At 69.3% G+C, this 230,686-nt stretch carries 172 protein-coding genes, 3 tRNA genes and 5 pseudogenes (2 of these 180 only partly in view); 78 read left to right on the forward strand and 102 right to left on the reverse strand.

The annotated features are described in order from the left end of the window. Positions 1-20: the 3' portion of a helix-turn-helix domain-containing protein gene (locus tag OHN74_RS12790; RefSeq protein ID WP_327694696.1), read on the forward strand. It extends 847 nt beyond the left edge of the window; the window shows 20 of its 867 coding nt (coding positions 848-867); the start codon falls outside the window, past its left edge; its stop codon occupies positions 18-20. 281 nt (positions 21-301) lie between these two features. Here OHN74_RS12790 and OHN74_RS12795 read toward each other — a convergent pair whose 3' ends face one another. From OHN74_RS12795 to hisD, 4 genes are all read right to left on the reverse strand, one after another. Next, positions 302-2,089 (reverse strand): thiamine pyrophosphate-binding protein, encoded by a 1,788-nt coding sequence (locus tag OHN74_RS12795; RefSeq protein WP_327694697.1) that lies wholly within the window; start codon positions 2,087-2,089, stop codon positions 302-304. 36 nt (positions 2,090-2,125) lie between these two features. Then, the gene (locus tag OHN74_RS12800; RefSeq protein WP_327694698.1) at positions 2,126-2,794 is read right to left on the reverse strand and encodes a ThuA domain-containing protein; all 669 of its coding nucleotides are present in this window, start codon (positions 2,792-2,794) and stop codon (positions 2,126-2,128) included. After that, positions 2,791-4,401, reverse strand: a complete 1,611-nt coding sequence (locus tag OHN74_RS12805; RefSeq protein WP_327694699.1) for an APC family permease — start codon at positions 4,399-4,401, stop codon at positions 2,791-2,793. Before OHN74_RS12805 ends, OHN74_RS12800 begins: the two co-directional genes overlap by 4 nt. A gap of 95 nt (positions 4,402-4,496) precedes the next feature. Next, positions 4,497-5,822: a histidinol dehydrogenase gene (gene hisD, locus OHN74_RS12810; RefSeq protein WP_327694700.1), complete on the reverse strand. Its 1,326-nt coding sequence runs from the start codon at positions 5,820-5,822 to the stop codon at positions 4,497-4,499. Between the two features lie 126 nt (positions 5,823-5,948). Between hisD and OHN74_RS12815 the strand changes: the two genes are divergently transcribed. Then, entirely contained in the window at positions 5,949-7,556 is a 1,608-nt protein-coding gene (locus OHN74_RS12815) for a PucR family transcriptional regulator (protein WP_327694701.1), read from the forward strand. Between the two features lie 20 nt (positions 7,557-7,576). On the opposite strand, the gene OHN74_RS12820 is transcribed toward OHN74_RS12815, so the two are convergent. Beyond that, a complete protein-coding gene (locus tag OHN74_RS12820; protein WP_327694702.1) occupies positions 7,577-9,160 on the reverse strand; it encodes a GMC family oxidoreductase in 1,584 nt (527 codons plus the stop codon). 172 nt (positions 9,161-9,332) lie between these two features. Here OHN74_RS12820 and OHN74_RS12825 point away from each other — a divergent pair, with 172 nt between their 5' ends. After that, positions 9,333-10,913: a GMC family oxidoreductase gene (locus tag OHN74_RS12825; protein ID WP_327694703.1), complete on the forward strand. Its 1,581-nt coding sequence runs from the start codon at positions 9,333-9,335 to the stop codon at positions 10,911-10,913. 15 nt (positions 10,914-10,928) lie between these two features. Here the strand turns inward: OHN74_RS12825 and OHN74_RS12830 are convergent, their stop codons facing one another. Next, on the reverse strand, positions 10,929-11,690 hold the full coding sequence (locus OHN74_RS12830) for a DeoR/GlpR family DNA-binding transcription regulator (protein ID WP_327694704.1): 762 nt from the start codon (positions 11,688-11,690) through the stop codon (positions 10,929-10,931). Between the two features lie 117 nt (positions 11,691-11,807). Between OHN74_RS12830 and OHN74_RS12835 the strand changes: the two genes are divergently transcribed. The 3 genes from OHN74_RS12835 to OHN74_RS12845 all read left to right on the forward strand — a co-directional run bounded on the left by OHN74_RS12835 (position 11,808) and on the right by OHN74_RS12845 (position 14,778). Next, positions 11,808-13,025 (forward strand): MFS transporter, encoded by a 1,218-nt coding sequence (locus tag OHN74_RS12835; protein ID WP_327700095.1) that lies wholly within the window; start codon positions 11,808-11,810, stop codon positions 13,023-13,025. A 103-nt stretch (positions 13,026-13,128) separates the two neighbouring features. Then, the gene (locus tag OHN74_RS12840) at positions 13,129-14,121 is read left to right on the forward strand and encodes an LLM class flavin-dependent oxidoreductase (protein ID WP_327694705.1); all 993 of its coding nucleotides are present in this window, start codon (positions 13,129-13,131) and stop codon (positions 14,119-14,121) included. A gap of 36 nt (positions 14,122-14,157) precedes the next feature. Beyond that, complete coding sequence (locus OHN74_RS12845; RefSeq protein ID WP_327694706.1) at positions 14,158-14,778, forward strand: HAD family hydrolase; 621 nt, start codon at positions 14,158-14,160, stop codon at positions 14,776-14,778. Positions 14,779-15,193: 415 nt separating this feature from the next. Here OHN74_RS12845 and OHN74_RS12850 read toward each other — a convergent pair whose 3' ends face one another. Continuing rightward, positions 15,194-15,730, reverse strand: a complete 537-nt coding sequence (locus OHN74_RS12850; RefSeq protein ID WP_327694707.1) for a HEAT repeat domain-containing protein — start codon at positions 15,728-15,730, stop codon at positions 15,194-15,196. Then, positions 15,709-23,298: a ricin-type beta-trefoil lectin domain protein gene (locus OHN74_RS12855; protein ID WP_443060382.1), complete on the reverse strand. Its 7,590-nt coding sequence runs from the start codon at positions 23,296-23,298 to the stop codon at positions 15,709-15,711. Before OHN74_RS12855 ends, OHN74_RS12850 begins: the two co-directional genes overlap by 22 nt. Positions 23,299-24,130: 832 nt before the next feature. Here OHN74_RS12855 and OHN74_RS12860 point away from each other — a divergent pair. Further along, positions 24,131-27,070: a hypothetical protein gene (locus OHN74_RS12860; RefSeq protein WP_327700097.1), complete on the forward strand. Its 2,940-nt coding sequence runs from the start codon at positions 24,131-24,133 to the stop codon at positions 27,068-27,070. An 83-nt stretch (positions 27,071-27,153) separates the two neighbouring features. On the opposite strand, the pseudogene OHN74_RS12865 reads toward OHN74_RS12860, so the two are convergent. Then, positions 27,154-27,276, reverse strand: a pseudogene (locus OHN74_RS12865) (aminobenzoate oxygenase); the annotation flags it as partial. A 14-nt stretch (positions 27,277-27,290) separates the two neighbouring features. Next, positions 27,291-27,667, reverse strand: a pseudogene (locus OHN74_RS42880) (IS982 family transposase); the annotation flags it as partial. On the opposite strand from OHN74_RS42880, the gene OHN74_RS12870 reads away from it, so the two are divergent. After that, complete coding sequence (locus tag OHN74_RS12870; RefSeq protein WP_327694708.1) at positions 27,557-28,075, forward strand: hypothetical protein; 519 nt, start codon at positions 27,557-27,559, stop codon at positions 28,073-28,075. The pseudogene OHN74_RS42880 and the gene OHN74_RS12870 sit on opposite strands and share 111 nt — an antisense overlap. An 8-nt stretch (positions 28,076-28,083) precedes the next feature. Here the strand turns inward: OHN74_RS12870 and OHN74_RS12875 are convergent. The 3 genes from OHN74_RS12875 to OHN74_RS12885 form a co-directional block, all read right to left on the reverse strand. Next, positions 28,084-28,157, reverse strand: a tRNA-Ile gene (locus OHN74_RS12875). A 167-nt stretch (positions 28,158-28,324) separates the two neighbouring features. Beyond that, positions 28,325-28,397 (reverse strand) — tRNA-Asn (locus OHN74_RS12880). A gap of 6 nt (positions 28,398-28,403) precedes the next feature. Then, positions 28,404-28,476 (reverse strand) — tRNA-Asn (locus OHN74_RS12885). Positions 28,477-28,697: 221 nt separating this feature from the next. Here OHN74_RS12885 and OHN74_RS12890 point away from each other — a divergent pair. The 4 genes from OHN74_RS12890 (at position 28,698) to OHN74_RS12905 (ending at position 34,422) form a co-directional block, all read left to right on the forward strand. Beyond that, positions 28,698-29,003 (forward strand): YtxH domain-containing protein, encoded by a 306-nt coding sequence (locus tag OHN74_RS12890; RefSeq protein ID WP_327694709.1) that lies wholly within the window; start codon positions 28,698-28,700, stop codon positions 29,001-29,003. A 141-nt stretch (positions 29,004-29,144) separates the two neighbouring features. Continuing rightward, positions 29,145-30,605, forward strand: coding sequence for an FGGY family carbohydrate kinase (locus OHN74_RS12895; RefSeq protein WP_327694710.1), 1,461 nt, complete (start codon positions 29,145-29,147; stop codon positions 30,603-30,605). A gap of 149 nt (positions 30,606-30,754) precedes the next feature. After that, the gene (locus OHN74_RS12900) at positions 30,755-32,488 is read left to right on the forward strand and encodes an ABC transporter ATP-binding protein (protein WP_327694711.1); all 1,734 of its coding nucleotides are present in this window, start codon (positions 30,755-30,757) and stop codon (positions 32,486-32,488) included. Next, complete coding sequence (locus tag OHN74_RS12905) at positions 32,488-34,422, forward strand: ABC transporter ATP-binding protein (RefSeq protein WP_327694712.1); 1,935 nt, start codon at positions 32,488-32,490, stop codon at positions 34,420-34,422. Before OHN74_RS12900 ends, OHN74_RS12905 begins: the two co-directional genes overlap by 1 nt. Before the next feature lie 84 nt (positions 34,423-34,506). On the opposite strand, the gene OHN74_RS12910 is transcribed toward OHN74_RS12905, so the two are convergent. After that, on the reverse strand, positions 34,507-35,913 hold the full coding sequence (locus OHN74_RS12910) for an RNA polymerase sigma factor (RefSeq protein WP_327694713.1): 1,407 nt from the start codon (positions 35,911-35,913) through the stop codon (positions 34,507-34,509). 165 nt (positions 35,914-36,078) lie between these two features. Between OHN74_RS12910 and OHN74_RS12915 the strand changes: the two genes are divergently transcribed. Continuing rightward, positions 36,079-36,735, forward strand: a complete 657-nt coding sequence (locus OHN74_RS12915) for a hypothetical protein (RefSeq protein WP_327694714.1) — start codon at positions 36,079-36,081, stop codon at positions 36,733-36,735. After that, positions 36,732-37,718 carry a nucleotidyl transferase AbiEii/AbiGii toxin family protein gene (locus OHN74_RS12920; RefSeq protein ID WP_327694715.1) on the forward strand — a complete coding sequence of 329 codons (987 nt, stop codon included), beginning with the start codon at positions 36,732-36,734 and terminating at the stop codon, positions 37,716-37,718. Before OHN74_RS12915 ends, OHN74_RS12920 begins: the two co-directional genes overlap by 4 nt. A gap of 22 nt (positions 37,719-37,740) precedes the next feature. Here the strand turns inward: OHN74_RS12920 and dnaG are convergent, their stop codons facing one another. The 4 genes from dnaG to OHN74_RS12940 all read right to left on the reverse strand — a co-directional run bounded on the left by dnaG (position 37,741) and on the right by OHN74_RS12940 (position 43,590). Then, the gene (gene dnaG, locus OHN74_RS12925; protein ID WP_327694716.1) at positions 37,741-39,654 is read right to left on the reverse strand and encodes a DNA primase; all 1,914 of its coding nucleotides are present in this window, start codon (positions 39,652-39,654) and stop codon (positions 37,741-37,743) included. 58 nt (positions 39,655-39,712) lie between these two features. Further along, entirely contained in the window at positions 39,713-40,978 is a 1,266-nt protein-coding gene (locus OHN74_RS12930) for an NAD(P)/FAD-dependent oxidoreductase (protein WP_327694717.1), read from the reverse strand. A 207-nt stretch (positions 40,979-41,185) separates the two neighbouring features. Beyond that, entirely contained in the window at positions 41,186-42,562 is a 1,377-nt protein-coding gene (locus OHN74_RS12935) for a deoxyguanosinetriphosphate triphosphohydrolase (RefSeq protein ID WP_327694718.1), read from the reverse strand. Between the two features lie 122 nt (positions 42,563-42,684). Next, on the reverse strand, positions 42,685-43,590 hold the full coding sequence (locus OHN74_RS12940; protein WP_327694719.1) for a sirohydrochlorin chelatase: 906 nt from the start codon (positions 43,588-43,590) through the stop codon (positions 42,685-42,687). A 221-nt stretch (positions 43,591-43,811) separates the two neighbouring features. Here OHN74_RS12940 and OHN74_RS12945 point away from each other — a divergent pair, with 221 nt between their 5' ends. Next, positions 43,812-44,594: a SanA/YdcF family protein gene (locus tag OHN74_RS12945; RefSeq protein WP_327694720.1), complete on the forward strand. Its 783-nt coding sequence runs from the start codon at positions 43,812-43,814 to the stop codon at positions 44,592-44,594. A gap of 45 nt (positions 44,595-44,639) precedes the next feature. Next, complete coding sequence (locus tag OHN74_RS12950; RefSeq protein ID WP_327694721.1) at positions 44,640-46,730, forward strand: molybdopterin oxidoreductase family protein; 2,091 nt, start codon at positions 44,640-44,642, stop codon at positions 46,728-46,730. A 25-nt stretch (positions 46,731-46,755) separates the two neighbouring features. Here OHN74_RS12950 and OHN74_RS12955 read toward each other — a convergent pair whose 3' ends face one another. After that, positions 46,756-47,946 (reverse strand): cytochrome P450, encoded by a 1,191-nt coding sequence (locus OHN74_RS12955; RefSeq protein ID WP_327694722.1) that lies wholly within the window; start codon positions 47,944-47,946, stop codon positions 46,756-46,758. A 231-nt stretch (positions 47,947-48,177) separates the two neighbouring features. On the opposite strand from OHN74_RS12955, the gene OHN74_RS12960 reads away from it, so the two are divergent. Further along, positions 48,178-49,121, forward strand: a protein-coding gene (locus OHN74_RS12960) for an IS5 family transposase (RefSeq protein WP_443060330.1) whose coding sequence is annotated in 2 segments (ribosomal slippage) — positions 48,178-48,606 and positions 48,609-49,121 — 942 coding nt in all. Because the reading frame shifts where the segments join, the coding sequence is not laid out codon by codon here. Here OHN74_RS12960 and OHN74_RS12965 read toward each other — a convergent pair. From OHN74_RS12965 to OHN74_RS12990, 6 genes are all read right to left on the reverse strand, one after another. Beyond that, a complete protein-coding gene (locus OHN74_RS12965) occupies positions 49,118-50,530 on the reverse strand; it encodes an alkaline phosphatase family protein (RefSeq protein WP_327694723.1) in 1,413 nt (470 codons plus the stop codon). The two genes, OHN74_RS12960 and OHN74_RS12965, sit on opposite strands and share 4 nt — an antisense overlap. Positions 50,531-50,550: 20 nt before the next feature. Continuing rightward, positions 50,551-51,717 (reverse strand): metabolite traffic protein EboE, encoded by a 1,167-nt coding sequence (gene eboE, locus OHN74_RS12970; RefSeq protein WP_327694724.1) that lies wholly within the window; start codon positions 51,715-51,717, stop codon positions 50,551-50,553. Between the two features lie 7 nt (positions 51,718-51,724). Beyond that, entirely contained in the window at positions 51,725-52,591 is an 867-nt protein-coding gene (locus OHN74_RS12975) for a TatD family hydrolase (RefSeq protein WP_327694725.1), read from the reverse strand. Between the two features lie 2 nt (positions 52,592-52,593). Beyond that, entirely contained in the window at positions 52,594-53,211 is a 618-nt protein-coding gene (locus OHN74_RS12980; protein WP_327694726.1) for an EboA domain-containing protein, read from the reverse strand. 140 nt (positions 53,212-53,351) lie between these two features. Continuing rightward, positions 53,352-54,200: a sugar phosphate isomerase/epimerase family protein gene (locus tag OHN74_RS12985; protein WP_327694727.1), complete on the reverse strand. Its 849-nt coding sequence runs from the start codon at positions 54,198-54,200 to the stop codon at positions 53,352-53,354. Positions 54,201-54,273: 73 nt separating this feature from the next. After that, the gene (locus OHN74_RS12990) at positions 54,274-55,203 is read right to left on the reverse strand and encodes an SCO3242 family prenyltransferase (RefSeq protein ID WP_327694728.1); all 930 of its coding nucleotides are present in this window, start codon (positions 55,201-55,203) and stop codon (positions 54,274-54,276) included. Between the two features lie 368 nt (positions 55,204-55,571). Between OHN74_RS12990 and OHN74_RS12995 the strand changes: the two genes are divergently transcribed. Both OHN74_RS12995 and OHN74_RS13000 read left to right on the forward strand, forming a co-directional pair. Then, positions 55,572-57,194 (forward strand): M4 family metallopeptidase, encoded by a 1,623-nt coding sequence (locus OHN74_RS12995; protein ID WP_327694729.1) that lies wholly within the window; start codon positions 55,572-55,574, stop codon positions 57,192-57,194. Positions 57,195-57,390: 196 nt separating this feature from the next. Beyond that, positions 57,391-58,188, forward strand: coding sequence for an SAM-dependent methyltransferase (locus OHN74_RS13000; RefSeq protein ID WP_327694730.1), 798 nt, complete (start codon positions 57,391-57,393; stop codon positions 58,186-58,188). 100 nt (positions 58,189-58,288) lie between these two features. Here the strand turns inward: OHN74_RS13000 and OHN74_RS13005 are convergent, their stop codons facing one another. Then, the gene (locus OHN74_RS13005) at positions 58,289-58,615 is read right to left on the reverse strand and encodes an antibiotic biosynthesis monooxygenase family protein (RefSeq protein ID WP_327694731.1); all 327 of its coding nucleotides are present in this window, start codon (positions 58,613-58,615) and stop codon (positions 58,289-58,291) included. Further along, entirely contained in the window at positions 58,612-59,097 is a 486-nt protein-coding gene (locus OHN74_RS13010) for an ATP-binding protein (RefSeq protein WP_327694732.1), read from the reverse strand. Before OHN74_RS13010 ends, OHN74_RS13005 begins: the two co-directional genes overlap by 4 nt. Here OHN74_RS13010 and OHN74_RS13015 point away from each other — a divergent pair. Both OHN74_RS13015 and OHN74_RS13020 read left to right on the forward strand, forming a co-directional pair. Then, positions 59,088-59,973: pseudogene (locus tag OHN74_RS13015) on the forward strand (helix-turn-helix domain-containing protein). The gene OHN74_RS13010 and the pseudogene OHN74_RS13015 overlap by 10 nt on opposite strands. Positions 59,974-59,976: 3 nt before the next feature. Then, positions 59,977-60,165 (forward strand): DUF397 domain-containing protein, encoded by a 189-nt coding sequence (locus OHN74_RS13020; RefSeq protein ID WP_327694733.1) that lies wholly within the window; start codon positions 59,977-59,979, stop codon positions 60,163-60,165. A 502-nt stretch (positions 60,166-60,667) separates the two neighbouring features. Here OHN74_RS13020 and OHN74_RS13025 read toward each other — a convergent pair. Both OHN74_RS13025 and OHN74_RS13030 read right to left on the reverse strand, forming a co-directional pair. Continuing rightward, positions 60,668-61,303, reverse strand: a complete 636-nt coding sequence (locus OHN74_RS13025) for a hypothetical protein (RefSeq protein ID WP_327694734.1) — start codon at positions 61,301-61,303, stop codon at positions 60,668-60,670. A gap of 188 nt (positions 61,304-61,491) precedes the next feature. Then, entirely contained in the window at positions 61,492-62,049 is a 558-nt protein-coding gene (locus tag OHN74_RS13030) for a hypothetical protein (protein ID WP_327694735.1), read from the reverse strand. Positions 62,050-62,179: 130 nt separating this feature from the next. On the opposite strand from OHN74_RS13030, the pseudogene OHN74_RS13035 reads away from it, so the two are divergent. Continuing rightward, positions 62,180-62,943: pseudogene (locus OHN74_RS13035) on the forward strand (transposase family protein). 78 nt (positions 62,944-63,021) lie between these two features. On the opposite strand, the gene OHN74_RS13040 reads toward OHN74_RS13035, so the two are convergent. The 8 genes from OHN74_RS13040 to OHN74_RS13075 form a co-directional block, all read right to left on the reverse strand. Then, positions 63,022-63,513: a hypothetical protein gene (locus OHN74_RS13040; protein ID WP_327694736.1), complete on the reverse strand. Its 492-nt coding sequence runs from the start codon at positions 63,511-63,513 to the stop codon at positions 63,022-63,024. Positions 63,514-64,001: 488 nt separating this feature from the next. Next, positions 64,002-64,400 (reverse strand): hypothetical protein, encoded by a 399-nt coding sequence (locus OHN74_RS13045; RefSeq protein WP_327694737.1) that lies wholly within the window; start codon positions 64,398-64,400, stop codon positions 64,002-64,004. Between the two features lie 66 nt (positions 64,401-64,466). Beyond that, on the reverse strand, positions 64,467-65,588 hold the full coding sequence (locus OHN74_RS13050; protein ID WP_327700098.1) for an SH3 domain-containing protein: 1,122 nt from the start codon (positions 65,586-65,588) through the stop codon (positions 64,467-64,469). Positions 65,589-65,643: 55 nt separating this feature from the next. Next, positions 65,644-66,096 carry a hypothetical protein gene (locus OHN74_RS13055; protein WP_327694738.1) on the reverse strand — a complete coding sequence of 151 codons (453 nt, stop codon included), beginning with the start codon at positions 66,094-66,096 and terminating at the stop codon, positions 65,644-65,646. A gap of 157 nt (positions 66,097-66,253) precedes the next feature. Continuing rightward, positions 66,254-67,177, reverse strand: a complete 924-nt coding sequence (locus OHN74_RS13060) for an ArsR/SmtB family transcription factor (RefSeq protein ID WP_327694739.1) — start codon at positions 67,175-67,177, stop codon at positions 66,254-66,256. A gap of 325 nt (positions 67,178-67,502) precedes the next feature. Then, complete coding sequence (locus OHN74_RS13065) at positions 67,503-67,814, reverse strand: hypothetical protein (RefSeq protein WP_327700099.1); 312 nt, start codon at positions 67,812-67,814, stop codon at positions 67,503-67,505. A gap of 220 nt (positions 67,815-68,034) precedes the next feature. Continuing rightward, a complete protein-coding gene (locus tag OHN74_RS13070; protein ID WP_327694740.1) occupies positions 68,035-68,343 on the reverse strand; it encodes a hypothetical protein in 309 nt (102 codons plus the stop codon). A 54-nt stretch (positions 68,344-68,397) separates the two neighbouring features. Then, the gene (locus tag OHN74_RS13075) at positions 68,398-69,009 is read right to left on the reverse strand and encodes an NADPH-dependent FMN reductase (RefSeq protein ID WP_327694741.1); all 612 of its coding nucleotides are present in this window, start codon (positions 69,007-69,009) and stop codon (positions 68,398-68,400) included. A 292-nt stretch (positions 69,010-69,301) separates the two neighbouring features. Between OHN74_RS13075 and OHN74_RS13080 the strand changes: the two genes are divergently transcribed. The 3 genes from OHN74_RS13080 to OHN74_RS13090 all read left to right on the forward strand — a co-directional run bounded on the left by OHN74_RS13080 (position 69,302) and on the right by OHN74_RS13090 (position 71,816). Next, positions 69,302-69,874 carry a hypothetical protein gene (locus OHN74_RS13080; RefSeq protein WP_327694742.1) on the forward strand — a complete coding sequence of 191 codons (573 nt, stop codon included), beginning with the start codon at positions 69,302-69,304 and terminating at the stop codon, positions 69,872-69,874. A gap of 99 nt (positions 69,875-69,973) precedes the next feature. Beyond that, positions 69,974-70,633 (forward strand): class F sortase, encoded by a 660-nt coding sequence (locus OHN74_RS13085; RefSeq protein WP_443060383.1) that lies wholly within the window; start codon positions 69,974-69,976, stop codon positions 70,631-70,633. Positions 70,634-70,757: 124 nt separating this feature from the next. After that, the gene (locus tag OHN74_RS13090) at positions 70,758-71,816 is read left to right on the forward strand and encodes a S1C family serine protease (protein WP_443060384.1); all 1,059 of its coding nucleotides are present in this window, start codon (positions 70,758-70,760) and stop codon (positions 71,814-71,816) included. A 64-nt stretch (positions 71,817-71,880) separates the two neighbouring features. On the opposite strand, the gene OHN74_RS13095 is transcribed toward OHN74_RS13090, so the two are convergent. Further along, positions 71,881-72,666, reverse strand: a complete 786-nt coding sequence (locus OHN74_RS13095) for a sulfite exporter TauE/SafE family protein (protein ID WP_327694745.1) — start codon at positions 72,664-72,666, stop codon at positions 71,881-71,883. 222 nt (positions 72,667-72,888) lie between these two features. Here OHN74_RS13095 and OHN74_RS13100 point away from each other — a divergent pair, with 222 nt between their 5' ends. The 3 genes from OHN74_RS13100 to nirD are packed head-to-tail and all read left to right on the forward strand — an operon-like array spanning position 72,889 to position 77,137. After that, positions 72,889-74,145, forward strand: a complete 1,257-nt coding sequence (locus OHN74_RS13100) for an NAD(P)/FAD-dependent oxidoreductase (RefSeq protein WP_327694746.1) — start codon at positions 72,889-72,891, stop codon at positions 74,143-74,145. Next, the gene (nirB, locus tag OHN74_RS13105; protein ID WP_327694747.1) at positions 74,145-76,763 is read left to right on the forward strand and encodes a nitrite reductase large subunit NirB; all 2,619 of its coding nucleotides are present in this window, start codon (positions 74,145-74,147) and stop codon (positions 76,761-76,763) included. Before OHN74_RS13100 ends, nirB begins: the two co-directional genes overlap by 1 nt. After that, on the forward strand, positions 76,760-77,137 hold the full coding sequence (nirD, locus tag OHN74_RS13110) for a nitrite reductase small subunit NirD (protein ID WP_327694748.1): 378 nt from the start codon (positions 76,760-76,762) through the stop codon (positions 77,135-77,137). The genes nirB and nirD overlap by 4 nt, the downstream gene beginning before the upstream one ends. A 67-nt stretch (positions 77,138-77,204) precedes the next feature. Here the strand turns inward: nirD and OHN74_RS13115 are convergent, their stop codons facing one another. From OHN74_RS13115 to OHN74_RS13125, 3 genes are all read right to left on the reverse strand, one after another. Next, on the reverse strand, positions 77,205-78,131 hold the full coding sequence (locus OHN74_RS13115; RefSeq protein ID WP_327694749.1) for an oxidoreductase: 927 nt from the start codon (positions 78,129-78,131) through the stop codon (positions 77,205-77,207). A 150-nt stretch (positions 78,132-78,281) separates the two neighbouring features. Then, positions 78,282-79,121, reverse strand: coding sequence for an SAM-dependent methyltransferase (locus tag OHN74_RS13120; RefSeq protein ID WP_327694750.1), 840 nt, complete (start codon positions 79,119-79,121; stop codon positions 78,282-78,284). A 149-nt stretch (positions 79,122-79,270) separates the two neighbouring features. Continuing rightward, positions 79,271-79,795, reverse strand: a complete 525-nt coding sequence (locus OHN74_RS13125) for a MarR family winged helix-turn-helix transcriptional regulator (RefSeq protein WP_327694751.1) — start codon at positions 79,793-79,795, stop codon at positions 79,271-79,273. A gap of 40 nt (positions 79,796-79,835) precedes the next feature. Between OHN74_RS13125 and OHN74_RS13130 the strand changes: the two genes are divergently transcribed. From OHN74_RS13130 to OHN74_RS13145, 4 genes are all read left to right on the forward strand, one after another. Next, positions 79,836-80,798: an EamA family transporter gene (locus OHN74_RS13130; protein WP_327694752.1), complete on the forward strand. Its 963-nt coding sequence runs from the start codon at positions 79,836-79,838 to the stop codon at positions 80,796-80,798. A 71-nt stretch (positions 80,799-80,869) separates the two neighbouring features. Further along, positions 80,870-82,030 (forward strand): alkaline phosphatase PhoX, encoded by a 1,161-nt coding sequence (locus OHN74_RS13135; protein WP_327700100.1) that lies wholly within the window; start codon positions 80,870-80,872, stop codon positions 82,028-82,030. A gap of 74 nt (positions 82,031-82,104) precedes the next feature. Further along, entirely contained in the window at positions 82,105-82,698 is a 594-nt protein-coding gene (locus OHN74_RS13140; protein ID WP_327694753.1) for a hypothetical protein, read from the forward strand. 511 nt (positions 82,699-83,209) lie between these two features. After that, positions 83,210-83,530 carry a hypothetical protein gene (locus tag OHN74_RS13145; protein WP_327694754.1) on the forward strand — a complete coding sequence of 107 codons (321 nt, stop codon included), beginning with the start codon at positions 83,210-83,212 and terminating at the stop codon, positions 83,528-83,530. A gap of 265 nt (positions 83,531-83,795) precedes the next feature. Here OHN74_RS13145 and ppdK read toward each other — a convergent pair whose 3' ends face one another. Next, the gene (gene ppdK / locus OHN74_RS13150) at positions 83,796-86,543 is read right to left on the reverse strand and encodes a pyruvate, phosphate dikinase (protein ID WP_327694755.1); all 2,748 of its coding nucleotides are present in this window, start codon (positions 86,541-86,543) and stop codon (positions 83,796-83,798) included. A 423-nt stretch (positions 86,544-86,966) separates the two neighbouring features. Next, the gene (locus tag OHN74_RS13155; protein WP_327694756.1) at positions 86,967-88,178 is read right to left on the reverse strand and encodes an ROK family protein; all 1,212 of its coding nucleotides are present in this window, start codon (positions 88,176-88,178) and stop codon (positions 86,967-86,969) included. A gap of 119 nt (positions 88,179-88,297) precedes the next feature. Between OHN74_RS13155 and OHN74_RS13160 the strand changes: the two genes are divergently transcribed. From OHN74_RS13160 to OHN74_RS13170, 3 genes are all read left to right on the forward strand, one after another. Beyond that, positions 88,298-89,764 (forward strand): MGH1-like glycoside hydrolase domain-containing protein, encoded by a 1,467-nt coding sequence (locus tag OHN74_RS13160; RefSeq protein ID WP_327694757.1) that lies wholly within the window; start codon positions 88,298-88,300, stop codon positions 89,762-89,764. Continuing rightward, positions 89,761-91,698: an amylo-alpha-1,6-glucosidase gene (locus OHN74_RS13165; RefSeq protein WP_327694758.1), complete on the forward strand. Its 1,938-nt coding sequence runs from the start codon at positions 89,761-89,763 to the stop codon at positions 91,696-91,698. Before OHN74_RS13160 ends, OHN74_RS13165 begins: the two co-directional genes overlap by 4 nt. Positions 91,699-91,952: 254 nt before the next feature. Continuing rightward, positions 91,953-93,851, forward strand: a complete 1,899-nt coding sequence (locus OHN74_RS13170; RefSeq protein ID WP_443060385.1) for a CDP-alcohol phosphatidyltransferase — start codon at positions 91,953-91,955, stop codon at positions 93,849-93,851. 14 nt (positions 93,852-93,865) lie between these two features. Here OHN74_RS13170 and OHN74_RS13175 read toward each other — a convergent pair whose 3' ends face one another. Continuing rightward, a complete protein-coding gene (locus tag OHN74_RS13175; RefSeq protein ID WP_327694760.1) occupies positions 93,866-94,393 on the reverse strand; it encodes a hypothetical protein in 528 nt (175 codons plus the stop codon). Positions 94,394-94,459: 66 nt separating this feature from the next. Next, positions 94,460-95,614 carry a tRNA dihydrouridine synthase DusB gene (dusB, locus tag OHN74_RS13180; RefSeq protein ID WP_327694761.1) on the reverse strand — a complete coding sequence of 385 codons (1,155 nt, stop codon included), beginning with the start codon at positions 95,612-95,614 and terminating at the stop codon, positions 94,460-94,462. Between the two features lie 65 nt (positions 95,615-95,679). On the opposite strand from dusB, the gene OHN74_RS13185 reads away from it, so the two are divergent. Continuing rightward, positions 95,680-97,209 (forward strand): MFS transporter, encoded by a 1,530-nt coding sequence (locus OHN74_RS13185; RefSeq protein WP_327694762.1) that lies wholly within the window; start codon positions 95,680-95,682, stop codon positions 97,207-97,209. Between the two features lie 130 nt (positions 97,210-97,339). Further along, the gene (locus OHN74_RS13190; protein WP_327694763.1) at positions 97,340-100,087 is read left to right on the forward strand and encodes a LuxR C-terminal-related transcriptional regulator; all 2,748 of its coding nucleotides are present in this window, start codon (positions 97,340-97,342) and stop codon (positions 100,085-100,087) included. Here OHN74_RS13190 and OHN74_RS13195 read toward each other — a convergent pair. Together OHN74_RS13195 and OHN74_RS13200 are read right to left on the reverse strand one after the other, a co-directional pair. Beyond that, positions 100,068-100,961 carry an MEDS domain-containing protein gene (locus OHN74_RS13195; RefSeq protein WP_327694764.1) on the reverse strand — a complete coding sequence of 298 codons (894 nt, stop codon included), beginning with the start codon at positions 100,959-100,961 and terminating at the stop codon, positions 100,068-100,070. The genes OHN74_RS13190 and OHN74_RS13195 overlap by 20 nt on opposite strands. A 260-nt stretch (positions 100,962-101,221) precedes the next feature. Beyond that, positions 101,222-102,130 carry a helix-turn-helix transcriptional regulator gene (locus OHN74_RS13200; protein WP_443060549.1) on the reverse strand — a complete coding sequence of 303 codons (909 nt, stop codon included), beginning with the start codon at positions 102,128-102,130 and terminating at the stop codon, positions 101,222-101,224. 116 nt (positions 102,131-102,246) lie between these two features. Between OHN74_RS13200 and OHN74_RS13205 the strand changes: the two genes are divergently transcribed. Next, complete coding sequence (locus tag OHN74_RS13205) at positions 102,247-103,680, forward strand: MFS transporter (protein WP_327694765.1); 1,434 nt, start codon at positions 102,247-102,249, stop codon at positions 103,678-103,680. Positions 103,681-103,881: 201 nt separating this feature from the next. Here the strand turns inward: OHN74_RS13205 and OHN74_RS13210 are convergent, their stop codons facing one another. Continuing rightward, positions 103,882-106,245: an ABC transporter permease gene (locus OHN74_RS13210; protein WP_327700102.1), complete on the reverse strand. Its 2,364-nt coding sequence runs from the start codon at positions 106,243-106,245 to the stop codon at positions 103,882-103,884. A 41-nt stretch (positions 106,246-106,286) separates the two neighbouring features. Next, complete coding sequence (locus tag OHN74_RS13215) at positions 106,287-106,979, reverse strand: ABC transporter ATP-binding protein (RefSeq protein WP_327694766.1); 693 nt, start codon at positions 106,977-106,979, stop codon at positions 106,287-106,289. Between the two features lie 281 nt (positions 106,980-107,260). Between OHN74_RS13215 and OHN74_RS13220 the strand changes: the two genes are divergently transcribed. From OHN74_RS13220 to OHN74_RS13230, 3 genes are all read left to right on the forward strand, one after another. After that, entirely contained in the window at positions 107,261-108,691 is a 1,431-nt protein-coding gene (locus OHN74_RS13220; protein ID WP_443060550.1) for a sensor histidine kinase, read from the forward strand. Further along, complete coding sequence (locus OHN74_RS13225; protein WP_327694768.1) at positions 108,688-109,383, forward strand: response regulator transcription factor; 696 nt, start codon at positions 108,688-108,690, stop codon at positions 109,381-109,383. Before OHN74_RS13220 ends, OHN74_RS13225 begins: the two co-directional genes overlap by 4 nt. A gap of 100 nt (positions 109,384-109,483) precedes the next feature. Next, a complete protein-coding gene (locus OHN74_RS13230; protein WP_327694769.1) occupies positions 109,484-109,690 on the forward strand; it encodes a hypothetical protein in 207 nt (68 codons plus the stop codon). 156 nt (positions 109,691-109,846) lie between these two features. Here the strand turns inward: OHN74_RS13230 and OHN74_RS13235 are convergent, their stop codons facing one another. Then, entirely contained in the window at positions 109,847-111,229 is a 1,383-nt protein-coding gene (locus OHN74_RS13235; RefSeq protein WP_327694770.1) for a glycine--tRNA ligase, read from the reverse strand. A 266-nt stretch (positions 111,230-111,495) separates the two neighbouring features. Between OHN74_RS13235 and OHN74_RS13240 the strand changes: the two genes are divergently transcribed. From OHN74_RS13240 to OHN74_RS13270, 7 genes are all read left to right on the forward strand, one after another. After that, the gene (locus tag OHN74_RS13240) at positions 111,496-112,455 is read left to right on the forward strand and encodes a metal ABC transporter solute-binding protein, Zn/Mn family (RefSeq protein WP_327694771.1); all 960 of its coding nucleotides are present in this window, start codon (positions 111,496-111,498) and stop codon (positions 112,453-112,455) included. A gap of 45 nt (positions 112,456-112,500) precedes the next feature. Continuing rightward, positions 112,501-113,268 carry a metal ABC transporter ATP-binding protein gene (locus tag OHN74_RS13245; RefSeq protein ID WP_327694772.1) on the forward strand — a complete coding sequence of 256 codons (768 nt, stop codon included), beginning with the start codon at positions 112,501-112,503 and terminating at the stop codon, positions 113,266-113,268. Beyond that, a complete protein-coding gene (locus tag OHN74_RS13250) occupies positions 113,268-114,170 on the forward strand; it encodes a metal ABC transporter permease (protein ID WP_327694773.1) in 903 nt (300 codons plus the stop codon). The genes OHN74_RS13245 and OHN74_RS13250 overlap by 1 nt, the downstream gene beginning before the upstream one ends. Before the next feature lie 59 nt (positions 114,171-114,229). Then, entirely contained in the window at positions 114,230-114,649 is a 420-nt protein-coding gene (locus OHN74_RS13255; RefSeq protein ID WP_327694774.1) for a Fur family transcriptional regulator, read from the forward strand. A gap of 94 nt (positions 114,650-114,743) precedes the next feature. Continuing rightward, positions 114,744-115,991, forward strand: coding sequence for an MFS transporter (locus OHN74_RS13260; protein ID WP_327694775.1), 1,248 nt, complete (start codon positions 114,744-114,746; stop codon positions 115,989-115,991). A 203-nt stretch (positions 115,992-116,194) separates the two neighbouring features. Further along, complete coding sequence (locus tag OHN74_RS13265) at positions 116,195-118,621, forward strand: M4 family metallopeptidase (RefSeq protein WP_327694776.1); 2,427 nt, start codon at positions 116,195-116,197, stop codon at positions 118,619-118,621. 201 nt (positions 118,622-118,822) lie between these two features. Continuing rightward, positions 118,823-120,067 carry a sensor histidine kinase gene (locus OHN74_RS13270; protein ID WP_327694777.1) on the forward strand — a complete coding sequence of 415 codons (1,245 nt, stop codon included), beginning with the start codon at positions 118,823-118,825 and terminating at the stop codon, positions 120,065-120,067. 70 nt (positions 120,068-120,137) lie between these two features. Here the strand turns inward: OHN74_RS13270 and OHN74_RS13275 are convergent, their stop codons facing one another. The 4 genes from OHN74_RS13275 to OHN74_RS13290 form a co-directional block, all read right to left on the reverse strand. After that, positions 120,138-120,986 (reverse strand): isoprenyl transferase, encoded by an 849-nt coding sequence (locus tag OHN74_RS13275; protein ID WP_327694778.1) that lies wholly within the window; start codon positions 120,984-120,986, stop codon positions 120,138-120,140. Between the two features lie 63 nt (positions 120,987-121,049). Then, complete coding sequence (gene recO, locus OHN74_RS13280) at positions 121,050-121,799, reverse strand: DNA repair protein RecO (RefSeq protein WP_327694779.1); 750 nt, start codon at positions 121,797-121,799, stop codon at positions 121,050-121,052. A 52-nt stretch (positions 121,800-121,851) separates the two neighbouring features. After that, a complete protein-coding gene (locus OHN74_RS13285; protein WP_327694780.1) occupies positions 121,852-122,103 on the reverse strand; it encodes a hypothetical protein in 252 nt (83 codons plus the stop codon). Beyond that, positions 122,100-122,327: a hypothetical protein gene (locus OHN74_RS13290; protein WP_327694781.1), complete on the reverse strand. Its 228-nt coding sequence runs from the start codon at positions 122,325-122,327 to the stop codon at positions 122,100-122,102. Before OHN74_RS13290 ends, OHN74_RS13285 begins: the two co-directional genes overlap by 4 nt. 120 nt (positions 122,328-122,447) lie before the next feature. Here OHN74_RS13290 and OHN74_RS13295 point away from each other — a divergent pair, with 120 nt between their 5' ends. Beyond that, on the forward strand, positions 122,448-123,293 hold the full coding sequence (locus OHN74_RS13295) for a helix-turn-helix domain-containing protein (RefSeq protein ID WP_327694782.1): 846 nt from the start codon (positions 122,448-122,450) through the stop codon (positions 123,291-123,293). Continuing rightward, the gene (locus OHN74_RS13300) at positions 123,275-123,544 is read left to right on the forward strand and encodes a DUF397 domain-containing protein (RefSeq protein ID WP_327694783.1); all 270 of its coding nucleotides are present in this window, start codon (positions 123,275-123,277) and stop codon (positions 123,542-123,544) included. The genes OHN74_RS13295 and OHN74_RS13300 overlap by 19 nt, the downstream gene beginning before the upstream one ends. 30 nt (positions 123,545-123,574) lie before the next feature. Here OHN74_RS13300 and OHN74_RS13305 read toward each other — a convergent pair whose 3' ends face one another. Both OHN74_RS13305 and OHN74_RS13310 read right to left on the reverse strand, forming a co-directional pair. Continuing rightward, on the reverse strand, positions 123,575-124,057 hold the full coding sequence (locus tag OHN74_RS13305) for a hypothetical protein (protein WP_327694784.1): 483 nt from the start codon (positions 124,055-124,057) through the stop codon (positions 123,575-123,577). A gap of 257 nt (positions 124,058-124,314) precedes the next feature. Beyond that, the gene (locus OHN74_RS13310; protein ID WP_443060551.1) at positions 124,315-126,537 is read right to left on the reverse strand and encodes a M4 family metallopeptidase; all 2,223 of its coding nucleotides are present in this window, start codon (positions 126,535-126,537) and stop codon (positions 124,315-124,317) included. Between the two features lie 609 nt (positions 126,538-127,146). Here OHN74_RS13310 and OHN74_RS13315 point away from each other — a divergent pair. Beyond that, positions 127,147-127,800 carry a DUF6215 domain-containing protein gene (locus tag OHN74_RS13315; protein WP_327694786.1) on the forward strand — a complete coding sequence of 218 codons (654 nt, stop codon included), beginning with the start codon at positions 127,147-127,149 and terminating at the stop codon, positions 127,798-127,800. A gap of 198 nt (positions 127,801-127,998) precedes the next feature. On the opposite strand, the gene OHN74_RS13320 is transcribed toward OHN74_RS13315, so the two are convergent. Next, entirely contained in the window at positions 127,999-130,125 is a 2,127-nt protein-coding gene (locus OHN74_RS13320; RefSeq protein WP_327694787.1) for an acyltransferase family protein, read from the reverse strand. A 334-nt stretch (positions 130,126-130,459) separates the two neighbouring features. Here OHN74_RS13320 and OHN74_RS13325 point away from each other — a divergent pair, with 334 nt between their 5' ends. From OHN74_RS13325 to OHN74_RS13335, 3 genes are all read left to right on the forward strand, one after another. Next, a complete protein-coding gene (locus OHN74_RS13325; protein ID WP_327694788.1) occupies positions 130,460-131,500 on the forward strand; it encodes a FecCD family ABC transporter permease in 1,041 nt (346 codons plus the stop codon). A 4-nt stretch (positions 131,501-131,504) separates the two neighbouring features. Next, positions 131,505-132,272, forward strand: coding sequence for an ABC transporter ATP-binding protein (locus OHN74_RS13330; RefSeq protein ID WP_327694789.1), 768 nt, complete (start codon positions 131,505-131,507; stop codon positions 132,270-132,272). A gap of 68 nt (positions 132,273-132,340) precedes the next feature. Continuing rightward, on the forward strand, positions 132,341-133,363 hold the full coding sequence (locus OHN74_RS13335; RefSeq protein ID WP_327694790.1) for an ABC transporter substrate-binding protein: 1,023 nt from the start codon (positions 132,341-132,343) through the stop codon (positions 133,361-133,363). Here the strand turns inward: OHN74_RS13335 and OHN74_RS13340 are convergent. Both OHN74_RS13340 and OHN74_RS13345 read right to left on the reverse strand, forming a co-directional pair. Further along, positions 133,324-134,004: a response regulator transcription factor gene (locus tag OHN74_RS13340; RefSeq protein ID WP_327694791.1), complete on the reverse strand. Its 681-nt coding sequence runs from the start codon at positions 134,002-134,004 to the stop codon at positions 133,324-133,326. The genes OHN74_RS13335 and OHN74_RS13340 overlap by 40 nt on opposite strands. Beyond that, a complete protein-coding gene (locus OHN74_RS13345) occupies positions 134,001-135,221 on the reverse strand; it encodes a sensor histidine kinase (RefSeq protein ID WP_327694792.1) in 1,221 nt (406 codons plus the stop codon). Before OHN74_RS13345 ends, OHN74_RS13340 begins: the two co-directional genes overlap by 4 nt. A gap of 132 nt (positions 135,222-135,353) precedes the next feature. Between OHN74_RS13345 and OHN74_RS13350 the strand changes: the two genes are divergently transcribed. Further along, positions 135,354-136,286, forward strand: a complete 933-nt coding sequence (locus OHN74_RS13350) for an ABC transporter ATP-binding protein (RefSeq protein WP_327694793.1) — start codon at positions 135,354-135,356, stop codon at positions 136,284-136,286. Further along, positions 136,283-137,185 carry an ABC transporter permease gene (locus OHN74_RS13355; RefSeq protein WP_327694794.1) on the forward strand — a complete coding sequence of 301 codons (903 nt, stop codon included), beginning with the start codon at positions 136,283-136,285 and terminating at the stop codon, positions 137,183-137,185. The genes OHN74_RS13350 and OHN74_RS13355 overlap by 4 nt, the downstream gene beginning before the upstream one ends. A 55-nt stretch (positions 137,186-137,240) precedes the next feature. Here the strand turns inward: OHN74_RS13355 and OHN74_RS13360 are convergent, their stop codons facing one another. Further along, positions 137,241-138,410, reverse strand: coding sequence for an abortive phage infection protein (locus OHN74_RS13360; protein ID WP_327694795.1), 1,170 nt, complete (start codon positions 138,408-138,410; stop codon positions 137,241-137,243). A gap of 134 nt (positions 138,411-138,544) precedes the next feature. Between OHN74_RS13360 and bla the strand changes: the two genes are divergently transcribed. Beyond that, positions 138,545-139,492, forward strand: a complete 948-nt coding sequence (bla, locus tag OHN74_RS13365) for a class A beta-lactamase (RefSeq protein ID WP_443060386.1) — start codon at positions 138,545-138,547, stop codon at positions 139,490-139,492. 33 nt (positions 139,493-139,525) lie between these two features. Here the strand turns inward: bla and OHN74_RS13370 are convergent, their stop codons facing one another. Beyond that, the gene (locus OHN74_RS13370) at positions 139,526-140,005 is read right to left on the reverse strand and encodes a protein-tyrosine phosphatase family protein (RefSeq protein WP_443060387.1); all 480 of its coding nucleotides are present in this window, start codon (positions 140,003-140,005) and stop codon (positions 139,526-139,528) included. Between the two features lie 79 nt (positions 140,006-140,084). Here OHN74_RS13370 and OHN74_RS13375 point away from each other — a divergent pair, with 79 nt between their 5' ends. Both OHN74_RS13375 and OHN74_RS13380 read left to right on the forward strand, forming a co-directional pair. After that, positions 140,085-140,633, forward strand: coding sequence for a SigE family RNA polymerase sigma factor (locus OHN74_RS13375; RefSeq protein ID WP_327694796.1), 549 nt, complete (start codon positions 140,085-140,087; stop codon positions 140,631-140,633). Between the two features lie 89 nt (positions 140,634-140,722). Continuing rightward, positions 140,723-141,661 (forward strand): hypothetical protein, encoded by a 939-nt coding sequence (locus OHN74_RS13380; RefSeq protein ID WP_327694797.1) that lies wholly within the window; start codon positions 140,723-140,725, stop codon positions 141,659-141,661. 81 nt (positions 141,662-141,742) lie between these two features. Here the strand turns inward: OHN74_RS13380 and OHN74_RS13385 are convergent, their stop codons facing one another. Beyond that, on the reverse strand, positions 141,743-142,474 hold the full coding sequence (locus OHN74_RS13385; RefSeq protein ID WP_327694798.1) for a FadR/GntR family transcriptional regulator: 732 nt from the start codon (positions 142,472-142,474) through the stop codon (positions 141,743-141,745). A gap of 278 nt (positions 142,475-142,752) precedes the next feature. On the opposite strand from OHN74_RS13385, the gene OHN74_RS13390 reads away from it, so the two are divergent. The 6 genes from OHN74_RS13390 to OHN74_RS42885 all read left to right on the forward strand — a co-directional run bounded on the left by OHN74_RS13390 (position 142,753) and on the right by OHN74_RS42885 (position 150,112). Further along, on the forward strand, positions 142,753-144,399 hold the full coding sequence (locus OHN74_RS13390) for an ABC transporter substrate-binding protein (RefSeq protein WP_327694799.1): 1,647 nt from the start codon (positions 142,753-142,755) through the stop codon (positions 144,397-144,399). A 68-nt stretch (positions 144,400-144,467) separates the two neighbouring features. Continuing rightward, positions 144,468-145,427 carry an ABC transporter permease gene (locus OHN74_RS13395; protein ID WP_327694800.1) on the forward strand — a complete coding sequence of 320 codons (960 nt, stop codon included), beginning with the start codon at positions 144,468-144,470 and terminating at the stop codon, positions 145,425-145,427. Between the two features lie 46 nt (positions 145,428-145,473). Then, on the forward strand, positions 145,474-147,456 hold the full coding sequence (locus OHN74_RS13400) for a dipeptide/oligopeptide/nickel ABC transporter permease/ATP-binding protein (protein WP_443060552.1): 1,983 nt from the start codon (positions 145,474-145,476) through the stop codon (positions 147,454-147,456). A 53-nt stretch (positions 147,457-147,509) separates the two neighbouring features. Continuing rightward, positions 147,510-148,595 (forward strand): ABC transporter ATP-binding protein, encoded by a 1,086-nt coding sequence (locus OHN74_RS13405; RefSeq protein WP_327694801.1) that lies wholly within the window; start codon positions 147,510-147,512, stop codon positions 148,593-148,595. Further along, on the forward strand, positions 148,595-149,530 hold the full coding sequence (locus OHN74_RS13410) for a dihydrodipicolinate synthase family protein (protein ID WP_327694802.1): 936 nt from the start codon (positions 148,595-148,597) through the stop codon (positions 149,528-149,530). The genes OHN74_RS13405 and OHN74_RS13410 overlap by 1 nt, the downstream gene beginning before the upstream one ends. Before the next feature lie 261 nt (positions 149,531-149,791). Next, a complete protein-coding gene (locus OHN74_RS42885; protein ID WP_443060388.1) occupies positions 149,792-150,112 on the forward strand; it encodes a hypothetical protein in 321 nt (106 codons plus the stop codon). A gap of 363 nt (positions 150,113-150,475) precedes the next feature. Here OHN74_RS42885 and OHN74_RS13420 read toward each other — a convergent pair whose 3' ends face one another. Both OHN74_RS13420 and OHN74_RS13425 read right to left on the reverse strand, forming a co-directional pair. Beyond that, positions 150,476-150,874 (reverse strand): Imm10 family immunity protein, encoded by a 399-nt coding sequence (locus OHN74_RS13420; protein ID WP_327694803.1) that lies wholly within the window; start codon positions 150,872-150,874, stop codon positions 150,476-150,478. Between the two features lie 3 nt (positions 150,875-150,877). Further along, the gene (locus OHN74_RS13425) at positions 150,878-159,067 is read right to left on the reverse strand and encodes a ricin-type beta-trefoil lectin domain protein (protein WP_327694804.1); all 8,190 of its coding nucleotides are present in this window, start codon (positions 159,065-159,067) and stop codon (positions 150,878-150,880) included. Between the two features lie 475 nt (positions 159,068-159,542). Here OHN74_RS13425 and OHN74_RS13430 point away from each other — a divergent pair, with 475 nt between their 5' ends. Further along, positions 159,543-163,133: a hypothetical protein gene (locus tag OHN74_RS13430; protein ID WP_327694805.1), complete on the forward strand. Its 3,591-nt coding sequence runs from the start codon at positions 159,543-159,545 to the stop codon at positions 163,131-163,133. Between the two features lie 56 nt (positions 163,134-163,189). Here the strand turns inward: OHN74_RS13430 and OHN74_RS13435 are convergent, their stop codons facing one another. The 6 genes from OHN74_RS13435 to leuA all read right to left on the reverse strand — a co-directional run bounded on the left by OHN74_RS13435 (position 163,190) and on the right by leuA (position 171,714). Then, positions 163,190-164,413 (reverse strand): sialidase family protein, encoded by a 1,224-nt coding sequence (locus OHN74_RS13435; protein WP_327694806.1) that lies wholly within the window; start codon positions 164,411-164,413, stop codon positions 163,190-163,192. Between the two features lie 232 nt (positions 164,414-164,645). Further along, a complete protein-coding gene (locus OHN74_RS13440; RefSeq protein ID WP_327694807.1) occupies positions 164,646-165,314 on the reverse strand; it encodes a response regulator transcription factor in 669 nt (222 codons plus the stop codon). Then, positions 165,311-166,603: a sensor histidine kinase gene (locus OHN74_RS13445; RefSeq protein WP_443060389.1), complete on the reverse strand. Its 1,293-nt coding sequence runs from the start codon at positions 166,601-166,603 to the stop codon at positions 165,311-165,313. Before OHN74_RS13445 ends, OHN74_RS13440 begins: the two co-directional genes overlap by 4 nt. Before the next feature lie 68 nt (positions 166,604-166,671). Next, on the reverse strand, positions 166,672-168,759 hold the full coding sequence (locus OHN74_RS13450) for an MMPL family transporter (protein WP_327694808.1): 2,088 nt from the start codon (positions 168,757-168,759) through the stop codon (positions 166,672-166,674). Between the two features lie 287 nt (positions 168,760-169,046). Further along, positions 169,047-169,763, reverse strand: coding sequence for a tellurite resistance TerB family protein (locus OHN74_RS13455; RefSeq protein WP_327694809.1), 717 nt, complete (start codon positions 169,761-169,763; stop codon positions 169,047-169,049). Between the two features lie 220 nt (positions 169,764-169,983). Continuing rightward, positions 169,984-171,714, reverse strand: coding sequence for a 2-isopropylmalate synthase (gene leuA / locus OHN74_RS13460; protein WP_327694810.1), 1,731 nt, complete (start codon positions 171,712-171,714; stop codon positions 169,984-169,986). A 381-nt stretch (positions 171,715-172,095) separates the two neighbouring features. Between leuA and OHN74_RS13465 the strand changes: the two genes are divergently transcribed. The 4 genes from OHN74_RS13465 to OHN74_RS13480 all read left to right on the forward strand — a co-directional run bounded on the left by OHN74_RS13465 (position 172,096) and on the right by OHN74_RS13480 (position 176,189). Next, a complete protein-coding gene (locus OHN74_RS13465) occupies positions 172,096-173,178 on the forward strand; it encodes a M4 family metallopeptidase (RefSeq protein WP_327694811.1) in 1,083 nt (360 codons plus the stop codon). A gap of 77 nt (positions 173,179-173,255) precedes the next feature. Beyond that, on the forward strand, positions 173,256-173,522 hold the full coding sequence (locus OHN74_RS13470; RefSeq protein WP_327694812.1) for a protealysin inhibitor emfourin: 267 nt from the start codon (positions 173,256-173,258) through the stop codon (positions 173,520-173,522). Between the two features lie 79 nt (positions 173,523-173,601). Beyond that, complete coding sequence (locus OHN74_RS13475) at positions 173,602-174,930, forward strand: GH1 family beta-glucosidase (RefSeq protein WP_443060390.1); 1,329 nt, start codon at positions 173,602-173,604, stop codon at positions 174,928-174,930. Between the two features lie 2 nt (positions 174,931-174,932). Beyond that, complete coding sequence (locus OHN74_RS13480; RefSeq protein WP_327694814.1) at positions 174,933-176,189, forward strand: MFS transporter; 1,257 nt, start codon at positions 174,933-174,935, stop codon at positions 176,187-176,189. A 373-nt stretch (positions 176,190-176,562) separates the two neighbouring features. Here OHN74_RS13480 and era read toward each other — a convergent pair whose 3' ends face one another. Then, the gene (era, locus tag OHN74_RS13485) at positions 176,563-177,546 is read right to left on the reverse strand and encodes a GTPase Era (protein ID WP_327694815.1); all 984 of its coding nucleotides are present in this window, start codon (positions 177,544-177,546) and stop codon (positions 176,563-176,565) included. A gap of 271 nt (positions 177,547-177,817) precedes the next feature. On the opposite strand from era, the gene OHN74_RS13490 reads away from it, so the two are divergent. The 4 genes and pseudogenes from OHN74_RS13490 to OHN74_RS13505 form a co-directional block, all read left to right on the forward strand. Next, positions 177,818-179,137 carry an ammonium transporter gene (locus OHN74_RS13490; protein ID WP_327700109.1) on the forward strand — a complete coding sequence of 440 codons (1,320 nt, stop codon included), beginning with the start codon at positions 177,818-177,820 and terminating at the stop codon, positions 179,135-179,137. Then, complete coding sequence (locus OHN74_RS13495; protein ID WP_327694816.1) at positions 179,134-179,472, forward strand: P-II family nitrogen regulator; 339 nt, start codon at positions 179,134-179,136, stop codon at positions 179,470-179,472. Before OHN74_RS13490 ends, OHN74_RS13495 begins: the two co-directional genes overlap by 4 nt. 15 nt (positions 179,473-179,487) lie before the next feature. Further along, entirely contained in the window at positions 179,488-179,880 is a 393-nt protein-coding gene (locus tag OHN74_RS13500) for a hypothetical protein (protein WP_327694817.1), read from the forward strand. 53 nt (positions 179,881-179,933) lie between these two features. Continuing rightward, positions 179,934-180,748: pseudogene (locus tag OHN74_RS13505) on the forward strand (IS5 family transposase); the annotation flags it as partial. Between the two features lie 20 nt (positions 180,749-180,768). Here OHN74_RS13505 and OHN74_RS13510 read toward each other — a convergent pair. From OHN74_RS13510 to OHN74_RS13565, 11 genes are all read right to left on the reverse strand, one after another. After that, entirely contained in the window at positions 180,769-182,961 is a 2,193-nt protein-coding gene (locus tag OHN74_RS13510; protein WP_327694818.1) for a recombinase family protein, read from the reverse strand. 418 nt (positions 182,962-183,379) lie between these two features. After that, positions 183,380-183,595: an e9imm peptide gene (locus tag OHN74_RS13520; RefSeq protein ID WP_198655582.1), complete on the reverse strand. Its 216-nt coding sequence runs from the start codon at positions 183,593-183,595 to the stop codon at positions 183,380-183,382. 69 nt (positions 183,596-183,664) lie between these two features. Then, positions 183,665-184,660, reverse strand: coding sequence for a WxL protein peptidoglycan domain-containing protein (locus OHN74_RS13525; protein WP_327694819.1), 996 nt, complete (start codon positions 184,658-184,660; stop codon positions 183,665-183,667). Between the two features lie 162 nt (positions 184,661-184,822). Then, a complete protein-coding gene (locus tag OHN74_RS13530) occupies positions 184,823-186,154 on the reverse strand; it encodes a beta-xylosidase (protein WP_327700110.1) in 1,332 nt (443 codons plus the stop codon). Positions 186,155-186,395: 241 nt separating this feature from the next. Beyond that, the gene (locus tag OHN74_RS13535; protein WP_327694820.1) at positions 186,396-186,890 is read right to left on the reverse strand and encodes a hypothetical protein; all 495 of its coding nucleotides are present in this window, start codon (positions 186,888-186,890) and stop codon (positions 186,396-186,398) included. 249 nt (positions 186,891-187,139) lie between these two features. Continuing rightward, entirely contained in the window at positions 187,140-187,499 is a 360-nt protein-coding gene (locus OHN74_RS13540; RefSeq protein ID WP_327694821.1) for a cytidine deaminase, read from the reverse strand. Positions 187,500-187,767: 268 nt separating this feature from the next. Further along, positions 187,768-188,127: an MmcQ/YjbR family DNA-binding protein gene (locus OHN74_RS13545; RefSeq protein ID WP_327694822.1), complete on the reverse strand. Its 360-nt coding sequence runs from the start codon at positions 188,125-188,127 to the stop codon at positions 187,768-187,770. Further along, positions 188,124-189,482 (reverse strand): hemolysin family protein, encoded by a 1,359-nt coding sequence (locus OHN74_RS13550; RefSeq protein WP_327694823.1) that lies wholly within the window; start codon positions 189,480-189,482, stop codon positions 188,124-188,126. The genes OHN74_RS13545 and OHN74_RS13550 overlap by 4 nt, the downstream gene beginning before the upstream one ends. After that, positions 189,479-189,979, reverse strand: a complete 501-nt coding sequence (ybeY, locus tag OHN74_RS13555; RefSeq protein ID WP_327694824.1) for an rRNA maturation RNase YbeY — start codon at positions 189,977-189,979, stop codon at positions 189,479-189,481. The genes OHN74_RS13550 and ybeY overlap by 4 nt, the downstream gene beginning before the upstream one ends. Before the next feature lie 13 nt (positions 189,980-189,992). Beyond that, complete coding sequence (locus OHN74_RS13560; RefSeq protein WP_327694825.1) at positions 189,993-192,140, reverse strand: PhoH family protein; 2,148 nt, start codon at positions 192,138-192,140, stop codon at positions 189,993-189,995. A gap of 171 nt (positions 192,141-192,311) precedes the next feature. After that, positions 192,312-193,439 (reverse strand): carbohydrate kinase family protein, encoded by a 1,128-nt coding sequence (locus tag OHN74_RS13565; RefSeq protein ID WP_327700111.1) that lies wholly within the window; start codon positions 193,437-193,439, stop codon positions 192,312-192,314. Between the two features lie 263 nt (positions 193,440-193,702). On the opposite strand from OHN74_RS13565, the gene OHN74_RS13570 reads away from it, so the two are divergent. Further along, on the forward strand, positions 193,703-194,902 hold the full coding sequence (locus OHN74_RS13570) for an MFS transporter (protein ID WP_327694826.1): 1,200 nt from the start codon (positions 193,703-193,705) through the stop codon (positions 194,900-194,902). A 42-nt stretch (positions 194,903-194,944) separates the two neighbouring features. Here the strand turns inward: OHN74_RS13570 and OHN74_RS13575 are convergent, their stop codons facing one another. The 12 genes from OHN74_RS13575 to hrcA all read right to left on the reverse strand — a co-directional run bounded on the left by OHN74_RS13575 (position 194,945) and on the right by hrcA (position 216,841). After that, positions 194,945-195,955 carry an adenosine deaminase gene (locus OHN74_RS13575; RefSeq protein ID WP_327694827.1) on the reverse strand — a complete coding sequence of 337 codons (1,011 nt, stop codon included), beginning with the start codon at positions 195,953-195,955 and terminating at the stop codon, positions 194,945-194,947. A 20-nt stretch (positions 195,956-195,975) separates the two neighbouring features. Continuing rightward, entirely contained in the window at positions 195,976-196,884 is a 909-nt protein-coding gene (locus OHN74_RS13580; protein WP_327694828.1) for a ribonuclease Z, read from the reverse strand. A gap of 41 nt (positions 196,885-196,925) precedes the next feature. Then, the gene (locus OHN74_RS13585) at positions 196,926-197,300 is read right to left on the reverse strand and encodes a histidine triad nucleotide-binding protein (RefSeq protein WP_327694829.1); all 375 of its coding nucleotides are present in this window, start codon (positions 197,298-197,300) and stop codon (positions 196,926-196,928) included. A 385-nt stretch (positions 197,301-197,685) separates the two neighbouring features. Then, entirely contained in the window at positions 197,686-197,946 is a 261-nt protein-coding gene (locus tag OHN74_RS13590) for a hypothetical protein (protein ID WP_327694830.1), read from the reverse strand. Continuing rightward, complete coding sequence (locus tag OHN74_RS13595; protein ID WP_327694831.1) at positions 197,946-204,539, reverse strand: RHS repeat-associated core domain-containing protein; 6,594 nt, start codon at positions 204,537-204,539, stop codon at positions 197,946-197,948. The genes OHN74_RS13590 and OHN74_RS13595 overlap by 1 nt, the downstream gene beginning before the upstream one ends. Before the next feature lie 128 nt (positions 204,540-204,667). After that, the gene (locus OHN74_RS13600; RefSeq protein WP_327694832.1) at positions 204,668-208,318 is read right to left on the reverse strand and encodes a LamG domain-containing protein; all 3,651 of its coding nucleotides are present in this window, start codon (positions 208,316-208,318) and stop codon (positions 204,668-204,670) included. A gap of 379 nt (positions 208,319-208,697) precedes the next feature. After that, on the reverse strand, positions 208,698-211,916 hold the full coding sequence (locus tag OHN74_RS13605) for a S41 family peptidase (protein WP_327694833.1): 3,219 nt from the start codon (positions 211,914-211,916) through the stop codon (positions 208,698-208,700). Between the two features lie 92 nt (positions 211,917-212,008). Next, the gene (locus tag OHN74_RS13610) at positions 212,009-212,593 is read right to left on the reverse strand and encodes a hypothetical protein (RefSeq protein WP_327694834.1); all 585 of its coding nucleotides are present in this window, start codon (positions 212,591-212,593) and stop codon (positions 212,009-212,011) included. Positions 212,594-212,742: 149 nt separating this feature from the next. Further along, a complete protein-coding gene (locus OHN74_RS13615) occupies positions 212,743-213,504 on the reverse strand; it encodes a 16S rRNA (uracil(1498)-N(3))-methyltransferase (RefSeq protein WP_327694835.1) in 762 nt (253 codons plus the stop codon). Further along, positions 213,501-214,580 carry a nitronate monooxygenase gene (locus OHN74_RS13620; RefSeq protein ID WP_327694836.1) on the reverse strand — a complete coding sequence of 360 codons (1,080 nt, stop codon included), beginning with the start codon at positions 214,578-214,580 and terminating at the stop codon, positions 213,501-213,503. Before OHN74_RS13620 ends, OHN74_RS13615 begins: the two co-directional genes overlap by 4 nt. Before the next feature lie 110 nt (positions 214,581-214,690). Then, on the reverse strand, positions 214,691-215,824 hold the full coding sequence (gene dnaJ, locus OHN74_RS13625) for a molecular chaperone DnaJ (protein ID WP_327694837.1): 1,134 nt from the start codon (positions 215,822-215,824) through the stop codon (positions 214,691-214,693). After that, positions 215,825-216,841: a heat-inducible transcriptional repressor HrcA gene (gene hrcA / locus OHN74_RS13630; protein ID WP_327694838.1), complete on the reverse strand. Its 1,017-nt coding sequence runs from the start codon at positions 216,839-216,841 to the stop codon at positions 215,825-215,827. Between the two features lie 277 nt (positions 216,842-217,118). On the opposite strand from hrcA, the gene OHN74_RS13635 reads away from it, so the two are divergent. Beyond that, the gene (locus tag OHN74_RS13635) at positions 217,119-217,907 is read left to right on the forward strand and encodes an MBL fold metallo-hydrolase (RefSeq protein ID WP_327694839.1); all 789 of its coding nucleotides are present in this window, start codon (positions 217,119-217,121) and stop codon (positions 217,905-217,907) included. A 31-nt stretch (positions 217,908-217,938) separates the two neighbouring features. After that, positions 217,939-218,796: a DUF3097 domain-containing protein gene (locus OHN74_RS13640; protein WP_327694840.1), complete on the forward strand. Its 858-nt coding sequence runs from the start codon at positions 217,939-217,941 to the stop codon at positions 218,794-218,796. Between the two features lie 13 nt (positions 218,797-218,809). Here the strand turns inward: OHN74_RS13640 and hemW are convergent, their stop codons facing one another. The 4 genes from hemW to lepA all read right to left on the reverse strand — a co-directional run bounded on the left by hemW (position 218,810) and on the right by lepA (position 226,777). Next, a complete protein-coding gene (gene hemW / locus OHN74_RS13645; protein ID WP_327694841.1) occupies positions 218,810-220,042 on the reverse strand; it encodes a radical SAM family heme chaperone HemW in 1,233 nt (410 codons plus the stop codon). A 75-nt stretch (positions 220,043-220,117) separates the two neighbouring features. Beyond that, complete coding sequence (locus tag OHN74_RS13650) at positions 220,118-222,199, reverse strand: SpoIIE family protein phosphatase (RefSeq protein ID WP_327694842.1); 2,082 nt, start codon at positions 222,197-222,199, stop codon at positions 220,118-220,120. Positions 222,200-222,772: 573 nt separating this feature from the next. Further along, positions 222,773-224,647: an AMP-dependent synthetase/ligase gene (locus OHN74_RS13655; protein ID WP_327694843.1), complete on the reverse strand. Its 1,875-nt coding sequence runs from the start codon at positions 224,645-224,647 to the stop codon at positions 222,773-222,775. A gap of 249 nt (positions 224,648-224,896) precedes the next feature. After that, positions 224,897-226,777, reverse strand: coding sequence for a translation elongation factor 4 (lepA, locus tag OHN74_RS13660; protein WP_327694844.1), 1,881 nt, complete (start codon positions 226,775-226,777; stop codon positions 224,897-224,899). 296 nt (positions 226,778-227,073) lie between these two features. Here lepA and rpsT point away from each other — a divergent pair, with 296 nt between their 5' ends. Continuing rightward, positions 227,074-227,340, forward strand: coding sequence for a 30S ribosomal protein S20 (gene rpsT / locus OHN74_RS13665; protein WP_327694845.1), 267 nt, complete (start codon positions 227,074-227,076; stop codon positions 227,338-227,340). A gap of 311 nt (positions 227,341-227,651) precedes the next feature. Here rpsT and holA read toward each other — a convergent pair whose 3' ends face one another. The 4 genes from holA to OHN74_RS13685 form a co-directional block, all read right to left on the reverse strand. Continuing rightward, on the reverse strand, positions 227,652-228,641 hold the full coding sequence (gene holA / locus OHN74_RS13670) for a DNA polymerase III subunit delta (RefSeq protein ID WP_327694846.1): 990 nt from the start codon (positions 228,639-228,641) through the stop codon (positions 227,652-227,654). 127 nt (positions 228,642-228,768) lie between these two features. After that, the gene (locus OHN74_RS13675) at positions 228,769-229,014 is read right to left on the reverse strand and encodes a hypothetical protein (RefSeq protein ID WP_327694847.1); all 246 of its coding nucleotides are present in this window, start codon (positions 229,012-229,014) and stop codon (positions 228,769-228,771) included. Positions 229,015-229,072: 58 nt separating this feature from the next. Continuing rightward, positions 229,073-229,918, reverse strand: coding sequence for an arylamine N-acetyltransferase family protein (locus OHN74_RS13680; RefSeq protein WP_327694848.1), 846 nt, complete (start codon positions 229,916-229,918; stop codon positions 229,073-229,075). 4 nt (positions 229,919-229,922) lie between these two features. After that, a protein-coding gene (locus OHN74_RS13685; protein ID WP_327700112.1) for a ComEC/Rec2 family competence protein crosses the window boundary here: on the reverse strand, positions 229,923-230,686 show its 3' portion. It continues 1,777 nt past the right edge of the window; only the last 764 of its 2,541 coding nucleotides appear in the window; its start codon lies beyond the right edge, outside the window; its stop codon occupies positions 229,923-229,925.

Genomic DNA, 230,686 nt, shown 5'->3' on the forward strand with positions numbered 1-230,686 from the left:
ACAAAACGCCCGGCAGATAGCGGTCACCCGGTGGTGGTCATCAGGTGACGCTTCGCCGACAAGATCTCGGTGCGGGCCACGATCTTCTCCTACATGGCCGACGGCCGGATCGTCGGCGAACGGGGCCGCCCCGGCCTCCCGCAAGAGGCCGGTCTCTGCTTCTCGATCCGGGCACGAACGCATCCGCGTCCGCCGACGGGACGATGGCCTACCCCGCATCCGTCGCGATGCAATTGCCGCTACCCGCGCGGACTGCGGATCAGCGCACCGTCCCCGAACCGAGCAACCAGCGGGCCGACCGTCAGAGGTGCTGCTCGGTGGCCCGGGTGCGGTGGTACTCCTCCTGTCGCTCGTCCGTGATGTACGCCGGGATCGGGAAGTCCCACCAGCCGGGGACCCAGGGGCCCGCGGCGTCGCGGTCCGTGGGGACCTCGATCAGCGCGGGGGCCCCGGACTGGACCGCCTTGCGCAGCGTCGGCTCCAGGGACGCGGCGTCGTTCACCTTCCACGACTCGATCCCGAAGGCCCGGCCCATGGCCGCGAAGTCGGGGCTGTACGGCGATCCGTCGGGGTGCGAGAACTCCGTGCCGATGTGCCGCGAGGTCTGCTTGCGCTGACCGCCGCGGATCGACATGTAGCCCGCGTTGTTCTGGACGACGAAGATCACCGGTGCGCCGGCGGTGACGCTCAGGGCGATCTCCTGGGAGGTCATCAGGAAGTCGCCGTCGCCGAGGACGCACACGACCGGGCTGTCCGGCCGGGCGAGCTTGGCGCCGACGGCGGCCGGGATCGCCCAGCCCATGGAGGAGAAGCCGCCGGAGGTGAGGTGGGTGCGCGGCGAGTAGACCGGGAAGGTCTGTTTGACCGCGCCCTGGGTGTTGCCCGAGCCGGCGACGATGATCGCGTCGCGCGGGAGCACGTTGCGCAGGGCGCCGAGCGGGCGCTGTGAGGTGAACGGGAAGCGGTCGCTGTCGCGGCGGCCGGCGAGCTTCTCCTCCCAGTCCTGCTTGAGCCGGGCGAGTTCGGCGAGGTACTCGGAGCGGTCGACGCCCTTGGCGGGGAGGGAGTCGACGATGGCTGCCACGGCGCGCTGCGCGTCCGCCACGATGCCCACTTCGGCGGGGTAGTTCTTGCCGATCTCGTGCGGGTCGATGTCGATGTGGATGAGCTTCGCGGGCGGGATCGAGAAGCTGATGCCCTTGGCGTAGCTGGAGGCGGACCAGTCGGTGAAGCGGCAGCCGACCGAGATGACGACGTCGGCGGAGCTCGCGATCGCATTGCCGGTCATCGTGCCGGTCTGGCCGACGCTGCCCGCGAACAGCTCGTGGTCCTCGGGGAAGGCGCTCTTGCCGTTCCAGGTGGTGACGACCGGGATCTGCCATTTCTCGGCGAGAGAGAGCACCTGGTCGGAGGCCTCGGACGTGATCGCCCCGCCGCCGACCACGATGACCGGCCGGGTCGCCGCGCGCAGCACGTCGACCGCGCGGTCCACGGCTTCCGGGTCGGGGTGCTGGCGGCCGACGGGGATGCGCCGCTCCAGGTCGTGGAGTTCGACGTTCGCGGCCTCGGCCTGTACGTCCATGGGGACTTCGAGGTGCACCGGGCCCGGGCGGCCGGTCAGCATGGAGTTGAAACAGCGGTGCAGGACGAAGGGAAGCTCCTCGACCCGGGTGACGACCCAGTGCCGCTTGCTGACGGCCTCGGCCACCTTGGGGAAGTCGTTCGCCGTGTAGCGGTCGAGTTCCTGGAGCAGTCCGTGGCCGCGCATGTGGGTCGGCGGGCCGCCCGTGACGACGAGAACACTGGTGGAGTCCGTGAACGCGGTGCCCATGCCGATGACGGTGTTGCTCGCGCCGGCGCCGATGGAGGTGACCGCGGCTTGCGGGCGGCCGGTGACACGGTAGTAGCCGTCGGCGAGGTGGACGGCGCTCTGCTCGTGGAAGGTCTGGATGAAGGGGATCCTGGACTCGTCGTCGAGGAAGGCGTCGGTCAGTGACCAGATTCCGTGGCCGGGGATGCCGGCGACGACGTCGACCCCGTAGTTGCGCAGGGTCCGCGCGACGATCTGGCCTCCGGTGAGGACGGGCATGGTGGGTTTCCGATCAGCTCGGGTCGGACGGTGGGATCAGGCGTGGTGGCGGGCGGCCCAGGCGAAGCCCTGGGTGCACAGGCGGGTGACGTCCGGGTTCTGGAGGTCGTCGAGGTCGTGTCCGACCGCGCTGTAGAAGACGCGGCCGCGGCCCCAGGTCCTGGTCCATGCCTGAGGGATCGTCTTTCCCTCCAGCCACGGCAGGTGTTCGCCGGTGAAGGTGGTCTCGGCCAGGACGTGGTTGTTGGGGTCGACGGACATGTAGTACTGCTCGGAGGCGACCCTGAAGTCCTTCACTCCGACGGTGATCGTGTGGTCGGTGTCCGTGATGGTGACGTCGTAGGGGTACTTCACACCTTCGCCGGCGGGGTGTTCGAGGAAGCTGCCGCCGATGAGCCAGTGGTACTTGAGGCTGGTGCGGAACGCGGCGGCGGCGCCGTGCCAGGCGGCGATCCCGGTGCCGTTCTCCACCGCCCGCAGCAGGTTCGACTCCTGGGCGGCGGTCAGCCCCTCGGACAGCAGGGCGTTGTTCCAGTTGAGGGCGATGAGGTCGTAGCCGGTGAGGTCGGCGTCGAGGGAGAAGATGTCGTTGGTCTCGTCGACGTCGAACCCGAGGTTCTTGAAGATCGGCAGGGCCCATTCCTCGGCCACCTGGTAGGGCTTGTGGCCCGGCCAGCCTCCGTAGAGATACAGAACGCGTGTCATGCGGGGTTCCCTCCGGTCGTGCTCTCAAGGGCCGGGGCGCGGCTGCGCAGGCGCTCGGCCACCTCCATGGCGTCGCCTTCCGGCGCGGTGGACTTGCGCTCCGGTTTCGCGGTCAACAGGTACACCAGGCCCACGGCCGAGACGACGAGGAACCCGATGAGTGCGATCCACCGGTCCACGAACGGGGTTCCGGAGTCACCGGTGGGCCAGGCGAGGAGAACCATCCCGAGCACGCCGTAGACCAGGGCCGCCACGTTGACGGCGAAGCCCCAGCGGCCGAGGCTCCAGGCTCCGGCGGGACGCCAGCCCTTCAGGCGCATCCGCAGCGCGGCCAGTACGACCATCATGAACGCCGCGTATCCGGCCAGCACCTGGAACGCCACGATCTTGGTGAGGGAGTCGGGCGAGTAGTAGACGAACACGAAGATCAGCAACGGCAGGACGTTCACGGCCAGCAGCGCGTTCATGGGGACGCGGTGCCTGCGGGTGATCTGCGAGAAGACGCGGGAGCCCGGGAACATGTCGTCGCGAGCGAAGGAGAAGACGATCCGGCTCGCGGCGGCCTGCTGGCTCATCACACCCGCGATGAAGGACGTGATGGTGACCGCGAGTACCAGCTTCGTGCCGACGATGCCCAGCGAGTTCTGCAGGATCGAGGGGATCGGGTTGGTGTCCTGGCCCGAGAGGATCGAGCCGAGGTCCGGAGCCGCGAGAGCGTACCCGACGAAGGCGAGGAGAGCGGCCAGTCCGCCGACGGCCACGGTCAGCTGCATGGCCCGCGGGATGCTGCGGGAGGGGTTGGGTACCTCCTCCGCGATCTCGCCGCACGCCTCGAAGCCGTAGAAGAGGAAGAGACCGACGAGCGAGGCGGCGATGAAGGCCATGAAGTAGCTGTCGTGGTTGGAGCTACTGGTCCGGAAGAAGATCGAGACCGGGTTGTGCCGCTCGAAGACCAGCAGGTAGAGGCCCACGAGAACGATACCGATCAGTTCCGCGGCGAGTCCGATCTTCGAGATCAGGGCCAGTGTCCTGGTGCCGAAGCAGTTGCAGATCACACAGACGACGGTCATGGCGATCGCGATCCACAGGCGCTGGGTCGGGGTGGAGCTGATGCCGGGCTCGTCGGCGGTGCCGGCGAAGAGGCTGGCCACGAAGTCCGAGCTGAAGAGCGCGGTGCTGGTGATGCCGATGGTGATGCAACAGATGTACGTCCACGCGTTGAACCAGGCGTAGCGCCCGTTCCACAGCCGTCTGACCCACTGGTAGAGCCCACCGGCGAGCGGGAACTGCGAGACGACCTCCCCGAAGACCAGCGCGACCAGGAACTGCCCGGCCCCGACGATCCCGATCCAGAAGACGGACGGTCCGCCGGCGGTCGCCAGACCGACCGCGAAGAGGGAGACGACGCCCACGAGGGGCGAGAGGTAGACGAAGCCCAGGGCGAAGTTCGCCCACAGGCTGACCTTTCTGTCGAACTTCTGCTCGTAGCCGAGTACGGCGAGCATCTCCGCGTCCGCGGCCGAGGAGGCGGGGCTCCCGGCCCCGCCCGACACGCCTACGGGGGTGGATGTGGGCGCCGCGTGCGCCTCGTTGTCGGTGGCTGACATATCGCTCTCCGTGGGTCGAGGGGGACGTGCTCCTTGTCGAAGGGCTGCCGGGCTGCTTCAGCGGGCCGGCATAAGTCGCGATCCGTCATCGCGGATCAGCTCTGCTCGAAGGTGTGGTCGGTCCAGTCCAGCGGGGCCGATCCGTAGCGCGCGGCGCGAACGTCGCCGGAGCGCGCGTGTCCCTCGAAGTTCTCGATGCGCGAGGCCCTGCCGCAGATCTCGCCGAGCCGGGCACTGGACCCGGCGTCCCTGATCTCCTGGTAGGTGACGGTCTTGAGGTACTTGCCGACCCAGAGACCGCCGGTGTAGCGGGCCGCGCCCAGGGTGGGCAGCACATGGTTGGTGCCGATGACCTTGTCGCCGTACGCGACGCACGTCTTGTCCCCGAGGAACAGGGCGCCGTAGTTGCGCATCCGGTGCAGGGCCTCGCGGGGCTCGGCGGTGAGGATCTGGACGTGCTCGCTGGCGTACTCGTCGGCGAGTGCGTAGGCGGCGTCCAGGGTAGGGACGACGATCACCTCGCCGTGGTCGCGCCAGGCACGGCCGGCGACCTCTCCGGTGGACAGGTCCGGCAGCAGCTTGTCCACCCAGGCGATGGTCTGCCGGCCCACCTCCTCGGAGGTCGTGACGAGGACGGCCGGGGAGTCGGGTCCGTGCTCGGCCTGGGACAGCAGGTCCGTCGCCACCACGAACGGGTCCGCGGTGCCGTCGGCGACGATCAACACCTCCGTCGGTCCGGCGAAGAGATCGATGCCGACCTCGCCGAAGAGCTGGCGCTTGGCCTCCGCCACGTAGGCGTTGCCGGGCCCCGCGAGCATGTCGACCGCGTCGATCGTCTCGGTGCCCAGCGCCAGGGCGGCCACGGCCTGGACCCCGCCCATGACGTAGATCTCGTCGGCCCCGGCCAGGTGCATCGCGGCGATGCTGACGGCCGGCGGGGCGCCCCGGTCCGGCGGGGTCGTGGCGGCGACCCGTCCGACACCGGCGACCTTGGCCGTCAGGACGGTCATGTGGGCCGACGCGGTGAGGGGATAGCGGCCACCGGGCACGTAGGCGCCGGCCGCGCCGATGGGGATGTTGCGCTGCCCCAGGAACACTCCGGGCAGCGTCTCCACCTCGAAGTCGGTGAGCGAGTCCCGCTGCGCCTGTGCGAAGCCGCGGACCTGCTTCTGGACGAAGCGCAGGTCGTCGAGGACGGTCTCGGGGACGGAGGAGACCACCGCGGCGATCCGGTCGGGACCGAGCCGGTAGGACTCCGGGCCCCAGTTGTCGAACTTCTGCGACCAGCGGCGCACGGCGGCGTCCCCGTTGGCCCGTACGTCGGCGATCACGTCCGCGACGGTCTCGACGATTTCCGGACGGCTGGTCCGTGCCGTCTTCACGGCGGCAGGAGCCTTGATGGTCTTGTGTTGAGCTGACACTCTGCACTCCTTGCAGGGGTCGTGCCTGCGGGCTTGCCCTGAAGTCTGGGGAAACGGGGGATGTGGCGACAGGCACAACGTGTGCAATATTGGCCGCCGGTCCTGCACACACCGAGGTCGTGGCTCATGGCAGAAGTCCTGACGGTTCGCACCGCGCTGGAGCTTGAGGTGTTCTCGCGCACCACCGTGCGGGTGTATGCCGGGGAGCGGAATCTGGACCGTCCCGTGCGCTGGGTGCACACCGGGGAGATCCCGGACATCCACCGCTTTCTCACGGGTCAGGAGATGCTGCTGACGGCCGGCCTCGGCATGGGCGGGACGGAGTTCGAGCAGCGTGCCTTCATCCGACGGCTCGCGGACGCCCACGCGGCCGTCCTCGTCATCGAACTGGCCGGGCGCGTGTTCGACTCCATGCCGGAGGCCGTGATCGAGGAGGCGGAGGCCGTCGGCCTGCCCCTGGTGGGGCTCGCCGACGAGATCCCGTTCGTCGAGACCTCTGCCCAGGTCCACGAGGTGCTGGTCGGGATGCGCGTCAAGCAGCTGATCGCCGAGGAGGCCACCAGTCAGGCGTTCATGGACCTGCTTCTGGCGGACGAGGACTACGTCGGCGTGGTCAGGGAGCTGGCCCGTCGCACCGGGCACCCCGTGGTACTGGAGGACGTCGCCCACCAGATGCTGGCGTACGGCGGCGCGACGCCGGAGGCCGACCGGGTCGTGGACGAGTGGAGCGCGCACTCCCGGGCGATCCACGAACGCCACCCCTCGCTCGCGACGCAGGACCCCGGGGTGCCCACCGCCCCGGCGGCCTCGTTCCGTGAGGTCGCGCCATGCGCCCGCCAGCCCGTGGTGCTCCGGGGCGAGTCATGGGGCTGGCTGCACCTCCTGCACGGCGGACAGCGGCCGAGCCCGCCCGAGCTGCGCACACTGGAGCGGGCCGCCGCGGCCATCGCGATCTCGCTGCTGAGCGAGCGGGAGAGCGGCGCCCGCGCCTCCCAGCGCCAGACGGCGCTGCTCAACCGGCTGTTGCTCGGCGACATCACGGGAGAGCGGTTCGTGATCCTCGGCCTGGCGCTCGGCCAAGACCTGCGCGGGCGGGACCTGATCGTCGTCACGGCTTGGGCGGGGGACGAGGAGCCCGTCAAGGACCACGTCCTCGCCCGGCTGTTGCAGGATGCCGGCTGGCCCGCCGTCGTGGGCGACACCGGGGACTTCGACGTGGCGGTCGTGGGCCTGCCCACCCGCACCGACGCGGGCCAGGTCCGGATCCTGTTGGCCGATCACGGGATACGGGCCGGCATCAGCCGGATCGTGGATCCGACGGCACTTCCGCTGGCGTTGCGCCAGAGCCGCAGCGCCGCGTCCGTCGCGGCGGCCGCCTCGACCACGGAAGTGCGTCACTTCGACGATCTGGGGGCTCTGCGCCTCCTCGTGGCACTGTCCGAAGGTCCCGAGCTCAGGCGTTACGTCGAGGACGAACTCGGTCCGCTTCTGGAGCACGACGCACTGGTGAAGAACCCGCTGCTGCCCACCCTGCGTACCTTCCTCGACTGCGGTGGCAACAAGGCGCGGGCGGCGGAGGAGCTCTTCATCCAGCGGCGCACCCTCTACCACCGCCTCGACAGGCTCTCCGAGATCCTCGGCCTCGATCTCACGCAGGTCAGCAACCAGCAGCGGCTGCAACTGGCCGTGCGGGGACATGACTTGCTGCGCAAGCCGACACTGCGGCGGACCTGACCGGCCCCGGTGTCCAATCGTCAGGCCTTCGTCGCCCTGGCCAGGGAGGGGGCGATACGCAGGGCGTTCGCCCCGATCGTCAGGGCCGGGTTGAGCGCCGCGGAGGACGGGAAGAACGACGAGTCGGCCAGCCAGAGGTTCTCGACGTCATGGCTGCGGCACAGGGGGTCGAGCACGCTCCGAGCCGGGTCGTGACCCGCCGGGGCCGTTCCGCACATGTGGGAGTTGGTCTCGATGCCCATGCGCTGGGTGAAGATCAGCGGATAGCCGGACCTGCGGACCGCCCGGGTCACCCGGCGCACGAGTTCGTGGTGGGGCGCGAGGTTGGTCGGGGTCCAGTCGATGAGGATGCGGTCACCGTCCACGCGTACCCGGTTGTCCCAGGAGGGGAGGTCCTCGGTCGTCAGGTAGATGTCGAGGCTTCTGGCCGCCATGAGCTTCAGGGCCCAGGTCGGCGCCCATGGACGCGCGGGCTTGAGCATGGGTGCCTGCAGCTTGCCCAGCATCTGGAGGTTCCCGAGCGGGAAGCGCGTTCCCGGTCCGGCTTCGTAGAAGTCGTTCAGGCCGAGCGTCTTCTGCCACTTGGTGGGGTTGGTCCGCAGGGGGTCGACCCCGACGAAGAAGGTGCTGTTGTGGACCATGTAGTTGCGGCCCAGCAGCCCTGAGGAGTTGGCGAGGCCCTGAGGGTGCGCGTCGTCGGCGGAACGCAGCAGCAGCGCGGCCGAGTTGACGGCGCCTCCGGCGAGGGCGAAGGACCTGGCGTTGATACGGACGGTACGGCCCGCGTGCCGTGCCTCGGCGGCGACGACCTTCCGGCCGTCGGGCGAGGTGATCAGGCGGGTGATCTCCGTACCCGTGAGGATCTTCACGCCGTCGCTCAGCGCGGGAAGGAGGAGCCGGTTCTCGGCGTCGGACTTCATACCGGTCTCGTCCGGACAGCCGTCGGCGGTCGTCACGGCGGCGCGATCGGCCTGCGTGCTGATGTTCAGGGCGTTCGGGGTGTGGAACGGGTGCAGGCCCTGCCTGCGCAGCGACCGGGAGAACCTCTCGATCTCCGGTTCGTGCTGGAGCGCCGGATACGGGTACGGCTTGGAGCGGGGCGGCTCGGTCGGGTCCTCACCGGCCTGCCCGTGCACCTGGAGCAACTCCTCCATGGCGGTGTAGAAGGGCTCCAGGTCCTCGTAACCGAAAGGCCAGGCGCGCGAGACGCCCTCCTGGTGTTCCACCTCGGTGAAGTCGCTGCGCCGGAAACGGGGCAGCATGGCGCCGTAGAAACGCGTGTTTCCACCGACCCAGTAATACACGCCGGGCGCGAACGGTTTACCGCTGCCGCCGTCGTACCAGTAGCCGGCGTTTTTGTACCTGCCCTTGATGTACATCTCGGTCGGCTGCGAGTTCTCGGGTTCGCGTGGGAGGAAATGGCCCCGTTCCACGACGAGTACGTCGAGACCGGAGTCCTTCAGCGCCCAGGCCAGCGAGGATCCGCCCATGCCGGAGCCGATGATCAGCACTTCGGTGCTGATCTCCTCGGCGGTGCCGGCTGAAACGAGGGCATCGGGCCGGAGCCCCGGGGGTGTGCTGTCATGACGGACCGGGTCGGACATGGGTCAGGGTCCCCTCTTTGCCGCGGCATTTCGAAGAGAGCCTAAGCAGTGGCCCGAATACAGCACATGCACGGAATGGGTAACGACCGCCGCCCGAGTTACTCACTTCGTGCATGTGCTGAGCATGCGTCGCGTCTCTAATCTCTCCCAGGAACCAGCTCTTGGAGGCGAAATGGACAGGGAAACGTACGACTACGTCGTCGTCGGCGCCGGATCGGCCGGCTGCGCGGTGGCGGCCCGGCTGTCCGAGGACCCGGATGTCACGGTCGCGCTGATCGAGGCGGGGCCGCCGGCCCGGGGCCGCCTCTTCGAGATCCCCGCACTGTTCTCGCAGCAGCTCAAGACCACGTTCGACTGGGACTTCGAGACGGAACCCGAGCCGCGCCTGGGAGGCCGCCGCGCCTATCTGCCCCGCGGCCGGGTGATCGGCGGCACCAGCTCGATGAACACGATGCTGTACGTCCGAGGGCACCGCTACGACTACGACACGTGGGAGCGGCTCGGCAATCCGGGCTGGGGGTACGACGACGTTTTGCCGTTCTTCAAGAAGTCCGAGGACAACGAGCGCGGGGCCGACGACTTCCACGGCGTCGGCGGCCCCCTCACCGTCAGCAACCCCAACTCCGTCCACCCGTTGCTGACTGCGTGGGTCGAGGCGGCCCAGGACGCGGGCCACAAGTACAACTCGGACTTCAACGGGGCCGACCAGGAGGGCGTGGGCTACCACCAGGTCACCCAGCGGGGCGGCCTGCGGTGCAGCAGCGCCATCGCGTTCCTGGAGCCGGCCGCGGGTCGCCCGAACCTCACCGTCCTTCCCTCGACGACCGCACTGCGCCTGAGCTTCGACGGCTCGCGGGCCACCGGCCTGGAGGTCGACCACCTCGGAGCCGTACGGACGATCCGGGTCGACCGTGAGATCGTACTGTCCCTCGGGGCCTACAACTCGCCCCATCTGCTCCTCCAGTCCGGCGTCGGGCCGGCCGACGAACTGGCCGCCGGAGGGATCGCCCCGCTGCACGACCTGCCTGACGTCGGGCGGAACATGCAGGACCACACCGGGTGCTTCATCAGCTTCTTCAGCGACACCGAGCCGCTCCTGGGACCGGACACCTCCGCAGAGGAGCAGCTCCTGCGGCGGCAGGGCACCGGCCCGATGGCCTGGAACGAGACCGGTGGCTTCTTCAGCTCAGGCGACGACGTGCCCGCGCCGGACATCCAGGTCCACGCCGCGCTGGGCATCGTCCGGGACGAGGGGCTGGCCGCTGCGCTGGAGCCCGGGATGTCGTTCGGCCCGTATGTCGCCCGGCCGGCGAGCCGCGGCTCGATACGGCTGCGGCACTCGCACCCGTACGCCAAGCCGCGCATCTTCCACAACTACCTCGACGACCCCGACGACAGGCGGCGGCTGCGGGAGGGCGTCCGGCTGTGCATGCGCATCGCCCGTGAACAGCGGCTGACATCCCTGCTGCGGTCGGATCTGCGCGGGGCCGCCGAGGCCGGACTCGCCCCGGTGTCGGACAGCGACCAGGACATCGACGACTTCATCCGCACGCAGTCGTTCTCCTTCTACCACCCGTCGGGCACCTGCATGATGGGCAAGGTCGTCGACCATGAACTGCGGGTGCACGGGCTGGAGAACGTCCGCGTGGCGGACACGTCGATCATGCCGACCCTCGTCACCGGGAACACGAACGCCCCCGCCATCATGATCGGCGAGAGGGCCGCCTCGTTCATCCGGACGTCGGCGGGCTGATGCCGGGGCGCGAGGTCAGACGGCCCGGACGACGGTGCCACCGGCTTCGAGCGCGGCGACCTCGTCGGAGGCCGCGGTGGAGTCGGTGACGAGGGTGTGCAGGAGAGTCGCGGGGCCGACGTAGGCGTAGGCGGTGTGGCCGAGCTTGCTGCCGTCGGCGGCCGCGACGACCCGGCGGGCGGAGGCGATGGCCGCCTTCTTCACCGCGGCGTCCTCGAGGTCGTAGGCGGTCAGGCCGTCGGCCGCGGTCAGCCCACAGCAGCCGATGACGGCGGTGTCGAAGCGCAGGGCGGCCAGGGAGGCGAGGGCGAGGGGGCCGGTGAGGGCTCCTTCGGCGGCGCGGGGCTGTCCGCCGGGCACGACCAGCGTGGCCGGGCCGGGTGTCTCGGCGAGCAGGTGGATGGCCTGCAGGGACAGGGGCATCACGGTGACGGGCCGCTCGCGCAGGAGGCGGGCGACCTCCAGGCAGGTGGTGCCACTGTCCAGCAGGACGCTCTCACCGTCGGCGACGAGTGCGCTGATCTCGGCGGCGATCCGGCGTTTGGCGTCGACCGCGTCACGGGCGCGCAGCGCGAAGGGGGGCTCCTCGCCCCGCAGCAGGAGGGTGCGTGCCCCGCCCCGGACGCGTTCGAGGACGCCCTGGGCGGCGAGGGTGTCGAGGTCGCGCCGGATGGTCATCTCCGAGGCGCCGGTCAGCTCCGCGAGTTCCTGGACCGTGGCGCCCCCGGAGTCCCTGACGACCTTCGCGATCAGCCCGTGCCGGTCTGCGTTGCTCATGACGCGATTGAACACCACCAAGAAACAAACAATCAACTTGTTCATTTAATCGACTTTCAAACACTAAAAATGTTCGTTATGGTGGTCGACATGGAACGTTCCCTACGAGCCGCCCGCATGGCGACCTATGTCTACTTCGTCCTGTACGGCACCCTGCTGGGCACCTGGGTGGTGCACATCCCCGCGATCGAGGAGCGCGTGGGCATCAGCCACGCGGCCCTCGGCGGCCTGCTGGTGGTGCTCGGACTCGGTGCCTTCGTGGGCATGCAGGTGGCGGGTCCGCTGACCGATCGCCTCGGCACCCGCACCGTGGTACCCGTCGGCGGCGTGCTCTGCGGCGCGACCCTGTTCCTGCCCGGTCTCGCCCACGATCCATGGACGCTGGCCGTCGTGCTGCTGGTCTTCGGATTCTGCAACGGCTGTCTGGACGTGAGCATGAACGCCCACGCGGTGCACGTGGAGAAGGCGTACGGCCGACCCGTCATGTCCGGTTTCCACGCCACGTTCTCCGTCGGCGGTGTCCTCGCCGCGCTCGCCGGAGCGGGCGCGGCGAGCGCCGGCCTGAACCCGGCCGCGGGCATGGCCGTCATGGGAGCCGCGGGCGTCGTGGTCGCCCTGGCCACGGCACGCGCCCTGCTGCCTGCCGCTCCCGCCGTCGAGGGCCCGGACGCCACGGAGGAGACCGGGACGTCACCGGCCGTCGAGGGCCGCGGCACCACGGGCCGGGTCTGGCTGCTGGCCGTCCTGGCGCTGATGGTCATGCTGTGCGAGGGCGCCGCCAACGACTGGAGCGCCCTGCACCTGAAGGACGTCCTGGGTGCGTCCGCAGGCACGGCGGCCTTCGCCTACGGCACCTTCGCCGCGGCCATGACCATCGGCCGACTGCTCGCCGACCGGTTCGCCACTCGGTTCGGTTCCCTGGCGATCCTGCGCCACGGCGCGGCCATGGCCGCCGTCGGCATCACCCTGGTGGCCCTCGGCCCGTGGATGTGGGCCGCGTTCACCGGCTGGGCGCTGTTCGGCCTGGGCCTGTCCGGCTGCGTCCCGCAGCTGTTCAGCGCGGCCGGGCATGCCGACCCCTCCGCCGCCGGAGCCAATGTCTCCCGCGTCGCCGGACTCGGCTACGTCGGCATGCTTGCCGGCCCCGCCGTGATCGGCTGGCTGACCCACCTCGTCGCCCTCAACCACGCCTTCGTCCTGCTGACCCTGCTGTGCGCGACCACCGCCGTGGCCGCCGGAGTCCTGCGCACCGGCCCCGACCGCACACACCGGTCCGGTCCGGCAGTCGACAACACCCGCCAGACCGAAACCGAGACCGCGGCCTGCCGCCACTGACCGCTTGTGCGGCACGGTCCCTGACAACCGTGCCGCACAAGCTCTCCTCCCCCGGGTCACCAGGGCCGGGGTCAAGACCCCCGCCTCGCCGAAGGAGCCCCCGATGTCCGAGTCCCGCACACCGTCCGCCCGCCGCCGTGTCGGTGTCATGCTGCCGCTCGATCTCCCCGTCGGCGAGGTGCTGCCCTACGTCCGGCGCGCCGAGGAGCTGGGGTTCGACCAGGTCTGGGTGGTGGAGGACCTCGGCTGGCGCGGCGGTGTCGCCCAGGCCGCCACCGTCCTGGCCGCCACCACGAACCTCACCGTCGGGATCGGGATCATGCCCGCCGGCGCCCGCAACGTGTGCTTCGCCGCTATGGAACTGGCCACCCTCGCCCAGCTCCACCCCGGCCGGCTCATCGCGGGAATCGGCCACGGCATGCCCGGCTGGATGCGCCGGGCCGGGTCCTGGCCCGCCAGTCCCCTGACCCTGATCAAGGAGTACGCGAGAGCGCTGCGGCTGCTCGTCGCCGGTGAGCCCGGCCCCGCGAACGGCCGGTACGTACGGTGCGAAGGCGTCGTCCTCACCGAGATCCCGGACATCGTCCCCCCGGTCGTCCTGGGTGTCCGCGGCCCCAAGTCGCAGGCGGTCGCAGGCGAGGTCGCCGACGGCCTCCTCCTGGCCGAGCCCGCCGCACCCGCCTACATCACCGCTTCCCTGCGCAACCTGGGCCCCGCCCCCTCCGCGAACGCTCCGGAGATCGTCGTCTACGACGCCGCCGCCGTCGACGAGGACGAGGAAGCCGCTCTGGCCCGCGTCCGCACCGTCCTGGAATCGGTCGGTGAGCCGCAGTGGGCCGCGCACATCGACCCCCTGCCCTTCGCCGCCGAGCTGCGCGCACACCGCGCCGCCTGCCCCGACGCCCGGCACTTCGCCCGGACGATGCCCGCCGACTGGGTCCGCGAGCTGAGCATCTCCGGCACCCCCGCCCAGGCCCGCGCGGCGATCGCCGCCCGCCATGCGGCCGGCGCGACCAGTGTCGTCCTCGCCCCGGCGGGCCCAGCCCCCCTGGCCGCGCTCGACTCACTCGCCCGCGCCCTGCCCGACCGGCACTGAACCGACCACCCCGACACCGCGAGGGAACGGACTCCCATGCCCACCGACCGCCACCGCATCGTGCTCTTCGACCTCTTCGGGGTCATCGCCCGCCACCAACGCCCAGGCACCCTGGAGAAGATGGCCGCCCGCTGCCACAGCCCCCTCGACGCCTTCACCACGGCGTACTGGACCCACCGACCGTCCTACGACGCCGGACGGCACACCGCGTCCTCGTACTGGACCGACGTCCTGCACGCGCTGTCCCACCCCGCCGACACCGACACGATCGAGGAGCTACGGCTCACCGACATCGACAGCTGGTCCCGCGTCGACGAGGACATGATCACCTACGTGCGCACCCTGCGGGACCGCGCCCGGGTCGCCCTGCTGTCCAACATCCCCGCGGACCACGCGGACGCCTTCCTTGCCGCCCAGCCCTGGCTGAACGACCTCGACCACGTCGCCTTCTCCGGCAGAATCGGTACGGCCAAGCCCGACCCGGCCGCCTTCCGCCACTGCGTCGCCACCCTGCACGCCGCACCCGCCGACTTCCTCTTCGTCGACGACCGCGAGGAGAACGTCCGTGCGGCGCAAGCCGTCGGCATGAACGGCCACGTCTTCGACAGCCGGGCCGAACTCGCGCCCGTCGTCGACGCGTGGCTGCCCTGCCGATGAGCGACACTCCCCCACCTCCGCTCCGACCTGCAACACCAGGCGCGCGCCACACATTCGAAAACACGTCAGAGGCCAAGTGCCTCTGACGAGCCGTCGCTGCACCTTGACGCGGGCCGTGCACCCGGGCCGCCCTCGCCGGCCAACGACCTACGTACCAGTGCTGGTCTGAAGCCACTCGGCCGACTTCAGGTCGGTAGCGTCGACCCACCTGCCGAGCTCGGGGACCCAGAAGGGGTGGCCGTCGGTCGCGGTGAGCTGGGCCGTCTTCGAGCCGGCTGAACCGTTGGAAGCGGCGGCGCGGGGGCGGTGAGGCGTGGGGGTAATACCCCGCCTCTCGACAGGCTCCGGATACGGCGGAACGCCCGGCCGAGGAAACTCGGCCGGGCGTTCCGGATGATCGGTTACAGCTCCGCGGTCAGAGCTCGCCGCGGCGGGCGAGCTGCTTCAGCGCGTTCTCACGGATGATCTCGTTCTCGTCGTCGCGCAGCCCCTCCAGGGCTTCCCGGGCCTCCGCGCCCGGAATCGCGCCGAGCGCCCAGATCGCCTTCACCGCGAGCGCCCGGTTCTCGTCCCAGTCCAGGCGCTCGGGAACCCAGCGAGTCGCCAGGGCCAAGGTCGGCACCGTCCTGGGCGAGTGGAGCTCGCCCAACATGGACACGATGTCCTCGTGCTCCCTGTGCCATTCGGCGGGGAACAGCTCGATCAACGGCTCCAGGAACTCCTCGACCGAGGCGTCGGCGGCGCCATGGACGATCAACGCCATCTCGACGTCGTCGGCGTCCCGGCGCTCCATGGCATCGCGGAGCAGCCGGAGCGCCAGGGCCCCACCGTCGGACTCACCGAAGTGGGCGAGCACCTCGTCGAGCGTGCTCGTCGGACCGTCACCCAATCCGACCGCCAGGCCCATGACCAGATCCTGCTCCTCAGGGGTCATCGCCTGACCACGTCCCATCCGGTGATGTTCTCGTTGAAGAGCTTGAGCGCCTTACCGCCGCCCAGGCCGATGTTGATGTGACCAGTGCCCTCCTTCTTGAAGAAGGCGTGGTTCTCGCGCCAATTATCCACGTTCTTGATCCAGGGCATGTTCGGGTACTTCATCTTCAGCAACCTGGAATCGTCCCGCACCCCGATCGCCGCGAGGGCCGCCGTGGTGCCCGGCTTCACCGTGAACTTGACGGTGACACCGGTGTAGCTGTCCGAGAACCCCTGCGTCGGGGAAGTGAACGTCTCTCCGGTCGCCGACAGACCGCCACCGGACTCCAGGATCTTGAAGTGCTCCTCGCTCATCGTTCGGTAGAAGGTTTCCCCGTCGGCGTCGTCACCACCGCCATCGGCCTTGCCTGAGCCGCCGTTACCGCTGGAGCCACCGTTGCTGCGGGAGGAGCCGCCGGACTTGCCGCCGCCTCCGCCGCCGGAGCTCTTGCTGTTGCCGGCGCTGGGCTTGCGCTGTGGCATGGAGGAGGGCTTGGGCGCCGCCTTGGCCTGGGCCTGCTTGTGGGTGTTGTTACCCGTCTTGCGCTTCGCCGCGGCTGCCGCGTCGGCCTTTCTCTTGGCTGCTTCGGCGGCCTTCTTCTTGGCCCGTTGCGCGGCCTCCCTCTTGGCCTTCTCGATAGCGGCCTTCTTGGCTTTCAAGGCTGCCGCCTCGGCGGCCTTGGCGGCCTTGAGGACGATCTCGGCGGCCTTCTTCGCCGTCTTGAACGCCTGGATGGCGGAGATCGTACGGTCGATCGCCTTGATGACCGCCGGGATCTTTCCGATCTTGCCCCAGGGAATGGCGTCAAGGATCAGGCCACCGCAGGACCACATGTCGCCGCCGAAGCATGCCATGGCGTCGCTGATGCCGATGAAGTCCTTCAGCGTCGCCCACGCGATGGAGAGGATCACCGAGGAGAGCGACTTGCCCATCATGGCCTGCGCCTGGGCGACCTGAGCCGGGGACAGCCCGGCACCGCTGAGGGCCGCACCCCGCTCCGAGGCGGTCAGGGTGATCGCGAGACCGCTCGGGTCGGAGTACGTGACCGGGTTGTTCTGCGCGTACGCGTACCCGTTCAACTGCAGGGGGTCGTTCAGGTCGAGCTCCGGATCGACGGACAGGAAGCGTCCGACCACCGGGTCGTAGAGACGGGCCCCGAGCGGCTGGAAGCCGGAGGAGTCGTCCCGGGTCTGGCCCAGGAACCCCTTGCCGGTCTGGATGTTCTGCCCTGCCCTGTCGGCACCGCGCTGGTTGCCGAAGGGATCCTGCTTGCGCACCCGCACCGGCATACCGGTGGAGAGGGCGACCTCCGTGTACACGCTGCCCTGGTGATCCGTGGCGAGCGCGGTGAGCGTCTCGGAGCCCGTGCCGTTGGCGTAACGCAGGATCGCGCCATCGGGCGTCGAGTACGTGCGCTCGCTGCGGACCAGGACGCCGCCCTGCTGGACGGTGACCTGCGCCTCGCCCAGGTGCAGCGTCGCCTGCCTGCCCTGGATGGTGAGCAGGCGGCTGCCGTCGGGGCCGTAGATGTGACGGGTGTCGTTCTGCGGCAGCCACTGCTGGGCCGTGGAAGCGGCGTCGCAGGTGGCGAGCACGATCGGCGTCCCGCTCACGTTCGCCGCGCCCTGCACCGCGAGGCACAGGCCACCGGAGGCCGGGTGGATCAGCTGGCCGGTGGTGTTGCGCTTCAGGTGCTGGGCGCTGGTGCCGCTGCACTTCTGCAGCTGGACCGCGGAGCCCGCCGTGTTGGCGGCCGGCTGGAGGCACCAGTTGCCGTAGACCTTCAGGGTGCCCAGGTTCGGGTCCGTCTGCGGGGTCTGCGACGAGCCGGGAACCGGCTCGAACTGCCAGCTCTGCGCCACCGTGCCGTTGCAGTTGTACAGCTGGATCGGCTGGGCGGCCGACGCGAGACCCGACTTCAGGTCGAGGCACTTCTGGCCGAGACCCACGTACGGGCTCTTGCCGCCGGTGCCCTGGCCGGTGATCCGGTCCACCTGACCGTCGTAGGTCCAGCTCAGATCCTGCTTGCCACCGTTCTCGACCGAGGTGATCGACTTGGTCTCACCGGTCAGCTCGTACAGACGCGTGGCCTCGGCCTTGACCTGCTGCCCCGCAGGGGTGGTGTAGGTCTTCGACACCTTGGTCAGCGTGTGCGGCTGGCTGCCGTCTGTCTTGCCGTAGGCGTAGGTGCTGACGGCGTCCTTGGCGGTGTTGCCGGAGAGGTCCTTCTCGGTGAGCTTGGTGCGGTTGCCGAGCAGGTCGTACTCGTACTCCTGCCAGTAGCCGGAGCCGTCCGTGCCGGAGACGGCGTTGAGCGTGCCGTCGGCGTTCTTCGGCGTGTTGCAGCCCTGCGCCGTCGGTTCCTTGTTGGTCCAGGCGGACTTCAGCTGACCCATCGGGTCGTAGATGAAGCACTGACGCTCGTCGATCCCGACGGACTTCTCCTGGATCGAGGTGACGTTGCCGGCCGGGTCGTAGGTGTAGGCCCGGTCCGAGACCAGGGTGCCGCCGACGAGGCTCCTGTCGGCGGTGGTGTCGTTGGGGCCGCCCTTCTCGCGGTGGACCGACTGTCCCTTGAGCTCGCCGCTGCTCTCGTCGTACGTGTTCTGCGTCCACACCCGGTACGGCATCGCACCCAGGGTGGAGCGGAGTACCTGGCCGTAGGGCGAGTAGACGGTCTCGGAGCCGTACCAGTCCTTTCCGGAGATCGAGAGCGGCTTGCCGTCCTTGTTGTAGCGGACGACCAGCTTCTCCTTGTCGAACTTGCCCGCCGCCGGAAGCGTGGTCTCGTTCAGCATGCCGTTGTCGGAGTACACGTAGTCGTACGTGTAGTCCTTGGTGAAGCCCCACGTGTCGACGATGGACTGGGGCAGCGACAGCGTGGTCGAGGTCGGCTGGTAGTCCTTCGTGTAGCCGTTGACCTTCTGCGTGTACGCCAGTGCGTCCGTGTAGCGGGTGGCGCTGGCAGGCATGCCCTTGCCGCCCGGAACGGTGTCGTACGTGTACTCGGCCAGGACCTTGCCGGTGGAGCTGGTCTCCCGCTGCTGGGTCGGGCGCGACAGCTCGTCGTAGCCGTTCCAGGTCTTGACGCCACGACTGTTGGTCGTGGTCAGCGGACGGTCGAAGGAGTCGTACTCGATCCGGGTCGTGCCCTTGTCCGGGTCGGTCGTGGTCTCCATGTTGCCGCGGTTGTCGTACGTCCAGGTCCACGGGTGCGTCGGGTCCGCCGAGGCGGTCGCCTTCACGGGCTGGCCCTGCGTGTCGTAGTCGTAGCGCGTCGACGTGAAGCCGCCCGGCGCCGCGGGGTTGAACGTGTCTGTCCTGACGGTGCGGCCCAGCGCGTCGGTCCAGACGCGGTAGGTCGAGTCGCCCTGCGGCTGGATGACCTTCGACCAGTCCGAGCCGTACTCGTAGCGGACGGCCTTCTCCGGGACCTCCTGCGAGATGGCCTCGCTCGTGCCCGTGAGCTTGACCTTGAGGACCGGCATCTCGGTGCGGACGCGGCCGAGGCCGTCGTACGTGTACCGGGTCATGTTCGGGACGGCGGTGTCCGCCAGCGGGGTGAACAGCTCGCCGCTCGGGGCGTCCTGGTTCAGGTAGGCGTTGTTGGTCTGGTAGATCTCACCGGCGTTGTTGTACAGCGTGTCGGTGATCAGACGGCCGTCGCCGTCCGCCTCCTCCTGCGACTGCCGCTCGCGGCCCAGACCGTCATAGATCGTGACGGACTTCTCGACCCGGTCCTCGTAGCCACGCGTGTACGTGGTCACGTACGGAGGCTTGCGGATCTTGCCGCCGTTCGGGTCGGTCGGGTCCGGCTCCTCGGCCGGGACGACGTACTCGGCCTTGAAGTCCGGCACGCCCGAACCCGGGGTGCGGCCCGGGGCCCAGGCCTCGGCCAGACGGCCCAGCGGGTCGAACAGCGCCTCGCTCACGTGCCCGTTGGTGTCCGTGGTCTTGACCGTGGTGGCGCGGCCCGGCTCCAGCTCCTGGATCTCGCTGTGGCCGAGCACGCTGGTCGTGGTGACCTTGAAGACCTGGCCCGTGGCCGGTCCGATGGGGTCGTAGCTGATCGTGGAGGACTTCGGAAACGCCTTGGCCAGCTGCTCCGCGTTGGTCTGCCGGATCACCCGGCCGATCTCGTCGAAACCGTTGGTGCCGTTGGTCTGGAAGTCGGTACCGGTGCGGTTCAGCGACCACGACTCGGTGGCCAGGGCGCGGGTGGTGGAGATGAGCGACGTCTGGTTCGCGTCGAACGGCTGGCCGTCATAGGCCGTACGCTGCGCCCCGCTGAGGGTGGACAGGTTGGTCCAGTTGGCGTTCGCGCAGGTCGTCGGGGACACCAGGACCTGCTTGGACAGACCGATCAGGTTCTTGTCCGTGCGGTGCAGGTACTCCAGCTTGGTGCAGGACTCGTCACCGGTCTTGGTGGGATCGGCGTCCCCCAGCGACTCCACCAGCGTCGGCAGACCGTACGTCGACTCGTAGGTCGTGTGGGTCCTGACCGTCCGCAGCATCCGCGTGTCGTCACCCGTACCCGAGGACTTCGTGTACGCGATCTCCTCGGGCTCGGTGACCCGCCAGGCCCTCAGCGGGGTGAGCCCGTCGCCGAGTTCGCGGCTGGCGAGCTCCGTCGCCTGCGGGATCGTGATGCCGCGGGTGAGCCAGTTGGTGTCCAGGTCCGTCGCGTTGGAGTAGGACAGCTCCTCGGCGATGCGGCCGGCGAAGGCCTCACGGTCGTACACGGGCTGGCCGTTGTACGTGATCGTGTTGCCGTGGATGTCCTTCATGGGAACGGTGTCGCCCATGCCGCGGTAGAAGCGGGTGACGGCCTTGGTCTTCGGGGCGTCTGCGCCGGGGAGCTCCTCGGCGGGCGTGGTGCCCTCACCGCTGTCGGCCGCGGCCTTGCGCTCGCCGGTGGTGACCGTGGTCTGCTCGAAGCCGGCGAACTGCGAGTAGGTCCGGGTCGACTTCTTGGTGAACTCGGCCTCGGCCAGCTTCCAGCCGGCGTTCTTGTAGTCGTACGCGGTCAGCGTGGAGAACGAGCCGTCGATGTTCGGCAGCTCCTCGATCGACTCGACCACGTACTTGTTGAACCAGTCGATGTCCTCGATCTCGGCGTCCGGGTGCCAGAACGACGGGTAGCACAGACGCGTGTTGGACTTCAGCGACGCGGTGTCGGTCTTGCCCGGCAGGTTGGTGCCGGAGAGGCACTCGCCCTCACGCTTCTGGTACGTGACGGCCGTCTCGCCGCCGTACTCGTTGACGACACGGGCGATGCGCAGCCGCGAGAAGCCGGGCCGCGGGTCGGTCGCGCCGCTGCCGCCGCGGTAGACGCGGTTGGGCATGTCCTCTTCGTTCGACACGAACCGCACCGGGTTCAGCGTCACCGAGGCATCGGTGGAGCCCTTGCGGGCGTAACCGGTGCGCTGGATCGACTCCAGCCACAGCGCCGTGTTCGCGCCGGTCTTCAGGACCGGGAAGCTCTGCTTGAGCTGGTACGCGTCGACGGCCTGGCGCGCGGTGGTGTCGGTACGCCGCTGCGCGGAGGTGGTGATCTTGTCCAGGCGCTTGCGGGTCCAGAACGTCGGCCCGGCGTTCCAGCACTTCCGGGTGTACGTCGAGGTGACGGCCTTACAGTTCAGGTCGGCCGGGGTGTCGTACCAGATGCGGTACTTGCCCGGGTCCTTGTCCGTGAAGTGGTCCGTCGTCGCCGAAGCGTCCGTGCAGGTCAGACCGGCCTCGGGGTAGCAGCGCTCGGCGACGGTGAAGCTGATGCGCGCCGGGGCCTCCGCGGAGAAGATCGACTCCTTGCGCTGGCCGTAGTCGATGTGCTTCAGGTAGCCGCCGCGGTGGTACTTGACCGGGCCCTTGAAGTAGAAGTTCTTCGCGTAGTAGTTCTCCTCGCGCGCCCAGAAGAGGGACATGGCGTTGCCGTGGATGTCCTCGACGTAGTCGAGGTTCCAGCGCCAGGCCTGGTGGCAGGAGGAGTTCTTCCAGTTCTCGGTCCCCGAGCCCGCGTAGCAGGGCTCCCCCGAGTGGTTGCCGTAGACCGGCACCGCGAGGACGGAGTCGGTGTACGGGTCATCGGCGGCGGTGCCGTTGTCCGACCAGCCCGGAAGCTTGTTCAGACCGAAGTGGTACTTCGTTCCGTCCTTGGTGGTGACGACCCAGTACTCGCCGTCCTTGTCCTTGAGGCCCGAGCGCGGGTCCTTGGACGTGTCGTAGAGCCGCTCGATCTTCGAGCCGTCACCGTTGGCGGTGAACCACTGGCCGACGGGCTTGCCGTCGGAGCCGAGCGGGCCCTTGTCCTTGTCCCACACCAGCTCGGTGGTCATACCGCCCAGCGACAGGGTGGCGTTCTCCGAGCCCCAACACAGGTCCGCGGTCTTGTGGTCCGTGTTGTTGGCCCCGGCCCGCTTGGAGTCCTGGCGGCAGTTGTTGTACGTCCGGGTGATCGAGCCGGCGTTGTAGTCCCAGCCGTCACCGATCCACGAAGCCTGGTTGTTCGTCGACGACGTGCGGCCGTCGACCGACTGCGAGTTGTACGACAGGGCGACCTTCGGCATCAGGCCGCCGGCGGTCTCCGGCGCCTGCACCTGGTACGAGTAGGTGAAGGCACCGTTCGACGAGCCGGCCGCCCAGGAACCGGAGGACAGCAGCGGCGAGGCGGTGAAGTCACCGGACGCCGAGGAGCCGGTGTCCATCGCGCCCACGACCTGACGGCCCGAGGCACCCACGTTCGACGAGAAGGCGGCCTGGCGCACCGAGGCGCCCGAGACCTCCGACAAGCCGTCCTCGTCCGGCAGCAGGTGCGCGACCGGAACCGTGCCGGAGAGGATCTGACGGGTCGTGGAACTCCTGGTCCTGCCGGACGTCGCCTTCAGCTTGGACTTCGCCGCCGGCACCACCTTGACGGTGCTGCGCAGCCGCTCGGCCTCGACGTCGGAGTCGTCCCCGCCCATCATGGTCTCGATGCCCGTGTCCGGCGCACAGTCGCCGGTGTCCGGGGAGTCGAGCACACAGCTCGGCAGCAGGACGAGACCGAAACGCTCGGCCGCCAGTTGGCCGTAGCGGTCCTTGAAGCCGGTCGTGTCGACGTCGAGCAGCACCTGCGCCGTCGGGTCCGCCGTCGCCGGCGGCACGATCTCCATGACCATGCCGGGGACACCCGCGTCCTCGGAGGTGGTCGTCGCCTTGACCGCGACCTGCCAGTCACCGGCGACAGTCGCCGGGTCCTGGCCCACCGGCACACCGACACCGACCGGCAGGAGCGCCTGGGTCGTCGAGTTCACGACCTGGACCGTGGTCCCCGGCGTCGCCGTCGACGGGTCCGCCTTGCCGGCGTCCGCCGCCCAGGGGTCCACCGCCACCGGCGCGTACGGCGTGATCGGCTGCTCCTGCGCGATGCTCAGCGTCTTCGGAGCGTCGGGGTTGTCGGCCAGCGTGGTGCTGGGCGGGATGTCGGGGAGTTCGACCTGGGAGGTCGTCTCCTCACGGGACATCCCGTCGTCGGGGACGGCAAGGGCCTGCGAGCCCAAGCTCGTCACCGTCAACATCGATGACAACAGAAGGACGGTCGCCGTGCGGCTTCGCCGACGGCGCCGTCGTTGTGACTCTGTCATGGCCAGGCGATCCCGCCCCAGCCATGACAGTGGACCTGAAGCACGCATACGCGCCGACTCCCACCCAGATGAACAAGACAACGAAGGTGCGAAAACACCAAAGAGCACGCGTCTGGATCAGGCGCGTGCGTGCGCACTCTCTGTCATGTCCGCCATGGACGCAAGATCGACAAAAGCGGACCAGGGGTCACTAAGTGAGATTCACCACGGTGCATGCGCAAACAGACTGACGCACTGTCGACCTATGCGGCAGATCGGAGATCAAGGTCAAATCTAATGCAACATTCTGTCAAATCATCGCAAATACAGGCGGCTTCAGAGGGAAGCGGATTATGGCATGAAGCCACATAACACATTCATAAATCCTTCAGATGTGGACGGCACCTGAAGATCGTGTGATCGTGTGCGCGCCTGTGCCCCGTGGTCTCTGCCACGGGGCTGTCTGTGCTGTCCGAAATCCTCTGGTTCTCCCGGGAGTAGACCCGCCGTGCCTGCGCCGCCTCGTCTTCTCAGCCCATTCGTGCGCACGCGCACACGGCTGAGCATCACTCTCGGCCTTGTTCTGGCCGCACTCACCGCCGCGCTCCTGCCCTGGTGGCAGCCGAGCGCGCCTACCACCGCCCATGGCGGCTCCACCGACGCCCGGCAGGCGGCCACCGGTCCGCGTGACGAGGCCGCCGCGACGGCCGAGGCCAAGCGGACGGGCAAGAAGGTGCTCGTCGACACGGCAACCACCCAGACCCAGCTCCTCTGGGCGATGCCCAACGGCAAGATGCGCACCCAGATCGACGCCCTGCCGCAGCGTGCGAAGAACGCCGAGGGCCACTGGGCGCCGATCGACACCGCGCTGCGCCGGACGGAGAACGCCGGCTCGCTGGGCATCCGCCCAGTGAACGCCGCCGTTCCGGTCCGTTTCGCGAGCGGTACCACGACCGACCGCGCCGACCGTTCCTACAGCCGTCTGCCGCTGGCCGAGGGCGAGGCGGCGAACGAGACCCTGCTCGCCGAGGTCGACCTCGGCGGCCACACCATCTCCTACACCTGGCCGGGCGTCCTGCCCGAGCCGGTGCTCGACGGCCCGCGTGCCCTCTACCCCGAGGTCTTCCCGGGCGTCGACCTGCTGCTCGTGGCGCGTGAGGAGGGTGGCTTCGGCCAGCTCCTGATCGTGAAGAACCGCGAGGCCGCGCAGAACAAGGACCTCGCGACCGTCGCGTACGGCGTGAGCTCGACGACGGCCGTCTTCCGCCAGGACACCAAGGCCAACGTGGTCCGTGTGCTGGACAAGGCGGGCCAGGAGCTCGGCTCCATCCCGACCCCGTTCGCCTGGGACTCCTCCGGCCGCGACTCCGAGACGCCCGACGCGGCGCCGCGTACCGCCGTCGCCACGTCGGCCGACGTGCTCAAGCTGTCGGGTCTGACCGGCATCGAGCCGGGCGCGAAGTCCGCGCAGCTGCCGGTGGCGCTCGACGGTGACAACACCGGCGACATCCGCATCGGCCTGAAGGTCGCCGAGACCGGTCTGCTGACGCTCAAGGACACGAAGTACCCGGTCTTCATCGACCCGCCGCTCAACACCGGCTGGCTCGCCTGGACCGTGGCGTACAAGAAGTACCCGAACTCCAGCTTCTGGAACGGTACGAACTTCTCCTCCGGCACCTCCGACGCCCGTGTCGGTTACGAGAGCGACACCGGCGGTCTGGCCCGTTCCTTCTGGCGGATGAACTTCTCCTCCAGCTACAAGGGCGCGAAGTTCGACTGGGCCTCCTTCAAGGTGAAGAACAACCACTCGTGGTCCTGCACCGACCGTCAGATGGAGTTCTGGCTGACCGGTTCGATCTCCTCGGGTACGACGTGGAACGCGCAGCCGAGCTGGTCGCGGGTCCTGCACAAGAAGTCCTTCGCGCACGGCTGGTCGACCTCCTGCCCGGACGAATACGAGGCCTTCACCGTGACCTCCGCCGCCCAGGAGGGCGCGGACAAGGGCTGGTCGAACATCACCTTCGGCATGCGCGCCACGAGTGAGAGCGACACGCAGACCTGGCGCAAGTTCGCCGCCACCGGCGCGACCCTGACCGGCGAGTTCAACCGCGCGCCGAACCAGCCGAGCTCCGGCACCTCCTCCCCGGGTGGCGCCTGTGTGGCCGGCCCGACGAACAGCGTGCTGATCGGCCGGACGACCATCACGCTGAAGGCCAAGGGCTCCGACCCGGACGGCACCGTTCCCAAGCTGCGGTTCCGTTTCTGGAAGTCGACGGACACCACCAAGAAGGAGTACGTCGCCACCGCGGACAGCACCGGGTACGGCCAGATGGTCATCCAGGCGACGGACCCGCTGCTGAGCGGCATCACCACGAACACCCTCTACAAGTGGGACGTGCGCTCCGAGGACTCCACGTACCCGGCCGCGGGCTCCGCCTCGTCCTACTTCCCGAACGGCAGCGAGCCGTGCCAGATCACCGTCGACCCGACCGCCCCGCCGCAGCCGGACATCAGCAGCACGGTGTTCACGGAGGCCAGCGACGACGGCAAGACGTGGGCGACGGTGAACTTCGGCAAGCCCGGTGACTTCACCTTCACCGCCCCCGGCGCGTCGAAGTTCCGGTACGCCTTCGAGGGCCAGGGCTACGTCGACGCGCCGACCCCGGTCAACGGCAAGGTCACCCTCACCGGTGTAACCCCGCCGCACGCCGGACCCGTCACGATCAACGTCTACGCCTACGATTCCAACGGCAACCAGAGCATCCGCGGCGACTACGGCTTCTACCTGCCGCCGCGTGACACCTCCGACGGCCCGATGGACACGGGCGGCGACAACGTCGCCGACCTTCTCGTCCTCTACGCGGACGGCAAGCTGAAGAACTGTGTCGGCGCCCCCGCCGACCCGGCCGCCCCCGGCACCGGCGGTGAGCTCTACAACTGCCTCGCCGCGTCCTACGTCACCGCCGGCAAGAAGATCGACCCGGCGAACCACTGGATCGACGCGGCCGGCACGCCGTCGCTGATCGCGCACTACAACGACGTCTACCCGGGCGACGGGTCGACCGACCTGTTCGCCGTCACCCCGGACAAGCAGTTCTGGCTCTACCCGGGCGACGGCTACGGCACCTTCAACGTCGACCAGCGCATGAAGATCCGGCTGCCGTCCAACGCCCCGGCGCCGTCCACGTGGACGCAGATGAAGGCGATCGGCGACATCACGGGGGACAAGTACCCGGACATCGCCCTGCGCGCAGGCACCGCGTTCTGGATCCTCTCCGGCTACACCGGCGGCAGCTTCCAGTCCGCCGTGCTCATGGAGGGCACCGCCTGGGCCACCACCGCTCGCGACATCGTCAACATCGCGGACATGAACAAGGACAACACGCCCGACCTGCTGTGGCGGAACGTGTCCAACGGCAACATGTACGTCCGCCACGGCAAGCCCGGCACGGTCGCCGGCAGCGTCGACCTGGAGTCGATCAAGCTCGCGGCCAACTCGGTCAACGGTGACGTGTCGTTCGGCACCAACTGGACCGCGACCAACATCACCGCCGCGATCGGCATCCCCGACGTCAACAAGGACGGGGTGCCCGACATGTGGGCCCGCGACGGCGCTACCGGCAACATGAGGTTGTACAACCCGTCCACCACCAACACCAACGCTCCCGTGAAGACGGTCCTGTCCGTCGACTGGAGCACCGTCAAGGCGTTCGGCTGATCCCGGCCGCCCGCTGACGCACACCGAGCCCCGGTCGCCTGCCTCGCAGCAGGCGACCGGGGCTCACCCCTTTCCGAATGCGGCTACGAGGCCGCCGCCCCGCCCTCCGCGATCGCCTCCGCCACCTCGGCGACCCGCTCCCGCGCCTCGGCCGCGAAGCGCTCCCGGTCCAGGGCCTCGGCGATCTCCTCGTCCTGGATGAGTAAGTCCGATGTGCTGGTCAGCGGTCGTAAGCGGCCAGTGAGCGGGTGATCGGTGTTCCTGCCTGTCTGCCGGTTGTGCCAGATGGCGGTGGTCAAGGTGAGGATGCGTTGCCCGACGCGGGCCAGGACCTCGGCTGGGGTCCTGGCTCCGTTGCGTTCGAGGTCGAACTGGCCTTTGAGGGTGTCGTTGACCGACTCGATCAACTGCCGGATCGGCTTGAGCAGATGCTCGCCCGGCCGGGGCTTGAGGTTTCGGTAGCTGGGCCGCAGCAAGGGTCAGGCCGTGCTCGGCGATGAAGGCGTCCAGGTGCCTGGAGACGTAGCCCGTGTCACCGACGATCGTCTGCCCGGGGTGGGTGACCAGCAGGTCCTGGTCGCCCGTGAGCATGTCGGCCGCCGGTACTGCGACGGCCCGATCACCGACGCCGAGGACGCGGTCGAGGTCGCCTACGAGCACGTAATCTCCGGGCCCGGCCGCAGCATCTGGGCGCACCGCGAGCACACCGATCTCGTCGACCTGATCGACCCCGACGCCCCTGCGCATCCTGACCCATGCCTGGGCGAATCTGGAGCGCGGCGTCTGACCCCGGAACCGCCCGCCCCGCAACCCGTGGATACCGGGAGTGAGCTGTTCCAGGCCCCGGCCGGGAACTGTGCCCCGGTCAGGGCCGCTCCATGTCTTGATCGTCCGCCTCTCGGGCCGGCAGCGGGCCAGCTAACGATCACCGGAGACGAAAAAGGCCCCTCGTCTCCCGAGGGGCTGACCACCCGTCCGCAGGTGAAAACGTTCCTGCACCAGTGACACCGAGGTGGGGCGGGTGGGACTCGAACCCACGGCCGACGGATTATGAGTCCGCTGCTCTAACCGGCTGAGCTACCGCCCCATTACGGCGCGTCGCGCACATTTGTGCGCGCCGTCTGCCGCAGCATAGCCGCTCATACGATCTCCTGCTTCGGATGGTCGACTTCGCATGACCATGAGGACCTCGGTGCGATGCGCACGGTTCCCCCGGGCATGAAAAAGGACCCCAACGGGGTCCTCGTTCAAGCGCTCTCCCGACTGGACTCGAACCAGTAACCTGCCGGTTAACAGCCGGCTGCTCTGCCAATTGAGCTACGGAAGATCGAAGCTCCCCCGACTGGACTCGAACCAGTAACCTGCCGATTAACAGTCGGCTGCTCTGCCAATTGAGCTACAGGGGATTGCCTCGTTGCATCGATCGTTACTCCCTGGGTATTCGCCAGGGGGCGTGCGGTCGCTGCGACACATACATTAGCGCAAGCAGGGGGGTGCTCCGCCAATCGGTTCCGTGTGGCTCGCGCGCGGCGCCCCTCGTTCGTCAGCCGTCGTCCGCCCGTCGCCCCACTCACCATCCGTCACTGATCACGCACCACTCGACACTCGTCAAGGAAAGGTGGCCGTCATGCGCTACCGGCTCACGTTCGTCACCGGACTGGCCCTGGGTTACGTGCTGGGCACACGGGCCGGGCGCGAGCGCTACGAGCAGTTGAAGAAGTCGGCCCGTCGGATCTCGCAGAACCCTGCCGTCCGCAACACCGCCGAGTCGGCCGCGTTGCAGGGGCGGGAGTTCGCCGGCAAGGCGTTCCACGTCGTGAGCGAGAAGGTCGGGGACCGGGTGCCCGACTCCGTGGCCGGCCGGGTGCGCTCCCTGCGTGAGCGCAACGCCACGGGAGGTGGCGAGGACGACTGGGGCACCAGTAACACCTGAGCCGGTACCTGAGCGTCAGGGTGTCGGCATGGACACATCTGCGGCACCCGCACGCCCCTGGTCACCGACAACGCGCAGGTCACCGGCAACGGAGCATCGACCCGGCGCGTTCACCTCTCCGCGTACGGCAGAATTTTCGACATGGGGATAGTCGCCGGGTTGGACAGTTCGCCCGATTTCACTCGTATCGTCGTCTGCGACGCGGACACGGGGTCCGTGCTGCGGCAGGGCTATGCGCCACATCCGATGGAAGGCGTCGAGGGTGGGGGCGGCGGGCGGCCCTCCGATGTCGATCCGCAGGCCTGGCTGCTCTCCCTCGGTGAGGCGGCCGGCGGCGGACTGCTCGAAGGTGTGCAGGCCATCGGAGTGTCCGCGCAGCAGAACGCGCTCGTGCCGGTCGACGCGCAGGGCAACACCGTACGGCCGGCGATGGTCGGCGGGGACAAGCGGGCGCAGGTAGCGGCGGCCGATCTGATCGACGCGCTCGGCGGGCGTGAGGCGTGGGCGCAGGCCGTGGGGTGTGTGCCGCAGGCCGCGCAGCCGGTGACCAAGCTGCGCTGGCTGGCGCGCAACGAGCCGGAGGCGGCGCAGCGGACCGCCGTGCTGATGCAGGCGCACGACTGGCTGGTGTGGCAGTTGCTCGGGCGGCCCGTGCGCCGGACCACCGACCGGGGCGGAGCCTCGGGGACCGGGTACTGGTCCGCCGCCATGGGGAACTATCGCGGCGATCTCGTCGAACTCGCGCTCGGGCGTCAGGCGATGCTGCCCGAGGTGCTCGGCCCGTCCGATGCCGCGGGTACGACGCCCGAGGGGCTGCTCATCTCGGCCGGGACCGGGGAGACCATGGCCGCCGCCTTCGGGCTCGGGCTGGGGCTCGGGGACGTCGTGGTGTCGCTCGGGGCCTCCGGGTCCGTGATGGCCGTACATCCCGAGGCGCTCTTCGACTCGACCGGGATGATCACCTCGCTGGCCGACGCGACGGGGCTGCACCTGCCCGTCGTCACGACGCTGAACGCCGTACGGACCTTGCGGGGGACGGCCGAGCTGCTCGGGCTGACTGATCTGGAGAGCCTGTCCGACCTTGCGATGAAGTCGACCCCGGGCGCGCACGGGCTGGTCATGCTGCCCTATCTGGAGGGCGAGCGGACGCCCAATCTGCCGCACACCGCGGGGACGCTCGCCGGGCTGCGGCGGGAGTCCATGAAGGCCGAGCATCTGGCGCGGGCCGCCTTCGAGGGGATGCTGTGCGGGCTCGCCGACGCGCTGGACGTGCTGCGGGGGCGGGGAGTCGACGTACAGCGCGTCTTCCTGCTCGGGTCCGCCGCCGAGCTGCCCGCCGTGCAGGCCGCGGCGCCGCCGTTGTTCGGGGCGCAGGTCGTCGTACCGCAGCCCGCCGACTACGCGGCCATCGGCGCCGCGCGGCAGGCCGCCTGGGCGCTCGGGGTGTCGCAGGGCACGCTCGACCCCCGTACCCCGCCGGCCTGGCAGGGGGCCGCCGCGCAGGTGCTGGAGCCCGGTGAGGAGCTGGCGGTGGGGCAGGCGGTGCGGCAGCAGTACGTGTCCGTGCGGGAGCAGACGCATCCCGGGGCATTTCGGAGCTGAGGGGCGGGGGGCGTTTCTCGCGCCGGAGGTTCTTGGTCCGCTGTTGGATTAATCGGTTGAAGTAACACGGGTGGAGTGTCGGACGATGGGTGCGTGGGGCACTCCCCATCGTCCGTCACGGACAAACCGCCGACTCCGAGAGATTCAGCGTGCTCATACAACTTCTGCGCACCTACCTGAAGCCCTACAAGAAACCCATCGGCCTGCTCGTGCTGCTCCAGCTCCTGCAGACCTGCGCCACCCTCTACCTGCCCACGCTCAACGCGGACATCATCGACAAGGGCGTGGTGAAGGGCGACACCGGCTACATCCTGCTCTTCGGCACCGTGATGATCGGCATCTCGCTGGTGCAGGTCGTCTGCAACATCGGTGCCGTGTACTACGGCGCCCGTACGGCGTCGGCGCTCGGCCGGGACGTGCGTGCCGCCGTCTTCGACCGTGTGCAGTCGTTCTCGGCGCGCGAGGTCGGGCAGTTCGGCGCGCCCTCGCTGATCACGCGTACGACCAATGACGTCCAGCAGGTGCAGTTGCTCGCGCTGATGACGTTCACGCTGATGGTGTCGGCGCCCATCATGTGCGTGGGCGGGATCGTGCTCGCGCTGGGCCTGGATGTGCCGCTGTCGGGTGTGCTGGTCGCCGTCGTGCCGGTGCTGGGCATCTGCGTCACGTTGATCGTGCGGCGGCTGCGGCCGCTGTTCCGGACGATGCAGGTACGGCTCGACACCGTCAACCGGGTGCTGCGCGAGCAGATCACCGGCAACCGGGTCATCCGCGCCTTCGTGCGGGACGAGTACGAGAAGGACCGGTTCGGGAAGGCCAACCACGAGCTGACCGAGGTGTCGCTGAGCACCGGGCGGCTGCTCGCGCTGATGTTCCCGATCGTCATGACCGTCGTCAATGTCTCGTCCATCGCCGTGGTGTGGTTCGGTGCTCATCGCATCGACAGCGGCGGGATGGAGATCGGCGCGCTGACCGCGTTCCTCGCCTATCTGATGCAGATCGTCATGTCCGTGATGATGGCCACCTTCATGTTCATGATGGTGCCGCGCGCGGAGGTGTGCGCCGAGCGCATCGAGGAGGTCCTCGGGACGTCGAGCAGTGTGGTGCCGCCCTCCGCTCCCGTCGTCGAACTGCGGCGGCACGGGCATCTGGAGATCCGGGGGGCCGGGTTCCGCTATCCGGGCGCCGAGGAGCCGGTGCTCAAGGCCGTCGACCTGGTGGCGAGGCCCGGTGAGGTGACCGCCGTGATCGGGTCCACGGGCAGCGGTAAGTCGACGCTGCTGGGGCTCGTACCGCGGCTGTTCGACGCGACCGACGGAGAGGTGCTCGTCGACGGCGTGGACGTGGCCACCGTGGAGCCGAAGTTGCTGGCCAGGACGGTGGGGCTGGTGCCGCAGAAGCCGTATCTGTTCGCGGGGACCGTGGCGAGCAATCTGCGCTACGGCAATCCTGACGCCACGGACGAGGAGCTCTGGCGCGCTCTGGAGGTTGCTCAGGGCAAGGGGTTCGTCGAGCGGCTGGAGGGCGGGCTCGACGCGCCGATCGCGCAGGGCGGTACGAATGTGTCGGGCGGTCAGCGGCAGCGGCTCGCGATCGCGCGGACGCTGGTGCAGCGGCCCGAGATCTACCTCTTCGACGACTCCTTCTCCGCGCTCGACTACGCCACGGACGCGGCCCTGCGGACGGCGCTCGCGCGCGAGACCGCCGAGGCGACCGTCGTGATCGTCGCGCAGCGGGTGTCCACGATCAGGGAGGCCGACCGGATCATCGTCCTCGACGAGGGCCGGGTCGTCGGCACCGGCAGCCACCACGAGCTGATGGCGGACAACGAGACCTATCGGGAGATCGTGCTCTCCCAGCTCACGGAAGCGGAGGCTGCCTGATGGCCGGGCCCATGGGGCGCATGATGGCCGGAGGCGGCCCCGACCAGCACTCGCTGGACTTCAAGGTGTCGGGCAAACGGCTCCTCGCCCAGTTCAGGCCCGAACGGGCCACGATGTACGTGATGCTGCTCACGGTGTTCGTGAGCGTGGGCCTGTCGGTGGTGGGCCCGAAGATCCTGGGGCGGGCGACCGACCTGGTCTTCTCCGGCATCATCGGACGGCAGTTCGAGAGCGGCAGTACGAAGGCCGAGGTTCTCGCGTCCATGCGGGAGCGCGGCGAGGGCGGCATGGCCGACATGCTCTCCGGTACGGACTTCACTCCGGGCAAGGGGATCGACTTCGACGCGGTGGGCGAGGTGCTGGGGCTCGCCCTGGTGGTGTTCGTGTTCGCCGGGCTGCTGATGCTGGTCGCCACGCGGCTGGTGAACCGGGCGGTCAACCGGACCGTGTACCGGATGCGCGAGGACCTCCAGGCGAAGCTGTCGCGGCTGCCCCTGTCGTACTTCGACAAGCGGCAGCGCGGTGAGGTGCTCAGCCGCGCGACGAACGACATCGACAACATCGGGCAGACGCTCCAGCAGTCGATGGGGCAGCTCATCAACTCGTTGCTGACGATCATCGGCGTGCTGGCGATGATGTTCTGGGTGTCCTGGCTGCTGGCGCTGGTCGCGCTGGTGACCGTACCGATGTCGTTCTTCATCGCCACGCGTGTCGGCAAGCGGTCGCAGCCGCACTTCGTCCAGCAGTGGCGGACCACCGGCAAGCTGAACGCCCACATCGAGGAGATGTACACCGGGCACAACCTCGTGAAGGTGTTCGGGCGGCAGGACGAGTCGGCGCAGCAGTTCGCCGAGCAGAACGACGCCCTGTACGAGGCCGGGTTCAAGGCCCAGTTCAACAGTGGCATCATGCAGCCGCTGATGATGTTCGTGTCGAACCTCAACTACGTGCTGGTGGCCGTGGTGGGGGGACTGCGGGTCGCTTCGGGCGCGCTGTCGATCGGTGATGTGCAGGCCTTCATCCAGTACTCGCGGCAGTTCTCGATGCCGCTGACGCAGGTCGCGTCGATGGCGAACCTGGTGCAGTCGGGTGTGGCTTCGGCCGAGCGGGTCTTCGAACTGCTGGACGCGGAGGAGCAGCAGGCCGATCCGGTGCCGGGGGTACGGCCCGAGGAGCTGCGGGGGCTGGTCTCGCTGGAGCACGTGTCGTTCCGGTACGAGCCGGAGAAGCCGCTGATCGAGGACCTGTCGCTGGCGGTGGAGCCCGGGCACACGGTCGCGATCGTCGGGCCCACGGGGGCGGGGAAGACCACTCTGGTCAATCTGCTGATGCGGTTCTACGAGGTCTCCGGGGGGCGGATCACCCTCGACGGGGTGGACATCGCCGCCATGTCCCGGGACGAACTCCGGGCCGGTATCGGGATGGTGCTCCAGGACACCTGGCTGTTCGGCGGGACCATCGCGGAGAACATCGCGTACGGGGCCGCGCGTGAGCGTGAGGTGACGCGCGGGGAGATCGAGGAGGCGGCGCGGGCCGCGCACGCGGACCGGTTCATCCGTACGTTGCCGGACGGGTACGACACCGTGATCGACGACGAGGGGACGGGGGTCAGCGCGGGTGAGAAGCAACTCATCACGATCGCGCGGGCGTTCCTGTCCGATCCGGTGATCCTGGTGCTGGACGAGGCGACGAGTTCCGTGGACACCCGGACCGAGGTTCTCATCCAGAAGGCGATGGCCAAACTGGCGCACGGGCGAACGTCGTTCGTGATCGCGCACAGGCTGTCGACGATCCGCGACGCGGACACGATCCTGGTGATGGAGAACGGCTCGATCGTGGAACAGGGCGCGCACGGGGATCTGTTGGAGGCGGACGGCGCCTACGCGCGGTTGTACAAGGCGCAGTTCGCGGAGGCGGTGGCCGAGGTGGATTAGCGGGGCAACGGAGTAGCGAGGTAGCGGGGATCCCCAAGGGGGCTGGTTTTCAGCCCCCTTGGGGATTCTGGGTAGGTGGGGAGTTCAGTCCAAGTAGCCCCGCAGCTGGTCCGCGAAGGCGTGGTCCCTCAGTTTGTTCAGGGTCTTGGACTCGATCTGGCGGATGCGCTCACGCGTGACGCCGAAGATCCGGCCGATCTCCTCCAGGGTGCGCGGCCTCCCGTCCGCCAGCCCGTAGCGCAGCTGGACGACCTTGCGCTCCCGCTCCCCCAGCGTCGAGAGCACCGCCTCCAGGTGTTCCCGCAGCAACAGGAACGCCGCCGACTCCACCGGCGAAGCCGCGTCCCCGTCCTCGATGAGGTCGCCGAGCGCCACGTCGTCCTCCTCGCCCACCGGAGCGTGCAGCGACACCGGTTCCTGCGCCAGGCGCAGCACCTCGCTGACGCGCTCGGGCAGGAGGTCCAGGTGGGCGGCGACCTCTTCGGGAGTCGGCTCGTAGCCGCGTTCCTGGAGCATCCGGCGCTGGACCCGGACGACCCGGTTGATCAGCTCGACCACGTGTACGGGCACACGGATCGTCCGGGCCTGGTCGGCGAGGGCGCGGGACATGGCCTGGCGGATCCACCAGGTCGCGTACGTCGAGAACTTGTAGCCGCGCGCGTAGTCGAACTTCTCGACGGCGCGGATCAGGCCGAGGTTCCCCTCCTGGACGAGGTCGAGCATCGTCAGGCCGCGGCCCACGTACCGTTTCGCCACCGACACCACCAGGCGCAGGTTCGCCTCGATCAGGCGGCGCTTGGCCATCCGGCCCATGACGACCAACCGGTCCAGGTCCAGGGCCAGTTGGCTGTCCAGGTCGGAGGCGAGCCGCAGTTTCTCCTCGGCGAACAGGCCGGCCTCCACCCGGCGGGCGAGTTCGACCTCCTCGACGGCGGTGAGCAGCGGGATGCGGCCGATCTCGCGCAGGTACTGGCGGAACAGGTCGGAGGAAGGCCCGCTGGTGTCGGCGCGGGCGGGGGCACGGGCCGGGGCGCGGGCGCGGAGCCGTTCGGCCGGCTCGATGGGCTCAAGGGGCTCAAGGGGTTCGATCGGCTCGATCGCCTCGATCGGTTCCGCCGTATCCACCGCGTCCGCCGGGGGTTCGTCCGGTTCGGGCGGGCTGTCGGGCTCGGCCGTCTCGGGGTGGTGCGCGACGCGGCTCTGTGGAGGCACGGCCGCGATGACCTCGGGGATGTCCGTGGCGTCGATGACGTCCGGGTTCCCGGTCTCGGCGTCGGGCTCCGTCACTGCCGTACCGCTGTCGGTCTGGGTGAGGGTCTGGGTCTGCACGGGGGCGACCTCCAGGATGATCGCTGCTGAGGCGTACGGCAGCGGTACTCGGGGGGCGGAGTGGGCGGCCTCACCGCTGTCCGTCCCGTACGCGTTGAGCGGAATCGCGGGGGTGTCGGACCCGTTGGGGACGGGTCGGCCGCGCTCCGAGGACTCAGGCACCGGAACCCAGTGTGGCGTACGGCACATCGCCGCCACGAGGGGCGTGCGACGACTTTCTGGGTCCGTTCCGTGACCACGTGGTTACCGTCGCGGCAAACTCGGGTGCCTGTCCGGGGTCCGACCTGGCACGATCGGCGCGTGTCCGGTTCGCTTCGCTCAACTCACGTGTACGAAACGCATATCACCGTCCGCTGCGAAAACCCCGCCGAGGCGGAACGGCTGGGCCGCTGGGCGACGGCGGCCGGTCTCAAACTGACGCACATCGTCCTCGCCCGTGGCCGAATGCCGGCCCAGCCGATGCTCACCCTCACGGGCTCCCCGTCGTATGCCGCCGAAGCGGCCCGCGCGCGGGAAGTCGGGGCGCGGCTGCGGGCGGACGGGTTCCAACCGGTGCGCGTCAAGATCGAGTCGTCGCCGTGGGCTCCCGAGGTGCCGCGTGAACCACGCACGGACGAGCGGTACTTCGAGCACCACGCGAAGCTGCGCCTGCCCGTGGACGCGGATCTCGACGCCCTGGCCGCGCGGGTCGTCCCGTACGGCGCGCATCTGTCGTGGAACGCCCGTCGGGTGGCGCGGAGCGGCCGGTGGGCCGAGCGGTTCGTGACGCAGCGGTGCTGGGGCGTGGACGCGGCGGGGGCGGGACGGGCGTTGGAACGGCTGCTGGCGGAGCTGGGGAAGCCGGGGGAACACCACGCGATTGGGGGCGAAGTGATCGGTGTGGAGCGGGAGTTCGTGCTGTACGACAGTGACCTGTCCGTCGATGACGGATGGATCGAGGAGAGCGGAGGCGCGGTCGTGGCGGCGCCGGAGGTGCGGGGATGAGCAACAAGAGGTCGTGGCGGAAGCCGATGCGGGCAGGCGTCGACGCGCCCCAGGCCGCCCTGGACGACAGGACCCGGGAGTCTCAGGGACTGCCCCTGACCCTGCGTACCGTGCCGGGCAAGGACGTTGTGCAGCGGCTGGTCTTCGAACCGGCACTGAAGCAGCACCCCAACGCCTATCGGGCGGCCGACCCGGGCTTCGCCGACCCGGCACGGGGTGCGGCCTGGCGGGTCACGCGGCGCCGGGCGCTGGAGCTGGTGCTCGACGCGATCGCCGGGTCCGAGTGGGCCGGGTCGCTGGTGCTGCGCGGGAGCGTGCTGATGGCGGCGTGGTTCGGCGAGGCCGCCCGTGAGCCCGGTGACCTGGACTTCGTCGTCGTACCTGACACCCTTTCGATCACTGACGCCCGCGCTGGTCGGATGCTCGCCGGGATCGCGGCGGCGGCCGAGGCGCGGGGCGACGGCGAGGTGGGATTCTCCGCGCGTGAGGCGGTGGTCGAGGACATCTGGACCTACGACCGGGTGCCCGGCCGCCGTATGGTCCTGCCCTGGTCCGCGCCGGGGCTGCCCGGCGGCCATGTGCAGCTCGACTTCGTCTTCAACGAGCGGCTCGCCGAGCCGCCGGTGCCGGTGGAACTGGCGGGCGGCGCGTGGGTCCCGGCGGCGACGCCCGCGCTGTCGCTGGCCTGGAAGCTGATGTGGCTGATCAACGACATGTACGCACAGGGCAAGGACCTGTACGACGCGGTGCTCCTGGCCGAGCGGTATCCGCTCCCCCACACGCTGCTGAACGAGGTGTTCCGGCTCTCCGGCGAGTGGCCGCACCACGACCGTGAGCGCATCCTGCTCGCGGACGTGGTGGAGGCTGTGGGGTACGTCGAGTGGGAGCACTTCGTCGTGGAGTACCCGCAACTCGCGCGGAGGGAGCGGGAGTTCGTGGACCGGTTGGTGCGGGCGGTGACGCCGACGTTCGAGGGGAACTGACTCCGAGGCCTCCGAGGCCCGCTCAGAGCGCTGCCGCGCCCCGCTCCCGCAAGGCCTGGTCGTACTGCTGGAGTACCCACAACTCGTTCTGTACGGCGGCCAGTTCGGCCGGGTCGCCGTGGGTGGCCAGGCGGGTGTGGGTGACCTGGACCTCCTGGATCCGGCGTTCCACCGCTCTGCGGCGGACCATGACCAACTGGTCGCTCGCGTACACGTCGTCGACCGTTTTGCGCATGATCGCCTCGACCGCCAGCTCCGTCACCATGGCGCGGACCGTGTTGTCCGGGGCGATCTCGCGGACGCGGACCAGGTACTCCTGGGGGTCCTGGACGCCGTACTCCGCGCCGCCCGCTTCCATGATCGCCTGGCGTACGGCCGCGTAGGGGGCGGCCGTGAACTCGTCGATGCCGTAGGCGTCGAAGGCCGGGGAGACCAGGTCGGGGCGCTGGAGGGCGAGTTTGAGGAGTTCGCGTTCGGTGGCGTAGACCGGGTTGCGGAGGTTCAGGGCGGCTCCGGAGGGGCCGCCGGGCCGGGACGAGGTCGACTCGTACGGCTGCGACTGGCGCTGCCCGCTGGTGGGGGCCGGGCCCTTGCCGCCGCGGTCCCGGGCCCAACGGGCCAGCTGAGCCACCCTCTTGACGACGAACTGCGTGTCCAGGATGCCGAGCATGCCGGCGAGCTGGACCGCGACCTCGTGCTGGGCGCCGCTGTTCTTGATGCGGGCGACGATCGGGGCCGCCTCGTCCAGCGCCGCCGCGCGGCCCGCCGGGGTTTCCAGGTCGTAGCGGATGGCGATCTGGCGCAGGGCGAACTCGAAGAGGGGGGTGCGGGGTTCGGCGAGCTCGGCGACGGCCTGGTCGCCCTTCGCGAGGCGCAGGTCGCAGGGGTCCATGCCGTCGGGGGCGATCGCGATGTAGGTCTCGGCGGCGAACTTCTGGTCGTCCTCGAAGGCTCGCAGAGCGGCCTTCTGGCCGGCCGCGTCGCCGTCGAAGGTGAAGATCACGCGGGCCGAGCCGTTGTCCATCAGCAGCCGGCGGAGGATCTTGATGTGGTCGGTGCCGAAGGCGGTGCCGCAGGTCGCGATCGCCGTCGTCACGCCGGCCAGGTGGCAGGCCATGACGTCCGTGTAGCCCTCGACGACGACCGCGCGGCTCGTCTTCGCGATGTCCTTCTTGGCGAGGTCGATGCCGTAGAGGACCTGGGACTTCCGGTAGATCGCCGTGTCGGGGGTGTTGAGGTACTTGGGGCCGTTGTCGTCCTCGTACAGCTTGCGCGCGCCGAAGCCGACGACCTCGCCGCCGATGTCGCGGATCGGCCACATCAGGCGGCCCCGGAAGCGGTCGATGGGGCCGCGGCGGCCCTCCTGGGCGATGCCGGACAGCAGGAGTTCCTTGTCCGAGAAGCCCTTGCCTCGGAGGTAGCGGGTGAGGTGGTCCCAGCCCTGGGGGCTGTAGCCGACGGAGAAGTGTTCGGCGGCCGACTGGTCGAAGCCGCGCTCGGCGAGGAACTTGCGGCCCGCGTCCGCCTCGGAGCTGGTGGCCAGCTGTTCCACGTACCACTGCGCGGCGATCTTGTGGGCCTCGACCAGGCGGATGCGCTCGCCGCGCTGGCCCGCGGGGTTGTAGCCACCCTCCTCGTACCGCAGCGTGATGCCGGCCTGGGCGGCCAGACGCTCGACCGACTCGGAGAAGGAGAGGTGGTCGACCTTCATCACGAACGTGATGGTGTCGCCGCCTTCCTGGCAGCCGAAGCAGTGGAACAGTCCCTTGCTCGGGCTGACCTGGAAGGACGGTGACTTCTCGTCGTGGAAGGGGCACAGGCCCTTGAGGTTGCCGCCGCCCGCGTTGCGCAGCTGGAGGTACTCGGACACCACGGCGTCGATCGGGACCGCGTCCCGAACCGCCTTCACGTCCTCGTCGTTGATCCTTCCGGCCACGCGGTGATTCTACGGGGGCGGGCCGACAGTGCTGTGACAGTCGCGGGCCCCGTCGCGGTCACGGGACGAGGCTGTCCAGTGGTACGTGCGGGTCAGCCAGGGCCTCCGTGTCCACCTGGGACCGGGATCGGATGAGCTGCTGGACGGTCTCTGTGACGTCCCACACGTTCACGTTCATCCCGGCCAGCACCCGGCCCTCCTTCACCCAGAAGGCGATGAACTCGCGCTTGCCCGCGTCTCCCCGGATCACCACCTGGTCGTACGAGCCCGGGGGTGCCCAGCCCGAGTACTCCATGCCCATGTCGTACTGGTCGGAGAAGAAATACGGCACGCGGTCGTACGTCGACTCGCGGCCCAGCATCGCGCGGGCCGCGGCCGGGCCGCCGTTGAGGGCGTTGGCCCAGTGTTCGACGCGCAGCCTGGTGTCGAACAGGGCGTGGTGGAAGGCGGCCACGTCACCGGCCGCGTAGATGTCGGGGTCGGAGGTGCGCAGGCGTTCGTCGACCTCGATGCCGCCGCCGTGCGCGCGGTCGGCGAGGGTCAGGCCGGCCGCCTCCGCCAGTGCCGTGCGCGGTGCGGCTCCGATGGCCGCGAGGACGTCGTGGGCCGGGTGCTCCTCGCCGTCGTCCGTGCGGGCCGCGAGGACCATGCCGTCCTGGCCGACGATCTCCGTCAGACGGGCGCCGAAGTGGAAACGGACGCCGTGCTCGCGGTGCAGCTCGGCGAAGAGGTTGCCCAGCTCGGGGCCGAGCACCGAGTGCAGCGGGGTCGACTCCGGCTCGACGACGGTCACCTCGGCGCCGTACTCCCGTGCCGCCGCCGCGACCTCAAGGCCGATCCAGCCGGCGCCGGCGATCACGATGTGCCCGTTGTCCCGGCCCAGTGCGGCCAGGACGCCCTTGAGGCGCTCGGCGTGCGCGAGGCGGCGCAGATGGTGGACGCCGGCCAGGCCGGTGCCGGGGATGTCGAGGCGGCGCGGCTCGGCACCGGTGGCGATGAGCAGTTTGTCGTAGTGGACGAGGGTGCCGTCGTCGCCGAACCGGACCGTCTTCGCCGTACGGTCGATGGCATCGACGGTCTGACCGAGGTGGAGTTCGATGTCGTTGCGCGCGTACCAGGCCGGCTCGTGGACGAAGACGCTGTCGCGCTCCTCTTTACCGAGGAGGTAGCCCTTGGAGAGTGGAGGCCGCTCGTACGGGTGGTCGCGTTCGTCGCAGATCAGTATCACGCGGCCGGTGAAGCCCTCCGTCCGGAGCGTCTCGGCCGCCTTGGCGCCGGCCAGTCCGCCTCCGACGATGACGAATGTCTGATCCGCGTCGACCACTTCATGCCTCCTCGTAATTACGGGTGCCACGTGTCGCTCGTGCCGCGTGTTGCTCGTGCCTTGTGTACGGATGCCCCCTGGGGAGCGTCCCGCACGGAGTGTGATGGGGGAAGAGGGTGTGGCCCGATCAGGCCACACAGGGTCACATTTATGTCATATGCGGTTCATACAGGGCCATATGGAGACCACATAGAGGACATATGGCGGTCATATGCGGCTCGTCAGGTGCGCGTGCAGCGAACGCGCCGACGCATCGGTGAGGGACGCGATCTGGTCGACGATCACCCGCTTGCGCGCACGGTCGTCCGCCGCCTCGTCGAACAGCGCGCGGAACTGGGGGTCCAGGCCGTCCGGCGCGCGGGCGGTGAGCGCCTCGGCGAGTTCGGCGACGACGACGCGCTGGTCGGCGCGGAGCAGTTCCTGTTCGGCGCGCTGCATCACGTACCGGTCGGCGACCGCCTTGAGGACCGCGCACTCCAGCCGGGCGGCGCGCGGGACGACCAGCTCCGCCGCGTACCGGGTGAGCCGGCCGGTGCCGTACCTCGCGCGCGTGGCGCCCTCCGCGGCCAGGCAGAAACGGCCGATGAGCTGGCTGGTGGCGTCCTTCAGCCGGGCCTGGGCGACGGCCGTACCGTCGTAGCCGTGCGGCCACCACTCCTGGTCGAGGAGGCGGTCGAGAGCCTCGGCAAGTTCGGCGGGGTCGGTGTCCGCGGCCACGTAGCGGCCGGTGGCGACCCGGAAGATCTCCTGGCGCTCGGGCTCGGCGTGCAGACAGTTGGGGTCGATGTGACCGGCGTGCAGACCGTCCTCGACGTCGTGCACCGAGTACGCCACGTCGTCCGCCCAGTCCATGACCTGGGCCTCGAAGCTCGTCCGGGTCCCGGGGGCGCCCTGCCGGACCCAGTCGAAGACCGGCCGGTCGTCGTCGTAGACGCCGAACTTCGGGGAGGCCGGGTCGGTGGGGTGCGCGCCGCGCGGCCAGGGGTACTTGGTCGCGGCGTCGAGGGTGGCCCTGGTGAGGTTGAGACCCACGCTGACGAGGTCACCGGCTGTTCCGGATCCACCCGTGATCTCAAGACGTTCGCTGCGCACGAAGCGCTTCGGTTCGATCCGGGTGAGGAGCCTGAGGGACTGCGCGTTGCCCTCGAAGCCGCCGCAGTCCGCCGCGAACTCGTTGAGCGCCTGTTCGCCGTTGTGCCCGAAGGGCGGGTGGCCCAGGTCGTGCGAGAGGCAGGCCGCCTCGACGAGGTCGGGGTCGCAGCCGAGCGCGGCGCCCAGTTCACTGCCGACCTGGGCGCATTCCAGGGAGTGCGTGAGTCGGGTGCGGGGGCTGGCGTCCCAGACCTGGCTGCGGGTGCCGGGCGTCACCACCTGGGTCTTGCCGGCGAGCCTTCGCAGGGCGGAGGAGTGCAGTACGCGGGCGCGGTCGCGCTGGAAGGCGGTGCGGCCCGGTCGTTTATCGGGTTCGGCTGCCCAGCGGGCGACTGCCGTCGGGGCGTAGGCAGCGGGGGTGGAGTCAGTGGGTGCGGTGCCGTTTTCGGGGGGTTGGGGGGTGTGGGTTGTGTTGGTGCGTGTGCCTTCCATGGTTCGACAGTAAGCGCAGGTACTGACAATTTGGGCGTGTGTGTGCGCCTGCGCGTCTGCCTGGTTCTGTCGTTGTGCGGGTGCGGGACGCGTTGTGGCTTGTCGCGCAGTTCCCCGCGCCCCTAAAAGACCGAGGCCAGCGCCCGTTCCATAGGCACCGGGCTCGCGACGGTCTCGTCGTAGCGGTGGAGGATCAGGTGGGCCATCGCCGGGTGGGCGCCCAGGGGGGCCGCGGCGATCCAGGGGGCGGCCTCGGCGCACTCCGTGGCGAAGCGGCCCGGGGCGGTGAAGTACGAGGCCACGGCGACCCGGTGGCGACCACGGGCGGCCAGGGCGCGTACGGCCGCGGGGACGGTCGGCGCGGCCGTGGTGGCGTACGCCGGTACGACGGGCACTCCCAGGCGCTCGGCGAGGAGCCGGGCGGTGCGGCGGGTGTCGACGTCCGAGTCGGGGTCGCGGGAACCCGCGGCGGCGAGGACCACCGCGCTCGTCCGGCGCTGCTCGTCGGTCATCCGAGTGCGCCAGCCGGCCTCGACGAGGCGGGCGTGGAGGGTCTCGACGAGCAGGGGGTGCGGGCCGAGCGGGGTGGCCACGCGCGTGCGTGCCGATGCCGCCGCGGCCATCTCCGGGATGTCCTGTTTGACGTGGTAGCCGCGGCTGAGCAGCAGCGGTACGAGGACGGCTTCGGCGGTGCCGAGTGCCGCGAGCGTGTCCGGGAGCAGGGGCGCGTTCAGCTCGATGTGCCCCAGGTGCACGGGCAGGTCGGGGCGCAGTGCGCGGACGCGTTCGGCGAGCGCGCCGACGGTGCTCAGGGCGCGCGGGTCGCGGCTTCCGTGGCCCACGAGGACCAGTGCGGGCGGGGCGGGGCGACGGCTGCCGTCGAGCGAGACGAGGCTGAGCTGGCTGCCGAGCTGGCTGGTGATCCGGTCCATGATTTGCGCCGTACTGTCGAGGTGGGCGCCTCCGGGCGGCCGGGGGCTCTGCGGGGGCTGCGTGGACTCGTCGTGAGAACGGGGCGACGGCGTCATGTACCGATCGTGACGGTACGAGGTTGCCACGCCGTTGCGCATGAATGACGGGTCTTTTCCGGGGGTTCACGGTGGGGGGCAAGGGGTGTGTGAGGTGAGCTGACCTGCGATTTTCTGCGACCGAGTGAAGCTGGTCACGTCGGGGGCGGTGAACCGGGGCGGTGTCGGGGGCGTCTTCCTTGATCGAAGGCCACCGAGGCCACCTGGGAGGGACCCGTCCGATGAGCAGTCCGAAGGCGCGTGGATCACGGGCGTCCCTGCGTTCGCGGGTGCGGGTGCGTCTGCCTCGTACGCGGACCGGGCAGCGGCGGGCCGTGCAGGTCGTGATGTCGCTGTGTGTGCTGGCGCTGCTGCCGGCCACGTGGATGTTCGTCGCCGCGGGTGACCGGCTGCGCGATGTGTCGGACGCGCCGCGTACCGATGTCGCCGTCGTCTTCGGTGCCGGGTTGTGGGACGGGGAGCCGTCTCCGTACCTCGCGCACCGGTTGGACGCGGCGGCGGAGCTGTACCGGGCGGGGCGCGTCAGGGTGGTGCTCGTCACCGGGGACAACAGTCGCGAGGACTATGACGAGCCGGATGCCATGCGTGCGTATCTGACGCGGCACGGGGTGCCGGACGGGCGGATAGTGAGCGACTACGCCGGGTTCGACACGTGGGACTCGTGTGTCCGGGCGAAGAAGATATTCGGGGTCGACCGGGCCGTGCTGATCAGTCAGGGGTTCCACATCCGTCGTGCTGTCGTGTTGTGCGAGGCGGCGGGTGTGGAGTCGTACGGGGTCGGGGTCGAGGCGAAGCACGACGTGACGTGGTACTACGGCGGGGCGCGGGAGATCTTCGCCGCGGGGAAGGCCGCGCTGGACGCGGTGTTCGAGCCTGATCCACGGTTCCTGGGGCCGGTGGAGACGGGGGTTCAGCGGGCCTTGGGTGGGTCCGGACGGGCTGAGAGCCAGGGAACCTCACCGGCGGGTCCGGGCTCCCGGGAGGTCCCCGTGCCTGGTGTGTAACGGGGGGCGTTCCGGGGTGTAACACGGGCGCCGCACGCTGGCGGTATGGAGACCTCCGTGACGCCCACGCACTGCCCGTACTGCGCCCTGCAGTGCGGGATGAACCTCACGCCGGCAGCAGGCGGGGGCGTCACGGTCACCGAGCGCGTCGACTTCCCGGTCAACCGTGGCGCCCTGTGCGGCAAGGGGCGCACCGCACCCGCCCTGCTGTCGCCGGCGCTGCGGCTGACCGAGCCGCTCGTCCGGCGTGACGGGGTCCTCGTACCCGCCTCCTGGGAGGAGGCGCTGGACCGGGTCGCCGAAGGACTGACCCGCACGCGTACGGAGCATGGCCCGGACGCGTGCGGTGTCTTCGGCGGGGGCGGGCTCACCAACGAGAAGGCCTACGCGCTGGGCAAGTTCGCGCGGGTCGTTCTCGGGACCTCCCAGATCGACTACAACGGGCGTTTCTGCATGTCGTCCGCCGCCGCTGCCGGGAACAAGGCCTTCGGGATGGACCGGGGGCTGCCCTTCCCGATGGAGGACATCCCCAAGACCGGGTGCGTCATCCTCGTCGGCTCCAATCTCGCCGAGACCATGCCGCCCGCCCTCCGCTACTTCACCGAACTCAAGGAGAACGGGGGGACGTTGATCGTCATCGATCCGCGTCGGACCCGTACCGCCGAGCAGGCCGATCTGCATCTCGCGCCCCGTCCCGGCAGCGATCTCGCGCTCGCCCTGGGCCTGTTGCACCTGGTCGTGTCCCAGGGACGCACCGACGAGGCGTTCATCGAGGAGCGGACGAGCGGCTGGGAGGAGACCCGGGCGGCGGCGATGGCCCACTGGCCGGAGTACGTGGAGCGGATCACCGGGGTGCCCGTGCCCCAACTCCGTGAGGCTGTCCGGATGTTCTGCGAGCCGGAGAACGCGATGGTGCTCACCGCGCGTGGACCCGAGCAGCAGTCCAAGGGGACGGACACGGTGGGCGCGTGGATCAACCTGTGCCTGGCGACCGGGCGTTCGGGGCGGCCCTACTCCGGTTACGGGTGTCTGACCGGGCAGGGCAACGGGCAGGGTGGGCGTGAACACGGCCAGAAGGCCGACCAGTTGCCCGGCTACCGCAAGCTGACCGACCCGGAGGCTCGGCGCCATGTGGCCGGTGTGTGGGGCGTCGACCCGGACTCGCTGCCCGGGCCCGGGCTGAGCGCGTACGAACTCCTCGACGCGCTCGGTTCGGACATCCGCTCCCTGCTGCTGATGGGGTCCAACCCGGTGGTGTCCGCGCCCCGGGCGGCGCACATCCAACAGCGCCTGGAATCACTGGACTTCCTGGCCGTCGCGGATGTCGTGCTGTCCGAGACGGCCGCGCTCGCCGATGTCGTCCTGCCCGTGACCCAGTGGGCGGAGGAGACCGGTACGACCACCAACCTGGAAGGTCGGGTGCTCCTGCGCCGACAGGCCGTCGCTCCCCCGGACGGGGTCCGCAGCGACCTGTACGTCCTGCACCAACTCGCCGCCCGGGCGGGGGTGGAGAAGGGTTTCCCGGTCGACCCCGAGGAGGTCTTCGAGGAGTTGCGCAGGGCCAGCGCGGGCGGGATCGCCGACTACTCGGGGATCACCTACCGACGGCTCGCCGAGGAGAACGGCGTCTTCTGGCCCTGCCCGGCGCAGGACGACCAGCAGGCAGCGCCGCATCCCGGTTCCCCGCGTCTCTTCCTCGACCGGTTCGCGACCGAGGACGGGCGGGCCCGGTTCGTGCCCGTGGCGCACCGGCCGATCGCCGAGGAGCCGGACGCCGAGTACCCGGTGCTGCTGACCACCGGGCGGGTTGTGGCCCAGTACCAGTCCGGGGCCCAGACACGGCGGGTCGACGAGCTGAACGCCGCCGCGCCGGGGCCGTTCGTGGAGCTGCACCCCCGGCTGGCCGCGCGACTGGGAGCCGGGGAGGGTGACGCCATCGCCGTCGTGTCACGGCGCGGGCGGGCGGTGGCGCCTGCTCGGATCACCACCTCGATCCGCCCCGACACCGTCTTCATGCCCTTCCACTGGCCGGGCGAGGGCCGGGCCAACACGCTGACCAATCCGGCCCTCGACCCGACCTCACGGATGCCGGAGTTCAAGGCGTGCGCGGTACGGCTGGAGACCGTACGCCCTTGAGGGGCCGGTGAGTCGGCGGTACGTACTACCAGGCGACCGGAAGGGTCCGTACGCCGTGGACGGCGCGGCCCTCGTGGGCGTTCACCTCGGCGGGGGCCGTCAGCCGTAGGCCGGGCAGGCGGCGGAACAGGGTGGGCAGGGCGATCTGGAGTTCGGCGCGGGCGAGGGACTGGCCGAGGCAGTTGTGCAGGCCGTGGCCGAACGTCAGGTGGTGCTGGGTGTCGCGGGTGATGTCGAAGGTGTCAGGGTCGGCGAAGGTGTCGGGGTCCCGGTTGGCGGCCTGGAGGGCGACGACGACGCCTTCCCCGGCCCGTACGGTGACGCCGCCGATCTCCACGTCCTGCGTGGCGATGCGCCGCATCCCGATGTGAACGACCGTGAGATAGCGCAGGAGTTCCTCCACCGCTCCCGGCACGAGTTCCGGATCGGCTTGCAGCGCGGCCAGTTGGGCTGGGTGGGACAACAGGGCCACCACACCGAGCGACAGCATGCTCGCCGTCGTCTCGTGGCCCGCGATGAGCAGCATCACGGCAAGTCCGGCCGCCTCGGCGGCGGTTGCCTCACCGGTGGCCACCCGTTCGGCCGCGAGCCTGCTCAGCAGGTCGTCGCCGGGGTCGGCGGTCTTGGCGGCGAGAAGTTCCATGAGGTACCCGAACAGCGCGCCCCAGCCCGCCCGCATCGCCTCGGGCCCGTCGGTCACGGTGGCGAACGCGGCGGCGTGGCGGTGGATGAACTCCCGGTCCGCGTACGGCACTCCGAGAAGTTCGCAGATGACGAGCAGCGGCAGCGGCAGGGTGAAGTGCTCGACAAGATCGGCCTCGGGCCCCTTGGCCACCAGGTCGTCGATGAGCCGGTCGGTCAACTGCTGGATGGACGGCCGCAGTTCCTCGGCACGACGGAAGGTGAAGTCGGGGATCAGCATCCGGCGCAGCCGGGTGTGGTCGGGCGCGTCCATGGCGAAGAGCTGGCCGGGGGTGGGCGGCGGCGGGGTCGGCTGGAGACCGGGGAACCCCTCCCGGCGGTTCTCCGAACTGAAACGGGCGTCCGCCAGGACAGCACGGGCGTCCTCGTGCCGGGTGACCAGCCAGGGGGTGTTGCCGCCCCAGAGCGCGATACGGCTGATCCGACCCTGCTCACGCAGCAGGGTGAACTCGGCGGGCGGGTCGAGCAACGCGGTGCGCCGCATGGGCAGCGGGGGGAACGTGGTCTCGGACATGGTCGGTGTCTCCGGGGGGTTGGTGCGTGGGGGTGTGGGTGGTGCAGGTGTGCGTGGGGGTGCGGGCGGAGCCGGAGGTATCGGCGGAGCCGGGGGTGTGATCGGCGCTGGGGCGTGGGTGTGGACGGTGCCGAGGCGCGGTCGGCGCCAGGGCACGGTCGGGGCTAGGCCGTTTCTGATGGCTCTTGGTGGGCTGGGTGGATCTCGGGGTCGACCGGGCAGGACGTTCGTATGGTGCGGCGACATGAGCTCACGGACGTGCAGTGGCAGCGGATCGAGCCTCTTCTGCCCGACAACGGCAGACCGGGCGGGCAGTGGGCGGATCACCGCAGGGTGATCAACGGGGTGCTGTTCCGGGCCCGGACCGGGGTGCCCTGGCCGGACCTGCCGGAACGGTACGGTCCCTGGCAGACCGTCTATGAACGGCATCGCCGCTGGTCGGCCGACGGCACCTGGCGGGCCATCCTCCAGGAGCTGCAGATCGAGGCGGATGCCGGTGACCCGGACGCGGCGCTCGCCCGCGAGGAGTCCCGGCAGGAGTGGGCGGTGAACATCGACTCGACCTCCTGCCGGGCGCATCAGCACGCGGCCGGAGCGCCCCGCAAGCTCCCGGCCGACCACCCGCAAAAGGGGGCGGGACGCGTGAGGAGGCCGATGGGCGTGAGGCGTTGGGGCGCTCGCGGGGCGGGCTGACCAGCAAAGTCCATCTGCTCTCCGACGACCGGGCCCGCCCCCTGCACTGGCTGACCTCGCCCGGGCAGCGCGGTGACAGCCCGATGTTCGCCCCGGTCCTGGACGGCTTACGCATCCGGCGCCGTGGACCGGGCCGCCCGCGCAGCCGGCCGGACCGGGTGCGCGGTGACAAGGCGTACTCCAGCCGCGACAACCGCGCCTACCTGCGACGGCGCGGCATCAAAGCCACCATCGCGCAGCCCGACGACCAGCGGGCCCACCGCAGGAACCGCGGACGCTCCGGCGGCCGGCCCCCGGCCTTCGACAAGACCCAGTACCGCCGCCGCAACGCGGTCGAACGGTGCATCAACAAGTGGAAGCAGTTCCGCGCGGTGGCTACCCGGTACGACAAACGCGACTACATCTTCAACGGCACCCTCACCGTCACCGCGATCGTCATCTGGCTCCGCGACACCGTCCAAGAGCCATCAGAAACGACCTAGGCGTCGTCGGTGGGTGGGGTTGCCGGCAGACCGGTGAGCCTCAGCAGCAGGGCCTTGACGTCGGTGGCGGCGATGGCCTCGCTGCCGTGTTCCGGTGCGGAACACAGCAGCACGGGGCCGTGGTCGGGGTCGCTCGGGAGGCGTCCGTGGCTGCCGCGGACGGCCGTGGGGTCCAGCGGGACCGTCTGCATGCGGTAGCGGAACCCGAGCTTCTTGCGGGCGAGTTGACCGGCCGCGTGCAGTTTCACGTTCGGGACGGTGTCGTCCCACAGGAGTTCGGCGGGGTCGTAGCCGGGCTTGCGGTGGATCTCGACCTGGCGGGCGAAGTCGGGGGCCCGCTCGTCGTCGAGCCAGTAGTAGTACGTGAACCAGGCGTCGGCGTCCGCCACCGCGACCAGTTCTCCCGAGCGCTCGTGGTCCAGGCCCTGGGCCGACTTGCCCATCTCACCCAGCACCTGGTCCACACCGTCGAGTTCACCGAGGATCTTGGCGACCTCGCGTACGTCGGCCGGGTCCCGGACGTAGACGTGTGCCACCTGGTGGTCGGCGACGGCGAAGGCGCGGGAGGTCCAGGGGTCGAGGTACTCCATGCCGTCCTGGGTGTGCACCTCCAGCAGTCCGGCCCGGCGCAGGGCGCGGTTGATGTCCACGGGGCGGGAGACCGGGGTGATGCCGTACTCGCTCAGCGCCACCACCGTGGCGCCGGCGGCGAGGAAGTGGTCGATCAACGGGCGCAGGGCGTCGTCGAGTTGGCGGGCGGCGCTGATGGACGCCTCGGACTGCGGGCCGGAGCGCTGGGGTTCGTAGTCCATCTGCGGGATGTAGACCAGGGTCAGATCGGGGTCGTGTTCGTCGAAGATCTGGCGGGCGGCGCCCAGGATCCACTGGGTCGAGGGCATGCCGGCGTTCGGGCCCCAGTAGGTGAACAGGGGGAACGGGCCCAGGCGGTCGGTGAGTTCGTCGTGCAGGGAGGGCGGCCAGGTGTAGCAGTCGGGTTCCTTGCGGCCGTCGGAGTAGTAGATCGGGCGCGGGGTCACCGTCCAGTCGACGTCGGCGCCCATGGCGTACCACCAGCAGATGTTGGCGACCTTGTAGCCGGGCGCCCGCTTTCGGGCCGCGTCCCAGATCTTCTCGCCGCCGACGAGGGCGTTGTGCTGCCGCCAGAGGAGTACCTCTCCCAGGTCGCGGAAGTACCAGCCGTTGGCCACCGCGCCGTGCGTGGAGGGGAGTTCGCCGGTGAGGAAGGTCGACTGGGCGGTGCAGGTGACGGCGGGGAGCGTGGTGCCGAGGGTGGCCTGGAAGCCGCGGTCGCCGAGGGCGGCGACGGCGGGCATATGGCGCAGGAGGGCGGGGGTGAGGCCGACGATGTCCAGGACGACGAGTCGGTTGGCGTTCGGGGTTTCGGTCATGAAGGGCTCCTTGCGGCCGGTCATGAGGGGTCCTCTTTGAGGCCCAGGCCGGTCAACCGGTCACGGGCCCAGGCGAGTTCGGCGGCTATGCCGACGGCGAGGCCGGCGGGTGGGCGGGGCAGGACGGACCAGGTGTAGGTCTCGACCTCGATGTGGTCGCAGACGGCGCTCGGGCCGCCGAGAAGTCCGGTGAGAACGTTGGTGAGTTGGTCGGCGGTGGTACGGAGGGGTGGTTCGGGCTCGGCATGCAGCGGGGCGTGGAAGTGCGTACGCCAGGGGCTGTCGGCGCCGGTAGCCGGAAGTGCGCCGCCGTCCAGGGCCTCCGGCAGGTCGTCGACGCCGACCACCTTCCCCTCGCTGATCGTCCGGGTCTGGTGCAGGAACCGTCGTTCGGCCAGTTCCCGCAGGGCGGCGCGGGCGCGCGGGTCGGTCGGGTCGGGGGCCTCGACCGCGCAGGACGCCTGGAGTTTCACGATCGGCAGGCCGGCATCGGCGAGCCGCCCGAGGGCTTCCGCGGGTTCCTCGAACTGGACGGCGAGATGGCAGGCGTCCAGGCAGACGCCGAGACGGTCGCGGTCCACGTCGGCGAACTCCCGTACCGCCTGGGCGGTGGTCTCCACGACGCACCCCGGTTCCGGCTCGAAGCCGACTCGGATACGGCGGCCGGTGTCCGACTCCAACTCCGCCAGTCCGGCCGCCAGTTGGTCCAGTGCGCGGCGGGCCGTGTCCGCGCGCTCTGTCGGCCACGGGGTGCGCCAGCCGAGCGGGAGGGTGGAGACGCTGCCGCGTCGGGCGTCGTCGGGGAGGAGGGCGGCGAGGACACGGGCGCAGTCGAGGGTGTAGGCGAGGCGGGCCGGGTCGGCCCAGTCGGGGAGGTAGACGTCCTTCTTGACGACCTCGCGGTGGAACCCCTCGTACGGGAAGGCGTTGAGGGTGACGGTCTCCAGGCCGCGCGCCGCGAGTTCGTCCTTGAGGGTCGTCAACGCACGCTTGTCGGCGGCGAGTTCGGTGACGGCTGTGCGGGCCAGCCAGAGGCCGATGCCGAGTCGGCCGACACCGAGCCGTTCCCGTACGGGTTCGGCGTGGGCGGCGAGCTGGGCGACGACCCCGGCGAGGTCCTCGGCCTGGTGGACGTTGCTGCAGTACGCGAGGTGGACGGGGGTGCCGTCGGGGTGGAGGAAGCGCACGGTCGGCTCACTCTCCCCCGCGCCGGATGGAGTTGCCCTCGAACGACGAGCTCTCGTCGGGCTTCTGCTGACCGTCCGTGTCGTCCAGGTCGAGACGTCCGCTCTGGCCGTAGAACTCGACCGGGTTGCGCCACAGGACGCGGTCGACGTCGTCGGCCGTGAAGCCGTCGGCAAGCATCGCGAGGCCGGTCTTGCGCGTCTTCAGGGGGTCCGAACTGCCCCAGTCCGCCGCCGAGTTGACCATGACCCGGTCGAGGCCGTGCTCCCGGAGGATGCGGACCATGCGGTCCTCGCTCATCTTCGTCTTCGGGTACACGGAGAAGCCCGCCCAGCAGCCGCTGTCGAGGACCATGCCGACCGTCAGCTCGTTGAGGTGGTCCAGGACGACGAGTTCGGGGGCGATGCCCGACTCCCGTACGACGTCCAGGGTGCGCCTGGTACCAGCCGCCTTGTCGCGGTGCGGGGTGTGGACGAGGGCGGGCAGGCCGTGTTCGACGGCGAGTTGGAGCTGACGGGCGAGAACCTCGTCCTCCTCCTTGGTCATCGAGTCGTAGCCGATCTCGCCGACGGCGACGACCCGGTCCTTGGCGAGGTAGCGGGGCAGTTCGTCGAGAACGGGGAGGCAGCGCGGGTCGTTCGCCTCCTTCGGGTTGAGGGCGATCGTGCAGAAGTGCTGGATGCCGAACTGGGCGGCCCGGTACGGCTCCCAGCCGAGCAGCGAGTCGAAGTAGTCGTAGAAGGTGTCGGGCGAGGTTCGGGGCTGGCCGAGCCAGAAGGCGGGCTCGACGACGGCCCGGACCCCGGCCGCGTACATCGCCTCGTAGTCGTCGGTGGTGCGGGAGGACATGTGGATGTGGGGGTCGAAGATGCGCATGGTCACATGGCTCCGTGGGTGGTGGTGAAGGGGCGCACGAGGGGGGCGATGTCCTCGGGTACGGGGCGTCCGGCTGCCGTCCGTTCGCGGGCGAAGTCTCCGAGCATGCGGGCGAGTTCGGCGTCGGCGCGGTCGTCGAGTCCGGCGACGCGGGCGAGCGGGATCTCGCAGAAGACGCACTTCAGGACGGCCTGGCGGTACTCGTCCGCCGGGAGGTGGGCCGCCGCGTAGGGGCCGAGGGCGGCCTCGATCAGCGTGTTGTCGTTGCCTCGCAGGGCCTGTCGTACGAGGTCGAGGAACCGGCCGGTCCCCTCGCGGTCGAGCTGTGGCAACGCCCGGAGGACGGCCCGCTGTTCGGCGGGGTCGCCGTAGCGGTGCAGCGCTGTCACCTCGTCGGCGAGGGCCTGGTCGCGCAGGGGCAGCGCGGCGAGGAGCAGGACGCGGGCGGCTTCGTCGACGGTCCGGCCGTCGGGCAGCGGGGCGCGTCCGCAGTGGCGGCGGACGGCGGGGAAGCGGGCGCGGATGGCAGCGGGGGCGGCGGCGACTTCGGCCAGGGCGGTGTCGAGCCAGGCGCGGGCTTCGGGGGTGAGGGGAAGGGAGGACGGATCGGAAAGCGGCATGGCGCGGTTCCAGAAAGGAGAGTCGGAGGGGAAGGCGAAGAAGACGAGGGAGACGGGAAGACGAAGAAGGCTGGAGGAGGCTGGAGAAGGCAGGAAAAGGGATCGCGAATTTCTCTTGAACGAATGGTGGGGTGGCGCGTTCAGGAGGTGAGCAGGCTCCGGGCCTCGGCTCGGCGAAGGAACGCCAACGAACTGCGGGCGATGTCGGGGGCGTCCAGAGCGCCGCCCTGGATCTCGACGGACACCAGGCCGCGGTGCCCGAGGTCGGTCAGTGCCGCCAGCACCGGCGGGAAGTCGATCTCACCGGCGCCGAACTCCAGATGCCGGTGGACCCCGCGGACCATGTCCTCGATCTGGACGTTCAGCAGGTGCGGTGCGGCCAGGTCGACGCAGTCGAGGAGCGTCGGCTCCTCCACGCAGTGGGCGTGTCCGATGTCCAGGGTGACGCCGAACAGCTCGTGTCCGCCGACCAGTTCGCGCAGCCTCAGACACTTCGCGACCGTGTCGACGAACATGTGCGGTTCGGGCTCGAAGGCCAGCGCGACGCCGTACGCCTCCGCCGTCTCCAGCGCCGCACCGACGCCTGTGGCCAGTCGCCGCCAGGCCTCCGTCTCCGGGATGTCGTCCGGGGCCGGTCCACTGCACAACTGGACGCTGGGCGAGCCGAGTTCGGCGGCGATGCGTACGGCACGCCGCAGCAGGTCGACACGGCGTGCCGGCCGGCCGGACATCAGCGTCGGCTGGTGCTTGCCCCAGGGGTCGAGGAAGTAGGGCGCCCCGGTCTCGACCGTGACGGTCAGCCCGAGCTCGGCCAACCGCTGGCGAACGCGGGCGACTTGGTGGTCCAGGTCGTCGGCGTACGGGTCGAGGTGGTTGTGGTCGAGGGTGAGGGCCACGCCGTCGTAGCCCAGGTCGGCGAGGATGCCGAGGACGTCGGAGAGGCGGTGGTGGGTGAACCCGTTGGTGCCGTAGCCGAATCTCAGGCCCATGATCCACCGCCCTTCGTCACACGACTCGTGGAACAGCTCATGGCATCACTCACGGCATGACACAGGACATGGCTCATGTCGGGGACACCCGTCTCGCCAGACGCTGGGCCACCGGGTGCAGAGCACCCAGGAGCGCGGCGGCGACGGGCGCTCCGGCGCGCGCCGTGAGCGCCGCCTGAAGGGGGACCATCGCGAGGATGCCCGCCCCCACCGCTCGTCGTACGGAACTCGCCTGCGGATCGCGTACGGCCCGCACCTGGGCCCAGCCGTAGGTCCCCAGGTAGGCGAGAACTCCGGCTGAGGCGACGGCTGTTCGGGCGACCTCCGCCCGGGGCAGGGTGCGCCGGGGCGGGAGAACGGCCGGGAGTACGGAAGGCAGCACCGTCGACAGTGCCGTGGCCGACGACACGGCGAGCGTCGTGGCGGGCAGTCGCGCCGGACCACCGGAGATCTCGTGGCGGCTGAGGGCGGTGATCGTGTAGGTGTGCACCCCGGTGAGGAGGGCGGGGACGGCACCGCGAGCGAGTGCGCCGGCCGTGCCACCTCCACCGGACCCGTGCCACGGGGGGCTGCCGCCGCCGGCCACCGCGCCCGCCAGCACGTCGAGCGCACGCGCGCCCGCCATCGCCGCCGGACCGGCCGGAGTCGACTTCAACTTCAGGTCGTACGCCCATATCAGCGCCGTCAGCGGCAGGGCGACGGCAAGTCCGCGTCTGCCGCCCGACACCGCGGCGAGACCGAGACCGGCGCCGGTCAGGCCGGTGGCGACGGCGAGCGCGGTCCGGCGCGGTACCCGGCCGGAGGGCACCGGACGGGCGGGCCGCTCGACCGAGTCGACGGCTGCGTCGGCGTAGTCGTTGAGGGCCATGCCGGCCCAGTAGAGACAGATGGAGGAGGCCATCGCGCCGGCCGTCCGGGGGCCGAGGGGACGGCCCGCCGCGGTCGCGCCCGCCAGGATGTCGCCGGGGACGCTGAGCGCGGCCGGGGCTCTGACAAGGCTCACCAAGTCGGAAAGTGGGGGTAGTTGAAATTTGGCACTGTGTAGGGGTTGTCGGGAACCGGCGGGGGGAAATGCTTTCCGGTCACTCATGACCCAATCATCACCGAAAATGTTTGAAAGCTAATACTGTTGGCCCATGTTGCCTCTTGTGAGGAACGTGACAACTGGACCTTATTGACATTCCGCACACAATCCTCCAAGTCGTCGAGTTCGGCACATGGTTGACACATGGTTCGCCGCGGACGCGTTCATGGGGATGGGGAAACGATTCTCGCCATAAGTCGAGGTGAAGTCGCATCTACTCTGGACATGACATGTCATGAACCCTTAAATCTGAGCGATCCCCGCCGTCTTCACCCCCAAGGAGACCCATGACTTCCCGTCTTGCCGCGGCCGGTACAGCCGCCACCGCCGCCGCCCTGTTGGCCGCCACACTCTCCCCCGCCGCCGACGCGGCCGACAGACCGACCAGGGACACCGCGATCAGGAACGCGGTCACGGCACTCGTGGACCAGGCCGCTCACCTGGGCCTGACCTCCGTACAGGGCACCAAAGTTCGGGACGTCGTCATCGACAAGGACGGCAGCCAGCACGTCCGATACGACCGGACGTACCGTCAACTTCCGGTTCTGGGCGGCGACTTCGTCGTCCATCTGACGCCGAGCGGCACCTACCGGAGCGCGAGCCGCGCCACGACCCGTCCGATATCCCTGACCACGATCAGCCCGGCGGTATCGGCCCCGAAGGCGGCCGACCTGGCGGCCTCGGCCCTGCGCGCGGCGAACCGGGGCGAGGCGCTGAAGAAGACAACAGCCAAGCCCCAGCTGGTGGTTGACGCCCTGCACGGCGCCCCCAGGCTCGCCTGGCAGACGAACGCGGTGGCGCTGGACTCGGCAGGCAACCCGGTCGCCCGGACCGTGGTGACCGACGCGCGCACGGGCGCCCAGATCGACGCCTGGGACAGCATCGAGACGGCGACGGGCGACGGCAAGTCCCTGTACGGCGGCACGGTTCCGCTGGAGACGACGGTCTCCGGATCGACGTACCAGCTGAAGGACCCGACACGCGGCAACACGTACACGGGCGACGCCGAGAACGGCACCGACCTGTGCATCTTCGGCATCTGCATCGTCCGCGCCCCCGCGACCCTCTTCACCGACGCGGACAACCACTGGGGAACGGGGGCCACGGCGGACCGGGCCTCGGCGGCGGTGGACGCGCAGTACGGCACCGACGAGACCTGGGACTACTACAAGGACACGTTCGGGCGCAGCGGCATCAAGGGGAACGGGGTCGGCTCGTACAACCGCGTGCACTACGGCAACAACTACAACAACGCTTTCTGGGACAACAGTTGCTTCTGCATGACGTACGGCGACGGTGACGGTACGACGTTCGGTCCGCTGGTCTCGCTGGACGTGGCCGGCCACGAGATGACGCACGGCGTGACGTCGTCGACGGCCAACCTGACGTACTCGGGCGAGTCGGGCGGCCTCAACGAGGCGACGTCGGACATCTTCGGCACGTTGGTGGAGTTCAACGCGAACAACTCCACTGATCTCGGGGACTACTTGATCGGCGAGAAGATCGTCAAGTCGGGCTTCGGCCGCTCGGCGCTTCGCTACATGGACCAGCCGTCGAAGGACAACAACTCGGCCAACTGCTGGAGTTCGGCCGTCGGAAACCTGGACGTCCACTACTCCTCGGGCGTGGCGAACCACTTCGCGTACCTCCTCGCGGAGGGCAGCGGCGCCAAGACACTGAACGGCGTCAGCTACAACTCCCCGACGTGCAACAACTCGACGGTCGCGGGGATCGGCCGGGCCAAGCTGGGCGCGATCTGGTACAAGGCGCTGACCACGTACATGACGTCGTCGACGAACTACGCGGGCGCGCGCACCGCCACGCTCAACGCGGCGCGTGATCTGTACGGGACGAGCAGCGTGGAGTACGCGGCGGTGGGCGCCGCCTGGAGCGCGGTGTCGGTGGGCTGAAGGGCACGATCCAGCCTGATCCAGCGCGATCCGGCATGATCCGGCGCGTGTGACCGGTGGCCACCCCGACAGGATCGCCGGGGTGGCCACCGGGTTTCGTGCTGACTCGATCAAGTGCGGTACGTAGGGTTGACCTTGGGCCTTAAGTTGAACCCTGCACCAACGCGTCCGCTGCGACCGAGGAGACGATGCCAGCATGTCCGAATTCGAACAGAGAATCGACACCTCGGTACCGCACTCCGCCCGTATCTGGAACTACTGGCTGGGCGGCAAGGACAACTACCCCGTGGACGAGGCGGCGGGCGACGCGTACACCGCCGTCTTCCCCGGCATCGTCACGATCGCGCGCAGCAGCCGCGCGTTCCTGGGCCGTACGATCCGCCACCTGGCCGGGGAAGCGGGCATCCGCCAGTTCCTCGACGTCGGCACGGGCCTGCCGACGGTGGACAACACCCACGAGGTCGCCCAGTCGGTCGCTCCCGACGCGCGCATCGTGTACGTGGACCACGACCCGCTGGTCCTGACCCACGCCCGAGCGCTCCTGACGTCGACTCCCGAGGGCGCCACTGACTACGTGGACGCCGAGCTGTACGACACGGACCGCATCCTGGAGGCGGCGGCCAAGACGCTCGACCTCACCCGCCCGACCGCCCTGATCCTGAGCGGCATCCTGGGCCACGTGACGGACTACGAGGTGGCGCGCGGCATCGTCCGCGACCTGATGGCGGCCCTCCCGTCCGGCAGTTACCTGTCGTTGAACGAGGGTTCGCGGGGCACGGATCCGGCTTATGAAGCAGCACAGGACGCCTACAACGAGACGGGCGCGGTGCCGTATTTCCTGCGCCCGGTGGAGCAGATCGAGGGGTACTTCGAGGGGCTTGAGCTGGTGGAGCCGGGGGTGGTCTCGGTACCGCTGTGGCGGCCGGAGCCGAGCGCGTCCGGGGTGACGGCGCCGGCGATCGGGCAGCACGGGGGGCTGGGGCGGAAGCCCTGACTCTGCCAGCCCCCTGACGGGACACGATCCGTTGCGGCGCGCCAGAGACGGCTGGTTACTGCCGTTCGGCGCGCCGCAAGGACGGGCCCGGTGGTGGCGCTCAGCTCTGCTTGGGGGCTGCCTGCTGGACCACCTCGAAGGACCAGAGCGTCGATCCGGAGGCGGCGGGCTTGGGCTGCTCCCCGCCTGGGGACGCGGGGCGGTGCGCGGACTGCATCGGGCCCGCCATCCAGGCCTGGAAGTCCTCCTCGCTGCGCCACCGCGTGTACACCAGGTAGCTGTCGGTGCCCTCGACCGGCCGAAGCAGCTCGAACCACTCGAACCCGTCCGACCCCTCGACGGCACCGGCCCGCGACGCGAACCGCTTCTCCAGCACCTCGCGCTGCTCTTCGGCAACGGTGAGTACGTTGATCTTTACGATGCTCATGAGGCCCATCTTGCCGCAGGGTGTCGCTGACGGTTTCGTGTGGGGGCGTGGGCGGGGGCAGCTACGGGGGCGGGCGCGGGGTGCGGCTCCTGCTCGTTCGCCGTCTGTCGTACGCCGTGCACGCCGCGTACGACGTCCAGCTCGCACCAGACGAGCTTGCCGACGGTCAGTTCGGTCACGCCCCAGCGGTCGGCGACGGCACCGACGATGAGGAGTCCCCGCCCGAACATCTCATCGGGGGCGGCTTCGCGTGTGCGCGGCAGTAATTCGCCCCGGGGGTCGGAGACGCTGACGCGTACGGCGCGCTTGGTGAGGGCGAGTTCCACTCGGAAGAAACGGTCCCGGAGACACCCGTGCAGTACGGCGTTGCCGCCGAGCTCGGAGACCAACAGGGCGGTGTCGGGAGCGAGTTCGGGGTGGCCCCAGTCGGTGAGGATACTGGCCGCGCACCAACGCCAGGAGGAACACCACCGTGACCGCACGCCAGCCGACGCAGGGCTACAGCACATCCACCGTCCTGGGACGCCGACTCGGCGGCGAACTCACGAAGTTGCGCACAGCAGCCGGCCTCAACCAGACCCAGGCGGGCAAGGCACTCACCGCGTCCACGACCAAGGTCGCGAAGATGGAGGGTGGCTGGGTTCCCGTCCGCGACCCGGACATCCGGGCGTTGTGCGAGTTGTACGGGGTCCACGATCCCGGGACGGTGGGCGGACTTCTCGAACTGGCACGGGTCGACCGCGAGCGCCGCAAGGCCAAGGGATGGTGGGACGGCTACACGATCCACGGGGTGATGCAGGAGTACGTCACACTGGAGAGCGCGGCGACGGCTGTCAAGGCTTGGCAGCCCGCGTTCGTTCCGGGGTTGCTTCAAACGCCAGAGTACGTACGGGCACTGAGGACGAGTCCAGGAGCGCAGGTAGGCAAGGGATTCCAATCGGATGAGGAGTTCATCGCGGCGCGGCTAGCTCGCCAACGTCGTCTGTCCAATGGCACGCCGCTGTTCCTGCGAGTGGTGATCTACGAGGCAGTTCTCCGGCTTCCCTGGCGACGCAGCCACAGCCATTGGTCAACTCGAAGAGCTCGTCAAGGTGGCCGACCAACCTAATGTCGACCTCCGAGTCTTCCCCTTCAGCGCCGGAACGCACGCAGGCCTCAACGGCTCGTTCAACATCATCTCGTTCGCTGAGCCCTGGGCCATGGACGTTGTCTACGTAGAGTCCCCCTTCGTAGAGCGCTGGGTGGAGGGTGGTGAGGGCGCGGCGGCCTACGATGAACTGTTCGAGAAAATCGCCGAACGCTCCCTCGACGGGCGGGAATCGGTGTCCTTCATCCGCAAGCTACGCAAGGAGCTGTGAGTTGTGCCTGAATTTGACTACCGCAAGTCCAGCTACAGCAACGAAGCGGCCGAGTGCGTCGAGGTAGCCACCAACATCCCCACTACCATCGCGATACGCGACTCCAAGACCCCGACGAGCCCGGCCCTCCGTCTCCGCCCCAGCGCCTGGAAAACGTTCCGAACCGCCGTCACCGACGACCGCATGCGCTAACTGCCCTCGCAGGCCTTGGCCTTGAACTCCGACACCGGGACGGTCACCGCTGATTCGTAATGCTCATGGCGAACCGTCCCCGGCGTGAGCCGGTCGGCGGTCGGTCAGCGGGAAGGAGATGCTGTTCGACGGCCACGAGCTGTCCTTGGTTCAATCGTAGAGGGTCTAATTGGTTCTCGGCGGTGAGTGGTTTGAGAGATGTGCTTGCGGTCGTCGATGTGATGCCACAGACCATCGTGACGCCGACCAAATGACCGTCACAGGTCACCGAGATACCGGTAACGGCGTCAATAGCAGCCCTGCACACCGGATGGTAGACGCGAGCCGTAGCGCCGCCAACCACCTGTTGGATTCTCGTCGCCCCGACCTCATCCAGATCACCAGAGCCATTGAGCGCAACCTCAATACCATGGCATCCGGATGCCAACAGTCCCCCAAAGGCTACGAATACGATTCCATAAGCAGCCTTGTGCTACCTCACGCGAGTATTGACACTGATCCTTTACCCGGCATCGAGTGTCTCGTGTATTCGCGTGTCAACATTGCGAACGATCCGGGTGAAGTCTCCTTCCTTAATTTTCGGCGGATCTCCGGCCAGATGAGACATCGACACTGCGGTCAGGACGGATCCGTACCTTGCCCAGTAGTACCACTCAGTACATCCGGCCACACGGTTCCCGTCCAAGCAGATCAGGCGGCTACTCTCTGCGTACAGACCTTCAGGGGCATCGGCAAATTTCGGCTTCCATGGCCACGTTCTAGAGTAGTACTTCTCGGGCGACTGGGCATCAAAAACTTCTTCCGCAAAGCCCGCATCCCCATAAAAGCCGACGAAATGATAGAGAGTGCACCCCGCAGCGGTGTTCCCCAGCCGCGAGTTCCACCAATTAGTCGCATGCAATGTTCGAGAGTCACCTCCGGAACCCGCCACATCCTTCTGGGTTACATATTCGCCGCCACATTCATCGTCCACGATTCCTCCAAAAGGAAGAACCATTGCATCTAGCTTGATGTCGGGCTCAGGAATAGGACTGCGGTCACTGCACCCGACTATTACAGGAAGCAGGGAAGCCACCAGGCAAGCCAATGCGACACCACCGAATCGGCCTTTCCTTACGGAATTACTTTGCATTCCCATGGTCACCTCCCTCTGCAATACCTTGCCATTCAGGCACGGAGCCTTTTCCAACTTGTCGTTTCGACTCAGCGCCTCTCCTGCATCCGAGACTGGCGATCTGTCATCAGGAGAGCCTGAGCATTTCTGACGACCGCCGTGCATCCCCACTGGGACGATCCCGGCAGCGACGCACCGGTGCCACAGCCTTCTCAGTACGGCGCCATCACCAAGTCGCCGATCACCCGCAACCCGACTTGGGCTGCTAGCCACGGTGCACGTTCGGCCTCAACCTGCTTGACGTGGACGAAAACGGTGCAGTCGGCCGCAGGCTCCTCGAGGTCGAGGTCTCGGGCATGGACACACAGCGTGACGAATGCTCCGCGGGTACCCCCCACTCCCAGACCTACCTCGGGAGCCTCGGGCCAGGCGTTGAAGTCCCATCGCACCGTCGCTGGGCTGTCGCCAACCGCCTGGAGGAATGGCTTCACCGTCTCCGGTGCCTCAGCCCAGCCTCGCAGCCGGATGGGCAAGAAGGCGGATGGATCATCCCCACGCTCCGACGAGCCGCTTCTCCCCCCTTCCGCCCACCACTCGGCATCCGGCAACACGGCCAGCACCGCCGAAAGCGAGCGAGTCGAGGAGATCCGCACATCGAAATCGACTTCAAGGCCTCCCAGGTCAGCGATTCCAAGCAACCTCTCGACGGTGCACAACCCCTCGGAGAGGTCCGCTGTTCTCAGGATGGGCTGCGCGTAGGAGTTGGACACGACAACCAGTGTGCCAGTGAACGGCATTGCCCAACCTGTGTGGCGAGCCCGCTGGTTGAGCTGACAGCCAGGCGAAGCCCCTGGTAGATGAGTTTTCGACCAAGCGAAACGTGTCCACCAGAGGCTTCGCATGCTTGTCTACCCGTCCGGCGCGGACGTCTCCAGCTCCACCCACCGCTTCCTCGCCGAGCATCTGCGGGGGCACCGCCATGCGATCAGCTCCCGCTGGCGAAGGCTGAGCGCCAGCCGTCAGGCCCTCCTCGCGCTCGTCCACCTGCGCATGGGGCACACCTACTCCCAGCTCGCCGCCGGATTCGGCGTCGGGACCTGACCGCATACCGCTACGTCACCGAGGCCGTCGACCTCCTGACCACCCTCGCACCCACCTTGGCCGATGTCCGCACCACGTCGACGAAGGCGTTCGTCCTCCAGGACGGGACGCTGCTGCCGATCGACCGCATCGCCGCGGACCAGCCCTTCTACTCCGGCAAACACAAGAAACACGGCATGAACGCGCAAGTCCTCACCGATGCGTTCGGCCGGCTGCTGTGGGTCTCGCCAGCCCTGCCCGGAGCCGTCCACGACGTCCGCGCGGCCCACGAACACGGCATCATCGACGCCCTCGCTCAGGCCGACGTCACCTGCTGGGCCGACAAGGGCTACCGGAGCGCCAGCGGCACGGTCCGCGTCCCGTACTGGGGACGCTGGAAGACGCTTTCCCCAGGACAGAAGGCGGTGAACCGCTCGCACGCCAAGATCCGCGCCCTCGTCGAGCAGGCTATGGCATCCCTCAAGAGCCAGCGGCTCCTGCGTAAGCTCCGGTGCTCCACAACCCGGATCACCGCCCTCGTCCAGGCCGTCCTCGCCCTGCATCTGGCCAGCTCAGACCGATGATGGAAAAGGCTCACTCTCTCCCGAGGTCAAAGACCGATGCCACGCAAGTGGCGCGATCATGCCACCTCCCATCTGAGGTTAACCCTCCTCGCAGGCCCTCGCTTTGAACTCCTCCACCGGGACGGTGACCGCGGATTCATCACCCTCGTAGCGAACCGTTCCCGGCGTGAGCCGGTCCCGGTCGGTCAGGGTGAAGGAGACGCTGCTCGCCGACGACGAGTTGTCCTTGGTCCAGCCGTAGAGGGTGTAAGTGGTCTTCGCGGTAAGCGGTTTGAGAGATGTGGTCGCGGTCCAGCCGGCGACAGGCGCATCGAGGGTCCAGGTGGCGAGACCGGCCTTGAGCGAGCGGGCGGCGTCCCATGAACCGACCGTCACATCCTTGTCGGCGTCGGCGCCGGCCACGTACAGAGTCGCGCCGTCGATGTGGTGTCCGCAGACCATCATGACGCCGACCAGATGACCGTCGTCGGTCACCGAGATGCCGGTGACGGCGTCAACGGGTACCGTGCACCCCGAAGTTGCGGCCAGGGCGGCGCAGGCCGCGAAGGCGCTGACGGTGCGCTGGACCACGGGCCATGAAGATGTCGGCTGCACAGTGTCCCCCTGACCCGGGGCCGCTGTTCGTACCCCTGTACGCCGGATGGTAGGGACGATCCGCGGCGAAACGCGGCGCCGCCGCCGAGCCGTTGTGCGCTCGTTGTGGCCTCGTAGCCGCAGCCTGGTCAGTTCGCTGCGGATCTCCGGTTTCTTCAATGGCCACAGGCGATTCCAAAGTCGAAGTGAACTCGTGAGCGCGCCGGTCGCCGCAACGTGACGAGTGACTCCGGGTGCACGACGTATACATCGAAGCCCCGGACAACGCAGGCGACTTGACCGGTCGCCCGGCGTCAACCGGAGCTTCGATTCGTATGCGCTGGGTCCCCGGCGCCATGTCGGACTCCGCCACCGAGTGGACCCGTTCGGACAGTTGTCAGCACTCCGGCTTTCCGGCTTTCCGGCTTTCCGGCTTTCCGGCTTTCCGGCTTTCCGGAATTACTTACGGATCGGTCCGTCGACTCTCAGCAGTGCCGCAGACCGTACGCGGTGGGATCGGCATCGAAATCGCTCGACGTGTACAGCGCCTGTGCCGGAACATAGCCCCACCCGTCGTAGCCAGGCCGGGTCCAATCGCCCTTGGTGTGATACCAGGTGGTATTGCCGCCTCCGTGCAGATCGCCGCTGGTCCAGCAGTCGAACCAACTGTAATTCAGCAACAGTTGTCCCGTGATTTCGGCTTGAAGGCGGGCGCTCGCGCGTATGTTGGCCGGCGACGCGTTATTGCACCACAGTCGGCTGTCCAGCCGAATCACGCAGTCAGCAGCCGAAGCGGCACTGGCCGTAGGGGCGGAAATCACACCGCCCACCGTCAGAGCGAGGGCTGCCACGCAAAGGGAGAGATGCTTGCTGATCCTCGTCATCCACCTACCGTTTTCTCACTAGTTGTCGATCTCGGTCGAAAGGTGCCGTGCAAGGACTTCCGGGAGCTACTGCCGGCTTGAACACAGCGGGACGTTGGGCAGTTGATTGCCCGGACTGCTGATGTAGATGTTGGTGACATAACCGCCGTACTGGGGCAGGTAGGCCCACCACTGATTGGTGTACGGGGGGACCGAGACGGTCTGGCCCTCCTTCTGGCAGCCGACCAGCACCTCGACTCCTGCGGGGAGTTGGGTGAGCACGTCGGAGTCGGTCGTGGCACCGGCGCGGACGTTGACGTCGGAGCTCCAGGTGCCGAACCAGGTACCCGTCGGGCGCACGCCGCCGGGAACGGTAAGTGAACGGGTCAGCCTGCCCAGGTCGGTGTAGGCCTTGCCGTAGGTGGCGCCGACGGGGTGCAGGGTGAACACGGCCACGATGGAGCGGTCACCGGCGCCCACCGTCCCGGTGGTGTGCAGCGCGGGGCGCGTCACATCGAGGGGCGGATCCGCCGCGGTGCCGAGAGCCGACGCATCGGAGCCGCACGTACCGTTCTCGACACCGCCGAAGCCCGACCAGCCCTGCTTCACGGCCCAGGGCTGGTTGAAGGCGCCCGCGATACCGAAGTGCTGGTCGAAGGAGTCGGTGGCGGAGCAGCGGGTCGACTGCCTCAGCTGACCCATGATCAGTTCGCGGACGGGGGCGGGCGCCTGGTCGAGCAGGTAGCGGTAGATCTTCACGGTGTCCGCGGCCGTTGTGGTCGTGTAGCCCCACATACCGTCCTGGTCGGCCGGCGGCGGGTTCGTGTTGGTGAGTTCCAGTTCGTCGGACATCCGTGTGACGATCGCGCGCCGGCCGTCACGCACCCAGAAGTCACTGGCCGCGTCGTCGTCGCTGCTGCGGAGCATGGCGTTGAACTGGGCCCGGTCGGCGGCGGGGATCTCGTAGGCCGGGTCGCGGTTCCACAGGTAGTCCAGCGCGATCAGGAGTTTGACGATGGAGGCCGACCGGAACTGCATGGCCGGGTTCAACTGCTCGGTGAAAGTGCCGGTCTGCCGGTCGAAGACGGCGGCTCCCGCCGTCACCCCGGCCGGCACGGTGACGGTGGCCGCGGCGCGCGGCGTGGGCGATGCCGTGTCCGCTGCAGCCGCTGTCGTCGTCGGGCTCAGCAGGGCAGTGACCATCGCCATGGTCACTGCGCACAGCGTCGCTGCGGGACGTAGCCTGCTCCATCGGGACATGGGCTCAGTACCAGTTCGTGCGTTCGAGGACGCCGTCGTTGCACACCAGCGCAGCGCGGGACACCCGCCCGTTGAGGTTGTTGCCGATCTTGGTGTATGCGTAGTTGAGTCCGGCTTCGACCGGTTCGGACGTGTTCACCCAGGAGCCACCGCCGTCGTCGGAACGGTCCAGGAAGGCCCGGCAGTTGGTGGGGGCGTTCTCGATCCGGGCGAAGGAGCCGCAGGCGCCGTTGTAGAAGTACTTCAGCGTGATGGTGTAGCCGTTGTACACGACGGTGCGGTTCGCGACCGGGGAGTAGTAGGAGCCGGAGCACGAAGTGGACTCCGGATAGAGTCCCTCGTTCGCATAGCTGCCGTAGCCCGCGCTGGCCGCGTGGGCCGCGCTCGGCGTGGTGAGCAGCAGCCCGCCCGCCGCCGCTGCCGCACCGAGTATCCGCAGTGTTTGTGAGGTACGCATCGTGAATTCCTTGTCCCGAGTGGCGACTTGGCCCCATGTGCCGAGCTTGCGGGGAGAAGCCTCGCCCGGATCACAATCTCTCGGCAATCTGTTCGACGTACGTCGAAAACCCCTCGCGGAGAGATTCGATGCGCTGTCCGGTGGGTAAGGAGCAGGGTCAGCCGTTTCCGTGCAACAGCGCGGCACCCAACGGCGTGATGTGGTGGATCACCGCCCCGCCCACCCGCCTGGTGTTGAGCAGCCGCGCCTCGCGGAGAATCCCGGCGTGGTGGCTCGCGCTGGCCGGGGAGATGCCGGAGCGCCGGGCCAGATCCGTGGTCGTACAACTGTCGGCGGCGGCCCGCAGGACCGTGGCCCGTGTCTTGCCCAGCAGCGCGCCGAGAGCGATCTCGGGGGCTGCCGACGGGGCGGCGGGAGCTCCCGCGAGCCAGAGCGGATCGTGGTCGACCGGGTAGACGAGCACCGGTGGCAGGTCCGGGTCCTTGAGGAGCGTGGGGCCGGGCCAGCAGAAGAACGACGGGACGAGTCGCAGCCCGCGCCCTCGCAGATGAAGGTCGTCCCCCAGGTGCCCTCCGTCGACGTACAGGATGGGCGACTCCCAGCGCAGCGAGGAATGCAGGAGGGGCAGCGTTCCCGCGAGTCCCTGGTTGAGCATCGCCGCTCCCACGGCGGCCCGGTTCGCGTCGAAGCGGGCGCGGATGTGGGACCAGAACGGTGCGACGGCCAGTCGGTGATGTCGTCGCAGCGCGTCCGCCAGGGCGCGCAGCGACGGTATGTCACCGTCGGCCAGCCGCTGCCCCCATGCCGGTATCCGCCGGTCCTCGGCGAGTTCCGTGAGATCCGCGCGCAGGCGTCGGCGCGGGGTGGACAGCAGTGCCTCGATGCCGTCGTCCAGTTCCCCACCGGCCTCGGGCAAGGTGGGGGTCAGGAAGTCCGGAGAGTAACCCCGTGGCGGGGCCAGCAGCCGTACGCCGCCCCAGACCTGCCCCGCTCGCCCGGCCACCTGCTTGCGCCAGCGGCCGAACACCAGCGGCCCCTCCTGGTTCTGGAGCAGGTGCATGCTGAGCAGCACCTCCCACATCGGATCCGGGCGACCCGACAGAACAACCCGCGACAGATCTTCCGAGGTGAAGTGAATCCGTAAAACCAACGATCGGCCCCCGCGTCTCGTACAGCCCGTCCCCCTGGCGGGCCAGGAGGATGATGCCACCGGAGCCCGACCGGCAACCCGCTGCGACCCAAGTAGCCTAGAACGGAAGGAAGTTGACCGAAATCCACTGACCCGACAGGTCAGTCGGACCGCATCTTCCTCAGCGCGGGGACCCCTGCGGCCGTCGGGGACTGTCCCGACGGAGTGACAGGCGTCCTCACCATGGGGCACGGCTTCGGGTTGACCCCCGCCATGATCAGTGGTGCTCCAGGAAACGAAGCAGGACGGCGGCCTCCGCGCGGAGCCGTGCGGCCCGGTCGGCGTGCGCCGATGTGGTCAACCGAGCGGCTGCCTCAAGCCGTTCGGCGGCCTCGGCGCGCACCACGTCCTCCACATCGCGCTCGCTCAGCTCGCGCCGCGACGCTTCGGTGGTACCGGCGCCGACCGGCGACAACTCAAGTGCCACACCGCGGAGTTCGGTTTCGCCCACGGGCACCGCCTCGGCGTTGTCCAGTGCTCCGAGTGTTGAACGCAGGGCGCTCACCGCGACCTTGTCGCGGGCGCGCATCGCTTCCGGAAGTGCCTGCCGCATACGAAGACGCAAAGACATGCAGGTGACCCTATGGCGGTGTCCCGCGGACCCACAACGCGATAGTTCTCCAGTCGGCGTCCATGCGGGCGGGATCTGCGCGGGTGGTCAGGACGATCGCAGAACCCGGTTCGGTATCCACGCGGACCTCTCGTTCTCGGACATGGCACAACTCCCTTGCCCTGCCCGCCACTCCGCCCTACAACTCCACCCGCCGCCCCACCCCGATCTCCTCTGCCTCCTCGTCCGTCACCACCGCGAACACTCCCCCGGGTACGCCCGGCATCGCGGCCACCCGCGAGGCGACGGACAGGAGAACGGTCTCCGGGGCCCCGGTGACGAAGAAGACATGCACTCCCTCGTACTCGTCGCTCTCGTCATGCTCCTCCGCCTCCTCCAGGTTCACGAGGAAGTCGTCGACCCGGTCGATCCAGGGGAAGGGACGGGAGCCTTCGGGAGTGACGGGACCTTCCTCAAGGGGTACGTGAATCTCGACGATGAGGGCCATAACCGGCATTGTCGCCGGTTATGGCCCTGGGGCGCAGTACGGGACCCGGGCGCCTTATCCCCCGTACGCCCGCACCGCCCGCCCCTCCCTCAACGTCCGCCCCCACCAGGCCACTTGCCCCAGCATCACGTTCGCCGCCGCGTCCGGGCCCGACGGGTCCCTCAGTTGCCCCTCCTCGTCGAACGCCGCACCCGCGTTGTGGAAGGACACCGTGTCGCGGACCGTCGTCGCGTGGAGTTCCGCGAAGACCTGGCGGAGGTGTTCGACCGCGCGGAGGCCGCCGGAGACGCCGCCGTACGAGACGAAGGCGACCGGCTTGGCCTGCCACTCCGTGTAGTGCCAGTCGATGAGGTTCTTGAGGCCGGCCGGGTAGGAGTGGTTGTACTCGGGGGTCAGGACGATGAACGCGTCCGCCGACGCCAGCTTCGGGGTGACCGTCGCCAGCTGGGCCTTCGCGTCCGCGCCGGTCGCGAACGTCGTCGGGAGTGCGGTGGCCGCGACGTCCACGACCTCCGCCACGAGGTCGTCGCGCTTCTCCATCCGGTTCAGCAGCCAGTCGGCCACCACCGGGCCGAAACGGCCTTCCCGGTTGCTGCCGACGACCACGGTCACACGTACGGGATCGACGGTTTCGCTGCGTTCACTGGATTCAGTGTGTGTCTGCATGCGGCACAGCCTCATACCTCAAGCTTTCTTGAGGTCAAGCCCGGCAGTCGTCTTTCTCCCGGTCACCCGTTCACACCCCCGGCCCCCGTCCATCCGGTTCTTTTCGCGACACGCCTGCCGTACGGCGATGACCTGCCCGAATGGCGACGCGCCGGTCGTTTCCCGCGGCCTCCGGCCACCCGTTCACCGTATTTCTGACGGCTCATCAGAGAGCGCGTCCGGGCCCCTGCCACTTATCTCGGTAGCAGACCACCCCGTTCGCAAGCTCTCGGATCCCGGAGGAGCAAGCCTGATGCGACGTACCGCCTCCGCCCGTCTGCTGACCGGTACCGCGCTCGCCGTCGCCCTCGCCGGGCCGACGGCGGTCGGCGCCGCGCCCGCCTACGGAAACGGCGGCGGGACGCTGGAGGTGTACCCGGCGACCGTCACCCCCGGTACCCAGGTCACCGTCAACACGACGGCCTGCGGAGCGGGCGGTACCGCCGCCGGGGATGCCAGTGCGGTGGGCGCCGGGACCTTCGTTCTCGCGCCCGGTACGCACAAGGAGGTCGCCGTCGGGCAGTTCCGGGTGCCGCCGGGCGCGCAGCCGGGGACGTACGAGATCGTCGCCCGGTGCGATGGACACGGGAACGGGGACGAGGACGGGCACGGTCGGCAGGTCAGTGGTGATCTGGTCGTCACGCTCACCTCGACCCGGCCGCCCGCGCATCCCCCGGCGCATCCCAGGGGGAGTGTGAAGACGGGGGTCGGTGGCGCACTCGGTCCCGACCCCGTGCAGACCGCGGCCGGCGTGGCGGCTCTCGCCGTCGCCGCCGCGGGCGGTACCTGGCTCCTGCATCGCCGGGCGAGAGGCGACAGGATCTGACGGACGTCCTCCGCCGTCCGTCCGCCGGTACCGCTTGTCCCCTCCCCTCCGGGCCCGACGCCCCTCGTGGCCCGGAGGGGGTCGGGGCGAACCACCAGAATGAGGCCGGAGGCCCTCGTGCGCAGATTCACCAACCTCGCCATAGCCGTCGTCACCGTCGCCGCCCTCTGCTCCGGCGCCTGGCTGGTGCGCAGCGGCGGCGAGACCCATGCCCCGCCGCAGCCGTCCGCCGCCCAGGCCCGTACGCAGCCCACCCACCCGGAGTCCGTCCGTCCGGAGTCCGCCTCCCCCGCGCTTCCGCCCTCCCAGCCCCTCCGTATCCGCATCCCCGCCATCGGCGTGAACGCCCCGCTGACGGGCCTCGGCCTCACCCCCACCGGCAGCCTGGACGTGCCGCCCGCCGAGCGCGAGGACCTCGCGGGCTGGTACGAGGCCGGTACGACGCCCGGCGAGTCGGGCACCGCGATTGTGGCCGGGCATGTCGACAACGCCGACGGGCCCTCCGTCTTCTACCGTCTCGGCGCCCTGGAGAAGGGCGTCGCGATCGAGGTCGAGCGGCTCGACGGGAGCACCGCGCGCTTCACCGTCGACGCCGTCGAGGTGTACGACACGAAGGACTTCCCCGACGAGAAGGTGTACGGGGCCGCGAAACGGGCCGAGTTGCGGGTCATCACCTGCGGGGGGAGATATTCGCGGTCGACCGGCTATCAGGGGAATGTGGTCGTGTTCGCACATCTGACGGGGAGTCGGATCGGATGACCGGCAGACCCCTTTTACCCATTCCTTATCACTCCCCCTCGCCGCGACAGGGAATTATGTGGGCATTATCCTGGACGTGACATTTGCTTCCCACCGGGAGGCCCGCATGAGGCCTACAGGAAGAATGTGCGTGGCTGTCACATCGGCCATCGCGTTGACCGGGAGTGTCACAGCGGCCTCGGGGTTTTCGGCCAGGGCGGACGACCCCAAGGAGATCTTCGAACAGGTCGCGCCCGCGACCGTACAGGTGCTGGGAGTCGCCCCCCTCGGTACGGGCGTCATCTACGACGCCGACAACGGTCTCATCCTCACCAACGCCCATGTGGTCGCCGGTCAGAGTGCTCTTCGGGTCCGGATCGAGGACCGTGAGCCCGTGCCGGTCCGGCTGCTGGGCAGCGATCCGTGCGAGGACCTGGCGGTCGTGAAGCTCGTGACGCCGCAGAAGGACCTGGACGAGGTGAAGTTCGGTACCAGCGGCGACCTCGGTCAGGGTGACGAAGTGACCGCGATCGGCTATCCGGCGGCAGCAGGCGACCTCGGCCATCAGAAGCCCGCACTCACCAGCGGTTTGGTCCAGTCTCCCGACGTCGCGGAGCAGGGACAGTTGAGCGGGCCCAATTTCCCGTCGGCCGTCCAGCATTCGGCGACGCTCAACCCAGGGAATTCCGGCGGACCGCTGCTCAACAGCGACGCGGAGCTCGTCGGGATCAACTCCTTCAGCTACACGGGTGTCGAGGGCCAGCACTACTCGATCAGCAGCGACCATGCCGCACCCATTGTCAAGGAGCTCGCCGCCGGAAAGAGCAAGAACAATCCCGGATGGGGATCCCTGCTCGCAATTTCCGACCCCGACTTCCCGTCCTATTTCCCTGCGGACGACCAGGCCGGCGCCGAGGAACTGCAGCGGATTCTTCAGGATTCTGATGTGGACGGTCTGTATGTGTCGAGCGTCTCCAGCAATTCCCCGGCGAGTGAGGCGAAGCTGGCCGGCGGCGACATCATCACCCACCTCAAGGACACGGCTGTCGGCACCGTCCCGGAGGTGTGCGGCATCCTCCAGTCGGCCGCGGCAGGGGAGAAACTCGGCATCGACGGCATCTTCACCAGCGAAGGCAAGTTCGACGACGGGACGCCTTACACGTTCGGTGACCCCTGGCACGTCGACATGACGCTCAAGAAGTGACCAGCGGTGAGTGGTGTTCACACTGGCGGTGACCAGCAGTGGCCGGCCTGACCAGCGGCGCCGGTCAGGCCGGCCACTGCTGGTACGCCAGATTCGCCACCAGCGTGAACACGACCACCAGCAGCACCACCCGTACGAACCCGCTCCCCTTCTTCAGTGCCGTATGCGCCCCCACCATCCCCCCGGCCAGGTTGAACGCGGCCAGCAGCACGCCCAGCCGCCAGTACACCGTGCCCTGCCAGGCGAAGATCGCGAGGGCGCCCGCGTTGGTACAGCAGTTGACGATCTTGGCGGTGGCGGAAGCGGTCACCAGGTCGAGGTGGAGCAGCGCGGTCAGCGCGAGGACCAGGAAGGTGCCCGTGCCGGGGCCGATGAGGCCGTCGTAGAAGCCGATGCCCAGGCCCGCGAGGCCGATCGCGGCGAGGACGCGGCGCGCGGAGACCGGGGTGGTCGCCGGGGCCGTACCGAAGGCGGGCCTGAAGATCACGAAGGCGCCCACGCCGAGCAGGACGACCATGATGACCGGCTTCAGGGTGTCCGTGCTCATACCGGCCGCCACGAACGCCCCGGCCGTCGAGCCGGCGACCGCCGCCAGCCCGATACGTACCGCCAGACGTACGTCCACCGGTGCCCTGCGTGTATACGTCACGGCCGCGCCCGTGGTGCCGACGATCGCCATGGCCTTGTTGGTGCCGAGCGCGTACTGTGCCGCCGAGGACGTGTCCGGGAGTCCCAGCAGTAGTACGGGCATCATGAGCAGGCCGCCACCGCCCACGACCGCGTCGATCCAGCCTGCCGCGAGGGCGGTGGCACAGAGAGCGACGATCATGGGCAGCGATATGTCGGGCATGATCGCGATGTTAGGTGGCCGATCGGCTGGCCTGTCCGCCGGCCCGGGGCGCGGGGCAGGGGACGGGGCAGCTCCTGGCTGTGACGTTCGCGCACCTCACAGCCGCCCGCCCCGCCCCTCCCGAACCCTCACACCCCCTCCTCGCCTCCGCTGAGGGAAGCGTGCCCCCTGGGAAACAGACGTGATGCGGCCGGGTAACACCGGCAACGCACGCTGCAGTACATGACCTCGAATGCGCGTGTGGTGGTGATCGGCGCCGGGCTCGCGGGCGTACGGCTCGCCCGGCGGCTCGGTGAGCTCGGCCTGTCCGCCTCGGACGTCGTGCTCGTCGGCGAGGAGGAGCACCGCCCGTACAACAGGGTGCTGCTCGCCGAGGTCCTCGCCGGGCGGTACGCCCCCGAGGTGATCGCCCTGCCGACGCCGGACCGGCTGGTCCGCGCCCGGGCCGAGCACATCGACCGGGCCGACCGGACCGTGCACTGCTCCGACGGATCGGTGATCGCATACGACACGCTGGTGCTGGCGACCGGGTCGAACCCCGTACTCCCGCCCCTGCGTGGGCTGTTCACCCCGGACCACGAACTCCCGGAAGGCGTCCACGCGTTCCGCACCATGGACGACTGCCTCGGGCTGTCCAAGGCGGTACGTCCGGGGTCCCGGGCCGTCGTCATCGGCGGCGGGCTCCTCGGTGTGTCCGCCGCGCGCGCACTCGCCGTACGCGGTGCGCAGGTCGTTCTCGCCCAGCAGGCGGAGCGGCTGATGGAACGTCAGCTGGACCCGGGCGCCTCGGCGTTGGTGCTGCGGCACCTCAACGACCTGGGCGTCGAGGTGCACACCGAGTGCCGCGTGCGGGACGTGCGTTGCGTGGGCGGCAGGGTCCGTTCGGTCGAGATGGCCGACCACTACGCCCTCGACGCCGACCTCGTCGTACTGGCCTGTGGTGTCCACCCCCGTGTGGGGCTCGCGCGCGACGCGGGACTCGCCGTGCACAAGGGCATCCTCGTCGACGACGAACTCCGCACCTCTGACCCGCACATCCGGGCCCTCGGGGACTGCTCCCAGCACCAGGGAACGATCTACGGGCTTGCCACCCCCGCACTCGAACAGGCCAATGTCCTGGCCGAGTTGATCGCGGGCGAGGCGGGAGCCTCGGGTGACGGCGATGCCCGCTACACCGGCACCCGGGCCCTGACCCGGCTCACCCTCACCGACTTCACCGCCGAAACCGGCAACCCCTTCGACCTCGCCGCCTTCGGCGAGCCGACCCCCCGCCCCGGCGACGACGTCATCCAGCTCGCCGACGCCACCCGGGGCACGTACCGCAAGGTCGTCGTCCGTGACGACCGGCTGGTCGGCGGGGTGCTCGTCGGCGAACTCGGCACCGTCGGCGCCCTCGCGCGCGCCTGGGAGGGAGCAGAGCCGCTCCCCACTGACGGCGGTCCACTGCTCCACCTGCTCACCAACGATGGAGGCTCCTAATGACCGCCACTGATGGGGCCACCCCCACGATCGTGCTCGTCGGCCACGGCATGGTCGGCCAGCGTTTCCTCGAAGCCCTCGCCGAGCGCGGTCTGACCGCCGCTCACCGCGTGGTCGTACTGTGTGAGGAGCCGCGTCCGGCATACGACCGCGTGGCCCTGACCTCGTACTTCTCGGGCAAGACGCCCGAGGACCTCTCGATGACCGACATGGCGTTCATCGAGCGTGAGGGCATCGAGCTGCACATCGGTGACCCGGCGGAGACCATCGACCGCGAGGCGAAGCGGGTGACCTCCCGCTCGGGTCTGGTCGTCGACTACGACGTCCTCGTCCTCGCCACCGGCTCCTACCCCTTCGTGCCGCCGGTCCCCAACAAGGACGCCAAGGGCTGCTTCGTCTACCGCACCATCGAGGACCTCCTCGCCATCGAGGAGTACGCGAGCACCCGCACGACGGGTGCCGTGGTCGGCGGTGGTCTGCTCGGACTCGAGGCGGCCGGCGCGCTGAAGGGCCTCGGACTCACCTCCCACATCGTCGAGTTCGCGCCGCGTCTGATGCCGGTGCAGGTCGACGACGGCGGCGGCGCCGCGCTGCTGCGCACCATCGAGGAGATGGGCCTGTCCGTCCACACGGGTGTCGGCACCCAGGAGATCGTCGTCGACGAGGACGGCGCGGTCACCGGTATGAAGCTGTCCGACGGCTCCGAACTCGCCACCGACCTGGTGGTGTTCAGCGCCGGTGTCCGCCCCCGTGACCAGCTGGCCCGCGAGTCGGGCCTCACGATCGGCGAGCGCGGCGGCATCGCGGTCGACGAGCAGTGCCGTACGGTCAACGACCCGCACGTCTTCGCGATCGGCGAGTGCGCGCTGGCCTCCGACGGCCGGGTGTACGGCCTGGTCGCCCCTGGTTACGAGCAGGCGGAGACCGCCGCCGCCGCCATCGCCGCGGACGAGGAGGCCGAGGAGCTGACGTTCACCGGCGCCGACCTCTCCACCAAGCTGAAGCTGCTCGGCGTGGACGTGGCGTCCTTCGGCGACGCGCACGGCGCCACCGAGGACTGCCTCGACGTCGTCTACTCCGACTCCCGCTCGGGCCTGTACAAGAAGCTCGTCATCGGCCGCGACGGCAAGCTGCTCGGCGGCATCCTCGTCGGCGACGCGGAGGCCTACGGCACGCTGCGCGCGTTCACCGGTACGGTCCCGCCGGTCTCCCCCGAGTCCCTGGTGCTCCCGGCCGGCGCCGGTGGCCCGGTCCAGCTCGGCCCGACCGCGCTGCCGGACGCCGCGATCATCTGCTCCTGCAACAACGTCACCAAGGGCACGATCCGCGGCGCGGTCACCGAGCACAACTGCACCACCGTGCCCGAGGTCAAGAAGTGCACCAAGGCCGGTACGACGTGCGGCAGTTGCGTCAAGGTCCTCGGCCAGCTCGTCACCGCCGAGCTGGAGGCGAGCGGTGTCGTCGTCGACAAGGGCCTGTGCGGCTGCTTCTCGCAGACCCGCGAGGAGCTGTACGAGATCGTCCTCGCCCTGCGCATCAACACCTACCAGGACCTGCTGGACCGCTACGGCCGCGACAACGCCAAGGGCGGCGACGGCTGCGAGATCTGCAAGCCGGCGGTGGCCTCGATCATCGCCTCCCTCGCCCCGACGATCGGCGCCGACGTCTACGTCCTGGACGGCGAGCAGGCCACCCTCCAGGACACCAACGACCACTTCCTCGCCAACCTGCAGAAGAACGGCTCGTACTCGGTCGTCCCGCGCATCCCCGGCGGTGAGATCACCCCGGAGGGCCTGATCGTCATCGGCGAGATCGCCCGCGACTTCGGTCTCTACACGAAGATCACCGGCGGTCAGCGGATCGACATGTTCGGCGCGCGGGTGGAACAACTCCCGCTGATCTGGACCCGGTTGGTGGACGCCGGCTTCGAGTCGGGCCACGCCTACGGCAAGTCCCTCCGTACGGTGAAGTCCTGTGTGGGCCAGACCTGGTGCCGTTACGGCGTCCAGGACTCGGTCCGGATGGCGATCGACCTGGAGCTGCGCTACCGGGGCCTCAGGTCGCCGCACAAGCTGAAGTCGGCGGTGTCGGGCTGCGCCCGCGAGTGCGCCGAGGCCCAGTCCAAGGACTTCGGCATCATCGCCACCTCGGGCGGCTGGAACCTGTACGTCGGTGGCAACGGCGGCGCGACCCCGCGCCACGCGGACCTGCTGGCCCAGGACCTGAACGACGCCGAACTGATCAAGCTGATCGACCGGTTCCTGATGTTCTACATCCGCACGGCGGACCGGCTGGAGCGCACGTCGACCTGGCTGGAGCGCATCCCCGGCGGCCTGGACCACGTACGCGACGTGGTCGTGGAGGACTCCCTCGGCATCTGCGAGGAACTGGAGTCGCTGATGACCGCGCATGTCGCCCACTACCGCGACGAGTGGTCCGACACCATCAACGACCCCGAGAAGCTCGCCCGGTTCGTGTCCTTCGTGAACGCGCCGGACACCCCCGACCCGGTCGTCGGCTTCGTCCCCGAGCGCGACCAGATCAAGCCCGACCTGCCGCTGCTGTCCATCGGCCTGCGCCCCGCAGATGACGTCCTGGAAGGAAGTGCCCAGCGATGACCCTGGCACCCGAGACGACCGACCTGAAGATCCAACTGCGCCTCGACAACAGCGACAACAGCGCCGGCGACTGGTTCACGGTCTGCGACCTGAGCCTCCTGCTGCCGGGCCGCGGCGTGGCGGCCCTGCTGCCGGACGGCCGGCAGGCGGCCATCTTCCGCGACCGCGCGGGCAGCCTGTACGCCATCGACAACCGCGACCCGTTCGGCGGCGCGGCGGTCCTCTCCCGCGGCCTGATCGGCACCCACCAGGGCCGCCCGTACGTCGCGTCGCCGCTGCTGAAGCAGCGCTTCGACCTGGAGTCGGGCCAGTGCCTGGACGACGAGACGGTGGCCGTGCGGGCGTACGAGGTGCGCACCGCCGCCTGCCCCTGACGCACCCCCGACTGATGCTGCTCGTGAGCGGCGCCCCGGCCTCCACCGGCCGGGGCGCCGCTCGCTTTCATGACTTCAGACCCTCGTACGTCACCCCGGTGAGCTGCTCGGAGGCGGCCCAAAGCCGTTCCCCCGCAAGGTCGTTGAGCGTCCAGGAAGCCCGCCACGACTTGGCCGGCGAGCCGCGCCAGCCCAGAAGGGACGGCCCGACGAACGCGTCGGGCCGTACGTCCGCTGCGGTGGCCGCGTACAGCGTGGGCAGGGCGCCCGCCTCGGCGGACTGGGCGAAGTACCGGTTGCCGATCTCCATGAACCGCTCGGTGCCCTTGCGGCCCTCCAGCTTCGCCGCGGCGGTCTGGAGGTTGGTGTCGGCGTACCCGGGATGCGCCGCGGCGACCACGACACCTGAACCGATCGCGGCCAGCTTGCGCGCCAGTTCGTGCGTGAAGAGCAGGTTGGCCGTCTTGGAACGCCCGTAGGCGGTCCAACGCCGGTACTTGCGCTCGCTGTTGAGGTCGTCGATGTCGATGTTGCCGAGCAGGTGGGCACCGCTGGAGAGGTTCACGATCCGGGCGCCGGGCGTGCCGAGCAGCCTCGGGAACAGCAGGCCGGTGAGCGCGAAGTGCCCGAGGTGGTTGACCCCGAACTGCGTCTCGAACCCGTCCGCCGTCGTGCCGTACGGCAGCGCCATCACGCCCGCGTTGTTGACGAGGAGATCGAGCTGCTCGTACGGAAGCTCGTCCGCGAACTCCCTTACGGAGCCCAGGTCCCCGAGGTCGAGCGGCCAGAACTCGGCGATGGCGTCCGGCACTTCGGCCAGCAGCCGCCCGACCGCCTCGTTCCCGCGCGCCTCGCTCCGGCACGCGAGCACCACCCGCGCCCCCTTGCGCGCCAACTCCCGCGCGGTGACGTACCCGAGACCGCTGTTGGCACCGGTGACGACGGCGATGCGGCCGCTCTGGTCGGGGATGTCCTGCGTGTTCCAGCCCGGCATGTTCGGGTTACCTCCAGGGGCGACGACGAGTCCGGCAGATGCGTGTCCGGATCCAGATCCGGCTGCGGGTCCCAGACTGCGCCGGAAGGGGCCCGATGGCCAGATCCACGTTCGTGTCGCCTCCCGCCCAGGCCGCCGCCCCTGCCGGGGTCAGGGCTTGCGGCCCACTCCGCAGTAGGCGTCGACGGCCGTGGCGGGACCGGCCGGGCCGCGGAGGTCGGGGCGCCACTCGGGTACCTGGACGACGCCCGGGTCCACCAGATCGAGGCCGTCGAAGAAGGCGGCGATCTCCCCGATGCTCCGTACGTAGTACGGCACGGCGCCGCTCGCGTTGTAGGCCTCCGACGCGGCGATCATGCCCTCGCTGGTGGCGGTGCTGTCGCTGATCACCAGATGACTGCCCGACGGCAGGCCCGCCATCAGCCGGCTCACCAGGTCGCGCGCCTGGTCGTGGTCGGCGACATGGCCGAGCGTGTTGAGGATCATCAGGGCGACCGGCCGGGAGAGGTCGAGGGTGTCGGCCGCCGCTTCGAGGATGGTCTCGGGGGCGTACAGGTCGGCGTTGAGGTAGACGGTCCGGCCCTCGGGGGTGCTGCCGAGGAGGGCGTCCGCGTGGGCCAGCACGATGGGGTCGTTGTCGACGTACACGATCCGGGCGTCCGGGGCGGCGCGCTGCGCGACCTCGTGGGTGTTGTCGGCGGTCGGCAGCCCGGTGCCGACGTCCAGGAACTGACGTATGCCCCGCTCGTCGGCCAGATGGCGGACGGCGCGTCCCAGGAAGTGCCGGCTGGTGACGGCCACGTCGACGAGTCCGGGGAAGATCCCCTTGATCTGGTCCCCGATCTCCCGGTCGACCTCGTAGTTGTCCTTGCCGCCGACGAAGTAGTTCCAGAAGCGGGCCGAGTGCGGCTTGGAGGTGTCGATGTGCGCCCGTGGCCGTGCGCCGGTGCCCGATAAGGGGGACGAGGGGGTGGGGTCGTCGTCCGACACGGCAGGACCTCCTGTGGTGTGGTGGTGATCATCAGGCACCAACGTAGGCGAACTCACCTTCACCGCAACGGAGTTGTGAAGATCCGCACCCACGCACCGTAGGGTTTTGGCCATCCGGCGCCCACTGCTCGCAGGCCTGCGCATCGGGGTCAGTCGCCGTCGGCGGGGCCCGGATACTCCATGTGAGAGAGCCATGTCGTCAGCAGTTCTTCGAGCGCCGAAGCCTCGGCGCGCGGCAGGAGATCCAGCAGACGCCGCTCGTTGCGCATGTGGTCGGTGAACGCCCGGTCGATGAGCTCCCTTCCGGGTCCGGTGAGGGCGACGATCCGGCCCCGCTGGTCGTCGTCGGACCGGCGGCGGGTGACGAGTCCGGCCTGCTCAAGACGATCGATCCGCTTCGTCATCGCGCCCGTGGTGACCATGGTGTGCGCGGCGAGTTCACCGGGTGCCCGTTCGTACGGCTCGCCCGCGCGCCGCAGTGCGCACAGGACGTCAAACTCCCCCTCGCTCAGGCCGTAGCGGCCGTAGACGAGGCGGAGTTCCTCACTGAGGCGGTCCGCCAGCCGGTGCAGCCGGCCGATCACTCCTTGTGGCGTGATGTCGACGTCGGGGCGCTCGCGGCGCCACTCGTCCTGGATGCGGGCTACGCGGTCCGTCCTTCGCCGGTCTTCCATGACTCCCATATTAGCTTCCCGGGAAGCTATAATATCTTCCATGGAAGCCAATGCACGCTGGGTGGCACTGACCGCGATAGCGCCGGTGGCCTGGGGGGCCAACTACTTCGTCACCCGTGAGTTCCTCCCGGCGGATCGCCCGCTGTACGGGGCCGCCCTGCGGGCGCTGCCCGCCGGACTCGCCCTGCTGGCTCTGCGCCGGCGCCGACCCCGGGGTGCGTGGTGGTGGCGATCCGCCGTGCTGGGCCTGGTCAACGTGAGCGTGTTCTTCGCCCTCGTCTACGTCTCCTCCAAGCTGCTGCCGACGAGCATCGCCTCGACCGTCATGGCGGTGTCCCCACTGACGATGATGCTCATCGCATGGCCCCTGGTGTCCGAGCGGCCCCGGCCCGCACACCTGGCCGGCGCCGTGACCGGGCTCGTCGGCGTGTGCCTCATGCTGCTCACCGGGGCAGGAGCGGCGAGCGTGCCGGGAATCCTCGCCGCGGCGGCGGCCGTACTCGTGTCGTCCTTCGGCCACATCCTGGCCAAGCGGTGGAGCGGCGACGCCGACATGATCGCCACGACCGCCTGGCAGCTCACCGCCGGAGGCCTGCTCCTGCTTCCGGTCGCCGCAGTCATGGAGGGCACTCCGCCGGCGCTCTCCCCACCCACGCTTCTCGCCTTCTGCTACGTCGCCCTGGTGGCCACCGCACTGGCCTTCAGCGTCTGGTTCGCCGGCCTGCGGCACCTGCCCGCGGGCACCGTGGGGCTGATCGGACTCCTCAATCCCGTCACGGGCGTACTGCTCGGCACCGCTCTCGCCGGAGAGGTACTGACGATTCAGCAACTGTGCGGACTGGCCCTGGTCCTGGCGGGCGTCACCCTCGGACGCCCCGGACGCACCGGTCGGCACATCGACCGGCACCTCGACGACCAGGCGCCCGACCGTCTCGCGGTACGGCAGCGAACGACCGCCAAGGCGACATCACGCGTACATGACAATTCCACCCCGCCGCCCTAAGGTCCCTGACGTCACCGCACGTCACGCCACCCCCCTTTGGAGCGAGAGTGGACGCACGAGTGAACGCACACGTGGAACGCCGTACCCTTCTGCGCGCCGCCGTCATCGGCGGCTCGGCGGCCGTCTTCGGCGGCACCCTGTGGCGCGGGGCCGCCCACGCGGCCCCCGCCCAACCGGGCACGGGCCCGTACGGAGCCCTCGCCGCGGCGGACGCCAACGGCATCAGACTCCCCGCCGGCTTCACCAGCCGGGTCGTCGCCCGGTCGGGCCAGACGGTCACCGGAACCTCGTACACCTGGCACAACGCCCCTGACGGCGGCGCCTGTTACGCCGACGGCGCGGGCTGGATCTACGTCTCCAACTCGGAGATCAACCCGTCGGGCGGCGCGAGCGCGGTGAAGTTCTCGTCGACGGGCGCCATCACCTCCGCGTACCGCATCCTGTCGGGCACGCGCCAGAACTGCGCGGGCGGACGGACCCCCTGGAACACCTGGCTGTCCTGCGAGGAGGTGTCGCTGGGGTACGTCTACGAGACGGACCCGTGGGGCACGAACGCGGCGACGCAGCGCCCCGCGATGGGCCGCTTCAAGCACGAGGCGGCGGCAGCGGACCCGGTGCGCCAGGTCGTCTACCTGACGGAGGACGAGACGAACGGCCGCTTCTACCGCTTCGTTCCCACGACCTGGGGCAACCTGTCGTCGGGCACCCTCCAGGTCCTGGTCGCCGGCACGGCGACCTCGGGCTCGTACACCTGGACGACGATCCCCGACCCGGACGGCTCCCCGACCACCACCCGCACCCAGGTCTCCGGCTCCAAGTCCTTCAACGGCGGCGAGGGTTGCTACTACGCCGACGACAAGGTCTGGTTCACCACCAAGGGCGACAACAGGGTCTGGCAGCTCAACCTGCTCACGAACACCTACGAGTTGGCGTACGACGACTCCCTGGTCACGTCGGGCACGGCACCCCTGACCGGCGTCGACAACATCACCGGCACATCCTCCGGCGACCTGTTCGTGGCGGAGGACGGCGGCAACATGGAGATCTGCGTGATCACGCCGGACGACGTGGTCGCCCCCTTCCTCCGCATCGACGGCCAGTCGGGCTCGGAGATCACGGGCCCGGCGTTCTCCCCCAACGGCAGCCGCCTGTACTTCTCCAGCCAGCGCGGCACGAGCGGCAGCTCCTCGGGCGGGATCACGTACGAGGTGACGGGCCCGTTCCGTTCGTAGTCACCGCCGCGTACGCCCGGCCGTCCGTACTGCGCACCGGCGTCGATGTCAGTGGTGCGCAGTACGTTGCGGTCATGGGCGTATACCTGGTCGATGTCGGTGCGGAGGAGTGGTTCGGTGAGGACGAGGACGAGGGTGGGCGCGCGAAGATCGCCGCGGGCCTGAACGCGGAGCTGGTACGACGCGGCCTGCCCCGGTACGACTCCGTACCCCCGGCGGCGGACTTCGTACGCGGCTCGGGCCGGTCCTTCGAGGAGAAGCTGGTCCCGTCCATGAACAGCTTCCTCACGCTGTGCAAAGCCCACCTCTCGGACGCGGAGACGGATCTGCTCTGCGGCTGGACGGTCCTGGTGCCGGTGTCCCTGGACGAGGAGATCGAGCTGCCGGTCGGGTCGTCGTACTCCGACGACACCGTGATCGCGGGTGCACCCCAGGTCCTGGCGATCGCCGAGAAGCTGGCGACAGCGGTCGAACTTCCGCCCGAGACCCCGGAGATGTGCGACAACCTGGACCTGACCAACTGGTTCCTGGACGGGACGGCGGCGAAGCTGGCGGCGACCCGGCCGGCCCCGTGGGGCGAGGATCTGGACGCCGCCTTCTACGTGGCCCTGTACCTGCGCGCGGCCCAGCACTCGCTCGGACGGGGGTGCCCGATGGTGTACTCCTGACCGGCCGGACGCGGCCCCGACCTGACCCGGCGCCTGAACCGGCACGTCGTTGCGCAGCGCGGAGCCATCCAGCTCAACCATCGCGCCGGGCCAAAGCTCCAGCTGGTCCGCGAGAAGCTCGAACTCCCTGCGGAGACACAACAGTTGTTCGTGTTCCTCCCCGAGGATCAACAGACCGCACAGGCCGTCGAGCAGGTCCGCCACCAGCCCTGTACGGAGACACCGAACCGCTGATCCGCACAGAGACCTCCTCCCGGGTGTGCCCCTCGGGGCTGGATACGGGCGAGTCGCACAGGCGGTACAGGCGTATCCGGACGGGGGGGGGTTGCTGCCGTGGCTTCTCGCTGCGCTCCGTGTTCTGACGTGCACGCATGCGCTCCGTCTGTTGCCTGCGGGGCTCATGCGATGTGCGGTCTGTGCCCTCACTCACACACTGGGCGGTAGTCCTTGCCGTCACGATCCCGGCTGACCACTCTTCCGCCAAGTGGCCTACAGGTGACGGGAGTTGGTAATGCAGTGTCCGACGTGCGGCTCCGTGAACGTGCAGCTACTGCGCGGGTATTGGCAGGATCTTCCGGCGGAGTCGCCGAACCGGCACAAGTTCGCGCCGCCGAAAGAGGTGGATCCGAAGTTCTGGGCGGTGCTGTTGATGATCGCGTTCGGCATCTTCGTCGCGGTGACGGACAGTGTCCTGATCGGTCTGGGGTTCGTCGTGGCGGGTCTGGTGTGGGGCGCGGTCGGAGTCGGCCAAGTGTCCGCGTATCAGCGGACACTGTCGGACTACGACGCATCGCTGATCTGTCTGGCCAGGTACCACACGTTCGCAGCGTGAGCACCGGCTGACGTCGCGAGCCGTCTCAGCCCGTAGGACACGCGTCGGCCCGCCGAGTTCGGGTGGACAGGAAGGCGGGGCGTACGGATCGCGCCTCGGCATGAGCGCAGATCACAGGCAACGAGAGGGCGGCACCCCCCGCACAGGGGTGCCGCCCTCTCTCGTGCTCCGGAACCGCTGCCGTGTCGCTGAGGGTCGGGGTGACAGGGCGACGGTTCCGGCGTCTTCGGGGCTCCTTGGAGCCCTCAGATGGCCCTACTGGCCCCTACCGGTGATCGCTCCCCGCCGAAGACGAAGCCGCCCGCCCCGCCTCCAGCCTGGCCACCGGGATCCGGAACGGTGAGCAGCTGACGTAGTCCAGGCCCACCTCGTGGAAGAAGTGGACCGACTCCGGGTCGCCGCCGTGCTCGCCGCACACTCCCAGCTTCAGGTCGGGACGGGTCGCTCGGCCCGCCTCCACCGCCAGCTTGACCAGCGCGCCGACGCCGTCCCGGTCGATCGTCTCGAACGGGGAGACCCCGAAGATGCCCTTCTCCAGGTAGGCCGTGAAGAAGGAGGCCTCGACGTCGTCCCGGCTGAAGCCCCACACCGTCTGGGTCAGGTCGTTCGTGCCGAACGAGAAGAACTCGGCGGCCTCCGCGATCTGCCCCGCCGTGAGGGCTGCGCGCGGCAGCTCGATCATCGTGCCCAGTGCCAGCTTCAGGTCCACGCCGGTCTGTTCGATGACCTCGGCGATGACCTGCTCGGCCTCCTCGCGCACGATCTCCAGCTCCTGGACGGTGCCCACCAGCGGGATCATGATCTCGGCACGCGGGTCGCCCTTGGCGTTCTTGCGCTCGGCCACCGCCTCCGCGATCGCCCGTACCTGCATGGTGAACAGGCCGGGGATCACCAGGCCGAGCCGTACGCCCCGCAGGCCCAGCATCGGGTTCTGCTCGTGCAGGCGGTGCACGGCCTGGAGCAGGCGCAGGTCGTTCTCGTGCGGGTCCTTGCGGGACTCGGCGAGGGCTACTCGTACCGACAGCTCGGTGATGTCCGGGAGGAACTCGTGCAGCGGGGGGTCGAGGAGACGGACCGTCACCGGGAGGCCGTCCATCGCCGAGAACAGTTCTACGAAGTCCTGCTTCTGGAGCGGGAGAAGCGCCTTCAGGGACTCCTCGCGCTCGACGTCCGTGTCGGCCAGGATCAGGCGTTCCACCAGCTCGCGCCGGTCGCCGAGGAACATGTGCTCCGTACGGCACAGCCCGATGCCCTGCGCGCCGAACCGCCGCGCCCGCATCGCGTCCTCGGCGTTGTCCGCGTTGGCCCGGACACGCAGGCGACGCTTCCGGTCCGCGAAGGCCATGATCCGGTGGACCGCCTCGACCAGTTCGTCGGCGTCGTTGGCGCCCGCGTGCATCCGGCCCTCGAAGTACTCCACCACCGGGGACGGGACGACCGGGACCTCGCCCAGGTACACCTTGCCGCTGGAACCGTCGATGGAGATGAGGTCGCCCTCTTCCACGACGTGACCGCCGGGGACCGTCATCCGGCGGCGCTTGGTGTCGACCTCCAGCTCCTCCGCGCCGCACACGCACGTCTTGCCCATCCCGCGCGCGACCACGGCAGCGTGGGACGTCTTGCCGCCACGGCTGGTCAGAATGCCCTCGGCAGCGATCATGCCGTCGAGGTCGTCGGGGTTGGTCTCCCTGCGGACCAGGATGACCTTCTCGCCCGAACGCGACCACTTGACCGCGGTGTACGAGTCGAACACCGCCTTGCCGACCGCCGCACCCGGCGAGGCGGCGATGCCGCGGCCGACCTGCTTGATCTTCGCCTGGTCGTCGAAGCGCGGGAACATCAGCTGGGCCAACTGGGCGCCGGTGACGCGCTGGAGCGCCTCCGCCTCGTCGATGAGGCCCTGGTCGACGAGTTGCGTGGCGATCCGGAAGGCGGCGCCCGCCGTGCGCTTGCCGACGCGTGTCTGGAGCATCCACAACTGGCCGCGCTCGATGGTGAACTCGATGTCGCAGAGATCCTTGTAGTGGTTCTCCAGGGTCGCCATGATCTGCATCAGCTGGTCGTACGACTTCTTGTCGATCTGTTCGAGCTCCGCGAGCGGGACCGTGTTGCGGATGCCCGCCACGACGTCCTCGCCCTGCGCGTTCTGCAGGTAGTCGCCGTACACGCCCGCGTGGCCGCTGGCCGGGTCGCGGGTGAACGCGACGCCCGTGCCCGAGTCGGGGCCCAGGTTGCCGAAGACCATCGAGCAGATGTTGACCGCCGTGCCGAGGTCACCCGGGATGCGTTCCTGGCGGCGGTAGAGCTTCGCGCGGTCCGTGTTCCAGGAGTCGAAGACCGCGTGGATCGCGAGGTCCATCTGTTCGCGCGCGTCCTGCGGGAAGTCGCGGCCCGCCTCGGTCTTGACGATCTTCTTGAACTTGGTGACCAGCTTCTTGAGGTCGGCGGCCTCCAACTCCGTGTCGACCGCGACCTTCTTGGCCGTCTTCGCCGCGTCCAACGCGTCCTCGAACAGCTCGCCCTCGACGCCGAGGACCGTCTTGCCGAACATCTGGATGAGGCGGCGGTACGAGTCCCACGCGAAGCGCTCGTCGCCGGACTGCTTGGCGAGGCCCTGGACCGACTTGTCGGAGAGGCCGATGTTCAGCACCGTGTCCATCATGCCCGGCATCGAGAACTTCGCCCCGGAGCGGACGGACACGAGGAGGGGGTCGTCGGCCTGGCCGAGCTTCTTGCCCATCGCCGTTTCGAGGGCCGCGAGGTGTGCGCTCACCTCGTCACGCAGTGCCGCCGGCTCGTCGCCGCTGTCGAGGTAGGTCTTGCATGCCTCGGTGGTGATCGTGAAGCCCGGAGGCACCGGAAGGCCCAGGTTGGTCATCTCGGCGAGGTTGGCACCTTTGCCGCCGAGAAGGTCCTTGAGGTTCTTGTTGCCCTCGGTGAAGTCGTAAACGAACTTCACGCCCTCAACACTGTTGGCCGGCTGAGCTACGTGGGGATCTTTGTTTTCCGACACGGGTCCCAACTCCTTGAGGACGCGGTGGCTGCCCTGACGGCCAGGAACATACCCAGATCGAAGGCGTCTGGGTACGTCCACTTGCGCGTCATGTGCCTGTAACCAGCCGTCAGCCAGCAGATCCAAAGTCAAAGCTTGGCAAGCTGCGGGACCGGCATGTTTTCACTTCTTGAACGCAACCGTCGCCCTATGCGCATTTTATCGCTCAGCTGAGCGGCTCACGACACGTCTGAGTTCTATCGATGAACGATCAAAGGGTGGCACTGAGTGCCACCCTTTGAGAAGTGCAGTCGCCTGCGATCCGCTCATCTGAGCGCAACCCCTATCAAGGGTGGCGAGAATCACGCACTCACGGGCGCCCGGATTTCACCATGCGGACGCCGACGCGAAGGGGAAACACCCCTGTCACAGGCCCCGACCGACTCACACCCCGAGCGCAGTCAGCCGCTCCTCCACCCGCTCGGGCGCGTACAGGTACTCCACGACCATCGCCCCGGCCCCCACCAGCCCCGCCCGCTCCCCCAGCCTCGACGTCACCACGTCCAGATGCGCGGTCGAGCGCGACAGCGCCCGCTGGTACAGCAGCTCCCGTACGCCCGTGAGGAACGGCGTGCCCGCCAGGTCGCCCGCGATCATCAGCACGCCGGGGTTGAGCAGCGTCACCACCGTCGCCAGTACGTCCCCCACGCTCCGGCCCGCTTCCCGCGCGAGCGCGAGCGCCCCCGGATGCCCGGCCGCGAGCAGATCCCGTACGTCCGAGCCCGACGCCGCCGGTACCCCGCTCTCGGCGAGCCGACGGGCGACGGCGCCACCGCTCGCGACGGCGGCCAGGCAGCCGTACGACCCGCACCGGCACAGCGCCTCGGCGCCCTGCGGGACGCGGATGTGCCCGATGTCCCCGGCACCGCCGTCGATGCCCCGGAACACCGAACCGCCGACCACCACGCCCGCGCCGATGCCCGTCGAGACCTTCACCAGGACGAAGGCCGAGCAGTCGGGATAGCCGGTGCGCTGCTCGCCGTACGCCATGAGGTTGGCGTCGTTGTCCACCAGTACCGGGACCCTCGCCGCCACCGGCTCGTCCGTGTGTTCGGCGAAGGCTCTGGCCAGGCGGGCTCTTATGTCGTAGCCGTCCCAGCCGGGCATGATCGGCGGCTGGACGACGCGGCCGGTGTCCATGTCGACCGGGCCGGGCACCGCGAGGCCTATGCCACAGACCTCGGACGGGCGGTGGCCGGCCTTCGTCAGGAGTTCCGCGAACCAGCGGCCGAGATCGCCGAGTACGACGTCGGGGCCGTCGTCGACAGCCAGGGTGCCCGAGTGTTCCGCCAGAAGTTCACCCGTGAGAGTGAGAACGGCGGCGCGGGCATGACGTGTGTCGAGGTCGGCGGCGAGGACGACGGCGTGGGCGTCGTCGAACTCCAGCGTGATCGACGGGCGACCGCCGAGCGGCGAGTCGACCGGACCCGAGGCGCCCTCGCGCAGCCAGCCCGCGCGGAACAGCCGGTCCAGACGGTGTCCGACCGTCGCGCGTGAGAGACCCGTCACCTGTTGCAGGGCACCGCGAGTCGTGGCGCGTCCACTGCGTACCAGTTCGAGCAGATCGCCGGCGCTCGCCTGAGCACGACCACTCATGCGCACCCCCTTGTGTTTCTCAAGCTTGCATTACATATTGAGTTATGCGTGTTAAATAGACGTAACTCTACGGTGGCACGACCGAACCGGTCGGGCCGAACGTCTTCGGGGAGCCCCGAGTGGATCGCACTGCCCAGCTGACCTCCCGTGCCCGCGACACGGCGCACTCCTTCGTATACGAACCGGACGTTACGACACATGCCCGCCATGCCCTGCACGTCAGGGCGGCCGAGGTGCTGGAGGGCAACTGGACCGGCACCTCGACGGTGCCCTCGCGCGGCCTGTATCCGCACCAGTGGTCCTGGGACTCCGCGTTCATCGCGATCGGCCTGCGTCATCTGTCACCCCTGCGCGCGCAGACGGAGCTGGAGACGCTGCTCTCGGCCCAGTGGGGCGACGGGCGGATCCCGCACATCGTCTTCAACCCTTCCGTCCCGCTCGACGCGTACTTCCCGAGCCCCGACTTCTGGCGCTCCTCGACCGCGGGGCGCGCTGCGGGCGCCCCGCGCACCGTACAGACGTCCGGCATCGTGCAGCCACCGGTGCACGCGCTGGCCGTCTGGCTGGTGCACCAGGCCGACCCCGGTCTGTCCCGGTCGCGCGGCTTCCTCGCCCGTGCCTACCCGCGGCTCGCGGCCTGGCACCGCTATCTGCTGCACCGCCGGGACCTGGGCGGGGGCGGCCTCGCGTCGGTCGTGCACCCCTGGGAACAGGGTATGGACAACAGCCCATGCTGGGATGCCCCGTTGAGCCGTGTCACCCCGGCCCCGGCCCGCTCCTTCCGCCGCGCCGACCTCGACCACGGAGCCGCCGAGGACCGGCCGACCGACCTGGACTACGGGCGGTACGTACGGCTGGCGACGGACTACCGGGACGCCGGATATGCGGACGGCACCGGCGAGTTCGCCGTCGAGGACCCCTCCTTCAACGCGCTGCTGATCGCGTCGGAGCACGCGCTGGCCCGTATCGCCCAGGAGCTGGGCGCGACGGGGACGGCCCGGCACGCCCGCGCGGAACGGCTGACGGCGGCCCTGGTGGAGCGGCTGTGGGACCCGGCGGAGGGGATGTTCTTCTGCCGCGACGTGGTGGAGGGCGCCCTCGTCCCCGAGCGTGGCGTCTCCGGTCTCATCCCCCTCCTCCTGCCCACGCTTCCCCGGGACGTGGCCGCCACCCTCGTCCGTACCGCGCGCGGACCGCACTTCGAGGTCGGCGGCACCGCCCGCCTCGTACCGTCCTACGACCTGCTCGGCGAGGCCTTCGACCCGCACCGCTACTGGCGGGGGCCGGCCTGGTTCAACACCGGTTGGCTGGTGGAGCGCGGGCTGCGGCAGCACGGCGAGCGGGCGCACGCCGACGCGCTGCGCACGGCGCTGCTGGAGACCGCCGACGCCTCGGAGTTCGCGGAGTACGTGGACCCGTACACCGGTGAGGCCTGCGGGGCACTCGGCTTCGGCTGGACCGCCGCGCTCACCCTCGATCTGCTCCACCAACAGCCCTTCGGCGACAGCGACATCAACACCGCATTCGGCATGAGTGACGTGAGTGGCATGAGCGACATGGACGACAAGGGAGGCGAACGGGCATGACGGACCGGCATCATCTGCTCGTGCACGGCGGGACGTTCGCGGCCGTGGGCGACGGCGGGGACATCAGCGGGGTACGCGGAAGCAGCCAGCCCGACGGGTTATTCGTCCGCGACGCACGGCACTTGAGCCGTTGGCAGCTCACCGTCGACGGCGCGGTGCCCGAGACGCTCAGCCCGGTCGCCGACGGGGACACCGCGCGCTGTGTCCTCGTACCGCGCGGGGGCCGTCAGGAGCCGCCCGCCTACACGCTCTTCCGTGAACAGGCCGTCGCGGACGGCGCGTTCGTCGAGGCGCTGCGCGTGACCAGCAACCGTCCGGTGCCGGTGACGGTCCGGATCGCGGTCACCGCCGACGCCGACTTCACCGACCAGTTCGAGCTGCGCTCCGACTACCGGACATACGTCAAGTCAGGTGCCGTCCGTAAACGTGAAGTCCTCGACGACGGCGTCGAGTTCAGCTACCGGCGCGGTGAGTGGCTGTCCTGTACGACGGTCACCGCCGAGCCCGCCCCCGACGGCGTCGAGGAGACCGGCACCGGCGCCCGGCGCCTCGTCTGGACCCTGGATCTCGAACCGCACGGTTCGGCGGAACTGGCACTGCGCGTCGCCGCCCGCCCGCACGGCGCGACCAAGGAGCCGCAGGTTCCCGCCTCTCCCACCGCCGCCAATGACCAACTCCTCGCTCTGGAAGGGGAGTTCGTCGAGGGCGTCGCCTTCCCCACCGGCTGGCCGGAACTGGCGGCGGCCTGCGCACGCGGCCTCTCCGACCTGGCCTCGCTCCAGGTCCCCGCGACGGGACCCGACGGTGAGGAGCTGCGCGTACCGGCCGCCGGCGCGCCCTGGTTCCTCACCCTTCTCGGCCGCGACGCACTCCTCACCTCCCTCTTCGCCCTCCCCTACCGCCCCCAGCTCGCCGCCGCCACCCTCCCGGCGCTCGCCGCGACCCAGGCGACCGAGGTGGGCCCGGACTCCGTGGCCCAGCCGGGCAAGATCGTGCACGAGGTACGGCACGGCGAGCTGGCGCACTTCGGGCAGGTGCCGTACGGCCGTTACTACGGCTCGGTCGACGCGACCCCGCTCTTCCTGGTGCTCCTCGGGGCGTATGTCGAGCAGACCGGCGACACGGCCCTGGCCCTCCGTCTCGAAGCCAACGCCCGCGCGGCGATCGGCTGGATGCTCGACCACGGGGGTCTCACCTCCCGTGGCTATCTGGTCTACCGGGCCGACCAGGGCGGCCTCGCCAACCAGAACTGGAAGGACTCCCCCGGCGCCATCTGCTCGGCCGACGGCACCCGCGCAAGCGGCCCGGTGATGGCGGCGGGGGCCCAGGGTTACGCGTACGACGCCCTGCGCCGTACCGCCCAGCTCGCCCGCACGGTATGGGGCGACGAGGTGTACGCCGCCCTTCTCGAACAGGCGGCGGCCGACCTCCGGGACCGTTTCCAGCGGGACTTCTGGATGCCCCAGCACTCCTTCCCCGCTCTCGCGCTCGACGGCGAGGGCAACCAGGTCGACGCGCTCGCCTCGGACGCGGGCCATCTGCTCTGGTCGGGGCTGCTCGACAAGGAGTTCGGCGAGAAGGTCGGCCGGCGCCTGGTCGAACCGGACTTCTTCTCGGGCTGGGGCGTACGGACGCTGGCGTCGGGCCAGTCCGCCTACCATCCCCTCTCCTACCACCGCGGCTCGGTCTGGCCGCACGACAACGCCCTGATCACGCTGGGCCTGGCCCGGTACGGCCTGCACGACGAGGCCCGTACGGTCGCCCACGCCCTCGTCGACGCGGCGACCGCCACCGGGCACCGCCTCCCCGAGGTCCTCGCCGGTTACGGCCGCGACACCCACGGCGAACCGGTGCCCTACCCGCACGCGTGCGTACGGGAGTCCCGGTCGGCGGCGGCTCCGTTGGCGCTGCTCACGGCGGTCGGGGGCGCCTGAGCGGACGTGCGACGAGGCGTGTGGCCGGTCGCTTGGTGAGGCGTTTGCCCGGTGTTTGCCGGGTGCTTGGACGCGGAGGCTGAACGGAGGCCGAGGGCCCGCCGTACGGGATGGTGGCGGACCTCGGCTCCCACGCCGGGTCCGCCGCTTCCCGCACGGCTTCACACGGAAGGACCTCCGGGGTGCCTCTGTTCACTCGCGCCAACCCATCGACGGACACCACCCCCGAGGGACCTTCCGAGGCATCGTCCGAGATGCCTTCGAGCCAGGGCCAGGCGGTCACCGAAGCAACCGATGCCGCCGATACGGCGGTTGAGGAGCCGGAGGCAAAGGCGCCTACTGAACCGGCCGCGGAACCGGAGGCCGGACCGGTGGCCGAGAAGCCGGCCGCGTCCGCCGACGAGCCGGACACGGCCGCCGAAGCGCCCGCCGAGACCGCCATCGAGGCCACCGACGCCCCTGAGGCGGCCGAGGCCGAGCAGACGGCACCCGAGACCGCGCCCAAGCCCGACTGGCGCACCCGGCGCCCGATCGCCGCCCGCAATCTCGGCTGGGCGGCGACCGCCCTCTCCGCGCTGGTCGTTCTCGTCGCCCTGCAGATGCCGAACACCTTCGGCAACCTGCGGATCACGGAGTTCCTCCGGCTTCCGGCCGAGGCGATCGTCGGGGCCGTCGTGCTGCTCGCGATGCCGCGCCGGCCGCGCGTGATCACGGCGGCGTGCATCGGTGCCTTCCTCGGTGCGGTCACCGTGGTCAACCTGCTGGACATGGGGTTCGTCGAGTTCCTGGGCCGTCACTTCAACGTGCTGCTCGACTGGGCGCTGCTGAGCGACGCGCAGTCGTACCTCACCGACTCCTTCGGTGCCGTGGGGTCGATCGCGGCCACCACCGGGGTGGTCGTGCTCGTGCTGCTCCTGCTCGTCGGAACGGCCTTCGCGACCGTACGGCTCAGCAACGTGCTCGCCCGCCACAACACCGTCGCCACCAAGGCCACGCTGATCGCCGGCACCGTCTGGATCACCTGCATGTCCCTCGGTCTCACGGTCGGCGGGGTGCCGATCGCGTCAGACCACACCGCCGGAGTCGTCAAGGTGCACGCGCGGCGGGTGAGCGACACGCTGCACGACGAGGCGGAGTTCAAGGAGCTGGCGAAGAACGACCCGTTCGCGAAGACGCCCGGTGACCAGCTGGTGCCGGACCTGCGCGGCAAGGACGTCATCTTCACGTTCATCGAGAGCTACGGCCGCAGCGCGATCGAGGACCCGATCATGTCGCCCGGCGTCGACAAGACGCTCGCCGACCAGACACAGGCCCTGACGGACGCCGGGTTCGCCGCGAAGAGCGGCTGGCTGACCTCGGCGACGTACGGCGGCAGCAGCTGGCTCGGCCACTCCACGTTCCTGTCGGGCCTGTGGATCAACAACCAGCAGCGCTACCGCACCCTCGTCAACAGCGACCGTCTCACCCTCCCCGAGGTGTTCCGGCGCACCGGCGACTGGCGGACGGTCGGCGTGATGCCGGGCGTGCAGAAGAGCTGGCCGGAGGCGAAGTTCTACGGCCTGGAGAAGAACTACGCGGCGAAGGACCTCGGTTACAAGGGGCCGAAGTTCAGCTGGTCGACCATGCCGGACCAGTACACGCTGGAGGCGTACCAGCGTCTGGAGCACGGCAGGAAGCAGGCCAAGCCGCTGATGTCGGAGATCATCCTGACGTCGAGCCACCAGCCCTGGGCGCCGCTTCCCCAGACGGTCCCGCAGGACGAGCTCGGCGACGGCACGGTGTTCAACGCGATCCAGAAGGCGGGCAAGGACCCCAAGGACGTCCTCTACAACGCCCCCGAGGCCAAGGCGGAGTACGGCAAGTCGATCCAGTACTCGGTCACCAGCCTCATCGACTGGCTGACCCGGTACGGCACCGACGACACCGTCCTCGTCTTCCTCGGCGACCACCAGCCCATGTCCCGGGTCAGCGGCAGCAACGCCAGCCGTGACGTGCCGGTGTCGGTCGTCGCCAAGGACCCGAAGATCCTCGACAAGATCGCCGACTGGAACTGGACGGACGGCCTGCGCCCCGCCCACAACGCCCCGGTCTGGAAGATGAGCGCGTTCCGCGACAAGTTCCTGACGGCATACGGCTCAACGCCCCACCCGTAAGAAGTCCCCCGGGGTCACGGGGCGGTCATGGCCTCGCGGGCCGCTTCGACGAACTGTGCCAGAAGGTGCTTGAAGCGCTGATGCCCTTCGTCGAAGCGCGCCTGCGCTTCGGGCTCCCCGAGCGTGAAGCGCCACAGGGCTCGACTGGTGTCCGCCGCCGCCTCCAGGACTGTTCCGGCAGCCTCGGCGGGGGCGGCGGGCCCTTCCAGGGAGATGACTCGGACGCTTCGCATGAGGGGGTCGTACGCGCCGCGCAGTTCGCCACGCAGCTCTTGAAGGCCTGTCAGCAGCTGATCCGGATCGGTGGCTTGGACGAACCTGGACTCGGCTCGCCAGTACAACTCACCGAGAACATGGGCCCGTTCCATGAAGTCCAGGTAGGCGGCTCGCCGCAACTCCCGGACCCGGTCGCGCTGTTGGGCCAGCGCCGACGCCTCGGCCTGGGCCCTTGCGGCCCGTACGTTCCCCAGGTTGGTGACCCAGCTCGCGAGCACCGCCGTACCGCCGGTGAAGGCCGCGACCCACACCGCGACGTCCGTCACGCCGACCAGTGTCCGCGAGCCCCGAACGGATGTCGAGAGTGCCTCAGCGACCGGGCCCGCCCCGAATCAGCCCCCGGACGTGTCCAGTTCCGCATCCTCACTCACGCCCGCACAGTCGTACGGGTCCTTCAGCCAGCCCTCCGGCAGCACCACCCGGTTGTTGCCGGACGTACGGCCGCGGGGCCCGTCCGCGCCCAGGGGCCAGCCCTGGTCGAGGTCCAACTCGTCCAGCCCGGAACGGAGTTCCTCCAGGGACGACGTGATGGCGAGACGCTTGCGCATGTCGGAGCCGACCGCGAAGCCCTTCAGGTACCAGGCGACGTGCTTGCGGAAGTCGATGACCCCGCGCGGCTCGTCCCCGATCCACTCGCCGAGCAGCGTGGCGTGCCGGACCATGATGTCGGCGACCTCACGGAGGGACGGGCGCGCGATGTCTTCAGTACGCCCCTCGAAGGCGGCCACCAGGTCCGAGAACAGCCACGGCCGCCCGAGGCAGCCGCGTCCGACCACCACTCCGTCGCACCCGGTCTCCCGGACCATCCGCAGGGCGTCCTCGGCCGACCAGATGTCGCCGTTGCCGAGCACGGGGATCTCCGGCACGTGCTCCTTGAGGCGGGCGATGGCGTCCCAGTCCGCCGTGCCGCCGTAGTGCTGGGCGGCGGTGCGGCCGTGCAGTGCGATGGCCGTCACACCCTCCTCGACCGCGATGCGGCCGGCGTCGAGGTAGGTGATGTGGTCGTCGTCGATGCCCTTGCGCATCTTCATCGTGACGGGGATGTCCCCGGCACCGGACACCGCCTCGCGCAGGATCGCGCGCAGCAGGTGCCGCTTGTACGGGAGGGCCGAGCCGCCGCCCTTCCTCGTCACCTTCGGGACGGGGCAGCCGAAGTTGAGGTCGATGTGGTCGGCACGGTCCTCCTCCGCGATCATGCGGACGGCCTTGCCGACGGTCGCCGGGTCGACGCCGTACAGCTGGATCGAGCGCGGCTTCTCGGTCGCGTCGAAGTGGATCAGCTGCATGGTCTTCTCGTTGCGCTCGACCAGCGCCCGGGTCGTGATCATCTCGCTGACGAACAGGCCTTTACCTCCGCTGAACTCCCTGCACAGCGTGCGGAAGGGCGCGTTCGTGATCCCGGCCATGGGGGCCAGGACGACGGGCGGCTGCACGGTGTGCGGGCCGATCCTGAGGAGGCTTGCGGGTGCGGTGACGGGCGTGGGCATCGGGCCATTCTCGCGCACCGAACGGAGTACAGCCAAAGTCATTAGTTAGCCGTACTATGGACCGCATGTCCGAGCCGAGTTCCCGCCGCCGCATGCTGGTGCTCGCGATCTGCTGCATGAGCCTGCTGATCGTGAGCCTCGACGTCACCGTGCTCAACGTCGCGCTCCCCTCCATGGAGAGGGACCTGGGCGCGAGCGTGGCCGGTATGCAGTGGGCGCTCGACGCGTACACGCTGGTGCTGGCCTCGCTGCTGATGCTGGCGGGCTCGACCGCCGACCGGATCGGCCGCCGCCGGGTCTTCCTGACCGGGCTGGTGCTGTTCACGCTCGGCTCGGTGCTCTGCTCGCTCGCCCCGAGCCTCGACTGGCTCATCGTGTTCCGCATGATCCAGGCGATCGGCGGCTCGATGCTCAACCCCGTCGCCATGTCGATCATCACCAACACCTTCACCGACCCGCGCGAGCGGGCCCGGGCGATCGGGGTGTGGGGCGGGGTGGTCGGCATCTCCATGGCCGCAGGCCCGATCATCGGCGGCCTCCTCGTGGACTCCGTCGGCTGGCGCTCGATCTTCTGGATAAACCTGCCGGTGGGCCTCGCCGCGCTTCTGCTGACCCTGCGGTACGTCCCCGAGTCCCGGGCGCCGAAGGCCCGCCGCCCGGACCCGGTCGGCCAGGTCCTGGTCATCGCGCTGCTCGGCTCACTGACGTACGCGATCATCGAGGCGCCCGGTTCACCGGTCACGCACACGCTCGCCTTCGGGGCGGTCGCCCTGGCCGCGCTGCTCGGGCTGCTGTACTACGAGCCCCGGCGCACCGAACCCCTCATCGACCTGCGGTTCTTCCGGTCGGTGCCGTTCAGCGGGGCGACCGTGATCGCGGTCAGCGCGTTCGCGGCGCTGAGCGGGTTCCTGTTCCTGTCGACGCTGTACCTGCAGAACGTGCGGGGGCTGTCCGCGCTGCACGCCGGTCTGTGGATGCTGCCGATGGCGCTGATGTGCTTCGTGTGCGCGCCGATCTCGGGGCGGCTGGTCGGCAGCCGGGGACCACGGTTCTCGCTGCTCATGGCCGGGGTCTGGATGACGGCGAGCGGGGTCCTGTTCGCCGCCTTCGACGCGGAGACGTCGAACGTGACACTGGTCATCGGGTACTTCCTGTTCGGCCTCGGCTTCGGCTTCGTCAACGCGCCCATCACCAACACGGCCGTCTCGGGCATGCCCCGTTCCCAGGCCGGGGTGGCCGCCGCGGTCGCCTCCACCAGCCGCCAGACCGGCGGCACGCTGGGGGTCGCGGTGATCGGCGCGGTGCTGGCCTCCGGGATCGGGGCGGGCTCGTACAAGGAGGTGTTCGCCGCCGCGGCGCGGCCCGGCTGGTGGATCATCGCGGGCTGCGGTCTGGCCGTACTGGTCCTGGGCGCCGTCACCACCGGCGACTGGGCCCGGCGGACGGCGGAGCGGGCGGCAGGACGTCTGGAGGACGAGGACGGCGGAAGCGCGGGCGGCAGGGGCGAGGGCGACGCGAGCGAGGACGGCACGCGTGAGGACGGGGGCGGGAAGAAGGGCGCGCGAGGTGCGACGGGGGCGCGCACCACGAGGTGAGCCGTTGCTGTAACCCATTGCCGACGATCACCGTTGAAGATCACGCAAGGGCACCAGCAACTCGTCGAACTCGAAGAGGGCGTGGCCGATCGTGGGGGCAGTCGGGTCGCGGCGCACGGTCGGATTCCCCGTGCCGGCAACCAGTTTCGTGGGCCGGCGCGCTGAACTCGCGCAGGCCAGAAGGCTGTTGGCCGCCACCCGGCTGCTGACTCTCACCGGTCCCGGAGGGGTCGGCAAGACCCGGCTCGCGGCGCGGGTGGCGGAGGGGGCCGTACGGGGTTTCCCGGACGGGGTCCGGCTGGTCCCGCTGGCCGCCGTGCGGGACGGCGCGCTGGTGCCGCACGCGGTGGCGGACGCGCTCGGCATCCGGGACGAGACGGGCCGGGCGCCGCTGGACACAGTCGTCGGGCATCTGCGCGACAGACGCCTGCTGCTGGTCCTGGACAACTGCGAGCATCTGACGGACGCCTGCGCCTCGCTGGTGGCCGCCGTGCTCGGGGCGACCGGGAGCGTCCGTGTACTGGCCACCAGCCGCCATCGACTCGGCCTCACCGAGGAGCGGCTGCTCCCGGTGCCCCCGCTGGCGACTCCGGCCCCCGGGGACGTCCTGCCCGGCAGGGAGTTCCCCGCGCTGCGTCTGTTCGCCGACCGGGCGGCGGCCGTGGCACCGGGTTTCAGGATCACCGATCACAACCGGGCAGCCGTCGCCCGCCTCTGCAACCGTCTGGACGGCCTCCCGCTGGCCATCGAACTGGCGGCCGTACGGATGCACGCCCTGGGTGTGGAGCAGCTCGACGAACGCCTCGGCGAACACCTGGGCGCCCACTACCGGCTCCTCACCTGCGGCAGCCCCGCCGCTCCACCTCGCCACCAGACCCTCCGCTCGGCCGTGGACTGGAGCCACGACCTGTGCACCCCGGCGGAGCGACTCGCCTGGGCCCACCTGTCGGTGTTCACCGGCGGCTTCGACCTGGCGGGGGCGGAGGCGGTGTGCGGTGACTCCGTCGGAGGGAGGCCGGGCAGGGCGCACGAGGGCGGCGCCGACGGTGAGCCCGACCCGGCGGGAACGAGTCGCTCCGCTGGTGGGACGGGTACGGGGACGGCCCAGCCGGACACGACCCGCTCGTACGGCGAGCCCGACCCCACGTCGTCGACCCCGGCCGACGACAGGACCGGCAAGGCCCGGACGGACACGGCCCGGACGGAGACGACCCGCCGCCCCTACGACGACCCCACCCCGGCGGCGACAACTCGCGCGAGCGAGGCACCGGCCCGGCCCGGAGGCCCTGCCGACCCCGGAGGCCGAGCCGAAGCCGTCGGTGCCGACAGCAGCACCGGACAGACCAGGAGGAACCACACCGGAGACGAGCCCGGCTGCGCGGAAACAACCCACACCGACCACGGGACCGGCACGGCCCGCCCCTCCTACGGTTCTCCGGCGGCGACGACCCGCGCGAACGGACCGCCGACCCGGGCCAAAGGCCTGACCACCACCGGAGCCCGAGCGGAAGCGGCCGGTGCGGCCTCCGGTGTCACGCGGGCCGCCGTGCTGGATGCCGTGATCGGGCTGGTGGAGAAGTCTGTGCTGGTCAGGGAGGTGGGCGGGATCGGAGGGGCGAGCGGTACCCGGTATCGGATGCTCGCTCTTCTCCGGGAGTACGGGCTGGAGAAACTGGAGGCGCTCGGGGCGGCCGGGGACACCCGGCGGCGGTTGTGCGCGCACTTCGTGCGGGTCGCGGAGGAGCATGAGCGGAGTTGGTTCGGGCCGGACCAGCCGGGCACGCTGGCCGGGTTGCGCGCCGAGCACGACAATCTGCGCGCGGCGCTCGACTTCTGTCTGACCACCCCCGGCGAGTCCCCACGCGGGCTGCGCCTGGTCGGCAGCCTGTGGTTCTACTGGATCGCGCGTGGCGCCTGGGCGGAGCTGCGGCACTGGTGGCAGCGGCTCCTCCTGCGCGGGGGCCGGCGCCCGCCGCCCGAACTGACCCGGGCCCACTGGGCCGCCGCCCTGATCCCGCTGGTCCGCAGCCGTACGAACGCCGTACTCCGGGCCGGCGTCCCGCACCCCCCGACGTCGGCCCCGCACGAGCTGCCGGACGTCAGACCACTGGCCGACGCCCTGGGGCACCGGACAGGGCGTGTCGGGGACGACGAGCGCCGACTGCTCGCCTTCCATCTCCTCAGCCGTGTCGAGATGGCGGCCACGTTCACCTTCCACGGCCGCCCCGAGCACGCCGTGCCGCTGTGCGTGGACGCCCTCGCCGTGTGCGAGGCGTACGGCGAGCAGTGGGTCCGCTCGTACGTCCTGGGCGCACTCGCCACCGCCCACTGGGCCCTGGGCGAGCACGAGGCCGCCGCCGAGAGTGTCCGGCGCTGTCTGCGGCTGCCGTACGTCACCGGTGAGCCGCACGCCGTCGGCGGCGCCCTGGAGATACTGGCCGTCGTCACCGCCGCCAGGGGCGACACCGAGCGGGCGGCCGTGCTGCGGGGCGCGGCGCACCGCATCCGGTGCGACCTCGGCCACGTCCCGCGGACAGGGCGCAGGCAGGCCTGCGGGACACCCGGCGACGGCCCGTACGGCGAGGCCCATCGGCGGGGTTACGAGCTGTCGGTACGCGAAGCCCTCGCGTACGCACTGGGCGAGCCGCGCACCGCAGCCGCACGGGCCGCCGTACCGTCGGTGCCCGACACCGGGCTCACCCGCCGCGAGCTGGAGGTGGCCGCGCTGATCGCGTCGGGCATGACGAACCGGCAGATCGCGGATCGGCTGGTGATCTCCCGGCGTACGGCCGAGGGGCATGTCGAACGCATCCTCGCCAAGCTGGGTTTCGCGGCCCGGAGCCAGGTGGCGGCCTGGTTCAGCGGCCTGTCCCGCTGACCGTTCCCGACTCCGGGTCCGCTCCCGGTCCCTGCTCCGTTCCCGGTCCCTGCTCCGCTCCCGGTTCCTGCTCCGCTCCCGACTCCGGCTCCGGCTCGCCGTCTGCCGCTGCTTCTGTTTCCGTGCGGAGCCTCAACTGCCTTACGTCGTCAGCGCCGAGGCCTCGGAGGACCGCTTCGAGGATGGGGCCGCAGCGGACGTCGAGTGTGTCGCCGTCGGGCAGGTCCCGGGCGAAGCCGATGAGCTGCCAGGCGGTGTGCGCCTCCATGTAGAACAGGTCGGTCAGGTCGAGGACGTACCGGAGCGGGGCGGCGCCGTCGGCGGGGATCACTTCGAGGGCGTCGAGGTGGGCCATCACCTGGAGCGGATGGACCGTCCGCATCGCGGCCACCAGGTGGTCGGTGTACTGGTGGCGGCTGTACCAGCACATCGCGGTGAGGCGCGGATCCACGAACAGCGGTTCCATACAGGCCTCGTAGTCCAGCAGTTGGTCGTCGCCGACGCCGGCCCGCTGCCCCCAGGCCATGTCGGCCCCGACCCGCAGCCCTGGCCACCCCTCCGCCCACACCCGCTCCAACTCATCGGAGTAGAGCCGGAATTGGCGCTCCCTGGAGAAGCTGCCGTCGGGGAGGTACACGGCGGTGTTGCGCAGGATCTCCAACTGACCGCTCCGACAGGCGGCTTCGGCCTGTCCGGTGCCCGCGTCGAGGCGGGCGAGGGCGTCGTCGTCGCCCACGTCGGCCGGGTCGAGGACGACCAGCACCTTCTCGCCACGGGTCAGTCCGGTGCGGGTGTAGGCGGTCAGCACCTGCCAGTGGGCCTGGGCGTCGGGCACGTCCAGACAGGCGTGATCTCCGGGGCGCAGCGCCTGCACGGGGATGCTTCGGGCGGTCGCGCGCGCCTGCCCATGCCCATGCCCAAGTCCATGTGGGTGTGGATTCGGATGTGGGGGCTGAGGTGCGTGGTCCGTCATCGAGGGCGCCTCCCCGGGCGTTGATGATCAACTCCCGACGACGGTAGGGAACACCTGCGCCCAAGCGGTGTCGCCACCCCCAACACCCGCTGCCAGGAAAGGAATTGACCGACCGCGACCGAATTACTGCCCTAACCCGACCGACCGCTGCCTCTCCCTGACTACTCCCCCGCCCCCCACTCCCCGCCCAAGGCCATCGCGTACAGCTTCTCCAGGCGCTCGCGCGTCTCCTCGTCCGTCGGGACCAGCGTCACCAGGCGGGTGCCCAGTTCCGGGGCGAGCCAGAGGTCGGTGTGATCGAGGGTGAGCAGGCCGACGTACGGGTTGCGGAACTGCTTGGTCTTGCCGCGGGCGCTGACCACCTCGTACCGCTCCCAGATCGCACAGAACTCCGGAGACTGTGTGCGCAGCCGCTTCAGCATCAACTTCCAGGCGGGGTCGCCGAGATGGGCGGCCTGCTGGACCCGGAGCTTGGCCGCCATCACGCGCATCGTCTCTTCGAGCAGGACGACCGACGACCGCCACTCCTCGTTCGTGTACACGAGCAGCATGAGGTTGCGATCCTCGGGCGGCACGGCATCCAGGTTGCCCATGAGACGGCTGTACGTGCGGTTGTACGCCTGGATGTCGTACCGGTTGTTCTGGATGCACGCCGGGACGGGGTCGAGGGCGCGCAGGAGTTCACGCAGGGCGGGAGTGATCGTCGGGCAGCTCGCGGCGGGGGTGGGGTCGACGGCTCCGGCCAGCTGGAAGAGGTGGGCGCGTTCGCTCGCGTCGAGAAGGAGGGTACGGGCAAGGGCGTCGAGCACCTGTTCGGAGACCTGGATCGCGCGCGCCTGTTCGAGCCAGGTGTACCAGGTGACGCCCACGGCGGAGAGCTGCGCGACCTCCTCACGGCGCAGACCCGGCGTACGGCGGCGTCGGCCGCGCGGGAGGCCGACCTGCTCGGGGGTGATGCGCTCGCGGCGGCTGCGCAGGAAGACGGCGAGCTCATGGCGCCGGATCTCCGAACCGCGCCCACCGGGTCGCCGCTGCTCCCGCTGAGCCGTGGTTTCCTGGGCGGTGGCGATGCTCGTCGTGGTCACGGTCCCACTCTCCCTCCACCCGGACCCCGTTTCCAGGTACTCCTGGTACCAGGATAAAGACACTCTGGTACCCCCCTCAGGGGAGGCGGACGCTGGTCGACGTGACCGACACAAGCACCTCACCCACCGTCTCCGTCCGTTCTCCGGCCGGGCCACCCGTACTCGGCGGGCTCGGACTGTTCACCGTGCTCCTCGGCGCGGCGCTCCCTCTCATCGACTTCTTCATCGTCAACGTCGCCCTGCCCACCATCGGCCGGGATCTCTCGGCGAGCGAGGCCGTCCTCGAACTGGTGGTCGCCGGATACGGCGTCTCGTACGCCGTCCTGCTCGTCCTCGGCGGGCGGCTCGGCGATCTCTTCGGCCGGCGCCGGCTGTTCCTGGGCGGGATGGCGGCGTTCGCCGTCACCTCGCTGGCCTGCGGTCTGGCGCCGACCGCATGGACCCTGGTGGCGGCCCGGATCGCACAGGGCGCGGCATCGGCGGCGATGCTGCCGCAGGTGCTCGCGACGATCCAGTCGGCGACGGCGGGCCCGCGCCGCGCGAGGGCCATGGGCCTGTACGGCGCGACGGCGGGCCTGTCGATGGTGGCGGGCCAGATCCTCGGCGGCGTGCTCGTGGCCGCCGACATCGCGGGAACGGGCTGGCGCTCGGTGTTCCTGGTGAACGTGCCGGTGGTGCTCCTCGGTCTGATCCTGGCCGCCCGGACGGTCCCGGAGACCCGCTCGCAGCACCCGGAGCCGGTGGACGTGCCAGGGACGCTCCTCCTGGCGTTGTCCCTGATCACACTGCTCGCCCCGCTGACCGAGGGCCGGGCGGCGGGCTGGCCGCTGTGGACCTGGCTGTCGCTGGCCGCGTTCCCGTTCGCGGCGGCGGCGTTCTACGCGATCGAGCGCGGCGCCGACCGCAGGGGACGTACTCCCCTAGTGCCACCGACCTTGTTCGCGCTGACGTCGCTGCGCCGGGGCCTGCTGATGATCGTGCCGTTCTCCATCGGCTTCAGCGGCTTCATGTTCGTGATCGCGGTGGCCCTGCAAAGGGGCGCGGGCCTGGGCCCGGTGCAGGCGGGGCTGGCGCTGGCTCCCATGGCGGTGACGTTCTTCGCCGTCTCCCTCGCCGGACCTCGTCTGGTCACCCGGTACGGCACCCGGGTCGTCACCGTCGGCGGCCTGGTCCAGGGGGTGGGCGTGGCTCTCATCGTCGTCGCCGTGTGGCGTTCCTGGCCGGACGTGGGTCTGGTGGAGCTGCTGCCGGGAGCGGCGGTCGCGGGTGCGGGACAGGCGCTCCAACTCCCCGTTCTCTTCCGGATCGTCCTCTCCGAGATCGAGCCGGCCCGGGCGGGCGTCGGCAGCGGGGTCATGGTCACCACGCAGCAGTCCGCGCTGGCGCTGGGCGTGGCGACCCTGGGCACGCTGTTCCTCTCCCTGGCACCGGGGATGGGTATGCGGGACGCGTTGGTGACGACGCTGGTGGTGCAGCTGGGGGGCATCGCGCTGACGACGCTTCTCAGCCTGCGGCTGCCGCGGAAGATCGGGTGAGTGCGGTTCGCTTTTGAGTGCGGGTGCGGGTGCGCTGTGGCTGGGCGCGCCCGCGCGGCGGAGCCGCAAAGGTAGCGGCCCCGCACCCCTGGCCGGGGCCGGGAGCGCCCCTGCGGGGCTGCCCCCGGCCCCGGGCCCTGTCTCCGCCCCCGGCCCCGCCCGCAGCCCGCCACCACCAGCACCAGCCTTAACCCTCCTCCCTCACTCCGTACGCAGTGCCGTTGCCGTGCGGACCTTTGCCGCCCAGCCCGCCGGGAGCAGCGCGCCCAGCATCGCGATGGCGATTCCGGCCAGTCCCAGGAGCAGCAGCTGCCAGGGGACGTACACGTCGAGGACGGACGGTGGCAGCTCGGTGCCCGCCGCATGGCCCATCACCGGTAGTACGAAGCCGTGGAGGGCGAAGCCGGCCGGTACGCCGATCAGGCCGCCGAGCACGCCGATCCCGGCCACCGAGGCGAGGACGAGGCTCACCGTCTGGCGTGGTGACATGCCGAGCGCCTTGCAGACGCCGAGGTCGTGGACGCGTTCCCGGGTGTCCAGGACGACGGAGTTGAGGACGCCGAGGCCGGCCACGGAGACCAGCATGAGGGTGAGGAGTGCCGCCATCGACTCCAGGATGACGATGAAGTTGTCGTTCGCCGAAGGGGCGTTGGCCATGGCGTCGCCGCCCAGGGGCTGCACCACGGCGGCGAGCTTCGCGGCGTACTCGACGGGTGAGACGCCCGGCTTCACCTCGACGAGGAACATCCGGGGCTGGGCCGCGGGGAAGTCGGCGATGTTCCCGTGGACCGCCATGCCGCCGTCCGACGTGTCGAAGGCCTCGCCGACGATCCGCAGGCTCCGGGTGTCCCCCTCGTAGGTCACCCGGACCGTGTCACCGAGTTCCGTGCCGGTGTGTTCCAGGAAACCCGAGCCCACCACTGCCTGCCCGGCCCCGGAGAGCCAGTGGCCGGAGATCATCTCGTAGCTGCCGGCCCGGGACTCCCCCTGGTAGAGAGCGACCTGTACGGAGCCGGTGACCCCGGCCACGGCGGCGTCGGCCCGGGTCATGGCGTAGTACGAGGCGGTGCCTTCCTGCGCCTCGACGGCGGCGCGGATGCGTGCCGGATCGGTGGCCGGGGCCTCGGATCTGCCCGCTTCCTGCGGGGGTCCGCCGGAGGCGACCCCCGGCCCGCCGCCGCCGAACACGGTGACCGCGGCGCTCTCCTCGGGATCGGCCGCGGCACCGACCGCCGTCAGGGACGCGGTCAGCCCCACCGCGAAGGTCGCCGCGATGGTGCCGAAGGCCACCGCGAGCAGCATCGCGACCGTGCGGACCGGGTGCGCGAAGGGACTCGCGAGGCCGTACGTCACCGCTCTGGGCAGCGGCAGCCGTCCCGCCGCCCGGTGTGCCCACTGGCCGCGTCCCGGGCGCGGGGCCCGGCCCACGGCGATCGCCTCGACCGTACTCAGCCGCCCGGCGCGCAGCGCGGGCACCAGCGCGGCGGTCCCGACGACCAGCAGCGCGGCGGCCGGCACCACGACGTCCACCCACCACGTCACGCCCAGCGTGCCGATGCCGTACGCCTGCTCGGTGTCGTCGAGGAGGGGTACGGCCAGCAGGTTGCCGAGGACGACACCTAGCCCGATGCCGACGGTGGCCGGGATCAACGCCTGTGCCACATAGGCGCGTACGACCTCGCGCGGGGTGAAGCCGATGGCCTTGAGGATGCCGATCCTGCGCAGACTCGATCCGACCGCGCCGCTGGTCACACTGCCGACGATGATCACCGACATCACGATGCCGAGGACGCCGAACGCGACGAGGAAGGGGATGGTCGGCGCCGCGCCCTGGTCCGCGTCGCGCTTGGTCTCCAGATAGGACTGGCTGCCCAGCAGCGCGCCGGACGGCACGGCCGCTGCCAACTGCTTGCGGTCGGCGGTGAGTTGTTTCTCCGTGTCGGCGGAGTCGAAGCGGTACAGCATCTGGCTGGTGAGCGGGGTCTCCTTCGACGCCAGTGCCCTGGCCTGGGCGGGGGTCGTCCAGACGTCGGCGGTCCTGCTGACCGACAGGGCGAAGCCGACGATCGTCAGGGTGGGGCTGTCGACGGCGTCCGAGGCCTGGAGTGTGGAGCCGAGCGCGAGGTCGGGGCCGGAGAAGGAGGAGTCCAGCACGATCTCGCCCGGCTTCGCCGCCCAGCGGCCGGACCTGAGGTCCAGATCATCCACCTCGGCCCGCGGACCGGACCGTCCGACGAGCGTCAGCGTCGGCAGGTGGCCGCCCCTCGCGTCCACCGGCCGAATCGTCGTGGTGGGGTACGGTCCCGCGCTCGCGGTGACGCCCGCCTCGTCCCCGGTGGCCGCGAGCTGCGCCGTATTCGCTCTGCCCGGATCGAACTGGACCGTCAGATGGGCGCCGTTCTGCTGCGCGAAGGCATGGTCGAAGGGCGCGTTGGAGGCGACGATCAGTGACCCGGCGACCACCGCCGAGGCCACGGCCATCATCGTGGCGATGGCGATCACCACGGTCTGTACCCGGCGCCGCCCCACCCCGGACCGTACGACCCGGCCGAGCGCACCTCCCAAGCCCAAGCCCAAGCCCCTGCCCATCCCGAAGCCGGAGGCGTTCAACGGGCCACCCCTGCCCGGGTGTCGAGGGCGAGGTGGCCGTCGACGAGGTGGATCGTGCGGCTCGCGCACGCCTCGGCGAGCGCCAGGTCGTGTGTGACCAGCACGATGGTCTGCCCGCCGCGGTGCAGCTCGACCAGCAGCTCCCGTACGTCCTCGCCCGAGGCGGTGTCGAGGGCGCCGGTCGGCTCGTCGGCGAGCAGCAGGGCGGGGCGGTTGACCAACGCCCGTGCCACCGCGACCCGTTGGCGTTCGCCGCCGGAGAGCCGGCCCGGATAGGCGCGGGCGTGCTTCTGGATGCCGAGCAGCTCCATGAGCTCCCCGGCACGGGCCGTCGTCTCGCGCCTTGCGGTGCCGGTCAGTTGGGCGGGGAGCTGGATGTTGTCGGTGACGGTGAGGTCGTCGAGCAGGTTGAAGAACTGGAAGACCATGCCGATCTGTTCGCGCCGGAACCGCGCCAACGCGTGCTCGGTCAGGTCGTCGAGCCGTCGGCCGGCCACGGACACGGTGCCCTCGGTCGCCCGGTCGAGGCCCGCGACGAGGTTCAGCAGAGTGGACTTGCCGCTGCCGGAGGGGCCGGTCACGGCGAGCGCCTCGCCCTGTTCGACGGAGAGCGTGAGCGGCCCCAGCGCGGGCCTGTCGGCGCTGTCGTAGCGCTTGGCCACGTCCTCCAGTTGAATCACCTGAGTCATGAACTCGCCTGTCCCTACGGTCGGTTCGAGCGGAAAGTGGTCGGACTCGGCGACCGTAGGGGCGGGCGCTGTCGCGGCGCGTCGGCCGCGGCACCGACGTCCGGCCCTCCCCGCGGAGGATCCGGTCGTGGGGTCATCCCTGCGAAGTAGGCCTGAGGAACGGCTTGTCGGGCTGTTCGGCGCGCAGGGGCGCGGGGCTGGGCGGACGGCCGCACAATGTGCCGATGAAGACGACGCCGATGGGAACGACGCCGTTGGAGACGACACCGTTGGAGACGCCGATGGAGACGTCGACGAAGACGGAGGACCGGTTGCGTCGGCGCTCGTGGCTCTGGCGTCAGCAGCTGCGGGACGCGCTGCGGCCGGAGCCGAAGCCCGCTCCGCTGTCCCGGCGGGCGGTGCGCGTCGACCTGGCGCTGGCGGTCGTCCTGACCGTCGTCGCGCTGATCGTCGCGGCGAGCTATCCCGGCGACGGCCCGGTGCGCTTCTTCCCGAAGTCCGTGTACGAGGGCGGCGGCGTGAGCGTGCGTGTGCCGGGGGCCGAGATCATGCAGCCGAGCCCGTCGCCCGAACCGCCTGAACCTCCCGTCCCGCCCGTACCCCGTCCAGGGTTCGCGGAGGAGGACGCCCCTCTCGCGCCCTGGCCCCTGGTCGTCCTGTCGGCGCTGCCGTTGCTGGCCAGGCGTCGGTATCCGCTGGCGGTGTTCGGGGTGGTGCTGGGCGCTGCGGTGGCCATCGGCGACGAAGCCTCCTGGATCACCGTGCTGACCTGTGTCATCGGCGCCTACAGCGCGGTCATGCACAGCCGTTACCGGGTGGGGGCCATGGCCGCGATGGTCGTCGGCGCCGTGCTGGCCGGCCTCGCGTTCCAGCGGGCGGAGCCCCTGCTTCCGGGCTGGTCGAGTCCCGGGGTCGTACTGCTGATCGCCGGGGTGCTGGCCGGTCTGGTCCGTTTCTGGCGGCGGCGCCTCGCGGCCGGCCGGGACCGGTTCACGCGGTTGCAGCAGGCCCAGGAGGAGGCCATGCGGCGGGCCGTGGTGGAGGAGCGGGCGCGGATCGCCGCCGAGTTGCACGATGTGGTGACCCACAATGTGAGCGTGATGGTGATCCAGGCCGGCGCGGCACGCAAGGTGATGGACTCGGCGCCCGAGCGGTCGAAGGAGGCGTTGCTCGCGGTCGAGGCCGGGGGCCGGGCCGCGATGGCCGAACTCCGGCATGTGATGGGCCTGTTGGCGGCCCCGGACACCGGCGGCCCGCAGCAGCAGACCCCCGCCGACGGCCTGGAGCCGCAGCCCGGCCTGGACCGGCTCGACGCCCTGACGGAACGGGTGCGCGGCGCCGGGACACCGGTCGTCGTCGCCGTGTCGCTGCCGCCCGACCCCCTGCCGCCCGGGGTGGACCTGACGGCGTACCGCGTGGTGCAGGAGGCGCTGACCAACACGATCAGGCACGCGCCCGGCGCCAAGGCCTCCGTCCTGATCGGCTGGACGGACGACTTCCTCCAGATCGAGGTCGGCAACACGCGCGCCACCGCCCCCGACCGCCCACCGCCGGAAGGCGACAGCAGCGGGAAGGCCAAGGGGACGGGCCACGGCCGCGGCCTGATCGGGCTGCGTGAACGGCTGGCGGTCTACGGCGGCGAGCTGACCGCAGGCCCGACCCTCACCGGCGGCTACCGCATCACGGCCAGAGTCCCGTGGCGGACCCCGTGACCCACAGCCGGCCACCTCTCCGAGCCGTCATCGCCGACGACCAGGCGCTGGTCCGCACGGGCTTCGGGATGATCCTGGCCGCCGACGGCATCGAGGTGACCGCCGAGGCGGCCGACGGGGCCGAGGCGGTGGCCGCCGTACGCCGTACCCGGCCCGATGTGGTCCTCATGGACATCCGGATGCCGGGCATGGACGGCATCGAGGCCACGCGGCGGATCCTCGCCGACGACGCCCCGGAGGCCGGGGGGACCCGGGTCGTCATCCTCACCACCTACGACCTCGACCACTACGTCTACGCCGCCCTCACCGCCGGCGCCTGCGGCTTCCTCCTCAAGGACGTCACCCCCGAGCACCTGGTCGCCTCCGTACGCCTGGTCCAGTCCGGCGACGCCCTGCTCGCCCCGGCGATCACCCGCCGTCTGATCGAACGCTTCGCACACCGCCAGGAGCCCCCCAGGGCCCCCGCCCGGCACCCGGACCTGTCGGGCCTGACCCCCCGTGAGCTGGAGGTCCTGCGCCTGATGGCGACGGGCCTGAGCAACGCCGAGCTGGCGGAACGTCTGTTCCTGAGCCCGACCACGGTCAAGACGCACGTCGGCCGCATCCTGTCGAAACTGGAGCTGCGCGACCGGGTCCAGGCAGTCGTACTGGCCTACGAGACGGGCCTGATCGCCCCCGGTGCCGACGCCTGAGCGCCGAGGGACCGTCAACTCTTCACACAGCCGACCCCTGTTGATGTTGGTCTTGCTGCACACTCCTACCTGCACGCATCCCCTGGACAGCGGAGAGGTCATGTTGCAGATCAACTCGAGCAGGGTGAGCCGCTGGGACCAGCACGGACGGGAACACGTCGTCCACGTCACGCGCACCGGGGCACAGCGCCTGATGAGCTGTGACACGTGCGGCTGGCGCAAGAAGGTGCAGTTCCTGCCCTGGCTGAAGGCGGAGGAACACCTCGCCGAGGAGCACCAGGCGACGGTGGACCCGACGGCGGGCTAGAACGTCAAGTGGCCCCGGAGTCACAGGACTCCGGGGCCACTCTCAGCTTTCAGCCCGTCTGGGGGTCCCCCCTCTGGGGGAGCTTGAGGACGAGGCCGTTCAGGCCGAACGGGGGCCTGGGGGCAGAGCCCCCAGACCGACGGCAGGGCATCGGACCTAGCAGCCGATCAGACGCTGAGCCAGGTACCCCTCGATCTGGTCCAGCGACACGCGCTCCTGCTTCATCGTGTCCCGCTCGCGAACCGTCACCGCGTTGTCGTCGAGCGTGTCGAAGTCGACCGTCACGCAGAACGGCGTACCGATCTCGTCCTGGCGCCGGTAGCGGCGGCCGATCGCGCCCGCGTCGTCGAACTCGATGTTCCAGTTCTGGCGCAGTGCGGTGGCCAGGCCCTTGGCCTTCGGGGACAGCTCGGGGTTGCGGGACAGCGGCAGGACCGCGACCTTGACCGGCGCCAGGCGCGGGTCGAGGCGGAGCACCGTGCGCTTCTCCATCTTGCCCTTGGCGTTGGGCGCCTCGTCCTCGATGTACGCGTCGAGGAGGAACGCCAGCATCGCGCGGCCGACACCGGCGGCGGGCTCGATGACGTACGGCGTCCAGCGCTCGCCGGCCTCCTGGTCGAAGAAGGAGAGGTCCTGGCCGGAGGCCTTGGAGTGGGCCGTGAGGTCGTAGTCCGTACGGTTGGCGACGCCCTCCAGCTCACCCCACTCGTTGCCGCCGAACTGGAAGCGGTACTCGATGTCGGCGGTGCGCTTGGAGTAGTGCGAGAGCTTCTCGGCCGGGTGGTCGTACCAGCGCATGTTCTCCTCGCGGAGACCGAGGCCGGTGTACCAGTTCCAGCGCTCCTGCATCCAGTACTCCTGCCACTTCTCGTCCTCGCCCGGCTTGACGAAGAACTCCATCTCCATCTGCTCGAACTCGCGGGTGCGGAAGATGAAGTTGCCGGGCGTGATCTCGTTGCGGAACGACTTGCCCATCTGGGCGATGCCGAACGGCGGCTTGCGGCGCGAAGTGGTCTGCACCTGGGAGAAGTTGGTGAAGATGCCCTGGGCGGTCTCGGGGCGCAGGTAGGCGACCGAACCGGAGTCCTGGGTCGGGCCGAGGTGCGTCGACAGCAGACCGGAGAACTGCTTGGGCTCGGTGAACTGGCCCTTGTTGCCGCAGTTGGGGCAGTTGATGTCCGCGAGGCCGTTCTCCGGGAGGCGGTGGTGCTTCGCCTCGTAGGCCTCCTCCAGGTGGTCGGCGCGGTAGCGCTTGTGACAGGAGGTGCACTCGGTGAGCGGGTCGGAGAAGGTGGCGACGTGACCGGAGGCCACCCAGACCTCGGAGGCCAGGATGACGGACGAGTCGATACCGACGACGTCCTCGCGCGACGTCACCATGTAGCGCCACCACTGACGCTTGAGGTTCTCCTTGAGCTCGACACCCAGCGGTCCGTAGTCCCAGGCGGCGCGCTGACCGCCGTAGATCTCACTGCAGGGGAATACGAAGCCACGGCGCTTGCTCAGGCTGACGATGGTGTCGATCTTGTCGGCGGCCACGGTGCTCTCTTCATTACGACGATTTACGACGACGGGCGATGAAGCGGACGCGTCCCGGACGGGCGGAAGCGGGCGCGCTTCAGAGCGAATGACTCAGGTTACCGGCGGGCCCCGCCCCCCAATCAAATCGGTTCCGGTAGCGGGCCCTGCGGGTGCCCCGCCAGGACCACACCGCGCGCCCCGCCAGTACCACACGGCGCGTCCGACCTGGGTCCAAAAAACCCGCTTGTTGACAATCGTTTCCAGAATCATTGAAAATGACTGTCATGAACGTACGACGACTCATATCGGGCACCGCGATCGCGGCGGCCACCGCGCTCGGCCTCGGCGCCCTGTCCGCCTGTTCCTCGGATTCGAGCGCCTCCGACCGGAACATCACCGGGCAGCTCGACGTCGTGGCGTCGTTCTATCCGATGCAGTTCCTCGCCGAGCAGATAGGCGGCAGGCATGTCTCCATCAGCACGCTGACCGAGCCCGGCCAGGAGCCGCACGACCTGGAGATCAGCGCCAAGCAGACCGTCGACCTGCAGAAGGCCGACGCGGTCCTGTACCTCAAGGGTCTCCAGCCCGCCGTCGACGAGGCGGTGGCGCAGTCCGGGGCGAAGACGAAGATCGACGCGGCGACCCTCACCAAGCTCGAGGACCACGGCAGTACCGAGCACAGCCACGAGGGTGAGGAAGCGCACTCCGACGAGGAGGCCTCCGCCCTCGACCCGCACGTCTGGCTCGATCCGGTGAAGTACGCCGAGATCGCCGACGGTGTGTCCGCCGCCTTCCAGAAGGCCGACCCGACCAACGCGGCGGAATACAAGTTGAACACCGAGAGGTTGACCGCGAAGCTGACCTCGCTCAACACCTCGTTCGAGGACGGCCTGAAGAACACGGCGTCGAAGGTGTTCTTCACCAACCACGCGGCCTTCGGCTACCTCGCCGAGCGCTATGGCCTGACCCAGGAGGCCATCACCGGTGTGGACCCGGACAGCGAGCCGAGTGCCGCGCGGATGAAGGAGCTCCAGCAGGAGGCGAAGGCGGACGGAGTGACCACCGTCTTCTACGAGACACTGGTCTCCGACAAGACCGCGAAGACCCTCGCCGCGGACGCGAATCTCAGGACGGACGTCCTCGATCCGCTGGAGGGCATCACCGAGAAGTCCCGGGGTGACGACTACATCGCGGTCATGGAGGCCAACCTCAAGGCGCTGCGGACGGCTCTGGGCGCCAAATGAGCGGTAACTGAGCGGTAGTTGATGATCGTTACGGAGGATGCAGGCATGGGCGAGCCCGTTATTTCGCTGCGCGGTGTACGCGCCGAACTGGGCTCGCGCCCGGTCCTGCGGGGCATCGACCTCACCGTGGGCCGCGGTGAGGTCGTCGCGCTGCTCGGCGCCAACGGCTCGGGCAAGTCGACCGCGATCCGCACGGTCATCGGCCAGGTCCCGGTCAGCGCGGGTGAGATCGAACTGTTCGGTGTCCCCCGGCGCCGCTTCACGGACTGGCGGCGCGTGGGCTACGTACCGCAGCGGACGACAGCGGCCGGTGGCGTACCCGCGACGATCACCGAGATCGTCTCGTCGGGCCGGCTCTCCCGTGCCCGCTTCGGTGTGCTGCGCAAGACCGACCACGAGGCCGTGCGGCGGGCCATCGGCCTCGTGGGCCTCGCGGACCGCGCGAAGGACTCGGCGAACGCGCTGTCGGGCGGCCAGCACCAGCGCGTACTGATCGCCCGGGCCCTCGCCTCCGAACCCGAGCTGCTGATCATGGACGAGCCGATGGCGGGCGTCGACCTGGCGAGCCAGGAGGTGCTGGCCCGGACGCTGCGGGAGCAGGTCGCGGCCGGTACGACGGTGCTGCTCGTGCTGCACGAACTCGGGCCGCTGGAACCGCTGATCGACCGGGCCGTCGTCCTGCGCGACGGGTGTGTGACGCACGACGGGCCGCCCCCCAAGGCGGTCGGCCAGCACGCCCTGCCCGGCCACGACCACGTACACCCGCACGCGGCTCATGACGCCGAACCGATCCGGACGGGACTGCTGAGCTGATGGAATTCCTCGACTACGCCTTCATGCAGCGGGCCCTGCTGGCCGCGGTGCTCGTCGGCATCACGGCCCCCGCGATCGGCATCTACCTGGTCCAGCGCCGCCAGGCGCTGATGGGCGACGGAATCGGCCATGTCGCGATGACGGGCGTCGGCCTCGGCTTCCTGCTGAACACCTCACCGGTGTGGATGGCGACGGGCGTCGCCGTCGTGGGCGCGGTGATGATGGAACTCATCCGCTGGTACGGCAAGACGCGCGGCGACATCGCCCTCGCGATGCTGTTCTACGGCGGTATGGCCGGCGGCGTGATGTTCATCAACCTCGCGCCGACGGGTTCGAACGCCAACCTGACCTCGTACCTGTTCGGGTCGCTGTCGACGGTCAGCGAATCCGACGTGACGGCGATCTGTGTGCTCGCGGCCTTCGTGGCGCTGGTCACCATCGGTCTGCGCCGGCAGCTCTTCGCTGTCAGCCAGGACGAGGAGTTCGCCCGGGTGACGGGCCTGCCGGTCCGGGCCCTCAACCTCCTCACCGCGATCACGGCGGCGATCACGGTGACGGTGGCGATGCGGGTGGTGGGGTTGCTGCTGGTCAGCGCCCTGATGGTGGTGCCGGTGGCGGCGGCCCAGCAGCTCAGCCGGAGCTTCGCGGCGACGTTCGCGATCGCGGTGGCGATCGGCGTGTCCGTGACGATCGGCGGGACGGTGACCTCGTACTACCAGGATGTGCCGCCCGGTGCGACGATCGTGCTGCTGACCATCGGCGCGTTCATCGCGCTGACCGCGCTGGCGACGCCTGTGGCCCGGCGCCGGGCCCGTGCGGCGGCTGCCGCGCAGACGGCCGGGGACCCCGCGGAGTGTGTGATTCCGGCCAGCCGGGAAGCCGCCGGCAAGGCGGGCGTCTGACCGCGCACAGTCCGGGCTGGCACAATGGCCCGGCAAGCGCAGACGTGAGGAGAACAACGGTGACGACGGCCGGCCCGCCCGTTAAGGGACGATCCACCCGCCAGCGTGCCGCTGTGGCGGCGGCGCTGGACGAGGTCGACGAGTTCCGCAGTGCCCAGGAACTCCACGACATGCTCAAGCACAAAGGCGACTCGGTAGGCCTGACGACCGTCTACCGCACGTTGCAGTCCCTCGCGGACGCCGGTGAGGTGGACGTCCTGCGGACGTCCGACGGGGAGTCGGTGTACCGGCGCTGTTCCACCGGCGACCATCACCATCACCTTGTCTGCCGTGTGTGCGGCAAGGCGGTGGAGGTCGAGGGGCCCGCCGTGGAGAAGTGGGCGGAGGCGATCGCCGTGGAGCACGGGTTCGTGAACGTGGCTCATACGGTGGAGATCTTCGGTACCTGTGCGGAGTGCTCTGCGGTTGGGCGGGGGTAGGTTCGGTTCGTTTTCGGCTGCCGGTTCGTTGTGGCTGATCGCGCAGTTCCTCGCGCCCCCAAAAACTGTCCTCCCCGTCGGATAGCTTCTTGGCGTGGGTGATGTCAGGGAGAAAGACGGGCAGTTGAGCGGGGCCTCTTTGGGGGCTCCGTTTCGGTGGTTGTGGGCCGCTTACGCCAGCAGTCTTGCCGGGACGTGGCTCGCGTTCGACTCGTTTCCGCTGATCGCGGTTCTGGTGCTGCATGTGGGACCCGCCCAGGTGTCGTTGCTGGCCGCGGCCGGGCTGGCCGTCGGGGCGGTGGTGGCGGTGCCGCTGGGGCCCTGGGTGGAGTTCCGGCGGAAGCGGCCGGTGATGGTCGCGATGGATCTCGTCCGGTGCGGGGCGCTGCTCACCGTCCCCGCCGCCTACGCGCTCGGGGTGCTCTCCTTCGGCCAGCTCGTGGTGGTGGCCGTCGTGGTCGCCGCCGCCGACATCACCTTCACCGCCGCCAGCGGGTCCTACCTCAAGGGACTGCTTCCGCCGTCCCAACTCCTCGTCGCGAACAGTCGGTTCGAGTCGACGATGTGGACGGCGAGCGTGGTCGGGCCGCCGCTGGGCGGTGCCGCCGTCGGGCTGCTCGGGCCGGTGACCACGGTGGTCGCGAACGCGGTGAGCTTTCTGCTGTCGGCGGCCGGTCTCCGGGCGATCGGCGGGCCGCGCGAAGCTCTTCCCGTACGGGAGGAGCCACGGGCCGGTGGCGGGCGTCCACGCGCCGGTGAGCTGGTCGAGGGATGGCGGTTCATCCTGGCCGATCCGGTACTGCGGCCCCTGTTCCTCAACACCGTGCTGGTCAGCGGGCTGATCATGGCGACCGCGCCGCTGGTCGCCGTCCTCATGCTCGGCCGCTTCGGCTTCGAGCCCTGGCAGTACGCACTCGCCTTCGCCGTGCCCTGCACCGGCGGCCTCCTCGGTTCACGCCTGTCCCGGCCGCTCGTGGCGCGGTACGGCCGGCACAGGATCATGCGCACCTTCGGCATCCTGCGGGTGTGCTGGCCGGTCGGGATGGTGTTCCTGCACGGCGGCACGACAGGGCTCGTCCTCGTGATGGTCGTGCAGTTCGGGCTGATCACCAGCATGGGTGTGTTCAACCCGGTGTACGCCACCTACCGGCTCCAGCACACCCCGGCGGACCGGGTCGCCCGTACCCTGTCCGCCTGGTCGGTCTCCAGCAAGCTGACCGTCGCGGCGCTGACCGCGCTGTGGGGGCTGCTGGCGGCGCTCACCACGCCGCTGACCGCCGTCGGGGCCGCGGGCGTCCTGATCCTCGCGACTCCGCTGCTGCTGCCCCGCACCGGGGACTGAGAGGTTTTCCCGCGCAGAGGGATAACCCTCGACCTCTTATTTTTTACTGACATGCACTCCTCAAAGCTGCCACTCTTCCGGCAGTCACCCCCCACGTCTCATGCACATCACGCACTGCTCAGCTCATCCCGGGCCGCACACCCCCGTTCGCCCGGTTCTGTTTCCGGCCGCAGAAGGCGCGGCCGTCGCAGGAGGAGTCACGAGTGAGACGAAAGTCGAACAACACCCCCCACAGATCCAGCCGCACCAGCAAGGCCACCGCGGCCGGCGCCCTGCTCGCCACCGCGACTCTCCTGGCCGTCGGCGTGCAGACCGTCCCCGCCGCCGCCAAGCCCGCGCCCCCGGCACCGAGTCCACTGCGCGCCGGCGCGCTCCAGGCGAAGCTCACCCCGGCCCAGCGCACGGCGCTGATCAGGACCGCGGCGCAGCGAACGACGCAGACCGCCGGCACCCTGGGTCTCGGCGCCAAGGAGAAGCTGGTCGTCAAGGACGTCTCCAAGGACGCCGACGGCACCGTGCACACCCGCTACGAGCGCACCTACGCCGGTCTGCCGGTCCTCGGCGGCGACCTCGTCGTGCACACCCCGCCCGCCGCCAAGGCCTCGGGCACGGTGAGCAGCACGTTCAACACGCGGCGGGCCATCTCGGTCGCGTCCACGACCCCCACGTACGCCAAGTCGGCCGCCGAGACGAAGGCGCTCGGCGCGGCCAGGGCGCTGGACGCGGAGAAGGCCACCACCGACAGCGCCCGCAAGGTGATCTGGGCCGGCAGCGGCACACCGAAGCTGGCCTGGGAGACGGTGATCGGCGGTCTCCAGGACGACGGCACGCCGAGCCAGCTGCACGTCATCACGGACGCCCTGACCGGCGCGAAGCTGTACCAGTTCCAGGCCATCAAGACCGGAACCGGCAACAGCCAGTACAGCGGCACGGTCACCATCGGGACCACGCTGTCCGGTTCGACGTACCAGCTGAACGACACCACACGCGGCACGCACAAGACGTACAGCCTCAACAACGGCACGTCTGGCACCGGCACCCTGATGACGGACGCCGACGACACGTGGGGCACCGGGTCCGGGTCCAACACGCAGACGGCGGGCGTGGACGCGCACTACGGCGCCCAGACGACGTGGGACTTCTACAAGAACACGTTCGGGCGCAGCGGCATCAAGAACGACGGTGTGGCCGCCTACTCGCGTGTGCACTACAGCACGGCGTACGTGAACGCGTTCTGGGACGACTCCTGCTTCTGCATGACGTACGGCGACGGCACGAGCAGCACGCACGCTCTCACCTCGCTGGACGTGGCCGGGCACGAGATGACGCACGGCGTCACCTCCAACACCGCGGGCCTCAACTACACCGGTGAATCAGGCGGGTTGAACGAGGCGACCTCCGACATCTTCGGCACCGGTGTCGAGTTCTACGCGGCCAACTCCACCGACGTCGGTGACTACCTCATCGGCGAGAAGATCGACATCAACGGCGACGGTACGCCGCTGCGTTACATGGACGAGCCCGACAAGGACGGTGGCTCGGCGGACAGTTGGTACTCGGGCGTGGGCAACCTGGACGTCCACTACTCGTCCGGCCCGGCGAACCACATGTTCTACCTGCTGTCGGAAGGCAGCGGCAGCAAGACCATCAACGGCGTCACGTACAACAGCCCGACCTCCGACGGTGTCGCCGTCGCGGGCATCGGCCGGGCCGCCGCGCTGCAGATCTGGTACAAGGCGCTGACGACGTACATGACGTCCAGCACCACGTACGCCCAGGCACGCACCGCCGCGCTGAACGCCGCCGCGTCGCTCTACGGCAGCAGCTCCACCCAGTACGCCGGGGTCGGCAACGCCTTCGCCGGTATCAACGTCGGCAGCCACATCACCGTGCCGACCACGGGTGTCTCGGTCACCAACCCGGGCAGCCAGTCGTCCACGGTCGGTACGGCGGTCAGCCTGGCGATCACGGCCAGCAGCACCAACAGCGGCTCGCTGACCTACTCGGCGACCGGTCTGCCGACCGGCCTGTCGATCAGCAGCTCCACGGGCACCATCTCCGGCACCCCCACCACCGCGGGCACCTACAGCAGCGTGGTCACGGTGACCGACAGCACGGGCGCCACCGGTACGGCGTCCTTCACCTGGACGGTCAGCGCGACCGGCGGCGGCTCCTGCACCTCGGCGCAGTTGCTGGGCAACCAGGGCTTCGAGTCCGGCAACACCACCTGGACGGCGTCGAGCGGTGTCATCACCAACTCCAGCAGCCAGGCGGCCCGTACCGGCTCCTACAAGGCCTGGCTCGACGGCTACGGCTCCACCCACACCGACACCCTGTCCCAGTCGGTGACGATCCCGAGCGGCTGCACGGGCACGACGTTCACGTTCTACCTCCACGTCGACACGGCCGAGACCACCACCAGCACGCAGTACGACAAGCTGACGGTGACGGCCGGTTCGACCACCCTGGCCACCTACTCCAACCTCAACGCGGCCAGCGGCTACGTCGCCAAGTCGCTGAGCCTGTCGGCCTACGCGGGTACGACGGTCTCGCTCAAGTTCACGGGCGTCGAGGACTCGTCACTCCAGACGAGCTTCGTGATCGACGACACGGCGGTCACGACCAGCTGACCGACGATTGATCACCGACCATCCCCCCACGGGTACGACAGCGGCACCCGGCGCCTTTCTCGGCGCCGGGTGCCGCTGTCGTACCCACACGGTTCGAAGTGCCGGCTGGCGAGCACTTCCTGGATCCTGGCGTACGAGAGATCCTTGATCGTCCGTCAACGACGTCAGAACCGGCGTCCGCACGTCCGGGGAGGCTTCGTCGTGAGCAGTGGGACGGGTGGGACAGGTACGTGGCTCGATCGCCTGTCGGAGGCCTGGCGGCCTCGTCCGATGCGCCCGCTGCTCGACGTACTGGCGGCCGTGGGCGTGGCGGTCGGCGGGTCCGTGGCGGGCACGGTCTACCACCCGGCCGGATATCGGAGCTTCGACGCCTGGGCGTATGTACTGACCGTGTGCACCGCCGCCCCCTTGGCCGTGCGGCACCGTCTCCCGCTGTCGGCCTGCGCCGCCTCGTGCACCGCGTACGCCGTGTATCTGGCGGCCGGGCACCAGCCGTCGCTGAACTGGTGGGCCCCGCTGCTCGCGTTCATCACCGTCAGCGAACTACTGTCCCTGGAAAGGGTGTTGGCCGCCACCGCACCCACCACGGCAGTGATGCTCTACAGCGGACTGATGGGTCGACTCCCTCTCGTCCTCACCATCGCGCAGCCGGTACTGGCCCTGCCCGTCGCCTTCGCGCTCGGCCGGGCGCAACGCAGGGCGACACGACGGGCGGCCCAACTCCTGCGGCTCAACGAACTCATGAAGCGCGAACAGGAGCAGAGTGCCCGTCGTGCGCTCGCGGAGGAAAGGGTACGCATCGCCCGCGAACTGCACGACGTGGTCGCCCACCACATGTCGGTGATCGCCGTGCAGGCAGGGCTCGCCGACTACGTGTTCACCACCGACCCCCCGGCCGCACAGTCCGCCCTGCGGGCCATCGGCGATGTCAGCCGGGAGGCACTGGACGAACTGCGGCGCATCTACAGCGCGTTGCGTGTCGAGCACGATGAGGAGAGGGACGCCCCGTTCATCCTGCATCCGCTGCCCGGACTGAACGACCTCGCCGCTCTGGTCGAGCGTATGCGCGGCACCGGAATGACCGTCGCCCTCCAGGTCGAGGGAGAGCCCGCCCTGCTTCCGCCGGGGGTCGAACTGTGCGCCTACCGAATGGTCCAGGAGGCGTTGACCAACGTTCTCAAGCATGCCGGTCCGGTCGCGGCGGACGTCGTCGTGCTGCATGGACCGGCCCGGCTGAGTATCGCCGTGGGCAACGCCGCGGGCACACCGGCGAAGCCCCCGGGTGAGAGCTCCGGGAACGGCTTGATCGGCATGCGCGAACGCGCCCGGATCTGCGGCGGCGAACTCACGGCCGCCCATCGGCCGGACGGTGGCTTCACGGTGCGGCTCACCCTTCCCACCGTGCAGGCCGCCCCGCAGGACGCGAGCGGCGGTCTTCGCCCATGAGACCCGGTCGGCGGTTCCCGGGCACCGTGGGGAAGCCCTCGGATGAGGGCGGGCGAGTGAGCCCGACCGCTCAGATCTCCTGATTGCCCTTCATGTCCCGCTGCATTTCCAGCAGTTGCTCATTCGGGACCGCGCCGCCGAACCGCCGGTCGCGGGAGGCGAATTCGACGCAGGCACGCCACAGGTCGCGCCGGTCGAAGTCGGGCCAGAGCACGTCCTGGAACACCATCTCGGCATAACTCGACTGCCAGATCAGGTAGTTGGAGGTGCGCTGTTCGCCACTGGGTCGAAGGAAAAGGTCGACGTCCGGCATGTCCGGGTAGTAGAGGTACTTCTGGATGGTCTTCTCGGAGACCTTCTCGGGGTCGAGCTTGCCGAGAGCCACATCACGCGCCATCGCCTTCGCGGCGTCGGCGAGTTCGGCCCGGCCGCCGTAATTGACGCAGAAGTAGAGCGTCATGGCGTCGTTGTTCTTGGTCTGCTCCTGGGCGATCTGGAGTTCCTGTACGACGGACTTCCACATCTTGGGCATGCGCCCGACCCACCGAATCCGGATGCCGAGCTCGTCCATTTCATCCCGCCGCCGCCGGATGACGTCACGGTTGAAGTTCATGAGGAAGCGGACCTCTTCCGGTGACCGCTTCCAGTTCTCGGTGGAGAAGGCGTAGAGGGAGAGATTCTTGACGCCGAGTTCCAGGCACCCCTTGAGGACGTCGAGGACGGTGCCTTCGCCGACCTTGTGCCCTTCCGTACGCGGCAGCCCGCGCTCCTTGGCCCACCGTCCGTTGCCGTCCATGACGATCGCCACATGGTTGGGTACGAGCTCGCCGGGGAGCTTCGGCGCGGTGGCGCCCGAGGGGTGCGGTTCCGGTGTCTTGTACTCGCGGCGCCGGCTCCCCAGGATTCCGCGTACGGCCATGCGCTTCTCGTCTCCTTGTTGCTTCTGCCGTGTTGTCCGTACGGCGTACGGCTCGGCTTGCTTCTAGTTCTTCTCTACATAGCGCAGCGAGCGCAGCCCGCGCTCCAGGTGCCAGTGCAGGTAGGCGGACACCAGCCCGCTCCCCTCCCTGACGTGACGCGGCTCACACGCGTCCGCGGTCTCCCAGTCGCCCGTCAGCAGCGCGCCGAGCAGTTCGAGGGCCTGGGGAGAGGGTACGACGCTGCCGGCCACCCGGCAGTCGACGCAGACGGAGCCTCCGGCGGACACCGAGAAGAACCGGTTCGGGCCGGCCATCCCGCACCGCGCGCAGTCACTGAAGGTGGGCGCGTAGCCGTTGACGGCGAGGGAGCGCAGGAGGAACGCGTCGAGGATGAGGTGGGGCTCGTGCTCGGCACGGGCGAGGGTGCGCAGCGCGCCGACCAGCAACAAATACTGCTGTACGGCGGGCTCGCCCTCGTGGTCGGTGAACCGTTCCGCCGTCTCCAGCATGGCCGTCCCGGCGGTGTATCGGGCGTAGTCGGTGACGATGCCGCCACCGTACGGAGCGATGGTCTCGCTCTGCGTGCAGAGTGGCAGCCCACGCCCGACCAGGTCGCTCCCCCGCGAGAAGAACTGCACGTCGACGTGGGAGAACGGTTCGAGCCGGGCCCCGAACTTGGACTTGGTCCGCCGCACCCCCCGAGCCACGGCCCGCACCCGCCCGTGACCGCGCGTGAGCAGCGTGATGATCCGGTCGGCCTCACCCAGCTTCTGGGTACGCAGCACGACGCCGTCGTCACGGAACAGGCTCATGGGGCCATTGTCGCGTACGGAACGGGGTGACCGGCCTCACCGCCGGGGACCCTCAAGGAACCTCGCCCCGACTGCGGGCGTTCGCGTACGCCGTGGCCGCGCTGAGGCGTTCCGCCGGGGTGGCGGGCCGGAGGGCGTCCGGGGCCGCGTCCCACTCCCGGCCGCCGCCGTACGACCTGAGCTGGACGTAGGGGCCCTCGTGCCCCATGACGATCCCCACCTTCGCGGTGCGGGTGTCCACGACGTACGCCCCGATCTCCGGCCGCCCCGGCCTTCCCGACTTCGCCGGCCGCACGTCGTTCATCGCAGCGCCGCCGCGATCCGGGCCGCCGTCTCGACGTTGCAGCGCCCCAATTCGATGAGCGGACAGGGCGCTTCCCGGGCCACACTCGCCGCGTCCAATCGGAGCGACGGCAGAGTAATCCCGGCGCTTTTCAACGCCATCCGCAATTCCTTCACAATTTCCTCCGCTTCTTCGACGCAGGCCGTCGAGTGTGCCGTCTGTCGTGCCGTCTTTCGTGCCGCCACCGTGCTCCCCTGATCAATCGAGTTTCACTCTTCGCACTTCTACGATGACGTGCTGTGCCTACACTCGGAAGGCTCTGGGCGCAGCAACGGCGGTGCAGTCGAAGGGGGTTCGGTTCGGTTATGGCCAATGGTTCACATGGGTCACAGCGACAGGCGGCGTGGGAGTTCTTCGGGACGGAGTTGAAGCGGCGGCGGGAGGAGGCGGGGTTAACGCAAGTGGAGTTGGGGGCGATGGTCTTCGTCTCCGGGGGCTACATCGGGCAGTTCGAACAGGCAATTCGGAAGCCGCAGTTGGATGTTGCGGTACGGATTGACGAGGTACTACAAACCGCAGGTTTTTTCGAGCGCACCTGGCGCAAGCTCATCGACGACAAGCGGTACGCGGATTACTTCGCGGCGGTTGTGGAGCTTGAGCGGACGGCGACGAAGATCTGCCAGTTCGCGCCGACCGTGATCCCGGGCCTGCTCCAGACGGCCGCCTACGCTCGGGCGGTCACGCTCGCGGCCAACCCGTTCGTCACGGACGACTACGTGGACGAAAAGGTGGGCGCTCGGCTGGAGCGGTCGCGCATCCTCAAGGACGCTACAAGGCCCGAGTATTGGGCGATCCTGCACGAGAACACCCTGCGCACGCCGGTCGGCGGGCCGGCGGCCATGGCCGAGCAACTGGAGCACATCGCGGTCCTCGCCCGCGAGCGGAAAGCCTGGGTGACCGTGGTCCCGTACTCGGCGGGAGCCTTCGCCTCCATGGGCGGGATGGTGCAGCTCATGGAGTTCGATGACGCACCGCCGACCCTCTATACAGAGACCTCGTTTTCGGGTCATCTGCTTGACGATCCGGCAGTGGTGAAGCGGGCACAGCGCGCATACGATCTGCTAAGGGGCGCCGCACTCTCCCCGGAGGCGTCCCTCGCCCTGATCGAATCGGCCGCTGAGGACTACAGACGATGCGCGAGTACGACCTGACCAACGCCCGCTGGCGCAAGAGCAGTTACAGCAACGGCGAGGGCGGCGAATGCGTAGAGGTAGCGCACGACTTCATCGGCGCCGCCCGCTGGCGCAAGAGCACCTACAGCAACGGCGAAGGCGGGGACTGCGTCGAGGTAGCCGACGGAGTCCCCGGCGTCGTGCCCGTCCGAGACAGCAAGGTCTCGGACGGGCCCGTGGTGCTTGTCGGGGCGGGCGCCTGGGGGGAGTTCGTCAGGGCTGTGGGTTGACCGAGCCGCTCCCGCCCGGGCGCGGCTCCCCTACACCGCCTTCGCGATGCTGAACTCGGGTTCGAACTGCTGCTTGAACGCCTCCACTTCCACCGTGTGGATCTGTGCGTCCGCCGGGTCCCAGTAGCGGACCACATCGGGGCGCTGCGGCGCCTTTCCTATGGCCAGCGCGACCACGAAGTGGCCGACGATGGCGACGGCGGCGGGGAAGTACTCCTTGAGCTGGTCGGGGTTCCACTCCGGCGAGTACCAGCGGCCGGTCCTGCGCAGCAGCGGGACCCCGTTCGCCTTGTTGATCGACTCCACCAGCTCGTAGGTCTGCGCGGTGTCCTGCCCCTTGATCATGTCGTCGAGAGCGGAGAACTGGGCGGTCGAGCTCCAGTCCATCCCCGCCACCGCGCCCAGACAGTACGCCCAGCACTCCATCGAGCCCGGCGCCTGCCTGCGTGCGGTGTGCGATAACGACTGTTTGCCATAGAACGTGTACGGGTTTTCCTGCCACTGAACAGACATGTTCGCCTCCCTCGCGCCGGCCGTGTCGGTCCCCCGACCCCGTCCGCCGAAGGAAGGGCAGGCGCGCTGCGGGGAACGTACTGCGGCGGGGAGGGCACGGCCACGGGTAGCGGCGCCTCCGGAAAAGTGATGCCCGTGAGGCGTCGACTGCCGTTCCACGCAGGGTGTTTCGCGAGATGCGGGACATCAGGCACCGGCAAAAGAACCCGTCCGGGACAGCAAGGTCTCGGACGGGCCCGTACTGCTTGTCGGTGGGGTCAGGGAGTGAGCTGCCAGCTCTGGATGTACCCGACGTCGATCGACGCCCGGTCCTGCACGCGCAGCTTCCACGTGCCGTTGACGGGCTGGGCCGAGGCGTTGACCGTGAAGGTCTGGTCGACGTTGTCGGCGGAGCCGCCGGTGCGGTTGAGGAGCGAGTAGACGGTGCCGTTGGGGCCGACCAGGTCGACGGTCAGGTCACCGCGGTAGGTGTGGACGATGTTGACGTAGACCGAGGTGGTGGCGGAGGCGTTGCCGTCGCGGGCCGCGATGGTGATCGGGGACTCCACGGCGGCACCGTTGTCGGGGATGTCGACGCGGGTGGTCGTGGCGTAGATGTACGCGACCCGCCAGGTGAAGGTGTCCGTGACGGACGCGCCCGTGCTGTCCGTGACCGTGACGGCGACATCGCTGGTGCCGACGGTGGTCGGCGTCCCGGAGATCAGGCCGCTCGCGCTGAGGGTCAGACCGTCGGGCAGGCCGGTGGCCTCATAGGTCAGGCCCGCACCGGAGTTGGTGGTGTACGCGTCCACCTGGAGGCTGACCGCCTGGCCGACGCCGCTGGTCTGGTCGGCGACCGGGGCGACGTTGACGCCGAGGGCTATCCGGCTGCCGACGTTGATGGCGGCCCAGGCGTCGGCGACAGCGAGGTAGGTGGGGCTGTAGGCGCCGAACAGGTCACCGGCCGCCTGGAGGGTGGCGGTGCGGGCGCCCGCGTAGTTGGTCGACGAGGTCATGTATGTCGTCAGCGCCCGGTACCAGACGGCGGCGGCGTTCTCGATGCCGATGCCGGTGACGGCCTGGCCGTCGTAGGTCGGGCTGTCGTAGGCGACGCCGTTGACGGTCTTGGCGCCGCTGCCCTCGGAGAGCAGGTAGAAGAAGTGGTTCGCGGGGCCCGAGGAGTAGTGGACGTCGACACTGCCCAGGGTGGAGCTCCAACTGTCGCGGGAGGAACCGTCCTTGGAGGGCTTGTCCATGTAACGCAGCGGAGTGCCGTTGCCGTTGATGTCGATCTTCTCGCCGACGAGGTAGTCACCGGGGTCGGCGGCGAGGTTCGCGTGGAACTCGACGGCCGCGGCGAAGATGTCGGAGGTCGCCTCGTTGAGACCGCCGGACTCGCCCGAGTAGGTCAGGTTGGCGGTGGCGGCGGTGACACCGTGGCTCATCTCGTGGGCGGCCACGTCGAGGGAGGTCAGCGGGTGCGTGTTGCCTGAGCCGTCGCCGTAGGTCATGCAGAAGCAGCTGTCCTGCCAGAAGGCGTTGACGTAGCTGCTGCCGTAGTGGGCCCGGCTGTAGGCGGCGACACCGTCGTTGCGGATGCCGTTGCGGCCGTAGACGTCCTTGTAGTAGTCCCAGGTTGCCGCTGCGCCGAAGGCCACGTCGACACCGGCCGTCTGGCGGTTGGACGGCAGACCGTTGCCCCAGACATCGTTGTCGTCTGTGAAGAGGGTGCCGGTGCCGGAGGTGCCCTGGTTCAGGTCGTACGTCTTGTGCCCGGCGCGGGCGCCGTCGGTGAGCTGGTACGTCGATCCCGAGAGGGTGCTGCCGAGGGGAACCGTGCCGACGTACTGGCCGGTGCCTTCGCCGGTGTGCACCTTCTCGGCAGCAAGGATCTGCTTGCCCGTACCGGCGTCGGTGACCACCTGCAGTTCACTGGGCGTGCCGTCCGGCTGGACACCCTCGACCACTGTCTCCCAGGCCAGGACGGGCTTGGCGGCGCCGGCCCAGACGACGAGGCGGGCCGCGCGCTCGGCCTCGGCGCCGGTGACGTCGGCACCCTTCGCCGCCGCGAGAGCCTTGCCGGTGGCGTTGGCCGCGGAGAGCTTCGGGGTGAGGGACGGCAGCGCGAGGGTCGCCCCGCTCGCCTTGGAAACGGTGGTGCGGTTGCTCTTGAGGTGAACGACCAGGTCGCCACCGAGGACGGGCAGTCCGGCGTAGGTGCGTTCGTAGCGGGTGTGGGTGGTGCCGTCGGCGTCCTGGACGACGTCCTTGACGACGAGCTTCTCCTGGGCGCCGAGGGCGAGTTGACGGGCCGTGGCGCCGGACGCGGTCTGCGCGCTCTTGATCAGTGAGGCGCGGCGGGCCGCCGACAGGGGCACGGCTGCGGCTCCTGCGCGAGGCTCGGCGCTGATCTTGGCCGGGCCCGGGTCGGCCGGGGTCGGGGCCGCGGTCGCGGTGCCGGCGGGAGCTCCCAGCGCGAGCAGGGTCCCGATGGTCGTCATCGCGAGGGCGGCGGTGGCGCGTCTGCGCCGGAGGATGGGGCGGTGTCGCCGGGGCAACGGGTTCTCCTTCTGTGCGACGGTCGGCCCGTGGTGGGGACCGACGTGGGGGCGGACCGACGGGATGAGGCCGGTCCGGAGCGCTGCACGGCAGGCGGGTGCAAGGAGGTGGGGGGTGAGTGGGGGATGCCCCGCATGATGCGGGTGTGAAGGAATGGTGAACTTCGGCAGCAGCGTGGCACTGGGTGCCTTGCTTTGTCATGAGAATGCCAAAACAACGGCTTGAAATGCCCATGTCCAGCTGGGGATTCGTCCTGCAGAGATCACTTTTCAGCCGTGGGAACGGCTCCGGAGCTTCCGAAAGCAGAGATCGCGCGGTTAGGCTCCCCCGGCGCGCGCATCGGGCGCGACGCGAGGGGTGGGGGAACATCCGCGGTGGGGGACATGACCAACGACATCGACGTACCCAGATCCGCCGAACCGGCAGGATCGGGTGAATCCGCTGAATCCGCTGAATCGACCAGTTCAGCCGGATCGGCAGGAGCCACTGGACCGACTGGACCGGTGACAGGAGCCGCTGGACCGGCTGGTCCGGCCAGGTCCGAGAAGGGCATGAACGAGGGCGCGCAGGTCATATCGGCACTGATAGTGGTCGCATGTCTCGCGGTGGGCTTCTGGGTGATCGCGAAGAACCAGCCCGACCCCAAGGACAGCCCACCCGCCTCGTGTTCCCGCTCGGACGACGACGTACCGCTGTCGAAGCCCGTCTCCGGTGTGCAACTGTGCGAGGCGCTCAACCGCCCGGACCTGCCGACGCTCCTCGGCACGCCCGACGACCGCGTGTGGAGCGCCACCAGCAACGAAGCCACGTCCAGCGACAAGCGCGACGTCATGTCGACCGACCCCGAGGCCACCGTCCAACTGGAGGGCTACTCGGTGAAGCTCACGGAGTCCGAGGACATCTCGGTCTCCGACATCGTCGACTCCGAGTTCCTGTCCATAACGGGAGAGCCGAAAACGGTCCTGGGCCACAGGGCGTTCCTCTACTCGGGCCGGACCCTCGGCATCGTCTTCAAGGACGGAAAGGGCTCCACCGGCCCCGGGGGCGTCTCACGCAACCTCATGGTCGCCAAGGACCCCAAGGACGGCGGCGGTACGTACGAGATCTCCATCTGGCGCCAGGACGACCTGCCCCCCGACGGCACGGCACTGCTCCGGGTCGCCGCGCGGGTGCTGCCGACGGTGCCGGGGTGGCCGACGGTCTGACTCGGCTCTGCCGAGGAGGTACGGGCGTTCCGTGAGCGCCCGATTTCCCGCCCCGCTACGCCCTGGACGGGCCCTCGTCCTCAAACGCCGGACGTGCTGGATGTTCAGCCTCTCCGCGCTTGAGGAGCGGGGGTTCGGGGTCGGCGCCCCCGAGGACGGGACGGGTGGGGGCGGGTACGGGCGGCGGGGGCGAACGGATCAGTCAGACCTCAGCACCTCGGACCTCAGCACCTCGGTGAGCCGGTCGCCCAGAACAGGAGCGATCGCCTCCGCGTACGCGTCGGCGACGTGGCTGTCGTCGCGGTAGACGACCGTATCGCCCACCAGGACAGGGCAGTTGCCCCCGCTCGTGCACAGCCACGGGGTGGGGTCGATCAGCGTCGCACCGGACGACCTCGCCGCGTCCGTCGTCGCCGTCCGACGAGACGGGTCCCGGATGGCCTCCGGCAGACGGCTCGCGCAACGGTCCAGGCGGAGGGAGTACATCGCGGCGCAGTCGACAGCGTCCGACCGCGGCCAGGGCGTGTCGAGCAAGGCGACGACCCTCGCGCCCGACGCACCGAGCGCGTCGTACGTCGCACGGAACCCGTCCGTCCACTGCTGGACGAGATCGGGCTCCGGATACATGGGGTCGCCCGCGTCCGAGGACGAGACGATCACCAGGTCCGGACGCAGCGCCACGATCCTCGTGATCGCGCGGGCCCGCCAGGTGTCGCAGGCCGTGTATGGCCCGCCAAAGCGACGCAAGGTGACCTCGGCCGCCTTGCACGACGCCTTCGTCAGCGACACCAGCTTCCAACCACGCTCCCCGGCAAGACGGTTGAGCGCCGGGAACCACTGGGCCGCGTGGGAGTCGCCGAAGAGGACGACGACCTTGTCCGAGGCCGGGTCCCCGTACTCGCACGGCGGGGCGCTCGTGCTGTCGTACGCCACATGGCAGCCGTCCCGGTAGACCGCCGACCTCGCCGGCTTGATCTCGGGGAGGGGTGGGGCGAGGTTGCTGGGCAGGCTGGTCGGCGCCGTTTCCAGGAGTCGGCGCAGCCGTAGTTGGGGGTCCGGTGCGGTGGCCATCGCCTCCCTCAGCGAAGGCGCGGGTCGGCCCGAGTCGATCGCGGGCGGGAACACGTACGCCGCTACGGCGATCAGTGCCACGCCCACCGACAAGCCCGCCCCGAGCCGTAGCGCGCGCCCCGGGCGACCACGGAACGCCGTGTGGAACCGGACCGGGTTCTCCACCAGTCGCAGGGTCGCCCAGGCCAGGAACAGGGCGACCGCGCAGAGCAGCAGCGCGAGCCGGACACCGGACGTCCCCGGGAGCCTGCCCAGCGCCGCGGGGCCTATCAGCAGCAACGGCCAGTGCCACAGGTACCAGCCGTACGACAGACCGCCCAGCCAGACCAACGGCCGCCTGGACAGGAGGAGTTGGGCGCCGTGCCGAGAGGGTGCGCAGCCGCCGGCCAGGACGAGGACCGACCCGAGCACCGGCAGGAGCGCGCAATACCCGGGGAACGGGGTGTCGTTGTCGTAGAGGGCAGCCGAGACGGCTATGCAGGCCAGGCCCGTCCAGGTCATCGGTGCCGCCAACCTGGGCGGCATGCTGCGAAGTCGCTCGGCGGACAGGGCCGACAGCGCGCCCGCACCCAGTTCCCAGAACCGGGTGTGCGAACCGAAGTACGCCCAGGCCGGTGCGTACTCCGTGACGGCGACACTCAGCCCGAACGACAGCAGGCAGAGCACGGCGAGCGGCACCGCCAGAAGTCCGCGCCGTCGGCGCGCGAGCCGCCAACTCAGCAGGAGGAGCAGCGGCCAGAGCAGATAGAACTGTTCCTCCACCGCCAGCGACCAGAAGTGCTGGAAGGGGGACGGTGGGCTCCCCTCCGCCAAGTAGTCCGTGCCACCCGCCGCCAGCCGAAGGTTCACCGCGTAGAACGCGCTGCTCAGCGCGTCCCCGGCGTACTCCTCGAAACGGGCCCTCGACAGGAACAGCCAGGAACCGGCGAGGGCGGCCACGACGACGAGCGTCGACGCGGGGAGGAGACGGAGGACGCGGCGGGCATAGAACCTGCGGATCGACAGTCCGTTGCCGAGGGCCAACTCCCTCACCAGCAATGAGGTGATGAGGAATCCCGACATGACGAAGAAGACATCGACGCCGACATAGCCGCCGCCGAACCCGCCCACGCCCGCATGCCCGAGGACCACGAGCGACACGGCCACGGCACGCAGTCCCTGGATGTCGAGCCGCAGACCAGGACTCTCGGCCGGTCTCGCCTCCATGCCCATGCCCATGCGCATGTCCATGCTCACGTTCGCGTTCACGCTCATCAGAGACGGTCGGCCGACTCGAACGGTTGTGGCCCAAACCGTCCGATCACCCGAATTTCTTCGGCCGTCCGCAACCGGCAGCCCCGAAATGACCGGTCCGACGCGTTTGCTACGCTCGCGGCGCGTCCCATGGGGGAAGTCCGGTGAGACTCCGGCGCTGACCCGCAACGGTATGCACGCCCCCTGTCCGGCCACTCGGCTGTTCGGCCACTCGGCTGTCCAGCTGTTCGGCTCTTCGGCCAGGACTTCGGCGTGCGAGCCCGATCACCCACGGTGCGCATGCCCCTGTGACTGCTCGCCGCGGACTGCGAGCCGAGGCGAAGGATCGCCGACCGTGCGCCGAATACCCGTCCTGCCGCTGGCCGTTGGGCTGATCCTGCTGTTGTTCCTCTCCCTGCTGTGCGGCGTCGGGCTGGGCGCCTCCGGGATCGGTTGGGGCCAGGTGCTCCGGTTCCTCCGGGACGGGGTCACCGGGGGCACCATCCGCGCCGGTGACGTGGCCGCGTACACCATTGTCTGGGAGTTGCGGCTGCCCCGGGTGGTGCTCGCCGCCGTGGTCGGGGCGGGGCTCGCGGCCGTCGGGGTGGCCGTGCAGGCCATGGTGCGCAACGCGCTCGCCGATCCGTTCGTCCTCGGGATCTCGTCCGGTGCTGCCGTGGGGGCCAACGCCGTGATTCTGCTGGGGGCGTTCGCCGGGCTGGGGGTGTGGGCGCTGTCCGTGTCGGCCTTCGTCTCCGCGCTCGCCGCCATGGTGCTGGTGTACGCCGTTGCCCAGTCCGCCGCTCATGGGCTCACCCCGCTGCGGCTGATCCTCACCGGGACCGCGCTGGCCTACGGCTTCGAGGCCGTCACCACCGTGATGGTGTTCGGGGCCGCCCGGGGCGAGGCGGCGCGCTCGGCGATGATGTGGCTGCTCGGGAGTCTGGGCGGGGCCACCTGGGCGCAGGTGCCGATCGCCGCCGTTACCGTCCTCGTTGGGTGGGCGTGGCTCGCCCGGCGCGCCGAGTCCCTCAACGCGCTCGCCATGGGCGACGAGACCGCCGCCGCCCTCGGGGTCCAACCCGCGAGGCTACGGCGGGAGTTGTTCCTCGTGACCGCCGCCGTGACCGGCACCGTCGTCGCCGTCAGCGGGGCCATCGGCTTCGTCGGGCTCATGGTCCCGCATGTCGTACGGATGCTCGTGGGCGCCGATCACCGGCGGGTGCTGGCGGTCGCGCCGCTCGTCGGGGCCGTGCTGCTGGTGTGGGCCGACGTACTGTCCCGACTGCTCCTCGCACCTGCCGAGCTGCCCGTCGGGGTGATCACCGCCGTGGTCGGCGTACCGGCGTTCCTGCTGCTGATGCGGCGCGGCGGCTACGCGTTCGGGGGGCGGTGAGGGCATGCGGCTCGATGTGGAGGGTGTGTCGGTCGACGTGGGGGCGGTCCGGCTCGTCGAGGACCTCACGATGCGGGTGGACAGCGGGTCCTTCGTCGGGCTCGTCGGGCCCAACGGGAGCGGAAAGTCCACCCTGTTGCGGTGCGTGTACCGGGCGCTGCGGCCGACGGGGGGTGCGGTGCGGCTGGACGACGTCGACGTGCACGGCATGGAGCCCCGGGCCGCCGCCCGGGTGCTCGCCGCGCTGCCCCAGGAGTCGTCCGCCGAGTTCGACTTCACCGTCGCCGAGGTGGTGGCGATGGGACGGCTGCCGCATCAGGGGCGTACGGCGGCCGGGGACCGGGACATCTGCGCCGCCGCCCTGGAGCGGACCGGCGTCACGCACCTGGCCGACCGCGGATTCCTCGCCCTGTCCGGCGGCGAGAAGCAACGCGTGCTCATCGCACGGGCGTTGGCCCAGCAGCCCCGGGTCCTCGTCCTCGACGAACCCACCAACCACCTGGACATCGCCCACCAGTTGGACGTCCTTTCCCTGGTCCGCTCCAGCGGCCTGACCGCACTGGCCGCCCTGCACGACCTCAATCTCGCCGCCGCCCACTGCGATCTGCTGTACGTCATCGCCGGGGGCCGGGTCGTCGCGTCGGGCCCGCCGCACGAGGTGCTCCAAGCCGCACTGCTGTCCGAGGTGTTCGGGGTGCGCGCCCATCCCGTCAGGCATCCGGAGACGGGCGCCGTACAGCTGCTCTTCGACCTGCTCCCCAAGCAGCCCTGAGAACCAGAGAACCCGAGAGCCCAAGAACCGAAGAGCCCGAGAACCCGAAAACCTGAGGAACTTCCCCCATGTGCAAGCCAGTTGTCTCCCCCGTGCTCATGTCCGTGCTCATGTCCGTGCTCGTCACCGGGTGCGGTGCCAGCGTCGAGAAGCCTTCGGCGCAGGCGTCGTCCGCTGCCGTCACCCTCACCAACTGCGGTCAGAAGGTGACCTACGAGAAGGTTCCCGAGCGGGTCGTCACGAACGACGTCGGGATCACCGAGCTGATGTTCGCGCTCGGTCTGGAGGACCGGATGGCCGGGTTCGCGATGCCCGACGACAAGGGTGATCTGACCGGCGTGCCCTGGAAGGACGGCTACGGCAAGGTGAAGTGGCTGTCCAAGCAGCAGCTCACCAAGGAGAACGTCCTCGACGCCCGCGGCGACTGGGTCTTCGCCGGCTGGAACTACGGCTTCCGCGACGACAACGGCTTCACCCCGGACGCGCTGAAGAAGCTCGGCATCCCCTCGTACGTCCTCACCGAGTCCTGCCGCAACGGCCGTACGAATACCTCGCGCGGCATCATGCCGCCCCTGGACGCCCTCTACACCGACCTCACCAACCTCGGAAGGCTCTTCGGTGTCGAGCAGCGCGCGGCCACCCTGATCGCGGGCTTCAAGAAGCAGGTCGCGGCGGTGGCGGCGAAGGCCCCGACCGGGAGCGCGCGTCCGAAGGTGTTCCTCTACGACAGCGGCACGGACGCGCCCTTCACCTCCGGGCGGTATGCCGCGCCCGAGGAGGTCATCAGCAAGGCCGGCGGCGTCAACGTCATGAACGACCTCGACGACTCCTGGACGACGGTGGGCTGGGAAACGGTGGTCGAGCGCGACCCCGACGTCATCGTGATCTGCAACTACGGAGACGTCAGCGCGGAGCAGAAGCGCAAGTTCCTGTTGTCGTACGCCCCGTTGAAGAACGTCTCCGCCGTCAAGCACAAGCGCATCTTCGTCCTCGACTACGTGGACCTCGTCGAGAGCCCGCGCAATCCCTCCGCGATAGCCCGGCTGGGCGCCTACCTGCGCTCGGTGGCGGACACCAGGCCCGCCTCGTAGGCGATGATCACCAGCTGGACGCGGTCGCGGGCGTCCAGCTTGGCGAGCAGACGGGTGATGTACGTCTTCGCCGTCGCCACGCTGATGCACAGTTCGGCGGCGATCTCCGTGTTGGACAGGCCGCTGCCGACGAGCGTGAGCACCTCGTGCTCGCGGTCGGTGATCGCCGTCAACTCCCTTTGCCGGACGTGTTGTCGGGGGTGGGCCGCGAAGTCCTGGATCAGCCGCCGGGTCACACTGGGGGCGATCAGGGCGTCCCCGGCGGCCACGATCCGGATCGCCGCGAGGATGTCGTCCAGGGCCATGTCCTTGACCAGAAACCCGGACGCACCCGCGCGCAGCGCCCCGTAGACGTGATCGTCGTCGTCGAAGGTGGTGAGGACGACTATTCGGGTGCCTTCCGTCCCCGTCCCCCGGGTGATGCGGCGGGTCGCCTCGATGCCGTCCATGCCCGGCATGCGCAGGTCCATCACGACGACGTCCGGGGCGAGTCGGCCGACGAGGGCGACCGCCTCCGCCCCGTCGGCGGCCTCACCCACCACCTCGATGTCCGGCAGGTCGGCGATCACCATGCTGAGTGCGGTACGGATCAGCTGCTGGTCGTCGGCGAGCAGCACCCGGACCGTCGTCGCCGCCGTCATCGGGCCACCGCCGGTAGCGGGATCGGGAGGGGGATCGGCAGCCGCGCGGCCACCCGGAAGCCGCCCTCTCGACGCGGTCCGGCCGCGAACTCCCCGTCCAGCAGGGCGACTCGTTCCCGCATCCCGGCCACTCCGAACCCGGTGTCGGTGGCGCTCCCCCGGCCCCGCCCGTCGTCGGTGACCTCGATGACCAGGGCGTCGTCGGCCCGGTAGTCAAGGGTGACCCGGCAGGACAGGGCACCGGCATGGCGTACGACGTTGGTCACCGACTCCTGCACGATTCGGAACGCCGACAGGTCGACGTCCGGGGGCAGTTCGCGCCGTTCCCCCACCCAGTGCAGATGTACGCGCACACCGGCGGCGCTCGTCACGGCGGCGAGCCGCTCGATGTCCGCCAACCCGGCTGCCACGGGCTCCCGTTGGCCGGTTCCGTGCTCCTCCGCGTGCCGCAGCGCGACCAGCATTCGGCGCAGGCCCGCCAGAGTCTCCCGGCCCTCGTGCTCGACCGCCGACATCGCCTCCCGCGCGGCCTCGGGACGGGTAGCCGCCACCCGGGCCGCCGCGCCCGCCTGGAGCGCAATGATGCCGATGCTGTGGGCGACCGTGTCGTGCATCTCCCTTGCTATGCGCAGACGTTCGGCGGTGACGGCCTGCTCTGCGGTGCGGGCGGCGAGCTGTTGGGCGTGCGCCTGGCTGCGGTGCGCCGCGTCCCCGAGCAGCCAGGCGATCAACGTCACCAGGGCGACGGCCAGTTCGGCCGAGGTGCCGACATTCCAGCCCATCAGGATCCGTACGGCCAAATAGAACACGAGCAGAGCGAGCGAGAGGGAGACGGCCATGGCCCCGGTACGGCGGGGGCCACCGGCGGCGACGAAGTACACGGCGGTCTGCACGGCCAGGAACTGGGCCATCGGGATCTCCCCCACGCCCAGCGTGCTCGTCTCGCAGACAGCGGCCGTCAGCATCAAGCACACGGCCGTCAGCGGGCGGCGGGACAAGAGTGCGGCGGCGATCAACGCCAGGGCGGTGGCCAGGACCAGGAACGCCAGGCCGTCCCAGCGGTAGAGCTGTGCGGCCGGCCAGTGATCGGGCTCCACCTCACCGGGCAGCCGGACACGCGTGAGGTACGTGAACGCCGTGCCCGCACACCAGGCGAACGCCGTCCAGGCACCCGGCGGGACGCGCTTGAGGAGGGGCGGGGGCGGAGTGGCGGACATGTGCCGATCGTAGGGCGGCTGTTGACGGTGGTCATCGGCCCAAGGACGTACAACCTTAGTCGACAGCGGGCGAGTTGGAGTGTCGGCCGAGGGCCGATGCCCGGACAGTCCGTACGGCGGGACGGTGTTGTCGTGATTGAAGTCGAAGAACTGACGAAGCGCTACGGGACGACGACCGCCGTAGACCATCTCTCCTTCACCGTCCGTCCGGGGCACGTCACGGGCTTCCTCGGCCCGAACGGCGCAGGCAAGTCCACGACCCTGCGGCTGATGCTCGGGCTGAACACCCCAACCGGCGGTGCCGTCACCGTCGACGGCCGGCCGTTCGCCGAGCGCGCCCGGGGTCTGCGGCACATCGGCGCGCTGCTGGACGCCCACGACGTGCACGACGGGCGCACTGCCCGCGCCCAGCTGACCTCACTGGCCGTCGGCAACGGACTGCCCCGGCGGCGGGTGGCCGAAGTGCTGGCCGAGGTGGGCCTGTCCGAGGCGGCGAGGCGACGGATCGGCGGATTCTCGCTGGGGATGAGACAGCGCCTGGGCATCGCGGCGGCGCTGCTCGGCGATCCGCCGGTGCTCCTCTTCGACGAACCTCTCAACGGGCTTGACCCAGAAGGGGTGTTGTGGGTGCGAAGGCTGTTCCGGCGGCTGGCCGGCGAGGGGCGCACGGTGCTGGTGTCCAGCCATCTGATGGGGGAGATGGAACAGACCGCCGAGGACCTGATCGTCATCGGCCGCGGCAGACTGATCGCGGCGGAGAGCCTCAAGGACTTCGCGGCCCGCGCGACGGGCCTCCATGTGTCCGTCCGCACCCCCGACGCCCTTGGGCCGCTGCTGGCGGGCGAGGGCGCGGCGGTACGGACGGAGCCGGACGGCTCGTACACCGTGACCGGTCTGCCCGCCGAGCGCATCGGCGAGCTTGCCTTCGCCCACGGTGTGCGGCTGCACGAGCTCAGCCCGAAATCGGCTTCCCTGGAGGACGCGTTCATGGAACTCACGGCCGAGAGCGTCGAGTTCGCCGCAGGAGCCGCCACCCCGACGACCTCTGCCGGAGCCGCCCGATGAGCACCGACATCACCACCGACACCCCAACGGCTGACCCTGCGGGCCTCCCCTACCGGCCGTCGGCCGCTCCCACCGCCCGCTTCCGGCACCTGGTCGCCGCCGAGTGGATCAAATTCTGGTCGCTGCGCTCCACCGCCCTCGTGCTGGCGGCGGGTGCGCTGGCCACCCTGGGGATCTGTGTGAACGCCGCCAGGGTCAATGCCGACCGACTCGCCCACCAGCCGGGGCTGCCGCCAGTGCCGCCCGGCGGAAGGCCTGCGCTGCCGCAGATGGTCTACGACCCGCTGGGTGCCGCGTACGTGTCCCCGGCCTGGGCCTTGTTGATGATCATCGTGGCGGCGCTCGGCGCGAGTGTGATCTTCGGTGAGTACACCAGCGGTCTGATCCGGACGACATTCGCCGCTGTGCCCGACCGCCGCGCGGTCGTCGCCGCCAAGGCCACCGTCGTCGGCGCGGTGACACTCGTCCTCGGAGTGGCCGTCTCGGGCGGCTCCTTCGGTGTGACGCAGGCGATCCTGCGCGATCACCACGGCATGTCCCTCGCCGACCCGGGGGCTCTGCGCGCCGTCACGGCGTCCGCGCTGCTGGTGCCGTTGTGCGCACTCATCGGCATGGCGGTGGGCGCCCTGGTCCGGCACACGGCGGGCGCGGTCGTGACGGTCATCGCCCTGCTGCTTCTGGTACCGCAGCTCTTCGGTGGGGAGCAGTACCGCTGGGTCGTGGAGATCGGCAACGCCATGCCGCTGACCGCCTGGGACCGGCTGATCCTCAACCCTGACCGGGACTACGACCTGGGCAGGTACCCGGTGACGATCACCGAGGCGTGGTGTGTGTACGGCGCCTGGTCCGCCGTGGCCGTGGCTGTCACGGTGTGCGTGGTGGGGCGGCGGGATGTCTGACGTCGAACGTCGGACGGAGATCGTCGAGGCCGCCCGCACAACAGCCCGCTCCTACCTACCTGCACGCATACCGCCGGGCCAGCGCACGGAACGCCTCCTTCCGCTCCCAGTGCCACGGTGAACTCGGGTCGCCAGGACGGTCCTTGACGGCCTTGTTGATGCCATAGCTCGCCATGTCGATGTCGAAGCGCGGATTGTCGGCACGGTGTTCGGCGTCGGCGGTCCCGAACTCGAAGGCCATCGCCGCGTACAGCCCCATCGACTCGAAGACGTCCAACAGGTCGACGAGATAGGCGGCTTGTGCGCGCTCGCTGCGTACGAGGTCGCCCTTGATCTCCTGCGGGACCTTGTCGTAGTCGACGACGTTCCAGCCCATGCCGCCCCCCCCCTGGGGCGCCCCCTCGTACGTACAGGTGCCGAACTCGGTGATGGCGAGCGGCTTGCCCCAACGCAGGAAGCGCCGCAACTCCCTTACGTAATCAGCCTTGTTGGGATAGTACGAGTAGTAGTCGATGCCGATGACGTCGAAGAGGTTCCAGTCGACCTTGTCGTCCTGGCCGGCGGCGTAACTCAGCCGCCCGTGGAAGACCGACCGTCCGACGGCCGCGGCCTTCGCGGTGAACCGGTCGAGCCGGCGCTGCATCTTCTCCCAGTCGACGGTGCCGTTGAGGAGGTTCTCGATCCGGTCCAGGACGGTCTCGCCGGGGACGATGTCCGGCACGAACAGCCAGAACTCGCAGCCCACGCTGAACTCGACACTCGCCCCCTGCCGCCGCAGCCGCTCCGCGTGCCGCCCGGTCTCCGCGAGGTGTTCGAGGATGTCCCGTTCCGGAACGTCCCCGAGGGTGGGCTGCAACCAGACGTGCATGCCTCGCTCGGCGACCTCGGAGGCGGTGGTGTTCAGCCGCTCGACCCCGTCGCCGGTGACCTCGACGGTGTCGGCGTGCAGACCGTCGCGGATCGTTCGGATGTCGGCGCGCATACGGGCGGCGCTGTAGCCGGTGACGGGGGTCTCGCCGTCGACGATGGTGTAGACGACGCCCCGGCGGGTCAGGCCACCGCCATGACCACGGGCGGCAGTCGCGGCGGCAGGCCGCTCAGCCGCCCGCGCTCCGGCCACCGGAAGCAGCGCCCCCGTGAGCCCGGCGGCTGCCGTACCGGCCAGAAACCGCGCCCGGCTGATCCCGCTGCCCCCGCTGATCCCCGTGCTCTTGGTCTTCTCCATGCCTTCACTGTGCCGAGGCCGAAAGCACCCCGCCGTCCTCCGAAGGTCTACGGCGACGCAACCAAGGTATGAGGAGGGAACGTCGATCACCACGGAGATCGTCATCCGAACCCCACCGAAGGAGATCCGAGATCTTGGGCCCCGCGAAGACCCCCACGAGGAACCCCGCGAAGAACCCAGCGAAGACCTCCTCGAAGTTCCGGCCGACCCGCCGCACCCTCCTCACCACCGGAGCCGCGACCGCCGCGACCCTGCTGACACCGGCCGCACCCGCGCACGCGGCGGCCACCGACCCCGATGTCACCGCCCGCCTGCGCGACCTGGAGGCGCAACACGGCGCCCGCGTAGGCGTGTTCGCGCACAACCTCGGCACGAGGGAGACCGTCCGGCACCGCGCCGACGAACGCTTCCCGGTCTGCTCGCTCTTCAAGACCCTCGCGGCGGCAGCCGTACTGCGCGACCTGGACCGGTCCGGCGAGGTCCTGTCCAAGCGCGTGCACTACACGGCCGACGACCTGGTCGAGGGCTCGAAACAGACCGAGGAACACCTCGCCGAGGGCATGACGGTGGCCCAACTCGCCGACGTGGCAATCCGGTTCAGCGACAACACGGCAGGCAACCTGCTCCTGCGTGAACTGGGCGGCCCCACCGCGATCACCCGCTTCGCCCGCTCCCTCGGCGACCGGGCGACCCGCCTCGACCGCTGGGAGACCGAGCTCAACTCGGCGGAGCCGTGGCGGACCACGGACACGACGACGCCGTACGCCATCGGCCGCACATACGCCCGCCTGGTCCTCGGCGACGTACTGACCCGCCCGGACCGCGAACTCCTCACCCACTGGCTGCTGACCAACACGACCAGCGGCAACCGTTTCCGTCTGACCCTGCCCCCGACCTGGACGATCGCCGACAAGACGGGCGCCGGCTCCTACGGCACGAACAACAACGTGGGCATCGCCTGGACACCGGACGGCACCCCGATCATCCTGGCCGTCCAGACGACAAAGCCGGACCGGGACGCCGTCGCCGACCATCCTCTGGTGGCGGAGACGGCGCGGGTGTTGGGGAATGCGTTGGGCTGAGAGAAGGGTCTCCGAGAGCCGGCACCTTCCACCTCACCGGAACCGCCGCACATACCGCCGCTGCCAAGGCGTCTCCACCGCATGCCGGTCGTAATGGGCCCGCACGTAGGCCACCGCCTCCTCCGCCGGCAGCCCGTCCAGCACGGCGAGGCACGCCAGCGCCGTCCCCGTACGCCCTCGCCCACCGCCGCAGGCGACCTCCACCCGCTCGCCGGCCGCTCGTTCCCACACCTCGACCAGGGCCGCGCGGGCGTCCGCATGATCCTTGGGGAGGCGGAAGTCGGGCCATTTGAGCCAGCGGAACTCCCAGGAAACCGCGGGGGGTTGGCTGCCGAGGAGGTAGACGGCGTACGAGGGGACAGGTGCCGTCGGGTCGAGAGGGTGGCGCAGGCCGCGTCCCCTGATCAGGCGGCCGGACGGCAGCCGCAGCACGCCCGCGTCTCCCTCGCCCCAGCACCCGTCGGCCCTCTGGTCCAGCCGCTCGTCCATCCGCGCATCCCCCTGCTCGTCCATCCGTACATTCGAACGCGGTCCCGAAACCCGGGCAACCGATTCCGGGGAAACGGTGGTCTGGTGGGCGAGGAGGTACTTGATGCAGGCCGAACAAGAGGCCCAGTTCCATGAATTCGTCAGAGCGCGGTGGTCCCATCTGGTGCGCACCGCGTATCTCCTGACCGGCGACGCCCACCACGCCGAGGATCTGACGCAGACGGCGCTGGCGAAGGCGTACCGCTCCTGGCGGCGGGTCTCACGCACCGACAGTCCGGAGGCGTACGTCCGCCGGATGCTGGTCAGTTGCAACAGTGACCGGTTCCGCAAGCGGCGCGTGCGGGAGGCGCTGACCGACGCCCCGCCCGACGTGGTGGGCCGCGACGAGTCCGCCTCATGGGCCGACGAACGCAGCGCGCTCCTCGGTGCGCTCGCCCAACTTCCGCCCAAGCAGCGGGCGGTGGTGGTCCTGCGCTACTGGGAGGACCTGTCCGAGGCCGAGGTCGCCGAAACCCTCGGCTGCTCGCAGGGCACGGTCAAGAGCCAGGCGTCGAAAGGGCTGGCGAAGTTGCGTACGTATCCGGGGCTGGCGCAGGTCGTGGGCCGCCCCGAGCCCAGTCACGCGTCGCACGTTCGGGAAGGCATCCGGTGAACGGGAACCAGCGGCCGGAACAGCCGGAAAAGCCCGGGCAGTTCGGGCAGCCGGGGCCTTCGGACCACTCGCAAGAAGCAGGACAACACGTGGGAAACGAACACGGGAAGGACTTCGAGGCACAGGTGCGCGACATGATGGCGGAGGACGCCTACACCATCCGGCCCTCGTCGGCGCCGTACACGGCGATCCGCCGCAAGGGCACGACCGAGCGGCGACGGCGAGTGGCCGCGGCCGGCGCGGTCCTGGTCGCACTGGCGGCGGCGCCCGTGGCGGCGTACGCGGTGAACGGGAACGGCGGCGACGGAAGCGTGAACACGGCGGCACCGCTGCCGTCGACCCGCGCCTCGCAGGGCACATCGCCAACTCCCGCTCAGTCGGCTCCCGTTGGACCGACCGGTCCGGCGACGTCGAGGCAACTGCTGGACGGGATCACGCTGGCGCAGGCCGCGGACGGGCTGGAGAAGTGCATCGCCTGGCGAATGGAGGGCCAGAAGGGCGTGTCCTCCAGGTCTCCGCTGACCGATCTCGGCGACGCCGCCGACTACCGGATCATCCTGGCCCTGAACAGCACCGGCGACTCGAACGCCCCTGGCGACGGCATCTACATCGTCGCCGTCAAGGAACAGACGACAAAGCCGCAGCTGACCCGGCTGATCTGCAACATCAAGGATGGCAAGGCCGAGGGTGTCAACATCAGTGCCGGCAGCCTGAAGTTCGACAACGGCGGCCCGGTCATGTCCGACGACAACGGCAAGCTCGACCGGCAGTCGTCCATCGACAAGGGCAACTGGAAGCTGCCGTTCGGCTGGGGCTCCATCGGCCGGTACGAGTCCAACGTGACCCGGGTGACCGTCTCCTACGGCGGCAGCACCAGCGAAGCCGCCCTGGACCACGGCTGGTTCGTGGCCACCGGCACCCTGAACGAGCAGGTCACCCTGGCTCCGCACGTCAAGGGGTACGACAACACGGGCAAGGTCGTCTACGACTCCGACAACGACGCGGGGTACAACAAGACGCTGCCGTAGCCAGGGCCGCGACGGGTGTGTGACGGGGGCGCCGTACAGGGGTCGGCGCCCCCTCTCACGTACCCGCGTGACCGCACCCGCTCACCCCACCCCCCGCGACTCCTGCGCCGCCCGCGCCTCGATCCCGCGGAAGTGCACGGCCAGCGCGCGCTGCGCGCTCTCCACGTCGTGGGCACGCAAAGCCGTCACGATGTCCCGGTGTCTACGGGCCGTCAGCTCCGGTTCCGGGTCGTCGTGCCAGCCACGGGCCCCCGAGACACGGCGGAAAACCGTCCAGAAGGCGCCGAGCAGCTGCGGCACGAGCGCGTTGCCGAGAGGGCCGTACAGGGCCTCGTGGAATTCGCGGTCCAGTTCGGGGAAGCGCCGGCCCGAGCGTCCCGCCTCCTCCATCCGGGTGACCACCGATTCCAGCCGGTCCAGCTCCGCGTCGGACAGCACGGCCGCGACCCGCCGGATGAGCCCGTCCTCCAGCACCTCCCTGACCTGGAGTATCTCGGCGAGTGCGGCGCCGTCCCCGTCGGGCCGGGCGAGCGTACGGAACGTCAGTCCGTCAACCAGCGGCGTCAACGACGCCTGTCCGACGTACGTCCCGTAGCCATGTCTGATCTCGACGATGTCGAGGGCCTGGAGCGCCTTGAGGGCCTCGCGGACGGAGTTGCGGCTGACCCCGAGGGTCTCCATCAGCTCGACCTCGGTGGGCAGCGGTGCGCCCGCCCGGAGCTTGCGGTCGAGGATCAACTGCATGACCTCGCGCTGGACCTGGCCGCTCACCCGCCGCTCGGGCCGGCGTCGCTTCCCGGACTCCTGAGACATGCGGCGCATCGTACGCTCGCCGGACATCCCACGTCCCACCTCCAGGCATATCAAAATTCAACTGCCGGGAATTCACCGCGCTCTTGATGCCGCTCTCGGCTGCACCCCGGTGGAACATGTCGAATTTCATATCGTCATTGGTCGTACCTCTGGCAGATACGCCATTCGTGTGCGATCTCTTGACCGGCCCCACCGCCCCTCTTATGGTCGCGCTGCCCCCTATGACGTAGGACGTCGTATCTCCTCACCTTTTCGGACCCCACCCCGCTGGAGGAATCGTGCGCGACGTGACCCGCGACGTAACCGCCGCTGTATCGACCGCCCCGCACCGCCGGTCGTTTCTGAAGTACACCGGCGCGCTCGGCGCCGCCGCCGCCATTTCCTCCTCCCTGTCGGCCTGCTCGTCCGGGCCCGAGTCCACCAACGACACCGGGGGTGGCACCGGGGGCGCGAACAGCACGCTCACGGCCGTGATCGGCTACGGCAACGACGGCAGCTGGGACCCCACACAGACGGCCTCCGCCTTCTCCATGGCCGCCAACAACCACATCTACGAGGGCCTGCTCGACACGGATCCGATCTCCCGCGAGCCGTACGCGGCGCTCGCCACAGCAGTCCCCGGTGATCTCAGCAGCACCTCCTGGAAGTTCACGTTGCGGGCCGGGGCGACCTTCCACGACGGAAAGCCGGTCACCGCCGACGACGTGGTCTTCGTATTCGATCGAATCCTCGATCCGAACACACAGACACTCGCCAAGGGGTTTTTCGCCAGTTGGCTGAAAGAAGTGAAAAAGGTCGACGCGCAGAATGTCGAGCTGGTGCTGAAGTTCCCCTTCCCCGAAGGGGTTTCCCGGCTCACCCTGGCGAAGATCATGCCGAAGCACGTCTTCTCCCTGCCGGGCGGCTGGGACGAGGCGATCAAGGGAAAGGCGATCGGCTCGGGACCGTACCGGCAGACCGCGCACCACCCGAAGTCGAACACGACGTTCGAGGCTTTCGCCGCCTACAACGGGCCACGCAAAGCGGCGTTCAAGAAGATGAACTGGATGACGATAGTGGATGCCGCGCCCCGCGTCGCCAAGATCTCGGGGTCCAGTGCCGGCGCACAGATCGCCGACAACATCCCGTACGCCAACATCCAGCAGCTCAAGAACGGGGGGATGGACGTCCAGGGCGGGGCGGGGATGAACAACCTGTTCCTGATGTTCAACACCAAGCACAAGCCCTTCGACGACGTCCGGGTCCGCCAGGCACTGCACTACGCCATCGACACGGAGAAGATGGTGGAGGTGGCTCTCAAGGGCCACGGCAAGCCGTCCTCGTCCTTCCTCAACGAGGCCAACCCGAGCTACCGGCGCGCGAAGACGGTCTACGACTACGACCCGGAGAAGGCGAAGGCCCTCCTGAAGGAGGCCGGGGTCAGCGGGCTGAAGATCGAGATCCTCTCGGTGAACGTCAGCTGGATCGTCGACTGCCTGCCCACCATCAAGGCGTCGTGGGACGCGATCGGGGTCGAGACGACCCTCAACCCGCAGGAAACCACAGCGGTGTTCACGAAGATGGACCAGAAGCAGGACTACCAGGTCGTGTCCGCGGCCTCGAACCCCAACCAGTTCGGCCTCGACGCCGACCTGATCATGCACTACAACTACGGCCCGCAGAACCTCTGGATGGGCTACGCCCGTTGGGCCGACAGCGCCGTGGCCAAGCAGCTCTTCAAGGACATGGACCGGGCGACGCAGGAGCCCACCCCGGACAAGAAGAAGACGATGATCCAGGACTACATCGACATCGTCGCCGAGGAGGCCGTGCTCTATCCGGTCGTCCACAACGAGCTGATGACGGCCTGGGACCCGAAGAAGCTCGCCGGCATAAGGGCACAGCCGTACCCGGGCATCAACCTCCTCCAGGCCAAGTGGGTCTAGCCAGCGCGGGCCCGGACACCGCGGGTCTGACCACCGCCAAATACCGCTAGCTGTACGGGAGTTCGTACGTGGTCGCCATCGCCAGAATCCTGGCGCGCAGGATCGTCCTGCTCGTCCCGCTGATGCTCGGCATCGTGCTGTTCGTGTTCCTCGTCATGCGGTTCTCGGACGTCGACCCGGCCTCCGCGTTCTTCCAGGGCGCCAACCCGACCCCGCAGCAACTGCACGACTTCCGCGAGCAGAACGGCCTGCTCGATCCGTTCCCCGTCCGCTACTTCCACTTCATCGGCGACCTGCTCCACGGCGACATGGGCATCAGCGCGCTCACCCGCGCGCCGGTGCTCGACCAGGTCACCACGGCTCTGCCGCTGACCCTCCAACTGACCTTCCTGGGACTGGCCATCGCGGTGGTCCTGTCCCTGCTGGGCGGCGTCACGGCGGCCATCTACCGCGACCGCCTCCCCGACCAGATCATCCGGGTCGTGTCGCTCACAGGAGTGGCAGCCCCCGGCTTCTGGCTGGCGCTGCTGATGATCCAGTACCTGGCCGTCGACCTGGGCTGGTTCCCGACCGGCGGCTACATCAACCCGGCCGACTCCTTCACCGGCTGGCTGAAGACGATGACACTCCCGGCCTTCGCCCTCTCCCTCCCGGTCGCCGCGCAGCTCACGCGCATCGTCCGTACGGCGGTGGTCGAGGAGTTGGACAAGGACTACGTCCGTACGGCGATCGGCAGCGGCCTGCCACCGAGGGTGGTGGTGGGCCGCAACGTGCTGCGCAACGCGCTCATCAACCCGCTCACGGTGCTGGGCCTGCGCGTCGGCTACCTGCTCGGCGGCGCGGTCGTCATCGAGACGATCTTCTCGCTCCCCGGGATGGGCAAGCTGATGATCGACGCCGTGAAGAACGGCGACCCGGCGGTCGTCCAGGGAGTGGTCCTGACGACGGCGACCGGCTTCGTGGTCGTGAACCTGGTCATCGACATCCTCTATCTCCTGGTCAACCCACGCTTGAGGGACGCGGCCTGATGTTCAAGCTGTTCACGCGAACGAAGGGTGCGGCCTGATGTTCATGATGTTCGAACGGGGGCGCCTGGCCGCCCTCCTCTCCCGCCCGGGCATCCGCCTGCGCGGGTGGCGTCGGCTCCCGGTCATCTCCCGGATCGCGGTCTGCTTCCTGGCGGTGGTGGTGTTCGTCGCCGTCTTCGCCCCTCTCGTCGCCCCCGACGACCCCCTGGACCAACAGCCCCTGATCGGCGGCACGGGAGCCCCCTCCGCCGAGCACTGGATGGGCCAGGACAGCCTGGGCCGCGACATCATGAGCCGGCTGATCTACGGCGCCCGCTGGTCCCTCGCCATCGGCCTCGGCGCCACCGCGCTCGCCCTGACGGTGGGCGCGCTGATCGGCGCGATCGCGGCGACCTCGCGCAAGGCGGTCGACGAGACGCTGATGCGCTGCCTGGACGTGGTGATGGCGTTCCCGGGCATCGCGCTGGCCGCCGTGCTCGTCGCGGTCTTCGGCGGCGGCATCACGGTCCTGATCTGCGCGATCGCCTTCCTGTTCACCCCACCGGTGGCGCGGGTGGTGCGGGCGAACGTCCTGGACCAGTACGGCGAGGACTACGTGACGGCGGAACGGGTGATCGGCGCCCGAACACCCCACATCGTCCTGAAGCACGTGGCGATCAACTGCGCCGCCCCGGTACTGGTCTTCTGCACGGTGCAGGTGGCCGAGGCGATCGTCTTCGAGGCGTCGCTGTCGTTCATCGGCGCGGGCGTACGGCCGCCGGACCCGTCCTGGGGAAGCGTCATCGCGGACGGCAAGAACATGGTCCTGACGGGCGGTTGGTGGGCGACGGTGTTCCCCGGCCTGCTGATGCTGATCACGGTGCTGTCGTTGAACGTCCTCTCCGAGGGCGTGTCGGACGCCTGGGCGGCACCGGCGGCGCGGGACGTGAAGGTACGGGAGCAGGAGGACCCCCTGGAGGCCCCCGAGCCGGGGACCGGCAAGGTCCTGGCTCTCCCCGGCCTGACGGAGGCGGCGGAGCGCCTGCGTGCGAGGGCCCGCCCGGTACCAACCGGGCTGCCCGTACTGGCGGTTGAGAACCTGACGATCGGTTTCGCCGCCCGCCACTCGGGCGTGAACATCGTCGACGGCATCAGCTTCGAGGTCCACCCGGGCGAAGTCCTGGGCCTGGTGGGCGAGTCGGGCTGCGGCAAGTCACTGACGGCGCTGACGGTGATGGGCCTGGAACCGAAGGGCGCCCGGGTCACCGGCCAGGTCCGCTTCAACCAGCGCAACCTGCTCGCCGAACCCATGCGCGTACGCCGCAAGCTGCTGGGCCACGAGATGGCGATGATCTACCAGGACGCCCTGTCGTCCCTGAACCCGGCGATGACGATCCGATCCCAGCTCAAGCAGGTAGTACGCCGAGGAGGCCACCGCACCCCCGAGGAGCTGCTGGGCCTGGTGGGCCTCGACCCCGACCGCACCCTCCGCAGCTACCCGCACGAACTGTCCGGCGGCCAGCGCCAGCGGGTCCTGATCGCGATGGCCCTGTCCCGGGACCCGAAGCTGATCGTGGCGGACGAGCCGACGACAGCGCTGGACGTCACGGTCCAGGCCCAGATCATCGAACTGCTCCTGCGCCTGCGCGCGGAGCTGGACTTCGCCCTGATCCTGGTCTCGCACGACCTGGCCCTGGTGGCGGACGTGACGGACCGGGTGGTCGTGATGTACGGCGGCCAGATCGTCGAAACGGGAGTGACGGCGGACCTGGTCGGGTCCCCGTCCCATCACTACACCCGGGGCCTGCTTGGCAGCGTGCTGTCGTTGGAGTCGGCGGCGGTCCGCATGACCCAGATCAAGGGCACGGTCCCCTCCCCCGCCGACTTCCCCAAGGGCTGCCGCTTCGCCGACCGTTGTCCGATGGCGACGGAGGTGTGCCGTACGACGGCCCCCGATCTCCTGGGCACCCAGACCCACTTGGCGGCCTGCCACCATCCGGCGATCGACCTGACGACGCCGGAGCCGACGGGAAGCGAGAGCGTGAAGTGAGCACCAGTACGACTACGGCCACGGCTGCGGCCTCGCCTGTGTCGACTCCGTTGGTGGAACTTTCGGACACGCATGTGGTCCACAAGGCCCGCAGCGGCGGCCTGTTCACCCGGGACCGCGTGTACGCCCTGACAGGCGCCGACTTCAGGGTCGCGCCCGGCGAAACCGTGGGTGTGGTGGGCGAGTCGGGCTGCGGCAAGTCGACGCTGGCGAAGGTCCTGGTGGGCGTACAGCCGCCGACGTCGGGACAAGTGTCCTTCCGGGGCGACGACTTGTGGACGATGAAGCCGGCGGAGCGCCGCTCGGCCATCGGCACGGGCACCGGCATGATCTTCCAGGACCCCTCGACGGCCCTGAACCGCCGCCTGACGGTCCGCCAGATCCTCCGCGACCCCTTGGATGTGCACAGGCGAGGTACGACAAGGGAACGGGAGGAGCGGGTAAGGGAGTTGATGGGCCTGGTGGGCCTCCCGCGAGCCCTGGCGGACGGCCTACCGGGCCAGTTGTCGGGCGGCCAACGCCAACGGGTGGCCATCGCACGGGCGTTGGCCCTGGACCCCGACCTGGTGGTGGCGGACGAACCGACCAGCGCCCTGGACGTATCGGTCCGAGCCCAGATCCTGAACCTCCTCCTGGACCTGAAGGAGCGGCTGGGCCTGGCCCTCGTCTTCGTCTCGCACGACATCCAGACGGTACGCCGGATGAGCGACCGGGTGATCACGATGTACCTGGGCCGGATCGTGGAGGAGTCCCCCGCGGACGAGGTGACGGACGGGGCGCGTCACCCGTACACCCGGGCCCTGTTCTCGGCGACGCCGGGCCTGCTGGACCCGATCGACCCGATCCCACTGGTGGGCCCGGTCCCCTCGGCAACACATCCGCCCTCGGGCTGCCCTTTCCGCACACGCTGCTGGAAGGCGACGGAGGTGTGCGCGGAGGTGATGCCGGAGTTCACGGCCGCGTCAATCCCGGGACACCGGTTCCGTTGCCACCACCCTGTGGAGGAGGGCCGGGCGACGCGGGACCTGGTCGCCCAGGCGGTCGCCGCCGTGCCCGACGTGCAGAAACACCCTGTAGCTGACGCCTCCGACACCCCCTCCGCACCGCCGCACGGCCCGAAAGACCCCAGGGAGCCCTGATGACCTTCCCCACCCCGCTGACCGGTGTCGTCCCTCCCGTCTGCACTCCGCTGACACCGGACCGCGAGGTGGACGTACGCTCGCTCGTCAGGCTGGTCGACCACCTGGTGGAGGCGGGCGTGGACGGCCTGTTCGTACTCGGGTCGTCTTCGGAGGCGGCGTATCTGACGGATGATCAGCGCAGGCTGGTGGTGGAGACGGTGGTGGGCCACGTGGCCGGCGCGCTGCCGGTCCTGGCGGGCGCGATCGACATGACGACCCCCCGGGTACTGGACCACGTACGGTCCGTCTCGGCGGCGGGCGCGGACGCGGTCGTGGTCACGGCCCCCTTCTACACCCGCACACACCCCTCGGAGATCGCCCGCCACTTCCGCCTCGTGGCATCGGGCAGCCCGGTCCCTGTCGTGGCGTACGACCTCCCGGCCTCCGTGCACAGCAAACTGCCCCCGGGGTTGGTGCTGGAGCTGGCGGCCGACGGTGTCCTGGCGGGCCTGAAGGATTCGAGCGGCGACCTGGCATCGTTCCGGTCGGTGGTGACGGGGGCGCGGGAACACCCCGGGATCAGCGGGTTCAGCGTCCTGACGGGCAGCGAACTGCTGGTGGACTCGGCGCTGGCGATGGGTGCGGACGGGGCGGTGCCAGGGCTCGCGAACGTCGACCCTCACGGGTATGTGCGGCTGGACCGGTTCTGCCGTGCGGGTGACTGGGGACGGGCCCGGGCCGAGCAGGAACGGTTGTGCGTGCTGTTCGGCATGGTGGCTGCGGGGGATCCGGTCCGGATGGGGGGCAGCTCGGCGGGGCTGGGGGCATTCAAGGCGGCGCTTTATCTGCGGGGGGTGATTGACTTCCCGGTTACTGCTGATCCGCAGATTCCGTTGTCGGAGGACGAGGTGGAGCGGGTGGGGAAGTTCTTGGCGGGGGCGGGGTTGTTGTAGGGGGCAACGGGAGGGGTTCGCTGCGTTGCGCCCGCAGGGGCAGCAGATTCAGAACCCGGTGCCGCCTCCCGCAAAGCGTACGGGCGACACGAGCGCGATGCGGATCAGCCCAGGCTCAGGAGGCGGGGCATCGTAGACGTAGGTGACGGTGAGGGCCGGGCGTGTGCCCGTGCCTTCGAGGCGGGTCGTATAGATCTTTATGTCACTGGAAGCGCATACTCGACCGCCACCCTGCTCCTGGAGCAGAGCATCGACCTCGTCGTGATCAAGGAACTCCTCGACCACGCCCACGCCCGACTTTGCCTCCAGCGCAAAGCCATCGACACCCGGGGCAACGCCTTCAGCCTGGCCGATGACCCACCTGCCGTTGCCGTTGCCGTTGCCGTTGCCGTTGCCGTTGCCGTTGCCGTTGCCGTTGCCGTTGCCGTTGCCGTTGCCGTTGCCGTTGCCGTTGCCGTCAAGATATCCGAGAGCCCCACCGGAATCACGACCGGTGGGGCTCTCGAAATGTTGCCGTCAGGCTATCCCCCGCGGCATCAGAAGAACGTTCCGATCACCTTCGCCGGAGAGCCACTCTTCTGATTCATGAAACTCGACAAGCTCGCGAACTTCGCTTCGCACTCCCATATCGGCAGCCATACCCTGCCCAAGATCTGAACGAGGGAAGCGCGCCAGAGCAGCATGCGCCGCTTGATAGGCCCCGTAATCCTCCTCAGCCTTCAAGGAGGAAACAATCGCAGCGACACCGGCCGGGCCTTCATTGCCAGTTACCGAATCCGCCAGCTCGACATATCGATTCCAGCGACGCTCAGCCTCATCGGGAGGAGTGACCTCGTCATCGTCTTGCACCAGGTCGCCACACTCGACGATCTCTACTTTCCAGTCGGAGCAGCGCCGACTACTCCAGGCAGCATTTCCTGACGATCCGCGGCGGACATGTGGCACCTAGAACCCCACCAGTACGGGACGTTCCTCCGACCGACCCCAGTCGAGGATGTCGGGAAGCCCGGCCACGTATGCCTCCACATTCTCGACAGGAGCTTCAAACCGGACCGTCAGACTCTCCGGAATATTCAGTACTGAAGCGGCCCTCTCGGAAAAGGTGAACCGGAGGGAACCGCCGTCCCATTCCACGCGCAGGAGCCCTCCGTAGTGGGTCCTGCCACCGCTCACGAGACAGTACGTGTCCATCCCCAGGGAGATGTCCTGCTCGTCGGGTTCGTAGTCCGTCCGCTGAATAAGCAACGTGAATCCGGGGTCATCAATTCCTTCGGAGAAACCGGCCTCGACCACCTCATCCTCGTCGTCGATCTCAAACCCGACCGATTGCGCGATAAGTTCCATCTCTCATCTCTTTCTGCGACCACCAGTGGCGACCCATGTTCCAGCACCAACAGGGCTCGCCCAGGCGTAGACCACGTTCACACCCAGTTCCCTGACCATCCGGTTCATCGCTCCCCTGCAACGGGAGCAAGGGGGCAACTGCCCTACGAGACGGACAGTCTCCCCCTTGTCGACCGGAATATGCCCGGCATAGGGGTCCCCTGGGATGGGATTCTTGCCCGCCGACGCCCCGGACATTCGCCCGACACGGTTCTCGGTGTGTGTGGCGGCTTCAGTGTTGTAGCCACCGCCCAGGGATTTTTCCGCATCTGTGGAGGCTCCACTACGTACGGAATAGGACAGTCGGACGTCACCGTTCACATCCTCGATGTCAACGTCAACTGTGTGCCCTGGAGCGTCTCCACAGTTGTGGACGAGGACCGAGGTGGCTCCCGCCAGCACATAATACGTATGCAGGCTGCTGACTGTCAGGTTGTGAACAGTGGCGCCCTGAGCAGTCCAGCTCTTGATGGCGGCGACCTGAACTCGCGTGCCAGCGCTGGTCCGGAGCCACTGGCCGGCCTGGAGGTTGGTCGCGTCGATCCACTCGCCCAGTTCCGGAACCCAGAAGGGGTGGCCGTCGGTCGCAGTGACGTCGGCGGTCTTCGAGCCCTTCGCACCGTCGGTGTCGATCGTGACGTCGACGAGGTGCTTGATGCCCTCGCCCTTGATCTCGGCGGTGACCTCCTCAGCCTCGGTCTCGCCCGTTTCCGGGTCGGTGGCCATGACCTTGTCGCCGACCTTGACGTCCTTGATCGCCTTGGTCGAACCGTTGGCCATCAGGACCCGGGTCTCCGGGGTGAAGCTGTTGATCGTGCAGCTCGCGCCATCACCGGACCCCCCGTCGGATCCACCGCCCGAGTCGGAGTCATCGCGGCCGGAACCCCCGCGCGAGCCGCCGGACTTGTTCTCCGCCTTGCCCCCGCCCGACGACCCCTTCTGCTGCGAGGTCTTCCGGGCCTGGACCTGCGGAGCATTCCCCCGCGCGCCCTTCGACCCCGTATGGGACTTCTTCTTCGCGGCCTCCGCCGCAGCCTTCGCAGCCGCCCTCGCCTTGCGTTTCGCCTCGGCCGCAGCAGCCTCCGCCGCCTTCTTCGCCTTGACCAGTGCGGCCTTCGCCGCCTTGGCCGCCTTCAGCCCCGCCTCGGCAACCGCCTTCGCCGCCTTCCACGCCTTCACCGCGCCCAGCGTCGCCTCGAAGGCCTTCCACATCTTCTTGCCCTTGGAGAAGACGCTCGTCCACGGAATCGCGTCCATCAGCAAGCTGCCGCACGCCCACAGGTCGCCCTGCGAGAAGCAGCCCACGATGTCGTCCCAGCCGACGAACTCCTTGAACACCGCCCAGCCGACCGAGAGGATCACGTCGCCGATCGACCGCGACAGCGTCCGCTGGTAATCCGCGATCTTCGCATCCAGCGCCGCCATCGACGCGTCGAAGCTCGACGCCGACGACGTCAGACCCGACGGGTCCGAGTGCGTGACCGGATTGTTGTTCGCGTACGAGTAGCCGTTCGCCTGCAACGGGTCGCTCTGGTCCAGCACCGGGTCCGCCGAGACGAAGCGGCCGGTTGCCGGGTCGTACTCCCGCGCCCCCAGATGCACCAGACCCGAGCCCGCATCGTCGTCACCCGTCGCATACGCCGTCCGCGAGCGTGCCGCCACGTTCGGCGTGCGGTCCTGGCCCCACGGGTCCTTCTTCGTGATCCGGACCTGCTGGTTGCCCTCCAACTGCACCTCGGCCAGCGGGGTGCCGTTGTGGTCGACCGCGTTAGCGAACACCTGCTCGTCCGCGCCGGATGTGGACGACGCCTCCCGGTAACGCGTCACCGTCGGGGCACCGCCGTGACCGTAGGAACGCTCCGCCGAACGCAGCTTGCCCGTGGCCGTCACAGACACACTCGTGTCCGGCAGGTGGAGGACCGCGCCCGCGCCCGAACGCTCCAGCAGGCGGTTCCCCATCGCGTCGTACACATACGTCGTCTTCGACGCCGGCTTGAACACCTGGCCGGGAGCCGATGCCGAGCAGGCCGCCAGGACCAGATCGGTACCGTTCGTCAGCGATGGGGCGGACAGGCACAGGCCTGTGTCCATGTGTTTGACCTGGCCCGTGTCCAGCGTCTGCCAGCGCTGCACCGTCGCCGTCTTACTGCAGGACTGGATCTGCACTGCCGCGCCCGCGGCCGTACCGCTGGGCTGCGCACAGGAGCCCGCGACCACGAACTGCCCGATGGTGGCGTTCTCGACGACACCGTTCAGCACGCCGCCGGCGTCGGCATCGGCGGCCTTGAGGCGGAAGTTCTGCGCCTTGGTGCCGTTGCACACATGCAACTGGAGGGCCGTACCCGCCTCGGCACTGGCGCCGGTGAGGTCCAGACACATCTCGGACGCGCCCACCCACGCCCCGGAGCCGTCGGGGCCGAAGCCCGTCACCGACTCGACCTGGCCGTCCCACGTCCACGTCAGGCCCTGGGCCGTGTCACCGCCCGTCGTACGGCTCTCCAGGCTGCCCGCGTCGTTGTACTTCTGCGTGGAGCGGGTCTTGACCTCGGCATTGAGCGATGTGTAGCTCGTGGTGTCGTACGAAGTCAGTGTGTGCGGCTGGTCGTTCTTGACCGTCGGGACGTCATTGTCGCCGTAGTTGTAGTCGGTGACCACGTCGTCCTTGGTCACCCGCGCGCCAGAGGTTTTGTCGAAGGTCGGGTCGGCGTTGAGAACCGACTTCGACTTCCGGTTGCCCAGCACGTCGTACGTGTACGACTGCCAGTAACCGTCCTTGGTGGTCGCGGAGTTGGACGAGACGTTGACCGTGCCGTCCGCGTACACCGGCTCAGCCGTCGACCGACCCGAGACGGTGCAAGAAGCACCACCCGGAGTCGTCCACGCCTGCCTGAGCTGGCCCAGCGTGTCGTAGGTGAAGCACTGCCGGTCGGTGGGCTTGGTGCCGATCTTGTCCGCGACGGACAGGATGTTGCCCGACGGGTCGTAGGAGTAGTCGCGCCGACTCACCTCGTGGTTGGGGACGACCGACTTGTCGGTCGTGTTCTCCCTCAGCAGCTTGCTGGTCTGCAGTTCGCCGGTCGACTCGTCGAAGGAGTTCTCCTGCCACAGGCGGTGGCCGATCTCGCCCACCGTGGAGCGCAGCACCTGCCCGTAGGGCGAGTAGTTGGTCTCGGAGACGTACCAGTCGTCGCCGGAGACCGAGACCGGGAGGCCGGCCTCGTTGTAGCGGGTGATGACGGACTCGGCGCTCAGGCCGAACACCTCGGGGGTGGAGTACTTCTCCAGCTGACCGTCTTCGTTGTACGCGTAGTCGTACGTGTACCTGGTCTTGAAGCCGTCCACGGTCGTGCCCGAGGTCGTGCCGTCCGGCATCTGTACCGTCATCGACGTCGGCTGGTAGTCCGCCGTGTACCCGGCTATCGACGTCGTGTACGACTTGCCGCCGTCGTTGTAACGGGTCGCCGATGCCAGCTGGCCCTTACCTCCAGGGGCCGAGTCGTACACGTACGACTGAACCGCCGTGCCCGAAGTCGCGCCCGCCGCAGTGAACTTGACCTCGTTCACCCGATGGAAGCGCTCGTAGGAGTAGGTGAGCCTCTGCTTGAGGCCGTCGGTCGCCCAGTCCACCCGGCCATAGGCGTCGTACTCGGTGTGCGTGGCGCCGGTGTCCGGGTCGGTCGTGTCCGTGACGCGGCCGAGGGCGTCGTACTTCCAGGTGCGGGTGTGGCCGACCTCGTCCGTGGACCGGAACATGTCGCCGCGCACGTCGTACTCGTACGTGGTGGAGATCGCGTCGGCCTCGGTCAGCGCCGCGTCGCTGTACGTGTCCTGCTGGACCGTGCGGCCCAGTGCGTCCGTCCATACCCGGGAGGCCGGGGTGCCTACCGGCTGGCGGACGATCGTGTAGTCGAGCCCGTACTGGTAGCGGGTGCGGCGGTCCGTCGTCTTTACCCAGTTGTCACCGTTCTTGGCTTCGGCGCCCGTCTGCCAGTAGGACGAGTGGACAGGGGTGACGGTCAGGACGCGTCCCAGGCCGTCGTACGTGTACGCGGTGGCGTTGGGGATGAGCGACTCGGAGGCGGGGACGATCAGGTCGGTGCCGGGGTCGCCCGCCATGTAGTAGGCGTTGCGGGTGTAACTGACCTGGCCCGACGTGTTGTGGAAGGTGTCGGTGATCAGCTTGCCGCCGCCCACCGCCGGGGTCTGGGACTGCCGTTCACGGCCCAGGGCGTCGTAGATCGTGGTGGAGGCCGTGTAGGTGGCGTCGCCCTTGGTCTTGGTGGGGTTTCTCTTCAGTGACTCGGTGACCACGGACACCGGCTTGTCGGCGACCGTGTTGTATGTGTAGCGCGCGGTGGGGTCGTCCGTGGCGGTCTGGGTGGTGTCCCAGGCGGCCGTGGTGCGGCCCAGCGGGTCGTACGTGTACGAGGTGACCCGGTTGTTGGCGTCCTTCGAGGTCAGCGTCGCGCCGCGGCCGGGCTCCACGCTGGTGATCGTGGCGAGGCCCGTTTCGGCGCCGCTGGCGTCGAGCTTGGCACCCTGAACCGTCTTGATCTCATAGACCTGTCCGGAAGCCGGCGTGTAGGACGTCGTGTTCACCAGGTCCGTGGCGTCGGTGACCTTCTCGACCCTGCCGAACTCGTCGTACTTCGTACGCGACTCGGGGGCGTCCGAGTTCCAGTCCGTGCCGTCACCGAGCGGTGTCACCGTCCTGGTCACCTGGCCCTTGGTGGGCGTGGCGGTCAGCAAGGTGGCGTCGTCGTAGAAGACGCGCGAACCGGTCACCAGCGTCGAAGCCGTCGCTGCCGACAGCCCGGTGGAGCAGGTGGAAGCGCCGGTCGTGGTGACTGTCTCGGCGACCAGACCGATCAGGTAGGCGTTGGTGTTGTGCACGTACGAGGTTCGGGTGCACGACTCGTCGCCAGGCTTCGCACGGTCGCCGTACTCACGGACCTCGGTCGGCAGACCGTACGAGTCGTAGTCGGTCTCCGTCAGTACTGTGCGCAGGGGTTCGTCGTCGCCCGGGCGGGTGCCCGAGGACTTGGTGACCGTCTTGACACTGTCAAGCGTGACGCGCTCGGAGACCACGTCCGGGCCGTCGGTGCGGTTGCGGGTGGCCAGCCGCACCGGGGCGTCAGGGTAATTGACCGTACGGGATATCCACTCGGTGGCGCCGGCGCTGGAGTCGGGGTAGGTCAAGGCCTCGGCGACCATGCCCGCGTACGCCCTGCGGTCGTCCGCGATCTCCGCGCCGGTGACGTCCGTGACCTTGAAAGAGCGCTTGGTGTCGTCGTCGGGCTTGTCGGGTGTGGCGGTGTCCAGGAGGACGTCGTCGCTCATGCCCCGGAAGTAGCGGGTGACCGACTTGGACGCGGGGTTGCCCACAGAGGTCACTGTGGGTCCGGTGATCGTGGTGACGACCGGGTAGCCGCGCCAGTCGTCCCAGGTACGCGTCTTGGGACGGGAGAACTCTGCCTGGTTCTTGGCCCACAGGGCGCCGACGACCTTGTCGGCCGCGTTGGTCTCGGTCGCGTACTGGTACGTCGTCGTCACGTCCGCCGCGTCCACCAGTTGGGCGTCCTCGGTGATCGACTCCACGACGTACTTGTGGAACCAGGAGGTCCGTTTGTCGGCCAGCTCACCATCGGAATGCCAGAAGACCGGGTAGCAGCGCAGCGTGTTCTGGTCGACCGGAGGGAAGTTCGTACCGGTGAGACACGCGCCCTCGGGCGTCTTGTACGTGACGCGTGTGCTGCCGCCGTACTCGGAGACCACCGTCTGGATGCGCAGTCGGCCGAAGAGCGGGTCTGTGTCGCCCGCCCCCTGCTTGACCCGGTTGGGCAGCGCCTTGTCGTTGTGGCCGAAGCGAACCGGGCTGAGATGCTTGGTGTCACCGTCCACGGCGTAGCCGGTACGGGTGATGGACTCCAGCCACAGCGCGGTGTAGTTACCGGTCAGGCCCCAGGGGAACGACTGGGCGAGGCTCCAAGAGTCCACCTTCGACAGCAGGGTCGTGCCGAAAAGTTCGTCGCCGTCGATGCCGCACGCGTTCCGGGAACCTGAGTCTGTGCTCGGGTTGTACTCGGTGAGCTTGACACCCTGCTCGCGCTGAGTGCACGCCGTGACCGTTGCCAGGCGGTTGCGCGACCAGAACGTGGGGGCGTACGTCGAGCACTTCTCGCCCGCCTCACAGGCGAGGTCGGCCGGGGTGTCGTACCAGGCACGGGTACGGTCCGACTGTTTGGAGTCAAAGTTGGCCTCGGTGCACTCCGGCGTCTTGTCACCGGCCTCCTCGAAGCAGCGTTCCTGCGCCGTGAACTTCATACGGCCCAGCGGCTCGGCGGTGAACAGGGCGCCCGCACGCTGGCCGTAGTCGATACGGGTCAGGTAGCCGGCCCGGTCATAGGCGACCGCCTTCGCCACTTTGTTGTTCTTGGCGTAGGCGTTGGTCTCCTTGCCCCACCACAGCGACATCGCGTTGCCGTTGAGGTCGACGACGTAGTCGAGCTGGAAACGCCAGCCCTGGTCGCAGAAGGAGTCCTCGAACTTGGTGGCGTGGCACGGGTCGCTGCTGTGGTTACCCGCGACCGGCACCTTCAGGACCGACTTGGTCTCCTCCTTGCCGGAGGACCAGCCCGGCAGGCGGTTGAGACCGAAGTAGTACTGGGTACCGTCACTGGTGGTGACCCGCCAGAACTCCCCGTTGTTGTCACCGTTGTTGGACGTGTGGGTGACATCCAGGATGCGCTTGTAGTCGGCTTCGGTGAGCAGTTCCACGCGAGTGTTGTCGCCCCGCGCGCTCTTCCACGTCTCGTCGGCGTCGCTGCGCACCAGTTCCGTGGTGGTGCCGTTCAGCGACAGCACCGCGTTGTACGAGCCCCAGCACTGGTCGCCGGTGAACTTGTCCTTGTTGTTCGCGTTGGCGGTGTCCGCCGCACAGCCCACGAACGTGCGGGTGATCGCGCCCGGGTTGTAGTCCCAGCCCTCGCCGATCCAGGACACCTGGTTGTTCGTGGCGGACGTACGGCCGTCCGAGGACTGGGAGTTGTAGCTCAGCGTCACGTTCGGAGACGGCCCCGAGGGAACCTCCGGCCCCGCCATCGTGTACGCGTACGTGAACGCGCCCGAGGAACCTCCCTGCGACCAGGAACCGGCCGAGGACAGCGGGGTCGCGCCGAAGTCACCGCCGGAGCCCGCACCATGGGAGACACCCATCACCAACGCGCCGCCGGTGGAATCGGCGGCCTGCCGCACGCTCCCTGCCTGGTTGTCTTCACGCCACACGGCCGAGTCGACAGAACCCTTGTCGGTGGCAGCGGCGGTGGAGGCGCCGGTGGCCGTGGCACTCGCCACCGACTTCAAGTCGGTCGTGTCCATGGTCAGGTTGAGGAAGGTCACCTGCGCCGGCTCGGCGGTCTTGGCGTCCTCGGCCGCCTCGTCGGGGGCGGTGTCCTCGCCCGGGTCCGTCTCCGAACCGGAGGAGTCTCCGGTGTCACCCACCGGCACGATCACCTCGTCGGCGGTGCGCTCGACCTCGGTGGTCACCGGGATGCCCGTCGAACATCCCTCGTCGTTGGGGGTGGTGGCGTAGCAGGCGGGCATCAGGGCGAATGACAGCCGGTCCAGCCACTGCGCGCTGTACGTCTCGGCGAAACGCGTCGCGTCGATCTGCACGACCACGTCACCGGTGGCGGTGTCCGGTGCGTCGACCTCAAGCAGGAGGCCCTGCGCACCCGCGGCCACCGCGTCTGCCTCGGGCTCGACGGTAACGTTCCACGCGCCCTCAAGGGAATCGGCCTGCGCCTGCGACGCACCCTCGGGTGCGGTCACGCCTACGGTCAGCGTGCCGTCGGTGGAGGCGGCGACCGGTTTGGCAGCTCCGCCTGCAGTGAGGTCTGCGACCGGCGCGGGCAGGTCGACGGCCGCTGGGACCTCCGCCACCGCGGGCGGGTCGTAGGCCTTCGCCGGCTTGGTCGAGGGGACGCCGTCGAGCTCTTCGAGTTCGTCGGTCTTGGTCTCGTCGACGGGGACGGCATCCGTCTCCTGGAGGTCGTCGAGTTCGACCTCTGTCGTACGGGTGGTGTTGTCAGGACCCAGGGCCAATGCGCTTGGCAGCGCGGTGATGTTGAGGGCGAGGAACACCGCGGCGACCACACCGAGTCGTGCTCTTCGGCGTATCAGTCGTTCATGAGACGACCTGCGCGCCAGCCAACCTCTGCCGCACCACGACAAACCCCCACCCACGGCCAACCGACCTTCCCCGACCCGACTCACAACCATCAGAAACGTTCAGACCGTTGGCACATGGTGATCAACGATGAGACGAAATTTGAATCTTTGTGAAGATCGTCGTCAAGGAAAAATAAGTCTGTGTTAGCTATGTCACCGTCCAAATCTGAACAAAGAAAGGCAAAAAAACGTACCAAGGTCCCCGTTCTCTCACCTGGCCAGTTCTCCTTCTCCACAAGGGTGTTGATCTCGCAGGGGTCGCCTGCCCATACTCCAACCGCCCGAGCACAGCGCGTCGCGCGTTCGCACGGTCTGTCACCAGGCCCTAGGGCATCCCCGAACAGCCGCGCCGCAGCGACACCGCCGCGACGTGGCCCATCCCGCGTTGGAGAAGGGCCCCTTGAGCGACCTCGACAGCGCCGCCGAACCGAGCGAGGCGGCCCCCGAAGCGATGCCCCCGCAAGCTGTGACCAGCAGACGGCGCGGGCGGATCGCCCTTGCCGCGGCTCTCGTGCTGGCCCTGCTCGCCGGCGGTGCCACCGTCCTGGCCCTGCGCGACGACACTGGCGCCAAGACGTCGTCCGAGGCAGATGCCAACACCAAACGCGCAAGCAAACTCAGCGACGAGGACGCGGCCCAGCAGAAGGCCCGCAGGACCGGCAAGAAGACCGAAGTCGCCTCGCTCACCGACGAGTTCTCCCAGACCTTCGCCAACCCCGATGGCACCTTCACATACAAGGCCTCCGCGCAAGCCCAGCGGGCGAAGAACGCCAAGGGGGAGTGGGCTCCGATCGACACCTCACTGCGGAAGCAGAAGGACGGCTGGTCCACTGTCAACAGCCTTTACCCCGTCGCTTTCGCAACCGGCGACCCCGGCCGTACCCTGGGAGCCAAGTCCCGGGCGAGCGGCGGAAGCTCCAACAGTTCCGGTATCCGTACGGCGTCGTACCGCACGTCCAACCACATGTCCGCCCACGCTGCCGTACAGGCCGCCGATGAGGCCGAGGTCTCCTGGACCCCGCTCCTGACGATGACCGCCGAAGGGCACGAGGTCCAGGTCGAGTGGCCCGGCCCGCTGCCCGAGCCGGTGATCGAGGACAACAAGGCCCTGTACGAAGGCGTGTTGCCGGATGTCGACCTGATGCTGACAGCGCGGGACACCGGCTACACCCACGTCCTGGTCATCCACACCCCCGAGGCCGCCGCCGCCCTGGCCGCGAACCTGCCCCGCTACCGCTTCAGCTCACCCACGCTCACGTTCTCGCTCGACCCTGCCACCGACGTCATGCGCGGCACGGACAACGCGGGCAACGAGATAACCGTCTCCCCGACGCCCTTCCTGTGGGACTCCGCAGGCACTCACGACACGGACACCCCGGCCGCCGACCCGGACGCCGCCACCGGCACCAACGAGAACCCTGAGGTCGTCGAGGAGTGGACCGGGGACGACGGCACTTCGGACAGCGGCGCTTCGGAGGACGGGGGCACCGACGACCCGATGGCCCCCTGGAACAACGTCCCCGCAGCCGGTGACGCCGACCCTGTCGCGTACGCCGTCCCCGCAGCCACCGACGCCAACCCGACGCTCGCGCTGCCCGCCGTGCACGGCCCCGGCGAAGGCGCACACGCCACCACCGCCGCAGCTGCCCTGAACAACGACGGTGTTCTGACCATCGCCCCGCCCAGTAGCTACCTCACCGCTGACGAGGCCCCGGTCTACCCGGTGTTCCTGGACCCCTCCACCGTCGGAATCCGCGCAAGTTGGACGACTGTCTACAAGAAGTACCCCAACTCCAGCTTCTACGACGGCGCCAACTACAACGAGGACACCAAGGAAGCCCGGGTCGGCTTCGAGCGGGACACATGGGGAACCGCCCGGTCCCTCTTCAAGCTCAAGTTCCAGAAGAGCATCACCGGCGCGAGCGTCACCAACGCCAGACTGGAGATTCTGGAAACCCACTCCTGGTCGTGCGCCAAGCGCACGATGCAGGTGTGGCACACCGGTCCCTTCTCCTCCGGCACCACCTGGAACAAGCAGCCCACCTGGAGCCGGAAGATCACTTCCAAGTCGTTCGCCTACGGCTGGAAGTCCAACAGCGCCTGCCCGGACACCAACGTCAACTTCACTCTGACCTCGTTGGCCCAGGAGGCCGCCAACAATGGCTGGAGCACCCTCAATCTGGGTCTGGTGGCCTCCAACTCCTCCGCTGCCCCGACCTCCAACGCGACCAGCCTGGAGACGGACGCCTACTCCTGGAAGAAGTTCCAGGCAGAGGGCGACCGCTCCCCGGAGCTGTTCATCGACTACAACCGCAGGCCCAACACCCCGACCTCGGTGGCCATGCAGCCAGGCTCCTGCGACACCAGCGCCAAGCCCTACATTCGGCTCGGCAAGACCACGCCCTACATCAGCGCCAAAGCGACGGACCCCGACGGGGTCCTCACCAAACTGGAGTTCGAGATCGGCAGGGACGGCACCGACGACGCCGACAACTACAACAACACCAAGAGGAGCGCCTTCAGCACGATCAGCAACGGTGAGACCGGCTCGACCAGCCTCACCAACCTGGTGAACGGCGTCACCTACCAGTGGCGGGTGCGAGCCTGGGACGAACAGTCCAGCAGCAGTTGGGGACCCAGTACCGGCACCAAGTGGTGCCGCTTCACCTACGACACCACCCTCCCTTCCTCTCCCGGCGTCGACTCGGTGGATTTCCCGGGCGACAACAACAACAACGGCGACAGCGAAGTGTGGTCCGAGAAGACGTTTGGTAACACCGGGTCCTTCAAGTTCACTGTCATCGACAGCGACAACGACAAGGTGCATGACCCGGACAAGGACGTCGTCAAGTTCGTCTACTCCATCAACTCCACGAACTACGCCAACTGGATCTGCGCGAACGGCACACAGGGAACCTCGGACGGTCTGGTGAAGTCCTGCGCCGCCACCAGCACCCCCGTCGTCTCGCTCACCGCCACGAACGTCAAGCCACCTTCCGCCGGCCCCAACACCCTCTATGCCAAGGCAGTGGACGCGGCGGGCAACATCTCCGGCGAAGCCAAGTACATGTTCTACGTGACTCCACGTCCCATGGCTGACGCCGCAGGCGACCTCAGCGGCGACGGAGCCCCCGACTTCGCCTCACTCTCCGAAGCGGGAAACCTACTGGTCACCGCAGTTTCCAAGAGCGGGACGTGGATCTCCGGCTCCTGGGGCATCCACAAGAACTGGGAGCTGCTCCTGGACGGCAAAACCGCCCCCCACCTCTGGGACGGCGCCTCCACCAACCCCCAGTACTCCCTGATCACCCACAACGGCGACTTCGCCCCCGCCGACGGCGCCACCGACTGGGTGATGCGCACCCCCGACGGCGGACTCTTCATCTACCCCGGTGACGGCTACGGCGGCCTCGACGTCAGTCGGCGCATCGAGGTACGGCTCCCGGCCAACGCGCCCTCCCCCGCCACCTTCTCCGAGATCAAGTCGGCGGGTGACATCACCGGCGACGGCCAGCCCGAACTCTTCGTCGCCGGTGGTACCAACGGCTCCGAGCTTTGGGGCTTCTCCGGCTACAGCGGCGGCTACTTCACCACGGCCACCCAGATGACCACCGCCAACTGGGACACCCGGGACCTCGTCACGATCGCCTACTTCAACGACGACGACGCCGCCGACATGATCTACCGCATCGCCAACGGCACCCTCTACCTCCGTAAAGGCATCCCCGACGGCAACGGCGGCACGGTCCTCACCAGCCTGGGCACGTCCGGCGCCAGTCTGGACGGCGACGACGTCTACGCCACCGGCATGACGCCCACCGCCTTCCCCCTGCTCTACGGCAGCCCGGACAACACCGGCGACGGCAACCCCGACATCTGGGCGACCAACTCCGCCGGGGCACTGCTGCTTTACCACGGCGGCGCCACCACCATCGGCAGCGCCAGCACCCTCCGTACCAGCGGCTACGCCACGGTCAAGCAGCTGGGCTGACGAGAACTGGGCCCCGGCAGCCCGCATCCGAGAGCCGCCGGGGCCCACCCACCCCCTCAGCCCACCCCACCCACCGACACCCGCCGGAACTCGATCGACTCGTAGGTCCCCTCGGTCCCCGTCTCGTAGAGCACCCCCACCACCCGCCGGTCCACCCGCACCAGGTCCGAGTAGGCCGCCCTCCGGTTCGACAACGTCAGTACCTTCGTGAACGTCTCTCCCCCGTCCCCGCTCCGCCAGACGGCCATCGACCGGCGTGCCGTGGGTTCCGAAGGACCCGAGAACAGCAACGCGTCCGAGCCGCCCCGCAGTTGGAGGACGCTTCCCTGCACGATCGGGACGTCGTTCAACGTCGGCTGGACGGTGTACGGGCGGTCCAGGGACTTCGCGCCGTCGCTCGAATAGGCGTCCAACCGGTTCCCGGGCATCAGTCCGTTCTGATCCCTGGACGAGAAGTACAGCCTGCCGTCCGGGAGTTGGGCGGCGCTCGTCTCGTTGGCGTTCTCGATGCCGTCGTAGGAGTCGTCGACGAAGCCGATGCGCCACGTACGGCCGCCGTTGTCGCTGTAGATCGCGTGACCGCCGTAGTACCTGGACTCCTGACCGGTGTCGGCAGAACCCTTCGGCGGGGCGGCCGAGTGGTTGGACGGGATCACGATCCGGCCCGCGTGCGGGCCCCTCGACAGGAACACCGCGTGGCCCGGACCCGTCGCGTACCAGCGCCAGTTCGAGCGTTTCACCTGGGCCGTGATGTCGCGCGGGGGCGTGAAGCGCCGGCCGTCGTTCGTGCCGGTGCTGGTCTGGACGAAGACCCTGCGGCTCTGCTGCGGCGTCGCCTCGCCGCGCATGATCTGGGCCTCCGTCACCACGCCGGAGTTGTACGACGTCACCAGCACGATGCGGCCCGTCCTCTCGTCCACCACCGGCGCCGGATTGCCGCGCGTGTCACCGCGCCCGGCCGCGACCACCGACAGCGGGCCCCAGGTGCAGCCGCCGTCCATGGAGCGGCGCAGGACCACGTCGATGTTGCCGCTGTCTCCGGCGCCGTTGTGTCTGCCCTCGGCGAAGGCCAGGAGGGTGCCCTTGCGGGTCTTGACGGTGGCGGGGATGCGGTAGGTGTCGTAGCCGCCCCTGCCCGCGGTGTACGGGACGGACGAGGTGCAGTACGAGCGGGTGACCGCCCGGGCCTTCGTCGCGGTGAGGTCGGTGCCGATTCCGGTGCCGGTGATCAGGGCCGCGCCGGTGGTGGCGGCGAGCAGGATACGGCTCAGGGGCGTCATCGCTCTCCCTTGCGGAGTGGAGTGGGGGGACGAGGGACGAGGGTGTGGGCGTCTGGCGTGCCGACACAAAGGCGACAGGAGGCGACAGCAGGTGACAGCAGGTGACAAGTGATGAGAGAAGGCGACAATAACTCCGCTGACGGATCGTCACCATGCATGGCACGTAAGGAACATACGTACCCGCACTCCCACCCCACCCCTTTGCGCCACTCGCCCTCGACCCCTCCACACCTCACCCCGCCCCCGGCGTCACCATCCCCGACTCGTACGCCACGATCACCAGCTGTGCCCGGTCCCGCGCGCCCAGCTTGCCCATGATCCGGCTGACGTGGGTCTTCGCGGTCAGCGGGCTCAGGCCCAGGGTCTCCGCGATCTCCGTGTTGTTGAGGCCCCGTGCGACCAGCCTCAGCACCCCGCGTTCCCGTTCCGACAGGCATTCGGGGCCGCCCGTCGGCGTCGGCGCCTCGGCGTTGCGCAGCAGACGGGCTATCAGACGGGCCGTGGGGCCCGGTGAGAGCAGGGCCTCGCCTGCCGCCACCGTGCGGATGGCGTCGAGGAGTTCCGCGGGCCTGGTGTCCTTGACCAGGAACCCCGACGCGCCCGCGCGCAGCGCCTCCACCACGTGCTCGTCCGTGTCGTACGTCGTCAGGACCAGCACCTTCACGCCCGCCAGATCCTCATCGGCGGCGATCAGCCGGGTCGCCTCGATGCCGTCGAGGTCGGGCATCCGCAGGTCCATGACGACCAGGTCGGCGCGGGCGCTGCGGGCCAGTTCGACGGCCTGACGGCCCGTACCCGCCTGCCCCACCACCTCCATGCCCGGCGCCGACTCGACGAGCATCGCGAACGCCGCCCGTACGAGCGTCTGGTCGTCGGCGAGCAGTACGCGAATGGCAGTCATCTGGCCTCCTCCCCCTTCCGGTTCACCGGCAGCGGAAGTACCGCGCGCACCGTGAACCCCCCGTTCTCCCCCGGGCCGGCGTCGAGTGTGCCGCCCACGCTCCGTGCCCGTTCCCGCATCCCGACCAGCCCGAAGCCGCAGTCTGCGGGCGCGTCCCCGTTCTCCCCCACGCCGTCCTCCCCCACGCCGTCGTCCGTCACCTCGACGCGCAGGGCGCCCTCACCCCCGTACAGCAGCACTCGTACCGTCAGATCCTCCCGTCCCCCGTGCCGTACCGCGTTCGTGAGCGCCTCCTGGACGATCCGGTAGGCGGCCGCGCCCACGGCAGGGGGTACCTCGTCCGCCCGTACCTCCAGTTCGACCTCGGCGCCCGACGCCCGCGCCGTCTCCGCGAGGTCGGACAGGCCGGCCAGCCCCGGCAACGGGCCGCGCCCGTCTCCCGCCCCCTGGCCCTCCCGCAGCACCTCCAGCGTCGTACGCAGCTCACCGCGTGCCGTTCGGCAGGTCTCGGCGATGTCGTCCAGGGATCTGGCCACCGCCGCGCGGTCCAGGCGGTCCGGGTCGGCGGCCAGGACGTGTGCGGCCACGGCGGTCTGGACGCCGACGAGGGTGATGGTGTGGGCCAGCAGGTCGTGCAGGTCACGGGCGACGCGCAGGCGTTCCTCGGCGACGCGGCGGCGGGCCTCCTCCTCGCGCGTGCGTTCGGCCCGTTCGGCGCGTTCGACGATGGCCGAGACGTACTGGCGGTAGAAGCGGACGTCGATGCCGAAGAAGAGCACCGCGGCGATCCAGCCGGAGATCCGCAGCAGTTCGACGGCCTGGTGCATGCTCACGGTGAGCATCACGCTCAGGGCGATACCGAGGACCACGACCCCGGTCGCGATCGTGCGCAGGGGGCGACCGGTGACGGCGACCGTGTACAGCGCGATGTACGCGGCCGGGGTCGGCGCGTTGTGGTTGTAGTCGAGCGCGTGGTACGGCACGACGAGCGCCACCACCGCGACGAGCACCGGCATCGGACGGCGCCGCCGCCACACGATCGGCACGTACGCGCCGAGCAGCAGCGCCCAGCCGAGCCCGTCCGGACGGCCGCCCTGGTCGAGGGTGTCCGGACGGCTTTCTCCCCCGTCGGTGAGCAGGGCGAGGGCCGTGGCCATCACGGCGCCGGTCAGCGCGAGCAGCACGTCGTTGCGGAGCGCGTGCGGGGCGCTGCGCGGGTCGCGGGTGATCGCGGTCATGATCCGCTCGCCCCACCCAACGGGGGCCGCTCTCGCGGTGGTTGGCTGCACGGGCCCATCCTCCGTCAGCGGGCGCCCCGCCGTCAGGGAGGGGCGCCCACTCGCTCGTACGACGGATGTCATACGGGTTCCGGCTGCCGTTCCCGTCGTACGGCGTCCGGGTCCGGGCTGCGGGACAGCGCGCCCGGCCACCACACCCGCCGGCCCAGCGCCACACTCGCGCTCGTCACCAGGTACGTCCGGACGAGGAACGTGTCCAGGAGCACCCCGACCGCGATGACGAAGCCCAGTTCGACGAGTTGGACCAGGCCCATGTTCGTCAGCACCGCGAAGGTCGCGGCGAGGACCAGTCCGGCGGAGGCGATGACCCCACCGGTCGTCCGCAGCGCGGTCAGCGCGGCGGCCACCGGGTCCGCGCCCCGCAGCGCCTCCTCGCGCATCCGGTGCATGAGGAAGATGCCGTAGTCGACGCCCAGTGCGACCAGGAAGACGAAGGACAGCAGCCCGAGCCCGGGATCGGTGCCCTCGAAGCCGAACAGCGGGCCGAACACCAGTCCGCCGATGCCGAGTGTGGCCCCCCACACCGCGACCACGGCGACCACCAGCATCAGCGGCGCGACGAGCGAGCGCAGCAGCGCGACGAGGATCAGCAGCACTGAGACGAGCACGATCGGTACGACGACCCATACGTCCCGTGCGTTGGTGTCGACGAGGTCGATCTGCTGGGCGCTCGGTCCGCCGACGTACGAGCCCGGCAGCTCGTCCCTCAGCTCCTTGATGGTCGTCGTCTCGGTGGCCGACTGGGGCGCGCCCGTGGCGAAGACGGTGATCTCGGTCCAGCCCTCGCCCGTACGTCCCTTCTGCGCGTCGCTGATCCCGTCGGTGGCCCGGATCGTGGTGAGCGTCCGGTCCGCCTGTCCGGCCGGGGTGATGACGCTGATGGGCTGGGTGCCATGGTCGGGGTAGGCCTTCGCGAGGGTCTGCATCGCGGCGACGGCCTCCGGTTTGTCGACGAAGGCGTCCTCCTGCTTGACCGGTCCGGGCAGGTTCAGCACGCCCAGGGCGAGCGCGCCGAGCAGGACGGCCCCGCTCGCGAGGACCACCAGGGGCCGGCGTCCGGCGGAGCTGCCCATCGCGGCGAACAGCGACAGCCTGCGCACCTTGGGCGTGCTGCCGTACGCGGGCACGAGCGGCCAGAACACCCGGCGGCCCAGCAGCACCAGGATCGCGGGGAGCAGGGTAAGCATGGCGACCAGTGCGCACAGCACGCCCACCGTGCCCAACGGACCCATGCTGCGGCTGGAGTTGAGGTCGGCGGCGAGCAGGCACAGCACCCCGGCGGCGACCGTGCCGGAGGAGGCGAGGACGGCGGGCCCACAGCCGCGCAGGGCGGCGACCATGGCGTCGTACGGCCGCTCGATCCGCCGCAGTTCCTCGCGGTAGCGGGAGACGAGGAGGAGGGCGTAGTCCGTGCCGGCGCCGAAGACGAGGATGGTCATGATCCCCGAGCTCTGGCCCGAAACCGTCGTGCCGAAGGCATGGTTGAGGACGTAGGCGACGCCCATCGACAGGAAGTCGGCGATGCCCGCGACGACGAGCGGCACCAGCCACAGCACCGGGCTGCGGTAGATGAGGATCAGCAGGACGGCGACCACGGCGACGGTGGTGTAGAGCAGCGGTCCGCCGAGCGAGTCGTAGACCTCGGCGGCGTCGGTGGCCAGCGCCCCCGGACCGCCGACCTCGACGTTCAACCCGCCATCGCTGTGGGCGACTTCGCGTACGTCGTTGACCAGCGCGTCCCGCTTGTCCTCGTCCGTGCCGGGCTCGTTGCTGCTCACCGGGTACATGAGGGTGGTTCCGTCGGCGGAGGGTACGCCCTGCGGGGTGGCCGTCAGGGCGTGTTCGCCTGCGATCCGGTCGACCTGTCCGGCGGCCGTCGCCCTGTCGGCGGCGGTGAGTCCGCCGTCACGGTGGTAGACGAGGACCAGCTGGGTGGTCTCGCCGCCGGGCAACTGGTCCTGGATCCTGGCGACCTGGGTCGAGTCGGCGTTCGCGGGCAGATAGTCGGTGATCCGGTCGTGCTGCACCTCGGAGAGTTTCGCCGCGAACGGGCCCACGATCGCGAGCACTCCGATCCACAGCCCGAGCACGAGCCAGGGCACGGCCCGCCTGCGCCGCGCGCCCGTCACTGTCCTTGCGGCCCTCATGGACCCCTTGGCCCCCATGTCGAGGCCCTCCCCTCGTCCGGACATCCGGATGGATGACGCTCACCAGAATTCCGTCGCGCGGAGGCGGATTCGTCGCGCGGGAGGGCGAGTTCGGCAGTACTGCCAGGGGTGACCCGGGGGCCGTGTTACTCCCCGGGGAGTACGCGCGGAACCGGAAGGCCCAAGGAAAAGCGCCCAAGGGAAGGGGAACAAGGGAAGGGGCTCAAGAACGGAGCAGAAGCCCCGGGAAAGACCCGGAGAAGGCCCGAGATGGGCCCAGGAGAGGCCTAGGACGGCGTACGCGCCGCCGCAGCCAGCAGCCGTGTCACATCGTCCCCGCAGATCGTCAGCGCCGCGCCGACCGTCGCCAGGACGTCGCGTTCCTCCGGTGTGTACGGGCCGTCGGCCAGGGCGATGCGGGCGCCCTGGAGGAGAATCGATTCGCGGCCGGGGGCGGCCAGATGGGGCGCCAGGGGGTCCAGGGCCTCGTGGAGCTCTATGGCGAGGCCGGGGCCGCACGGGGGGCCGAAGAGGCGGCCCGTGTCGGCGGCCAGGGCGTCCACAAGAGCGGCGAGCTGGTCCTCCGTACAGTCGTCGAAGCCGGCCGCGCGGACGCCGGTCACCGCTGTCTCCAGGGCGAGGCGGGCGTGGGTGCCGCCGGCGGCGAGGACCGCGAGGGCGACCGTGTGGACCGCGTCGCGGAGCATCGCGGAGAAGCGGGTCGTGGTGGGGTGGTCGAGGACGTCCGTGCCGAAGTGGCTCTGGCAGGCCGCGCATTCGACGACGGGGCCGGTCTCGCCGCGCGGCAGAATCGGTACGCCGAGAAAGGTGAAGCGGCGACGGCCCGTCAGGCGCTGGTAGTTGCGGTCCCCGCCGCAACCGGGGCAGAAGAACTCGCCGTCACCGACACCGGCCCAGACCGTACGGGAGCCCAGGACGCGTGCTGTCCGGCCTCCGCGCACGACTCGGCCGCCCCGGCCGTTTCGTCGCTGTCCTGGGAGCAAGTCGCACCTCCGGTAACTACCCCCAACTGCCTGCAGGGCGCGGGAGGTACCCCCACCGGCAACACCGCCGCGCTGGCGTGATGTTAGCCACATTGTTGATGTGTAGTCAGTACCCAGGACCAGACCTGCCCATGACCGACCCTTGGTTTGGCCGGTAAACGACGGCCGCCCCGCCCGCCACGAAGGGCGGACGGGGCGTGAAACCAACCGGTCGGGTGAGTCAGCGACCCGCGCGGTTGACGGCGGAGACGACCGCCTTCAGCGAGGCGCGGGTCGTGTTGGCGTCGATGCCGATGCCCCACAGGACCTTGTCGCCGATGGCGACCTCGATGTAGGAGGCGGCCTGCGCGGAGGCTCCCTCGCTCATCGTGTGCTCGGTGTAGTCCAGGAGCCGGGCGTCGATGTCCAGACCCTGCAGGGCGTGGAAGAACGCGGAGATCGGGCCGTTGCCCGTGCCCACCAGGGTGGTCTCGACACCGTCGACCTCGGCTTCGACGGTGAGGGTGTCCACGCCGTCCTTGTCGGTGGTCGACTGACCGGTCTTGACCTGGATACGGCCCCAGGGGTTCTCGGGGTTCGGCAGGTACTCGTCCCGGAAGATCGTCCAGATGTCCTTCGGCGTGACCTCGCCGCCCTCGGCGTCCGTCTTCGCCTGGATCAGCTTCGAGAACTCGATCTGCATCCGGCGCGGCAGGTCCAGCTTGTGGTCGTTCTTCAGGACGTACGCGATACCGCCCTTGCCGGACTGGGAGTTGACCCGGATCACGGCCTCGTAGGACCGGCCGACGTCCTTCGGGTCGATCGGCAGGTACGGGACCGCCCACTCGATGTCGTCCACGGTGACGCCCTTGGCGGCGGCGTCGGCCTCCATGGCGTCGAAGCCCTTCTTGATGGCGTCCTGGTGGGAGCCGGAGAAGGACGTGTAGACCAGGTCGCCCACGTACGGGTGGCGCGGGTGGACCTCCATCTGGTTGCAGTACTCCCACGTACGACGGATCTCGTCGATGTCGGAGAAGTCGATCTGCGGGTCGACGCCCTGCGAGAACAGGTTCATGCCCAGGGTGACCAGGTCGACGTTGCCGGTGCGCTCGCCCTGGCCGAACAGACAGCCCTCGACGCGGTCGGCGCCGGCCATCAGGGCCAGTTCGGCGGCGGCGACGGCCGTACCGCGGTCGTTGTGGGGGTGGATGGAGAGGACGACGTGCTCGCGACGGGTCAGGTTGCGGCCCATCCACTCGAAGCGGTCCGCGTGCGTCGACGGGGTCGAACGCTCCACCGTGGCCGGCAGGTTGAGGATGATCTCGCGGCCCGGGCCGGGCTGCCAGACGTCCATGACCGCCTCGCAGACCTCCAGTGCGAAGTCCAGCTCGGTGTCGGTGAAGATCTCGGGGCTGTACTGGTAACCGAACTCCGTCTCGGGGCCCAGCAGCTTCTCGGCGTACTCCATGACCAGCCGTGTGCCGTCGACGGCGATCTGCTTGATCTGGTCCTTGGAACCGCGGAAGACGACCCGGCGGAAGACGGGGGCGGTCGCGTTGTACAGGTGGACCGTGGCGCGCTTGGCGCCCTTCAGGGACTCGACGGTCCGCTCGATCAGGTCCTCGCGGGCCTGGGTCAGTACGGAGATGGTGACGTCGTCCGGGATCGCGCCCGGTTCTTCGACGATCGACCGTACGAAGTCGAAGTCCGTCTGCCCGGAGGCCGGGAAACCGACCTCGATCTCCTTGTAGCCCATCTTCACCAGCAGGTCGAACATCGCGCGCTTGCGGGCCGGTGACATGGGGTCGATCAGGGACTGGTTGCCGTCGCGCAGGTCGGTGGAGAGCCAGCGGGGGGCGACGGTGATCCGGTTTCCGGGCCAGGTGCGGTCGGCGATGTCGACCTGCTCGTACCGGCCGTACTTGTGGATCGGCATGGAGGTGGGCTGCTGGCGATTGGCGCTGTGGGCCATGATGCGTGGGCTCCTCGTGGTGTCCTGAAGGACGGCCGACGGCGCAACGCCAGACTCCGCGGGGAGGGGGTCGGCCTCTACTTACAGGCCCTCGCCGCGGCAGCTAAGGAGGAGCAGCCCGAAACGCATGATGCTCCGCACTGTAGCCGAGCCGCGCCGGACGCGCGGGCCTGTATCACTATGCGGGACCCTCAGTATGCGGGAGCCGGGGAACGAAAGGTGCAAAAAGTGCGCCATCCCACTCGGCCTCGCCGCGATGTCACTCGCCGCTACCCGGCACATACCACTCTGTCACCGAACGATGGGCTCCTTGTCCGGGTATTTCACCAATCATGGTTGCGGGTAGTGACAGCCGCATGACTCGGTGCAAGGGTGCCGGGCATGACGACACACGGGGGCTCTGAGCCCGTCTTCTGCACGATCGTCCCACCGCACATCCTCAACACGCTCGCCCGTCACGAGGACCCGGCCGTCTCCGGCCCCGCACTGCACACGCTGCTGCTCGACGCCCAGAAACGGACCGAGCGCCGCCTCACCGCCGAGTTCGGCCTGGCCGCCGCCCCGGCCCTGAAGGCACCCTCCGACCAGCCGCTGCGCACGATCTACGACGCCGAGCACCGCACGACGCTGCCCGGCACAAAGGTGCGCGCCGAGGGCTCCGAGCCCGGCCAGGACGCCACCGTCAACCGCGCCTACGCCGGCCTCGGCGCCACCTTCGACCTCTATCTCAAGGCCTACCAGCGCCACTCGATCGACGGCGACGGCCTGCCCCTCGACGCGACCGTCCACTACGACGAGGGCTACAACAACGCCTTCTGGGACGGCAATCAGATGGTGTTCGGCGACGGCGACGGCGAGATCTTCGTCGACTTCACCAACTCCATCGACGTCATCGGCCACGAGCTCACCCACGGCGTCACCCAGCACACCGCGAACCTCACGTACTACGGCCAGCCCGGCGCCCTCAACGAGTCGATGTCGGACGTCTTCGGCTCGCTCATCAAGCAGTACTCGCTCGGCCAGACCGCCGCCGAGGCCGACTGGCTGATCGGCGCGGGCCTGCTCGCCCCGAGCGTCACCGGCACGGCCCTGCGCTCCATGAAGGAACCGGGCACCGCGTACGACGACGACGTGCTCGGCAAGGACCCGCAGCCCGCGACCATGGACGGCTATGTCCGCACCGGCCGCGACAACGGCGGCGTCCACATCAACAGCGGCATCCCCAACCACGCGTTCTACATCGTCGCCACCACACTCGGCGGCAACGCGTGGGAGCGGGCCGGACAGATCTGGTACGACGTACTGACCGGCGGCGATCTGAAGGAGGACGCGTTCTTCGACGACTTCGCCCAGCTGACCGTCGCCACCGCGAGCGAGCGCTACGGCGACGGCGAGGAGCTCCAGGCCGTGCTGAAGGCGTGGGAGCGGGTCGGAGTGCCCATCGTTCCCCGGGCCCGCCTGTAGCCGCCCGCCGCCCGTGCGGGCCGCACCGGCACTCGCGCCGGTCGTACTGGAGCCGTTCTCGTACTAGACAGGGACCCATGCGTATTCAGGTACGACGTACGGGCGGATTCGCGGGCATCGAGCGGTGCGCCGAGGTGGACACCTCGGGGCGGCCCGACGCCCCCGCGTGGCACGCCCTCGCCGATCAGGCGGTCGCGGCCGGCGGGGGCACCCCGCCGACCGGGGTGCCGGACGGATTCAGCTACGAGATCACGGTGGACGGCAAGACGGTGTACTGCGCCGATCCCCGGCTCACCGAAGAGCAACGGAAGCTGATCTCAAGGGTGTTGAAAGAAGGGGCATAACGGGTGTCGCGGGTGCCGACGGACCGGGTGTGACCGCATCGTCACCCAGGCCCGTTGACACCCGTTACCCCCGGTACCGATGATCCGGCGCATGGCGACCAACCCGATACCCCAGTTCCCGGACGGCTTCCTGTGGGGCGTGTCCACCTCGGCGCACCAGATCGAGGGCGCGGCGGACCAGCGCGAACAGTCCGTATGGGACCTCTTCACGGCCGAGCCCGGACGAGTGAAGGACGGCTCGACGGCGGCTGTGGCCTGCGACCACTTCCACCGCTACCCCGAGGACGTGGCCCTGCTGGCCGGCCTCGGCGTGGACGCGTACCGCTTCTCGATCTCCTGGCCGCGGGTGAACTCCCCCGGCGGCCTGGACTTCTACGACCGGCTGGTGGACGAGCTGTGCGCGGCGGGCGTACGTCCCGTCCCGACCCTCTTCCACTGGGACCTGCCGGTGAGCCTGGACTGGCTGGAGCGGGACACGGCGGCCAGGTTCGCCGACTACGTGTCCGTCGTCGCCAAGCGGCTCGGCGACCGCGTGAACAAGTGGATCACGCTCAACGAGCCCGCCGAACACACCCTGTTCGGCCACGCGTTGGGCGCGCACGCACCCGGCAAGCAGCTGATGTTCGACGCGCTCCCGGCAGCCCACCACCAACTCCTCGGCCATGGCCTGGCCGTACGGGCCCTGCGCGCCGCCGGTGCCACGGACATCGGGATCGCCAACTCGCACGGGCCGACCTGGCCCGCGTCGCAGGAACAGGAGGACCTGGAGGCGGCCGGGTTCTACGACCTCCTCCTCAACCGGCTGTTCGCCGACCCGATCCTCCTGGGCGAATACCCCGACGGCCTGGGCGAGTTGATGCCGGGCGACGTGGAGGCCGACCTGAAGGTGATCGGCGAGCCGCTCGACTTCTACGGCGTCAACTACTACGCCCCGACGAAGGTGGGCGCGCCGCAGGGCGCCGACATCGAGTTCGGCGGGCTGACGATCCCGGCCGAACTCCCCTTCTCCGTGCAGGAGATCGAGGACGTCCCGGTGACGGACTTCGGCTGGCCGGTCGTACCCGAGGGCCTCACGGAGCTGCTCACCACCTTCCGGGACCGTTACGGCGACCGGCTGCCGCCGGTCGTCATCACCGAGAACGGCTGCTCGTACGAGGGGCTCGACGACCAGGAGCGGATCGCCTACCTGGACGGCCATGTCCGGGCGCTGCACCGGGCGGTGGAGGCCGGTGTGGATGTGCGCGGCTACTTCGTGTGGTCGCTGCTGGACAACTTCGAGTGGGCGGAGGGGTATGCGCGGCGGTTCGGGCTCGTCCACGTGGACTTCGACGACCCCTCCACGCTGAAGCGGACGCCCAAGGCCTCGTACGGCTGGTTCAGGGACCTTCTCCGAGCGCAGAGAGACTGACGATGACTGATGTGTCCCGCTCGGTGGGTGCGCTCGCCGAGCCTGTCGAGCGGGTCGGGCGAGGGTGGACCGCCTCGCTCTCGCTCGCCAACGGGGCGATCTGGGTGGGCTGGTTCGGGCCGCTGCAGATCCTTCTCGCCTCCCAGGCCGAGGACTTCGCGCCCGGCACCGGGATGTCGAAGGAGACCCTGCTGGCGTGGGTGGCGGGTGCGGGCGCCCTGGTGTCGCTGGCGGCGAACCCGTTCTTCGGCGCGCTGTCGGACCGTACGACGTCGCGGTGGGGTCGCCGTACGCCGTGGATCGTGGCCGGCGCGGCGGGCGGTGCGCTGTCGTTGCTGCTGCTGGCGGGGGCCGGCGGGCTGTGGACGATGGTGGCGGGGTGGTGCCTGGTCCAACTGACGTTGAACGCGGCCTTCGCCGCCGTCACGGCCGCCGTCCCCGACCGAGTCCCCAGGCTTCAACGGGGCTCCGTGGGCGGCTGGTTGGGCGTCGCACAGATCCTCGGCGTGGTCGGCGGGACGGGCCTGGCGACGGCGGCGGGCGGGGTCGGCGCGGGCTATGCGGCGTGCGCGGCGTTCACGCTGCTGGGTGTGCTGCCGTACGTCCTGCGGCACAAGGATCTGCGGCTCGCGGCCGAGGACCGGCCGGTGTGGGCCTGGCGGACCTTCCTGGCCGGGTTCTGGCTGAGCCCGCGCCGCCATCCGGACCTGGGCTGGGCGTGGCTGACCCGTTTCCTGATCAACCTGAGCAACGCGCTGGTGCTGCTGTACCTCCTGTACTACCTGCGCGACCGCCTCGACCACTCCGACCCCGAGCAGGGCGTGCTGATCCTGACGGCGGTGAACGGCGTGACGCTGATGGCCACGGTGGTCGTCGGCGGGGTCTGGTCGGACCGGGTGGGCCGCCGCAAGCCGTTCGTGCTCTGGTCGGGCGTGCTGATGGCGGTGGCGACGGCGATGCTGGCCGGCTGGCAGACCTGGCCCGGGGCGATCGTCGCGTCGGCGGTCCTCGGTATCGGCTTCGGCGTCTTCACCTCGGTCGACTTCGCCCTGATGACGGACGTGCTGCCGAAGGCACTCGACCGGGGCAAGGACCTGGGCGTGATCAACGTGGCCAACGCCCTGCCCCAGGTGATGGCACCGGCCCTCGCGGCGCCGATCGTGACGTATCTGGGCGGGTACCGGGTGCTGTATCTGGTGTCCGCGGTGATCGGGCTGGTGGGGGCGGTGCTGGTGGGACGGATTCGGGGGGTGGACTGACGCGGCTGGGGTGGTCCTACTGCCGGCCGGCCGGCTTGAGCACGGATACGGCGACCTCGGTGACGGAGTCCGTACCTGTATCGACGGTGAAGTCGTCGACCGCGGCCCGGCTGAGGACTCCGTCCGGTTCACCGGACCGGTTCGGATGCCACCGCAGTGCTTCGGACCTGCTGTCGTGGCGGTGGGCGAGCGCGCGAGCATCCCGCAGGCCGGCTGCGCGCGTCTCGGCGCCGTACGCCGAGCAGCGCGGGCCCCGAGTCGTCGGTGCCGGCTTCGCGAACGCCGGATGGGCTGGAAATGCCGGCCGGCACCGGGCATTTCGAGGGCGCCCGGCAAGCGGGCTGGAAACGGGTGGGTGGTTGGGAAAACCCCGTCAGAACCCCAGCTTCCGCAGCTGACGAGGATCCCGCTGCCAGTCCTTCGCGACCTTCACATGGAGGTCCAGGAAGACCGGCGTGCCCAGCAGCGCCTCGATCTGCTTGCGGCTCTTGATGCCGACGTCCTTCAGTCGCTTGCCCTTCGGGCCGATGATGATGCCCTTCTGGCTGGGCCGCTCGATGTAGACGAACGCGTGGATGTCGAGGAGCGGCTTGTCGGCGGGGCGGTCCTCGCGGGGGATCATCTCCTCGACCACGACCGCGATCGAGTGGGGGAGCTCGTCGCGTACGCCTTCCAGCGCGGCCTCCCGGATCAGCTCCGCGATCATGACCTGCTCCGGCTCGTCCGTGAGGTCGCCCTCCGGGTAGAGCGCCGGGCCCTCGGGCAGCAGCGGGACGAGCAGGTCGGCCAGCAGGTCCACCTGCTGGTCGGCGACCGCGGAGACCGGCACGATCTCGGCCCATTCGAACCCGAGCTCACGGCCGAGCTGGTCGATCGCGATGAGCTGCTCGGCCAGCGCCCTGCCCTCGACCAGGTCGGTCTTCGTCACGATCGCGATCTTCGGCGTCTTCTTGATCGCCGCCAGTTCCTTCGCGATGAAACGGTCGCCGGGGCCCAGCTTCTCGTTCGCCGGGAGGCAGAAGCCGATGACGTCGACCTCGGCCCACGTCGTCCGCACCACGTCGTTCAGGCGTTCGCCCAGCAGCGTGCGCGGCTTGTGCAGCCCAGGGGTGTCGACCAGGATCAGCTGCGCGTCCGGCCGGTGCACGATGCCCCGTACGGTGTGCCGCGTCGTCTGCGGCTGGTCCGCGGTGATCGCCACCTTCTGGCCGACCAGAGCGTTCGTGAGGGTGGACTTGCCCGCGTTGGGGCGGCCCACGAAGCAGGCGAAGCCGGCGCGGTGCGCGGCCGATCCCTCCGACGGAACGGTCGGCTCGGTCGGCTCGGATGACGGGGTACGAACACTCATGGCGCCCATTGTCCCTGATCCATGGGGACCCCTCGCACGCCGAGCCCCCACCAGGGCTCTCCGGCGCCCCTTCGACAAGGCATCGATGAGGCATCGACATGCCACCGACAAGCCTTCGAGAGCCCTTCACCGGACCTCCGTGAGCTTCCGGAAACTCCCCCGCAACACGAAACGCGCCGGAAACACCACCGTACGAAATGCGTAACGCACACCGGTGACCCTCTGACGAGCCCCCGCCCCCGTTGGAGAGACCGGAGACGCTGTGCCCACCGAGACCACCGTGAACCTGGCCGCTGCCCGGATCGACACCGGCGACACCGCCTGGCTGCTCGCCGCCACCGCCCTCGTACTCCTCATGACCCCTGGCCTGGCCCTCTTCTACGGCGGCATGGTCCGTACGAAGAGCGTGCTCAACATGCTGATGATGAGTTTCGTGTCGATCGCCCTGGTCACTGTGGTGTGGCTGGCCGCCGGCTACTCCCTCGCCTTCGGGGAGGACATCGGCGGCGGCCTGATCGGGGGACTCGACCACGCCGGAATGGCGGGACTCGGCCCGGACAGTGTCCAGGGCACCGTCCCCACCCTCCTCTTCGCCACCTTCCAGCTCACCTTCGCGATCATCACCGCCGCCCTGGTCAGCGGCGCGGTCGCCGACCGGGCGAAGTTCGGGGCCTGGCTGGTCTTCGTGCCCGTGTGGGCGGTGCTCGTATACGTTCCCGTCGCCCACTGGGTGTGGGGCCCGGGCGGCTGGATTCTCGAGCACCTCGGCGCCCTCGACTTCGCGGGCGGCCTGCCCGTCGAGATCACCTCCGGCGCCTCCGGACTCGCCCTGTGCCTGGTCCTCGGCCCGCGCCTCGGGTTCCGGAAGGAGGCCATGCGGCCGCACAACCTGCCGATGGTGATGCTGGGCGCCGGTCTGCTCTGGTTCGGCTGGTTCGGGTTCAACGCCGGGTCCGCGCTCGGCGCCAACGGGCTGGCCGCCGCCGCCTTCCTCAACACCCTCGCCGCCGGCTGCACCGGCCTCCTCGGCTGGCTCTTCGTCGAGCAGCGCCGCGACGGTCACCCCACGACGCTGGGCGCGGCCTCCGGCGCGGTCGCCGGTCTGGTGGCCATCACGCCGTCCTGCGGGTCGGTCTCGCTCCTCGGCGCGCTGGTCGTGGGGCTCGCCGCCGGTGTCGTCTGCTCGTACGCCGTCGGGTGGAAGTTCAGGTTCGGATACGACGACTCGCTCGACGTCGTCGGCGTCCACCTGGTCGGCGGAGTGATCGGCACCCTGCTGATCGGCGTCTTCGCCGCCGAGTCGATGACCGGCGGGGCCGAGGGGCTGCTGTACGGGGGCGGGCTCGGTCAGCTCGGCAGGCAGGCGGTCGCCGTGGTGGCCGTGGGCGCCTACGCCTTCGCCGTGACGTACGGCATCGGGAAGGTGATCGACCGGATCATGGGGTTCCGGGCGAGCGAGGACGAGGAGCACACCGGTCTCGACCTTACGGTGCACGCCGAGACGGCATACGATCACGGCGTCCTGGGCCACGGGGCCCCGGTCTCGTCCGCCGCACACTCTTCCCACTCCTCCGCGCAGAAGGTCAAGAGCCAGGCATGAAGCTCATCACCGCGATCGTCAAGCCGTACCGCCTCGACGAGGTCAAGACCGCGCTCCAGGAAATCGGCGTGCACGGTCTGACCGTGACCGAGGCCAGCGGGTACGGGCGCCAGCGCGGCCACACCGAGGTGTACCGCGGCGCCGAGTACCAGGTCGACCTCGTCCCCAAGGTCCGTATCGAGGTCGTCGTCGACGACGCGGACGCCGAGACCGCCATCGAGGCGATCGTCAAGGCCGCGCGGACGGGGAAGATCGGGGACGGGAAGGTGTGGGCGCTGCCCGTCGAGACAGTCGTACGGGTGCGGACGGGCGAACGCGGCCCGGACGCGCTCTGAGGTGGGAGGGGCGTCATGAGCGGGGAGTCCGGCGGCGAGTGGTACGTACTCGTCGAGAAGATGTCTGCGCGTCTCAGCGACTCCAGCTGGAGTCTCGACGACAAGCTGCACGTGGACGGCGGCAGGGAACAGGCCCTGGCCCGCGCCGAGGAGTTGAGCCTCTCCTACCCCAAGGACCACCTGGGCGGCGCGGCGGAGTACGGCTACCTCATGTTCCGCGCGTCCGAGACGAGCTGGCTCCTCGAATTCAGCCGTGAGTTCTGGAGCGAGCACTGGAACAAACCCATGACCTCCACCTCTCACGTACGGATATCCGTCGCGCAGCTCGTGGCGTCGAAGGAGACCCCGCCCGCCGAACCCCCCGCCGCGAAGAAGGGCATACTCCGCCGGACCCTGGGCCGCGACTAGGACCTGTCCGCCCGATCATGTGACTGTCTGACTGTTGGCTCGTTGTGTCAGGCATGGGGCGGGGTGACTTGACGGATGCCGAGTGGGAACGGCTGCGGCCGTTCCTGCCGGTCAGCAACGGGCGTTGTGGCCGGTGGCGGGATCATCGGCAGGTGATCGATGGAATCCTGCACCGAGTTCGGACCGGAGTGCAGTGGCGGGATCTTCCAGAGCGGTTCGGCCCCTGGAAGACCGTCTACGAACGGCATCGGCTGTGGTCGGCCGACGGCACGTGGGAGCGTCTGCTGCAGGAGGTCCAGGCCGCCGCGGACGCCACAGGCGGGATCGACTGGGACATCTCGGTCGACTCCACCGTCGTGCGGGCTCACCAGCACGCGGCCGGTGCCCGCATCGATCCGCCGCCGGCCCCCGCGTCAAAGGGGGGCGAAGAAGGCGAACATCAGCCCGAAACACCGTGGCAGAGCCTCCTCGCCCGCCTGGTGGAGGTGGTGCAGGAGGTGAGGGCCTGGGCCGCTCGCGGGGCGGGTTCACCAGCAAACTCCACCTGAGCGCCGATGGCCGCTGCCGTCCGCTGTCCCTGGTCGTCACCGGTGGGCAGCGGGCGGACTGCACCCAGTTCCAGACGGTGCTGGCGAAGATCCGCGTTCCGCGGGTCGGTCCAGGTCGGCCCCGCACGAAGCCCGACAGTCTTGCGGCGGACAAGGGATACAGCAACGGCCCGTGCCGTGAGCACCTGCGGCACCGGGGCATCCGGCACGCGATCCCGGAGAAGACCGACAGCCAGGCCGCCCGCCTGCGCAAGGGCTCGCGCGGCGGACGGCCACCCGGCTTCGACGAAGCGCGGTACAAGAAGCGCAACGCGGTCGAGATGAGCAAGCCGCAGTGCTGTCATACCTGCGGTTCGTCGTCATCGCCTTGGGTTTCTTCCTTGTTCTGGATTATCGTCATCCGCTGGTGGTACAGCCAGGGTTGGCGAGCTCCGTGGCCCCGTGGCAGTTCATGCAGGCGGCGGAGGCGTTCAACTTCGGTGCGGTCGGCGTGGATCACCCAGGACCGGCGCCGGTCGTCCTGCTGATGGGCGGTGACCCAGCCCTTCTTGATCCAGCCGAAGAGCGTGACGCGGGGCATGCCGATCTCGCGGGCGAGATCGCTGGGCCACCAGTCGTCGGGGCCGAGGGGCCGGGCGTTTCGGCGGAGGGTCTGTTCCTGCCGGCTGATACAGCCCAGTTCGCGCAGTAGTTCGCGGACGCCTTGAGCGCCGAAGTGCTCGCGGCGTTTGGGCGGGCGGAAGCCTTCGGCGTTCAGGATTGTCGCGATGACGGGGGCGGCCTGTCCGGCGGCGGCCAGCTCCCGGGCCCGGGCGGCGAGTTGGGGGAAGTAGCTGAGTTGGTCCAGGCGGCCGACTGGGCGGACGGTCGCGCCGTCGGTGCGGTGGCCTCCGGCCCAGGTGATCTGGACGGTGACGCGTTCGCTGTCGTCGACCACGCTCACGCGGACGTTCTCGATCAGGTGCCGCATCAGCTGTTTGCGGTCCGTGTCCGTGGTGGTGGGCGCCCGCCACACCGCCGGGAGGTCGCCGGCCAGGGCACGGATCTGCTCGCGCTCGGCTGCCGTGAGGAAGCGGGGCCGGGCCGCGGCGAAGCGGTCGTACTCCTCGCCGAGTTGCTGCCGCTCGGTCAGCGTGGACTCCCAGTTACGCTCGAGTTCGCGGACGACCAGGCGGTTTTCGGGTTCGGCGAGCTGGTACTGACGCCGGGCCCGGTCGATGGCATAGTCCGCGCGTTCCAGGCGCTGACGCCAGATCCGGTCCACTTCCTGGCGCCGGTGCTGGGCCTGCTCGGCCGCGGCCAGCGACACTTCCAGAGCGGCCGGTGCCATCGCGGCCAGCAGCAGAACGGTGACATAGCGGTCGAGACAGGCACCGGCCAACTGCTGGCACAACTCGCCTCCGTAGTCGGCTTTGACGCGGCTGCACTCGTACTTCGGCCACAGCTTGCCGCCCTGGCCGCGTTGGTAGTGGACGGTCATGCGGGTTCCGCAGCGGCCGCAGTAGATCAGCCCGGCCAGCAGCGCCGGCCCGTCGCGCAGGGCACCCATGCTCAGTGAGCGGGTCCGGTTCGCCTCGATCCGGGCCAGGTTGCGTTCGTACTGTTCAATGCCGATATAGGCGGGCAGAACTGCGGGCAGGTACACCAGCCAGTCCTCGCGCGGCTTGCGGACCCGGCCGGTGCTCGGGCGGCCCGGCACCCGGCGGCGGGGGTCGGTGCGGCTGCGGCCATAGACATAGATCCCCGCATAGGCCGGATGCCGGAGCATGTTCTGGATCACGATCCGGCTGGGCCGTCGCCACACCAGCAGCCCCTTCTCCGGCCCTTCGCGGGTGCGGATGCCCATCTGGATGCCGTGATCGACCAGGAACCGCAGCACCCCGTTGATGAGACCGAGTTCGTCGAACAGGTCGAAGACCAGGCGGACCACGGTCTGCACCTGCTCGTCCGGGTCCTTGACGACCTGGCCGTCCGCGAGCCGGAGATAGCCCACCGGCAGGGGCACCGCTAGCTCGCCGCGACGGGCCTTGCCGATCCGTCCGTTCCACATCCGCTGCTTGATCAGATGCAGTTCGGCCTCGCTGATCGTGCCCTTGAGTCCGAGCAGCAGGCGGTCGTTGTGTCCGGCCGGGTCATAGACCCCGTCCGGGTCGGCGAGCAGGGCTCCGGCCAGGGCGCACAGTTCCAGCAGCTGGTGCCATTCACGGCCGCTTCGTGCCAGCCGGGACATCTCCACGCCGAGGACCAGGCCCACGTGGTCCAGGCCGACCTCGGAGACCAGCCGCTGAAAGCCGGGCCTGTCCACCAGACCGGACGCCGAATGGCCAAGGTCCTCGTCGATCACCAGGACCCGGGACGGCGCCCACCCCAAGTCGACCGCACGCTGGGTGAGTCCGTACTGCAGCCGGGTCGACTCCGCGTGGTCGAGGACCTGCTGCGGAGTCGACTGACGGACATAGACGACCGCGAGACGGCCGAGATGCCGGGGCTGGATCTTGCCCTCAAGCCGTTCCCACGGAGCTCTCACCACCACAGGACTCACCCCCGCCCCGTCCGGCCTCGACCACCATCCGTGTCGTCAGCTCGGCCAGCAGACACACCACCAGCTGACGGCTCAGTTCCGGAACGCTCTCCCACCGCGGCATCTGGGGAGCTCAGCGACGACATCCTCGGACACTCCGACCCACCACCCTCGCCACCACCGACCTGTCGCTCCCGCAACCGCTGAACAACAACAGCGGCACGAAGCAGGGCGTCCACCTCTATGACAGGCACATTCCCCGCCTCAGAGTCGTCTATGTGTGCATTACGGCTTGCTCCTTGAACGGACGATCAACAGGCTGAAGCAGTCCCGGGCGGTGGCCACCCGTTATGACAAGCGCGGCTACGTCTTCCTCGGCACCGCAACCACCGCAGCTCTACTGATCTGGCTTCGGAGTTGAGTCCCGGCCTCACAAAGCGATCGGCCGATGTGCCAGGGCCTGATCGACCACCTCATCAGCCGAAAGATCCCGCTCCGAAGGCCAGAAGATCAAGCCACTGACGTGCCCAGACGGGCAAGCCAGGGTTCTGTCGAGCCTGCCCAGCCAACCGGCCACCTCGTCATCGGAGGCGCAGCCCGCATCCATGACGCGCTGCACCAGCGCGACTGCCTCCGCACGGCTCATCTCCACTGCACTCACCAGGCCCTTCCACCACAGCCACCGTAGTGGGACCAGTGATCGCCCGGACAGGTCCTAGGCGGCCTGTGCGTGCTCGACGCGCCGCTTCCCGCGTTTCCCGGGCCGCGCCCTGCGCGCCCTGACCGCCAGTACGGTCCCCACCACGCCGAACACCACGACGACCACCGCCATGAGCCACGGCAGCGCGAAGAACGACACGCTCGCCGACTCCCGGGTGTCCTTGGCGTACGCCGTCAACGTGACGTCGCCCCAGTCGAGTTGGGGTGCGCCGTGCCAGGGTTCGGTGAGCTGGACCCGTTGGCCGGGCAGCAGCTCGGAGGGGATCTTGGTGAGGTCGCGGGCCATCAGCGTACGGCCGAACAGGCCCTGTGCCCGCACCTCCACCCGGGGGTCGAGAGTGACGTTCCCGGTGTTGTGGAGGGTGTAGGAGATCGTGGCGGTGCTGTCGCCGAGGCCGGGGACGAGGGGCTGGTGGTGGCTGATTCTGACCTTCTCGACGGTGATCGCGGAGACGGCGGGCCCGTTCACGCGCAGATAGATCCGCGCCCCGACCGCCCGCTGCACCCCGAGTGCCAGTGAGCCGTCGCCCGTGTCGATCCGTTCGTCGAGGGCGACCAACGCGCCCACGTGGTCGCCTGGTTCGGCCCCTTCGGGCACCCGGAGGGTGAAGGGGACGGTGACCGACTTGTGCGCGGGCACGGTGACCCGGGACTTCGCGGGCCGCGCCCAGGCGCCGACGCCGCGCTGCTTCTCGTGGAGGGTGCGTACGGCGAACCCGCCGTCGCGCGCGGTGTTGTAGGCGTCGGCCGCGTACAGCCGGAAGGTGAGCGGCTTGTCCGTCTTGTTGGCGACGGTGACCTTGTCCTCGACCGTCGTACCGGGATCGGCGGAGAGGTAGAAGTACGGGCGCTGCGCCACGGCGGAGGAGATGGGGAAGACCGACCAGCTGCCGTTGTCGGCGGCCCGGGCGGGGGCGGACGTCAGGAGTGACGTACCGAGCGCCGCCAGCAGCAGCATGGGCAGCGCGAGAAGGACGTACGGCTTGCGCATGGGTGCGGACCCCCGCGGAAGAGGTAGGTGGACGGGCGGGTGCGCGCCCGGCCACCGGATGACCAACAGCCTTACAGGTGCAGGTTGTTCACGTGCGGGTGGTTCATGTGCAGGTTGTTCCGATGAGCGTGTTCCGACGAGCGTTGTCCGGACGGACGTCGCTCAGGTGAGGGTGAGGGTGAGCAGGCCGGAGTACGTGCCCGGCGGGGTGAACGCCGGTACGTCCAGCGACAGTCCGGCGTCGACGGTGAACTCACCGCCGGTGACCGTTCCGTCGGGTGTGGAGGCCAGGGTGGCTCCCGTACCGCCCACCACACCGGGCGAACCGGGCTGGCAGGTGCTGGGACTTCCGGCCTTCGTCGCGCAGGCCGGGGTCCAACTGAGCTTGTTGGCATCGATCTTGGCGCCGGGTCCGGTGAAGTCGGTGACCTTGCCTGTCAGGGACCAGCCCGCGGGTCCGCCGCGGAAGTCCTTGACGGTCACCGTCTGCAGCGGGGCCGTGGAGGGCCCGCCCTTGCCGAAGTCGACCGCCGACAGCTGGACGGCGTCCCCGGCCTGGGTCATGGACAGGACACCGGCTCTGACGGTGGTGGTGAGCTTCTGGCTGTTGTCGGGAATGGGCGTGTTGTCGATGACCACGTAGGCGGCCGGACCGGCGCCCTTGGTGTCGCTCCACGCGCTGCCCTCGTACGCCACGACCCCGGTCGTCGTCTTGTCGCTGACGGCGAGGGTGCCGCTGAAGGCGCCCTGGGAGTCGGCGGTCACGGTCGCGGTGTCGGCGGTCTGGGCGGACCCGGACCGGCCGGCGAGTGTGACCGTGGCACCGGCGGTGAAGTTGGCGCCGTTCACGGTGACGTTGGCCCCGGGCGCTCCGGAGGCCGAACCCAGGGTGATGGCACGGGTGTTGGTCTGGGTCCCGTCCGTTGCCGTGATCGTCACGGATCCGGGCGCGGGCGGGGTGATGACCGTGCACGGGGTGTCCAGCTCAAGGATGTAGCTGGTGTGGATGTTGTAGTCACCGGGCGAGAGCGTGATGTCGCCGGGCGCGGTGACCGTGAAGGTACCGGTCATCGAGAACGGCGGGAAAGCGCCCTTGCCGGGCACGGGTTCGTTCTTCTTGGGCCCCGTGACGGTGACGTCGCCGGTCTGCGCTCCGCTCAGGACGACCTTTCCGGTGGGCGTCATGATGTCGGCGGGCAGCGCGAGATCGGTGGGGTTGCTCGCGGCCGGCTTGACCACCGTGTACGTCACGGTGACGGTGTCGCCGACCTTGGGTGTCATGTTGTCCACCGTGATCTGCGCGGTGGTGGTGCCGTCGATCGGCGGAAGGCCCGCGATGGGCGGCGGTACGCAGTGCGTGGCGAAGTCCACGGGAACGGACGCCGTGGCGGCTGCTCCGGCCGGGACGGCCAGCGCACCGCCCGCGGCGACCGCGAGTGCGGTCGCCCCGAGCAGCGCGACCAGGCGTCGTCGTCTTCGACCGGTCGAACCCATGGATGCCGTGTTGGCCATGGTTGCCCCCTCTGAGGGATGCGGGCGCAGCGGCTCGTCTGCGCCGACAGGGGGCCATTGATGTGCAGGCCGTGTGAGAAGTCAATGCAATCGCACGGAATAACGTGCGATCACAGCAAGCGAACTGACGACCCATCAGTTCACTGCGGCAAAGGCCGGCGCCGCCGTGGAGCAGGCGACGCCGGCCGTTTCACCCGAGGTGGGGCGAGGAGGCGGGCCGTCACTAGAAGACGAACGGTCCCGGTGACTGGTTCGCGGTCGGGGTACAGGTCACGGTGATGCCGAAGAGCACCATCTTGAGGGTGCCGCCGCCCGCTTCAAGGCTGTCGCCGGAGGCGACGGTGCCGGTCAGCGGGCCGACGGTGACCGTGGCACCGGTGGCCGTGGCCGGGTTCTTGGTACCGGTGAAGGCCGTGGTACCGCCCGTCGCCTTCGCCAGGGTCAGCGTGGAGGCGATCGAGTCGGCGGCGAGAGCGAGTGGAGCGGTGATGTTGGAGCTGACGGTGATCGTGGCCGAGGTGCCGTCCTGCAGGACGGTGAGAGTTGTCGAACCGCCGCCGAAGAACCCGCAGCTGTAGGTGACTGTCGCGGAGGTGGGGGTGACCGCCGCGGCGGTCGGCGCGAAGGCCAGACCGGTGACGGCGAGCGAGCCCGCCGCGAATACCGCACCGATACCGAGCCGCCTGCGCGCAGGCAGGCGTACTGTCGTGCTTCTCATCGATCGGATTCCCTTCCCTGGTACGGGAATTGCCATGTGGGGAATTGCGATGTGGGGGGTACGGCGGCCGGGTGCGGTCAGCCGCGGGGCGGGTGCGGGGCGCCGCGCGGGGGAATCTGACGGTCCGTCGGAAGAGCGGGTTCCATTGATGCGTGGGTTGCTCGCGATTGCAATAGACACTCTGCGAGTTCTTTCGGGGCGCCGCGAAAGTGGCCGAAGACCAACCCTCGTCCCGGCGCCCCGACCACCTCACCCGGCGGACACCGTCACCCGCACCACGCCGTCCGGCGCGGCCACGTGCACCGGGGTCGCGGGCCCACCCAGATCCCGTACGACGGCCAGGTCCCCCGCCGACACACCCTCCGCACCGGTCACGACGGCCGCCGCCTCAAGCGACTTCGCGCCCGACGCCACCGCCATGGCCACCGCCGTCTGGAGCGCGCTCAGCTTCAGCGAGTCGAGGTCGACCGTGCCGGCGACATACGTACGTCCGGTCTCGTCCCGTACGGCTGCCCCCTCGGGGACGCCGTTGCGGGCCCGGGCGGAGCGGGCGAGGGTGACGATCTTGCGGTCCTCGGGATCGAGGTCGGGCGCGTTGCTCTCGGTCATGCCATGAGCATACTTACGCGGTTTGTCCCCTGCTGAGGCCACCTGAGGCTTCATGACACAAGGAAGTCACACAAGAACAGGTATCAGGTACGGGCGATCAGGGCATGACCCAGGAACCGCGAGCCATGAGGAGGCGTTATGAACCGCCAGACCCGCATCCGCGTCATCCGTCGGCCCAGCGCTCCTTCGCCCCGCGACCTCCCCATCGACCGCAGGACGCCCTCGGGCCGCATCCTGCCGTACTGAGGGCCTGTCCGGCCATGTCCCGTCAGGGCCGGTCGAGCCGCAACCGCTCCGCGCGCGGCAGACCGGCCACCACCAGGTCGTACGAGTCCTCGATCAACTCCCGTACGAGCTGATCGGGCAACTCCCCGTCCACCGTCACCGTGTTCCAGTGCCGTTTGTTCATGTGGTACCCGGGGATGATCAACCCCGGGTGATCGGCGCGCAGCCGGATCGCGTCCTCCGGGTCGCACTTCAGGTTGACCTTCAGGGGCAGGCTGACCGTCCAGGACAGGGCGAACATCTTGCCCAGCACCTTGAAGACCGAGATCTCCGGGCTGAACGGGAAGTCCTCGACAGCGGAGTTGAAGGACAGACAGAAGGCACGCAGTTCCTGCGGAGTCACGCCTCGCCCCTCTCCCTCTCCGGGCCCTTGGCCTTCTCCTTCGTCCTCTCCTTCGTCTTCTTCTCCTCTTCCGGTGTCCCGGCATGATCGGTCGGCTCCACCAGCACCGTCACGATCTTGTTCCGGCGCCCGGCAGCGGCCTCCGCGGTGAGCCGCAGTCCGCGCCCGTCGGGCAGCTCGACGACGGCCGAGGCCCCGGCGATCGGCACGCGGCCCAGCGCCTTCGCCAGCAGCCCGCCCACCGTCTCCACGTCCTCGTCGTCGTACTCCTCAAGGCCGTACAGCTCGCCGAGGTCGGTGATGTCGAGGCGGGCCGTGACCCGGTGCCGCTCGTCGCCGAGCTCCTCCACGGGCGGGAGTTCACGGTCGTACTCGTCGGTGATCTCGCCGACGATCTCCTCCAGGATGTCCTCGATGGTCACGATGCCGGCCGTGCCGCCGTACTCGTCGATGACGACGGCGACGTGGTTGCGGTCGCGCTGCATCTCGCGGAGCAGGTCACCGGCGTTCTTCGTGTCGGGTACGAAGGCTGCGGGCCGCATGGCGCTCGACACCAGCTCGCTCTCCGCGTCCCGGCTGATGTGCGTCTTACGGACCAGGTCCTTCAGGTACACGATCCCGACGACGTCGTCCTCGCTCTCCCCGGTGACCGGAATGCGCGAGAACCCGGAGCGCAGCGCGAGGGTGAGCGCCTGCCGGATCGTCTTGTACCGCTCGATGACGACCAGGTCCGTACGCGGGACCATGACCTCCCGGACGAGGGTGTCGCCCAGCTCGAAGACCGAGTGCACCATGCGGCGCTCGTCGTCCTCGATCAGGGACTCCTTCTCGGCCAGGTCGACCAGCGCGCGCAGCTCCGCCTCGGAGGCGAACGGGCCGCGCCGGAAGCCCTTGCCGGGCGTGAGGGCGTTGCCGATGAGGATGAGGAGGTAGGGGATCGGCCCCATGACACGGGCGAGCGGCAGCAGGACGTACGCCGCTGCCGTGGCCGTGTTCAGGGGGTGCTGACGCCCGATCGTGCGCGGCGAGACGCCGACCGCGACGTACGAGACGAGCACCATCACACCGATGGCGACGGCGAGGGCCTGCCAGGTCCGGTCGAACTCCTTGAGGCAGGCGTACGTGACGAGCGCGGCGGCGGCCATCTCGCAGACCACGCGCACCAGCAGCGCCACGTTGAGATAGCGGGTCGGGTCGGCGGCGATCTGCGCCAGCTTGGCACTGCCCCGCCGGCCACTGCGTACGGCCTCCTCGGCGCGGAAGCTGGAGACGCGCGCGAGGCCCGCCTCCGCGCAGGCGGCGAGCCAGGCGACAACGACCAGCGCTATGGCGCCGGTGACGAGTTGGGGGTTCATGAAGTGACCGTCGGGGCGGGCGACGGACCGGTCATCCCCCGCTCGCCGCGCCAGCCGTCGACGATGGCGGCCTGGAGGCCGAACATCTCGGCCTTCTCGTCCGGCTCCTCGTGGTCGTAACCGAGGAGGTGCAGCACTCCGTGGACGGTGAGCAGCTGAAGCTCCTCGTCCATGGAGTGCTCCGTCTCGGCCTCCTTGCCCTGCTTCTCGGCGACTTCGGGACAGAGCACGATGTCACCGAGAAGCCCCTGCGGCGGCTCGTCGTCGTCCTTCGACGGCGGGCGCAGCTCGTCCATGGGGAAGGACATGACGTCGGTCGGACCGGGCAGGTCCATCCACTGGATGTGCAACTGCTCCATGGCGTCGGCGTCCACGGCGATCACCGAGAGCTCGGAGAGCGGGTGGATGCGCATCCGCGCGAGCGCGTAGCGGGCGATGTCGAGGATCGCCTGCTCGTCGACCTCGGTTCCGGACTCGTTGTTGACGTCGATCGACATGGTGCTGGTCTGTCTACTTCCGCTTGTTACGGCTGTCCCGGACGCCCTTGTGGGTGCCGTTCTCCGTACCGTTCTCGTTGTCGTACTTCTCGTACGCGTCGACGATACGGCCGACCAGCTTGTGCCGGACGACATCCTGGGAGGTGAGCCGCGAGAAGTGGACGTCGTCGAGGCCTTCGAGGATGTCCTGCACCTGCCGCAGACCCGACTTCGTCCCGGAGGGGAGGTCGACCTGCGTCACGTCACCCGTGACCACGATCTTCGACTCGAAGCCGAGCCGGGTGAGGAACATCTTCATCTGCTCGGCGCTGGTGTTCTGGGCCTCGTCGAGAATGATGAAGGCGTCGTTGAGGGTGTTGTGTGTCAGCAGGTAGTCCTGCGTGACGTACAGCGAGTCCTCCGCTGCCACCTGGATACAGACGGCTTCCTCTCGGCCTGCGGGCTCGATGCTGTCGATGAAGCGCATCGGGCGTCCGCCACCTCTGGCCGCCAGGTACTTGTCGCGCTTGCGAGCGAGGCGGAAGGGGTCGATCCCTTCCGGGAGGCGAATGTCGACGACGTGGGCGTCATTCCGGTGAACGACTTCCCGGCCGTTGGCGAGACCCGGCTTACGGCCCTCGGCTGCCCGACGGCGGGTGTATGCGACGCCCCCCAGCGACTGTGCGAGCGCGATCACGTCGTCGCGGAGCAGGATCGATGTCGTCGAGTACTGGACGCGGCACGTGCGGTCCGCCTGCATGACTGGGCCGCCGTCGGAGTCGAGAAGTCCTTGGAGGACGGCCAGCCGCACTTCAGCGGAGTTGTGCAGGTAGTCGTCCGGAACGAACTTGGAGTGCGAGCGGGTACGCAGCAGTTCAAGCTCACGCAGGATCCGAGTAACCGGATTTTCGAGGGTGACCACGTCACCAGGGCTCTTGATCCGGTTGAGGGCGTAGTCAGGACCACGGCGGTGTCGCACGGTGACGCCCGGGAGCGCAGCCTCCAGGGCCTCAGCCAGCTCCGGGTCCTTCGTCGCGAAGGAGGGCGTGGTGGAGCCCGTCAGACAGCCGTCACCGAGGAGAAGCCCCAGCGCATACGGATCCATGGGGACTTCGCGCTCGGGGAAACTGACTGGCGCGGTGAGCATCGGCAGTTCGTAGCGGCGTGCGTGTGCCGCTCGAAGGTTGCCGATCATCTCCTTGGTCTCCAAGACCCGCCACGGCTTGTCACGGCGCTTGTCCGCAGCCGTACGGACGGTCCACAGGTGCTCGCCACAGCACAGCGTCCAAGAGCCGTCCTGAGCAGTGACCCTGTAGATGTCCTTCTGGCCCTGGGGGTATACGCCGAGGACCGGGGTCGGCTCACCGTTCGAACCCATGACAAGGTCACCGACCTGGAGGTCGCCGATGGGACGCCAGCCGTCCGGAGTCAGAACGTTCGTGAAGACAGGTTGCGCCCGTCCCCGCATGTACGCCAGCGGCGCCACCTCGATCGTCCCCGCCGCCATCAGCCGCGGGATCGACTCCGGGTCGAGCATGTCGTGCAGCGCGTCGTACAGCGGGCGCAGATACGGGTCGATCTTGTCGAACAGCGTGCCCGGGAGGAATCCCAGCCGCTCGCCCGCCTCCACCGCCGGACGGGTCAGGATGATGCGGCTGACCTGCTTGGCCTGAAGTGCCTGCACGGCCTTCGCCATGGCGAGGTACGTCTTGCCGGTACCCGCCGGGCCGATGCCGAAGACGATGGTGTGCTTGTCGATGGCGTCGACGTAGCGCTTCTGGTTGAGGGTCTTGGGGCGGATCGTGCGGCCCCGCGAGGACAGGATGTTCTGCGTGAGGACCTCGGCCGGGGTCTCCTGGCCGTCGCCCTCCCCGTTCCCGCTCGCTCTGAGCATGGCGATCGAGCGTTCCACTGCGTCCTCCGTCATCGGCTGTCCGGTGCGGAGCACCAGCATCATCTCGTCGAACAGCCGCTGTACGAGGGCGACGTCGGCCGCTTCGCCAGTGGCGTTGACTTCATTGCCCCGGACATGGATGTCGACCCCCGGGAAGGCCGTTTCGATCACGCGCAGGAGGGAGTCGCCTGAACCCAGCAGGGACACCATGGGGTGGGCGGCCGGGACGGTGAACTGCGCTCGTGCCTGCCCCCGCGCAGGGGGCTGAGCTGTGGGTGTCTGAGTCATGGGCCGGCTCGTAGGCCTGCACGACCTCCTCAATGAGGCTCGCTTACCACGTGGGTAGCCTTCCGATCCCAGCCTACGACGGTGCACTGACAACGCCGTAGGGCTTTTCGCTCACGGTCCGGTGTACGCGGTCACGGTCCGGCGTCCGCACACCTGTTCCGGCGTCCGCGGTCAGGTCGATCTGCGGAAGCCGATCGTCGGAACGGCCCGCCGCAGCGGCCACGGGCGCGGTCTGACGCTCCTGGGCACCAGGTCCGCCAGGAACGCGTACCGGCGCAGGGCCTCGGGGTCCTGGTGCTCGTACGACTGGATCTCGCGCCACCAGGCCCCCACCTCGGACCAGCCGGGTGCGGAGAGGGAGCCGCCGAAGTCCTGGACGGAGAGGGCGGCGGTGAGGCCGGCGAAGGCGAGCCGGTCGGCGAGCGGCCAGTCGGCGAGGGTGCCGGTGACGAAGCCCGCGACGAAGACATCGCCGGCGCCCGTGGGATCGAGGGCCTCGACGGCGATGGCGGGCACCTCGGCCGTCTCCCCCGTCCGCCCGTCCACCGCGTACGCGCCCTCGGCACCGAGGGTTACCACGGCGAGCGGCACGTGGTCGGTGAGCGCTCGGGCGGCTTTGCGGGGGCAATCGGTGCGGGTGTAGCGCATCGCCTCCTCCGCGTTGGGCAGGAAGGCCTCGCAGTGCTCCAGGTCGGCGAGGCCGGCGAGGTCCCAGCGGCCGGTGTCGTCCCAGCCGACGTCGCCGAAGATGCGGGCACCCTTACGGGCGGCCTGGGCGATCCAGGGGGCGCGGACGCCCGGGGTGAGGGAGGCGACGGCCGCGCGGGAGTGCGGCGGGCACTCCGGCGCCGGTTCCTCATGAGGTGGCTCGTGGCCGTGGGAGACCATCGTCCGCTCGCCCTCGTACGCCATCGAGACAGTGACCGGGGAGTGCCAGCCGGGGACCGTGCGTGACGTGGAGAGGTCGATGTGCTCGCCCTGTTCCAGGGCGTCCCAGCAGTACTCCCCGTAGTGGTCGTCGCCGAAGGCGGCGGCGAGGGAGGTCCGCAGGCCGAGCCGGGCGAGCGCGGTGGCCATGTTGGCGACCCCGCCGGGGCTGGACCCCATCCCGCGTGCCCAGGACTCGGTGCCGCGCACGGGGGCGGAATCGAGCCCGGTGAAGATGATGTCGAGGAAGACGGTGCCCGTCAGGTAGACATCCCACGGCGGTTCGCCGGGCGTGCGCAGGGCGGCCAGGGGATCGACCTGGGCCTGGCTGTAGGACGATCCCTCTCCGGTGGACGCGGTGGACGCGATCACGGTGCGCTCCCTGACGATGGTGCGGATCAGGCCAGTCTGCACCACACCACTGACAGCAGCCCGTCACTCCACTCCGCGAGCGCCCGCGAGTACCCCGCCCTTCCCATCCCAAACCCTGACGTGCCCCACATCACACCCTCCCGATTCCCTCACTCCGCCCCCCTCTTGATACAAATTGCCCGCGCGTTCCTGTCCGTCGACGGTCGTCGCCCAACTCCTCTCTTGAGCCGTCACATTCGCTTTCGCACGCCCCAGGAACGCCCGTGTTCTCCCCTCGCACCACCATGCCCTGGTCCCTTGTCGCCCTTTTCACAGCCGGGTATCTCGCGCCGTACCTGCTCCCGACCACTGTCGGCAGGCTCGACGCCCACCTCCCCCTCAGCCCCACCCAGGCCGGTGCCATCGGCAGTGCGCTGCTGCTGAGTTCGGCGACGGCCGGCTTTCTGCTCGCGTCCCGGGTCGACCGCTTCGGCCCGCGCGCCCTGGCCCGTAGGGGCCTCGCCCTGGCCGCCCTCGGCTACGGCACCGCCGCCCTCACGACCAGCGTGTACGCCGTCATCGCCGGCGCGGTCGTCGGCGGCCTCGGCTCCGGTACGGTCACGGCGGTCGCCGCCACCGGTATCGCGGGCCGGCCCGACCCGCACCGCACGACCACCCTGGGGCTGCTGAGCGTCTCCGCCCTCGCGGGCGCCGTCTATCTGACGGTCCCCCACCTCGGCCCGGGCCACGGTCTCCCCCTCGCCGCGCTCGCCCTGACGGCAGCCGCCGTATGGCCCCTGACCGGCGCTCTCCCCGGCCGCGACATCCACGCCACCCCGGCCCTGGTCGTCGCCCCGGCTACCCGCGGCCCGCTCCCCCGCCCCCGCGCCGGTCTCGTCCTCGCCGTCACGATGACCTGCTGGTCCCTCGCCCAGAACTCCCTGTGGGGTGTCAGCGGCCGGATCGGGCTCACCCAGGCCGGGCTCTCCGAGGCCACCGTGGGCGCGGTGTTCGCCGTCGCGCTCGGCGCCGGACTGCTCGGGGTCGTCGGCGCCGGGGCTCTCGGTACGCGGCTCGGCCGCGCACTGCCCATCGGCGCCGGGACGGCCGTCATCGCCGGTTGCATCGTGCTGAGCGCGTCCGCGACCGACCTCAGGTCCTTCGCGGCCGGCGAGATCGCCTGGAACACGCTGTACCCGGTCGTGCTGTCGTACCTGATCGGTCTGGCCGCCGCCCTGGACCCGCGCGGCCGTTGGGCGGTCCTGGTCGGCTCGGCGTCCTCGCTGGGCACGGCGTGCGGCCCGCTCACCGGCAGCCTGCTCTCCGCCCACGCGGGCTACCCGGCGATGGGCGCGGTCCTCGCCGCCGGCCTGCTGCTGATCGCCGTCCCGATGACGGTCGTGGCGCTGCGCACCCCGTCCCCGTCCCGTGCGCTCAGGCTCACGGCGGTCAAGGCCACCGAGGAGTACCGCCCGGTGGCCTGACCGGCGACGACGTCACACCCCGAACTCCTACGCCTCGAACCGCTATGCCTCGAACCGCTCTGCCTCGAACTCGTACGCCTCGACCTCGGCGAGGTACCGCGCCCGGCGCTCCTCGTCGTGCTCCAGGAACGAGGCGAGGAAGGAGTTCCGCGCCAGCTCCCGCAGCCGCTCCTCACCCAGGCCCAGGGCTTCCCGTACCGCCCGGAAGTTGTCGCCGACGTATCCGCCGAAGTAGGCGGGGTCGTCGGAGTTGACCGTGCACAGGAGGCCGGCGTCGAGCATCGCGGGCAGCGGGTGCTCGGCCAGGACGTCGACGGCCCGCAGCCGCACGTTGGACAGCGGACACAGGGTCAGCGGCACCCGCTCCCGCACCAGCCGATCCACCAGCTCCGGGTCCTCCATGCAGCGCAGCCCGTGGTCGATCCGCTCGACGCCGAGGATGTCGAGGGCCTCGGTGATGTACTCGGGCGGCCCCTCCTCCCCCGCGTGCGCCACACGCCGCAGCCCCAGCCCGGCGGCGGCCTCGTACACCTCGCGGAACTTCACCGGCGGATGCCCGACCTCGGCGGAGTCGAGCCCGACCCCGGTGATCCGGTCGAGGTGGGGCCTGGCCGCCTCCAGCGTCGCCATCGCCGACTCGGCGGACTCGTCGCGCAGGAAGCACATGATGAGCTGCGTGGAGATGCCGTGCGCCGACTCACTCTCCCCGAGCGCCCGCCACAACCCGTCGACGACCGTCCCCATGCTCACACCCCGGGCGAGATGGGCCTGCGGATCGAAGAAGATCTCCGCGTGCCGTACGCCCTGTGCGGCGGCCCGCGCGAGATAGGCGTTGGCGAGGTCCGCGAAGTCCTGCTCGGTTCGCAGGACGGCCATGAGCTCGTAGTACAGGTTCAGAAAGGACTGCAGGTCCTCGAAGAGATACGCCTTGCGCAGCTCGTCGGTGTCGGCGTACGGCAGCGTGACACCGTTGCGCGCGGCGAGCGCGAAGGCAAGCTCGGGTTCGAGGGTGCCTTCGATGTGGAGGTGCAGTTCGGCTTTGGGGATGGACATCAAGGAATCGTACGACCGGTTTACCGCCGTTTCGGAACCGGCACCCTCAGTAGATCGTGGGCGACGGTCAGCTCCCCCTCGTACCCCGCCGCCCGCGCCTGCCGCTCGAACTCGGCCGGATCGGAGTAGCGCTGGCTGAAGTGGGTGAGTACGAGATGCCGCACTCCGGCCTGCCGAGCGACGGCCCCCGCCTGCCCTGCCGTCAAGTGCCCGTGATCGGCGGCGAGTTGCTGATCCTCATCGAGGAAGGTCGACTCGATGACGAGCATGTCGCATCCTTCGGCCAACTCATGCACCCCGTCGCACAACCGGGTGTCCATGACGAACGCGAACCGCTGTCCGCGCCGCAGCTCACTGACGTCGTCGAGGGTGACCGAGCCCAGGGAGCCCTCCCGCTGGAGGCGTCCGACGTCCGGCCCCTTGATCCCGTGCCCGGCGAGCAGCTCGGGCAGTATGCGGCGCCCGTCGGGCTCCACGAGGAGATAGCCGTACGACTCGACGGGGTGGGAGAGCTTCCGGGCTTCGAGCCGATAACCGGCCGTCGTCGCCAGCACTCCACCGTCCCCCGACACCGGTTCCTGGCTGATCCGGACGGTCTCGCGGTAGGCGGTGGCGTATCGCAGGCGGTCGAAGAACTTCTGCCCGGAGCGCGGGTAGTGCGCGGTCACCTCGTGCGGGACCCGGTCGAGGTTGATGCGCTGGATGACACCGGCGAGCCCGAGCGAGTGGTCCCCGTGGAAGTGCGTGACGCAGATCCGGTTGAGGTCGTGGGCGGCGACCCCGGCCCGCAGCATCTGGCGCTGCGTGCCCTCGCCGGGATCGAAGAGGAGCCCCTCGCCGTCCCAGCGGAGCAGGTAGCCGTTGTGGTTGCGATGCCGGGTGGGTACCTGGCTGGCGGTGCCGAGGACCACCAGTTCACGTGCGGACAAAGGAAGTTACCGACCTTGATTCGTTGTGCCGACCGGCCCGGCTACCCGGGCGGCCACTGCAGACCACGCCCGCCGAGGATGTGCGCGTGAGCGTGGAAGACGGTCTGCCCGGCGCCGCTGCCCGTGTTGAAGACGATGCGGTAGCTGTCCAGCTTCTCCTCGGCCGCGATCTCACCGGCGTGGCGCAGCACATCGGCGGCGACGCCGGGTTCGGCGGTGGCGAGGGATGCGGCGTCGGGGTGGTGGACCTTCGGGATCACCAGGATGTGTGTCGGCGCCTGGGGGTTGATGTCCCGGAAGGCGACGGTGGTGTCGGTCTCCCGGACGATCGTCGCCGGGATCTGCTTGGCAACAATCTTGCAGAACAGACAGTCGTCCTGCGGTGCGCCGCTGTCGTCCGCGTCCTCGTCCCGCATGCGTGTGCCTCCTCATGCTCGGCGATCAGTACGTGGGCATGGTATCGAGCGCCCCCGGCACCACGACTCGACTGTCAGCCCTGTCCCTCTCCTTTCGATGCCCTCAACATACAGATCACGTGCCCTGGCCAACCCGCTACCGGATGCCCCCGTGTTCACCTCAACCGAAGCCGTACTGCACAGAAATAATCTCCGCGGCCACCACGGGGAAATTGCCCGAACAGGCTCGGCGTCCTACGCAGCGAGGACCCGGTCAACGGAGAGAAGACATCCATTGACCGGGTCGCACCCGCAGGTGCCGATGTGAGTAGGTGCGGTATCGGCGGCGGTAAGTTCTCATTTTCTTCTGACCCACCAGTCGACAAGCCAGCAGATAGAGTGCCTCCTAAGGCCCCTTCCAGAAGGCGCGCTCTTCCAACCTCCCGAACCGCGCCTGCCCCGAGGAGAGGTCTACCAAAATCGGCCAGCAGTCCAGCAATTGATGCTCGCCAGTGGTCAGGAATTGCGAAGAGTTGTACGGAGCGATAAGAATACCCTCCCTCACCCTCACTCTATTCCAGTCGATCGCCAGTTCGGGTTCGCTAAACTTTCGGCTCGCTTGCAGGAATTCCTCCGCGACCAAGCGACCCTGCTCTTCCGAAATCATCAATCTGTCCTCATGAACGAGTAGCTATCCCATGTGGATGCATGACCTGCGTTCCCAGTTTGCCCATCCAGAAACGTCACTCTTCCATCAAGGTTCGTCACGTTGAACACGTGGCCACCATCGGAGTCCTTACCCCATACGATACCTCGGGCCCCAGGCCCAGCCTTTTGCATGTCGGTTACGATATTCGAAAAACTTCTGTTTCGAAACTTTCTGCCGTAGAAATCCTCAATCACCTTTTCGGATCCACGCTCAAGCGTGGGGATGGCGTTCGAACGTGCCCCGTTGGCCATGAGCTGATCAAGCGAAACCACGCACGCTCGGCAATTCTTCTCGCCTCCGCCCGGGTTAATGAGGATCTTGAGTCCTGTTTCGGGAGCGTAGTATTTACCGCCCAGGATAGTGGAACGAGCCGCACTGTATCCACCGACGCCAACTGCAGCCCCGCCGCCAACTGCAAGACTTCCGCCGGATGCACCGCCGGTTGCTATTTCTGCGATTTCCGCAGCGCATACCGGGGCTGTGGCCAGGCATCCCTCGGCCAGAACTGCAAGTACAGGGGCGGCGGCCACGACCACCGCCACGGCCCCGACGACGCCCAGCACGACCTTCTGCCAGGTCGCTAGCTTCCCTGTGTCTGGTAGGTCGTCGGCGTTCGGGTCGTAGTTAGGATTTGTCCCCATTGCCCAGCAGGATCGGCACTGCCACCCCTCCCGTTCCTGAGGTTTCGGGTCAGGTCCCTTCTTGAACACCACCTGCGCCGACTTGTGGCCTCCGTCCGTGCGAACCGTGACGGTCATGCTGCCGCTTCCGGTGCCGCCGCCCGCCTTCTGGTATTGGAAGGTCTGGGTGTAGGTCTGGGTGGAGTGGTAGACCCAGGTCCCGTTGGGGCCCATCGTCATGTAGTCGTGGTACCGGCCGCCGTTCCCGTCGCTGCACCCGCGCTCGCAGTCCGTAATGGGCCGCAGGCCGGTCGGGTCGGACAGGGTGACGGGGGTGTTGTTGGCGTAGGCGTAGCCGTTAAGGGACTCGTGGTTGTCGGGAGCGAGGACGGGGTCGACAGAGAGGAAGCGCCCGGCGGCCGGGTCGTATTCGCGGGCACCGACGTGGGTGAGTCCGGTGTCAGCGTCGGTGGGTTTGCCGAGGAACCCCTTGTCGTCGGGCCAAGCCGAGGGGGTTACGCCGCGAGCCTCGCCAAAGGGCTTGGTGTAGCGGCGGGTGACGGCCTGGGTGGTGGCATCCACGGTCATCGAGGCGGTGCCGTGATGGTCGTCGACCATCCAGGACAGACCGGACTCAGTACGGACGGCGGTGGCACCACCGGCCGGGTAGTAGCGCTGGGCGGTGAACTTCTTGGCGACCGTGTCGTAGTGGAGCTCCTGACCGCCCAGATAAAGGACGGTCTTGCCGGGGCCTCGACGGATCAGGAGTTCGCCGTTGGCATCGTAGAGGTAGTCGGTGGTCTTGGTGCCTTCGGTTAGGCGGGTGAGCTCTCCCTCAATGTCCCAAGTGAGGATCTGCGCGGTACCGGTGGTGCCGTAGCGCTTGGTGGTGTTGCCTTGCTCGTCGTAGGTGTACGCCTTGGCAGTGCCGCCGTCTACGGTGACGGAGGTCAGGGTGTGCGGCTGGCCGCCGCCGGTGGTGGCATTGACTGCCGGGTAACCGTATGCGGTCGTGGTATCACCGGTAGCCTTGCGTTCGGTCTGGGTGTCGCGCAGACCGCCGGGCTTGAAGGTCCAACTGGTCCAGTACGGAGCTGGCCCGCCGAGGGCGCTCGCCGAGCGGGCGGTAGCACAGTCGTTAGAGGACGGGGTCCAGGCTTCGGTCATACGGCGGTAGCCGTCGTAGGCGAAGCACTGGGTGTCCTTGCCGTTGGCGTTGTCGGTGATCGACTTGACGTTGCCAGAGGTGTCGTAGATGTAGTCGACGTCGCTGGTGTAGCCGGTGTTGGTCTGGTCGACGGTGTGAGTGTTGGTCAGCCGACGGGTGCCGTCCTCGTAGCGGTTGAGGATCTGGAGCTGCTTGGCGCCTGTGGAAGTGCCCAGACGGGTTTCTTCGATCTCGCCGTACGGGGAGTAGCCAATGTGCTGGACGTAGTCGGTCATGCCATCGGTTCCGGTGAGCATGCCGAGGCTGTTGTAGCTGTTGGTCACGGTCTCGGCGGGCAGGCCGGCCACTGCGGGCATCGAGGTGGACTGAACAGTGCCGTCGATGTTGTAGGCGGTGGACGTAGTGAACGTCAGCGGTGCCCCGCCTATGGCAACTAGGTCGTCGGCAGCGGCAATGCCGGTCCTGGTGCCCTTGGCGCGGCCGAGGGTGTCGTAGCCAGTGACGATCTGGTAGTAGATCTTGCCGGTCGTGCCGCCGACATACCGGATCGAAGCAGTCGGCAACCCCTTGGCCAGCGAGTCGTAGGTGAACTTGGTCAGCTGGTGGGCGTTGTCCTTCGCCCCGTCCCAGGTGCCGATCTTGCGGCCGAGCTCGTCGTAGTCGGTGATCAGAGTACGGGACACGCCGTCGAGAGTTGCGGTAGCCGTCACCGCCTGGTCGACGTCGTTGTAGGTGGTGTCGACTTTGCCCTTGTCGGGATCGGTGGAGGTGGTCTTGCGACCGCGCAGGTCGTAGCCGTAAGTCCAGACCGCCCCGTCCGGTCCGGTCATCTTCTTGAGCTGGCCGCCGGGGGTGTAGTCGTACAGGGTGCGGGTGTAGTCCGTGCCGGTCGGGATGGGGCCGCCGTACTCACGGCGCTCAGTGATCCGGCCACGGGCATCGACCATCGTCAGGGTTCCCGTACCACCTGCTGCGGCGGTGACAGCAGTACGGTCGCCCTGCTCGTCCGTCTTGGTGCGCCACTTCTCCTGGTCGTAAACCCGGAAGATCGATTCGGTGGCGCGGCCAGCGGCGTCAAAGACCGTCTCGGCAGAGGCAGGGACGGAGCCGGGGAAAGTGTTGGCCAGGGTGCCCGAGGGCGCACTGTTGTCGTGGACCTGGCTGTTGGAGACGTACGCCAGGCCGCGGTCGTCATAGAGGGTTTCTGAAATCACCCGGCCACCGTTCGGGGCGGGGGCCTGCTTCTGCCGGGACCGCAGCAGTCCGTCGAAGATTTCGTAGGAGCTGTTGTAGGTCTGCCCGTCGGCCTTGAGGGCGTCGGTGCGGACCCAGGTCTCCTTGTTGTCGTTGATGCTGTAGGCGTAGACGATGCTGGCAGTATCGCCGAGTCCTCGTGAGCGGTTCGGCATCCAGACCGACTGCAGGCGGCCGAGGGCGTCGAATGACCACTCGGTGACGTTGCCGTTGGGGTCGGTGGTCTTGGTGGCCGTACCCCAGGCCGGATCCACCTCGGTGGTGGAGGTGAAGAGCTTGGGGTCGGGGTCGATGGACGTCTTGGACGTCAGCGGTCCGTAGCCGGTGTCGTCGGGGACGTAGGTGGTCTTGGCCGTGCGGTTAAGGGCGTTGGTCGCGGTGAGCGGTCGACCCAGATTGTCGTAGGTGGAGCTGGATACCCGCTGGTAGACGGGGGTCTTGTCCACCGCGTTGTAATCGGTTACCCGGTAGGAAGCGGTGATCTCACCCTTGGTCGGTGCTACTCCGACCGCCTGGCCGTCATAGGCCGTCGCGATGTCGGAGATGACGTTGTCGGGAATCACCGGGGTGGTCGCGCAGGAAACCGAGTAGGTCTCGGTGCGTGAGACCGTGTTCACCAGCCAGGCAGAGGTGTTGCGGGCGTAGCTGGTCCGCACACAGGACTCGTCGCCGGTCTTGGTGGCGTCGCCGCTGTCCTCCACGGTCATCGGCATGCCGTACGTGGTGTCGTACGTGGTCTTCTGCTTGACCGTGCGAGTGCCGGTGGAGGTCTTGGTGCGGGTGGTGGTCTCGTCGGCCTGGACGATTCGGGATTCGGTGGTACCCCAGCTGTAGGTGTGGCTGCCGGTCTTGTAGGACCAGGGGGTGTTGATGGTGCCGCTGAGCTCCTCGGCACCGTTGTAGATGATGGTCTCGCGGACGAAGCCGGCGTACTGGCGGGCGTCGTCGATGGCGGTACCGGTGGAGTCGGTGACCTTCTCCGCCCGGGCGGTGCCGTCGAGTTCTTTCTCGCCGTTGAGGCCGCGCATATAGAGCGTCGATTTTTTGCTGCGCGGGCCCTCGGAGTCCCCGGAAGTCTCCACGACCTTGCCGTAGCCGCGCCATTGCGACCATGTGCGGTTGGACGGCTTGGTCAGACCTTCGTCGTCGGCGTAGGCCCAGCCGGCGCCGTCCTGGTAGTCGTAGTACTTCTCGCCTGTGTCGCCGTGACCGTAGGGGTCGTCCTGGAAGACGGAGGTGACCACGTACTTGTGGAACCAGTCGGTGGCCGGGGTCGCCCCGGACTGGGACCACTTGACCGGGAAGCAGCGGCGGGTGTTCTTGTCGACCGCCGACGGCATGCTGGTGCCCCAGATGCAGTCGGGGTCGGAATAGTTGGCGGTGAGGGTGGAGCCGGTCTCGGACTTGATGGTCCGCACCCGCCACTTGATGTAGCGCAGGGTGTCCGGGCCGCTGCCCTCGACGTGGTTGGGCATTTGGATGCCACCGAAGACGATCGGCGGCATGGCAGCCGTGGTGGTGTTGGCCTTGCCCGTGTTCTGGATGGACTTCAGCCACAAGCTCGCCGAAGAGGCGTCACCGGGGTCGGGGAAGCTCTGCTCCAGGTGCCAGGTGTCCACGTCCCGCTGGGTGGTTCCAGTGCCGGTCCACACCGAGGTGGTGACGTCGGTGAGGCGCTTGCGGGTGAAGAAGGACGGGCCGATCTGGGTCGCGCACTTGGTGCTGGCCGCGCAGATCATGTCGAAGGGCACGTCGGGCCAGTTGGCCTTGGTGTCCGCAGTCAGGCTGGAGCAGCCGCCCGAGACGATACAGCGTTCGGCGTAGGTGAAGCGGACCTGCTGTGCGGCGGGCTTGGCGTAGATCAGGTCGCTGCGCAGGCCGTAGTCGATGCGGTTGAGGTAACCGCCCCGATAGTAGAGCGTGCCGTTGACGGCGGTGTCGGCGTTCTTGGAGTAGTAGTTCGGGTCCCTGGTGTACCAGTAGGTCGAAGCGTTGCCGTGAGGGTCCACGGCGTAGTCCAGGTTCCAGCGCCAGGCCTGGTTGCAGAACGAGTCGGCGAAGCCGGTGGACTTGTAGCAGGGCTCGCCGGAGTCGTCGCCGTAGACCGGAACGGTCCACACGGAGTTGGTGACCGCGTCGTCGGCGGCAGTGCCGTTGTCGCTCCAAGCGGGCATCCGGTGCTTGCCGAAGAAGTACTGGATGCCGGAAGCATCCGTGACCTTCCAGTACTCGGTGTTGTCGTCGCCGTTGCCGGTGGCGCCGGTCAGGTGCTCGACGCGGGTGCCGTCCTCGTTCTTGACCTTCCATGAGCCGCCGGACGCCTGCGACAGAGCCGCGGTGTCACAGGCCGCCTTGTCGGTGCAGGCGTTGACCAGCTCCACCGCCTTCCCATTGAGGACCAGGGTGGCGTTGGCGTACTTCCAGCACAGGTCGCCCTTGCCGGACTGGCCGTCGTCCTTGCATGAGCCGTACTTGCGCTCGATGTAGGACTCGGTGATCGAGAAACCTTCGCCGATCACCGAGGTCTGGTTGTTCTCTCCGGCTGTACGGCCGTCCACCGAGGCGGAGTTGTAGGAGATCGAAAGGTTGGGAGACGGTCCGGCTGTGGCTGGGGGGACCCGCAGCGGGTAGTTCCAGGTGAAGTCGCCCGTGCTGCCGCCGGCCTCCCAGGTCGCGGTCGGGGACAGCGGGGTGGCGCTGTAGTCACCTCCGCCACCTGAGCTGTCGGCCGCTGCCGCCAGCAGCATCGGAGTGCCGGCTGCGAGGCTGCGGGCGGAGACGGTGCCCGTGAGTGTCTGATACTTCGCGTCGTTCCCAGCACCCGCCACTGGCCTTTGGGTGCGACAGGACCTCTTCTCCGGGGTGGTCAGCGCACACACCGGGAGTGTCGCCAGACGCAGGCGGGGGCCGAAGTTGCCTCCGTAGACGTCCTTGAAGGAGGAGTAGTCCAGGGAGACCCGGAGGTTGTCGGTGTCAGTAGGGGGCTTTCCAGACGCAGCTCCCGCCGGGGCGACGGTGAGCAGGACGCCGTTGACGCCCGCCTTCTTTGCGGCCGATTGGGAGTGGACGCTGAGCGCCACCGTCTCGGCCGGGCCAGTGGCCTTCACTTCCCTCTTGCTCTTCGCCGGCTTGCCCACCGGGACGGCGGGCTCCTGGGCCATCGTTATGCCGAGCCCGCCGACGGTGACAGCGGCTTCGCGGGTCGCCGTGACCTCGGCGGTGGCCTTCGCGGCCTTCGGCCATGCGGCGTGCTTCAGCCGCTCACGCGTCTCGTGGGAGGCGGCGGCTGCCTGGTCCTTCGGTGCCTTGGACGTGCCGGGCTTGAGCACGCCCACCTTGTCGATCTTCGCCTCGGCCTGGTCCTCCAACTGCTTGCGGGCTGCCGGGGTTTGGGCCTGAGCGGTCAAGTCGTAGCCCGAGGGAACCACGACTTGGGGAAGGACGGAGAGGGAGACGACGAGCGCGCCACGGCCGAGCCAGCGCGACAGCACAGGGCTCGGTCTCCGCATGCGAGAGAAGGATGAAGCAGACACGGTGGATTTCCGTTTCCGAACGTGGGAGGTATCCCTGGCGGAATGGCTGAAGAGGTGGGGAGCCGACCGGTGTCCGGGCAGAGATGCCCGGACACCGGTGGTGGTCACTGCTCGGCGTTGTAGAGATCGCCGATCGTGCCGTCGTCCATCGCCCCTGCCCAGACCCTTACGTTGGCGATGTGGCCGGGGAAGTAGCGGGAGGTGGCGCCGTCGATCCGACCACGTCCCACTTCGAACTTTCCTGCCCCTTGCCATGGGGCGATGTAGGCGCTGCCGTCCTCGCTGGCCACTCGGCCGCTGTCGACATAGAGCAGGATCGCGCCGCGCTTCGTGGAGTCCGTGTCGTCGTCGCTGGCGTACTGCGCGTCGTACACGACGGTCAGCCGGACCCACGTGTTCTTCTGTGCGACGGCCGAGTTCTGGGTGATCCAGGTGGCTCCCGCGCCGTCCTTGTTGGGACGGCCGAAATTCCACCTGCCGGTACTCCCCCCTGCCGGCTGCTCGTACCACAGTCCCCAGGAAGACTGGGTGGCTCCCGGCTGACCGAAGACCTGGAGCGAGTAGGCCTTGGTGGTATCGGACAGTTTGGAGCCGTCGAGCCGGACCCATGCGGTGGCGGTGAAGGAGCCCGTGTCGTCGACCAGGGGGCCGTCGGTGGTGGCGTAGGAACTCGTTCCGTTCAGGCTCATCACCTGACGGGTGGGAAGTCCCAAGTCCGCGTTGTCGGCCGTATCCGGGTCAATGCCCAGAGTCGTGCCGCTCAGGGTCATGGGGCGAATGTATTCGGAACGGTCACTGATCGTCGTGCCCTGAGCGCGGGTGGTGTCGGTCGCGTCCCAGTCCCCGAGCAGCGTGGCGATCGGGTCGCCTGCCGTGCCGTCGCTGATGTCCTCGTCCTCCAGACGGGCATCCTGAACGACCTCGGTGTCTGCCAGGGTACGGGCCCAGACCTTCACCTCGTCGATGCGGCCGTTGAAGTACTCACCCCAGGTGCCGTCGTACCGCAGCCTGCCCACCTGGAGCGCCCCGCTCGCCGTCCACGGAGTGGTGAACGTGACCGGCTCACCCTGCGCACGCCCGTTGACGTAGAGCTGAATGGTGTGATCGGCAGCGTCGTAGACCCCGGTGAGATGGGTCCACGCGTTCAACACCGGCGGCTTGGTGGCAATGGAACGAGTGACCGTCGCGCTACTGATGTCGCTTCCGTGCCGACTGAAGACCCAGGCGTTGTTCGCCGACGAATACGACAGCTGAAAACCAGAAGCGTTCGTGCCCGCCTGGGTCAGCACGGTGTAGTTGCGCGTGGTGTCCTGGAGACGCACCCAGACCGAAGCGGAGAACGACTTCGAGGTGTCCAGGACAGCCGTCGACGTCTGGGCAAAGCTCGCGGAACCGTCGATCCTCAGCGAGCGTGTTCCACCCCGTTCCAGAAGTGAATACCCGGATCCAGAAGAGGCCGAGGACAGAGTGAGTGGGTGCTGCGTCGCCGTCGTACTGTCCACACCGCTGTTGTCCAGGTGCCAGATTCCCGTGGGCTTCTCCGCACCGTTGACCAGGAAACTGTAGAAGCCGGTTTCTGAGCTGTGCATGGCGGCGTCGAATCCCCACACCTGGATGGTGCTCTCACTGGCCTGGTTCGGAGTGATCGAGACCGTCGTCGATGCGCCCTTGGCCACGTTGATCGGGCTGGAGACAGCGCCGCTGTTCAGGCGCCACTTATACGTCACGACATCGGACTGGATACCGGCCGTGTTCGCGTTCGTGTCGGCCGGGGTGAACGTGAACCTGCCAGCGGTGCCCACCGCTCCTGACGCCGGATTGGTTTCGCTCGGCTGGTAAAGACCATCCGCGCTGGTCACGATGGGCGGTGGCGGCTGGTCGGTGTCCACCCGGAAGTAACACCAGGAGGACCAAGCCGAATCCAGAACGCCGGTGCTGCCCCGGTCCGACTTGAAGTACGCCTGGGTCTTCACGCGCATCCGGTAGTCGGACTGCGGAGCCAGCGCGGATGTCGGGGAGGCATCGCGTTTGGCGTTGTCGGCCACCCACGCCTCACTGGGAGAAGCCGCAGACCAGGCGCGGCTGGAGCCGTCCGCCTTCCATACCTCGAACGCCGCACGAAGCTGGGAGTTGGCGCCGTCCGCCGACTGCACGGTGGCGATCATCTTCGGCGTGGTGTCACTCGTGGCAAGCGGCAGCGCGGACGTGTTGCAGGCCTGGCCCGCGTTGCCCTGCTGGACACCGACCGTCGTCGGCTTGCCCGGATAGGAGACGTAGGTCACCGAGAGCTGGGCGTCGTCCCGGAATCTCGCCCAGGAGGCGGCGTTCGATTCGTCGTGAGCGGTCAGGGAGAACGTGATGGCAGCTTTCTTCGCTTCCACGAACTCGCGGACCTTCAGGGTGAGGTTCTCGTCCGCCTCATCGGCCACGTTGTCGCTGAACCGTACCCAGTTCGCCGGCTGCGACGGGCTGCAGAGCCCGCCACGGCCGTAGGAGACATTGCGATCACCCATGAGGTCGGTGGCGGTCGGACGGCCCGACCAGGTGGTTGACGAAGAGATGTCCTTGCTGACGAGGCTCAGGTCGTACCAGTGCGCATCACACGTGAAGGTCCACGTCTGGTAGGCAGAGAACGTGACGTCAAGAACCTTCTTGCCGTAGAGCGAGGACAGCGGGTACTCGAAGTAGAGCCGCTGGGTGTACGGGGACGAAGCGCAGAGATAGCCGCCGTAGTTGGAGCAACGGCCGGTTCCCTTGTCGCCCTCCCACTCCCAGAACTTGTCCCCGTCGGAGGAGAGTGCGGTCCAGTCACTTCGCACAACGCTCTTGGTCGGCGGATCCACGTACAGGGGATAGACGGTGTCCTCGCCTCGAAGGAGGGACAGGTCCGGCGCGAGTTCCAGGGTGCTGCCCTTGATCGCCAGCGCGACGTCCGCGGTCGTGTCCCCGGCCCCCGGTCCGGCCGAGGGGTCGTCCGGGCCACCGTCTCCCCGTACCTCAGGGCTGGTGGCCACCGCGGCTGTGCGCATACGCGTGACCGCAGGAGTTTCTCGTTCCACCGCGTCACCGGCGGAGTCCCACATGCGCCCGGCGGGGCCTTCGAAGACCTTGGCCCCGTTCTCGTCGCGTGCGACAAACCCTCCGTCAGGTCCCGGGGCAAGGCTCAAGCCCTCGCCCTCGGTAGTGATTTGGAGGTTCGCCAACGCGGGGTTGGCGGCAGCCTCAGCATTCTTGACAACCAGAACCTGGGTAAACCCTCTGCTGACGGCAGTCAGCTTGAGGTCCACCCCAGGGAGCACATCGGCGTAAGTCGCGACGCTGCCGTCGAGTTGAGGCTCCGGAAGCGCTGTCGGCCACCCGAAGGCCAGCTCACGCCCATGGTCGTCCAACGTGACCATGGCGCTGCCAGAGCCGCCGCCGGAGAACTGGACCTCAGTCGCCGTGGACCGCGCCTTGATCGTGCCATCTGCGGCGTGCACAAGGGTGGTGTCGATATCGGCCCAGGAACCGTCGTCCTGCTTCGCACGAACCGGCGCAGCACTCGACTCCTGGGTGAAAGTGCCGTCGGGATTGGCAAAAATCCGGGAGGTCTCGGTAGTTGCCGAGTCGATCTCCACCCGCTCACCGGATTCGGCTGCCAACTCAGCGGCCTTGGACTCAGGAGAGAGTTCGTCGGACGGTGCAGCCAGGGCTGCTGATGCTTGAGCTACGGCCGATCCCCCCGGCGCCGAAACAGCTGTAGCGAGCGAAGCCACAACTACCGCTCCGCACACGCTGTGACGTATTCGACGCCACATCTGAACCGACACAAGCCCACCCCCGGTCTTACTTTTTTTTTACAGACAAGGAGAGATCTTGAATTTTCATAAACCCTCACGTCAAGCAAGTGTGATTTTCCACACTCTGCAGCGGGTCGTCCGGGAGTCGAGTTGCACGCGACCGCTTCCTAGAACCTCCTGGTCTCCGTCGCTCACGTCTGGCAGGACCACCCTGATTTTCCGGCCGACGCCGCGGTGGAGACCTTTCAGTTCGAAGCCGAGAATCCCCTCATGGCATAACGGGGAGCACACGGTCGCGCCCCCAACCGGTCGATATACAGGACCGGTTGGGGTCCTTTCTCCGACACCGAGTCCCCTAAAGCTCCGGCAACCCAGGCGCCCTCTTGGCCGGCCGCTCCCCCAACGACTCCAACGCCAACCGAATCGCCTCGTCCAACTGCACATCCCGACCGGCCGCATGATCCTGCGGAGTCTGCACGACCTCCACATCGGGATCGACCCCGTGGTTCTCCACGCCCCACCCGTAACCCTCGAGCCAGAACGCGTACTTGGGCTGGGTGACGAGCGTCCCGTCGACGAGCCGGTACCGGCTGTCGATGCCGATCACCCCGCCCCACGTCCGCGTGCCGACGACCGGCCCGATCCCCAGCGCCTTGATCGCCGCGTTGACGATGTCCCCGTCCGACCCCGAGAACTCGTTGGCGACGGCGACGACGGGCCCGCGAGGTGCGTCCTCCGGGTAGCTGTACGGCCGTAGCCCGCGTGGCAGGTCCCAGCCGACGATCCGCCGCGCCAGCTTCTCGACGACCAGCTGGGACGTGTGCCCGCCCCGGTTCTCGCGGACGTCGACGACCAGCCCCTCCTTGGCGACCTCGATCCGCAGGTCGCGGTGGATCTGGGCCCAGCCGGGCGCCTGCATGTCGGGCACGTGCAGATAGCCGAGCCGTCCGCCGGACTTCTCGGTGACGTACGCCCGCCGGTCGTTGACCCACGCGTGGTAGCGGAGCGGCTCCTCGTCCGCGAGGGGTACGACGACCACGTGCCGCGGATCGCCGCCGCCGGACGGCGAGATGGTCAGCTCGATGGGCTTGCCCGCCGTACCGACGAGCAGCGGGCCGGGTCCGGCCACCGGGTCGACGGGCTGTCCGGCGACCGCGAGGATCGCGTCACCGGGGCGGACCGCGACGCCGGGTGCGGCGAGCGGGGAGACGCCGTCGGGGTCGGAGGTCTCGGCGGGCAGGATGCGGTCGATGCGCCACAGGGGCGTGTCCTGGGGGCCGTCCTCGTGCCGGGAGATGTCGGCGCCGAGAAGCCCCTGCCGCTCACCGCCGCCATGCCCGCCCCTCGGGGTGACGTAGGCGTGCGAGGTGCCCAACTCGCCCTGGACCTCCCAGAGAAGGTCGACGAGGTCGTCGTGGGTGGCGACGCGGTCGAGGATCGGCCGGTAGCGGTCGAGCACGCCGTTCCAGTCGGTGCCGCCCATGTCCGGCCGCCAGAAGTTGTCGCGCATGATGCGACCGTTCTCGTCGTACATCTGCCGCCACTCGACGGCCGGGTCGACGCTCTGCCGTACGCGCGACAGGTCGACGGTGATGTTCGAGTCGCTCTCGTCGTCGTTGGAAGCGCGACGGTCACTCGGAACGACCTTCAGCTTGCCGTCGGTCCACAGCAGGACGCGTTTGCCGTCGCCGCTGACGGCGAAGTGGTCGGCGTCCCCGGCGAGGTGCTCGATGCGGTTCTGGGCTAGGTCGTACCGCTCCAGCTCGGTCTTGGGGTCGGGGTCGTCCGGGGTGGCCCGGGAGGAGCCGAGAACTCCGCGCACCGGGTGGCGCAGCCACAGGACACCGTCCTTGGCGGCGCGCAGGTTGGAGTAGCGGGCGGCCTCCACCGGGAACGGCACGATGCGGTCGGCGAGCCCGTCGAGGTCGATACGGGTGGCCGGGGCGCCCTCGCTGTCGGGGGTCTCGTCCTTGTCCGGCGCCTCGAAGGGCCGCCCGTGCCGCTGCGGCCCGAAGGGCGAGGGCGTGGTCGCGGCGAGGGGGATGAGATGCGGACGCGAACCGCCGACGAAGGCGAGGTCGAACACGTGCTCGTCGTAGACGGGGTCGAAGGACCGCGCCGACAGGAAGACGAGATGCTTGCCGTCGGCGGTGAACGCGGGCGAGTAGTCCCGGAACCGGAGCGGGGTCGCCTCCGTCACGGACAGATCGGTGGTGTTGGCGATCTTGAGCTGACGCAACGGACGCGGCCCCGGATGGGACCAGGCGAGCCAGGCCGAGTCGGGCGAGAAGACGAGCCCCGACACATCGCCGTCGCCGCTGCGGTCGACCTCGCGCACCTCCCCCGACTCCCGCTCGACGAGCAGGACGCGCCCGTCGTGGGAGGCGACGGCGGCCCGGCTGCCGTCGGGCGCCATGGCGAGGCCGAGGACGCGGCCGAGCTGTCCGGCGGCGAGCCGGCGCGGTGTGGCCCCCGGTGCGACACCGGTCGCCGGGGCGAACTCCAGCGCGTCGTCGCCCTCCGCGTCCGTCACCCACACGGCCCACTCCTCGCCGTCCACGCGGAAGGCGCGGGGCAGCCGGGCCCGTACCCCGTGCCCGGAGGCGAGGACACGGGCGGGACCGGACCGGTGGGTGACCCAGTGGACGGACCCGCGCACCCCGATGGCGCTGCCGCGTCCGGTGTGGTCGGGCGCTCCGGACCCGAACCACCGGGAGGCGCTCACGGGATGGGGCTGGAGGTCGACGCGCTGCCCGCCGAGCCGGATGTCGAGCCGGCGCGGCTCTGCCCCGTCCAGGTCGTCGAGGAGCCACAGCTCACCGGCGGAGGAGTAGACGACACGGCTGCCGTCGCTCGCTGCGTGCCGGGCATAGAAACCGTCGAGCGGAGTGTGCCGCCGCAGGTCGGACCCGTCGGCCAGGGACGAGTACAGCGCCCCGACCTCTTCGTGGTCGGAGAGGAAGGCGATGCGCTCCCCGACCCACAGCGGGTATTCGAGGTTCCCGTCGAGGTCGGCGTGCAGCCGCACGAACTCGCCGTCCCCCTCCCGATCGATCCACAGCTTCCCAGCCGTTCCGCCCCGGTACCGCTTCCACCAGGCGGCCTCGCGCCCCATCGGAGCGGAGAGAAGAACGGTCGCCGGACCGTGTGCGACATCACCGACGGGCCCGTACGGCAGAACGGTCGCCGGACCGCCGTCGAGGGGAACGGCCCGGGCCCAGGAGCGGCGCAGGCTGGCCTGCCCCTGGGTGCTGATGGCGAGGACCCGCCCGTCCGGGGTCCAGCCGCGCACCTGGGTCCGCGAACTGCCCCAGTAGGTGAGCCGGTTGGTGGACCCGCCGTCGATCGGGGCGACATGCACCTCGGGTGCGCCGTCGCGGGTGGAGGTCCAGGCGAGGCGGGTGCCGTCCGGGGAGATACGCGGATGGTTCACCGGTACGTTGTCGGCGCTGACGCGCCAGGCCCGGCCACCGTCGAGCGGGGCGACCCAGACGTCGTCCTCGGCGGTGAAGGCGACCAGGTCGCCGTGCAGATGCGGAAACCGGAGATACGCAGGCGAAGAGGGCTGAGTCACCTGATCACCCTAGGCAACGCGCCCGCCCCCGGACAGGCCTTTGGATCACTTCATGCACAACCTGCCGAGGTTCCGACGCTCTGTTCACCCGCTCATTTACCCTCGACGGGCAGGCAGTTCGGGTTCTCCTGGCACCAGATGGTCCTCGTCACGGTGACGGTCACGGTAGGCGCGGGCTGTCCGTTGTCCGGTGGCCGCCAGGTGACGGGCGGGGTGCGTGTCGGGGTGCTGGGTACGTCGCAGTTGCCGAGTCCGCTGACGTGGAGCCACTGCCTGCCGTCGATCCTGACAGTGAGGTTCCCGCGTACGCACCTGCCGTTGACGGCGCGTGTCACCTTGCCGGCGACGGTGATGTCCCTGCCGTCCGTGGTCTTGCCCTGGCAGTCGACGTCGGCGTAGGTGTTCGCGCTCGGCGAGGGCGAACTCCCGGACGCGGAGGCCTTGTTGCCGTTGCCGTTGTTGACCGAGGCCGTGCAGGTGAGCCACTGGACGCCGACGTTCCGCCGCTCCAGTTCCCTCGTCATCGTCTGGTCGGTGGTGTAGGCAACGGTGGTCGAACCGAGCCCACCGGGATCACAGGCGACGACACCACCCGCGACGGCCACCACGAGTCCGGCCACCGCGACCGCCCTGCGGCGCCCGCGCGGCCGAAGCCGAATCCGCCTCAAAGCCACCATGGAAGGGCAGCCTGCCACCGTCCCGTCCAACACGGAAGGGCGTATACGGACATGCGCGCGAGCAACTTCGCGAAGGAACCACCGGAGGATGAACTGCCGTACGAATGACCGACATCAGGACCACAGGACCGTCAGGCCCCCTAGGACGGTCAGGACCAGCGTCCGGTGCGGCCGAGCAGCAGTGCCGTCGCGGCGGTACCGGCGGTGGAGGTGCGCAGCACACTGGCCCCGAGCCGGTACGCCTTCGCGCCCGCCTCCTCGAAGAGGGTCAACTCCTCGGGTGAGACGCCTCCTTCGGGGCCGACGACCAGCACGATCTCACCGGCGGAGGGGAGTTGGGCGGTGGCGAGCGCGGCGCTGCCGTAATCACGGTCCTCGTGCAGTACGGCGGCGAAGTCGGCCCTGGCGAGCAGCGCGGCGACCTGCTTGCTCGTCGCGGCGTCCGCGATCTCGGGGAAGCGCACGCGGCGGGACTGCTTGCCGGCTTCCCGGGCGGTGGCCCGCCACTTGGCGAGCGCCTTCAGCCCACGATCCCCCCGCCACTGTGTGACGCACCGCGAGGCGGCCCAGGGAACGATGGCGTCGACACCTGTCTCGGTCATCGTCTCGACGGCCAACTCGCCCCGGTCGCCCTTGGGAAGAGCCTGCACGACGGTGATACGAGGGGACTCCGCCGCTTCCTCGACCACCGCCCCGAGCCGCAGGACCAGTTGATCCTTGCCCTCGGCGGCGACGACCTCGCCCTCCGCCCAGCGCCCGGCCCCGTCGGTGAGGACGACGGTCTCACCGGCCCGCATCCGCTTCACGGAGACGGCGTGGCGCCCTTCGGCCCCGTCCAGGACGTACGGCCCGCCGACGGCGGCGGAGAGATGCGGGGGAAAGCTCTCGACGACGAAAACTGGAGCGGTCATGAACGCTCGCCCCCGCCCACCAGCGCGGCCCGCGCACTCTCGGTCTCGTCCGCCAGCACCCTCACCAGCTCCCCCGCCGGCAGGTCACGGGCCATCCGGTGGCCCTGTCCGGCCCAGAGCGCCATGCCCTGCGCGTCGCCGGACGCGGCGGCCTTCTTGCGGAGCGGCGAGGTGAGGTGGTGGACCTCGGGGTAGGCGGCGGGGGCGTACGGGCCGTGCTCGCGCAGGAAACGGTTCACCAGCCCCCGGGCGGGCCGGCCGGAGAACGCGCGTGTCAGCTCCGTACGGACGAAGAGGGGGTTGGTCAGCGCCTGCTTGTGCAGGGCGTGGGCGCCGGATTCCGGGGTGGCGAGGAAGGCGGTGCCGAGCTGGGCGGCGCTCGCGCCCGCGGCGAGGACGGCGGCGATCTGGCTGCCGCGCATGATGCCGCCGGCGGCGACAAGGGGGAGGTCGACGGTCTCGCGGACCTGGGCGATGAGGGAGAGCAGCCCTATGGCGGAGCCGTCCGCCTCGGGGTTGTCACGATGGGTGCCCTGATGACCACCGGCCTCGACGCCCTGGACGATGACCGCGTCGGCACCGGCCCGCTGTACGGCGAGGGCCTCCTCGGCGGTGGTCGCGGTGACCAGGGTGAGGGTGCCGGCGCGGCGGAGGGAGTCCAGTACGTCGCTGCTGGGCACCCCGAAGTGGAAGGAGACGACCGGGACCGGGTTGTCGAGGAGTACGGCGAGCTTGGCGTCGTAGCCGTCGTCGCGTCCGCTGTCCGGGTCGCCGAGCTCGGTGTCGTACCAGGTGGACTCGCCGGCGAGCTGGTGGGCGTAGACCTCGACGGCGGCCGGGTCGGCATACTCGGGCTGCGGCATGAACAGGTTCACGCCGAACGGCCGCCCGGTGAGCCCGCGCAACTGCTTGATCTCCTGGTACATCCCGTCCGCGGTCTTGTACCCGGCGGCGAGGAACCCCAGCCCGCCCGCTTCGGCGACCGCACCGGCGAGCTGCGGGACGGAGACGCCGCCCGCCATGGGGGCCTGCACGATCGGGTGAGGGAAGAGATCGGTCAGCGCGGAGGACGACATGACGGCATGTTGTCACGTCCCCAGCACAAGTCCGAATCAGGCCCCGTCAACGCGAAAGGGGGGTCTGGGGGCGCAGCCCAAGAGAGCCCGCCCCCCCTCCCTCAACTCCCTCAGCGCCCGTTGAACGCGTCCTTCAACCGCGAGAACAACCCCTGCTGCCCAGGCTGGAACTGCCCCATGGGCCGCTCCTCACCCCGCAGCTTCGCCAGCTCCCGCAGCAACCGCTCCTGCTCGGGATCGAGCTTCGAAGGAGTCATGACCTCGACATGCACCAGGAGGTCACCACGCCCACCGCCCCGGAGATGCGTGACTCCGCGCCCGTGCAGAGGGATCGACTGCCCGGACTGTGTGCCCGGACGGATGTCGACCTCCTCCAGCCCGTCGAGCGTCTCCAACGGCACCTTCGTGCCCAGCGACGCCGCCGTCATCGGAAGGGTCACCGTGCAGTGCAGGTCGTCCCCGCGCCGCTGGAACTGCGCGTGCGGCAGCTCATGGATCTCGACGTACAGGTCACCGGCGGGACCACCGCCGGGTCCCACCTCGCCCTCACCGGCGAGCTGGATCCTCGTACCGTTGTCGACCCCCGCGGGGATCTTCACGGTCAGCGTCCGGCGTGACCGCACCCGCCCGTCGCCCGCGCACTCGGGGCACGGCGTCGGAACGACGGTCCCGAACCCCTGGCACTGCGGGCAGGGCCGCGAGGTCATGACCTGGCCGAGGAAGGACCGCGTCACCTGGGACACCTCACCCCGCCCGCGACACATGTCGCAGGTCTGGGCCGAGGTCCCCGGCGCAGCGCCCTCACCACTGCAGGTACCGCACACCACGGCCGTGTCGACCTGGATGTCCTTGGTGGTCCCGAAGGCGGCTTCGTCGAGCTCGATGTCGAGCCTGATCATCGCGTCCTGGCCGCGCCGCGTACGCGACCTCGGCCCCCGCTGGGAGGCTGTTCCGAAGAACGCGTCCATGATGTCCGAGAAGTTCCCGAAGCCACCGGCTCCGAAGCCGCCCGCGCCGCCACCCGCCTGCGAGAGGGGGTCACCGCCGAGGTCGTAGACCTGCTTCTTCTGCGGGTCCGACAACACCTCGTACGCGGCGTTGATCTCCTTGAACCGCTCCTGCGTCTTCGGATCGGGGTTGACGTCCGGGTGCAGCTCGCGGGCGAGCCTCCTGAACGCCTTCTTGATCTCGTCCTGGGACGCGTCGCGGCGCACGCCGAGTACGGCGTAGTAGTCCGTGGCCACTTAGGACTCCGCCAGGATCTGTCCGACGTACCGTGCCACTGCGCGTACCGCTCCCATCGTTCCCGGGTAGTCCATGCGGGTCGGTCCGACCACGCCGAGCTTGGCTACTGCCTCGCCGCCCGAACCGTAGCCGACCGACACGACGGACGTGGAGTTGAGTCCCTCGTATTTGTTCTCGTGACCGATTCGTACGGTCATGCTCGAATCCCCGGCCTCACCAAGGAGTTTGAGAAGTACGACCTGTTCCTCCAACGCTTCCAGTACCGGCCGGATAGTGAGGGGAAAGTCATGTCCGAAGCGGGTCAGATTGGCGGTTCCGCCGATCATCAGCCGCTCCTCGGCCTCCTCGACGAGCGTTTCCAGGAGGGTGGAGAGCACCGTCGCGACGGCTCCCCTGTCCTCCGCCTCGAAGGCCTCCGGGAGGTCCTGCACGAGCTGCGGCACATCCGCGAAACGGCGGCCCGCGACCCGGCTGTTGAGCCGCGCGCGTAGATCCGCCAGAGACGTCTCCCCGAAGGGCGCCGGGCAGTCGATCATCCGCTGCTCCACGCGGCCGGTGTCCGTGATCAGCACGAGCATCACGCGCGCGGGAGCGAGCGAGAGCAGCTCCACGTGCCGGACGGTCGACCGGGTGAGTGACGGATACTGCACGACGGCGACCTGCCGCGTCAGCTGCGCCAGCAACCGGACCGTCCGCCCGACGACGTCATCGAGGTCGACGGCGCCGTCCAGGAAGTTCTGGATGGCGCGCCGCTCGGGTGCCGTCATCGGCTTGACGCCGGCGAGCCTGTCGACGAAGAGCCGGTAGCCCTTCTCGGTCGGGATGCGCCCGGCGCTGGTGTGGGGCTGGGCGATGAAGCCCTCGTCCTCCAGCGCCGCCATGTCGTTGCGGACGGTCGCCGGCGAGACCCCGAGGTTGTGCCGCTCGGTGAGTGCCTTGGACCCGACCGGCTCCTCGGTGCCGACATAGTCCTGGACGATCGCGCGCAGCACTTCGAGCCTGCGTTCACTGAGCATCGCGCACACCTCCAGCTACTGTCGTCCCCTGTTGCGCCTACCCGGTACCCGGTTCTCCCGCCCGGGCCATCATCGGCTCTTCGGCTCTCCATTGGCCTTCCCTGGCACTCTTCGTGTCCGAGTGCCAGAGTTCCCCGGCCCAGTGTACGGCTGTCGGGTACACCCCCGGCAAGGGCGGCCTGCGCCGATCTGCCGACGTGTACCGACCTGTCCTGCGATGTCGTGTGCCGCGAGCTGTCCGGCCCACAGGTCGGGCCTCTCCGGCTAGCGTCGCCGTATGAAGGTGACTTGGGAAGAGCCGAGGTGGCACGACCTGGGCTGGGAGCGCCTGGCGGCCGGGGTGGGCCGGTGCCGGCTGCCGGTCTGGGACTGCACGGTGGGGCTGGTGACCGGGCCGGGCGGCGCACTGCTGATCGATGCCGGATCGAGTCTCGCGGAGGGTGCGAGGCTGCGCCTGGAGGCCCAGGAACTCGCCGGTCGCCGTGTGGACTTTCTCGCACTCACGCACCGCCACTTCGATCACGTTTTCGGGGCGGCGGCGTTCGCGGGTGCGCAGGTCCTGGCCGCGGAGGATGCGGAGGGCGCCGGGGGCGAATTCGGGAAAGTGGGGCGCGAGGCGTTGTGCGCGGACGCGGTACGCAACGGTCTGGACGTCCGTGCGGCGGAGGAGGCGGCGGACACCCTGGTCGTTCCGCACAGACACGTCCGGGCGGACCTCACCGTCGAGGTCGAACTGGGCGACGGCCCGAAAGCCCTCCTGAGGACGGTCGGCCCGGGCCACACCCGCAACGACCTGGTGGTCGTCGTACCCGGTGCCGGCAGCGGCGACGACGCGCCGACCGTCGTCTTCTGCGGCGACCTGGTCGAGGAGTCGGGCGAACCCCAGGCCGGCCCCGACGCCGTACCGTCGCGCTGGCCGGCGGCCCTCGACCGCCTCCTCGCCCTGGGCGGCGAGGAGGCGCTGTACGTACCCGGCCACGGCGCGGTGGTGGACGCGGCGTTCGTACGGGCCCAACGGGACGCCCTGGCAACGCGTTTCGGCGTGTCGCGGGAGCCGGTGAACTGACGGCAGGACCGCTTCTCCTATCGTCATCCGAATGCGCCAGTACTCTCCGGACCTGACCCCGCCGTGGAAGAAGCCCAAGCCCGTGCCGCAGGTCCCGGCAGACCCGGGCCTGGTGGTCGAGGAGCCGGGTACGGGCTTCTGCGGCGCGGTGATCCGCTGCGAGGCGGGCACGGTCACCCTGGAGGACCGCTTCGGCAAACACCGTGTGTTCCCGCTGGAGCCGGGCGGCTTCCTGCTGGAGGGCAGGACGGTGACCCTCGTACGCCCGTCCCCGGGAACGTCTCCTTCTTCGTCCCCGGCACGTCCGTCCCGCACCGCTTCCGGCTCGGTGGCGGTTCCCGGTGCCCGGGCACGGGTGGCCCGGGCGGGGCGGATCTATGTCGAGGGGCGTCACGACGCCGAACTGGTCGAGAAGGTGTGGGGCGACGATCTGCGGGTCGAGGGCGTGGTCGTCGAGTACCTGGAGGGCATCGACGACCTGCCCGCGATCGTGACCGAGTTCGCTCCCGGCCCGGACGCCCGCCTGGGCATCCTGGTGGACCACCTGGTTCCGGGCACGAAGGAGTTCCGGATCGCGCAGTCGGTGACGAGCGAACACGCGCTGGTGGTCGGGCATCCGTACATCGACGTGTGGGAGGCGGTGAAACCGGCCTCACTGGGCATCCCGGGCTGGCCCCGGATCCCGCACGGACAGGACTGGAAGACGGGGGTGTGCAGGGAACTGGGGTGGCCGGACAACACGGGGGCGGTGTGGCGGGCGATTCTGGCGCGGGTGGGCTCGTACCGGGACCTGGAACCGGAGCTGCTGGGCCGCGTGGAGGAACTGATCGACTTCGTCACGGCACCGCACTCCAGCCCGTCCGGGGGTCCCTCCTCTGGGGGAGTCTGAGGACGAGGTCCCTTCAGTCCACCAGGTCCCGAACCACCGCGTCCGCCAGCAACCGCCCCCGCAACGTCAACACCGCCCGCCCCTCGCCATAGGGCCCCGCCTCCAGCAGCCCCTCCCCCAGCGCCCGCCCCGCAGCCACCAGCCCGGCGGAGCGCAACAGCGCCAACGGCACGCCCTCCCGCAACCTCAGCTCCAGCAGAACGCGCTCCACCCGCCGGTCCTCCTCCGACAGCACCTCACGCCCCGCCCCCGGCGACCGCCCCGCCGCGAGCGCCCCGGCGTACGCTCCCGGATGCTTCACGTTCCACCACCGCACGCCCCCCACATGGCTGTGCGCCCCGGGCCCCGCGCCCCACCAGTCGGCGCCGCGCCAGTACAGCTCGTTGTGGAGGCACCGGGCTGCCCGCGAGGTCGCCCAGTTGGACACCTCGTACCACTCGTAACCCGCCGTGCCCAGCACCTCGTCCGCGATCAGATACCGGTCCGCGTGCACGTCGTCGTCGGTCATCGGCACCTCGCCCCGGCGGATACGCCGAGCCAGCTGCGTCCCCTCCTCGACGATCAGGGCGTACGCGCTGACGTGATCCGGCCCCGCCCCGAGCACCGCCTCCAGTGAGGCCCGCCAGTCGTCGTCGGACTCCCCGGGGGTGCCGTAGATCAGGTCGAGGTTCACATGTTCGAACCCCACGGCCCGCGCCTCCGCCACGCACGCCTCGGGGCGCCCTGGCGTGTGCGTACGGTCCAGCACCTTCAGCACGTGCTGCTTCGCGCTCTGCATCCCGAACGAGATCCGGTTGAAGCCGCCCTCGCGCAGGGTGGCCAGATACCGCTCGTCCACCGACTCCGGATTCGCCTCCGTCGTCACCTCCGCGTCCGCCGCGAGGCCGAACTCGTCGCGGATCGAGCGCAGCATCCGTACGAGATCGTCGGCGGCCAGCAGAGTGGGCGTACCGCCTCCGACGAACACCGTGCGGACCGGCCGCGGGTCGTCGCCCAGCACCTTGCGCGCCAGCCGTACCTCGTCGGTCAGGGTGTCCGCGTAGTTGTCGCGGGAGGCCAGCACACCGCCCGTGCCGCGCAGCTCGGTCGCCGTGTAGGTGTTGAAGTCGCAGTAGCCGCAGCGGGTCGCGCAGTACGGGACATGGAGGTAGAACCCGAGAGGACGGTCCGCGGCCCCGGCGAGCGCGGGGGCGGGCAGGGCACCGTCTTCGGGGACGGGTTCGCCGTCGGGGAGTGCGGAGGGCATGTCCTCCATTGTCCAGCACCGGCGAGGCGGCCCGTCCGACGGACCCGATGCCCTGCCCGACACCCCGGGCGCGAGTCACTCGCGGAGCGGGTCCGCCTGGAGCACGAGCAGCGCCAGATCGTCCTCCGGCGGCTTCTCCCCGAACTCGTGCACGAGCCGGCGGATACGTTCCGCGATCAGCTGCGCGTTCAGTCCGGCGCAGTCGGCGAGGGCGTTGGCCAGCCCGTCGCCGTCGTCGAACTGGCGGGGCCCGCAGCGCCGCTCGGTCACCCCGTCGGTGACGCACAGCAGGCTGTCGCCGGGCCGCAGCTCGAAGCTCCCGCTCGTGTACGTCTCGTCCTCGACGACCCCGAGCAGCGTCTGCGGTTCGGCGGCCGTACGGACCTCACCGCCCGCCCTGAGCACCAGGGGCAGCGGATGCCCGGCCGAGGCGACAGTGCAGCGCACGCCTCCCTCGAAGGGCGCGAGTTCGCCGTAGAGGAGGGAGAGGAAGCGGGTCTGCGGCCCCTCGCCCGGACGTGCCGAAGCCAGGACGCCAGGGACGGCCGAGGCGACCGAACCCGCGGGGCCCACCACTGGGGCGGGACGCCCGTCCGCCGCGACCAGCGCCCGGGCCGCCGCGTCCGCCGTCTCCGTCGCATCGTCGAGGAGCAGCTGGTTGAGGCGGTCGAGGACGTCGGCGACGCGGTAGCCCTCGCGGGCGAGCAGCCGCAGCCAGGGGCGGGCGAGGCCGATCACCACGGCGGCTTCCGGGCCCTTGCCCTGGACATCGCCGACGGCGAAGCACCAGCGGCCGTCGCCGGCCGGGAAGAGGTCGTAGAAGTCGCCGCTGGGCCCTCCCTTGTCGCAGGGTTCGTAGACGAGGGCGCTGGTGACGCCGGGGATCTCGGCGACGGCGCCGGGGAGCAGGCCGCGCTGGAGGACACGGCTGATGGTGGCCTGGCGGGCGTACTGGCGGGCGGCGCCGATGGCGAGCGCGACACGGCGGCTGAGATCCTCGACCAGGCCGGTGACCTCGTCGGGGAAGCGGATCGCGCCGGCCCGCCCGATGACCAGCGTGCCGAGCGGCCGGCCGCCCGCGACCAGCCGGTAGGCGAGCGCGGAGCCGGTCTCCCCATGCGCGCCGAGCGCCTCACCGGGCCAGGGCACGGTGACCGGCCCGGTTCTGGTGGTGTCGGGCGGGCGCGGCGGGTCCTTCTCCAGGGCGCGCCACAGCTCCTCGACCAGGTCCTCGCTGCTGTGCCAGACCCGGGCGAGCCGCGGCCCGGGCCCGGTGTACCCCCCGTCCCCGCCTCCAGCCCCGCCTCCTTCGCCCCAGCTGCCGCGTCCCATGGACTCGTCCTCCAGCCACACCGCGCACCAGTCGGCGAGGCGTGGCACGAGGAGCTGCCCGGTGAGCGCGGCCACGAGGTCCTCGTCGAGCTGCCCGGCGAGGAGGTCGGACGCCTCGGCGAGGAAGGAGAGGGCGCCGTGATTGAGCCACTCCTGGTCGCACGGACCGCGCGGCGGCTCGGGGGCGAGGATCTCGGCGACCCGTAACCCGTGCCCGAGGGTCTGCGTGGCGGCGTACGCGTCGACGTCGTCGTCGACCGTCACACCTTCGGCGGGGAGCCGCGCCCAGACGGTCTTGATACCGGTGCGGTAGGTGACGCCCCAGGCCTCGGAGAGCACGGAGACGAGGCGAAGGCCACGCCCGTACTCCGGTATGTCATACGGGAGTTCGACACCGCCGTCCCGGGGGGCGCGGGACGGGTGGTGATCGGACACCTCGACGACGAGTGCGACGCCGACGCCCGCCTCCTCCTCGTCACCTGCTCCCCGCTCCCCCTCCTCCGGTCCGCCCGGGGTCTCCAGGCGGCACTGCAGTTCCACGTCGGTCCCCGCGTGGACGACCGCGTTGGTGACGAGTTCGCTGACGACCACCATGGCGTCGTCGGTGAGCCGGTCGGGCAGCGCGGCGGCACCGGGCAGGCCGAGCCGGGCCCATTCGGCGAGGGCGGCACGTACGAGGCCACGGGCGGCGCCGGGCGCGAGGGGGCCGCCACCCAGCGTGGCGTGTGCGACCGTGCGCCGGTCCGCGCCCCGCCGCGCGAGCGCGCCGGGCGCACGGGACGGCGCACGGGGCACGGTCTCCCGTTGCGTCGGAATGGCCCCCATGGGCAGCTCCCCGGGCAGTTCGTACGAATACACCTCAGTGGACGCGGACAGAGTGACAGACCGACCACGCCCATGAGCGCCGAGTTACGAAGTGGGCCGCCAAGAGCGGGAACAGTGCTACGGAAGTGGTCGAAGAAAGACAGATTCGGGCATCCGACCTGCGCCCGCCGCTCGCCGCGACGACCGCGGCCCGGGACGGCGACTTCGCGAAGGTGCCAGAAACCGGACACGGCCCGGTGGCCCCTCGTTCGTCCCGGCAGTGAGGCGCCAGCCCGGACGGCGTGCACCACGAGCGGAACAGCGGTACCGGGCCGCGGGCAGCCCGGGGAACTCGGGGAGCCCGCGGACACGCGGCCGACAGCGCACTCAGCGCCGGCTCGGCGGACCGGAAACAGCAACTGCCCGGGGAGAACCCCCGGACAGGGCAAGGCTGATCAGCCAGGTGCGCGCACTACGTCAACTGATGGACAGGGGCCGCCGATCCTGACCTGAGGGGCGCGGGGAACTGCGCGACCGGCCACAGCGGCGCCGCAGCAGCCGTCGCGAGTCCCCCACCACGCCTCCGCGACCGCGCTACGCCTCCCGCGACCCCGCGTACATCTCATCGATCAGGTGCTTGTACTCCCGCTCGACAACCGGCCGCTTCAACTTCAGACTCGGCGTGATCTCCCCGTGCTCGATGTCGAGATCCCGCGGCAGCAGCCGGAACTTCTTGATGGTCTGCCACCTCTGAAGCCCGCCGTTGAGCTCCTTGACGTACCCCTCGATGAGCGCCACCGTCCCCGGCGCGGCGACGACCTCCGCGTACGACTTCCCTTCGAGGCCGTTGTCCTTCGCCCAGGCCAGGATGGACAGCTCGTCGAGCGCGATGAGGGCCGTGCAGAAGTTCCGGTCGGCGCCGTGGACGAGGATGTTGGAGACGTACGGGCAGACCGCCTTGAACTGCCCCTCGACCTCGGCCGGCGCGATGTACTTGCCGCCGGACGTCTTGATCAGGTCCTTCTTGCGGTCGGTGATCCGCAGATAGCCGTCCGCCGACAGCTCACCGATGTCACCGGTGTGGAACCAGCCGTCGGACTCCAGCACCTCGGCGGTCTTCTCGGGCAGACCGTGATAGCCCTCCATGATGCCGGGCCCGCGCAGCAGGATCTCGCCGTCGTCCGCGATGCGCACCTCCGTACCGGGCACCGGCTTGCCGACCGTGCCGGTGCGGTACGCCTCGCCGGGGTTGATGAAGGAGGCGGCGGAGGACTCGGTGAGGCCGTAGCCCTCCAGGATGTGGATGCCGGCGCCGGAGAAGAAGAAGCCGATATCGGGTGCGAGGGCGGCCGATCCGGAGACGCAGGCACGCAGGTTGCCGCCGAAGGCCTCGCGGATCTTGGAGAAGACGAGCGCGTCGGCGACCTTGTGCTTCGCGGAGAGTGCGAAGGGCGCGGACGCGGTGCCGGTGCGCCGGAAGTTGTCCTGGGTGACCTTGGCGTACTCGCGGGCGACCTCGGAGGCCCACTGGAAGATCTTGTACTTGGCGCCGCCACCGGCCCGCGCCTTGGCCGCGACCCCGTTGTAGACCTTCTCGAAGATGCGCGGCACGGCGGCCATGTACGTCGGCTGCACGACCGGAAGGTTCTCGATGATCTTGTCGACGCGGCCGTCGACGGCGGTGACGTGCCCGACCTCGATCTGGCCGGAGGTCAGCACCTTGCCGAACACGTGCGCGAGCGGCAGCCACAGGTACTGGACGTCCTCCGGGCCGACCAGTCCGGTCGCGGCGATCGCCTTCGCCATGTACGACCAGTTGTCGTGCGGCAGCCGGACCCCCTTGGGGCGGCCCGTCGTACCCGAGGTGTAGATAAGGGTGGCGAGCTGGTCTTTCGTGATCGCCCCGACCCGCTCCTTGATCAGGTCCGGGTTCTTCTCCAGGTAGGCGGCACCACGCTGCTCCAGCTCGGCGAGGGTGAGCACCCCCTCGCCGCTCTCGACGCCGGCCGGGTCGATGACCACGACGTGGGTGAGTTCGGGCAGCTCGGCGCTCTTCTCCTGCGCCTTGGCGAGCTGGGTCGCGTCCTCGGCGATCAGCACCTTGCTGGCGGAGTCGGAGAGGATGAACGCCGACTCGTCGGTGTTGGTCTGCGGATACACCGTGGTCGTGGCGGCGCCGGCGCACATGATGCCCAGGTCACCGAGGATCCACTCGACGCGGGTCGCCGAGGCGAGCGCGACGCGCTGCTCCGGCTGTACGCCCAGTTCGATGAGGCCGGCGGCGATGGCGTAGACGCGTTCCGCGGTCTGTGCCCAGGTCAGCGACTTCCAGTCGTCGGGGCCCTCACCGGCGGCCGGGGGTACCGGATAGCGGTAGGCCTCGGCGTCCGGCGTGGCGGCCACTCGGTCCAGGAAAAGACCGGCGACGGACGGCGGACGGTTCTCGATCAAGGTCTGTGTGTCGCTCACGACATCCTCCGGGGCCCGCGGCAGTGCGGCGGCTGGCTCATTTGCGGCTGTTGTTTAACTCGCGAGTAACTACCGAGCAGAGATCAGAGTAAGGCGCGACCGCCCGGCGCGTAAGGGGCGACGGCCTGTCACTTCGTGCAGAGATCGACTGTTCGCTCCGTACAGGCCGACGGTACGCATACGAAGGGGGCCCGCCGCGTTGTCACACGGCGAGCCCCCGTTCTCCCTATTCCCGCGGTCCGGGGTTGGCTACTTCTTGCCCTTGCCCGACCCGGCGTTCTCGTCGCTCGACAGGACGGCGATGAAGGCCTCCTGTGGAACCTCCACAGAGCCCACCATCTTCATCCGCTTCTTGCCCTCCTTCTGCTTCTCCAGCAGCTTCCGCTTACGCGAGATGTCACCGCCGTAGCACTTGGCGAGAACGTCCTTGCGGATCGCGCGGATGGTCTCGCGGGCGATGACCCGCGACCCGATGGCCGCCTGGATGGGGATCTCGAAGGCCTGACGCGGGATCAGCTCGCGCAGCTTGGCGACGAGCCGCACCCCGTACGCGTACGCCGCGTCCTTGTGGGTGACGGCGGAGAAGGCGTCGACGCGGTCGCCGTGCAGCAGGATGTCGACCTTCACGAGCTGGGCGTCCTGCTCTCCCGTGGGCTCGTAGTCCAGGGAGGCGTAGCCGCGGGTCTTGGACTTCAGGTTGTCGAAGAAGTCGAAGACGATCTCGGCGAGGGGGAGCGTGTAACGGATCTCGACACGGTCCTCGGAGAGGTAGTCCATGCCGAGCAGGGTGCCGCGGCGGGTCTGGCAGAGCTCCATGATCGAGCCGATGAACTCGCTGGGAGCGAGGATCGTGGCCCGGACGACCGGCTCGAAGACCTTGTCGATCTTGCCCTCGGGGAACTCGCTCGGGTTGGTGACCGTGTGCTCCTTCCCGTCCTCCATGATCACGCGGTAGACCACGTTGGGCGCGGTGGCGATGAGTTCGAGGTTGAACTCGCGCTCCAGGCGCTCACGGATGACGTCGAGGTGCAGCAGGCCGAGGAAGCCGACGCGGAAGCCGAAACCGAGGGCCGCGGAGGTCTCCGGCTCGTAGACCAGGGCGGCGTCGTTGAGCTGGAGCTTGTCCAGCGCCTCGCGGAGGTCGGGGTAGTCCGAGCCGTCCAGCGGATAGAGGCCCGAGAAGACCATCGGCTTGGGGTCCTTGTACCCGCCGAGGGCCTCGGTGGCGCCCTTCTCCTTGCTGGTGATCGTGTCACCGACCTTGGACTGACGGACGTCCTTCACGCCGGTGATGATGTAGCCCACCTCGCCGACGCCGATGCCGTCGGCCGGGGTCATCTCGGGCGACGAGACGCCGATCTCCAGGAGTTCGTGCGTGGCGCCGGTCGACATCATCTTGATGCGCTCGCGCTTGTTGAGCTGGCCGTCGATGACACGGACATACGTGACCACGCCCCGGTAGGAGTCGTAGACCGAGTCGAAGATCATCGCGCGGGCGGGGGCGTCCTTGACGCCGACCGGGGCCGGGACGTCGCGGACGACCCGGTCCAGCAGCGCGTCCACCCCGATGCCGGTCTTCGCCGAGACCTTGAGCACGTCCTCGGGCTGGCAGCCGATGAGGTTGGCCAGTTCCTCGGAGAACTTCTCCGGCTGGGCGGCCGGCAGGTCGATCTTGTTCAGCACCGGGACGATGGTGAGCTCGTTCTCCATCGCCAGGTAGAGGTTGGCGAGGGTCTGGGCCTCGATGCCCTGAGCGGCGTCGACCAGGAGAACGGTCCCCTCACAGGCCGCGAGCGACCGCGAGACCTCGTACGTGAAGTCGACGTGTCCCGGGGTGTCGATCATGTTCAGGATGTGAGTCCTGCCCCGACCGCCCCCGTCCCCGTCGGTCGGGGCCCACGGCAGGCGCACCGCCTGGGACTTGATCGTGATGCCGCGCTCGCGCTCGATGTCCATGCGGTCGAGGTACTGGGCGCGCATCTGCCGCTGGTCGACCACTCCGGTCAGCTGGAGCATCCGGTCGGCGAGGGTGGACTTGCCGTGGTCGATGTGCGCGATGATGCAGAAATTGCGGATCAGAGCCGGGTCGGTACGGCTCGGCTCGGGCACATGGCTAGGGATCGCGGGCACGCAGGGTCCTGATTCTTGAGGCGTCCGCAGTGTCTGCGGTCTCGGGTCGGATCGATACGTAGGCTCCATGGTCCCACGGGCGTGGAGCGGGGACCGGTTTGGGTGGGTTCGCGCGGTCCGGGCGGGTGGCCCGCAGCCGGATTGGGCTGTCCGGAAGCCGACTGGTAGCCTGGGTCGCTGTGTCTCATGCCCTCTCAGCAGGAGACACACGTGCGGTCAAACGCAGTGAATCAAAGAAGCAATCAAACGGCGCACGAGGCATGCCCTCGTGTTCCTGAACCTGAAAAGGCTCATTCGTGGCGAACATCAAGTCCCAGATCAAGCGGATCAAGACCAACGAGAAGGCCCGGCTGCGCAACAAGGCCGTCAAGTCCTCCCTGAAGACCGCAGTCCGCAAGGCCCGCGAGGCCGCTGCCGCGGGTGACGTCGAGAAGGCCACCGAGGCTCAGCGCGCTGCCGCGCGTCAGCTCGACAAGGCCGTCTCGAAGGGCGTCATCCACAAGAACCAGGCCGCCAACAAGAAGTCGGCGCTTGCTTCCAAGGTCGCCGCCCTCAAGGGCTGAACCTCCCTTTCGTTGATCTGATCCAACCGCCGGAAGGACCCAGCGGGCCCTCTCTCCCGCTCCCACCGGCACCCAGGCTTCACGCACGACCTGCGTTCGCCACGCGGGCGTGAAGCCAAGCAGAACGTTCCACCCGAAGGCCCCGTCCCCTGTCCTGCCCCAGGACAGCGACGGGGTCTTCGGCATGACCGGGCAGTCCTTTTTCAGCCCGTCCGGCGTTTCCCCAGTGGCGGTCCCCTCTGGGGGAGGGATGGGACGGGTAAGGGTGGCGGGGGCGGGGGCGAGGAAACCCACCCCATACGCCCACCCCCCTACCCCCGCCCCCGAGACCGAGCCGCCCGAGCGATCACCACGACCGCCTTCTCCAACGCGTACTCAGGATCGTCCCCGCCCCCCTTCACTCCCGCATCAGCCACAGCGACCGCCCGCAACGCCTCAGCGACCCCATCCGGAGTCCACCCCCGCATCTGCTGCCGCACCCGATCGATCTTCCACGGCGGCATCCCCAGCTCCCGCGCGAGATCCGCCGGCCGCCCACCCCGCGCGGAGGACAGCTTGCCGATCGCCCGCACCCCCTGGGCCAACGCACTGGTGATCAGCACCGGCGCCACCCCGGTCGACAACGACCACCGCAACGCTTCCAGCGCCTCCGCCGCCCGCCCCTCGACAGCCCGGTCGGCGACCTCGAAGCTCGACGCCTCGGCCCGCCCCGTGTAGTACCGCCCGACCACAGCCCCGTCGATCGTCCCCTCGACATCCGCGACGAGCTGAGTCACCGCGGACGCCAGCTCACGCAGATCACTCCCGATGGAGTCGACGAGCGCCTGACATGCCTCAGGCGTGGCGGATCTCCCCGTCACCCGGAACTCCGACCGCACGAACGCCAGCCGGTCCGCCGGCTTCGTCATCTTGGGGCACGCCACCTCCCGCGCCCCCACCTTGCGCGCCGCGTCGAGCAGCCCCTTGCCCTTGACTCCCCCCGCGTGCAGCAGCACGAGGGTGATCTCCTCCGCGGGCGCCCCGAAGTACGCCTTCACGTCCTTGACCGTGTCGGCCGACAGATCCTGCGCGTTGCGCACGACCACGACCTTGCGCTCCGCGAAGAGCGACGGACTGGTCAGCTCCGCCAGCGTGCCCGGCTGCAACTGGTCCGAGGTCAGGTCTCGTACGTCCGTGTCGGCGTCGGCGGCGCGGGCTGCGGCCACCACCTCCTGCACGGCACGGTCGAGCAGGAGGTCCTCCTGGCCCACGGCAAGCGTGACGGGGGCGAGAGGGTCGTCATGTGCGGTCTTCTTGGCCATCCCCGAAAGCATCCCACGAGCCACTGACAACGCCGCCGCCCACCAGGCTCACCGAAGCCTCCGGCAGACCGATGTCCGGTGGACCGACATGGCCACCGCCACGACTCCGACTGCGGCTCCTCACGAACTACGGCTCCTCCCGCCACCCCTCCCACTCGCCCACGAACTCGTCCAGCTCCTTCGGGTCCAGCCGCCCCGGCTCGTCCCGCAGCACCACAAGCCACTGCGCGTCCTCCGCGTCGTCCTCACCGGCCAGGGCATCCCGTACGAGCTGCGGCTCCTCATCGAGGCCGAACCGGTCACGCAGCGCCTCCACCACGTCCTCGGCGGCATCACGGTCGGGCAGCACCAGTACATGTCTCACATCGCTCACGGAGACATTTTCCGCTACCCCGAACCCCGGTCCAGCCGCTTCAGCCGGCCCATTCGCCTCAGTCGTCCCCGCCCGGTCCCCGAACCGTCGGCACACCCGCCACCTCGATCCCGAACCGCTCCCGGTACACGGAGAGCACCTCGCTGTCCGCCCCCAGCTCCGTCATCTCCTTCTCCCCGTCCGGCGCCGTCACCGTGAGACTCCGGCCGCTGAGCGTGATCCTCCCGCCGTCCTCCGTGACCCGCGAACAGACCAGGGACTTCGTGAAGTGCGACTCCGGCGAGGTGCTGTGCCACCAGGCCCCCGCCACGAAGTCCCCGAGCACCCGGGACCGCAGCTCCAGCCGGTACCGACGGCTGCCGTCCCTGACCACGTCCAGGTCGCCCGAGCCCGTGCCCGTGTCCGCCCCACCACCCCGTGCTCCCGCCCCGTCCGGCCCCGCCTCGACGATCCTGAACGTGCCGCCCGGATCCTCCTGCTCGCTCCGCTGCCCGATCGCCAGCGGACAGTGGCTGTGCGCCCCGAAGCCCACGTCGACCAGCCAGTCGCCGCCGTCCCCCGTCCGTACCCGCAGCGCGAGATGGTCGTAGGGGATCCCGAGCCGCTCCTCGTCGCCGTACACCCGCGCCGCGAGCAGCGTGACATCGAAGCCCAGTGCCGTGAGCAACGCCCCGAAGACGCCGTTCAGTTCGTAGCAGAACCCGCCCCTGCGAGCGCCCACCACCTTGTCGAACAGCCGGTTCTCCTCCAGGACGATGTCCTCGCCGAGGTGGATCGAGAGGTTCTCGAAGGGCACCGACACCAGGTGCCGCAGTTGCAGCTCGCGCAGAGCGTCGAGGGTGGGCGACGCCGGGCGTTCTGCGCCCAGCCGACGGAGGTAGGCATCAGCCTGTGCGGAGTTCATGGCCTCAGTTTCTCGCCACCCGCAGCTCCCGGCCCGCGCCGACGACCGCCAAGGCTCCGTCCTCGTCTGTCCGCAGCACCACCGCACCCCCGTCCCTGAGCGCCGCCACCGTGCTGGGAGCGGGGTGCCCGTACGTGTTGTCCGCGCCGCACGAGATGAGCGCCAGCCTCGGAGCCGCCACTCGTATGAGGTCGGGGTCCTGATAGGCCGACCCGTGGTGGGCGACCTTGAGGACGTCCACGGCACGCACCTGTGCAGCCGCCGGCGAGCTCAACAGCGCACGCTGGGCCGGGGGTTCGAGGTCCCCGAGGAGCAGCAGGCGCATCCCGGCCGACCGTACGAGCAGCGTGACACTGGCGTCGTTGGCGCCCTCCGGCTCGGGGGCCGGGGCCGGCCTCGGCCACAGCACCTCCCAGTCGAGGTCACCCGTCCGCCGCCGCTCACCGGCGACGGCACGCGTCACCGGGATGCGCCGGGCCGCCGCCTCCCTCAGCACGAACTCGGCCTGGTCCTCGGGCTCCTCGAACCCGGTTGTCTCGATCGCGCCGACCGGGCGGCCGCGCAGTACGCCGGGCAGCCCCGCGACGTGGTCCGCGTGGAAGTGGGTGAGAATCACGAGGGGCACCTTGGTGATGCCGAGTTCGCGCAGACAGTGGTCGACCAGTGCCGGGTCGGGTCCGGCGTCCACGACCACACCGGTGCCTTCCCCTGCCGCGAGCACGGTCGCGTCGCCCTGCCCCACGTCGCACATGGCGAACCTCCACCCCG

Origin of the sequence: Streptomyces sp. NBC_00459, from assembly GCF_036013955.1 — a bacterium.
GTDB lineage: Bacteria > Actinomycetota > Actinomycetes > Streptomycetales > Streptomycetaceae > Streptomyces.

Excerpts from the sequence above, each read along its gene's own strand:
- OHN74_RS12905 (WP_327694712.1), top strand. The coding sequence starts at position 32,488 with ATGGCCGGGCCCATGGGGCGCATGATGGCCGGAGGCGGCCCCGACCAG.
- OHN74_RS12935 (WP_327694718.1), bottom strand. The coding sequence starts at position 42,562 with ATGGAAGGCACACGCACCAACACAACCCACACCCCCCAACCCCCCGAA.
- OHN74_RS13115 (WP_327694749.1), bottom strand. The coding sequence starts at position 78,131 with ATGCCGGGCTGGAACACGCAGGACATCCCCGACCAGAGCGGCCGCATC.
- OHN74_RS13305 (WP_327694784.1), bottom strand. The coding sequence starts at position 124,057 with ATGTCTGTTCAGTGGCAGGAAAACCCGTACACGTTCTATGGCAAACAG.
- OHN74_RS13635 (WP_327694839.1), top strand. The coding sequence starts at position 217,119 with ATGAAGGTGACTTGGGAAGAGCCGAGGTGGCACGACCTGGGCTGGGAG.
- OHN74_RS13680 (WP_327694848.1), bottom strand. The coding sequence starts at position 229,918 with ATGAACTCCGCACAGGCTGATGCCTACCTCCGTCGGCTGGGCGCAGAA.
- OHN74_RS13385 (WP_327694798.1), bottom strand. The coding sequence starts at position 142,474 with ATGTCTCAGGAGTCCGGGAAGCGACGCCGGCCCGAGCGGCGGGTGAGC.
- OHN74_RS13585 (WP_327694829.1), bottom strand. The coding sequence starts at position 197,300 with ATGCGGGACGAGGACGCGGACGACAGCGGCGCACCGCAGGACGACTGT.
- OHN74_RS12975 (WP_327694725.1), bottom strand. The coding sequence starts at position 52,591 with ATGCGCATCTTCGACCCCCACATCCACATGTCCTCCCGCACCACCGAC.
- OHN74_RS13615 (WP_327694835.1), bottom strand. The coding sequence starts at position 213,504 with ATGACCGCTCCAGTTTTCGTCGTCGAGAGCTTTCCCCCGCATCTCTCC.
- recO (WP_327694779.1), bottom strand. The coding sequence starts at position 121,799 with ATGAGCCTGTTCCGTGACGACGGCGTCGTGCTGCGTACCCAGAAGCTG.
- OHN74_RS13620 (WP_327694836.1), bottom strand. The coding sequence starts at position 214,580 with ATGTCGTCCTCCGCGCTGACCGATCTCTTCCCTCACCCGATCGTGCAG.
- OHN74_RS13450 (WP_327694808.1), bottom strand. The coding sequence starts at position 168,759 with ATGAGGGCCGCAAGGACAGTGACGGGCGCGCGGCGCAGGCGGGCCGTG.
- OHN74_RS12965 (WP_327694723.1), bottom strand. The coding sequence starts at position 50,530 with ATGACCGAAACCCCGAACGCCAACCGACTCGTCGTCCTGGACATCGTC.
- OHN74_RS12995 (WP_327694729.1), top strand. The coding sequence starts at position 55,572 with ATGACTTCCCGTCTTGCCGCGGCCGGTACAGCCGCCACCGCCGCCGCC.
- OHN74_RS13640 (WP_327694840.1), top strand. The coding sequence starts at position 217,939 with ATGCGCCAGTACTCTCCGGACCTGACCCCGCCGTGGAAGAAGCCCAAG.
- OHN74_RS12805 (WP_327694699.1), bottom strand. The coding sequence starts at position 4,401 with ATGTCAGCCACCGACAACGAGGCGCACGCGGCGCCCACATCCACCCCC.
- OHN74_RS13410 (WP_327694802.1), top strand. The coding sequence starts at position 148,595 with ATGACCTTCCCCACCCCGCTGACCGGTGTCGTCCCTCCCGTCTGCACT.
- OHN74_RS13045 (WP_327694737.1), bottom strand. The coding sequence starts at position 64,400 with ATGACGAGGATCAGCAAGCATCTCTCCCTTTGCGTGGCAGCCCTCGCT.
- OHN74_RS13530 (WP_327700110.1), bottom strand. The coding sequence starts at position 186,154 with ATGGGTTCGACCGGTCGAAGACGACGACGCCTGGTCGCGCTGCTCGGG.
- OHN74_RS12795 (WP_327694697.1), bottom strand. The coding sequence starts at position 2,089 with ATGCCCGTCCTCACCGGAGGCCAGATCGTCGCGCGGACCCTGCGCAAC.
- OHN74_RS13465 (WP_327694811.1), top strand. The coding sequence starts at position 172,096 with ATGACGACACACGGGGGCTCTGAGCCCGTCTTCTGCACGATCGTCCCA.
- OHN74_RS13125 (WP_327694751.1), bottom strand. The coding sequence starts at position 79,795 with ATGGAAGACCGGCGAAGGACGGACCGCGTAGCCCGCATCCAGGACGAG.
- OHN74_RS13520 (WP_198655582.1), bottom strand. The coding sequence starts at position 183,595 with ATGAGCCGTGCGGAGGCAGTCGCGCTGGTGCAGCGCGTCATGGATGCG.
- OHN74_RS13330 (WP_327694789.1), top strand. The coding sequence starts at position 131,505 with ATGCGGCTCGATGTGGAGGGTGTGTCGGTCGACGTGGGGGCGGTCCGG.
- OHN74_RS13560 (WP_327694825.1), bottom strand. The coding sequence starts at position 192,140 with ATGACTCAGACACCCACAGCTCAGCCCCCTGCGCGGGGGCAGGCACGA.
- OHN74_RS12860 (WP_327700097.1), top strand. The coding sequence starts at position 24,131 with ATGCCCAACGGCAAGATGCGCACCCAGATCGACGCCCTGCCGCAGCGT.
- OHN74_RS13650 (WP_327694842.1), bottom strand. The coding sequence starts at position 222,199 with ATGGGGGCCATTCCGACGCAACGGGAGACCGTGCCCCGTGCGCCGTCC.
- ybeY (WP_327694824.1), bottom strand. The coding sequence starts at position 189,979 with ATGTCGATCGACGTCAACAACGAGTCCGGAACCGAGGTCGACGAGCAG.
- OHN74_RS13085 (WP_443060383.1), top strand. The coding sequence starts at position 69,974 with ATGAGGCCGGAGGCCCTCGTGCGCAGATTCACCAACCTCGCCATAGCC.
- OHN74_RS13400 (WP_443060552.1), top strand. The coding sequence starts at position 145,474 with ATGTTCGAACGGGGGCGCCTGGCCGCCCTCCTCTCCCGCCCGGGCATC.
- OHN74_RS12815 (WP_327694701.1), top strand. The coding sequence starts at position 5,949 with ATGGCAGAAGTCCTGACGGTTCGCACCGCGCTGGAGCTTGAGGTGTTC.
- OHN74_RS13000 (WP_327694730.1), top strand. The coding sequence starts at position 57,391 with ATGTCCGAATTCGAACAGAGAATCGACACCTCGGTACCGCACTCCGCC.
- OHN74_RS13295 (WP_327694782.1), top strand. The coding sequence starts at position 122,448 with ATGGCCAATGGTTCACATGGGTCACAGCGACAGGCGGCGTGGGAGTTC.
- OHN74_RS13525 (WP_327694819.1), bottom strand. The coding sequence starts at position 184,660 with ATGCGCAAGCCGTACGTCCTTCTCGCGCTGCCCATGCTGCTGCTGGCG.
- hrcA (WP_327694838.1), bottom strand. The coding sequence starts at position 216,841 with ATGCTCAGTGAACGCAGGCTCGAAGTGCTGCGCGCGATCGTCCAGGAC.
- OHN74_RS13310 (WP_443060551.1), bottom strand. The coding sequence starts at position 126,537 with ATGACGACCATCGGGACCCTGCTCGCGCTGGGAGCTCCCGCCGGCACC.
- OHN74_RS13470 (WP_327694812.1), top strand. The coding sequence starts at position 173,256 with ATGCGTATTCAGGTACGACGTACGGGCGGATTCGCGGGCATCGAGCGG.
- OHN74_RS12850 (WP_327694707.1), bottom strand. The coding sequence starts at position 15,730 with ATGGGACGTGGTCAGGCGATGACCCCTGAGGAGCAGGATCTGGTCATG.
- OHN74_RS13440 (WP_327694807.1), bottom strand. The coding sequence starts at position 165,314 with ATGACTGCCATTCGCGTACTGCTCGCCGACGACCAGACGCTCGTACGG.
- OHN74_RS12800 (WP_327694698.1), bottom strand. The coding sequence starts at position 2,794 with ATGACACGCGTTCTGTATCTCTACGGAGGCTGGCCGGGCCACAAGCCC.
- OHN74_RS12985 (WP_327694727.1), bottom strand. The coding sequence starts at position 54,200 with ATGGGCCTGAGATTCGGCTACGGCACCAACGGGTTCACCCACCACCGC.
- OHN74_RS12820 (WP_327694702.1), bottom strand. The coding sequence starts at position 9,160 with ATGTCCGACCCGGTCCGTCATGACAGCACACCCCCGGGGCTCCGGCCC.
- OHN74_RS13065 (WP_327700099.1), bottom strand. The coding sequence starts at position 67,814 with ATGCGCGCCCGCGACAAGGTCGCGGTGAGCGCCCTGCGTTCAACACTC.
- OHN74_RS13060 (WP_327694739.1), bottom strand. The coding sequence starts at position 67,177 with ATGTGGGAGGTGCTGCTCAGCATGCACCTGCTCCAGAACCAGGAGGGG.
- OHN74_RS13055 (WP_327694738.1), bottom strand. The coding sequence starts at position 66,096 with ATGCGTACCTCACAAACACTGCGGATACTCGGTGCGGCAGCGGCGGCG.
- OHN74_RS13240 (WP_327694771.1), top strand. The coding sequence starts at position 111,496 with ATGAACGTACGACGACTCATATCGGGCACCGCGATCGCGGCGGCCACC.
- OHN74_RS13090 (WP_443060384.1), top strand. The coding sequence starts at position 70,758 with ATGTGCGTGGCTGTCACATCGGCCATCGCGTTGACCGGGAGTGTCACA.
- OHN74_RS12945 (WP_327694720.1), top strand. The coding sequence starts at position 43,812 with ATGAGCAGTCCGAAGGCGCGTGGATCACGGGCGTCCCTGCGTTCGCGG.
- OHN74_RS13025 (WP_327694734.1), bottom strand. The coding sequence starts at position 61,303 with ATGGGAATGCAAAGTAATTCCGTAAGGAAAGGCCGATTCGGTGGTGTC.
- OHN74_RS13540 (WP_327694821.1), bottom strand. The coding sequence starts at position 187,499 with ATGACCGAGAGCAACGCGCCCGACCTCGATCCCGAGGACCGCAAGATC.
- OHN74_RS12845 (WP_327694706.1), top strand. The coding sequence starts at position 14,158 with ATGCCCACCGACCGCCACCGCATCGTGCTCTTCGACCTCTTCGGGGTC.
- OHN74_RS13250 (WP_327694773.1), top strand. The coding sequence starts at position 113,268 with ATGGAATTCCTCGACTACGCCTTCATGCAGCGGGCCCTGCTGGCCGCG.
- OHN74_RS13610 (WP_327694834.1), bottom strand. The coding sequence starts at position 212,593 with ATGGTGGCTTTGAGGCGGATTCGGCTTCGGCCGCGCGGGCGCCGCAGG.
- OHN74_RS12895 (WP_327694710.1), top strand. The coding sequence starts at position 29,145 with ATGGGGATAGTCGCCGGGTTGGACAGTTCGCCCGATTTCACTCGTATC.
- OHN74_RS12840 (WP_327694705.1), top strand. The coding sequence starts at position 13,129 with ATGTCCGAGTCCCGCACACCGTCCGCCCGCCGCCGTGTCGGTGTCATG.
- OHN74_RS12955 (WP_327694722.1), bottom strand. The coding sequence starts at position 47,946 with ATGTCCGAGACCACGTTCCCCCCGCTGCCCATGCGGCGCACCGCGTTG.
- OHN74_RS13480 (WP_327694814.1), top strand. The coding sequence starts at position 174,933 with ATGACTGATGTGTCCCGCTCGGTGGGTGCGCTCGCCGAGCCTGTCGAG.
- OHN74_RS13495 (WP_327694816.1), top strand. The coding sequence starts at position 179,134 with ATGAAGCTCATCACCGCGATCGTCAAGCCGTACCGCCTCGACGAGGTC.
- OHN74_RS13500 (WP_327694817.1), top strand. The coding sequence starts at position 179,488 with ATGAGCGGGGAGTCCGGCGGCGAGTGGTACGTACTCGTCGAGAAGATG.
- OHN74_RS12920 (WP_327694715.1), top strand. The coding sequence starts at position 36,732 with ATGAGCAACAAGAGGTCGTGGCGGAAGCCGATGCGGGCAGGCGTCGAC.
- OHN74_RS13075 (WP_327694741.1), bottom strand. The coding sequence starts at position 69,009 with ATGCAGACACACACTGAATCCAGTGAACGCAGCGAAACCGTCGATCCC.
- OHN74_RS13080 (WP_327694742.1), top strand. The coding sequence starts at position 69,302 with ATGCGACGTACCGCCTCCGCCCGTCTGCTGACCGGTACCGCGCTCGCC.
- OHN74_RS13535 (WP_327694820.1), bottom strand. The coding sequence starts at position 186,890 with ATGAGAAGCACGACAGTACGCCTGCCTGCGCGCAGGCGGCTCGGTATC.
- nirD (WP_327694748.1), top strand. The coding sequence starts at position 76,760 with ATGACCCTGGCACCCGAGACGACCGACCTGAAGATCCAACTGCGCCTC.
- OHN74_RS12980 (WP_327694726.1), bottom strand. The coding sequence starts at position 53,211 with ATGCCGCTTTCCGATCCGTCCTCCCTTCCCCTCACCCCCGAAGCCCGC.
- nirB (WP_327694747.1), top strand. The coding sequence starts at position 74,145 with ATGACCGCCACTGATGGGGCCACCCCCACGATCGTGCTCGTCGGCCAC.
- OHN74_RS13340 (WP_327694791.1), bottom strand. The coding sequence starts at position 134,004 with ATGACGGCGGCGACGACGGTCCGGGTGCTGCTCGCCGACGACCAGCAG.
- OHN74_RS13220 (WP_443060550.1), top strand. The coding sequence starts at position 107,261 with ATGGAGACGTCGACGAAGACGGAGGACCGGTTGCGTCGGCGCTCGTGG.
- dusB (WP_327694761.1), bottom strand. The coding sequence starts at position 95,614 with ATGCCCACGCCCGTCACCGCACCCGCAAGCCTCCTCAGGATCGGCCCG.
- OHN74_RS13100 (WP_327694746.1), top strand. The coding sequence starts at position 72,889 with ATGACCTCGAATGCGCGTGTGGTGGTGATCGGCGCCGGGCTCGCGGGC.
- OHN74_RS13360 (WP_327694795.1), bottom strand. The coding sequence starts at position 138,410 with ATGGAGAAGACCAAGAGCACGGGGATCAGCGGGGGCAGCGGGATCAGC.
- OHN74_RS13590 (WP_327694830.1), bottom strand. The coding sequence starts at position 197,946 with ATGATTTCGGAAGAGCAGGGTCGCTTGGTCGCGGAGGAATTCCTGCAA.
- OHN74_RS13005 (WP_327694731.1), bottom strand. The coding sequence starts at position 58,615 with ATGAGCATCGTAAAGATCAACGTACTCACCGTTGCCGAAGAGCAGCGC.
- OHN74_RS12835 (WP_327700095.1), top strand. The coding sequence starts at position 11,808 with ATGGCGACCTATGTCTACTTCGTCCTGTACGGCACCCTGCTGGGCACC.
- OHN74_RS13335 (WP_327694790.1), top strand. The coding sequence starts at position 132,341 with ATGTGCAAGCCAGTTGTCTCCCCCGTGCTCATGTCCGTGCTCATGTCC.
- OHN74_RS13300 (WP_327694783.1), top strand. The coding sequence starts at position 123,275 with ATGCGCGAGTACGACCTGACCAACGCCCGCTGGCGCAAGAGCAGTTAC.
- OHN74_RS13095 (WP_327694745.1), bottom strand. The coding sequence starts at position 72,666 with ATGCCCGACATATCGCTGCCCATGATCGTCGCTCTCTGTGCCACCGCC.
- OHN74_RS13145 (WP_327694754.1), top strand. The coding sequence starts at position 83,210 with ATGCAGTGTCCGACGTGCGGCTCCGTGAACGTGCAGCTACTGCGCGGG.
- OHN74_RS13275 (WP_327694778.1), bottom strand. The coding sequence starts at position 120,986 with ATGGCCGTACGCGGAATCCTGGGGAGCCGGCGCCGCGAGTACAAGACA.
- OHN74_RS13230 (WP_327694769.1), top strand. The coding sequence starts at position 109,484 with ATGTTGCAGATCAACTCGAGCAGGGTGAGCCGCTGGGACCAGCACGGA.
- OHN74_RS13245 (WP_327694772.1), top strand. The coding sequence starts at position 112,501 with ATGGGCGAGCCCGTTATTTCGCTGCGCGGTGTACGCGCCGAACTGGGC.
- OHN74_RS12940 (WP_327694719.1), bottom strand. The coding sequence starts at position 43,590 with ATGACGCCGTCGCCCCGTTCTCACGACGAGTCCACGCAGCCCCCGCAG.
- OHN74_RS13420 (WP_327694803.1), bottom strand. The coding sequence starts at position 150,874 with ATGGAACTTATCGCGCAATCGGTCGGGTTTGAGATCGACGACGAGGAT.
- OHN74_RS13475 (WP_443060390.1), top strand. The coding sequence starts at position 173,602 with ATGATCCGGCGCATGGCGACCAACCCGATACCCCAGTTCCCGGACGGC.
- OHN74_RS13285 (WP_327694780.1), bottom strand. The coding sequence starts at position 122,103 with ATGAACGACGTGCGGCCGGCGAAGTCGGGAAGGCCGGGGCGGCCGGAG.
- OHN74_RS13155 (WP_327694756.1), bottom strand. The coding sequence starts at position 88,178 with ATGAGTGGTCGTGCTCAGGCGAGCGCCGGCGATCTGCTCGAACTGGTA.
- OHN74_RS13375 (WP_327694796.1), top strand. The coding sequence starts at position 140,085 with ATGCAGGCCGAACAAGAGGCCCAGTTCCATGAATTCGTCAGAGCGCGG.
- era (WP_327694815.1), bottom strand. The coding sequence starts at position 177,546 with ATGGGCGCCATGAGTGTTCGTACCCCGTCATCCGAGCCGACCGAGCCG.
- OHN74_RS12825 (WP_327694703.1), top strand. The coding sequence starts at position 9,333 with ATGGACAGGGAAACGTACGACTACGTCGTCGTCGGCGCCGGATCGGCC.
- OHN74_RS13165 (WP_327694758.1), top strand. The coding sequence starts at position 89,761 with ATGACGGACCGGCATCATCTGCTCGTGCACGGCGGGACGTTCGCGGCC.
- OHN74_RS13170 (WP_443060385.1), top strand. The coding sequence starts at position 91,953 with ATGCCTTCGAGCCAGGGCCAGGCGGTCACCGAAGCAACCGATGCCGCC.
- OHN74_RS12890 (WP_327694709.1), top strand. The coding sequence starts at position 28,698 with ATGCGCTACCGGCTCACGTTCGTCACCGGACTGGCCCTGGGTTACGTG.
- hemW (WP_327694841.1), bottom strand. The coding sequence starts at position 220,042 with ATGCCCTCCGCACTCCCCGACGGCGAACCCGTCCCCGAAGACGGTGCC.
- OHN74_RS13355 (WP_327694794.1), top strand. The coding sequence starts at position 136,283 with ATGAGCACCGACATCACCACCGACACCCCAACGGCTGACCCTGCGGGC.
- OHN74_RS13185 (WP_327694762.1), top strand. The coding sequence starts at position 95,680 with ATGTCCGAGCCGAGTTCCCGCCGCCGCATGCTGGTGCTCGCGATCTGC.
- OHN74_RS12950 (WP_327694721.1), top strand. The coding sequence starts at position 44,640 with ATGGAGACCTCCGTGACGCCCACGCACTGCCCGTACTGCGCCCTGCAG.
- OHN74_RS13050 (WP_327700098.1), bottom strand. The coding sequence starts at position 65,588 with ATGGCGATGGTCACTGCCCTGCTGAGCCCGACGACGACAGCGGCTGCA.
- OHN74_RS13595 (WP_327694831.1), bottom strand. The coding sequence starts at position 204,539 with ATGCGGAGACCGAGCCCTGTGCTGTCGCGCTGGCTCGGCCGTGGCGCG.
- OHN74_RS13550 (WP_327694823.1), bottom strand. The coding sequence starts at position 189,482 with ATGAACCCCCAACTCGTCACCGGCGCCATAGCGCTGGTCGTTGTCGCC.
- OHN74_RS13315 (WP_327694786.1), top strand. The coding sequence starts at position 127,147 with ATGAACGAGGGCGCGCAGGTCATATCGGCACTGATAGTGGTCGCATGT.
- OHN74_RS13320 (WP_327694787.1), bottom strand. The coding sequence starts at position 130,125 with ATGAGCGTGAACGCGAACGTGAGCATGGACATGCGCATGGGCATGGGC.
- OHN74_RS12830 (WP_327694704.1), bottom strand. The coding sequence starts at position 11,690 with ATGAGCAACGCAGACCGGCACGGGCTGATCGCGAAGGTCGTCAGGGAC.
- leuA (WP_327694810.1), bottom strand. The coding sequence starts at position 171,714 with ATGGCCCACAGCGCCAATCGCCAGCAGCCCACCTCCATGCCGATCCAC.
- OHN74_RS13070 (WP_327694740.1), bottom strand. The coding sequence starts at position 68,343 with ATGGCCCTCATCGTCGAGATTCACGTACCCCTTGAGGAAGGTCCCGTC.
- OHN74_RS13435 (WP_327694806.1), bottom strand. The coding sequence starts at position 164,413 with ATGACGCCCCTGAGCCGTATCCTGCTCGCCGCCACCACCGGCGCGGCC.
- OHN74_RS13215 (WP_327694766.1), bottom strand. The coding sequence starts at position 106,979 with ATGACTCAGGTGATTCAACTGGAGGACGTGGCCAAGCGCTACGACAGC.
- OHN74_RS13130 (WP_327694752.1), top strand. The coding sequence starts at position 79,836 with ATGGAAGCCAATGCACGCTGGGTGGCACTGACCGCGATAGCGCCGGTG.
- OHN74_RS13140 (WP_327694753.1), top strand. The coding sequence starts at position 82,105 with ATGGGCGTATACCTGGTCGATGTCGGTGCGGAGGAGTGGTTCGGTGAG.
- OHN74_RS13575 (WP_327694827.1), bottom strand. The coding sequence starts at position 195,955 with ATGTCCATCCCCAAAGCCGAACTGCACCTCCACATCGAAGGCACCCTC.
- OHN74_RS13345 (WP_327694792.1), bottom strand. The coding sequence starts at position 135,221 with ATGTCCGCCACTCCGCCCCCGCCCCTCCTCAAGCGCGTCCCGCCGGGT.
- OHN74_RS13370 (WP_443060387.1), bottom strand. The coding sequence starts at position 140,005 with ATGGACGAGCAGGGGGATGCGCGGATGGACGAGCGGCTGGACCAGAGG.
- holA (WP_327694846.1), bottom strand. The coding sequence starts at position 228,641 with ATGGCCAAGAAGACCGCACATGACGACCCTCTCGCCCCCGTCACGCTT.